Origin of the sequence: Photobacterium sp. GB-36 (genome assembly GCF_003026135.1) — a bacterium.
Classification (GTDB): domain Bacteria; phylum Pseudomonadota; class Gammaproteobacteria; order Enterobacterales; family Vibrionaceae; genus Photobacterium.
Genome location: NZ_PYNY01000002.1, coordinates 115,344 through 346,029 on the forward strand (window position 1 = coordinate 115,344; position 230,686 = coordinate 346,029).

At 39.7% G+C, this 230,686-nt stretch carries 184 protein-coding genes, 4 tRNA genes and 2 pseudogenes (1 of these 190 running past the window's edge); 103 read left to right on the forward strand and 87 right to left on the reverse strand.

Features of this window, described 5'->3' with window-relative positions:
• The first annotated feature begins 29 nt into the window (after positions 1-29).
• The 3 genes from lolA (at position 30) to serS (ending at position 3,527) form a co-directional block, all read left to right on the forward strand.
• Positions 30-647 (forward strand): outer membrane lipoprotein chaperone LolA, encoded by a 618-nt coding sequence (lolA, locus tag C9J46_RS02255; RefSeq protein ID WP_107206176.1) that lies wholly within the window; start codon positions 30-32, stop codon positions 645-647.
• Between the two features lie 88 nt (positions 648-735).
• On the forward strand, positions 736-2,091 hold the full coding sequence (locus C9J46_RS02260) for a replication-associated recombination protein A (protein WP_279615362.1): 1,356 nt from the start codon (positions 736-738) through the stop codon (positions 2,089-2,091).
• Positions 2,092-2,219: 128 nt separating this feature from the next.
• Positions 2,220-3,527 (forward strand): serine--tRNA ligase, encoded by a 1,308-nt coding sequence (serS, locus tag C9J46_RS02265; protein ID WP_107206177.1) that lies wholly within the window; start codon positions 2,220-2,222, stop codon positions 3,525-3,527.
• 45 nt (positions 3,528-3,572) lie between these two features.
• Here the strand turns inward: serS and C9J46_RS02270 are convergent, their stop codons facing one another.
• The 3 genes from C9J46_RS02270 to metG form a co-directional block, all read right to left on the reverse strand.
• A complete protein-coding gene (locus C9J46_RS02270) occupies positions 3,573-4,466 on the reverse strand; it encodes a hypothetical protein (RefSeq protein ID WP_233217615.1) in 894 nt (297 codons plus the stop codon).
• A gap of 150 nt (positions 4,467-4,616) precedes the next feature.
• A complete protein-coding gene (locus tag C9J46_RS02275; RefSeq protein WP_107290498.1) occupies positions 4,617-5,930 on the reverse strand; it encodes a dicarboxylate/amino acid:cation symporter in 1,314 nt (437 codons plus the stop codon).
• Positions 5,931-6,382: 452 nt separating this feature from the next.
• The gene (gene metG, locus C9J46_RS02280; RefSeq protein WP_107290499.1) at positions 6,383-8,428 is read right to left on the reverse strand and encodes a methionine--tRNA ligase; all 2,046 of its coding nucleotides are present in this window, start codon (positions 8,426-8,428) and stop codon (positions 6,383-6,385) included.
• Between the two features lie 243 nt (positions 8,429-8,671).
• Here metG and apbC point away from each other — a divergent pair, with 243 nt between their 5' ends.
• The 5 genes from apbC (at position 8,672) to yhjD (ending at position 14,820) form a co-directional block, all read left to right on the forward strand.
• The gene (apbC, locus tag C9J46_RS02285) at positions 8,672-9,763 is read left to right on the forward strand and encodes an iron-sulfur cluster carrier protein ApbC (RefSeq protein WP_107290500.1); all 1,092 of its coding nucleotides are present in this window, start codon (positions 8,672-8,674) and stop codon (positions 9,761-9,763) included.
• A gap of 143 nt (positions 9,764-9,906) precedes the next feature.
• Entirely contained in the window at positions 9,907-10,551 is a 645-nt protein-coding gene (udk, locus tag C9J46_RS02290; RefSeq protein ID WP_107206182.1) for a uridine kinase, read from the forward strand.
• A gap of 124 nt (positions 10,552-10,675) precedes the next feature.
• Positions 10,676-11,269, forward strand: a complete 594-nt coding sequence (dcd, locus tag C9J46_RS02295) for a dCTP deaminase (protein ID WP_107206183.1) — start codon at positions 10,676-10,678, stop codon at positions 11,267-11,269.
• Positions 11,270-11,499: 230 nt separating this feature from the next.
• Positions 11,500-13,692 (forward strand): AsmA family protein, encoded by a 2,193-nt coding sequence (locus C9J46_RS02300; RefSeq protein ID WP_107290501.1) that lies wholly within the window; start codon positions 11,500-11,502, stop codon positions 13,690-13,692.
• A gap of 168 nt (positions 13,693-13,860) precedes the next feature.
• A complete protein-coding gene (gene yhjD / locus C9J46_RS02305) occupies positions 13,861-14,820 on the forward strand; it encodes an inner membrane protein YhjD (RefSeq protein WP_107206185.1) in 960 nt (319 codons plus the stop codon).
• 42 nt (positions 14,821-14,862) lie between these two features.
• Here yhjD and C9J46_RS02310 read toward each other — a convergent pair whose 3' ends face one another.
• On the reverse strand, positions 14,863-15,189 hold the full coding sequence (locus tag C9J46_RS02310) for a hypothetical protein (protein ID WP_107290502.1): 327 nt from the start codon (positions 15,187-15,189) through the stop codon (positions 14,863-14,865).
• A 206-nt stretch (positions 15,190-15,395) separates the two neighbouring features.
• Here C9J46_RS02310 and C9J46_RS02315 point away from each other — a divergent pair, with 206 nt between their 5' ends.
• The 4 genes and pseudogenes from C9J46_RS02315 to C9J46_RS02330 all read left to right on the forward strand — a co-directional run bounded on the left by C9J46_RS02315 (position 15,396) and on the right by C9J46_RS02330 (position 19,978).
• Positions 15,396-16,448: a metal-dependent hydrolase gene (locus C9J46_RS02315; protein WP_107290503.1), complete on the forward strand. Its 1,053-nt coding sequence runs from the start codon at positions 15,396-15,398 to the stop codon at positions 16,446-16,448.
• Between the two features lie 59 nt (positions 16,449-16,507).
• Positions 16,508-17,064: pseudogene (locus C9J46_RS02320) on the forward strand (anaerobic C4-dicarboxylate transporter family protein); the annotation flags it as partial.
• A 385-nt stretch (positions 17,065-17,449) separates the two neighbouring features.
• Complete coding sequence (gene codB / locus C9J46_RS02325) at positions 17,450-18,691, forward strand: cytosine permease (protein WP_107206188.1); 1,242 nt, start codon at positions 17,450-17,452, stop codon at positions 18,689-18,691.
• A gap of 9 nt (positions 18,692-18,700) precedes the next feature.
• A complete protein-coding gene (locus tag C9J46_RS02330) occupies positions 18,701-19,978 on the forward strand; it encodes a cytosine deaminase (protein ID WP_107290504.1) in 1,278 nt (425 codons plus the stop codon).
• Between the two features lie 67 nt (positions 19,979-20,045).
• Here the strand turns inward: C9J46_RS02330 and C9J46_RS02335 are convergent, their stop codons facing one another.
• From C9J46_RS02335 to rne, 6 genes are all read right to left on the reverse strand, one after another.
• Entirely contained in the window at positions 20,046-20,480 is a 435-nt protein-coding gene (locus C9J46_RS02335; RefSeq protein WP_107206190.1) for a phosphate-starvation-inducible protein PsiE, read from the reverse strand.
• 154 nt (positions 20,481-20,634) lie between these two features.
• Positions 20,635-21,240, reverse strand: a complete 606-nt coding sequence (gene cobO, locus C9J46_RS02340) for a cob(I)yrinic acid a,c-diamide adenosyltransferase (protein ID WP_107290505.1) — start codon at positions 21,238-21,240, stop codon at positions 20,635-20,637.
• 9 nt (positions 21,241-21,249) lie between these two features.
• Positions 21,250-22,077, reverse strand: coding sequence for an adenosylcobinamide-GDP ribazoletransferase (locus C9J46_RS02345; protein ID WP_107290506.1), 828 nt, complete (start codon positions 22,075-22,077; stop codon positions 21,250-21,252).
• Positions 22,074-23,102, reverse strand: a complete 1,029-nt coding sequence (gene cobT / locus C9J46_RS02350) for a nicotinate-nucleotide--dimethylbenzimidazole phosphoribosyltransferase (protein ID WP_107290507.1) — start codon at positions 23,100-23,102, stop codon at positions 22,074-22,076. Before cobT ends, C9J46_RS02345 begins: the two co-directional genes overlap by 4 nt.
• Before the next feature lie 160 nt (positions 23,103-23,262).
• Positions 23,263-24,819, reverse strand: a complete 1,557-nt coding sequence (locus tag C9J46_RS02355) for a SulP family inorganic anion transporter (RefSeq protein ID WP_107206194.1) — start codon at positions 24,817-24,819, stop codon at positions 23,263-23,265.
• 241 nt (positions 24,820-25,060) lie between these two features.
• Positions 25,061-28,354, reverse strand: coding sequence for a ribonuclease E (rne, locus tag C9J46_RS02360; protein ID WP_107245919.1), 3,294 nt, complete (start codon positions 28,352-28,354; stop codon positions 25,061-25,063).
• A 436-nt stretch (positions 28,355-28,790) separates the two neighbouring features.
• Here rne and rluC point away from each other — a divergent pair, with 436 nt between their 5' ends.
• Positions 28,791-29,735 (forward strand): 23S rRNA pseudouridine(955/2504/2580) synthase RluC, encoded by a 945-nt coding sequence (gene rluC / locus C9J46_RS02365; protein ID WP_107206469.1) that lies wholly within the window; start codon positions 28,791-28,793, stop codon positions 29,733-29,735.
• Between the two features lie 77 nt (positions 29,736-29,812).
• Here the strand turns inward: rluC and C9J46_RS02370 are convergent, their stop codons facing one another.
• Complete coding sequence (locus C9J46_RS02370) at positions 29,813-30,394, reverse strand: nucleoside triphosphate pyrophosphatase (protein ID WP_107287140.1); 582 nt, start codon at positions 30,392-30,394, stop codon at positions 29,813-29,815.
• A 459-nt stretch (positions 30,395-30,853) separates the two neighbouring features.
• Between C9J46_RS02370 and yceD the strand changes: the two genes are divergently transcribed.
• From yceD to C9J46_RS02450, 16 genes are all read left to right on the forward strand, one after another.
• Complete coding sequence (gene yceD / locus C9J46_RS02375; RefSeq protein WP_005368721.1) at positions 30,854-31,372, forward strand: 23S rRNA accumulation protein YceD; 519 nt, start codon at positions 30,854-30,856, stop codon at positions 31,370-31,372.
• Between the two features lie 20 nt (positions 31,373-31,392).
• On the forward strand, positions 31,393-31,563 hold the full coding sequence (rpmF, locus tag C9J46_RS02380) for a 50S ribosomal protein L32 (protein WP_005368719.1): 171 nt from the start codon (positions 31,393-31,395) through the stop codon (positions 31,561-31,563).
• Positions 31,564-31,572: 9 nt separating this feature from the next.
• Positions 31,573-32,598 carry a phosphate acyltransferase PlsX gene (gene plsX, locus C9J46_RS02385; RefSeq protein ID WP_199187011.1) on the forward strand — a complete coding sequence of 342 codons (1,026 nt, stop codon included), beginning with the start codon at positions 31,573-31,575 and terminating at the stop codon, positions 32,596-32,598.
• A gap of 5 nt (positions 32,599-32,603) precedes the next feature.
• Entirely contained in the window at positions 32,604-33,560 is a 957-nt protein-coding gene (locus tag C9J46_RS02390; RefSeq protein WP_107206198.1) for a beta-ketoacyl-ACP synthase III, read from the forward strand.
• A gap of 120 nt (positions 33,561-33,680) precedes the next feature.
• Entirely contained in the window at positions 33,681-34,610 is a 930-nt protein-coding gene (fabD, locus tag C9J46_RS02395; RefSeq protein ID WP_107290508.1) for an ACP S-malonyltransferase, read from the forward strand.
• 26 nt (positions 34,611-34,636) lie between these two features.
• Positions 34,637-35,371 carry a 3-oxoacyl-ACP reductase FabG gene (fabG, locus tag C9J46_RS02400; protein ID WP_107206200.1) on the forward strand — a complete coding sequence of 245 codons (735 nt, stop codon included), beginning with the start codon at positions 34,637-34,639 and terminating at the stop codon, positions 35,369-35,371.
• A 157-nt stretch (positions 35,372-35,528) separates the two neighbouring features.
• Positions 35,529-35,762: an acyl carrier protein gene (gene acpP, locus C9J46_RS02405; protein ID WP_005368712.1), complete on the forward strand. Its 234-nt coding sequence runs from the start codon at positions 35,529-35,531 to the stop codon at positions 35,760-35,762.
• Positions 35,763-35,851: 89 nt separating this feature from the next.
• Positions 35,852-37,090: a beta-ketoacyl-ACP synthase II gene (fabF, locus tag C9J46_RS02410; protein ID WP_107206201.1), complete on the forward strand. Its 1,239-nt coding sequence runs from the start codon at positions 35,852-35,854 to the stop codon at positions 37,088-37,090.
• Positions 37,091-37,201: 111 nt separating this feature from the next.
• Entirely contained in the window at positions 37,202-38,011 is an 810-nt protein-coding gene (gene pabC, locus C9J46_RS02415) for an aminodeoxychorismate lyase (protein ID WP_107206202.1), read from the forward strand.
• Complete coding sequence (gene mltG / locus C9J46_RS02420) at positions 38,005-39,024, forward strand: endolytic transglycosylase MltG (protein ID WP_107259649.1); 1,020 nt, start codon at positions 38,005-38,007, stop codon at positions 39,022-39,024. The genes pabC and mltG overlap by 7 nt, the downstream gene beginning before the upstream one ends.
• Entirely contained in the window at positions 39,021-39,650 is a 630-nt protein-coding gene (gene tmk / locus C9J46_RS02425; RefSeq protein ID WP_107245926.1) for a dTMP kinase, read from the forward strand. Before mltG ends, tmk begins: the two co-directional genes overlap by 4 nt.
• 1 nt (position 39,651) lies before the next feature.
• Positions 39,652-40,614 carry a DNA polymerase III subunit delta' gene (holB, locus tag C9J46_RS02430; protein ID WP_107290509.1) on the forward strand — a complete coding sequence of 321 codons (963 nt, stop codon included), beginning with the start codon at positions 39,652-39,654 and terminating at the stop codon, positions 40,612-40,614.
• A gap of 56 nt (positions 40,615-40,670) precedes the next feature.
• Positions 40,671-41,447, forward strand: coding sequence for a TatD family hydrolase (locus tag C9J46_RS02435; protein ID WP_107206206.1), 777 nt, complete (start codon positions 40,671-40,673; stop codon positions 41,445-41,447).
• Positions 41,448-42,065: 618 nt separating this feature from the next.
• Positions 42,066-43,574, forward strand: a complete 1,509-nt coding sequence (locus tag C9J46_RS02440) for a PTS transporter subunit EIIC (protein WP_107290510.1) — start codon at positions 42,066-42,068, stop codon at positions 43,572-43,574.
• Positions 43,575-44,417: 843 nt separating this feature from the next.
• Positions 44,418-46,034 (forward strand): PTS transporter subunit EIIC, encoded by a 1,617-nt coding sequence (locus C9J46_RS02445; protein ID WP_107290511.1) that lies wholly within the window; start codon positions 44,418-44,420, stop codon positions 46,032-46,034.
• A gap of 7 nt (positions 46,035-46,041) precedes the next feature.
• Complete coding sequence (locus C9J46_RS02450) at positions 46,042-46,512, forward strand: RDD family protein (RefSeq protein WP_107245931.1); 471 nt, start codon at positions 46,042-46,044, stop codon at positions 46,510-46,512.
• Between the two features lie 41 nt (positions 46,513-46,553).
• On the opposite strand, the gene C9J46_RS02455 is transcribed toward C9J46_RS02450, so the two are convergent.
• From C9J46_RS02455 to C9J46_RS02465, 3 genes are all read right to left on the reverse strand, one after another.
• A complete protein-coding gene (locus tag C9J46_RS02455) occupies positions 46,554-47,453 on the reverse strand; it encodes a lysine exporter LysO family protein (RefSeq protein ID WP_107245933.1) in 900 nt (299 codons plus the stop codon).
• A gap of 222 nt (positions 47,454-47,675) precedes the next feature.
• A complete protein-coding gene (locus C9J46_RS02460) occupies positions 47,676-48,599 on the reverse strand; it encodes an HDOD domain-containing protein (protein WP_107206211.1) in 924 nt (307 codons plus the stop codon).
• Positions 48,600-48,723: 124 nt separating this feature from the next.
• Positions 48,724-49,311, reverse strand: coding sequence for an LON peptidase substrate-binding domain-containing protein (locus tag C9J46_RS02465; protein WP_107245934.1), 588 nt, complete (start codon positions 49,309-49,311; stop codon positions 48,724-48,726).
• Between the two features lie 305 nt (positions 49,312-49,616).
• Here C9J46_RS02465 and C9J46_RS02470 point away from each other — a divergent pair, with 305 nt between their 5' ends.
• Positions 49,617-50,216: a TfoX/Sxy family DNA transformation protein gene (locus C9J46_RS02470; protein ID WP_107206213.1), complete on the forward strand. Its 600-nt coding sequence runs from the start codon at positions 49,617-49,619 to the stop codon at positions 50,214-50,216.
• An 88-nt stretch (positions 50,217-50,304) separates the two neighbouring features.
• Positions 50,305-51,210: a DNA-binding transcriptional regulator DsdC gene (gene dsdC / locus C9J46_RS02475; protein WP_107206214.1), complete on the forward strand. Its 906-nt coding sequence runs from the start codon at positions 50,305-50,307 to the stop codon at positions 51,208-51,210.
• Positions 51,211-51,290: 80 nt separating this feature from the next.
• Here the strand turns inward: dsdC and C9J46_RS02480 are convergent, their stop codons facing one another.
• Entirely contained in the window at positions 51,291-52,283 is a 993-nt protein-coding gene (locus C9J46_RS02480; protein WP_107206215.1) for a 2-hydroxyacid dehydrogenase, read from the reverse strand.
• A gap of 213 nt (positions 52,284-52,496) precedes the next feature.
• On the opposite strand from C9J46_RS02480, the gene C9J46_RS02485 reads away from it, so the two are divergent.
• The 8 genes from C9J46_RS02485 (at position 52,497) to udp (ending at position 63,552) form a co-directional block, all read left to right on the forward strand.
• Positions 52,497-53,813 carry a DUF945 family protein gene (locus C9J46_RS02485; protein ID WP_107245938.1) on the forward strand — a complete coding sequence of 439 codons (1,317 nt, stop codon included), beginning with the start codon at positions 52,497-52,499 and terminating at the stop codon, positions 53,811-53,813.
• A 227-nt stretch (positions 53,814-54,040) separates the two neighbouring features.
• Positions 54,041-54,457, forward strand: a complete 417-nt coding sequence (locus C9J46_RS02490; RefSeq protein ID WP_107290512.1) for a CBS domain-containing protein — start codon at positions 54,041-54,043, stop codon at positions 54,455-54,457.
• A 110-nt stretch (positions 54,458-54,567) separates the two neighbouring features.
• Positions 54,568-56,085 (forward strand): MATE family efflux transporter, encoded by a 1,518-nt coding sequence (locus C9J46_RS02495; RefSeq protein WP_107290513.1) that lies wholly within the window; start codon positions 54,568-54,570, stop codon positions 56,083-56,085.
• 337 nt (positions 56,086-56,422) lie between these two features.
• Positions 56,423-57,838 (forward strand): DASS family sodium-coupled anion symporter, encoded by a 1,416-nt coding sequence (locus C9J46_RS02500; protein ID WP_107290514.1) that lies wholly within the window; start codon positions 56,423-56,425, stop codon positions 57,836-57,838.
• Between the two features lie 36 nt (positions 57,839-57,874).
• Positions 57,875-59,200 carry an ATP-binding protein gene (locus tag C9J46_RS02505; protein WP_107290515.1) on the forward strand — a complete coding sequence of 442 codons (1,326 nt, stop codon included), beginning with the start codon at positions 57,875-57,877 and terminating at the stop codon, positions 59,198-59,200.
• A 10-nt stretch (positions 59,201-59,210) separates the two neighbouring features.
• The gene (locus C9J46_RS02510) at positions 59,211-59,684 is read left to right on the forward strand and encodes a response regulator (protein ID WP_107206220.1); all 474 of its coding nucleotides are present in this window, start codon (positions 59,211-59,213) and stop codon (positions 59,682-59,684) included.
• Between the two features lie 125 nt (positions 59,685-59,809).
• Positions 59,810-62,389: a zinc/cadmium/mercury/lead-transporting ATPase gene (locus tag C9J46_RS02515; protein ID WP_107290516.1), complete on the forward strand. Its 2,580-nt coding sequence runs from the start codon at positions 59,810-59,812 to the stop codon at positions 62,387-62,389.
• A 395-nt stretch (positions 62,390-62,784) separates the two neighbouring features.
• On the forward strand, positions 62,785-63,552 hold the full coding sequence (udp, locus tag C9J46_RS02520) for a uridine phosphorylase (protein ID WP_005368660.1): 768 nt from the start codon (positions 62,785-62,787) through the stop codon (positions 63,550-63,552).
• A gap of 130 nt (positions 63,553-63,682) precedes the next feature.
• On the opposite strand, the gene C9J46_RS02525 is transcribed toward udp, so the two are convergent.
• On the reverse strand, positions 63,683-64,162 hold the full coding sequence (locus C9J46_RS02525; RefSeq protein WP_107259643.1) for an outer membrane beta-barrel protein: 480 nt from the start codon (positions 64,160-64,162) through the stop codon (positions 63,683-63,685).
• Positions 64,163-64,444: 282 nt separating this feature from the next.
• On the opposite strand from C9J46_RS02525, the gene C9J46_RS02530 reads away from it, so the two are divergent.
• From C9J46_RS02530 to C9J46_RS02545, 4 genes are all read left to right on the forward strand, one after another.
• A complete protein-coding gene (locus tag C9J46_RS02530; protein ID WP_107206223.1) occupies positions 64,445-65,308 on the forward strand; it encodes a hypothetical protein in 864 nt (287 codons plus the stop codon).
• Between the two features lie 102 nt (positions 65,309-65,410).
• Positions 65,411-65,665 carry a hypothetical protein gene (locus C9J46_RS02535; protein ID WP_107290517.1) on the forward strand — a complete coding sequence of 85 codons (255 nt, stop codon included), beginning with the start codon at positions 65,411-65,413 and terminating at the stop codon, positions 65,663-65,665.
• A 113-nt stretch (positions 65,666-65,778) separates the two neighbouring features.
• Positions 65,779-66,438, forward strand: coding sequence for a hypothetical protein (locus tag C9J46_RS02540; RefSeq protein ID WP_107206225.1), 660 nt, complete (start codon positions 65,779-65,781; stop codon positions 66,436-66,438).
• A 170-nt stretch (positions 66,439-66,608) separates the two neighbouring features.
• A complete protein-coding gene (locus C9J46_RS02545) occupies positions 66,609-67,517 on the forward strand; it encodes an aldo/keto reductase family oxidoreductase (RefSeq protein ID WP_107206226.1) in 909 nt (302 codons plus the stop codon).
• A gap of 65 nt (positions 67,518-67,582) precedes the next feature.
• On the opposite strand, the gene C9J46_RS02550 is transcribed toward C9J46_RS02545, so the two are convergent.
• Both C9J46_RS02550 and C9J46_RS02555 read right to left on the reverse strand, forming a co-directional pair.
• Positions 67,583-68,755 (reverse strand): Card1-like endonuclease domain-containing protein, encoded by a 1,173-nt coding sequence (locus C9J46_RS02550; protein WP_107206227.1) that lies wholly within the window; start codon positions 68,753-68,755, stop codon positions 67,583-67,585.
• A gap of 278 nt (positions 68,756-69,033) precedes the next feature.
• Positions 69,034-69,684: a LysE family translocator gene (locus C9J46_RS02555; RefSeq protein WP_107206228.1), complete on the reverse strand. Its 651-nt coding sequence runs from the start codon at positions 69,682-69,684 to the stop codon at positions 69,034-69,036.
• A 272-nt stretch (positions 69,685-69,956) separates the two neighbouring features.
• Between C9J46_RS02555 and C9J46_RS02560 the strand changes: the two genes are divergently transcribed.
• The gene (locus C9J46_RS02560) at positions 69,957-83,072 is read left to right on the forward strand and encodes a retention module-containing protein (protein WP_146144660.1); all 13,116 of its coding nucleotides are present in this window, start codon (positions 69,957-69,959) and stop codon (positions 83,070-83,072) included.
• 86 nt (positions 83,073-83,158) lie between these two features.
• On the opposite strand, the gene C9J46_RS02565 is transcribed toward C9J46_RS02560, so the two are convergent.
• Complete coding sequence (locus C9J46_RS02565; protein WP_107206230.1) at positions 83,159-83,353, reverse strand: hypothetical protein; 195 nt, start codon at positions 83,351-83,353, stop codon at positions 83,159-83,161.
• A gap of 260 nt (positions 83,354-83,613) precedes the next feature.
• Here C9J46_RS02565 and C9J46_RS02570 point away from each other — a divergent pair, with 260 nt between their 5' ends.
• Both C9J46_RS02570 and C9J46_RS02575 read left to right on the forward strand, forming a co-directional pair.
• Complete coding sequence (locus C9J46_RS02570; protein ID WP_107290519.1) at positions 83,614-85,887, forward strand: peptidase U32 family protein; 2,274 nt, start codon at positions 83,614-83,616, stop codon at positions 85,885-85,887.
• Positions 85,888-85,908: 21 nt separating this feature from the next.
• Positions 85,909-86,337 (forward strand): GNAT family N-acetyltransferase, encoded by a 429-nt coding sequence (locus tag C9J46_RS02575; protein ID WP_107206232.1) that lies wholly within the window; start codon positions 85,909-85,911, stop codon positions 86,335-86,337.
• Between the two features lie 67 nt (positions 86,338-86,404).
• Here C9J46_RS02575 and C9J46_RS02580 read toward each other — a convergent pair whose 3' ends face one another.
• Both C9J46_RS02580 and C9J46_RS02585 read right to left on the reverse strand, forming a co-directional pair.
• A complete protein-coding gene (locus C9J46_RS02580) occupies positions 86,405-87,142 on the reverse strand; it encodes a hypothetical protein (protein WP_107290520.1) in 738 nt (245 codons plus the stop codon).
• A gap of 11 nt (positions 87,143-87,153) precedes the next feature.
• A complete protein-coding gene (locus C9J46_RS02585; RefSeq protein ID WP_107290521.1) occupies positions 87,154-87,417 on the reverse strand; it encodes a hypothetical protein in 264 nt (87 codons plus the stop codon).
• 332 nt (positions 87,418-87,749) lie between these two features.
• Between C9J46_RS02585 and C9J46_RS02590 the strand changes: the two genes are divergently transcribed.
• Together C9J46_RS02590 and C9J46_RS02595 are read left to right on the forward strand one after the other, a co-directional pair.
• Complete coding sequence (locus C9J46_RS02590) at positions 87,750-88,844, forward strand: efflux RND transporter periplasmic adaptor subunit (protein WP_107290522.1); 1,095 nt, start codon at positions 87,750-87,752, stop codon at positions 88,842-88,844.
• The gene (locus C9J46_RS02595; protein ID WP_107290523.1) at positions 88,841-91,918 is read left to right on the forward strand and encodes an efflux RND transporter permease subunit; all 3,078 of its coding nucleotides are present in this window, start codon (positions 88,841-88,843) and stop codon (positions 91,916-91,918) included. The genes C9J46_RS02590 and C9J46_RS02595 overlap by 4 nt, the downstream gene beginning before the upstream one ends.
• Positions 91,919-92,028: 110 nt before the next feature.
• Here C9J46_RS02595 and C9J46_RS02600 read toward each other — a convergent pair whose 3' ends face one another.
• Positions 92,029-94,671: a molybdopterin-dependent oxidoreductase gene (locus tag C9J46_RS02600; protein ID WP_107290524.1), complete on the reverse strand. Its 2,643-nt coding sequence runs from the start codon at positions 94,669-94,671 to the stop codon at positions 92,029-92,031.
• 575 nt (positions 94,672-95,246) lie between these two features.
• Between C9J46_RS02600 and torC (C9J46_RS02605) the strand changes: the two genes are divergently transcribed.
• The gene (torC, locus tag C9J46_RS02605; RefSeq protein ID WP_107290525.1) at positions 95,247-96,425 is read left to right on the forward strand and encodes a pentaheme c-type cytochrome TorC; all 1,179 of its coding nucleotides are present in this window, start codon (positions 95,247-95,249) and stop codon (positions 96,423-96,425) included.
• Positions 96,426-96,736: 311 nt separating this feature from the next.
• Here the strand turns inward: torC (C9J46_RS02605) and yccS are convergent, their stop codons facing one another.
• Complete coding sequence (gene yccS, locus C9J46_RS02610; RefSeq protein ID WP_107245955.1) at positions 96,737-98,920, reverse strand: YccS family putative transporter; 2,184 nt, start codon at positions 98,918-98,920, stop codon at positions 96,737-96,739.
• A 470-nt stretch (positions 98,921-99,390) separates the two neighbouring features.
• Between yccS and helD the strand changes: the two genes are divergently transcribed.
• On the forward strand, positions 99,391-101,472 hold the full coding sequence (helD, locus tag C9J46_RS02615) for a DNA helicase IV (RefSeq protein ID WP_107287127.1): 2,082 nt from the start codon (positions 99,391-99,393) through the stop codon (positions 101,470-101,472).
• Between the two features lie 80 nt (positions 101,473-101,552).
• Here the strand turns inward: helD and glpD are convergent, their stop codons facing one another.
• The 7 genes from glpD to torT all read right to left on the reverse strand — a co-directional run bounded on the left by glpD (position 101,553) and on the right by torT (position 109,822).
• The gene (gene glpD, locus C9J46_RS02620; RefSeq protein WP_107290526.1) at positions 101,553-103,097 is read right to left on the reverse strand and encodes a glycerol-3-phosphate dehydrogenase; all 1,545 of its coding nucleotides are present in this window, start codon (positions 103,095-103,097) and stop codon (positions 101,553-101,555) included.
• Between the two features lie 175 nt (positions 103,098-103,272).
• Positions 103,273-104,055, reverse strand: a complete 783-nt coding sequence (locus C9J46_RS02625) for a DeoR/GlpR family transcriptional regulator (RefSeq protein ID WP_107206242.1) — start codon at positions 104,053-104,055, stop codon at positions 103,273-103,275.
• A gap of 173 nt (positions 104,056-104,228) precedes the next feature.
• Positions 104,229-105,746, reverse strand: coding sequence for a glycerol kinase GlpK (gene glpK / locus C9J46_RS02630; RefSeq protein WP_107206243.1), 1,518 nt, complete (start codon positions 105,744-105,746; stop codon positions 104,229-104,231).
• Positions 105,747-105,795: 49 nt separating this feature from the next.
• Positions 105,796-106,653 (reverse strand): MIP/aquaporin family protein, encoded by an 858-nt coding sequence (locus C9J46_RS02635; RefSeq protein ID WP_107245958.1) that lies wholly within the window; start codon positions 106,651-106,653, stop codon positions 105,796-105,798.
• Positions 106,654-106,965: 312 nt separating this feature from the next.
• Positions 106,966-107,946: a zinc-binding dehydrogenase gene (locus C9J46_RS02640; protein ID WP_107206245.1), complete on the reverse strand. Its 981-nt coding sequence runs from the start codon at positions 107,944-107,946 to the stop codon at positions 106,966-106,968.
• 182 nt (positions 107,947-108,128) lie between these two features.
• Positions 108,129-108,587: a methylglyoxal synthase gene (locus tag C9J46_RS02645; protein ID WP_107206246.1), complete on the reverse strand. Its 459-nt coding sequence runs from the start codon at positions 108,585-108,587 to the stop codon at positions 108,129-108,131.
• 164 nt (positions 108,588-108,751) lie between these two features.
• The gene (gene torT, locus C9J46_RS02650; protein WP_107206247.1) at positions 108,752-109,822 is read right to left on the reverse strand and encodes a TMAO reductase system periplasmic protein TorT; all 1,071 of its coding nucleotides are present in this window, start codon (positions 109,820-109,822) and stop codon (positions 108,752-108,754) included.
• A 221-nt stretch (positions 109,823-110,043) separates the two neighbouring features.
• On the opposite strand from torT, the gene torS reads away from it, so the two are divergent.
• Positions 110,044-112,959, forward strand: coding sequence for a TMAO reductase system sensor histidine kinase/response regulator TorS (torS, locus tag C9J46_RS02655; RefSeq protein WP_107287125.1), 2,916 nt, complete (start codon positions 110,044-110,046; stop codon positions 112,957-112,959).
• 466 nt (positions 112,960-113,425) lie between these two features.
• Here the strand turns inward: torS and fusA are convergent, their stop codons facing one another.
• Complete coding sequence (gene fusA / locus C9J46_RS02660) at positions 113,426-115,513, reverse strand: elongation factor G (protein ID WP_107206249.1); 2,088 nt, start codon at positions 115,511-115,513, stop codon at positions 113,426-113,428.
• A gap of 416 nt (positions 115,514-115,929) precedes the next feature.
• Here fusA and C9J46_RS02665 point away from each other — a divergent pair, with 416 nt between their 5' ends.
• Positions 115,930-116,379, forward strand: coding sequence for an RNA-binding S4 domain-containing protein (locus tag C9J46_RS02665; protein ID WP_107206250.1), 450 nt, complete (start codon positions 115,930-115,932; stop codon positions 116,377-116,379).
• Positions 116,380-116,446: 67 nt separating this feature from the next.
• The gene (locus C9J46_RS02670; RefSeq protein WP_107206251.1) at positions 116,447-117,367 is read left to right on the forward strand and encodes a M15 family metallopeptidase; all 921 of its coding nucleotides are present in this window, start codon (positions 116,447-116,449) and stop codon (positions 117,365-117,367) included.
• Here the strand turns inward: C9J46_RS02670 and C9J46_RS02675 are convergent.
• The 3 genes from C9J46_RS02675 to C9J46_RS02685 form a co-directional block, all read right to left on the reverse strand.
• Positions 117,357-117,575 (reverse strand): hypothetical protein, encoded by a 219-nt coding sequence (locus tag C9J46_RS02675; RefSeq protein ID WP_107259612.1) that lies wholly within the window; start codon positions 117,573-117,575, stop codon positions 117,357-117,359. The two genes, C9J46_RS02670 and C9J46_RS02675, sit on opposite strands and share 11 nt — an antisense overlap.
• A 235-nt stretch (positions 117,576-117,810) precedes the next feature.
• A complete protein-coding gene (locus tag C9J46_RS02680) occupies positions 117,811-119,079 on the reverse strand; it encodes a rhodanese-like domain-containing protein (protein ID WP_233217673.1) in 1,269 nt (422 codons plus the stop codon).
• A gap of 243 nt (positions 119,080-119,322) precedes the next feature.
• Positions 119,323-121,113: an amidohydrolase gene (locus tag C9J46_RS02685; RefSeq protein WP_107206254.1), complete on the reverse strand. Its 1,791-nt coding sequence runs from the start codon at positions 121,111-121,113 to the stop codon at positions 119,323-119,325.
• 213 nt (positions 121,114-121,326) lie between these two features.
• On the opposite strand from C9J46_RS02685, the gene C9J46_RS02690 reads away from it, so the two are divergent.
• Positions 121,327-122,544 (forward strand): META domain-containing protein, encoded by a 1,218-nt coding sequence (locus tag C9J46_RS02690; RefSeq protein ID WP_233217616.1) that lies wholly within the window; start codon positions 121,327-121,329, stop codon positions 122,542-122,544.
• Positions 122,545-122,606: 62 nt separating this feature from the next.
• Here C9J46_RS02690 and C9J46_RS02695 read toward each other — a convergent pair whose 3' ends face one another.
• Together C9J46_RS02695 and mobB are read right to left on the reverse strand one after the other, a co-directional pair.
• A complete protein-coding gene (locus C9J46_RS02695) occupies positions 122,607-123,119 on the reverse strand; it encodes an NUDIX domain-containing protein (RefSeq protein ID WP_107290528.1) in 513 nt (170 codons plus the stop codon).
• Positions 123,120-123,123: 4 nt separating this feature from the next.
• A complete protein-coding gene (gene mobB / locus C9J46_RS02700; protein WP_107245969.1) occupies positions 123,124-123,654 on the reverse strand; it encodes a molybdopterin-guanine dinucleotide biosynthesis protein B in 531 nt (176 codons plus the stop codon).
• 279 nt (positions 123,655-123,933) lie between these two features.
• Between mobB and C9J46_RS02705 the strand changes: the two genes are divergently transcribed.
• The 3 genes from C9J46_RS02705 (at position 123,934) to C9J46_RS02715 (ending at position 126,868) form a co-directional block, all read left to right on the forward strand.
• Positions 123,934-124,425: a hypothetical protein gene (locus tag C9J46_RS02705; RefSeq protein ID WP_107206258.1), complete on the forward strand. Its 492-nt coding sequence runs from the start codon at positions 123,934-123,936 to the stop codon at positions 124,423-124,425.
• Positions 124,426-124,528: 103 nt separating this feature from the next.
• The gene (locus tag C9J46_RS02710) at positions 124,529-125,668 is read left to right on the forward strand and encodes an endonuclease/exonuclease/phosphatase family protein (protein ID WP_107290529.1); all 1,140 of its coding nucleotides are present in this window, start codon (positions 124,529-124,531) and stop codon (positions 125,666-125,668) included.
• A 120-nt stretch (positions 125,669-125,788) separates the two neighbouring features.
• Positions 125,789-126,868 carry a DUF3541 domain-containing protein gene (locus C9J46_RS02715; protein WP_107290530.1) on the forward strand — a complete coding sequence of 360 codons (1,080 nt, stop codon included), beginning with the start codon at positions 125,789-125,791 and terminating at the stop codon, positions 126,866-126,868.
• Positions 126,869-127,004: 136 nt separating this feature from the next.
• Here the strand turns inward: C9J46_RS02715 and amrA are convergent, their stop codons facing one another.
• The gene (gene amrA, locus C9J46_RS02720) at positions 127,005-127,622 is read right to left on the reverse strand and encodes an AmmeMemoRadiSam system protein A (protein WP_107206261.1); all 618 of its coding nucleotides are present in this window, start codon (positions 127,620-127,622) and stop codon (positions 127,005-127,007) included.
• A gap of 445 nt (positions 127,623-128,067) precedes the next feature.
• Here amrA and C9J46_RS02725 point away from each other — a divergent pair, with 445 nt between their 5' ends.
• From C9J46_RS02725 to C9J46_RS02735, 3 genes are all read left to right on the forward strand, one after another.
• Positions 128,068-128,385: a glutaredoxin domain-containing protein gene (locus tag C9J46_RS02725; RefSeq protein ID WP_107206262.1), complete on the forward strand. Its 318-nt coding sequence runs from the start codon at positions 128,068-128,070 to the stop codon at positions 128,383-128,385.
• Positions 128,386-128,443: 58 nt separating this feature from the next.
• Positions 128,444-128,650, forward strand: a complete 207-nt coding sequence (locus tag C9J46_RS02730) for a hypothetical protein (protein WP_105059910.1) — start codon at positions 128,444-128,446, stop codon at positions 128,648-128,650.
• A gap of 550 nt (positions 128,651-129,200) precedes the next feature.
• Entirely contained in the window at positions 129,201-130,775 is a 1,575-nt protein-coding gene (locus C9J46_RS02735) for a BCCT family transporter (protein WP_107245973.1), read from the forward strand.
• Between the two features lie 63 nt (positions 130,776-130,838).
• On the opposite strand, the gene C9J46_RS02740 is transcribed toward C9J46_RS02735, so the two are convergent.
• Both C9J46_RS02740 and C9J46_RS02745 read right to left on the reverse strand, forming a co-directional pair.
• Complete coding sequence (locus C9J46_RS02740; RefSeq protein ID WP_107245975.1) at positions 130,839-131,588, reverse strand: 3'-5' exonuclease; 750 nt, start codon at positions 131,586-131,588, stop codon at positions 130,839-130,841.
• Positions 131,589-131,600: 12 nt separating this feature from the next.
• A complete protein-coding gene (locus C9J46_RS02745) occupies positions 131,601-133,478 on the reverse strand; it encodes a DUF294 nucleotidyltransferase-like domain-containing protein (RefSeq protein WP_107290531.1) in 1,878 nt (625 codons plus the stop codon).
• 734 nt (positions 133,479-134,212) lie between these two features.
• Here C9J46_RS02745 and C9J46_RS02755 point away from each other — a divergent pair.
• From C9J46_RS02755 to C9J46_RS02775, 5 genes are all read left to right on the forward strand, one after another.
• Positions 134,213-135,127 (forward strand): PfkB family carbohydrate kinase, encoded by a 915-nt coding sequence (locus C9J46_RS02755; protein WP_107245976.1) that lies wholly within the window; start codon positions 134,213-134,215, stop codon positions 135,125-135,127.
• A 173-nt stretch (positions 135,128-135,300) separates the two neighbouring features.
• Positions 135,301-135,374: transfer RNA gene (locus C9J46_RS02760), tRNA-Cys, on the forward strand.
• 20 nt (positions 135,375-135,394) lie between these two features.
• Positions 135,395-135,470, forward strand: a tRNA-Gly gene (locus tag C9J46_RS02765).
• A gap of 66 nt (positions 135,471-135,536) precedes the next feature.
• Positions 135,537-135,623 (forward strand) — tRNA-Leu (locus C9J46_RS02770).
• Between the two features lie 103 nt (positions 135,624-135,726).
• Positions 135,727-135,813: transfer RNA gene (locus C9J46_RS02775), tRNA-Leu, on the forward strand.
• Between the two features lie 90 nt (positions 135,814-135,903).
• On the opposite strand, the gene C9J46_RS02780 is transcribed toward C9J46_RS02775, so the two are convergent.
• Positions 135,904-136,086: a DUF3012 domain-containing protein gene (locus C9J46_RS02780; protein ID WP_005368573.1), complete on the reverse strand. Its 183-nt coding sequence runs from the start codon at positions 136,084-136,086 to the stop codon at positions 135,904-135,906.
• Between the two features lie 246 nt (positions 136,087-136,332).
• On the opposite strand from C9J46_RS02780, the gene C9J46_RS02785 reads away from it, so the two are divergent.
• The 5 genes from C9J46_RS02785 to C9J46_RS02805 are packed head-to-tail and all read left to right on the forward strand — an operon-like array spanning position 136,333 to position 139,609.
• Positions 136,333-137,088, forward strand: coding sequence for a 5-oxoprolinase subunit PxpA (locus C9J46_RS02785; RefSeq protein ID WP_107290533.1), 756 nt, complete (start codon positions 136,333-136,335; stop codon positions 137,086-137,088).
• A 9-nt stretch (positions 137,089-137,097) separates the two neighbouring features.
• A complete protein-coding gene (gene pxpB / locus C9J46_RS02790) occupies positions 137,098-137,796 on the forward strand; it encodes a 5-oxoprolinase subunit PxpB (RefSeq protein WP_107290534.1) in 699 nt (232 codons plus the stop codon).
• The gene (locus C9J46_RS02795) at positions 137,784-138,749 is read left to right on the forward strand and encodes a biotin-dependent carboxyltransferase family protein (RefSeq protein WP_107287119.1); all 966 of its coding nucleotides are present in this window, start codon (positions 137,784-137,786) and stop codon (positions 138,747-138,749) included. The genes pxpB and C9J46_RS02795 overlap by 13 nt, the downstream gene beginning before the upstream one ends.
• A gap of 4 nt (positions 138,750-138,753) precedes the next feature.
• A complete protein-coding gene (locus C9J46_RS02800; protein WP_107287118.1) occupies positions 138,754-139,320 on the forward strand; it encodes a gamma-glutamylcyclotransferase family protein in 567 nt (188 codons plus the stop codon).
• Positions 139,321-139,357: 37 nt separating this feature from the next.
• Entirely contained in the window at positions 139,358-139,609 is a 252-nt protein-coding gene (locus tag C9J46_RS02805) for a hypothetical protein (RefSeq protein ID WP_107206271.1), read from the forward strand.
• Positions 139,610-139,658: 49 nt separating this feature from the next.
• On the opposite strand, the gene C9J46_RS02810 is transcribed toward C9J46_RS02805, so the two are convergent.
• Positions 139,659-140,453, reverse strand: coding sequence for a DUF3108 domain-containing protein (locus C9J46_RS02810; RefSeq protein ID WP_107206272.1), 795 nt, complete (start codon positions 140,451-140,453; stop codon positions 139,659-139,661).
• Positions 140,454-140,853: 400 nt separating this feature from the next.
• On the opposite strand from C9J46_RS02810, the gene C9J46_RS02815 reads away from it, so the two are divergent.
• Entirely contained in the window at positions 140,854-141,075 is a 222-nt protein-coding gene (locus C9J46_RS02815; protein WP_107206273.1) for a hypothetical protein, read from the forward strand.
• A gap of 168 nt (positions 141,076-141,243) precedes the next feature.
• Positions 141,244-141,720, forward strand: coding sequence for a DUF2947 domain-containing protein (locus C9J46_RS02820; RefSeq protein WP_107206274.1), 477 nt, complete (start codon positions 141,244-141,246; stop codon positions 141,718-141,720).
• A gap of 53 nt (positions 141,721-141,773) precedes the next feature.
• Here C9J46_RS02820 and C9J46_RS02825 read toward each other — a convergent pair whose 3' ends face one another.
• The gene (locus tag C9J46_RS02825) at positions 141,774-142,613 is read right to left on the reverse strand and encodes a pirin family protein (protein ID WP_107245984.1); all 840 of its coding nucleotides are present in this window, start codon (positions 142,611-142,613) and stop codon (positions 141,774-141,776) included.
• A gap of 239 nt (positions 142,614-142,852) precedes the next feature.
• Between C9J46_RS02825 and C9J46_RS02830 the strand changes: the two genes are divergently transcribed.
• From C9J46_RS02830 to C9J46_RS02840, 3 genes are all read left to right on the forward strand, one after another.
• Positions 142,853-144,301 (forward strand): NAD-dependent succinate-semialdehyde dehydrogenase, encoded by a 1,449-nt coding sequence (locus C9J46_RS02830; RefSeq protein WP_107245986.1) that lies wholly within the window; start codon positions 142,853-142,855, stop codon positions 144,299-144,301.
• Positions 144,302-144,395: 94 nt separating this feature from the next.
• Entirely contained in the window at positions 144,396-145,910 is a 1,515-nt protein-coding gene (locus C9J46_RS02835) for a phosphatase PAP2 family protein (RefSeq protein WP_107290535.1), read from the forward strand.
• 214 nt (positions 145,911-146,124) lie between these two features.
• Entirely contained in the window at positions 146,125-149,187 is a 3,063-nt protein-coding gene (locus tag C9J46_RS02840) for an FAD-binding and (Fe-S)-binding domain-containing protein (protein WP_107206278.1), read from the forward strand.
• Between the two features lie 72 nt (positions 149,188-149,259).
• Here C9J46_RS02840 and aqpZ read toward each other — a convergent pair whose 3' ends face one another.
• The 3 genes from aqpZ to C9J46_RS02855 all read right to left on the reverse strand — a co-directional run bounded on the left by aqpZ (position 149,260) and on the right by C9J46_RS02855 (position 151,932).
• Positions 149,260-149,949 (reverse strand): aquaporin Z, encoded by a 690-nt coding sequence (gene aqpZ / locus C9J46_RS02845; protein WP_199188050.1) that lies wholly within the window; start codon positions 149,947-149,949, stop codon positions 149,260-149,262.
• A 518-nt stretch (positions 149,950-150,467) separates the two neighbouring features.
• Entirely contained in the window at positions 150,468-150,836 is a 369-nt protein-coding gene (locus C9J46_RS21735; protein ID WP_233217618.1) for a hypothetical protein, read from the reverse strand.
• Between the two features lie 211 nt (positions 150,837-151,047).
• On the reverse strand, positions 151,048-151,932 hold the full coding sequence (locus C9J46_RS02855) for a LysR family transcriptional regulator (protein WP_107206280.1): 885 nt from the start codon (positions 151,930-151,932) through the stop codon (positions 151,048-151,050).
• 158 nt (positions 151,933-152,090) lie between these two features.
• Between C9J46_RS02855 and C9J46_RS02860 the strand changes: the two genes are divergently transcribed.
• Positions 152,091-152,771: a cation transporter gene (locus tag C9J46_RS02860; RefSeq protein ID WP_107206281.1), complete on the forward strand. Its 681-nt coding sequence runs from the start codon at positions 152,091-152,093 to the stop codon at positions 152,769-152,771.
• A gap of 71 nt (positions 152,772-152,842) precedes the next feature.
• On the opposite strand, the gene C9J46_RS02865 is transcribed toward C9J46_RS02860, so the two are convergent.
• Positions 152,843-153,322, reverse strand: coding sequence for an NYN domain-containing protein (locus C9J46_RS02865; RefSeq protein ID WP_005368538.1), 480 nt, complete (start codon positions 153,320-153,322; stop codon positions 152,843-152,845).
• 221 nt (positions 153,323-153,543) lie between these two features.
• Between C9J46_RS02865 and C9J46_RS02870 the strand changes: the two genes are divergently transcribed.
• A complete protein-coding gene (locus C9J46_RS02870) occupies positions 153,544-154,287 on the forward strand; it encodes a YggN family protein (RefSeq protein ID WP_233217620.1) in 744 nt (247 codons plus the stop codon).
• A gap of 176 nt (positions 154,288-154,463) precedes the next feature.
• A complete protein-coding gene (locus C9J46_RS21615; protein WP_198038405.1) occupies positions 154,464-154,619 on the forward strand; it encodes a hypothetical protein in 156 nt (51 codons plus the stop codon).
• Between the two features lie 61 nt (positions 154,620-154,680).
• Here the strand turns inward: C9J46_RS21615 and C9J46_RS02875 are convergent, their stop codons facing one another.
• Both C9J46_RS02875 and C9J46_RS02880 read right to left on the reverse strand, forming a co-directional pair.
• Positions 154,681-155,646: a phospholipase A gene (locus tag C9J46_RS02875; protein ID WP_107290562.1), complete on the reverse strand. Its 966-nt coding sequence runs from the start codon at positions 155,644-155,646 to the stop codon at positions 154,681-154,683.
• Between the two features lie 211 nt (positions 155,647-155,857).
• Positions 155,858-158,224, reverse strand: coding sequence for a YgiQ family radical SAM protein (locus C9J46_RS02880; protein ID WP_107206282.1), 2,367 nt, complete (start codon positions 158,222-158,224; stop codon positions 155,858-155,860).
• A 236-nt stretch (positions 158,225-158,460) separates the two neighbouring features.
• On the opposite strand from C9J46_RS02880, the gene C9J46_RS02885 reads away from it, so the two are divergent.
• Together C9J46_RS02885 and C9J46_RS02890 are read left to right on the forward strand one after the other, a co-directional pair.
• A complete protein-coding gene (locus C9J46_RS02885; RefSeq protein WP_233217621.1) occupies positions 158,461-158,685 on the forward strand; it encodes a YhfG family protein in 225 nt (74 codons plus the stop codon).
• Between the two features lie 2 nt (positions 158,686-158,687).
• A complete protein-coding gene (locus C9J46_RS02890; protein WP_107245991.1) occupies positions 158,688-159,278 on the forward strand; it encodes a putative adenosine monophosphate-protein transferase Fic in 591 nt (196 codons plus the stop codon).
• Between the two features lie 86 nt (positions 159,279-159,364).
• Here C9J46_RS02890 and C9J46_RS02895 read toward each other — a convergent pair whose 3' ends face one another.
• On the reverse strand, positions 159,365-160,624 hold the full coding sequence (locus C9J46_RS02895; protein WP_107206284.1) for a mechanosensitive ion channel family protein: 1,260 nt from the start codon (positions 160,622-160,624) through the stop codon (positions 159,365-159,367).
• A gap of 118 nt (positions 160,625-160,742) precedes the next feature.
• Here C9J46_RS02895 and C9J46_RS02900 point away from each other — a divergent pair, with 118 nt between their 5' ends.
• On the forward strand, positions 160,743-161,510 hold the full coding sequence (locus C9J46_RS02900; protein ID WP_107287111.1) for a ribonuclease H family protein: 768 nt from the start codon (positions 160,743-160,745) through the stop codon (positions 161,508-161,510).
• 13 nt (positions 161,511-161,523) lie between these two features.
• Here the strand turns inward: C9J46_RS02900 and C9J46_RS02905 are convergent, their stop codons facing one another.
• The 3 genes from C9J46_RS02905 to C9J46_RS02915 form a co-directional block, all read right to left on the reverse strand.
• Complete coding sequence (locus tag C9J46_RS02905) at positions 161,524-161,862, reverse strand: hypothetical protein (protein WP_107206286.1); 339 nt, start codon at positions 161,860-161,862, stop codon at positions 161,524-161,526.
• 109 nt (positions 161,863-161,971) lie between these two features.
• On the reverse strand, positions 161,972-163,339 hold the full coding sequence (gene dcuC / locus C9J46_RS02910) for an anaerobic C4-dicarboxylate transporter DcuC (protein WP_107206287.1): 1,368 nt from the start codon (positions 163,337-163,339) through the stop codon (positions 161,972-161,974).
• Between the two features lie 320 nt (positions 163,340-163,659).
• The gene (locus tag C9J46_RS02915; RefSeq protein WP_107206288.1) at positions 163,660-164,538 is read right to left on the reverse strand and encodes a LysR family transcriptional regulator; all 879 of its coding nucleotides are present in this window, start codon (positions 164,536-164,538) and stop codon (positions 163,660-163,662) included.
• 158 nt (positions 164,539-164,696) lie between these two features.
• Between C9J46_RS02915 and C9J46_RS02920 the strand changes: the two genes are divergently transcribed.
• Positions 164,697-165,905 carry an MFS transporter gene (locus C9J46_RS02920; RefSeq protein ID WP_107290536.1) on the forward strand — a complete coding sequence of 403 codons (1,209 nt, stop codon included), beginning with the start codon at positions 164,697-164,699 and terminating at the stop codon, positions 165,903-165,905.
• 54 nt (positions 165,906-165,959) lie between these two features.
• Here C9J46_RS02920 and C9J46_RS02925 read toward each other — a convergent pair whose 3' ends face one another.
• Complete coding sequence (locus tag C9J46_RS02925) at positions 165,960-166,376, reverse strand: hypothetical protein (RefSeq protein ID WP_107206290.1); 417 nt, start codon at positions 166,374-166,376, stop codon at positions 165,960-165,962.
• A gap of 178 nt (positions 166,377-166,554) precedes the next feature.
• Here C9J46_RS02925 and C9J46_RS02930 point away from each other — a divergent pair, with 178 nt between their 5' ends.
• On the forward strand, positions 166,555-166,737 hold the full coding sequence (locus C9J46_RS02930) for a hypothetical protein (RefSeq protein WP_107206473.1): 183 nt from the start codon (positions 166,555-166,557) through the stop codon (positions 166,735-166,737).
• Between the two features lie 6 nt (positions 166,738-166,743).
• On the opposite strand, the gene C9J46_RS02935 is transcribed toward C9J46_RS02930, so the two are convergent.
• A complete protein-coding gene (locus C9J46_RS02935; RefSeq protein ID WP_107206291.1) occupies positions 166,744-167,100 on the reverse strand; it encodes a hypothetical protein in 357 nt (118 codons plus the stop codon).
• Positions 167,101-167,389: 289 nt separating this feature from the next.
• Here C9J46_RS02935 and C9J46_RS02940 point away from each other — a divergent pair, with 289 nt between their 5' ends.
• On the forward strand, positions 167,390-168,058 hold the full coding sequence (locus C9J46_RS02940) for a hypothetical protein (RefSeq protein ID WP_107290537.1): 669 nt from the start codon (positions 167,390-167,392) through the stop codon (positions 168,056-168,058).
• Between the two features lie 134 nt (positions 168,059-168,192).
• Complete coding sequence (locus C9J46_RS02945; protein ID WP_005368511.1) at positions 168,193-168,381, forward strand: DUF4250 domain-containing protein; 189 nt, start codon at positions 168,193-168,195, stop codon at positions 168,379-168,381.
• A gap of 52 nt (positions 168,382-168,433) precedes the next feature.
• Here the strand turns inward: C9J46_RS02945 and metR are convergent, their stop codons facing one another.
• From metR to C9J46_RS02990, 9 genes are all read right to left on the reverse strand, one after another.
• Positions 168,434-169,345, reverse strand: coding sequence for an HTH-type transcriptional regulator MetR (metR, locus tag C9J46_RS02950; RefSeq protein ID WP_107290538.1), 912 nt, complete (start codon positions 169,343-169,345; stop codon positions 168,434-168,436).
• Between the two features lie 380 nt (positions 169,346-169,725).
• On the reverse strand, positions 169,726-170,175 hold the full coding sequence (locus tag C9J46_RS02955; protein WP_107206294.1) for an META domain-containing protein: 450 nt from the start codon (positions 170,173-170,175) through the stop codon (positions 169,726-169,728).
• 335 nt (positions 170,176-170,510) lie between these two features.
• A complete protein-coding gene (locus C9J46_RS02960) occupies positions 170,511-172,163 on the reverse strand; it encodes a mechanosensitive ion channel family protein (protein WP_107290539.1) in 1,653 nt (550 codons plus the stop codon).
• A 244-nt stretch (positions 172,164-172,407) separates the two neighbouring features.
• Entirely contained in the window at positions 172,408-172,743 is a 336-nt protein-coding gene (locus C9J46_RS02965) for a DUF1971 domain-containing protein (protein ID WP_045084364.1), read from the reverse strand.
• A gap of 25 nt (positions 172,744-172,768) precedes the next feature.
• A complete protein-coding gene (locus C9J46_RS02970; protein WP_105059943.1) occupies positions 172,769-173,404 on the reverse strand; it encodes an alternative oxidase in 636 nt (211 codons plus the stop codon).
• Between the two features lie 177 nt (positions 173,405-173,581).
• Positions 173,582-174,331, reverse strand: a complete 750-nt coding sequence (gene pstB, locus C9J46_RS02975) for a phosphate ABC transporter ATP-binding protein PstB (RefSeq protein ID WP_107206297.1) — start codon at positions 174,329-174,331, stop codon at positions 173,582-173,584.
• 16 nt (positions 174,332-174,347) lie between these two features.
• Positions 174,348-175,235 (reverse strand): phosphate ABC transporter permease PstA, encoded by an 888-nt coding sequence (pstA, locus tag C9J46_RS02980; protein ID WP_107206298.1) that lies wholly within the window; start codon positions 175,233-175,235, stop codon positions 174,348-174,350.
• Between the two features lie 5 nt (positions 175,236-175,240).
• Positions 175,241-176,152, reverse strand: coding sequence for a phosphate ABC transporter permease subunit PstC (pstC, locus tag C9J46_RS02985; protein WP_107206299.1), 912 nt, complete (start codon positions 176,150-176,152; stop codon positions 175,241-175,243).
• 86 nt (positions 176,153-176,238) lie between these two features.
• A complete protein-coding gene (locus tag C9J46_RS02990) occupies positions 176,239-177,060 on the reverse strand; it encodes a phosphate ABC transporter substrate-binding protein (RefSeq protein WP_107290540.1) in 822 nt (273 codons plus the stop codon).
• Between the two features lie 450 nt (positions 177,061-177,510).
• On the opposite strand from C9J46_RS02990, the gene C9J46_RS02995 reads away from it, so the two are divergent.
• From C9J46_RS02995 to C9J46_RS03005, 3 genes are all read left to right on the forward strand, one after another.
• Positions 177,511-178,425 carry a LysR family transcriptional regulator gene (locus tag C9J46_RS02995; protein WP_107287108.1) on the forward strand — a complete coding sequence of 305 codons (915 nt, stop codon included), beginning with the start codon at positions 177,511-177,513 and terminating at the stop codon, positions 178,423-178,425.
• A 310-nt stretch (positions 178,426-178,735) separates the two neighbouring features.
• Positions 178,736-180,001, forward strand: coding sequence for a NupC/NupG family nucleoside CNT transporter (locus tag C9J46_RS03000; RefSeq protein WP_107206302.1), 1,266 nt, complete (start codon positions 178,736-178,738; stop codon positions 179,999-180,001).
• A gap of 101 nt (positions 180,002-180,102) precedes the next feature.
• Positions 180,103-180,378: a hypothetical protein gene (locus C9J46_RS03005; RefSeq protein ID WP_107290541.1), complete on the forward strand. Its 276-nt coding sequence runs from the start codon at positions 180,103-180,105 to the stop codon at positions 180,376-180,378.
• A gap of 82 nt (positions 180,379-180,460) precedes the next feature.
• Here the strand turns inward: C9J46_RS03005 and C9J46_RS03010 are convergent, their stop codons facing one another.
• Positions 180,461-183,001 (reverse strand): Ig-like domain-containing protein, encoded by a 2,541-nt coding sequence (locus C9J46_RS03010; protein WP_107287106.1) that lies wholly within the window; start codon positions 182,999-183,001, stop codon positions 180,461-180,463.
• A 270-nt stretch (positions 183,002-183,271) separates the two neighbouring features.
• Here C9J46_RS03010 and C9J46_RS03015 point away from each other — a divergent pair.
• The 3 genes and pseudogenes from C9J46_RS03015 (at position 183,272) to C9J46_RS03025 (ending at position 185,676) form a co-directional block, all read left to right on the forward strand.
• Positions 183,272-183,655 (forward strand): annotated as a pseudogene (locus tag C9J46_RS03015) (DUF805 domain-containing protein).
• Positions 183,656-183,841: 186 nt separating this feature from the next.
• Positions 183,842-184,084, forward strand: a complete 243-nt coding sequence (locus C9J46_RS03020; protein ID WP_107206306.1) for a hypothetical protein — start codon at positions 183,842-183,844, stop codon at positions 184,082-184,084.
• A 416-nt stretch (positions 184,085-184,500) separates the two neighbouring features.
• Positions 184,501-185,676, forward strand: coding sequence for an amino acid permease (locus tag C9J46_RS03025; RefSeq protein ID WP_107206307.1), 1,176 nt, complete (start codon positions 184,501-184,503; stop codon positions 185,674-185,676).
• Positions 185,677-185,962: 286 nt separating this feature from the next.
• Here the strand turns inward: C9J46_RS03025 and C9J46_RS03030 are convergent, their stop codons facing one another.
• Positions 185,963-186,529, reverse strand: coding sequence for a C40 family peptidase (locus tag C9J46_RS03030; protein WP_107287105.1), 567 nt, complete (start codon positions 186,527-186,529; stop codon positions 185,963-185,965).
• Between the two features lie 371 nt (positions 186,530-186,900).
• On the opposite strand from C9J46_RS03030, the gene C9J46_RS03035 reads away from it, so the two are divergent.
• Both C9J46_RS03035 and C9J46_RS03040 read left to right on the forward strand, forming a co-directional pair.
• Positions 186,901-188,076, forward strand: a complete 1,176-nt coding sequence (locus C9J46_RS03035; RefSeq protein ID WP_233217619.1) for an extracellular solute-binding protein — start codon at positions 186,901-186,903, stop codon at positions 188,074-188,076.
• On the forward strand, positions 188,073-190,139 hold the full coding sequence (locus C9J46_RS03040) for a GGDEF domain-containing protein (protein WP_107290542.1): 2,067 nt from the start codon (positions 188,073-188,075) through the stop codon (positions 190,137-190,139). Before C9J46_RS03035 ends, C9J46_RS03040 begins: the two co-directional genes overlap by 4 nt.
• Positions 190,140-190,261: 122 nt before the next feature.
• Here the strand turns inward: C9J46_RS03040 and C9J46_RS03045 are convergent, their stop codons facing one another.
• Both C9J46_RS03045 and C9J46_RS03050 read right to left on the reverse strand, forming a co-directional pair.
• The gene (locus C9J46_RS03045) at positions 190,262-190,729 is read right to left on the reverse strand and encodes an RNA methyltransferase (protein WP_005368466.1); all 468 of its coding nucleotides are present in this window, start codon (positions 190,727-190,729) and stop codon (positions 190,262-190,264) included.
• 111 nt (positions 190,730-190,840) lie between these two features.
• A complete protein-coding gene (locus C9J46_RS03050) occupies positions 190,841-191,176 on the reverse strand; it encodes a PBPRA1643 family SWIM/SEC-C metal-binding motif protein (protein WP_107259588.1) in 336 nt (111 codons plus the stop codon).
• A gap of 604 nt (positions 191,177-191,780) precedes the next feature.
• On the opposite strand from C9J46_RS03050, the gene zwf reads away from it, so the two are divergent.
• From zwf to C9J46_RS03070, 4 genes are all read left to right on the forward strand, one after another.
• Positions 191,781-193,280: a glucose-6-phosphate dehydrogenase gene (gene zwf / locus C9J46_RS03055; protein WP_107206311.1), complete on the forward strand. Its 1,500-nt coding sequence runs from the start codon at positions 191,781-191,783 to the stop codon at positions 193,278-193,280.
• A gap of 2 nt (positions 193,281-193,282) precedes the next feature.
• Positions 193,283-194,008 (forward strand): 6-phosphogluconolactonase, encoded by a 726-nt coding sequence (gene pgl / locus C9J46_RS03060; RefSeq protein ID WP_107290543.1) that lies wholly within the window; start codon positions 193,283-193,285, stop codon positions 194,006-194,008.
• Between the two features lies 1 nt (position 194,009).
• Positions 194,010-195,458, forward strand: a complete 1,449-nt coding sequence (gene gnd / locus C9J46_RS03065; protein WP_105059961.1) for a decarboxylating NADP(+)-dependent phosphogluconate dehydrogenase — start codon at positions 194,010-194,012, stop codon at positions 195,456-195,458.
• Between the two features lie 462 nt (positions 195,459-195,920).
• Positions 195,921-196,970, forward strand: a complete 1,050-nt coding sequence (locus tag C9J46_RS03070; RefSeq protein ID WP_107290544.1) for a hypothetical protein — start codon at positions 195,921-195,923, stop codon at positions 196,968-196,970.
• Between the two features lie 285 nt (positions 196,971-197,255).
• On the opposite strand, the gene torA is transcribed toward C9J46_RS03070, so the two are convergent.
• From torA to C9J46_RS03100, 6 genes are all read right to left on the reverse strand, one after another.
• The gene (gene torA, locus C9J46_RS03075; protein ID WP_107287102.1) at positions 197,256-199,724 is read right to left on the reverse strand and encodes a trimethylamine-N-oxide reductase TorA; all 2,469 of its coding nucleotides are present in this window, start codon (positions 199,722-199,724) and stop codon (positions 197,256-197,258) included.
• Positions 199,725-199,747: 23 nt separating this feature from the next.
• Positions 199,748-200,926, reverse strand: a complete 1,179-nt coding sequence (torC, locus tag C9J46_RS03080) for a pentaheme c-type cytochrome TorC (RefSeq protein WP_107287101.1) — start codon at positions 200,924-200,926, stop codon at positions 199,748-199,750.
• Positions 200,927-200,968: 42 nt separating this feature from the next.
• Entirely contained in the window at positions 200,969-201,145 is a 177-nt protein-coding gene (torE, locus tag C9J46_RS03085) for a trimethylamine N-oxide reductase system protein TorE (RefSeq protein WP_045153582.1), read from the reverse strand.
• A gap of 429 nt (positions 201,146-201,574) precedes the next feature.
• A complete protein-coding gene (locus C9J46_RS03090; RefSeq protein WP_107246018.1) occupies positions 201,575-202,678 on the reverse strand; it encodes a phosphoribosylaminoimidazolesuccinocarboxamide synthase in 1,104 nt (367 codons plus the stop codon).
• 198 nt (positions 202,679-202,876) lie between these two features.
• Entirely contained in the window at positions 202,877-203,641 is a 765-nt protein-coding gene (locus C9J46_RS03095; RefSeq protein ID WP_107206317.1) for a metal-dependent hydrolase, read from the reverse strand.
• A 236-nt stretch (positions 203,642-203,877) separates the two neighbouring features.
• Positions 203,878-204,585 (reverse strand): DUF445 domain-containing protein, encoded by a 708-nt coding sequence (locus tag C9J46_RS03100; protein WP_107206318.1) that lies wholly within the window; start codon positions 204,583-204,585, stop codon positions 203,878-203,880.
• 244 nt (positions 204,586-204,829) lie between these two features.
• On the opposite strand from C9J46_RS03100, the gene C9J46_RS03105 reads away from it, so the two are divergent.
• Positions 204,830-207,151, forward strand: coding sequence for an ATP-dependent helicase (locus C9J46_RS03105; RefSeq protein ID WP_107290545.1), 2,322 nt, complete (start codon positions 204,830-204,832; stop codon positions 207,149-207,151).
• A 619-nt stretch (positions 207,152-207,770) separates the two neighbouring features.
• Here the strand turns inward: C9J46_RS03105 and C9J46_RS03110 are convergent.
• The 5 genes from C9J46_RS03110 to C9J46_RS03130 form a co-directional block, all read right to left on the reverse strand.
• Entirely contained in the window at positions 207,771-209,015 is a 1,245-nt protein-coding gene (locus tag C9J46_RS03110) for a dicarboxylate/amino acid:cation symporter (RefSeq protein ID WP_107206320.1), read from the reverse strand.
• Between the two features lie 306 nt (positions 209,016-209,321).
• Entirely contained in the window at positions 209,322-210,452 is a 1,131-nt protein-coding gene (locus C9J46_RS03115) for an S-(hydroxymethyl)glutathione dehydrogenase/class III alcohol dehydrogenase (RefSeq protein ID WP_107206321.1), read from the reverse strand.
• Positions 210,453-211,070: 618 nt separating this feature from the next.
• Positions 211,071-211,640 (reverse strand): S-(hydroxymethyl)glutathione synthase, encoded by a 570-nt coding sequence (gene gfa / locus C9J46_RS03120; protein ID WP_105059970.1) that lies wholly within the window; start codon positions 211,638-211,640, stop codon positions 211,071-211,073.
• A gap of 176 nt (positions 211,641-211,816) precedes the next feature.
• Positions 211,817-212,422 carry an S-(hydroxymethyl)glutathione synthase gene (gfa, locus tag C9J46_RS03125; protein ID WP_107206322.1) on the reverse strand — a complete coding sequence of 202 codons (606 nt, stop codon included), beginning with the start codon at positions 212,420-212,422 and terminating at the stop codon, positions 211,817-211,819.
• Between the two features lie 144 nt (positions 212,423-212,566).
• Positions 212,567-213,793, reverse strand: a complete 1,227-nt coding sequence (locus C9J46_RS03130; RefSeq protein WP_107206323.1) for an NAD(P)/FAD-dependent oxidoreductase — start codon at positions 213,791-213,793, stop codon at positions 212,567-212,569.
• A 455-nt stretch (positions 213,794-214,248) separates the two neighbouring features.
• Here C9J46_RS03130 and C9J46_RS03135 point away from each other — a divergent pair, with 455 nt between their 5' ends.
• The gene (locus C9J46_RS03135) at positions 214,249-215,928 is read left to right on the forward strand and encodes an alkaline phosphatase (protein ID WP_107290546.1); all 1,680 of its coding nucleotides are present in this window, start codon (positions 214,249-214,251) and stop codon (positions 215,926-215,928) included.
• Positions 215,929-216,160: 232 nt separating this feature from the next.
• Here C9J46_RS03135 and budA read toward each other — a convergent pair whose 3' ends face one another.
• The 5 genes from budA to C9J46_RS03160 all read right to left on the reverse strand — a co-directional run bounded on the left by budA (position 216,161) and on the right by C9J46_RS03160 (position 223,322).
• Positions 216,161-216,880 (reverse strand): acetolactate decarboxylase, encoded by a 720-nt coding sequence (gene budA, locus C9J46_RS03140; protein WP_107206325.1) that lies wholly within the window; start codon positions 216,878-216,880, stop codon positions 216,161-216,163.
• Positions 216,881-216,892: 12 nt separating this feature from the next.
• Entirely contained in the window at positions 216,893-218,557 is a 1,665-nt protein-coding gene (alsS, locus tag C9J46_RS03145) for an acetolactate synthase AlsS (RefSeq protein ID WP_107206326.1), read from the reverse strand.
• Positions 218,558-218,799: 242 nt separating this feature from the next.
• Positions 218,800-219,990 carry a NupC/NupG family nucleoside CNT transporter gene (locus C9J46_RS03150; RefSeq protein ID WP_105059977.1) on the reverse strand — a complete coding sequence of 397 codons (1,191 nt, stop codon included), beginning with the start codon at positions 219,988-219,990 and terminating at the stop codon, positions 218,800-218,802.
• Positions 219,991-220,665: 675 nt separating this feature from the next.
• Positions 220,666-222,132 carry a lytic transglycosylase F gene (locus C9J46_RS03155; protein ID WP_107290547.1) on the reverse strand — a complete coding sequence of 489 codons (1,467 nt, stop codon included), beginning with the start codon at positions 222,130-222,132 and terminating at the stop codon, positions 220,666-220,668.
• On the reverse strand, positions 222,129-223,322 hold the full coding sequence (locus tag C9J46_RS03160; RefSeq protein ID WP_107290548.1) for a VWA domain-containing protein: 1,194 nt from the start codon (positions 223,320-223,322) through the stop codon (positions 222,129-222,131). The genes C9J46_RS03155 and C9J46_RS03160 overlap by 4 nt, the downstream gene beginning before the upstream one ends.
• A 187-nt stretch (positions 223,323-223,509) precedes the next feature.
• Here C9J46_RS03160 and C9J46_RS03165 point away from each other — a divergent pair, with 187 nt between their 5' ends.
• From C9J46_RS03165 to C9J46_RS03175, 3 genes are all read left to right on the forward strand, one after another.
• Positions 223,510-224,412: a hypothetical protein gene (locus tag C9J46_RS03165; RefSeq protein ID WP_233217668.1), complete on the forward strand. Its 903-nt coding sequence runs from the start codon at positions 223,510-223,512 to the stop codon at positions 224,410-224,412.
• 78 nt (positions 224,413-224,490) lie between these two features.
• The gene (locus tag C9J46_RS03170; RefSeq protein WP_105059980.1) at positions 224,491-224,976 is read left to right on the forward strand and encodes a DUF1456 family protein; all 486 of its coding nucleotides are present in this window, start codon (positions 224,491-224,493) and stop codon (positions 224,974-224,976) included.
• A gap of 149 nt (positions 224,977-225,125) precedes the next feature.
• Entirely contained in the window at positions 225,126-226,031 is a 906-nt protein-coding gene (locus C9J46_RS03175) for a cation diffusion facilitator family transporter (protein ID WP_107290549.1), read from the forward strand.
• A gap of 52 nt (positions 226,032-226,083) precedes the next feature.
• Here C9J46_RS03175 and C9J46_RS03180 read toward each other — a convergent pair whose 3' ends face one another.
• Positions 226,084-226,329 carry a hypothetical protein gene (locus tag C9J46_RS03180; RefSeq protein WP_107206331.1) on the reverse strand — a complete coding sequence of 82 codons (246 nt, stop codon included), beginning with the start codon at positions 226,327-226,329 and terminating at the stop codon, positions 226,084-226,086.
• A gap of 412 nt (positions 226,330-226,741) precedes the next feature.
• Between C9J46_RS03180 and lgt the strand changes: the two genes are divergently transcribed.
• The gene (gene lgt / locus C9J46_RS03185) at positions 226,742-227,542 is read left to right on the forward strand and encodes a prolipoprotein diacylglyceryl transferase (RefSeq protein WP_107206332.1); all 801 of its coding nucleotides are present in this window, start codon (positions 226,742-226,744) and stop codon (positions 227,540-227,542) included.
• A gap of 85 nt (positions 227,543-227,627) precedes the next feature.
• Here lgt and C9J46_RS03190 read toward each other — a convergent pair whose 3' ends face one another.
• The 3 genes in view from C9J46_RS03190 to C9J46_RS03200 are tightly spaced (at most 2 nt apart) and all read right to left on the reverse strand, a layout consistent with a single transcriptional unit that may run on beyond the window.
• Positions 227,628-228,470 carry an energy-coupling factor transporter transmembrane protein EcfT gene (locus C9J46_RS03190; RefSeq protein WP_107246027.1) on the reverse strand — a complete coding sequence of 281 codons (843 nt, stop codon included), beginning with the start codon at positions 228,468-228,470 and terminating at the stop codon, positions 227,628-227,630.
• Between the two features lie 2 nt (positions 228,471-228,472).
• Positions 228,473-230,167 carry an ABC transporter ATP-binding protein gene (locus tag C9J46_RS03195; RefSeq protein ID WP_107246028.1) on the reverse strand — a complete coding sequence of 565 codons (1,695 nt, stop codon included), beginning with the start codon at positions 230,165-230,167 and terminating at the stop codon, positions 228,473-228,475.
• Positions 230,168-230,169: 2 nt separating this feature from the next.
• Positions 230,170-230,686, reverse strand: the 3' portion of a protein-coding gene (locus tag C9J46_RS03200; RefSeq protein ID WP_005368393.1) for an ECF-type riboflavin transporter substrate-binding protein. Its footprint extends 35 nt past the window's final position; the window shows 517 of its 552 coding nt (coding positions 36-552); its start codon lies off the right edge, out of view — the gene reads right to left on this strand; the stop codon is at positions 230,170-230,172.

Consider the following 230,686-nt stretch of genomic DNA (forward strand, 5'->3'; position numbering starts at 1 on the left):
GCGGTTTACTTTAATAGAGGTAAGCGAATATGATGAAAAAGTTATGGCTAAGTATATTAGTTGCCGTTCCAATGCTTGCAACAACAAGTGCTTGGGCTACGCCACAACAAGCATTAAGTAGCCGACTTGATAAAGTTAATGCCTTTAGTGCTAACTTTACTCAGAAAGTGATAAGTCCTGACGGTGAAATATTGGTTGATGGGACTGGCGATTTATCCATTAAGCGCCCTAATTTATTCCGTTGGGATACTAAAACACCGGATGCAAGCTTGTTAGTCTCCGATGGTAAAACAGTATGGTATTACAGCCCATTCGTTGAACAGGTCACGGCAATGTGGCTAAAAGATGCAACAGAACAAACACCGTTTGTTTTGTTAACACGTAATAATGAAAAAGACTGGTCGCGTTATAATGTGAAGCAATTAGTAGATACTTTTACCTTAACGCCGAAAGATAAAACCTCTTCGATGAAAGAGTTTATCGTGACAGTATCTAAAGATGGTCAAGTGCGTAATTTCTCTGTAGTTGAGAGTGACGGGCAACGCAGTAACTACACATTATCTAAATTTACACGTACTACACCAGCAGCAGACTTATTTAAGTTTACGCCACCGAAAGGGGTAGAACTGGATGACCAACGTCAATGAAAAAACAATCGATATGATGCTATGAGTTAGCGTGTATGTATTGTTTATCTAAATTGTATAGGTGGCTGTTAGCCACCTTTTTCTGTTTATGGGAGTGGTTATTTTGAATAACTTCAGCCTTGATTTTTCTTCTGATTTCAGGCCGCTAGCCGCAAGAATGCGACCTCGAACAGTAGAAGAATATATCGGTCAGCAACATATTTTGGGGCAAGGAAAACCCTTACGTCGAGCCTTAGAAGGCGGGCAACTACATTCAATGATTTTGTGGGGGCCACCGGGTACAGGAAAAACGACATTAGCAGAAGTCGCTGCACATTATGCCAACGCTGAAGTAGAGCGTGTGTCTGCTGTAACATCTGGTATTAAAGATATTCGAGCTGCAATTGATAAGGCTCGTGACAATAAAATGGCGGGACGTCGCACTATTTTATTTGTTGATGAGGTGCATCGTTTTAATAAAAGTCAGCAAGATGCGTTTTTACCGCATATTGAAGACGGTACTGTAACATTTATTGGTGCAACGACGGAAAACCCATCGTTTGAGCTTAATAATGCATTACTCTCTCGCGCTCGAGTTTATAAGTTAAAGTCACTTGAGGATGATGAGATCTTGCAAGTGATTGAACAAGCATTAACGGATAAAGAGCGAGGGGTAACTGAAACGAATTTACACTTTGCGGATGATATTAAAGAAAAATTAGCTGAGTTTGTTCGTGGTGACGCGCGTATGTCTTTAAATTATCTTGAGCAGCTTATTGATATGGCTGAAGAAGATGATGAAGGCATTAAGCAAATAACGGTCGAATTATTGGCGGAAGTCACAGGCGAAAAGGTTGCGCGCTTTGATAACAAAGGTGATCTTTGGTACGACATGATCTCAGCGGTGCATAAATCAATTCGAGGTTCTAATCCTGATGGTGCTTTGTATTGGTTTGCACGTATGCTCCAAGCAGGCTGTGATCCGCTATATGTGGCTCGTCGCCTATTAGCTATTGCTTCAGAAGATATTGGTAATGCTGATCCTCGTGCGATGCAAGTCGCGGTTTCTGCGTGGGACTGTTACACCCGTGTTGGCGCTTATGAAGGTGAGCGAGCTATAGCACAAGCGATTGTGTACTTAGCTTGTGCGGCGAAAAGTAATGCGGTTTATGTGGCGTTTAATCTTGCCAAAGCTGATGCGCGCGAATTTCCCGATTTTGAAGTCCCTCATCATTTACGTAATGCGCCGACCAAGTTAATGAAAGAATTAGGTTATGGTGAAGGATATCGTTATGCCCATGATGAAGCAGGGGCTTATGCGGCAGGTGAAGTGTATCTACCGCGTGAAATCCGTGATCGGGTTTATTACCAACCATCAAACCGTGGTTTAGAAATGAAAATATCCGAAAAGTTGGATTATCTTGCTTCATTAGATGCAAAAAGCCCGTTAAAGCGCTACCAATAATAAGGCTTTTTGGGTATCGTTAAACGACTGGCAGTTCCATGTGAGAACTGCCTTCCTAATTACAGACTATTTTGATAAAAATCGTCTAAATAACGTGCATTTCAGAATATTAAGAGCACAGGATTAGCATGCTAGATTCTAAATTACTTCGAACAGAGCTGGATGAAACAGCTGAAAAACTCGCGCGTCGTGGTTTTAACCTTGATGTAGAAACTTTACGTAACCTTGAAGAGAAGCGTAAATCCCTTCAAGTGAAGACAGAAGAGCTTCAAGCTCAACGTAACTCGCGATCGAAGTCGATTGGTCAGGCAAAAGCGAAAGGTGATCACGAAGAAGCCGAGCGTATTATGGCTGAAGTGGGTAACCTAGGTTCTGAGCTTGATGACGCGAAAAAAGCGTTAGCTGAGTTACAAGCGGAGCTTGATGTTATTACACAATCTGTACCAAACATCCCAGATGATTCTGTACCTGTTGGTAAAGACGAGTCTGAAAACGTAGAAATTTCTCGTTGGGGTGAGCCAAAAGCTTATGACTTCGATGTGAAAGATCACGTAGATCTGGGTGAAATGGCGGGTGGTCTTGATTTTGCGAGTGCTGTAAAAATTACCGGCGCACGCTTTATCGTTATGAAAGGTCAATTTGCGCGCTTACACCGTGCAATTGCACAGTTTATGCTTGATCTTCATACCGAAGAGCACGGCTACACAGAAATGTATGTACCGTACCTAGTAAATGCAGATAGCTTATTTGGCACAGGTCAGCTTCCGAAGTTCGGTGAAGACTTGTTCCATACACAGCCTTTAACTGAAAAAGTAAATGATGAAGAACCTCGCGTTCTATCATTGATCCCAACAGCTGAAGTACCTGTAACAAACATGATGCGTGATACCATCACTGATGAAGCGGATCTTCCTGTTAAGATGACGGCACATACACCATGCTTCCGTTCTGAAGCAGGTTCTTACGGTCGTGATACTCGTGGCCTTATTCGTATGCACCAGTTCGATAAAGTTGAGCTTGTACAAATTACGAAACCTGAAGATTCAATGGCTGCACTAGAAGAGTTAACAGGTCACGCTGAGAAAGTACTACAGCTTCTAGAGCTTCCATACCGTAAAGTGGTTCTTTGTACTGGCGATATGGGCTTTGGCTCATGTAAAACCTATGATCTTGAAGTATGGGTTCCTGCTCAAGAAACGTACCGTGAAATTTCTTCTTGTTCTAACATGTGGGATTTCCAAGCTCGTCGTATGCAAGCACGTTTCCGTCGTAAAGGTGAGAAGAAGCCTGAGCTTCTACACACATTAAACGGTTCTGGTCTTGCTGTTGGTCGTACAATGGTTGCTATTTTAGAAAATAATCAGCAGGCTGACGGTCGTATCGAGATCCCTGAAGTACTTCGTAAGTACATGAACGGTATGACTCACATCGGTTAATCACTGATTTGTCGTTTGAAAACCCAGCCATCGTGCTGGGTTTTTTTATGTCTGCTTGTTGTGATCAAAATTAATGGCACATGTCGTTATGTTTGGAACTGTTATAGCAAGATCATCAGCAATATCATTGATAATAAGATCGAAGAACTGGAAAATAGTGTCTGAGATCTGAATTGAATAAAGATAAAGCTCTTCTTTAAGTTTATTTTTATCTTGGTTATGAAATTGTATTTCATGAAATTTTTGTAGGAGCTTTTCAATAGGCCAAACAGGTGGCGTCTGTTGGCTTATCATCGATATCTGCCCAAGCCTTCGTTGGATCATTTTTACATGCATTTCTAACTCGCGCGCATAGCTTTTGCTTTCTAAAGGACAGTGTTCAATCGTCCAGCGGAATCTATTTAAACTATCCAGTGAATTTAATGTAATAGGCCAAGTGGTTTGATAATGTTCGAAAGTGGTGTCTTTTTCGGCTGTAAGCAAGCTAGAACTAATAACATCATCAATCAGATACATAATGTGTCGAATAATTCTGCCATGTACGGCTTGGCTGCGCTGTAAAGAGTAGTGAGGACAATCTGTAAATAAACGCTGTATTTCTTGTCTCAATATCCGAAACATCGGTTTGTGATTGGTGTCAGCTTGATAAATTAATATTGAGAGTGTTTGTTTTAAAGCATGCCTTTTACGCTTAACAGATTCATGGATCTTATTATCCATATTGTTACTTATAATTTTTTGATGGCAATAGCGGCGGTGATAACGAATAAATTGTATCAGTTCTCTGAGCTGCATTATTTGATCAAATTGTAGTTGTAATTGGGTGTTATTTTTATTTGTTTTCCAAGTGATATATCCAATCGTTAATAGTGAAATAATAGCAGCTATGATCAACCACATAAATAGCCCTTTAATTACTCTTATTCTTTTAGTAAGCAAGCAATCGTCATGCCGTTAATATATTTTAATTAAAACAACAAGTTAAATATGGTGTAACGGTGTCTTGTGAGCTAACTTGGTTCAAGTGCACCAAAATAGTGAAATAAAAAAGGCGCCATAAAGGCGCCTTATACAATGAGAATGACCGAATTATGAGCTTTGCTTTAGAGGATGAAATTTAACTTCTTCATCTTTAACTGCAGCAGTAGGATCATTGAAGCGTTCAATATCAATCTCGTTTTCACTCTTAGCAACAATACATGTTACTACAGAGTCACCAGTAATATTGACAGCGGTACGGATCATATCAAGTAGGCGGTCAACACCCATGATGATTGCAATACCTTCAACCGGAAGACCGACTTGGTTTAGTACCATGGCCAGCATGATCAAGCCGACACCAGGAACACCCGCAGTACCAATAGAGGCTAGTGTTGCAGTTACAATAACGGCAATGTAGTCACCCATGCTTAGGTCAATGTTGAACGCTTGAGCAATAAATACTGTCGCGACACCTTGCATGATAGCCGTGCCATCCATATTAATGGTTGCACCTAGCGGTACTGTAAATGAAGCAATCTTATTATTTACGCCAAGACGTTTGGTTGCTGTTTCCATGGTAACTGGAATCGTTGCATTTGATGATGCCGTTGAGAAAGCAAACATCACCGCATCTTCCATTTTCTTTAGGAAAGTAATAGGGCTTAGACCGGTAAAGATCTTTAGCATCGCACTGTATGTTACTAAACCGTGGATAAGTAGCGCAGCAACAAGGACTAAGAAGTAGTTAATTAGGTTAAAGATTGCATCTAGACCTAATCCTGTAAATAGCTTAGCCATTAGGAAGAACACACCGAATGGTGCAATGTTCATTAGCAACGCTACAAGCTTCATGATCACTTCATTAAGATCTTTGAAAACTTCAGCAATACGTTCACCTGGTTTACCCGCAGCGCTAATTGCGATACCGAATAATACGGCAAAGACAATAATTTGCAGAGTATTACCATTTGCCATAGAGCTTATTGGGTTAGTTGGGAACATACCGACAATAACGCTACCTAGCGTTGGTGCTTCTTTTGCGGCAAATGTTGTTGCTGCGCTTAAATCTGCACCAGCGCCTGGTTGGAAAACATTAGCAAGGAAAAGCGCTAGGGTAATAGCAATGGCAGTTGTTGCAAGATAGAACAAGACTGTTTTACCACCAAGGCGGCCTAATGTTGCAATATCTTTTAATGAGCTAGTACCACAAACCAGTGATACAAAGACAAGAGGTACTACAAGCATCTTTAAGCTGGCAATGAAAATTTTGCCACCTACATCAAACAAACCGTTAACGATGTATTCGTGGATAAAAGAGATATCAGCTAAAAAGGTGCGAATTAAAAATCCTGTTAGAATACCCAGTACCATACCGAGGATCACTCGGGAGGTGAGGGACATTTTTTTCTTTGTCGTTGACATTGAATTTTCCTTATAATTATTCACTCTGTCCATCTATATATCAGAGCCACAAAGAGACTATCAGCACTTCAATGTTTCAACCAAAGCAAAAATACGATCAAATATTAACTATATGGCTTGAGTCACGTTTTTTATATTTATTTAAAGTTAAATAAGGGTAATATTAACTATATTTTAACATTTGAGTGGTTTTTATATCGGGTTGGTCACGCTTTTATCTTATATATAACTCTACCTAGTGGGCGTTGTTTACTCTCATTCTGTAAGAAAATAGTACTACTTCAGAGGATTAAGCTATTTCACTAATATTTATTTTATAAAATTAAAATGTTTTATCGTCTCTTGTTTGAATTTTTATTCTAAAAATATGAGTTTATACCCAGTGGTGATGGGGGCGGCGACAATAAAAAAGGGCACATACAGTGCCCTTCTATATATAGGTGAGGTGTAAATTACATTACACGCATACCTGGCTGTGCACCCTCATGTGGCTCTAGGATCCAAAGATCTTTACCACCAGGGCCTGCTGCTAGGATCATGCCTTCAGACATGCCGAACTTCATTTTGCGAGGCTTCAGGTTAGCTACCATAACAGTCATTTTGCCCACTAACTCTTCTGGTGTGTAAGCTGACTTAATACCAGAGAATACTTGGCGCATTTCACCGCCAATATCTAATTGGAATTTAAGCAGTTTGTTTGCCTTTGGTACTTCTTCACAAGATACAATCTTAGCGATACGCATATCAACTTTAGCAAAATCGTCAAATTCGATTTCAGCTTCAATTGGTTCATCAACTAAAGGGCTTGCTGGCTTTGCAGCGGCTTCAGCAGCGGCTTTATCTGCTGCAGCTTCTTCTTTCGATGATTCAACCATTGCTGCAACGTGTGCAGGATCGATACGATTAAATAGAGCTTTAAACTTCGTTACTTCGTGAGCTGTTAGCGGCTTGGCAATTGTTTCCCAAGTTAGTGTTTCGTTTAGGAATGCTTCACTACGCTCAGTCAGTTTTGGCATGACGGGCTTCAGATAAGCCATGAGCACGCGGAATAGGTTGATACCCACAGTACAAATTTCTTGTAACTCTTGGTCTTTACCTTCTTGTTTCGCAACAACCCAAGGTGCTTTTTCATCAACATATTGGTTTGCTTTATCAGCAAGTGCTGTGATTTCACGAATTGCACGACCGTATTCACGGCTTTCGTATAGTTCACCGATACGATCAGCGGCTTCAACGAATTCTGCATATAGCTCAGGTTCAACGAAATTATCAGATAACTTGCCATCGAAACGTTTAGCGATGAAGCCTGCATTACGAGATGCAAGGTTAACAATCTTGTTTACTACATCACTGTTAACACGCTGTGTGAAGTCTTCTAGATTTAAATCCAGATCATCAATACGGCTGTTTAGTTTGGCAGCGTAATAGTAGCGTAGACATTCTGGATCTAGGTGTTTTAGGTAAGTGCCGGCTTTGATGAACGTGCCTTTAGACTTAGACATTTTCGCACCGTTTACTGTTACGTAGCCGTGTACGAATACATTGTTTGGTTTACGGAACCCTGCACCATCTAGCATCGCAGGCCAGAATAGGCTGTGGAAGTAAACAATGTCTTTACCGATGAAGTGGTATAGCTCTGTTGAGCTATCTTTATTCCAGAACTCATCGAAGTTTAGATCGTCGCGCTTGTCACATAGGTTTTTAAATGAACCCATGTAGCCAATTGGTGCGTCCAGCCATACATAGAAGTATTTGCCGGTCTCACCTGGAATTTCAAAGCCGAAGTAAGGAGCGTCACGAGAAATATCCCACTGTTGCAGTCCTGACTCGAACCACTCTTGCATCTTGTTCGATGTTTCTTCTTGAAGAGCACCAGATTTAGTCCATTCTTTTAACATGCTTTCAAATTGAGGCAGGTCGAAGAAGAAGTGCTCAGAATCTTTCATGACTGGTGTAGCACCAGAAACGGCTGATTTTGGATTGATTAAATCTGTTGGGCTGTATGTTTCACCACAGTTATCGCAGTTGTCACCGTATTGGTCTTCGGCTTTACACTTAGGGCATGTACCTTTTACGAAACGATCCGGGAGGAACATTTCTTTCTCAGGGTCAAAAAGCTGAGAAATAGTACGGCTAGTAATAAAGCCATTGTCTTTTAGCTGGGTATATACAAAAGATGCTAACTCACGGTTTTCTGGTGAGTGTGTGCTGTGGTAGTTGCTAAAATCAATATCAAAGCCAGCAAAATCAGCTTGGTGCTCTTTGCTCACTTCGGCAATCATTTGCTCAGGTTCCATACCCATCTGCTGGGCCTTAAGCATGATTGGAGTTCCGTGTGCATCGTCGGCACAAATGAAATGAACTTCGTTGCCGCGTAGGCGCTGATAGCGAACCCAAATATCCGCTTGTACATGCTCAAGCATGTGACCTAAGTGGATAGAACCGTTAGCATACGGTAGGGCACAGGTAACCAGAATTTTTCTTGGATTGGCAGCCATAATTACTTATTTCGCTCATGATGGGTAAAAAACGTAGCTGTAAATACTACCTGATGGTTGTCGTTATTCCTAGCATCAGATACGGTTTTATCTGCTTAAAAGCTTGTGAAATCGGGCAGTTTTTATGCTTTGGTGGTAGCATTAAGTAAAACAAGTAAAATTAGCGCAGCAACAAGCTCTTAAATGACTAACTAAAGGTTAAATTGTTGCTCGTTTGATAATAATTATGTGGAGCGTTAACTTATGACTAACGATGTAACTCATCGTTTTCAGAATGTTGCTGATATATGCCAATGGCTAAATCATTTTGAGCATTCTCTTTTGAATTCAGAGTGGGCGGATATGCCCAATGTTGTCTCTATCTCTGCAGATGGTTTAATTACCATCACGATTCCTTTTGCTGCGGCTACATTGGTTAATGAGCTCGAACAGTGGATTTCCAGCGAGCAACATACTGGTGTTATTCCTTCAAATGCGACGTTTAATGTACGCGCAAAAGTGGCTACCTTGGCTGTTGAGAACAAGCAACCATTACGTGGTGTGAAAAATATTATCGTAGTAAGTTCGGCGAAAGGTGGTGTGGGTAAATCAACAACGTCAGTTAATTTAGCTTTAGGTCTTCAGCAACAAGGAGCTAAAGTTGGATTACTTGATGCAGATATCTATGGCCCATCTGTTCCTATGATGTTAGGCACCATGGATCAAAAGCCACAATCGCCAGATGGCAAAATGATGCTGCCAATTGAATCATGCGGGTTATATACCAATTCAGTGGGGTACTTGGTGCCAGCAGAAAGTGCAACGATTTGGCGTGGTCCTATGGCCTCAAAAGCGTTAGCACAAATTATTAATGAGACATGGTGGCCTGATCTTGATTATCTTGTGATTGATATGCCACCGGGTACCGGTGATATTCAACTGACGTTATCTCAGCAAATTCCTGTTACAGGGGCGTTAGTGGTTACTACACCACAAGATTTAGCCCTAGCTGATGCCATTAAAGGTATTAGTATGTTCAATAAAGTGGATGTGCCAGTACTGGGTATTGTTGAGAATATGAGTTACCACGTTTGTAGTAACTGTGGTCATCAAGAGCATATTTTCGGTACTGGTGGTGCAGCAAAAATGGCACAAGAATATTCAGTGCCATTATTAGCGCAGCTACCACTTGATATTAAGGTACGTCAAGATATTGATAACGGTAAACCAACTGTGGCAGTATCTCCTAACTCTGAGCAAGCGATGGCTTATATTGAATTAGCCGCGACTGTTGCGAGTCGTTTGTACTGGCAAGGTGAAACGGCGGTAGAGCAGATTACAATTCGTACTATGTAACAAAAATATGAGACGGTCTTTGTCCGTTCTCTGCTCAAACGTGCTAGATGTCTCATTTTTGTTGGCATCTGGCATAACAACGGCTTATAATCAGGCGGTTTAATTATTTATCTCGCCACGTGGTCTAACAGGTGCCTTCTGATATGTCTGAAAATTCACACCAATGCGTTATTATTGGTATTGCAGGTGCTTCTGCATCCGGTAAAAGTCTGATTGCCAGTACTGTATACAAAGAGCTAAAAGAAAAAGTAGGCGATCATCAGATCGGTGTTATTACGGAAGATTGTTATTATAACGATCAAAGCCACCTGACCATGGATGAGCGGGTCAAAACTAACTATGATCACCCGAATGCGCTTGATCATGATTTACTTTGTGATCACCTAGAGCAATTAATAAAGGGTGAAGCAGTAGAAGTACCTCAGTATAGCTATAGCGAACATACTCGCCTGAAAGAAACCACGCAAATGACACCAAAGAAGGTGATCATTTTAGAAGGTATCTTATTGCTTACAGATCCACGCCTTCGTGAGATCATGCACGCTAGCGTATTTATGGATACACCACTTGATATCTGTCTACTTCGTCGTCTACAGCGTGATGTTGCAGAGCGTGGTCGTACTATGGAATCAGTACTCGTTCAGTATCAAAAGACGGTACGCCCTATGTTCATGCAATTTATTGAACCGTCAAAACAATATGCTGATATCATCGTTCCTCGTGGTGGTAAAAACCGAATTGCTATCGACGTACTTAAAGCGCATATAGCGAAGTTGTTACGTTCTTAATTTTTTATAAGGCTGGCCTTTGCCAGCCTTATTTTTATCTTTCGGGAAACCCTGTTAAGATTTGCCTACACAGGTATTATTTTATTGATAATACGTGTGTTTTGTTATTCAGGAGAAAGCTCAAATGAGACTTTGTGACAAGGATATCAAGGCGTACCTTGATGAAGGAAAAATCAATATCGAGCCACGTCCAGCAGATGACTGTATTAGTGGTTTAACGGTTGATGTGACCCTTGGTAATAACTTCCGTATTTTTAATGATCATGGTGCACCCTTTATCGACCTTTCTGGAAAGAAAGAAGATGTAGCAACGCAACTTGATAAAGTTATGAGTGATGAAATTGTTGTTGAGGAAGGAGAAGCCTTTTTCCTTCATCCAGGACAACTCGCTTTAGCTGTAACGCATGAATCAGTGACATTACCTGCCAATATCGTAGGTTGGTTGGATGGACGATCATCATTAGCACGTTTAGGTCTAATGGTACACGTTACTGCACACCGTATCGATCCAGGTTGGTCTGGTCGTATCGTACTTGAATTTTATAATTCAGGACGCTTACCACTGGCATTGCGTCCACATATGCCAATTGGTGCGTTAAGTTTTGAAACCTTATCTGGTGAAGCTGAAAAACCGTATAATAAACGTGTTGACGCTAAATATAAATATCAGCAAGGTGCAGTAGCTAGTCGTATTAATGAAGATGATAAAGAGAGTTAATTTCAATCATCAATAATCTATATTTTAAGAGGCAATCCATAGTGATTGCCTTTTTGTTATGTGTGATATTTTATCGCCTGATGGTATTACTATGATGTTTAGGGCGAAACTATCATTATAAATCATTGTCATAACGCAGAGCTTAATAACATTAAGCTTATATTTTAATTGTTTATATTTCTTATGCAGATTCCTCATAGTGATAATGGGTGCAAGGGAAAGAGGGTAGTATGAAAAAATTACTGTATGTTTTAATCGGTATTATTATCGTCGTTGTACTTGGGGTCACAGCCCTTGTCACGTTAGTCAATCCCAATCAGTTTAAAACTGTGATTGCAGAGCAAGTAAAAAAGCAAACTGGGCGTGAATTGGATATTCGCGGCGATATTAACTGGCGTTTTTTCCCAACATTAGGCTTAAGTGTGGGGGAAACAACGTTAAATAACCCTCAAGGCTTTGCTCAGCCAAACCTGATTCAATTTAAGCAAGCTGAGTTGTCTGTTTCCGTATTACCGCTTTTATCTCATGAGCTTGATATTGGTAAAGTGCGTTTAGATGGTGCGCATGTTTTTGTGCAAACATTGAAAGATGGTCGTAGTAATTTAGATGGCTTAACTGAAAAGTCATCAACTAAAGAAGTGAATGACTCTACATCATCAAAAGCTAATAAAGATGCTGTTAGTAATGTTCAGGATGAGAAGTCAACGGCATCAAAGGTAACGACACAACCGTGGAAAATATCTCTTGCTGGGGTTGAACTTATCAATGCTAGTGTTGATATTATTAATGACAAAACCGGTTCGAATATCGCGTTAAATAAGGTGAATTTCACCTTAGATAAACTGACACCAAATACATGGACGAAAGCGACATTTGATATTTCGGGCAGTGCAAATGCGCTAAAATTTGCAGCTAAAGGCAGTACCGAGTTGAATCTGTCTTCTGCATATCAATTGGCTGAATTAAAAAATCTAGATGTATCTCTGACGGCCCAAGATGGAAAAACAGAGATAAAACATGCTCAAGTAACGCTGGATCATTTTCAGTATGGTCAATGGGCAACGGTTAATTTAAATATAGATGGTCAATTACCTGAGTTGGCTTTTGTTACCAAAGGGCAGACCCAGTTTAAATTGTCGTCGGATAGAAATATTCTAACGTTAGAGAATCTTTCAATAGATAATGCATTGTCAGGAAAAGCGTTACCTCGCCCTAAGATGCAGGTAAACATAAAAACCAATGCTAGTTATGATATAACGACAAAAACAGCGACGTTATCAAAACTCAATGCAAATGCAGATGAACTAGCGTTAATGGGAGATGTATCTTTTATCAACCGTGATGTTCCTGTGATCCGTTTTAATTTATCTAGCGATAATATTAATCTTGATAACTGGCTAAACAAGCAGCACGGCCAGGTTTCATCGGAAAAGCCTGCAGTATCAGATCAAGCTGCGAATAGCACATCAACCGAAGTTGCTGCGTCAACGTCACAACAAACCTCTTCACCATCGGTATCAAATACTTCCTCTGCAATACAAGAGCCGGATCTTTCAGTACTAAAAGGTATTGATGTTGACGGAACGATAATGGCGAAAAAGTTCACTATCTCACATGCACACTTGTCTGATGTGAAACTGTCGGTTGTGATTCAAAATGGGATTGCAAAGTTAAATTCGTTCACGGCAAATTTATATAAAGGCACTGTGAGTGGAACAGCACAATTGAACGTTAATACACCTTTGGCTAGCTATCAATTACATAATCAAATAAAAGGCGTTGAAATCCAGCCATTATTGGAAGATGTTGCTAATAATAAGCAGTTAGCAGGACGTGCAAATATTATCGCCAATCTTGCAGGTAAAGGCTTATCTTCACAACATTTGAAAAATAACAGTACAGGTACGATTAATGTGAATTTAACCGATGGCGCTGTTTATGGAGTGAATATATCAGAGATGATCCGTTCAGCAAAAGCCCGTCTAAAAGGTGAAAAGTTATCTGATAGTCAGAAGCAAAAGAAAACAGATTTTTCTTCTTTAACGGCATTGTTGCAATTAGGGCAAGGCCAAGCAAAGATCGACAATCTTCACCTTGTTTCACCATTACTTGATATCAATGGTCGTGGTACGACTAATTTAAATAATGAGTCATTAAACTTTTCTGTTGATACTGCTATTGTAGCAAGTGGTAAAGGGTTAGATGAATTGAAAGGGATTACTGTTCCTATTAAAATAAAAGGCACATGGCAGCAGCCTAAATACCAATTAGATTTAAAAAATCTCTTTAAGCAAAATAGCGAATTAGAGCAAAAAGCGAAGAAAGAGCTAAACCGAGGTCTTGAAAAGCTATTGGGTGATAAAGCCAAAGACGAGAAGATTAAAAATGTAGCGGATCAATTGCTTAAAGGTTTGTTTAATTAACAATATTTTTATATTGGTCACGTTATTATTGAAAAGGTTTGCTTATTAAGGCAAGCCTTTTCTATTTTATATGTATTTGATACTAAAAAGTAAATGGCGACTTTATAGTAAGACGGTGAGCAGTGATTACTGTCACTTGATAAATGAATGACGCCATGATGATGAATTATGATAGATAAACCGACGTCGACAGATGAAAAAACAACCTTGATGTCAAAAGTAATGGCGATTGTTACTTTTGTGGTCGATAAAATAAAAGCCTTGCCTCCTATTGATCACTTGATCCGTGCTGCGGATCGCTTTAATGATCGTTTGGGGAGTCAGTTTGGTGCAGCAATCACTTATTTCTCTTTTTTATCCCTTATCCCTATTTTAATGGTGTTGTTTGCAGCAGCGGGTTTTATATTGGCCTCTAATGCCTCATTACTAAATAGCATTATTGATAAAATAGTTGCAGGTGTTACTGATCCAAGCTTAGCAACGACATTAAAAAACACTGTTAATATTGCTATTAGTCAGCGTACAACTGTCGGTTTAAGTGGTTTAGCCATTGCTTTGTATTCTGGTATTAGTTGGATGGGGAATTTACGTGAAGCCATTCGAGCACAAACCCGTGATGTATGGGAACGCAAACCTGAAGATAAAGATCATTTTTTACTGCAATATGTGAAAGATTTTGTCGCACTGACTGGGTTAGTGGGCGCATTAATTTTTACTGTTGTACTAACGTCAGTGGCAGGCTCTGCACAAGCAACAATTGTTAATGCGCTAGGTTTAGAAAATATTACTTGGTTACGCCCTGCTCTTACCGCAACAGCTTTAACAATATCGATCTGTGCTAACTATCTTATGTTTTTATGGATCTTTTGGATGTTACCTAAGCGTCGTTTTAATCGTAGGGCACTGATGAAAGGAACATTACTTGCCGCGATAGGCTTTGAAGCAATTAAGTTTGCTATGACATTCATGTTACCTAAACTGGCAAGCTCACCATCAGGTGCCGCGTTTGGTTCAATTATAGGCTTAATGGCATTTTTCTATTTCTTTGCGCGTTTGACATTATTTTGTGCCGCTTGGATTGCGACAGCGAATGAACATCGTATTACGCCGATCACTGATGAAGAATAACGGCTTTATTCTGTGATGAATACAAGAAAGGATGACACTATGTCATCCTTTTTTATTACATTGTGCAATATTGAGTTGTTTTAGGAAATGACTGATTTGGCTAACTTGAAGACCAATTCTTGGTTCAATGAACTTACGGCGGATCATGGCATAGCTGACTGTTGCAGTAGCGATGGCAATATAGGCATTGATATTGAGTATAAGTAAAACAAGGCTAACAATACCAATATATGCGATGCTATAGCCGAACACTTGGTTTTCATTATGTTGTAGATGGATGCCACAGCTCTCACAGGTAAAAGAGAGGGTATCTTGGTTGAGTGTTGGTACTGAGGTTTTATGCTGACAGCAAGGACAAGTTTTTTTCATTTTATTACCTTTAATAGACTGACAACGCCAGATATGCGAACTACATCCCTGTCTATATCAGTAGTGTCATATTACTGAAGGTAGAAGTACCGTTTGACTGCGTAATGTAATAACTTTGTCATGGTATAGTTAACTGATTAATATATTAATAATGATTATGTATTTATATTTCATGCTAGATATGAAGCTAAATACAAGGAGTGTATGTGGATTCAATAACTCAAGCTGCACTAGGGGCATCTGTTGCAGCGGTTGTGGCAGGACGCCACTGTAAGCCTAAAACATTATTGATTGGTGCTGCGTTAGGGACGTTACCTGATTTAGATGTTTTTATTGATTATGGTGATCCTATTTCAGATACGGTGAAGCATCGTGGCTTTAGCCATTCACTTTTTGTGTTGTTACCGTTCTCTTTATTACTCACTACATTATGGCATCACTATCGACCTACGGTATTATCATTTGGTCGATTATGGCTCTTAGTTGCCGCATGTTTGATCACTCATCCATTACTTGATTCATTTACTACCTATGGCACGCAACTGTTTTGGCCTTTAGATAACAGCGTTGCGGTATCGAGTCTTTTTATTATCGATCCACTCTATACATTGCCTTTGCTTATCATGCTGATTGCAAGCTTGATGTGGCGAGAGAAAATGGCAAAACTCTGTAGTATTGGACTAATCGTTTCAACGATTTACTTAGCATGGTCAGTCGTTGCTTATAAGGTTATTGAGCACCGTATTGAACAAGAGTTAAAGCATACTCCGTTAGCCAATCAGCCCATTTTTATCAGTCCAACCCCGTTTAATACGGTACTTTGGCGGTTTATTATTCTTGATGATGATAAATATTATGAAGGCTTTTCATCTTTGCTCGATCCAAAATATGATGATGGTTACCCTATACAATGGGTGCAACGAGAGCGAGGCAGGTTACCGTTAAAACAGCCCTCAGAGCATGTTGCAATGCTAACTAAGTTTGCTAGTGATTTTGTTCAGTATCAAACGATTGATGATCAATTAGTGGTGACAGATCTGCGGTTAGGATTAATCGAATATTTGCCATTTCGTTTTATCGTTGCCAAGCAGTCACCGCAGCAAGGTTGGCAATTAATAGCACCGATAAAAATGGAGGAGCGAAAAGTGCAACCCAAACACCTTTCTGCATTATGGTTACGGCTATTAGGCAGCCAAGATGTGAATGCCGATCTATGCCAGATAAATGAATGCTCCAGTAACATTGTTATAAAAACGTAACTATAACGTTTCTTTCACTGTTTTCTTATGTGTTGATGTAGTAATGCTAATCGGCTTTTTTCGCTGTGCGAGTTACAGAGCGTATTCTACGTAGCAATCCAAAGCGTGTGACTATCGTAGGTCTATTAGTCTCTTACGTGATGACATTCATGCTAGGTATTGGTTACGCAGTGTACTCATTATGCCAATCATTGGTGATGTTGCCTTGAAAGATGGCATTCGTCCTGAGCGACCAATGGCTGAATCTTTTGTCGCATCGCAATTAGCGATCACGGCGAGTCCTATTTCTGCCGCTGTGGTGTATTACCTTGCTCAATTTTCGGGCATTAATGAATCAATCAGCCTGTTATCTATTTTGATGGTAACTGTACCTGCGACCTTGGTCGGTACGTTATTACTGTCACTGCATAGCTTGCGTCGAGGTAAAGAAATCGCTGATGATCCTGAGTATCAACGTCGTTTAAACGATCCTGTTTGGCGCGATCAAATTCTTCATACGACTTCAACATCATTAAATGAAGAGTTACCTAAAACTGCAATGCATGCGGTGATACTTTTAATTTTAGTGTTAATCATGATTGTCATTGTCGCGATGGTGTCGGAAATTCGTACTATTGGTGTTGTATCAGCTTGCTGTATTGGTTATGCCATTGCACAAGTGCTTATTTAATAAGAGGTTATGATATTTTAAAGGTATCCGATGGGTCCCTTTTTTTATTAAAGATTGCCTTAAAATATTACCGCTGAATTGTAGATTCCCATAAGGCATGATTAATTTGTAAATTGAATAATTAATGTTGAGCTGATAATTAAGTGTTTCAAATTGTACGATCTAATTCTTATGTTTTGTATTTAACTTTTTGTATTTAAATGTTTTTATTGTTTATTAGTTATTTTTCGATTGTTTGTTTGAATTTATTGTTCTTGATTGCTTTTTTATTATCAGCATAATGCGCGCCGTTTAACTTGGATTTACGAATTTATTCATATCGGAGATGAAAATGGCTGCTGATAATAATTACAGTTTAGGGCCTGTACCCCTTACTGCTCGAAAGGGTGTCGCTTCACTGACAATGGTCATGTTAGGTCTCACTTTTTTCTCCGCCAGTATGTGGACAGGTGGTTCACTTGGTACTGGACTTTCATTTGACGACTTCTTCCTTGCTGTTCTCATCGGCAATCTTATCCTCGGTATTTACACTTCTTTTCTTGGCTATATCGGTGCTTCCACCGGACTCTCTACTCATCTTCTTGCTCGTTTTTCTTTTGGTACTAAAGGCTCATGGCTACCGTCTGCATTGCTTGGCGGTACACAAGTTGGCTGGTTCGGTGTGGGGGTTGCAATGTTTGCGATCCCTGTTCATAAAGCCACTGGCATTGATACCAATGTATTAATTGTCGTATCCGGTATATTGATGACGGTTACTGTGTACTTTGGTATGTCGGCATTAATGATCCTATCAGCCATTGCCGTACCTGCAATTGCAGTGTTAGGTAGTTATTCTGTGGCTGGGGCTGTTGAAAGTATTGGTGGTGTTGATCAATTAAAGATGATGAAGCCTGTCGATCCTATCGATTTTCCGGTTGCACTGGCGATGGTTGTTGGCTCGTTTGTGAGTGCGGGAACGTTAACTGCAGATTTTGTTCGCTTTGGTAAGAAGCCTAAATCAGCAGTACTCGTGACCATGGTTGCTTTCTTCTTAGGTAATTCTCTGATGTTTATCTTTGGCGCAGCAGGTGCTGCAGTAACAGGGCATTCTGATATTTCTGAAGTGATGATTGCACAAGGGTTGTTGATCCCTGCCATTATCGTATTAGGTCTTAATATTTGGACGACTAATGATAATGCGCTTTATGCTTCAGGTTTAGGCTTTGCAAATATCACTGGATTGCCGAGTAAGTATTTGTCAGTCGTGAATGGTTTGATCGGCACACTTTGTGCGCTATGGCTTTATAACAATTTTGTGGGTTGGCTAACATTCCTATCCTTAGCGATTCCACCGATTGGCGGCGTGATCATTGCGGATTTCTTTATCAATCGTAAGCGCTACCAAGATTTTACTAAAGCAGAGTTTAAAACGGTTAATTGGGCTGGCATGTTAGCGATTACTGTCGGTGTTGCGGCAGGGCATTTCTTGCCAGGTATCGTACCTGTGAATGCGGTGTTAGGTGGTGCGATAAGCTACGTGCTATTAAACACAGTAATGAATAAAAAGACACATGCAGTAAAGCAAGTGGCGTAAGGGAAAATGATGACAAGTTTATTGATTAATAATGCGACGTTGCAAAATGAAGCAGGCTTAAAGCAAATTCTGATTGAGAATGGTGTTTTTACACAAATTGTAGATAACCATACCATCACAGATCACCAAGGTGAGACGCTAGATGCTGCTGGTGGCTTAGTGGTAACGCCATTTTGTGAGCCACATATTCATTTAGATACCACGCAAACAGCAGGCGAGCCGAGCTGGAATATTTCAGGCACCTTATTCGAGGGCATTGAGCGTTGGGCTGAGCGTAAGCAGTTACTTTCGATTGAAGATGTAAAAACACGTGCTAAGCAGACCTTGAAGTGGCAAATCGCTAACGGTGTTCAGCATGTACGTACTCATGTGGATGTTTCCGATCCGACGTTGATTGCATTAAAAGCGATGCTTGAAGTACGTGAAGAAATGAAGCCTTGGGTGGATATTCAGATTGTTGCTTTCCCACAAGAAGGGATTTTGTCCTACCCCAATGGTAAAGAGCTACTTGAACAAGCAGTACAACTTGGTGCTGATGTTATCGGTGCTATTCCACACTTTGAATTTACTCGTGAATACGGTGTGGAATCGCTGCATTACGTGTTTGAATTAGCACGTAAATACGATCGATTGATCGATGTGCATTGTGATGAAATTGATGATGAACAGTCACGTTTTGTTGAAACAGTAGCCGCACTGGCACATAAATATAATATGGGCGAGAAAGTCACAGCAAGCCATACCACTGCAATGGGGTCTTATAATGGTGCTTACGCATCACGCCTGTTCCGCTTATTACGTATGTCAGGGATTAACTTTGTTGCTAACCCATTAGTGAATATTCACCTACAAGGGCGTTTTGATGATTATCCTAAACGTCGTGGTGTAACACGTGTTAAAGAGATGCTAGGGGCTGATATCAACGTATGCTTTGGTCATGATGATGTGTTTGATCCTTGGTATCCGCTAGGTACAGCCAACATGCTACAAGTGCTTCACATGGGTCTGCATGTATGCCAAGTGATGGGTTATGAGCAAATCAATCAATCGTTAGATTTGATCAGCAAAAACTCAGCACGCACCTTAAACATTCAAGATAATTACGGTATTGAAGTGGGTAAGCCGGGCAGTTTATTGGTTTTACCTGCAGAGAATGGTTTTGATGCGGTGCGTCGCCAAGTGCCAGTTCAATACTCAGTGCGTTACGGTAAAGTGATCGCCCAAACTCAACCTGCAGAAACGCAAATTCATTTAGATGAAACAGAACGTGTTACCTTTAAACGCTAATTAGTTTAAAAGATAGCAATAGAGAAAAGGCACGATAGAGTGCCTTTTTGATATTCAAATTATAATATTAGCTATCTGCTTGTTTTTTGCTTGGATCCTCTGGCGTGTCATAAGGCCAGTAATGATGGCCGATACGAATAAGTACTGTTGCTGCAGCTAAAACAAATGCAGCTAGCGATAGCCAAATAATAACCGTGCCATCTAATTCTTTCATTCCCAGGGTGATATAGCGAGCAATCGCCATTATTGCAATATAGATAGGATAACGAACTGGAATTTTACCATTAACAACAAACTGTTGAACCATGGCCAATATTTCTAAATAGATGAACATTAAAAGAATGTCCGTTAGTAGAATATTTCTCTCTACGATGACATGTATAAATTCATTAAACATGGCAACGACGGTAGAAAGTGTTATCCCCACCAAAAGAATGGCTTCTAAGGTATGAAATATTTTAAGAAAAGGTTTGCTAAACGCTTTTGGTAAATGGGACGGCATAATTGCTCCAAAAATAGCATTACTGGCTGATAAGCATGTGGCTATTATATGAAGCTATAGACTCTGTGATAGTAATAAATGTAAAAAATTAATTGGTTGTTGGTTATTTAGCCATTAAAAGTAAGGTTTATTACTTTTAATGGCTTATTCGCATTTACCAATCAATCCCTTTTCGCGCTTTTATTCCGCTTTCAAAGGCATGCTTAACATTACGCACTTCTGAGACAGTATCGGCAATTTCGAGTAATTGTCGGTGTGCAGCTCGTCCTGTAATGATCACCGATTGTGTTGTAGGACGCTTTTCTATAGCCTCAATTACGTCATCTAACGCAATATAATCATAGGTAATCATATAAGTCAGCTCATCGAGTAATACAACATCATAGCTATCATCAGCTAGCATTGCTTTACATTGTTGCCATGTTTCTTTTGCAGCGGCGGTATCGGCTTCTTTATTTTGGGTTTCCCATGTAAATCCAGTCGCCATGACTGCAAAGTTGACACCGTGTTGCGCTAGTAAATTACGCTCACCACAATCCCATGTGCCTTTTATAAATTGTCCGACACCACAGCGCTGACCATGACCGACGGCTCGCGCAATCATGCCAAACCCTGAAGTAGATTTTCCTTTACCATTGCCAGTGATTACCAGAACCAGTCCTTTTTCGTGTTGGGCGGCATCAATACGAGCATCGACTTGCTCTTTTAATTTTTGCTGACGCGCCTTATGGCGATCATCCTTGTTGGTTGTATCTATCATCTGAAATCCTTAAAAATGATAATGGTTCGCAAAGGTTAATAATGTCAGGTATCCGGCTATCTCTGCAAGTTGTTGTGTCGCTCCTAAACAATCACCGGTATAACCACCGAGTTGGTGGTTGAACCAATAGCCACAACTTTGACGAACAAATAAGGTTGTTATAAGACAACTTAATGCAAGAGATAGCGGTAATATTGAAAGTACTAGTATTGCTGTTGTTAGTAAGATCCCAATATCGAGTAAAGATTGCTGATTGGCTAAAGGTTTAACCTTACTATCCTGATCTGCGCGAACATAAGGGTAAGAGAAGATAATACTTGCTGCAGCGACTCGGCTTATACAATGAATAACAATGAAGGCATAAACAGGGAAGTAGAGGTTTATATCAGCCAATGAGACCAGTGCAATCCATTTTAAACCCAATGCCATGACTAGTGCAGAAGCGCCATATGTACCTAGGCGAGAATCTTTCATTATGTTGAGCTTTGATTCAACCGTCCAACCACCACCAAAGCCGTCAAATACATCAGCCAGTCCATCTTCATGGAAAGCTCCCGTGATTAACAGACCTGAAATCATTGCAATACCAATCGCAATTGTAGGGGGAAAAAGCAGAATAAATAATAGGTATATTAAGCTACATATTGCTCCCACAATAAGACCAATAACACCAAAGTAGCGATTGGCATGATTTAATCGCTCAGTACTAAATGGAGTACTGGTTGGTATAGGAATACGAGTGAAAAAGGCTAATGCGACTAAAAAGAGTTGCCATTGATATCGATAGCCACTTTCCGTTAGTGATGCTTTGCTCTGTGTTTGATGATCGGTGCTCACACAGTAACTCCTGCATCATCAAAACTCGCCATATCATTGTAAAAGGCACACGCAGCTTTAATTAAAGGCAATGCTAATACAGCACCAGTCCCTTCACCTAAACGTAAGCCTAAGTTAAGTAATGGCGAGGCATTAAGATGTTGAAGCATACGATGATGTCCGGCTTCCTCTGAATGATGACAGAAAACAAGGTAATCGATAACATTAGGGTTAATTGCAACAGCCAGCAAGGCTGCAGCTGTTACAATGAAGCCATCAACCAATACAATCATTCGGTTTTCAGCCGCTTGTAGTATACCGCCTGTGATTTGTGCAACTTCAAACCCACCAACAGCGGATAACACTTTTAACGGATCGCCTGTCGCACTATAGTGATGTTTGCAGGCAAGACGAATAAGCGCTAATTTTTTTTGATATTGGCTGTCATCAATACCTGTACCATGCCCTGTGCATGCATCAGCAGGAAGATTAAGCAGCAATGCCATAATTGCGGCAGCACTACTGGTATTGCCTATCCCCATTTCCCCAAACGCAACAAGGTTGGTACCTGATTGATGCAGCGAATCAACAACGCTCGCTCCTGCGGATATTCCTTGTTTCACGGTATCAAGCGACATTGCATTCTGAGTGGTAAAATCTTGAGTGCCTTTGCCTAATGGCTGTCTGATTAAATCTGGATGGTCATTAACATCGCCTAAAATCCCGGCGTCAACAATTTTAAGCGCCATATTATTGCTATGACAAAAACAGTTCGCTGCCGCACCGCCGGCTAAAAAATTATGGACCATTTGGGTGGTGACTTCTGCGGGCGCAATACTTATTCCATGTTGTGAAATGCCATGATCTGCCGCGAAAATAAGTAGATGAGGATTATCGATGGCCAGTCTATCGCTTTGTTGTATTAATGCGAGTTGTTCAGCAAGTGGTTCTAATTGGCCTAACGCACCAATGGGCTTCGTTTTATTATCAATGCGTTTTTTAATGTGGACAGATTGAGTTTTATCTACAGGATAAATGGTAAACACAGTGCGAATCCTTTGCCGAATGTTTGAAATATTAATCACTTAATACAGTGATTGTTTCAGAAAACCTGACATAAGGGGAGCCGGAATGAGAAAAACAAACGTAAAATATGATCTACAGGTAGAAAAAAGCCCACCTTGTCAGTGGGCTTGTTAATATCTCTTAGCCGAGTACGTCAGAAGCAACTTTATAGGTTGGATCTTCAAGAACATTCACTTCAACCAACGTTCCTGCTTTTTTCAGCAGCTTACTGCACTCAGGGCTTAAGTGACGCAAATGAATAGTTTTATTACGATTAGCATAACGTTCTGCAATCGTATCTATCGCTTCGATAGCGGAATGATCGGCAACACGTGATTTAGCAAAATCAATGATCACTTCTTTTGGATCATTTTGAGCATCAAATAACTCAAGAAAATGTGATACTGAACCAAAGAAAAGTGGACCATTTACTTGGTAAACTTTTGCACCATTATCATCAATGTGGCTTGCTGCATAAATTTCTTTAGCGTGATTCCAAGCAAATACGAGTGCAGAGTAAATAACACCGACAAGTACAGCAACCGCGAGATCTGCAATTACCGTCACGCAAGTTACTAAGATAATGGTAAAGAAATCGTGCTTTGGCACTTTACGCATCATTTTGAAACTTGCCCATTCAAACGTCCCGATCACAACCATAAACATTACGCCAACAAGCGCAGCAAGTGGGATCATTTCAATAAATGATGAACCGAATAAGATGAACAGTAGAAGGCCAATGGCTGCTGTAATACCGGATAAACGACCACGACCACCTGAGTTAATATTGATCATGGATTGACCAATCATGGCACAACCGCCCATCGCACCGAATACTGAACAAGTAACGTTTGCAACACCTTGACCAACACACTCACGGTTACCATGACCACGTGTATTTGTCATTTCATCAATCACAGTTAGCGTTAGTAATGATTCGATTAAACCAACCGCAGCAAGGATTAATGAGTAAGGCAAAATAATTTTTAGGGTTTCTAGGTTAAAGCCAACATCCGGTAAAGCGAATGTTGGTAAAGAGCCTGCCAGTGTTGCATTTGCGTCACCACTCATGGTACGAACAAAATCGACGACAGTGCGAGAGTCTAAACCTAAGACATGAACTAATGCTGTAACAGTTAAAATGGCAACAAGTGAAGAGGGAACTGCTTTAGTTAGTTTTGGTAAAAAATGAATGATAAACATGGTTAACGCAACCAAGCCTAACATGATGTAAAGCTGTGTGCCGTGCATCCATTCTAAGCCACCATTAAGAGCCGGAACTTTGAACTGACCTAACTGAGCTAAGAAAATTACAATCGCAAGACCGTTAACAAAACCGATCATGACAGGGTGAGGAACCATTCGAATAAATTTACCAAGACGGAACACCCCCGCTAGGATCTGAAGTAAACCTGCAAGCATGACGGCAGCAAAAAGATATTGAATACCGTGCTGGGCAACAAGGCTAACCATCACAACGGCCATTGCACCTGTAGCACCAGAAATCATACCTGGGCGACCACCGAAAACGGCAGTAATTAAACCGACAATGAAGGCTGCGTATAAGCCAACCATCGGGTCAACGCCAGCAACGAATGCGAAAGCAACGGCTTCAGGAACCAGTGCAAGTGCAACGGTTAAACCTGAAAGTACGTCGTTCTTGACGGATTGATGAGTTTTTTGGGGAAAATCTAACATGTTAGTTGAGGATTCTTCTATTATTTGCTGTATTTAAAACGCATTTTGGTTAACAGAATGCTACAGAAAGTTGTAATTAGCTTCAACTTTTGTTGGCTAATAACGGCATTTACTCCGCTTACAAGTGAAAAATTAGAGCTATATGTAATTATTAAACATAAAGTGCGCTGGTTTTGACTCATAATTAGATAATAAAAAAAGCCATGCAAGAGCATGGCTTTTTCATTGCTAAACTTAACTTTTAGTCAAAAGAGGGTTTAGTCATTGGTGCTGTAGCACTGTTTGTTGCTGTTTGGCTACCCGCTGCACGTGTATTGGTACGCTCGCGTAATGGTGCCGCTTGAACAACAGAGCCTGAAACATGCTCTTCAGGTGCTGGCGCTTTTGTCATTGCAGAAGCAGCATGGAAACCACGAGGTGAGGTTGCCATTACCGCCGTTGCTACAGCAGGTAAATCAACAACTGGAGTTACAGGTGATTTCATTTCAACTGTCTCTTCTGTTTTGATCACCGGAGCTGCGACTTCTTCGACAATAATAGGTTGCTCGATCACTTGTTCTTCAGCAGGCTCAGACTTTATTTCTACTGTTGTTTCTTCTGCTGTAAAGCGTGGGAAGACTTTACCCATCGCCATTTCAGGAATAGCAACACCAGAAAGTGTCGTTGTTTCAACTGCAACTACTTCAGATTTAGCTTCTACTACTGGTGCATTAATGATGATGTCATTTGTTTCAACTTCATCAATCACATCTGCAGCATCGACTTTCTCTTCTGTGATGTTTTTCTCAACAGGTGCTTCAACGGCTGGTTTGATACGAGACCAAACTTTGCCCATTGCCATTTCAGGAATTGCAACCCCTGAAGTAGGACGCATTGTTTTTGGTTTCTCAACGATAGAAACAACATTGACCATCTCGCTAATACTATCAGCAGCATCAATAGCTGCCTGCTCAATAGCATTTGCTTCTTCATTGGTAACAAAGTCAGATTTCTCTACGCGTGTATCACGCATACGGCGACGGCGTTGACCACTTGCACGTAAGTGACGTGGTGAGCGGCGATTACGGCGTTGAGTGCCTTCTTGCTCTTCATTATCAGCTTGCTCGTCAGTCACACCCTGAGTTTGTTCAGGTTTGTCTTGTGCTTCTTTAGCAATGCTAGTTCCCAATGCCATTAATGGTGATGGTGTTTGCTCTACAGCAGTTTCAACAGCTTCAACTTTTTCGACAGCATCAACGGTTGCATTTTGTTGTTCAACTGATTTTTCAACATTATCTGTGATACGTACTTTTTTACGAAGTTGACGACGCTGGCGGCGTTGTTTCACTTTTACCGCTTTTTCTTCGCTATCACGTTGTGCATCAACAGGCTGTTCAGTTGTTGCTTTTGCTGTTTGCTCGTCTTGTTGTTGACGTTGCTGTTTTTGCGCTTGAATTTCTTCTTTACGAGACTGACGCTTCTGCTCTTTCACTTCATCGTTATTACGGTTTTGGCGAGGAGCTTTGGCAGCCTTATCGTTTTGCTGTTGACGGTTTTTGTCATTACGGTCATTGCGGCGACGATTTTGGCGTTGCTCGTTATTACGTTCTTGACGCTCGTCATTGTTCTCAACATCGTTGTTATCACGACTGTTGTCACGGTTATTACGACGGTTGTTATCACGACTGTTGTCACGGTTATTACGACGGTTGTCAGAACGATCGTTGCGACGATTATTGTTGCGACGATTATTTTGATTGTTGTTTTGTTCTGTTTTTGCTTCAACAGGTTTCTCTTGTTGCTGTTCAGGGCTACCAGAGAAGAATGACGCTAATACAGAGAAGAAGCGGCTCAACAGACCAGGTTTATTGGCTGATGCAGTGGCAGGCTTAGCCGTTACTTTTGGTGTCGGCTTAGTGGCAGGCGTTGCAACAGGTGCTGGTTGTTTTGGTGCAGTGAACCCTTGAAGTATTGGCTCTTCACGCTTTTTGATGACGCGCTCAGGTTGTGGTGCTTCAATGGCTTCTGCTTCTTTTAACGCTTCTAACGTTTTCGGAATATGGTAAGAAAGGGTGTCTTGCTCTTCACCTTCACGAATACGCAGAACTTCAAAGTGCGGCGTTTCCATATCAGAGTTAGGAACGATAACAACACGTACACCATGATACTTTTCAATGTGTTGAACTGATCGACGCTTCTCGTTTAAAAGGTACGAGGCAACAGGTACAGGTACAATAGCAAGTACTTGTGAGCTGTTATCTTTAAGCGCTTCTTCTTCAATCAGTCGTAAGATTGATAGTGATAGTGATTCATTGTCACGTACAACACCGGTACCAGAACAACGAGGACAAACATGGTGGCTTGCTTCTGCAAGAGAAGGGCTTAAACGTTGACGAGACATTTCAAGTAGACCAAAACGTGAGATTCGACCGATTTGAACTCGTGCGCGATCCATACGAACAGCTTCACGTAAACGGTTTTCAACTTCACGTTGGTGGCGAACAGGTGTCATATCAATAAAATCGATAACAACCAGACCACCTAAGTCACGTAGACGTAATTGACGCGCAATTTCATCGGCAGCTTCTAAGTTTGTCTGTAATGCTGTTTCTTCAATATCGCCGCCCTTCGTTGCGCGAGCAGAGTTGATATCGATAGACGTTAATGCTTCTGTTGGATCAATAACAACAGAGCCACCTGAAGGTAAACGAACTTCGCGCTGGAACGCAGAGTCAATTTGGCTTTCAATTTGGTAGTGGCTAAATAGTGGAACTTCCCCCTCGTAACGCTTCACGCGAGACAAGAAATCAGGACGAATTAATTTAATATGATCACGTGCGCGGTCAAAAATTTTCGGGCTATCGATAAGAATTTCACCGATGTCACGACGTAAATAATCGCGGATTGCACGAACAATCACATTACTTTCTTGGTGAATAAGAAACGGAGCTGATTGTGAATCGGCTGCTTCTTTTACTGCATTCCAGTGGTTTAGTAGAACGTTTAAATCCCACTCAAGCTCTTCACCTGATTTACCCACACCAGCTGTACGTACAATCAGACCCATACCTTGGGGTAAGTCTAATGTGCTTAATGCAGCTTTAAGTTGGGTACGCTCTTCACCTTCGATACGGCGAGAAATACCGCCAGCACGAGGGTTGTTAGGCATTAAAACAAGATAACTGCCAGCTAGAGAGATAAAAGTAGTAAGGGCTGCGCCTTTGTTTCCGCGTTCTTCTTTATCAACTTGAACGATAACTTCTTGGCCTTCTTTTAGGACTTCCTTGATATTAGGACGACCTTGGTAAGAATAATTGGCAGGGAAGTAATCTTTCGCAACTTCTTTAAGAGGAAGGAAACCATGACGCTCAGCACCATAATCAACGAACGCTGCTTCCAGACTTGGTTCGATGCGTGTGATGCGGCCTTTGTAGATATTTGCTTTTTTAGATTCGTGACCAGGGCTTTCGATATCAAGATCAAATAGCTTTTGGCCATCAACTAATGCGACGCGCAACTCTTCCTTCTGAGTTGCGTTAATCAACATTCTTTTCATTATATTGTACTCATTTATTGTCGTTGTATTAGTACGCTAGTTACATCTGTTTTTTGATGGCGCCGGACTCCAAGTCTGATGTACGGTTGCAACCTCACGGTTGGAATGCAGGAGTGCTTTCTGGCCACACTTATCAGCCAACTGTATGTGAGATGGTTAGATCTAAAAAATACAGCTGGTATCACCACATTGAAGTGGTTGTATCTGTCACATCAAAAAAAAATGTAATTTGACGCACTAAAAAAAACTCCGATAACCCTAACGTCTTACGCCATTTGCTGCGTTGATTATCTGAGTTGTATAAAAAATAGCCATAAAGATGATTATATGCTCATCTTGTCAATGAAGTAGACAAAAAAACCTACCTCAGCACACAATGATAGCAGGCTCACTTTTTTGCGGCAATCTGCTTTATTTGCATGATACAATCAAACCTATGACAGAAGATAAACCTAAAGTGCAATTCATCGACATTAGCGATGACTTTGCAGGCCAGCGGATTGATAATTTTCTCCGCGCTAGGCTTAAAAACGTACCAAAAAGTATGATTTACCGCATTTTGCGTAAAGGCGAGGTGCGAGTAAACAAAAAACGTATTAAACCTGAATATAAATTGCAGGATGGTGATCTAGTACGCGTACCGCCGGTTTTTGTTCCTGAAAAAGAAGAACAAGCGCCAGTCAGTACCAAGTTGAATAAAGTCGCTGAATTAGAGCATTGCATCATCTATGAAGATGATCATATGTTAATTCTGAATAAACCATCAGGGACAGCAGTTCATGGCGGCAGTGGCTTAAAATTTGGTGCTATTGAAGCATTACGAGCGTTACGCCCTGATGCGCGATTTTTGGAACTCGTTCACCGAATTGACCGTGATACCTCGGGCATTTTGTTAGTGGCAAAGAAGCGTTCAGCTCTTCGTCAATTGCAAGAGCAATTTAGAAATAAAACGGTGCAGAAATATTACTTCGCTTTAGTAATGGGGGAATGGAAAGCGAATTGCCGAAAAGTCACTGCACCTTTGTTAAAAAATGAAGTAAACAGCATTGTACGTGTTAACCCACAAGGTAAAGCATCCGATACGCGTTTTAAAGTATTAGAGCGATTCTCACAGGCAACATTGGTACAAGCTAGCCCTGTAACGGGTCGTACGCATCAGATCCGTGTGCATTGTCAGTATGAAGGCCATCCTATTGCTTGGGATGATCGATATGGTGATCCACGTTTTGATGCTTACACTAAAAAAACAGGTTTAGGGCGTTTGTTCCTTCATGCTGCAAATATCAAATTTACGCATCCAAGTACGGATGAAGCGATGGATATTAGCGCGCCAATGGAACCGGTTTTAGAACGTTGTTTGGAAAAGCTACGTCAAATGTAACCAAAGTGAAAGGCGAGGAAATCGTCTCGCCTTTTGTTTTGCACGACTTTTTTTTCACGAATGTTAGTGAGTAAGTCTTATAAGACCGAAACGCCCTCATTAGCTAACATCTCAGTTAATGCAATTAAAGGTAATCCTACGAGCGTGTTAGGGTCACGCCCTTCAAGTTTATCAAATAGTGCAATTCCTAAACCTTCACTTTTAAAACTCCCTGCACAATACAAAGGTTGCTCTTTTCTCACGTAATTTTCAATTTGTTGTGGCGTAAGTGTTTTAAAGTGAACATGAAAAGGTTCACAAATGACTTGTGTTGATTGTGTTTTTGCATTGTAAACGCATAGCCCTGTGTAAAAGGTAATGGTTTTTCCACTTGCGGCTTGTAATTGCTTACAAGCATTTTCTTCAGTATGGGGTTTGCCTAAGATTTTCCCATCAATCACACAAACTTGATCTGATCCTATAATAAGAGAATCTGGGTAAGTGCTGGCGCAAGCTTTGGCTTTTAATTGTGCAAGTCGGCAGACTAACTGTTGGGCAGATTCTGTGGCTAATGCCGTCTCATCAGTTTCAGGGCTTGCTGTTTCAAAAGGGATCGCTAACTTTTCGAGTAGCATTTTTCGGTAAGGGGAGGTTGATGCCAGTAATAATGGTTGTGTCATAACAATGTTCTACACATCTAGAATGAATTTTAATACAGCAATGATATAGCAAGTTTCACTATGATTGCTGCAACTTTTATTAGGATTATATTGAATTGAGATTGTTGTATTACGGTTGTTTCATTCCACAATTCGGTGTATGTTCCGCATAATTTGTTAGATCCCCAACGTGGCCAATGACGAGACGTATATTGATCAAAATATATGTGAGTTATTGACAGCGACTGCATATGATCATACGGCTATATTAGTTGCTTTATGCGTTATATTGGGTGTTATTTCATCGATTGTTCCGACACGATCAAGTGATTGAGTAGCAGACATTTAAACTTTTATTACTGAGATGTGGTGTCGAAGCGTTTTGTAATTTTCATCACAGCATGAGAATTGGTCAAAAGCTGTTAAATCACACACATTTCCTTTGACTCAAACAGACTATAAGGCTAATATTCGCGCCCTATGCAAAAGGTAAAATTGCCGCTAAAGGTAGATCCAGTACGTACAGCACAAAAAAGACTCGATTATGATGGCATCATCAAAGCCGATCTTTTGTCTCGCCTAGCTGAATCAACCCAGAGCGTAATAAGTGATGCAAACGTCAACTTGTCTTTTGACCTTGACCAACGTCGTATTCCTTTCATCCGCGGTATCGCAGATGTAGACGTGATGTTGACCTGCCAGCGATGTCAGGGAGAATTTCCACACCATATTCATGTGGAATTCTGTTATAGTCCGGTTCGCAACGAAGAAGCCGTAGATGAGTTACCGGAAGCCTATGAGCCGACAATCGTCGACGAAAATGGCGAGATCAACCTGATTCAACTTGTTGAAGACGAATTGATTCTGGAATTACCACAAGTCGCAATGCACGACGATGCTGATTGTAAAATTGGCTCGAAGAACATGTCTTTTGGTGAGATCCCCGTTGCTGATGAGCGTCCGAATCCGTTTGCAGTATTGAAAAATCTTAAGAGTTAAATTTAACAGGAGTAGGGTTAATGGCCGTACAAAAGAGCAAAAAATCACGTGCAGCACGTGGTATGCGTCGTTCACACGATGCCCTAACTACAGCAGCAGTTTCTGTAGATAAAGCATCTGGTGAGACTCACCTACGTCACCACGTGACAGCTGACGGTTTCTACCGTGGCCGCAAGGTTATCAACAAGTAAGGTTGAACCTTGATGGGTCTTACCGTTGCACTTGATGCAATGGGCGGGGATTTCGGTCCTCAAGTAACAGTGCCTGCCGCCGTGCAGGCACTGTTGCATTCGCCTGAGCTCAAACTTATTCTTTTTGGTGATCTAAGTGCAATCACTGCGCAGTTAACTCTCCTTAATAAGCTTAACCATCCTAGGCTAACGATCGTGCATTGCGATACCGTTATCGCTAACGAAACACGCCCATCACAAGCCCTTCGACATAGTAAAGGCTCATCTATGCGTATGGCATTAGATGCAGTTGCAGCAGGCCAAGCAGATGCATGTGTCAGTGCCGGTAATACTGGCGCCCTCATGGCATTATCACGCTTTGTGTTGAAACAACTTCCGGGGGTTGAGCGTCCTGCATTAATTTCAGCGATACCCAATCGTGGTGCAAATCCAACATGGCTCCTTGATCTTGGCGCGAATGTGTCTTGTGATGCTGATACTTTATTCCAGTTTGCAGTTATGGGCTCTGTTCTTGCTGAACAAACCTTAGGTACTACACCGCGTGTCGCATTATTAAATATTGGTGAAGAAGAGATCAAAGGTAATGATTTGGTTAAACGTTGTGCTGAAATGTTGATTCAATCTCCGGATATCAATTATGTTGGCTACGTTGAAGGTCACCAACTTTATTCAGATAAAGCCGATGTTATTGTGTGTGATGGTTTCGTTGGAAATGTGAGTTTAAAGACCAGTGAAGGGGTCGCAAACTTATTTATTGAACGGATTAAACATGCAATAGGTCGTAACCCTATTCGACGCATTATTGCTAAATGGCTGTTTAGTGAGCTCTTTGAAGGCTTGCAACAGTTGAACCCCGACCAGTATAACGGTGCAAGTCTGTTAGGATTGCGCGGTATTGTGGTGAAAAGCCATGGAAGTGCTGATACTGTCGCTTTTGCCAACGCGATAAGCGAAGCGGTTTACGAAGTTAAACGACAAATACCGAATAAAATCAGTGACCGTTTAGAAGAGGTCCTACTCGAGAGGCACTATTAGTCTTCATGAATAGCAAAATTCTAGGAACTGGCAGCTACCTGCCACAACAAGTACGCTCGAATGCGGACTTAGAAAAAATGGTAGAAACAAGCGATGAGTGGATTGTGACACGAACAGGTATTCGTGAGCGCCGTATTTCGTCTGAAGATGAAACTGTTGCCGTAATGGGCTACCAAGCCTCGTTAAAGGCAATTGAGATGGCGGGGATTGATAAAGAAGATATCGATTTGATCATTGTTGCCACCTCTAGCGCCAGTCACACATTTCCATCAGCAGCTTGCCAAGTGCAAGGTATGCTAGATATTAAAGGCTGTCCTGCATTTGATTTATCAGCGGCATGTACAGGCTTTGTTTATGCGTTAAGTGTTGCTGATCAGCATATCAAAACGGGTATGGCGAAAAATGTACTTGTTATCGGTTCTGATGCACTTTCTCATTGCTGTGATCCAGAGGATCGCTCAACCATTATTTTATTTGGTGATGCGGCGGGTGCGGTTGTGATTGGTGCTAGTGAAGAGCCTGGCATTATTTCAACGCATTTATATGCTGATGGCCATTTTGGTGGTTTATTAAGTCTCGCAGTACCAGAATATGGTAAAGATTTTGATGCTAACAAGTGGCTTTACATGGCAGGTAACGAAGTCTTTAAAGTAGCGGTAACCCAGTTATCGAACTTAGTGAAAAGTACGCTGGCTGAAAATAACATGGATAAGTCTGAGTTAGATTGGCTTGTACCTCACCAAGCAAATATGCGTATTATCTCAGCGACGGCGAAAAAATTATCAATGTCGATGGATCAAGTTGTGGTTACGCTTGATCGTCATGGTAATACGTCGGCTGCAACAGTCCCAACAGCATTAGATGAAGCGGTTCGTGATGGCCGTATTCAACGCGGTCAAACATTATTACTCGAAGCGTTTGGTGGCGGTTTTACTTGGGGCTCAGCATTAGTGAAGTTTTAATCAAGTGATTAAACATTACTGATTTGCTTTTATTTTTAGTGCATTAAAACTAATAAGCAATATATTAGTTTTAATGCATATTAATCGACTAATGATTAGTCAATAAAGAAGGATTCTCGAATGTCTAAGTTCGCGATTGTTTTCCCAGGTCAGGGCTCTCAAACCGTTGGTATGCTAGCTGAATTAGCAGAACAATTTGATGTGGTTAAAGAAACGTTCTCTGAGGCATCTGATGCGCTAGGTTACGATCTTTGGGCGTTAGTTCAAAACGGTCCAGCAGAAGATTTAAACCAAACACAACGCACTCAGCCTGCATTGTTAACAGCATCTGTTGCAATCTGGCGTGTATGGCAGCAGCAAGGTGGTGAACAACCAACGGTTCTTGCAGGTCACAGCCTAGGTGAATACTCAGCACTCGTATGTGCTGGTGTTATCGATTTTAAAGCAGCGGTTAAACTGGTTGAGCTACGCGGCCAACTTATGCAGGAAGCAGTACCGGCTGGTGTTGGTGCTATGTCTGCAATTATCGGCCTTGATAACGATGCAATTGCGAAAGCATGTGAGGAAGCGGCACAAGGTGAAGTTTGTTCTCCTGTCAACTTCAACTCACCAGGTCAAGTTGTTATTGCGGGTAATAAAGAAGCGGTAGAGCGTGCAAACGTAATATGTAAAGAAGCGGGCGCTAAACGTGCACTTCCTCTTCCTGTATCTGTGCCTTCTCACTGCGCATTGATGAAACCTGCGGCGGATAAACTTGCAGTAGCATTAGAAACTATCGCATTTAATGCACCGTCTGTACCTGTTATTAACAATGCTGACGTGGCAACAGAAACTGATCCTGCAGCAATCAAGTTTGCACTTGTTAAACAGCTATACAGCCCGGTACGTTGGACTGAATCAGTTGAGCGCATGGCTGCTGAAGGTATCGAAGAATTATTAGAAATGGGGCCTGGTAAAGTATTAACTGGTCTAACCAAGCGTATTGATCGCGCACTTAGCGGTGCTGCAGTTAATGATATTGCTTCATTAGAAGCGGCTGTGGCTAAGTAGTCATTAAGCTTTAAAGAGGATTTACAATGAGCCTGGAAGGTAAAGTTGCACTAGTTACAGGTGCAAGCCGTGGTATCGGCCGTGCAATTGCTGAAATTTTAGTAGAGCGTGGCGCAACAGTTATTGGTACTGCAACATCTGAAAGTGGTGCTGAAGCTATCAGTGCATATCTTGGTGATAAAGGTAAAGGTCTTGCTCTAAATGTGACGTCACCTGAGTCTATTGAATCAGTTTTAAAACAGATTAAAGCAGATTTTGGCGATGTTGACATTTTGGTGAACAATGCTGGTATCACTCGTGATAATCTATTGATGCGCATGAAAGATGATGAATGGCAAGATATCCTTGATACGAACCTAACATCTATCTTCCGCCTTTCTAAAGCGGTACTGCGTGCAATGATGAAAAAACGTAATGGTCGTATCATCAGTATTGGCTCTGTTGTGGGTACTATGGGTAATGCGGGTCAAACGAACTACGCAGCAGCAAAAGCTGGCCTATTAGGTTTCACAAAATCCATGGCACGCGAGGTAGCTTCTCGTGGTATTACAGTTAACGCAGTCGCTCCAGGTTTTATCGAAACAGATATGACTAAAGCGTTAAATGATGACCAACGAGCAGCAACACTTGCAAATGTACCTGCTGGTCGTTTAGGTGATCCGCGCGAAATTGCAGCAGCGGTTGCATTTTTAGCCTCAGATGATGCTGCTTACGTAACGGGCGAAACTTTGCACGTTAACGGCGGTATGTACATGATTTAATCAAAAGATTTGCAATACTTAATGACGCAAGTCAAACTGACCTAGTTTTATGATAAAATCGTGGTTTGACCAGCACTATGAGTGTTGCAACTTTTGTCGTAATGAATAAACTACAGCAAATCGCATTAGCGAATTCTTGTTAAGGAAATATATTAGTATGAGCAACATCGAAGAACGCGTAAAAAAAATCATCGTTGAGCAACTAGGCGTAGACGAAGCTGAAGTTAAAAACGAATCATCTTTCGTTGACGATCTAGGTGCAGACTCACTAGATACAGTTGAACTAGTAATGGCACTTGAAGAAGAATTCGATACAGAGATTCCAGACGAAGAAGCTGAAAAAATTACTACTGTTCAAGCTGCAATCGACTACGTAAACAGCGCACAGTAATATAAAAATGAATATATCCAGGCGGTCTTTATGACCGCCTGTTTTTTTTTAATTTCCTGTTTTATCCTCAATTCCCGGAGAAATTAATCGTGTCTAAGCGTCGTGTAGTTGTAACTGGCATGGGTATGCTTACCCCGGTTGGTAATTCTGTTGAATCTTCTTGGAAAGCTTTACAGTCAGGCACTAGTGGTATTAGTACTATCCAACATTTTGATGCAAGCGCATTTGCTACTCAATTTGCCGGCATGATCAAAGACTTCAATTGCGAAGATTACATGTCCAAGAAAGATGCACGCAAAATGGATTTATTCATTCAGTATGGCATTGCTGCTGGCGTACAAGCTTTCAAAGATTCAGGTATTGAAGTTACTGAAGAAAATGCAGCACGCATTGGCGTTGCTATCGGTTCTGGTATTGGTGGCTTAGGTCTAATTGAAGTTGGCCATCAAGCTTTAATGGAAAAAGGTCCGCGCAAAATTAGCCCGTTCTTTGTTCCTTCAACAATTGTAAATATGATCGCTGGACACATGTCTATCATGTACGGTCTACGTGGTCCAAATATCGCAATCTCTACCGCATGTACGACTGGCCTTCATAACATTGGTCATGCAGCGCGTATGATCGCTTACGGCGATGCAGATGCGATGGTTGCTGGTGGTGCAGAAAAAGCATCAACGCCATTAGGTATGGGCGGTTTCGCAGCAGCAAAAGCACTATCTACGCGTAACGACGATCCTCAAGCGGCTTCTCGTCCATGGGACCAAGATCGCGACGGTTTCGTACTAGGTGATGGTGCGGGTGTTATCGTGCTAGAAGAGTATGAACACGCAAAAGCACGTGGCGCTAAAATTTATGCTGAGCTTGTAGGCTTTGGTATGAGTGGTGACGCTTACCACATGACTTCACCAAGTGCAGATGGTTCAGGTGGCGCGCTAGCAATGGAAGCATGTATCCGTGATGCGGGTATTAATGCAGACCAAATTGGCTATATTAATGCGCATGGCACATCGACACCAGCAGGTGACGTTGCTGAAACATTAGGTATCAAGCGTGCTATGGGTAGCGCAGTTGATAACGTTATGGTTTCTTCAACAAAATCAATGACAGGTCATCTATTGGGTGCTGCAGGTTCTGTAGAATCAATTATCACTATTCTAAGCTTAGTAGATCAAGTGGTTCCACCAACAATTAACTTGGATAATCCAGGTGAAGGTTGTGATCTTGACTATGTTCCAGGTGAAGCCCGCCAAGCAAATCTAGAGTACGCATTGTGTAACTCATTTGGTTTTGGTGGTACTAACGGTTCTCTACTATTTAAGAAAATGTAGTTACATTTGCCTCTAAATAGCATCAGGAAAATCGCTTGATAACCTGATATGATTAGCAGCCCGATATCTTTGTAGGTATTGGGCTGTTTTTTATCATAAAAAGGATAATCGATGGCGTTTATTAACAGTCAGAAACAACGAGAGTTAGCAATAACGGATCGTGCTATACAATATGGAGATGGCTGTTTTTCGACAATAGGCGTTAAACAGGGAAAGCTGTTGTTATGGCGGTTTCATCTTGAACGATTACAACAAACGTTGCGCAGGTTAGCGATTAATGAACCTGATTGGGATCAAGTCTTTCTACAGGCTAAAAAACTCGCTCAATCTTTCACTGATCGTGGTGGGATAAAAATATTAATCAGCCGAGGTGGCGGCGGTAGGGGGTATAGCCCAACGGGCTGCGATGACACGACAGTTATTTTTAGTGCTTTCAATTGGCCTACCCATTATAAGCAATGGCAGAAAGATGGCATCATACTGGGGGTTTGTCAGCAGCAACTGGGTTACAGTCCAATGCTTGCGGGGATGAAGCACTTAAATCGATTAGAACAGGTACTCTTAAAACAAGAAGTCGAACATAAACAATGGTTGGATGCTGTGGTGCTCAATACCAATGATCATGTTATTGAAACAACAGCATCTAATATCTTCTGGCGTAAAGGGCGTGTTGTTTATACGCCAGAATTAATAGGATCTGGAGTTGAAGGTGTCATGCGTCGACATGTCATTACATTGCTTTCAACGTTGCCATATACGTTAGAATTAGGTGATTATTCTCTGGCAGATTTGCTTTGTGCTGATGAAGTATTTATAACCAATGCGTTAATGGAGTTAGTGCCAATAATGGCGATTGACTCTACCTATTATCAACAACAGTCACTACTCGACGTATTACAAAAGAGGCTATATACGTGTTAAAGAAGTTGATTCTTATTGTTTTCATTCTTGCTGCCCTAGCGGCAGGTGCTGCTGGTTGGGCGTATACTCAAGTGAAGAACGAGCTAAATCTGCCCGTTATTAATACTGAGCAGGTAATGATAACAGTTAAACCAGGGACATCGTTTAGAGGGTTAATCAATCAGCTTGTACAAGATAAAGTGATCAAGGCATCACAATGGACGCGCTGGGTCGGAAAGTTAGATCCCTCTTTAACGGATATTAAGGCAGGAACTTACGGTCTAGAGCCAAACAAAACATTGCAAGAAGTCTTGGCATTGATTGCTTCTGGCAAGGAGTTTCAATATTCAATCACCTTGGTTGAAGGTGAGCGTTTTAGTGAATGGTTAAAAAAAATCCAAGCTGCGCCTGAATTAAAGCATATTACTGATGGCATGACAGAGCCACAAATTGCGAAAGCGATCGGCATTGATAACGTTAAAATTGAAGGTTATTTACTGCCTGATACGTATCATTACACAGCGGGTACTACCGATATTGCAGTACTGAAACGTGCTTATCTAGCGATGAATAAAGAGTTAGCCACTGCGTGGGAGCGACGTGAGAAAGATCTGCCTTTAAAAGATCCTTATCAAGTATTGATCATGGCTTCTATTATTGAAAAAGAAACCGCTGTGCCAGCAGAACGAGGTTTGGTTGCGTCTGTCTTTATGAATCGTTTGCGCAAAGGGATGCCTTTACAAACCGACCCAACCGTTATTTATGGCATGGGTGATAAATATAAAGGCAATATTAGTAAAAAAGATCTTAGAACCCCAACGCCTTATAACACCTATACCATGAAAGGTTTACCACCAACACCGATAGCAATGCCAAGTAAAGCATCAGTATTAGCAGCCGTTAATCCTGATAAGAGCAATTACTATTATTTCGTGGCCGATGGTAAAGGCGGGCACAAATTCTCTACAACTTTGGTTGAGCACAACCGTGCGGTTCGTGCATACCTGAAAACATTAAGAAAACAGTCACAATGATCGGTAAATTTATTGTCATCGAAGGTCTTGAAGGGGCCGGTAAAAGTACTGCGATTAAGCAAGTTATCGCGACCTTGGCACAGCATGGTATTCATGATCCAGCATCAACGCGAGAGCCTGGTGGTACACCTTTAGCAGAGCAAATGCGGGCACTGGTTAAAGAAGGGCATCCTGATGAGCCATTAACCGATATGGCTGAATTATTACTGCTTTATGCGGCACGTATTCAATTGGTTGATAACGTGATTAAACCTGCATTGAACCAAGGCCAGTGGGTTGTTGGCGACCGTCATGATATGTCATCCCAAGCATACCAAGGTGGCGGACGTGGTTTTGATAAAGCATTAATGGAAAATCTACGTGATACGGTACTGGGCGATTTTCGTCCTGATCTGACTATCTATATGGATATCGAGCCTGAACTGGGGTTACAACGTGCCCGTGGTCGTGGTGCGCTAGATCGTATCGAACAAATGAATGTCGATTTCTTCCATCGTGCGCGTGCGCGTTTTCTTGAATTATCAGAGAATCAACCAAACGTCATTATTATCGATGCAAGTCAGCGTTTAGAAAAAGTGACTGAAGATCTACAGTCTGCGCTGAATGCATGGTTGGAGCAGCAATAACATGTTGTATCCGTGGCAAGAATCGTTATGGCAGAATTGGCAACAGTTGTTAGAGCAAAAGCGGCTTCATCATGCCATTTTGTTGTTGGCGGTAAAAGGCAGTGGCCGTGATGTCCTCGCGCGCCAGTTAGCTAAAACCGTTTTATGTCAAAACAATGAAACAGAACCATGTGATGTTTGCCATAGCTGTAAATTATTTGAAGCTAACAGCCATCCTGATTTTCATGTTATTAAGCCTGAACAAGAAGGAAAACAAATCGGTGTTGATGCGGTTCGACAATGTAACCGCTGGGCAACGGAAACCTCTCACTTAAATGGTCAGCGTGTTATTTTAATTGAACATGCCGATACAATGGGAGAAGCGGGCTCGAATGCGATTTTAAAAACGCTTGAAGAGCCACCGCAAGGTTGTCAGTTTATTCTAACGGCGCAAAGTTTAGATAGTTTATTACCGACTATTGTTAGTCGTTGTAATAAATGGCGTTTGCCAATACCTGCTGAGTCAAATGTAAAGCAGTGGGTTGAGCATAAATTAATGCAATCGATTAACGTTGAATCTATTCGCCTTAATAGTGGGGCGCCATTGTCAACGTTAGCGTTTGTTGAAAGTGGTATGAATATTCGTCATGCTAATTTGATCAAAGCATTTGCCGAGTTTTTACAGCCACCAAATATTGGTATCTATGATGTTACCGCGATGTGTACTGCAGACGGTATTGTTACATTAAAATGGCTAAGCTATTTTTTAGTCGACTGTATTAAGTATCAGCAAGGTGTAAGCAATAGTTTTGTGCACAACGAATCTTTAGTGGCAGTACAACAGGTTGCTACACAGGTTTCGGGGGCTTTGTTACTTGAGCAATCAAGAAAAATTAATACGCTATACCGTAAATTAGAGCAGCATACAGGATTGAATATTGAGCTGTTAGTTGTAGAGTGGCTAACTGGTTTTATTCAAGATTAAGCGTAGTATTGAGATTTGTATTTATAGTCATATTCAGAGATAAAAGAGGAACGCCCGTGTTAGTTGATTCACATTGTCATCTCGACAAACTTGATTACGATAAGTTACATACAGGGATTGATGATGTACTTAATAAAGCCAAAGAAAGAGGTGTAGAGTACTTTCTTTCTGTTGGTGTAACGTTGGCCGCTTTTCCTAAAATGATGGAAATGATCGCCCCTTACGAAAATATTTTTGCTTCTTGTGGTATTCACCCTTTAGATGTTGAGTCTGGTTATAACTACGAACAGTTTAAGGCTTTTGCGCAACATGAAAGAGTTGTGGCTATTGGTGAAACGGGGTTAGATTACCATTACCAGCCTGATACGGCAGAGCTTCAGCAAGAGATCTTTCGCCAACAGGTTCGTGTCGCGGTTGAATTGAATAAGCCACTTATTATCCATACTCGTATGGCACGTGAAGATACAATGCGTATTCTTCGTGAAGAAGGGGCTCAAAAATGTGGCGGTGTTTTACACTGTTTCACTGAATCGCTTGAAATGGCATTAGATGCGATTGAACTTGGTTTTTATATTTCGATTTCAGGGATTGTAACATTTAATACAGCAAGCGATCTGAAAAATGTGGTGAGCCAATTGCCACTGGATCGTTTGTTAGTTGAAACGGATTCACCGTTCCTTGCGCCAATGCCATACCGAGGTAAGCAAAATCAGCCTGCGTATACACGTGAAGTTGCTCAATATATTGCGTTGCTAAAAGGTGTTTCCGTTGAAGAGGTTGAACGAGCAACCACTGAAAATTTCTTTACGCTATTTCCTTTAGCGAAGAAATAACTTTGATAGATTGGTCGTGAAAAAAGAGAAGCGCTGGCTTCTCTTTTTTTTGGTTAGAAGTGTTGGCGAGAGTAAATATATATAAATCGTCACTTTTAATTATTACAAAAGTAACAAAGGTAACTGAGTATATATTCAGCATAGAATGAAACGTAATTAATAGTACTTATATGGATATATAGAAGTAGGATATTTTATTGATTGATAAATATCACAGATCTTTTAATGATGACTATTGGTTAAAGCATTGTATCCATCCCGTTTTAAATTTGTCATTGAAACTTAATAAAAAGTGAATTTTTATCTTTACTATCAGCAATTTAATGCTTTTTCTTTAATTAATGTGATCAATGTTCTATATTTTTGATGTTATTTAAGTATATTCTGGCGAAAATGGGTAAAAACGCGCAATATTGATTATGGGGGGTAATGCTTTCAAGGAATGCTTTAATCAGTTTATTATTAGAAGATGCTAAAGATAAATTAATTAAAGCAGACAGCATTTATTATTGAATCCTAATTATACCAATTAAATTAATGAGTTATTACAGGTGTCTCTGTCGGTGTCAATGACATTCTGCAGTTATACATTTGGATATATCAAAGGGTAAAAAAATTATGTCGAATGGCAATAAGTCTTCAGCAGAGAAGATCCTTGAAGGAGTTGGTGGTGCAGGCAATATAAAATTCTTGTCTTGCTGCGCAACTCGCTTACGTTTTGAATTAAATGATAATTCTATTGTTGATAAAGCAGCATTAGATGCCATTCCTGATGTGATGGGGTGTATTCCTCAAAGCGGTGATCGCTACCAAATTGTTATCGGTGGTGGTGTTGCGACTATGCATAGCGCATTACAGCAACTGATGGAAAGTCAAACGGGTAGTGGTACAGCAAGCACGAATGAAGTGAAAGCTGATAATGCATCAAATGATGATATTAAAGCTTCTATGCGCTCTAGTGGTGTAAGAGGGAAAGTTGCTTGGGTTGATGGTTTTTTTGAATACCTTTCAGATTCGTTCCGTCCAATTTTAGGTATTTTATTAGGTGCATCATTAATTATTGCATTATGTGCAGTATTAGATGCCCTTCATATTGTTGACTTTAGGGGTGATAAGTCTGCAGGTTGGGTTTTTGTTGACTCAATGTGGCATACAGTCTTTTACTTCTTGCCTATTATGGTTGCTTATAACGCCTCTAAAAAACTGAAGGTTGATCCTTGGTTAGGTGCTGCAATCATGGGCGCACTTATGACGCCTGATTTCCAAAAACTAACCTCACTTGCATCAACAACATCGATTAAAGATACGACCTTAGGGACTGTCTCTCATGTTGCCCATGTGTTTGGTTTACCAATGCAGCTTAATGATTACTCTGGTAATGTATTTGTTCCGTTAATCATGGTTGCTGTATTAGCTGTCGTTTATCGATTCCTGAAGAAGATTGTTCCAGAGAATCTGCACATGGTATTTGTGCCGTTCTTATCTTTGATTATCATGATTCCGCTTACAGCGTTCCTAATTGGTCCTCTAGGTGTTTGGATTGGTACTTATTTAGGTCTTGGTTTAGCTTGGCTAAATACAAATGCACCATTTGTGTTCGCAATTCTAATTCCATTGCTATATCCATTCCTTGTACCTCTTGGCCTTCACTGGCCTCTAAATGCATTGATGCTAATGAATATTCAAACATTGGGTTATGACTTCATTCAAGGTCCTATGGGTGTTTGGAACTTTGCATGTTTCGGTGCAACAGCGGGTGTATTGCTAATTTCACTGCGTGAGAAAGATAAAACCATGCGTCAAACAGCTTCTGGTGCGTTAGCTGCGGGTCTATTCGGTGGTATTTCTGAGCCTTCACTATACGGTATCCACTTACGCTTTAAGAAAGTTTACTCACGTATGCTTCCTGGTTGTCTAGCTGGTGGTTTAACAATTGCAATTCTAGGCTCTCAATACGGCGGCATTAAAACGCAGGCGTTTGCATTTACTTCGTTACTAACTATCCCAGTATTCCACCCAATGTGGGTATATGCAGTATCAATTGCTGTAGCATTCATTGTACCTATGCTACTTATTTTCTTCTTTGACTATCGTACTCCGGAAGAAAAAGCAGCGCATAAAGAATAAGCTTAATCTTATTTGTTGAATGCTCATAATCCCGTAATGAAAGTTACGGGATTTTTTTGTTTTTAACCGTTTGAATTAGGTATGATACGGTGTTATTTCATTTAATTTCTAAATTGTGAGAAAGATCTGCAGGTGAAATGGCTTAGCTATAGAGTGGACACTATATCAAAAGCAAGAACGCCTCAAACATCCACAATTCTGGTATTTTTCTCACTTACATTACTTTTAATAAAAAGAGTCGCTTAATCTCATTTTTATTTATAAATAACCATATGATGCTATTTTAATTAGCATAGATATACGATAGGTTTAATCCACATTAACTTACACTAACGAATAGAAGTTTTTATTAACCTAACAAATGTTACATTGGTTACATAAGTTACTTTTTAGAAAGTTAGCTATTGTTTTTAATTGGTTTTTATATTTTAAAATTATTTATTATCAATATCTTGCAAGTTTGTTTCTGCTTTTTAATATGTTTGTTTTGATGTGATCTCCATTATATATTCCAAATCTTGCATCATTATCTAATAGTAAATATGACAATCATCAAGTTATATTAATTATCGAAATTTATACTTATGCCGAAATAACAAAGAATGAATACTAACATTATGACTACGGGGGTATGTCGTTAGTGTTTATGTTATTTCAGGTAAATATAGTACTCAGGAGCTAAATGTTCACTATCACAATCAATTACCTCGGTAATTTGAGCTTGTCTCGTGTGAGTGTGCATTACTACGCTTATTGAATTAATAAAAATAATGGTTACAAAGACAAATAAAGTCTGAATTATTTTTGATACAAGTTTAGATCCCATATCGAGGAGATAAGGTAATGAAAGCCTTCTTTAGTAAACTATCGCAAGCTGTGATGCTGCCGATAGCGCTACTACCAGCTGCTGGTATTATGCTAGGTCTTGGTGGTAGTTTTACCAACCAGAGTATGATTGATGCATACAATATTGGTATTTTGCAAGACGGAACACTTTTAAATAGTTTTCTACAGGTTATGACCGCTGCAGGCGGTATCGTTTTTGCAAACCTACCTTTAATGTTCGCGCTTGCGATTGCTATCGGTTTTGCTCGTGCTGAAAAAGGCGCAGCGGCATTAGCAGCAACGATTTCTTACTTAGTAATGAATGTTGCGATTGCGAAAACGCTATCTGTTGCTGGCATGGTTGATACAACAAATAACACTGTAATCCTAATGGGCAACCATTATGCGGGGGTGTTAGCTGATGTGTTAGGTATCCACAACACACTAAGTATGGGTGTATTCGGTGGCCTTATCGCTGGTGGTATTACCGTTGTTCTTCATAACAAATACCATGATGTTAAGCTTCCTGAGTTCCTAGGCTTCTTTGGCGGTGCTCGCTTTGTTCCTATCGTTAGTGCGTTCTCTGCATTGTTCTACGGTATTGCGCTTGTATTCATTTGGCCTTACATCGGTGCTGCATTCGGCTCTATTGGTGCAACACTGGGTGAAATGACTGCATCTGGTCACGGTTATATTGCCTCTTTCATCTTCGGTATTATTGAACGTGCGCTTATCCCTGTTGGTCTACACCACGTATTCTACCTTCCACTATGGCAGACAGAGATTGGCGGTACTGTAGAAATTGCAGGTCATGTTTATAAAGGGACACAAAATATCTTCTTTGGCTCTTTAGCTAACGGTGATTATTCTCAGTTCTCTTCAACTAACTTCATGACAGGTAAATTCCCATTCATGATGTTTGGTCTACCTGCTGCTGCATACGCGATGTATACATTGGCAGATAAAGAGAATAAGAAAGAGGTTGGCGGTTTATTGTTCTCTGTTGCGCTAACAGCGTTCCTAACGGGTATTACCGAGCCGATTGAATTTACATTCCTTTTCCTATCTGCGCCGCTTTACTACTTTATTCACGTACCACTAGCTGGTCTATCGTTCATGATCATGGACTTGCTAAATGTGAAAGTGGGCATGACGTTCAGTGGTGGTTTCATTGACTTTGCACTGTTTGGTATGCTTCCTGGCCTAACCGGAACTGAAAACCACTGGTACTACATCCCACTACTAGGTTTAATTTATGGTCCTGTATACTTCTTGTTATTCCGCTGGTTTATTCTGAAGTTTGATATCAAGACACCGGGTCGTAAAGGGAGCGCTGTTGCGGTTGTACGTAAGAAAGATTACCAAGCAGCAAAAGCGAATGGTTCTGATGACAGCCAAATCGATGAAATGATCGAAGCGCTAGGCGGTAAAGATAACATCGTTGACGTTGATGCATGTATTACGCGTTTACGTATCACAGTTAAAGACGGTGAGCTTGTTAAAGATAATAAATACTGGACTGAGAACTTAGGTGCTAAAGGTTTAGTAAAAGTCGGTGGTACGGGTATCCAAGCTATCTACGGTGCACAAGCGGCTGGATTTAAAGCTCAAATCAATTCAAAACTTGGTAAGTAATTAGGCAATGAGCAGCTTTTCGTTGAAATACAGACGTGTCGGTACATTTATGATTGATATGGCTATCGTGCAGATGTTTGCAATGATCGTCAAAGATATCTTCCTTGCAGTGGTTGGTTATATTACCAATGGTGCAGGAGTATCGTTATCACTTAACGATACGATGGCGCTACCAGTATTGTTACTGTTAATTATCGGCATCATGGCTTTATTTATTGGTGTCTTTATGGGGTATCACTGGTTGTGTTATCGGTTACTCGGCACTTCACTATCACGTGCTTTGTTAAGTGTGAAAGTGATATCTAGCGATGATGAGCTGCTAACAAAGCAACGTTATTTAAAGCGTGAGTTTAATAAGATTTATCTATGTATTGCCACATTAGGATTATATCCCCTCTATGCTGGTGTGCAATATCTTACGTTTACTAATCCACCTTGGCATGACAAAAAAAATCATACAACAGTGGTAGAGCGATAAATAAAAACCGCAGTGAAAACTGCGGTTTTTTTTTATCACAGTTATAGTGATAAGAAGAATAAAATGAAAACGGGGACTAACAGGCTAAGAATAAAGCCACTGACAATAGCGATAGGTACACAGCGCACACCTCCTGTACTTTGAATGACGGGGAGGGTGAAATCCATAGCAGTTGCCCCAGCATAACCAATAGCTGTATTGGGATAACGATGGATAAGGAGTGGGATTAATATTAGCGCAAGTATTTCACGTAGTAGCTCGTTAAGAAAAGCGGCACCACCAAATACACTTCCTAAACCGTCGCCAATTAAAATACCCGCGAGAGAATACCAACCAAATCCCGATGCCATAGCCAAGCCATGGTTAAGTGGAATATCGAGAATAAATGCAGCGATGATCCCACCAAGAAAAGATGTGCTAATAATAACCGCAGCTATAATCATCCCTTTTTTATTGAGCACTATTTGTTTTAAGGTCATACCACTATTACGTAATTGGATGCCAATAAAAAACAGTAATAGTAATAAAATAGCTTCACTAGCTTGATCAACCCATGACAAATCGACATTGAGTAATAGACCTACGATCAACCCTGCTGCAACAACAAAAACCAATTTAACCGATTCCATCATCATTTTTGCCATCGGTAAATGATGGTGTCCATCAAACGTTTGTGTTGGCCATAAACGGTCTAAAAAAGGGAGTGCAGCAAGGTTACATACACTGATTGAGATGAAAAATGTCATGGTGTAGATAAGGATTTGGTTTAAGTTTTGGCTGAGATTATCTAGCGCAGCTAAGCTTAATCCCATTAATGTCAAAATGACCAAGACTAAGCGGCTAGTTTGAGCATTAATAAAATCGAGGTGCTTTTTATTATGAATAGGGATGAGGTAGCCAATAATAAGCGGCAAAAAGATAAGTAAAATCCCAGACAACATATTAGTCCTTAAATATATTCAGAGGGTGAGTAATTTATTTGCTAGAGGATTTGGTTCAATAACACAAAATAACCAGCAATAATGAATTCATTTATTTATATTTTTAACAGAAAGTGAATGTAACACAGCGATAAAGAAGGAGTATATAGGCAAGTGGGGGGCTTATAGATGGATGTTTCCCCTTCTTTTTAAGTAAGAAAAAAGAAGGGGGTGGGGATTAGGTCAGAATCCACTTTCACGAACGATGTTTTTCACTCGTTGATTAAATTCGTGAGTAGGTAAATTAGTCAATTCATACATAACTTCAGCTCCTACAAGGTCAAGCTCAACATCATTTTCGTCGATAGCATCATCGTTATTCTTAAATAATAATAAATGGTGTGCCATACGGGCGATATCAAGATAACTCAACGTATCGTTATTCTCTCCATAAGGCTGTCGTTTATTAGAGGCGATTTCAAGATAATCATTATCAAATCCCCATTCTTTTAATACGATCAAACTTGTTTTCATGCAGGTTTCTTTGAAAATATATTTGGCAATATCGATATCGAGGTAATTATCGTTTTCAATATAATTAAGATATTCGTAGATTAAACTAAAGATACCAATATCAGCGAGCAAGCCTGTTAATAACGCTTTTTCTGGTTCTATTTTTAAGGGGGTGTCACTGTGCTTTATCAAGCTTTGACAAATCAGAGCCATCGTACCTGCAAATTGGCGTGAGCGAATCGCACTTTGGCTGAGCAGTTGATTACACGCGAAGTTTTCAGTTTTTACTTTTCGTAATTCGGCAACTGCTTGAGCGGTGGCGATATCACGGACCCGTAACAATCCAAGGCGAGAGACCGCAGTAAGAAGATCGTTACAGACAACATTACGGCGGTTAAATAATACCGTATTAGATGTTCGAATAATGGTAGCGGTTAAAACGGGATCATCAAGTAGTAAATCAGCCACGTCATGAATGGTGCTTTCATCATCATTACATAACTGATGTAGCTTCATTAGCACATCAGGGATTGGAGGAAGCTCCAGCTTATTTTGCTGCGCAGATTGTTTTACTAAGTTACAAAACTCAGATTCCAACGCTTTTATTTGATGATCACGGCTATGTTTTAACCAAAAAAAAGATAAATGCGACATGTAAAACTAATCTTATAAAGTAATAATCAAATTCTATCGTTTCATAGCCTTATCGAGTAGTTTATCACGTAATTTATTTGAAGTGAGTAGGTTATAAATTAATAAAGAACTGATATTAATCCCACTAATGGTTTAAATTTTTATCTTGAAGTAACTTTATTAAAAAACGAATGGCCAGATTAGGCGTTTTTTGATGAATCAGCATTTGCTTATATTTTACTTCTATTGGTAGAACTTCTAACCAGCGTTGACAGACCCACGTCATATCATCAAACAATGGTGTTGGATATAAATTTTCCATTTCTGGTTGAGAAGAATAAAGTTGCTTTAATCGTTGAGCTAAACACTGGTTACTCGTTGTCGTTTTAGAGGGGGCCCAAGTGCTAACAGGCATACATTCAGCAACCAAAAGCTTATCATCCTCAATCTTAATTTGTTCTATTTTTAGAAGATCGATACCTTCTACCGTAATACCCAATAAATCGCCTTCGAGTCGGTTGAAGTCAATAATTTTAACGTGCGTACTTAATGCAGGAACATCTTTAATTTCACTGTGCTCACGTTCGTTATCTATCATTGCCATGACAAACCCTTTTTTAGAAATAAGGGCTTCTTTCACCATACGAATATGACGAGCTTGTGCAATTTTTAGTTGTGTCCTTCCATCGGGAAGAATGTGGTTTGCATATGGGAACAATGGGATTTTTTTCATATCTCCAGAGCATACTCTTTTTGCTGTAAATACCTTAAAGATAGTCGGTGCTGATAATAATGATGATAGATATGCAATTCATTATTGATTCTTGCGTGATAAATGCTGCAAATCTAGTTTGATTACATTATTTTGCGACAAAAAATATGCGAGTAATCTCATCTTTGGCTGCTGCTTATTTAATCTACAATGCTTAAGAGCATACAATTGCTCTGTCGAATAATTAACAATCTAATCTATTGTTTGGCTAGGTTATTTGACGTGTTTGGAATAATTGATTATCACCACATTATGGAGAATTAGTTGTGACATCACCAAAGGAAGATTATTTAAATTATTTAAACAAATTCGGAGAACAAGAAAAACGATCCATGTTTGGTGGAACTGGAGTATTTATAGACGGTGCGATGTTTGCGATAGTTACACCGGCGTCTATGTATATTCGAGGTGGCGAAAAACTGGATCCTGAGTTAATAAAGTTAGGTTGTGCGAAATTTAAACATATAAAGAAAAGCAAAACGGCAACAGTTAATTATTACGAAATAAGAGATCTTTTTGAAAAAGATCCGCAGGTTTGTAATCAATTGGTCGCTAAATCGATTGAGTTTTCATGTAAAGATAAGGCATTTAAACAGTCTGGTGCGAATAAACGTTTACGTGATTTACCCAATATGCGATTAACGCTTGAAAGAATGGTGAAACGAACGGGTGTATTAGATGTATCTACTTTTCTAGAGTTGGGTGCAGTCAATGTTTATCGCAAAGTATGCGAACACCATGGAGAAGAAGTCAATCGTAATTTGTTATGGATTTTTGCTGGTGCTGTCAAAGGATGTCACTGGCAGTTATTAACTGACGAGTATAAATCAGGCTTGCTTGAGCAATACCGTAGTACAACTAATTAATTGACGTTATTCGGGGAGTAGTATTTATAGCTGAGCCCCGATCATTTTCTTGTTATGCTTGCTACTAGATTTTTAATGTGGCGGTATTATGCAACTTTCTAACCTTTCTGGTTCTGTACTTTCAGGTTTACACTGTTTTCTTATCGCAGCTGAACAAATGAGCTTCACACGTGCTGCTGAAGTTCTATTTTTAACTCAAAGTGCAGTTAGCCATAAAATTAAAAACCTTGAAGAAGCATTAGGCGTCCAGCTGTTTATTCGCCAGCCCCGCAAGCTCATCCTCACAGATGAGGGATTTCGTTTAAAACAAGTGCTAGCTGCGAACTTTGGCGATATTGCACACGAAATACGTGATTTGAAAAATGTTGAGTTAAGCGGCGATATAAATATTTCTGTACCCCCAACGTTTGCTCAAACTTGGTTATTACCCCGCTTAAAATCCTTTATAGATCTTTATCCCATGCTACGTATTCATTTGCGAACCCGTAATGAACTTGTTGATTTTCAAACGGAAAGTTTTGATTGCGCGATTTATTTTGGTAAAGGGGAATATCAAGGTTTGCATTCGTGTAAATTAATGGATGAAGCGATGCAGCCCGTTTGTAGCCATGATTATGCTATTACAAATGATCTTTATGATAACCCTGAAGGTTTAATGCAATGTTTATTACTCCATGATGCTGCGCCGTGGGCTAGAGCTGGGCGGAATGATGAATGGCAGCTATGGGCTGAGCAATACGGTACGCAATTACCTGAATCGGAATGTACATTTGATCGTTCCGATTTGGCTTTACAAGCGGCTGAATGCGGGATCGGTGTTGCCATGGGGAGGCACTCATTTATTGCTGAAAGGTTAGTGGAAAAACGGCTAGTTACACCTTTTGATATGATGGCACCTTCACCTTTTAGTTATTATGTCGTGTGTCGACATAACATGCAAAATACCCCTAAAATAAAAGCTTTTAGTGATTGGTTATTCAGTGAGATTGGTTAAGATCAGCTGAATGTTATTTATTAAAATCAATTTCATAAATAAAAATGCCGCTAAATTTTTATATTTAGCGGCATTATTTATTAATCTAACACTTCATTTCCTGATACTTTACCTTGGTCAAAATCAGACAGATTTTGCAGCGTAGTTTCAGCAATATTACCCAAAGCTTCTTCCGTTAAAAAGGCTTGGTGTCCAGTGAAAAGTACGTTGTGGCAAGATGATAAACGACGAAATACATCATCTTGAATCACATCATTCGACTTATCTTGGAAGAATAAATCTTTTTCATTTTCATATACATCGACACCTAATGCACCGATACGTTGTGATTTTAACGCTTCAATAGCATCACTCGATTTAATTAAACCACCACGGCTGGTGTTAATGATCATTACGCCATCTTTCATTTTGTCAAAGGCGTGTTGATTTAACATATGATAGTTTTCCTTCGACATCGGACAGTGCAGAGTAATAACATCCGATAAACGATAGATTTCATCAAGGCTAGTATAAGTTACCCCTAACTCAATCGCAGCAGGATTTGGGTATGGGTCAAAGGCAAGAATATTCATGCCAAACCCTTTTAAAATACGAATCGTTGCTAAGCCAATTTTCCCCGTACCTACAACACCAACGGTTTTACCGTGGAAGTTATAACCTGTTAGGCCATCAAGCGAAAAATTGGCATCACGCGTGCGTTGATAAGCACGATGAATATGGCGATTAAGGCTCAACATTAAGCCCAAGGTATGTTCCGCAATAGACTCGGGTGAATAAGCGGGAACACGTACAATTTGTAGCCCTAACTTTTTGGCTTCCTCTAAATCAACAAGATCGTAGCCTGCACAGCGCATCGCAATGACTTTAACCCCTTGTTTCGCTAAACACTTTAAGACTGGCGCACTAAGATCATCATTAACAAATGCACAAACAGCATCAAACCCTTCACTCATTTTCGCTGTTTGTAGATTCAGCGGGAAATCGAAGTAAGTAATATCATGGCTAAAGGATTTATTTACTTTAGAAAAAGATTCTTGGTCGTACTTTTTTGAGCTAAATAGAGCTATTTTCATAAGACTAAATTACCTTATTTATTCATTATTATATTCTGTGCTGTTAATACCATATCAAAATACTCTGGTATTGATAGGAAAAGTATCAAAAATAGACATTGCAAGGATGATCTGTTTTTTTCGTTATCAGTGAGTTCTAGTTGACGTCAACCCTTTAAAAAGTTGATGATATAGTCATATGTTTGCACTTAAATTTATTAATTAGGATTCAATATGTTGTTGAAGAACGTTGCAGCAGGAGCGGGTGCGGTTGCCGTGATCCTTTGTTGGCCATTAGCCACAGGACAAATAGGTCAAAGTTTATATATGGGGGCGATTAAAAATTATCACAGCCCTTATATGACCATTACGAATCAAAGTTTTGAACGCGGTTATCTTTCTTCTGATGCAGTTTCTCGTATTGAATTAAAAGATAGCTTAAAAGCAACATTTGAAGAAGAAGGCTTACCCACCACGTGGTTAGTTAAGCATCATATTCAAAACGGATTTTTAGGCGTTAAGTCGAGCAGTGAATTAGAAATTGATAAACAAGTCGCGCCGTTGATCAGTAGTATTTGGGGCAAAAATGTTCAACCGGTAACCTTAGTGACAGACTCCTCTTTAACGGGAAATACCGATTTTACGATGACGATTAATCCGATTAATTATAATCAGTCTGGCGCATTTGTAAAAAGCCAAGCTTTTGTGTTGACGGGGAGTGCAAATGCGGATGGTGCAGGTGATTTCAACTATACGTTACCCTCTTTAGATGTGAAAACTGATAGTGGCGAAACTATGCAAGTGAATACCTTTGCAGGTCAAGGTAGTGGTCAAATGCAGGGTAGTTTCTGGATTGGTGATCAGACATTCAATTTAGGTAAAGCAAATTTCGCATCGGCAGATAATCAGCATCATGTTGAGTTAGAAGGCATGAGTGTGATGATGAAAAATGCGTTAAGTCAGCCGAAAGATGAAAAAACACCGACAGACGAAACACAGCAAGTAACGAATACGAATAATATTTCAATTAAGAAAATTGTGACCCTTGATGGTCAGCAATATACAGATTTCAATTTTGCACTGGCATTGAAAGATCTTAACTATAAAGCGATTAGTCGTTTAGCTGTCATGGAAGAGTCTACAACAGCAGAGCAGCAACAAGCGCAGATGCAAGATGCAATGCTTGCTCTAGATTTATTAGTCGCTAAAGGTGCTACTGTTGATTTATCTGATCTCAGCATGATGACCGAGCAAGGCAAAGTGAATGCCTCTCTTTTACTTGAGCTTAAACCGGGCTTAGCACGTGCGTCAGAAAACTTAGCAGCATTACCAAGCAAATTAGTGGGTAACATTAATATCTCAATGCCAAAAGCTTTTGTGTCTAATGAACCACAGCTTGCAGCGAAAGTGCCAGAGTTACTGCAACAGAAGATTATTACAGAAGATCAAAATAGCTATAAATTAACGGTAAAAGTGGAAGGCTCACAGCTTGTCTTTGGTTCAGGCTTGAAAATACCGTTAGCAATGCTGTCTATGCTGATGATGCATTAATCATAACCATTTGCTTAATGTAAAAGCGTCTCTAATTTTGAGGCGCTTTTTTGTATCAATGTATTAATTATGAGTCAAATTCCCTTAACTGTTGATAAAAATACAAATTCTAATTTAGTAAATTTGAAGAAATAGACTTAACTTTAATAAGGGGCAGGTTTTAAGCTATCAACAATAACCATAAAGCTTGTCAGGTTAATGTACTCAAAGGTAATTTTGGGGGATACATGGAATCATTAAAAGTAAAAGATTATATGAACGTCCGCCCAGTGACATTCAGTGAATCAATGTCATTATCTGTAGCGCTAGACAAGTTGTTGACAGCAAAGCAAATTGGTGGACCTGTTATCAATGAATATAAGCAGGTTATCGGTTTTTTATCTGAACAAGATATGATCCATACATTATTGAAAGTCGGTTATCACTGCCAAGACTCTCATACTGTCAAAGATTGTATGCGAGATGATGTATTAACGGTATCGAGTGGTGATTCAATTATTGAGTTAGCACAAATTATGACGGGGCAAAAACCTAAGATTTTTCCCGTGGTTGATAATGGGCAATTACTGGGTGTGATAACCCGTCGTGATGTACTTAGCGCTATCAGTACTCAAATAGGGGATAGCTTTAAACATCCACTTTAATGCTATATATTTAAGTATTATTCGATTATGTAGAGGCGCTAATTAGCGCCTTTATTTTTTTGGTTGTAAATATGGATATTCGAGCCGTTTTATAAGGTATAGAGGTTTTAGTGAAACAGCACTCATCAACAGAAATAACAGAAAACCAACAAGCTAAATTTGTTACAGGCTCACCAATGCGTCACATTGTTGTGATGTCTGGAACGGGTGCAATCGGCTTGATGGCGCTGTTTTTGGTTGATTTATTAGATATGTTTTTCATTAGCCTGTTGGGTGAAGTGGAACTGGCAGCGGCTATTGGTTTTGCTGGTACGTTAGTCTTCTTTTCTACCTCTATATCGATAGGGACATCCATTGCAGCTGGCGCACTTGTCTCGCGTGCTTTAGGTAAAAATGATCGAGAGCAAGCCAAAAACATGGCGACGAATGTGATGTTGTTTGCTGTCTTTATTAGTATTGTAATGGTTGCAGCGATGCTGTGGAATTTGCCGCTATTACTTGATGCAATTGGTGCAAAAGGACATGTCGCAGAAGCCGCTAGCCAGTATCTGGTTATTCTACTGCCAAGCGCACCGTTAATGGCGGTATCTATGGCGGCAGGCGCTGCAATGCGTGGTGTGGGTGATGCTCGTCGTTCAATGATGGCAACGCTGATTGGTGGTGGTGTCAATGCAGTACTTGATCCATTATTTATTTTTGGCTTTTCAATGGGGATGCAAGGGGCTGCGATATCTTCAGTTATTGCGCGCCTAGCTGTGACCCTTTTCTCGTTATATGTTGTAATTTATAAACATCAATTATTAGCTAAGCCTGATTTTTCTCAGTTTAAACTGGCGATGCCAACCATTGCTAAAATTGCGTTTCCTGCCATCTTAACTAATACTGCGACGCCTATCGGTAATGCGGTCGTTACCAGTAATATCGCGCAATTTGGCGAGAGCTTTGTGGCAGGTTATGCCGTTATTGGGCGTATTATGCCAGTTTGCTTTGCTTTAATCTTTTCGTTATCAGGTGCCGTTGGCCCTATCATTGGGCAAAACTTTGGTGCGGAACGCTGGGATCGTATTCAACAAATTCTACGTGATGCAATGCTCTTTACGGCGATATATTGCGTTTTCGTGTCTATCGTTTTATGGCTAGGGCAAAACCAGCTCATTGCTATCTTTAGTTTAACGGGAGATGCCGCAGAAATTGTTGGTGTGTTCTGTACCTTCATCGCGGTGACCTTTATTTTTAATGGCGCACTCTTTGTTGCCAATGCGGCATTTAATAACCTTAATCGCCCTACATGGTCAACGGCATTGAACATGGGGAAAGCAACAATAGGTACGATCCCGTTTGTACTTATTGGCGGACACCTTGCAGGTGCGAGCGGGGTGTTAATCGGTCAAGCGGTTGGCTCTGTTGTCTTTGGTTTACTGGGTTTTTACTTGGTATTAAAACAAGTGAAGAAAATGGGTTTAGCGCATGAACATCAAGACGTGGCCGATAATGAAATATTAACGCCATCTGTGCCAGTGACACCGTTCTGCTCATCTCGTACATATATGGGAACCGAAGGGGTACTGGAAGAAGCACTGAATAGTGAGCACCTCGACGATGATGTAAAAGCTGAAAAAAACAAATAATAAATATGCTCTGAATTACCATATTAATAGTATCTGTGATTCAGGGCATAGTTTATGTATCTTCTTGTTTGATTGGGGCTATAATACGTCGCATCTAGCCGTTGAATTTTCTGTAAGAAAACTTTAATTTCATCGCTTTATTGATCTAACGCTGTGAAATTAACCGATTAGCATTACAAAATAACCTTGCATCTAATCAGGGTGTTATATCGAGATGTTCAATCTTTATCTCGCAAAGTTACAAAGAATAGCATCTTGATTAAGACACTCAACTTCATCTTTTATATTCGGAATAAAAAAGGTGATGGCGTAGTTATTGTTAAGGGAATAATGCTATATGCGTCAAAGTCTTCGTTACATCATACCGATTTTACTGCCTTTAATTATTTTATTATTACCGGCTTCTGCGTTTCCCATTGAAGGGTTAACTGTGATTCAGCAACGGGTTATTGCTATCTTTCTATTAGCAGCACTGTGTTGGGTGCTCGAACCTATCCCCATTTATGCTACCTCTGTTGTGATCATTGTTTTAGAGCTGTTATTACTTTCAAATAAAGGACTATATCAGTTTCGTATTGATCATGGTCAGCCACACTTTGGTGAGTTACTGGATTACAACGCCATTATGGCTACCTTTGCTAGCCCAATCATCATGTTGTTTTTGGGGGGCTTCTTCCTTGCAATGGCGGCAACTAAATACCGTTTAGATGTAAACTTAGCGCGAGTATTACTTAAGCCGTTTGGACATCAACCTAAATATGTGATGTTTGGTTTAATGCTAATCACTGCCACTTTCTCAATGTTCATGTCAAATACCGCCACGACAGCGATGATGCTTTCTATATTAGCGCCAGTCATTGCACTTTTTGGATCGAAAGATCCGGGTAAAATTGCGTTTGCATTATGTGTACCTGTTGCTGCCAATATTGGTGGCATTGGTACCCCAATTGGTACACCGCCAAATGCGATTGCACTTAAATACCTATCAGAAGATAACATGATCACTTTTGGCGAGTGGATGTTTTTTGGCGTGCCATTTGTTGCGGTTTTATTGGTTTTTTCATGGTTTTTAATTAATGCAATTTATCCAGCAAAACAGGACAAAATTGAATTAACGATCCAAGGTAAGTTTCTTAAAACACCAAAAGCAATAACGGTTTACATCACTTTTGCATTAACGATAGTACTTTGGTTAATGGGATCAGTACATGGTATGAACTCGTATACTGTGGCACTTATTCCTGTCGCTATTTTCTCGTTAACCGGCATTATCAATAAAGAAGATTTGAAAAAGATTTCTTGGGATGTGCTGTGGTTAGTCTCTGGCGGTATTGCGCTGGGTTTAGCACTTGATAAAACGGGGCTGGCTCAACTGGTGGTCAATAGCATTCCGTTTGATAGCTTCTCGCCGTACTTGGTGCTGGTGGGCGCGGCTATGTTGTGTTTAGTGATGGCAAACTTTATGTCTCACACTGCGACAGCAAACTTACTGTTGCCAATTATGGCAGCACTGGGTATGTCTATGTCGTCGTTGGTACCACTTGGTGGTGAAGTAACATTAATTCTTGTGGTGACGTTCGCGGCCTCTTTGGGTATGTCGCTACCAATTAGTACGCCGCCCAACGCATTAGCTCATGCAACGGGGCATGTTGAAAGTAATCAAATGGCAAAAGTAGGGGTGATTATTGGTGTCGTCGGTGTCGCACTTAGCTTTGCTATGATTGGGTTATTGCATGTGATTGGCCATATTTAAGCATTAATGCTATTGCCTATAGACAAGGACACGTTCATGGTTCAACCAAAAGCCTTAAAGCGGATTATTGATACGTATTTTCGCGATTCTGCGCGTACGATGTCTGTTACATCAGGTACGCATGTGCTGCGCCAGAATGACTATAACGACAAACTTTACTGGGTAAAAAGTGGTGAATTGTCTGGGTATCTTAAAAATAAAGAGAATGGCTTAAGTGCAAAAGTGTTTGTCGTCAAAGAAGGCATGTTCTTTGGCGTGCATAGTTTTTTTGCGCAAACATTAATGGCATCAACGACGGTGGTCGCAGAAAAAGACAGTGAAATTGCTTGGATTGATTTGCTAACCCCAGTGGAAGATCCAGAAACATATGGCTCTATGACTGAGCAGTTTATGCCTGTCATGGTTCATGAACTTGCTCGTCGACAAATGCTTACTGGTATGGAAGCGCTTGAAAAAGAAAAAGCACTGCAAAAGCTTTATGCCACTGAACAGATGACAACTCTTGGACAACTTGCGGCGGGTATTGCCCATGAACTGAATAATGCGATAGGCGTTCTCAGTAGCAAAACAGAAAATCTTCAAACCAATATTATTGATTCTATTTCAACAAGCAAACCCGAGATGCTTGAATTTATGCTCCAAGGAATTAACGTTGGGCAGACCACAGGATCGCAACAGGTACGAGAACGAGCAAAGGCGTTAATCAAGCAACATAATTTGTCTCGTGAGCAAGCAAAAACATTAGCGAAAGCTATTCCGCAAGGTGATGTTCCTAAGCAATGGTTCACTCAGCTAGATGAAGCATTACGCTATTGGGATTATGGACGTGATTTACGCGATATGCGCTTAGCGGCTAAACATTCTGCCAGTATCGTCAAGTCGGTAAAGCAATTAGGGGGCAGCGATCATGTGCGGCAAAACGATGTTGATATCAATGAAACCTTACACAAATCGCTAGCTTTACTACAAAGCAATCTACGCCCTGTTGAAGTGGTATTGCGCCCCGCAGTCTTGCCACCGATTAATGCGAGTTCAACAGAGTTAGTGCAGGTATGGATTAATCTGATTAAAAATGCCTGTGATGCTATGGAGAATACAGCATCACCGAAAATTGAAATTGTGACTCGACATGTAAAGCAAAAAATCTTAGTCACTATTACTAATAATGGGCCGATGATTGATGAGCCGACACGACGAAAAATATTTCAACCTAATTTTACGACCAAAAAAGGGGGATTATCGTTTGGCTTAGGTTTGGGCTTATCAATTGTACAACGGATCATACAAAGTTATGACGGTACGGTCGTGGTTAAAAGTGATGAAGAACGCACCACGTTTAGGATCAAGTTACCGACACTCTAAGGGATGAGTTATGGAAAAAATAGTCGTTATCTGTGTTGATGATCAACCAGAAGTGTTAAATGCGGTATTAAAAGATCTGTCACCATTACAATCGGCTTTTATGATAGAAGAGTGTGATTCTGGTGATGAAGCCTTAGTTTTGATGGATGAGTTAGATGCAGAAGGGCATTATATTGGTGTCGTTATTTCAGATCATATCATGCCGGGTAAAAATGGCGTAGAGCTACTGACTGATGTGACCCACGATAGCCGTTTCATCAAAACTAAAAAAGTATTACTGACAGGGCAAGCAACTCATCAAGATACTATTGCCGCGATTAACCAAGCACGTATTGAAAGTTACTTTGACAAGCCGTGGGATGCAGACTCGTTGGTTAATTGCGTTAGAACATTGCTTACGGAATACATTTTCGATATGGGGTTCGATTACCAAGCCTGGGGTGAGGTGTTAGACAACACAACGGTACTACGTCGATTACGTTAGGTATGCGTAGTAGAAATTGATTGCCAAAGCCAAACGATAAAAGTTTGGCTTTTTTTATTGACCTTAGACATTACTCCAAGGTTTATATTAGTTACAGATAATCAAAGCACTCAAGGAGAATGATTATGTGTGCTCAATGTAATAATAAAAAAATGCATGTTCATGCTGCAAAACCAACGGCAGTAACCAAAGCCACAGTGACAGTTGAATCTTGTGAGTCAGCGACATGCTGTTCATCAACCCCTTCTGAGAGTGTGCAAAAACACACCGAAGGGTGTGGTGAATCTGATACCGACGGCCCTGCTTCCTGCTGCTCATCTAAAAGTGACACAGCACTTAACGCTGCAAAACTATCAGCAATAGATGCCATCCATCCAAATAAAAAACCATCAACCTTTACAGTATCTTCTATTGGTCCATCAGACACTGAAATCGCTTCTCAACACGCGCACGTAGAGTCAGAGCGCCAGCATTCAGGACATGACGACTCAAGTCATTCATCTTCAGTAAAAAGTTGTTGTTCAACGTCAACCTCATCAAAAGAACAAGATCAAGCGATTGAAGCGTCTTTAGCACAATCGGCTCATGGTCAAACATTTAGCTGGAAAGTGATTGGCATGGATTGTCCAAGCTGCGCGGCTAAATTGGAAAAATCAATTTCAAGTCTTGCTGAAGTTGAAACGGCAAAAGTGATGTTTGCGACGGAAAAGCTCATCGTCAACATGCAAGCCAATCAGCAAGCTGATAACAATAAATTAAAAAAACAGATTGAAGATAAAGCACAGGCAACGGGTTTTACCTTAGTTTCTAATGCTGCTGCGGCTGAAGCGTTACCAAAAAAATCATTTATTCAAGAACACTTAGAAGTCCTTGTGATTGCGGCAATGATGATTGCCTCTTTCTTAATTGATAAAGTGTCACATTCATGGGGTTTAGCGGCATTTACTTTAACCACAATTGTTGGCTTAGTACCGATTGTGAAAAAAGCCATTAGCTTAGGTAAATCAGGTTCACCATTCTCGATTGAAACCCTAATGAGTATTGCGGCTATTGGTGCATTGTACTTAGGGGAAACCGCAGAAGCGGCAATGGTGATTTTACTGTTTTTAATTGGTGAGCAATTAGAAGGGTATGCCGCATCACGTGCACGAAGTGGTGTAAAAGCGTTAATGGACTTGGTGCCTGAAGATGCCAATGTTGTGCTGCCAAACGGTGAGAAGAAAAAAGTTCCAGCAAGCGAATTAAAACCTGGTGATGTGATTGAAGTTGTACCCGGCGAGCGTTTACCTGCTGACGGCCAAGTTTTAGATGTGGTTGCGAGTTTTGATGAAAGCGCACTAACAGGGGAATCTGTGCCTGTTGAAAGAACACCGGGCCAGAAAGTCATGGCTGGTAGCATGGCATCAGACAAAGTTGTTCGATTAACGATTGTCTCTGCGCAAGGTGAAAATGCGATCGACCGTATTCTTCATCTCATTGAAGATGCAGAATCACGTAAAGCACCGCTCGAACGTTTTATTGATAAATTCAGCCGCTGGTACACTCCAGCAATGATGCTATTAGCAACACTTGTTATCATTATTCCGCCGCTTGTATTTGGTCAATCATGGGATGAGTGGATTTATAAAGGTCTAGCGCTATTACTTATTGCCTGTCCTTGTGCACTTGTTATTTCAACGCCAGCAGCGATCACTTCAGGTTTAGCGGCAGCAGCGCGTCGCGGTGCATTAATCAAAGGTGGTGCAGCATTAGAACAGCTTGGTCATGTTGAAACTGTCGCGTTTGATAAAACAGGTACGCTAACGGAAGGTAAACCTGTCGTGACGGATTTAATTAGCTGGGATAACAATCCCGATCAATTATTACGTCAAGCAGCCGCTGTTGAATCCGGTTCGTTACACCCACTAGCAACGGCTGTGGTTAACCTTGCTCGAGAAAAATCATTATCTGTTGTTGAAGCAGAAAATCGTGAAGCACTAGCTGGCCGCGGTATTCAAGGTGTTACCGAAGGCGATAACTTTATGTTATGTGCTGCCGATCGCCTACCAGAGCACATTGTGCTAACGGATAACCAGCAACAGCAAGCGTTAGATCTAGAAAGCGAAGGGAAAACGCTGGTGGTTGCCGTTCGTAATCAGCAAGCGGTGGGTTTAGTTGCATGGCGTGATAATTTACGCAGTGATGCTTTAGAAGCGATCACTAAGCTGAAAAGCATTGGCGTGAACTCAGTGATGCTGACGGGTGATAACCCACGAGCAGCAGCTGCGATTGCTAAAGAAATTAATATTGATTTTCGTGCAGGGCTATTACCTGAAGATAAAGTGACAGAAGTACGCAAGTTAAGTGAGCTACATTCTGTTGCCATGGTGGGTGATGGTATTAACGATGCACCAGCAATGAAAACAGCAACAATTGGTGTGGCGATGGGCGGTGGTACAGATGTAGCATTAGAAACTGCCGATGCAGCAATTACCCATAACCGAGTTTCAGAATTGCCAGTGATGATTGAATTGTCTCGTGCGACATTGAGTAATATTCGTCAAAACATCAGCTTAGCATTAGGTTTAAAAGCGGTGTTCCTTGTTACAACCTTATTTGGTTTTACAGGGCTTTGGGTTGCAGTACTTGCAGACAGTGGCGCAACAGCGTTAGTAACACTGAATGCATTACGTTTATTACGCTTTAAACCGCAAAGCGAAAAGTAAAAACTAATCGCTCTGAGCATTAGTGATTAGTCTAAACGGCATGATACGAACAATGATGTATTGTTTATCATGCCGTTTTTTTTCGCTATAAGGCAGGTAAACAGAGTAAAGAGTACATGCGCGAGAAAACGAATTTTTGTGATTCCGGCAATAAGATATCGTTTTCGCGTGATTAATATCAGACTTTTATGTAACATATTTTTCAATTGCTTTTTATTGATGTGACCATAATCACTAAAAGTAATTGAATCATTGGTTATTGTTACCACATGTTTTTGATAGAGCATGTTGCAGTATGTTTGACTCTTTCTATCAAAAAATTGATTAAAATAGTAATAACTCATAAGAATCACTCTGAACCTACAACAGAGCTGTTTAAATTAAAGGGTAACATTATGTCTGATAATAAAGTCTTCCACTTAGGTGTTAATAAAGCTGATCTTAATGGTGCAGAATTAGCGATTATTCCCGGTGATCCAGCACGTGTTGAGAAAATTGCAAACTTAATGGATAACCCTGAGTTTTTAGCAAGCTCTCGTGAGTACACTGTATTTCGCGCTAAATTAGACGGTAAATCAGTGGTTGTGTGTTCAACGGGTATCGGTGGTCCATCAACCTCTATTGCTGTTGAAGAATTAGCGCAGTTAGGTGTAACCACTTTCCTACGTGTAGGTACAACAGGCGCAATTCAGCCTAACATTAACCCAGGCGATATGATTGTAACGACAGGCTCAGTGCGTTTAGATGGTGCAAGTCTGCATTTCGCACCAATGGAGTTCCCAGCTGTTGCTGATTTTGGTGTTGCAACGGCAATGAAGCAAGCATGTGATGATGAGCATGCTGTAGTACACACGGGTGTAACAGCATCAAGTGATACGTTCTACCCAGGTCAAGAGCGTTACGACACATTCTCAGGTCGCGTAGTTCGTCGTTTCCAAGGCTCAATGAAAGAGTGGCAAGAAATGGGCGTGCTTAACTTTGAAATGGAATCAGCAACGCTATTAACCATGTGTGCAAGTTCTGGTTTACGTGCAGGTTGTGTGGCAGGTGTTATTATTAACCGTACACAAAAAGAGATCCCAGATCACGCAACGCTAAAAGAAACAGAAGCGAAATCAATTAAGATCGTGGTAGAAGCTGCACGTAAAATGTTAGCTGAATAAGATTTAAGTCTTAAAGTGTTATATTAGAAAGCCGCTCTTAGGAGCGGCTTTTTTATTTTCAATAATACTGTCATGAATAAAAAGGTTTAAATAAATAGGTTTGTGACATGACCAGTAAATTACTTTTAGATTAAACGGCAAAGTCTAGAGAGATATAAAAAGTATCAAGTTGCGACATATTACGCTCTTTCCAAACACTTCTTGTATCATGAACTCTGTACCCCAATTCAGTATTAAAGTTCTTATTGATTCGATAATTAATCCCTGTTTGCGCGCCTAAAATAAGATCATCTTTGCTCGATTCTGCAATTTGTATTCCTGAGCTGGCTCCAATAAAGAAACGCCAATTCTTACTATTAGTTAGCGGTATAAAGTAATCATAAGAAGCGACAAAATTGTATGCATCCTTTTGAAATTCCAGGTAGCTGTATAGTCTATGATAATCGTTAAAGTTAGCACCGATCCTTACACTTGGATTAAATTCCCAACGATTATTGATACTACTGACACCGTCATTGATACCGACACCAATAAAGGCTTGTGGCTCTGAGGCCTGGGCAGACAGACTGGCAAATAAGCCAAATAATACAGGTGCAAATTTTAATTTCATTTATCCTCCAAATTGTTTCGTGGACAATACATTATTCTCTAAAGGGATGTTGTAGGTTTCTGTAAGATAATGTTAATGCGATGAATTTCAGAACAGTATTTAGATTGTTTAACTACTTGTTATTTCAGGTAACCTTGTAATCGTTCGCTTTTATCGTGTTATCTGGATTGATTCGGTAGTATTAAATATTCGTTTGACCTCAATATAACTTGAGGTTTTATCCTTGCATTATATCAATCTCGTTGGTGACGAAATTACAGAAATTAAAGCAAGGAGAAAACAATGGAACAGTTTATTGATAAAGGGATGTTAGCGTTAGCCAATGTGGTGGAAGTTGACAGTACCGCATGGTTTCAAGGGCATACGGGGGCGGCATTATTGGCAGGTGATGCATTACTTAATGGCGGAGCACTCAACAATGTATCTAAAAAGAGTTTACAAGCAATGTTAGTGCAGTTTACCGATGATAATCAGCATTTAATGAATCCATTATCCAATAGCCCTGAAACAACCGATTATAGTGAAGTTGTAAATGCTATAGCACTTAACGCGCAGCAATTATGTCATTCAGGTCATGGGATCATATATGGTGCATTATTTTTAAATGCTGTCGCTAATAATAACGTTGTTGTTACTCAGCGTATGGTTTCGAATATCGCTAAGCTAATTGTTAATTGTATGGATGATAATTGGGGACGTTATTACGGTTTAGCTGATTATCGTCAATATCAGCCATCCAGTTTATTAAATAAAGGTGAGATAGATATTCAGCAACATTGTGTTATTGCTGTTGAGCGAAGTACACAAGATATTTACCATAATAATGATGAGCATTTTTTCGCTGGCGATAAACTTCATGGTATTACTCATGCCCATGCAATATCTTTACTCGATAAACTGGGCCATAAAAAATTAGCGCAACAAGCGGCACAACAATCGCTTATTCAGTTAGAGCTTAATGATCGCAAACCCGAGTCAGGACTAAAAAAGGTAATACCCCAACATTTTGACTTATCAGATCCAAATATTTGGGGACATGACTTTAATGAGCACAAAATTAAGCTGGTACACAGTTATGTGGAATTATCGGCACAGAGTCATCAACCATTAGCGAAATTAGATAATTTATGGGGGGCAGTGGTGTAGCTTCATTGCTTTTACTTACACATTCCCCAACCACAATGTATTGGCCTAACTCTTGTTCAGAGCTATGATGTAATGCTTACGGATTAAAGAAAGGGATTGATTATGTTGTGGTTTTTAATGATTACGTTACCACTGATTTTGGTAGTAGCGCATGTGGTGTTACTGGCTACTAATCTTTATTCTTCAGTAAAACCTGCCTTGATTATTCCTGCCATTATTGTGGTGTACTGTGGGTATTCCATCATCAGTGTGTCCGATCGTGATGCATTACCTGCCATTGTGTTAGCGGCATATTATTTAGTGTTAACCATGTTTACACTGCGACGTACTTACCGTTGGTATCATCAATTGAGTTGAAAATACGACGTAGTAAAGTTGTTACTGTTATGATAATTATCACTTAAATATTTTTTTCTCTATGTTAACTTGCTTGCTCTATTTTGCTTGTAAATCTAAGGATGGAAGTTGACATGATTAAAATGAAGCACTTTTTGTTATTATTGGTAACGTTCTTTATTACTGGCTGTGTAAGTCCTATTCCCTTACATGAACAAGCGCCAGATACTAACTATAACGTTACGAAGAAAGTATTAATTTCTGTCAATGACCAACGTGAGCGAGTAAAAGAAGGCAAGCCAGAAGATTTTGTTGGTGTAGCTCATGCGACTTTTGGGATTCCCGTGGATTGGCATGTATCTCAAGTTTTAGCGACTGAAGAAGGCGATAAAGAGAAAACATTAGCAGATTTTCTTGAGCATCGAATTTTACATGGCTTACAAAAACAGGGTTGGAATGTTGAAGCTGTTAAGGTTCCTTCGGGTGCAAGTGATAGTGATATCATGGTGTTATTAGCTGATAATCAAGCAGATAAACTAATGCAATTAAACATTAATGAATGGTTTTTCAGTATTAATTTAAACTGGGTGTCTGCTTTTAATTTTGATACTGATACGTTAGTTAAAATTTATGAAGTAAATGATGGGCAGATCTTAGAAAAACAAATTGCAGGGCGTGATGTAATTGAAGAAAAAAGTGATGAGTCACCACAGAATAATGTACTTCGAGCCTACCGAGAGCAATTAGTTGAAATCTTCAGTGATCCTGAAGTGAAAAGTAAATTAACGGATTAATTTGCGAGTTAGATAGTTATGAAAAAGCACTGTTATCAGTGCTTTTTCTCTATTAACAGCATGTCGAACTATTCTCATTCTTTGAAACCTGTCACTTTAGTCATTGTATCCCTGTGTTACGTTCGGTGAGCGCAAATTGTGCTGACGATAAATACAAGATGGATGTAAAGATGACTGAGAAGAACCAACAACCACTTAATGACGCTTTGTTCTCTAACTTTATTCAAGGTTACTGGCGAATGGCTGAGTGGGGAATGACGGCGCAGCAGCGATTATCATTTATCAAGCAACATGTAGCACTTGGTGTAACGTCTGTTGATCATGCGCCTGTTTATGGCGCCTCAGCGTGTGAATCTTTATTTGGTGAAGCATTACAATTACAGCCAAGTATTCGTGATGAATTAACGATTATTTCTAAATGCGGCATCGTTGGCGGTAAAGAGGTCAACGGTACGTCGCAAGTGGCGTATTACGATAGCCGAGCAAGCCATATTCTTGCTTCAGTCGAGGGGTCTTTACAGCGTTTAGGTATCGAGCAACTGGATATATTGCTGATTCACCGTCCTGATCTATTAATGGATGCTGATGAGATCAATAGCGCTTTTGAGCAACTGCATCAGACGGGAAAAGTAAAACATTTTGGGGTGTCGAATTTCTCAAAAGATGAATTTTCATTGTTGCAATCTCGGGTAGAGTTTCCACTGATCACTAATCAAATTGAAATTAATCCATTACATACTGATGCGATTGAAGACGGTACATTAGCGCAGCTACAGCAGCATAGAGTACGACCAATGGCGTGGTCTTGCTTAGCTGGGGGTGATATTTATAACAGGACTTCAGAACAGGCTCATCGAGTACGTGAAACATTAAATGTATTAAAGCAAGAGCTCAATGCTGATTCTATTGATCAGGTGATTTATGCTTGGTTAATGCGTCTGCCTACACGTCCTGCTTTGCTATTGGGCACGGGTAAAATTGAGCGAGTGAAAACGGCAGTTGCTGCCGAGCAGTTACAATTAACTCATGAACAATGGTATCGCTTGTTAGAAGCGTCTAAAGGGCATGGTGTGGCGTAACCGTGTTATAAACAGAGAATAAAAAAGACCTCAATTGAGGTCTTTTTAAATAGTAACGTTATGCTTTAGGCTGGGTTATGAGAGTGATCTTCACCACCCGCACCTTTTAGCCACTCGTACAGATGGATGCGTAAGTCACCTAACTGATCAGGGCCAATAATCGCGAGGCCTAAATCTTGTGCTCGAACTAAATCGTGATGACGCAGGGGACGGAAACTGACAAGCATCGCACGTGCTTGTAAGCCACCTAATAAGTCACGTAGTGATTCTAGTTTGTAGAGTGTATCGTCACCATCATCACGCATACCTTTCGTCTTACATTCAATGATATGCAGCTTATTATTAACGATAGTTGCAACATCCAATTCATTACGTACCTCACGCTCACCAATTTTACGGTAAACCTGCACACCTAATGAGTGATCTTGAATTGTAGGCAGTTCATTTTGAATAGCGCGAACGGTGCTATGAACAAGGTTTTCTAACCATTCCCCATTTGCAAAACGGCGAGCTTCTTCGTGTTTAAAGGTTAAAACACCGTCATGGTACGTTGCTAAACCTGTTTCTTCTAAGTCTGATAGCAATGTGCCGAGCTCTTTGTAGCCTTGCTGTTTATCACTCAGCTCAACATGAAGAACTTGTTCTTTACGGCACGTGGTCGCGAGGTAATTCAAGGTTGCGAGGCCTGGACCTAATTCAAGTGCAGAACTTGCCCAGCGTTGACCTAACTCCCAAAGCTGATCGTTAAGTGATTCAGGCATAGGATTATCAGAAAGCTCGCAACGGGCACCGAAAATAGTTAAATAGTCGGTAATTTGGATCCGGTCTTGAACCTGTTGTTGCTCACGGTCAGCTGGGAACAACCAGCACATTTCATCACTGTAAGGTTCGATAACATAAATTGGCCAGTGATAAGAGCGGAAAACTTCGTAAGCAGAAAGAAGACGGTGACGTAAACCACAACTTGCGTTAAACCAAACTTCGCAGCCTGTTGCTTTAATATCTTCTGCGAGTTGATGAATCTCGCTTCTAATCAGCGTGATATTAATGCTGTCAGGGATCACAAAAAAATCAACATCTATGTTACGTGGCGTCAAAATAGACGCTAGGCGGTCATACTGTTCTCGCTGAAGCTCAGTACCAATAAATATCATTTTTGTAGCCGGAACGGCTTCATCTAGTAAAGGGGTGATCAAACGGACAGGGTCCTGATCGATAATACCAACATGAATAATCATAATAATCCTTAATGCGCCAAATTTGTTATGGGGCATATTATGTCTGCGCATTAATTAATAAGAAGTGAATCAAAGAGTGTACGCAACACTTATTATTAAGATATATGAGGATATTTAGGGTGAAATTCAAGGTGAAAATGGTGAGGGATTTTATATTTCACTATTAGATAGACATAAATGAGAGGTGTATTTTCATTATTGATAGTTAACAGACAAATACTTTTAAAATGATGATAGCGTCACCAAAATAGGTAACGCTACTAAACAGGGGGGGGGAATTAGTGTGTTACAGGTGTTGGAAGTTGGGATGCTAATAGCCAAATGGCTAAAACAAAGAAGATCAAACCCATAAATTTATGCTGATTTGCACGGAATTTTTCACTTTTCAACAGTGATTTACCAAACGTGCCAACAGTGGTGACCAAGAATAAATTAAACAGTAAACCTAATACATTTAGTAACAAACCAAGCACTAACATTTGTTGGCCAGATGTTGCAGCAACGTGAGTCGAAACAAATTGAGGCAAGAATAGAACAAAGAAAATAAGTGCTTTTGGGTTAAGTAAATTAGTGAACACGGCACGACGGTATAGCGTTGCTGCCATTTTATTACTTTTAGTGAGCTCTTCCGGCGCATCGGCAGGTTGTGTTCGCATGCAGTCCCATCCCATCTTTAATAGATAAGCGCCACCAAGTAAGCGAAGAATTTGCAATGCTATAGGGTTAACGGCAATTAAGGCTGAGACACCTAAAGCTGCCAAAATAGTTAATAAAATACCCGATGTAGCATTACCTAAACTTGCAAAAATACCCACCTTGCGACCGTAACTGAGGCTTGAACTGGCAATCAGTAACATATCTGGCCCTGGAATTAATAATAAAGCGATAACAGCAGTGAGGTAGAGAGGTAATACATTTAAATCAATCATGGTTCTTTAACTAAATAGAGCAAGAGAGGATGTGTATTTTACCTACTGAGTAATATTAAATCATTCATTTTGTATCTTTATTGGTTTATATCTCTGTAATGTTATTACTTTGTGATTGTTATGTTCTGTACTTTGTAGTTTGTTTTAATGCTTTGTTTCTTGGGGCAAGGTGAAAAATACACAACATTCTTATATTTAAGACGCCCAGACGTGCCGAAATTTATACCGTTGATTAATACTTAAGGCATCCTTTTTACTGAGGGGAAGGAGCTGTGTTTAAGATTTATGTGGATCAAGCCATTGTCGTTGAACAAGTAAAAGGGCAGGTGTTTGTTCTTATGCCGGTAGGGGAATATTTTCCTGTTAAGGTAGGTGATGATCTTGCGATAGGAACAACGTTACTTTTTACTGATCGTAGTGAAGTGTTAGTGCATGTCGATGGTACGAATATATGGCTTAATCAACATTGTAAGGCATGCCTTTCTAATAATAAATTGGTTCATTTGCCCTTACCTGAATTGGATTTAGAGCCCAGTATTGCAGCTTTACAAGCAGCAATATTATCAGGTGAAGATCCGACTAAAATTCAAAAAGCAACAGCGGCTGGTATTACAACGGCTGGTATTAAGGATATTAGTTCATCAATTACTGATGGCTTAGTTATTCTTTATGACAATGACCAATTACTTGCAACCGCGGGTTTTAACACTGCATATAATCCAGAAATTAGACGACAAGACGATATCTCGCTTCCTATTTTATCGCCAGACGGTGGTGAATTTTATAATGATGTTTACTTTGTTGAAGGCGATCTGGTTCCTATTACTTATCCCGTTTCTGCTAGTGGTAGCGTTTCAGTTGAAGCTGCCACACTGCCACTTGATAGCAACACGGTAGCCTTCGATAGTTTACAAATTGATAGTTTACTCGCCACGATGAATCGTGAATTATCATCTAACGATCGCCCCATTATTTTTAGTTACGATATTGAAACGAATCAAATCATTGGTCGAAGTGATAAAGGCATTAGCCGTAGCGATGAAAGCATTGTTTTAACCATTGGATTAAGTGCTGAATTATTCAATGGTCGAGATGCTAATGTGATAATGACAGTGACACAGTTTCTTCCTTTAGATCATTTTGCAGGGGAATCTAACCGTGCACCGATTGTGATTAACGGAGAACAAATCCGCCTATCGCTTCCTGTTCAAATTGCAGATACCAACGGTAATCTAACCCAAACCCCAATTAATTTTTTAGCCGTGATAGAAGATGGAAAAATTCCTGGTTTAGGCATTGATAACGGCACTGAATTTACAGAACAAGATAGTGATATTACTACGCCACAAAGTGTTACTGGTGATATTCCTGTTTTTATCGGAAGTGATGAAATTGGTGTAATGACATTCGCCGAGCAGCAACCGTCATTGATTGGACTATTAAGTAATGACGTAGCAACAAGCTTTGCAGTACTAGGGAATAAAATCACAGTAATCAGAGTTGATGATCAGTCACCGGTTTTAGCAATAGAAGTCAGTACTAATGGTCAATATCGTGTGACTCAATATCAAGCACTCAATCAAGATAACGCGCTAGATCAAACACAATTATCCTTATTATTAACGACGACGGATCGAGATGGTGATATCAGTAATGAGGGTGAATTAGTCATTAAGATTAATGATGGTGTTGATCCTGTTTTAGGCATTGATAGCGGTACTACGATCATTGAACAAGACAAAGATATTGCTACGCCCCAAACCGTTTTAGGCAGCATTCCTATCAACGTGGGAAGTGATCAAATCAAGGCGATGTTTTTTGAACCTCAACAGCCTACCCTTGATGGGTTATTGAGTAATAGTAAACCGACTGTCTATCGCATTGAAGGTAATAAAATCATCTTGCAGTTGGCAGATGCACCACAGACTGAAGTATTAACGATTGAGATTAATACGTCTGGCGAGTATAGCGTTACCCAGTATCAGGCACTAAACCAACCTGTTAAAACGAATATAGATAAACTGACTTTAGGCGTTATTGCGATTGATACCGATGGCGATAAAAGTAATGTCGGTGAATTAAATATTACCATTGTTGATGGCCCAGATCCCATTTTAGGTAAGGATATTGCTACTAGTTTTATTGAAACCATGTCACCACAAACCTTTACCGGACAAATTACGGTCGATGTGGGTAGTGATGATATTGCTAGTGCAACTTTCAACCTCGAACAAACCACACTAAACGGTCTAACCAGCAATGGACAAGCAACGAATTATAGTACTGTTGGTAACAAGTTGGAGTTGTTTGTTCCTGCGCAAGGATCATCACCAAAACAACCCGTATTAACTGTGGTATTTGAAATTGATGGTCGTTACACAATAGAACAAAGCCAACCACTAGATCAGAATTTTACGACTAATGTAAATAATCTCGCTCTTGCTGTTATGGTCACGGATGCTGATGGTGATAACAGTAACGTAGGACAACTCATTATTAATATCACTGATGGTGAAAACCCAACAGGCGCGGGCATTACAGCACAAGTAAGTTTAACTGAAGGGGATCTGTCTCCTAAAAATATCGCTGATGCCTACCCTGTTGATGCTTCAAGCTCGTTTACTATCCCTGCGGTGAATGATGATTTGGTTGCGTCAAGTTTGAATATATCATCACGTGTACAAACAGAATTAATCAGTGAGTTAGAGCAGCTCACGGCGACTGGATTAGCCCTACGTTTTACTCTTACAACCAGTAGCGTTGGCCTTGTTACGCTTATAGGGAAAGACAGTATTAATGCGGATGTGTTAATTGTTACTTTTTCACCAACTCAAGACAGCCATAACGTTACTGTCACTATGGATGTCGAGCAGTTAAAGCCGTTAGATCATGATCCAACGGTGTATTCAGGGGGAGAGTATGTCTCTCTTACAAGTAACGGGATAAATATTCGCTTACCACTAGAAATGCATGATAGCGATTTTGATCCTTTAGTCGAACCTGTGAATGCGTTAGTGATATTAGAAGACGGTAAAGCCCCCGTTATCGAAAGCCAAATCAAAACATGGACGGAAGCTTTCTCAGGTACCGTGGCAGAGCCACAATCTATTTCGGGGCAATTAGAGTTTGATGTAAATAGTGATGTGATCAAACAGGTTGTCATTGGTGATATTACAACAGCTTTTGCTGGCTTAACCAGTGATAGTATCGCGCTTGATGCGAAATTTGATGATGGCAAATCCAATCAAATAATGGTGTTTTTAACTGGCACGACAACCCCAGTTTTATCGCTGTCTATAGCCACTGACGGGTACTATAACATCACGCAATATTTACCGATTGATCAACCTGTCACACCTAATACCAATACGATTAGTCTGCCATTTCATGTGGTGGATTTTGATAACGACAGCAGCAATGATGCAACGTTAACTTTAGTGATTACCGATGGTCAAAATCCGACTGGTACGAATATTACTCTTGAAACGGTTGAAGGAGATCTCGCTTTACCTATCCGTGAACCGTCAACTTCGTTATACCCGGTTGAAAGTGAAAAAACCTTATCAATCATTGCGGCAAATGACAGTTTAGTTGCGACGTCATTGGTGATATTACCCGATGTATTAACGGCATTAATCACGGAGTTATCGAGTTTAACGTCATCTGACCAAGCACTAGAAATCAGCCACATCGCAGATCCTATCACTGCGGCGCAAACCATCACCGCAATAGATTCAGTTACTAAGCAAGATGTTTTTATCATCACCCTGACGCCAGCACAAATGGGGCGTGATGTTGATGTGAAAATAGCATGGCAGCAATTACTGCCGCTTGATCATCAAATTGATAGTGGTGGAACATACGTCTTACTCAATAATGATAAGCTTGCTATCGACATCCCATTGATGATGAATGACGGGGATGACGATCCGTTTTCTCAACCCGCCATCGTCACTATCAGCGTTGAAGATGGTGCCGATCCGCTATTTGAAATCGATACTGGAACAACGATAACCGATCCTAAAAAAGGCGCGGTAGCAACAGTGGCAGAAGGTGAAATAGGCTTAGAACTCGGTAGTGATGAGATTAAAACACTCACTTTTGATAGTACGCAAACAGGATTAATCGGTTGGTTAAGTAATAGCGCACCTACCTACGTGGAAGTGCTCGGTAATGAGCTAAATATACGTTTATCTAGCGATGATTCAGTGGTACTGAATGTTGTTATTGAGCTTGATGGTAAATATACCGTCACTCAGCATTTACCTTTAAATCAACCCATCGTATCAAACGAAGATCGCTTAACGTTAGCCGTTACCGCGCAAGATTATGATGGTGATAAAGCGCAAGGTGAGTTGCTTATTATCGTTAAAGACGGTGTTGATCCTGTGTTAGGCACAGATACCGGCACTGATTATACCGAGATCATGACAACCCAAATAGAGCAGGGGCACATTCCTGTTGATGTCGGCAGTGATGATATTGCTAATGCTTATTTTGCTATTGAACAACCTAGCTTGGCTGGCTTAACCAGTAATGCCGAAGCAACAGACTATCGCTTTAACGGAAATGTTTTACAGCTTTATGTTCCGGCTATTGGCAGTACACCTGAGCAAAATGTATTAACCATAACCTTGGATATAAATGGAAGTTATACCGTCGAGCAAAATAGACCTTTAGATCAGAACTTTACAACCAACGTTAATAATCTCGCTCTTGACGTTTTTGTCGTCGATAAAGATGGTGACGACAGTAATATTGGCCAGCTGATTGTCGATATTAATGATGGTGAGAACCCTACTGGTCAAGGTGTCATTGCAGAACTCGATATTATCGAGGGAGATTTAAACCCACCTGTGGGTGGGCAAGGTTATCCTGTTTCATCATCAAGTAATTTTGTTGTTACTGCTGTTAATGATGCTTTGGTTGCTAGTAGTTTAAATTTAACTGATGCCGTGTTTTTTAAATTAGGGGCAGAGCTGCTCAAGCTTACGACAGGTGGAAAAGGCGTTAGATTTGATATCACTAATGCACTGAGTGGTTTAATGACTTTAGAAGTAAAAGAAGCATCAAATAGCGCTGAGGTATTTGAGTTAGTGCTCACACCGATTCAACAAGATGATGATGTCAAAGTAGAAATGACCTTAACTCAATTTCAACCTTTAGATCATGATCCTTCTCATTTTGTCAGTGGAGAATATATTTCATTAGATGACGGAAAAATTGACATTACCATTCCGATCATTATGCATGATACTGACTTTGATCAATTAGTGGATCCTGTTGAGGTAAAGCTGGTTTTTGAAGATGGTGTTATCCCTATTATTAATGAGCAATCCATAACATGGACTGAAGGGTTTGATGGTGCTATTACAGCGCCTCAAGAGGTAACGGGAAGTTTAGTCTATGGCAGTCATAGTGATGAAATAAAACAGGTTCAGTTTATCGAACCAAGTCAGGCGTTTACAGGGATAACCAGTAATGGCACAGCATTAGAAGTGGTATTTGATCCGTCCATACCGAATCAATTTGATGTTCAGTTAGCAGGAACATCAACCCAAGTGTTAAGTATCGCTATAGATCCTGATGGGCAATATACGATTCAGCAATATTTGCCGATTGATCAGCCGCTATTGCCGAATCAAAATGTGGTGAATCTTGATGTTCAATTGATGGATTTTGATGGTGATAAAAGTAATGTTGCGAATCTGCAATTAATCATCAAAGATGGGCTCGATCCTAATGGAATTAATGCTGAATTTAACGTGGTTGAAGGTGACTTAGTCCCACCGACTATTGGGCCATCAACATCGGGAAACCCTGTTACTACAAGCAATACCACAATCATTCCTGCAACTAACGATATATTACTGGCCGATAGTGTATTACTGAGTAGTGACAATATCACGGCAATCAAAACGGCGTTAGAGCAAGTCACATCACAAGGTGATAATACACTTGCTACTATTATCCAAGATCCCACCAGCAAGATCATTTCAATTACGCTTAGTAAAGATAATCTTGCCAAAGACACCGTTTTTGAGCTGACTATTACACCGAGTCAAAATGGCCGAAATGTTGAATTACAATCGCAATTAGTTGAATCATTACCCATTGATCACCTTAACGGAGTACTGACAGCAGGGATAGTTACGATGACCCAAGCTAATTTAGCGATGGGAATTCCGCTCCAGATGCATGATGCTGATGATGATCCATTATTAAATCCTGCAATATTTACCGTGAATATTGCAGACGGTGATTTACCCAGTTTTGGTATTGATGCTGGAACTGAATTTACTGAAATTGATAGCGATAGCGGAAAAATAGCAACCAACATTGGTAGTGATGAGATCATCCACATTGATTTAACAGCGCTTCAGCCAAATTTAACCCACTTAACCAGTAATGGTTACGCAACGGAATATAGCGTAGTCGGCAATACGGTTACTGTGGTAAGGCAAGATGATCCTACGCTTGAAGTATTAACTATTGAATTACTACAAAGTGGTGATTACAACGTCGTGCAATCACAGCCGTTGGATCAGTCTGACACCACCAATAAATTAGCGATTACCTTAGCTGTCACTGCAACCGATCAAGATTTAGATATAAGTCCAACCGATGGTGAAATTAATATCACTATTATTGATGGACTCGATCCTACGGGGAATTTTACCGGCATAACTGATTTAGATGTGATTGAAGGTGATATTAGTGCACCGACAGGTTCGCTTACTGGCTATCCAGTTTCTGATTCGACAACCTTTACATTAACCGCAGGTGTTGATCGTCTAGATCCCGATAAAGTTGGTTTTAGTGCTAATTATCTTACTGATTTACTCGCAGAGTTACGTGCAGAAATCACAGCATTGGGGGGGCAGACACTCGATTATAATTTTGATCCTAGTACCCATGTTTTAACGGCTTCGTATAACAGCCAGACTTATTTCACACTAACCTTATCAGCCGTTAATGTCTTGAATTCTAAAGATGCTGATGTGACGGTAACGTATGAGCAATTCTTACCACTTGATCACAATAGTGGAGGAAATAGTAGTGGCTATATCAATGTTTCAGGTGCTCTCATTAGTATTGATCTCGAAGTCCAAATCCAAGATACCGATGGTGATTATTTAGAAACCCCAGTGGCCGTTATGCTTAATATCAGTGATGGGTTTGATCCGGTAATTATTAATACACAAGATATCACTGTTGAAGAAAGTGATATTCGTGCCGATGGCCCTCATCATCAAGGCTCAACACCTGATGAAGATGGGGACCGCGCGACGGGAACATTAACGATTGATGAAGGCAGTGATTTAGTTCATCAGTACCGTTTAGATACCACGCAATTTACCACTTTAAATTCAACCTTAACAAGCCAAGGACAGGCGGTTACCTTATTTGAGCATTCTGTCGGAACGTACTCAGCATTTGCTGATTCTCGTACGATTTTTACTGTGGCATTTACGGCGGCGGGTGAATATACCGTAAACCTCTTTGGTGCAATTGATCACCCCGATCCCGGTAAAGACAGTAAAGATGTTTTTTTACCTGTGATTGCGATTGATGATGATGGTGATGAAAGTACATTTTCAACCATTAAGCTAACCATTGTTGATGATATTGCCGATGGTCGAAATATCATTATTCAAGCTGATGAAGGACAAGCAAATGTCGTTGGAGAGTCGTTACTGACACAAGCATTAGAAGGTGCAGATGGTGCGACTGTAGTGAGTGTTGTTGATCTTGCAGTAGAGCAACCATTAGTGGGTAACGGTTTTACGGTTATTCCAATTCATCAAGGAGGAGATACCATTTCTCCTGGCCAGCTATTAGGCGAGTTATCGATTAAGCCTAATGGTGAGGTTTCTTTCTCGGCAGCCACTGAAATAACACAGACAGATGAGGTACTGGAATATACGTTTAACTATCGGGTCACAGATGGTGATGATGATACAGAATTACGGACGATTACATTACAAATTGATGATCAAGAAGCCAAGATCATTATCGAGCCCGATCCGATTGTCACTTATGAAGATGTAGGACGAGTCGAAGATCCTGATGAAACGATCATTGCTCCACCAAGTGGGGCGCCTGTATCACTTAAAATTGATATTGGTGATGATGATCGCGGTGAGTTTTTACAACAAGTATTGATCACGATTCCGACAGAGGTACACGGTTCATTTTATTTAAACGGTACCGCACTTGCGACCAGTGGAGATGGGTTATCTTATGTTGTGCCTGTCGGCGATTTCACCACGACAGATAATGTAGTACACGAGTTAGTGGGACTCACTTTTATTCCCGATGCTGATTTCTCTACGGCAAATGGCAATTTAGTGTTTGAAGTTAAAGCGCAAGTTGGTGTGACTAGTGGTGCTCCATTGCCTGAAGCGATCACGTCGTTTGAAATTATTGTGGAAGGGATTGCTGATATCCCAACGTGGGATGATACTCAAACGCAAGTACATTACACCATTGATGAAGATTCAACAGGTGTTGATTTGCAGCTTAAAGCCGATCTTAATGATATCGATGGCTCTGAAACATTATCTTATATTATTACGTTAGAGCCAGATGCTGGTGGCAAGATCAATGGTGAGTTGAAAGGAAATAATCTTGTTGATCTTGGTGGTGATCAATATCAAGTATCAGCGGCAGATGTGGGGAGTTTATCTGTCACACCGACAGCGAATTACAGTGGTGACATAAAACTCACGGCCGTGGCGCAAAGTAAAGAAGACGTGGTTTTTGTGACGGGCAAGCAAACCGCTGATTCTGTTGAGCGTGAAATCATTATTAATGTTGAACCTGTTGCTGATGAAACCACATTAAAAGTTACCCGAATTAGTTCTGATGAAGATGTGTTAATTAATCTAAGCGATCACGTGACGTTAACAGAAACTGTAGATAAGGACGGCTCAGAAATAGAATGTGTTCGTTTTTCTAATTTACCCGTGGGGGCACAAATACTACTCAATGGCGCTGTTGTAGTTGAAAGCCCGTCAGGCTCCGGTGTGTATGAGGTTAACTATGCAGATATTGCTAATGTTCAGCTAAAACCAACACCTGAAAGCAATGTTGATTTTGAAATTACAGTGCAAGGTGTTGTGAAAGATAGCGCGAGTTTTACCAATAGCAGTAATGTCGTGGTTAACGCTAATGATGAATATGTCACGGCAACGCAACAGCTTGAAGTAAGCTTAAAAGGCGTGGCTGACGTACCGATATTTGATATCGATATTGATAGTAATGGTAATGGTGTGTTAGATGTCGGTGAGTGGGCTTATATCAACAACGATCCGACACAAGGTATTGAAACCTTAATAGATGAAGACAGTTCAGTCATTTCTGGAATCAGTATTATTAGTGGTGAAACGCCTTTAAAGCAATTAGATGATAACTCTGAAACGTTAAGTGTAGTGTTATCGGGTATTCCCGCAGGGGTCACATTAAAAGACGCTGAAGGTAATGATCAAAGTTTAGTGTTTACTGGTTATGATACTGAAGGTAAGCCTGTTTATGAGATTGAACTTTCGTCATTAAAAAATATTGAAATAATACCACCATTAAACAGCACTCAAGATATTGAACTAGAAGCTAAAATATTAGTCACTGAAAATGATGGTGATGTACATAGTTTTGATCGAAAAATTCTGATCAATATTCAGCCAGTTATTGATGCAGATAATTACACCTTAGTCAGTGATAACAATATATTAGAAGATCAAAATAATACGGTGCAATGGCGACCAACTGCAGCACAAGGATTTACTGATAGTAGCGAAACGATTACTCAGATACGTTTTGGTGGTATTCCTTCCGATTACACCTTATTGATTGATGGCACTCCTTTAACATTGGTCGCTGGAGAGATCACATTAACGGATAGTCAACGTGATGAGTTACTTGCTGGTAAACCATTACAACTTCGCGCGCCTCAAAATTCTGATCGTGATTTAACCTTTCAATCTTATTTAACGGTAGCGCAGACGGATAGTGATGGTGAAAATACTGCGATTAAAGAAATCACAGGACAGCTCGTTGTTGATATTCAAGCCGTGGTTGAACCTGATGGTATTCTTGCTGTTCGAGATTCAAGTGACGCGGTCTTAACCATGTTAACCAGTACCACAGGTGGCGTGATTGATCTATCAACAGATGCAGCATCGCTTGGACGTGTCTCCTTTACAGGAGAGAATACCCCAGTTGCTATTGATCATAGTGATGAAGTGATACGGCGTATTGTGGTGAAGTTTCCTCAATCAGTAGCAGAGCCTGGTGATTTTGTTGTGATAGGTGGTATCAGTGATGGAGCTGGGGCATGGACAATACCTGAATCGCAACTCGATAACTTGAAAATCACCGCACCAACGGGCTTTAACTCCACTATCGATATTACCATTAGCGCTGAAGTACAAGATTTAGGTGATAACGGTGAAGGTGATGTCAGTGCACTTGTGCCATTTACCACACCCATCACATTAGATTTTACCCCGAATACCAGCATGATCACTGAGCTTGCAGGGGATATTGTTTTCAATCCTGACGTGGTAACTGGCACTGAAGATAATGTCATTAATCTTGGTGACCAAATTGAAGATGATATCGTTATTGGCTCTGTTAATGGCGAACAAAATCATGACTCAGTGACGATTGTAATTAAAGCGGCGGATCTGCCTAGCGGGGTCACCATCTTAGGGACTAATTTTGACTTCATCGATGGTGAATACGTCATGATAGTACCTGTCGATGGGGCAGGAAAAGTTGATGTAAGTGGTATCTCATTAAACCCTGCAACCGACTTCGCGGGTGATTTTCAATTTGATCTTCACATTGTCAACACCGATACCACCAGTGGTAATACTAAAAATCTTATTAAGCCCGTTACAGTTCGTATAGAGCCTGTAGTTGATGTCCCACCTCATGGCGATCCGACGTTATCACTGGAAGTACTGCGCACAGAGAAACTCGGTGATGACGATCAACCGATTACCAATACAGGTAAGCCTGAAGTCATTAAAAATAATCATGCCTATGAAGATGGCTCGGTTATTTTAGGAATATCAGCGTCGTTAAAAGATATCAGTACCTCATTGACATCAGGGCTTGAAACCCTAAAACAAGTCGAGTTAACCGTCGATGCTAGCCAAGGTTCCTTCATTCAAGCAGATGGAACGGCAGTACAAACGATCACCGTTAATAAAACGGAATTGGATAATATTCCATTTCAACCGGTAAAAGATTTTAGCGGTAATGTATCAATATCAGCGGTTGCTACCGTTGAAGATGATGTGACCTATACCTTAACGACACCAGCAACCGCGCAAGCGACAGGTACGTTTACTGCAACAGTCGATTTTGATGTGATCCCAGTCGATGACCCGGTCAAATTTACAGGTGTTGATACCACCATTAAAGGTAATGAAGATCAGGCGGGTGGTATCAGCCTTGGTAGCATCAGTTTTGATGTCGGAGATACTGATGGCTCAGAGCAAATTATTTCAGCCAAGATCACCAACGTACCTGATGGCTTTGTCTTAACAGGGCCTGTAGGTAATTTAGGGAATGGCGAGTGGAGTGTTACGTTACCTATCGGTATGCAAACAGGCGGTCTTACTGGGGTTAATATTGTACCTGCTGAAAATTACAGTGGTACATTAGTATTGGGAGTGTTGGTCTTTACCAAAGAGGATTTATTGGATGATATTGCACAAAATACCGCAACCATAAATGTTGATATTCTACCTGTAGGCGACAAAATTGATTCTGATGTAACAACCTCTTATACAGGACAAGAAGATCAGCCTATTACACTGACACTTGATTTAGCAGTACGAGATAATACGGATAGTATTGTACCGTCACATTCGAATGCAACAGAAAATGCCCCAGAAAAATTGCATGTAGTCGTCACTGATGTGCCTGATTCCAGTCTTTTTGATGCACCAGTCGGCGGCAGTGCAGAAAAGCAACCTGATGGCTCATGGATTATTATTTCAGGTGGTACAACGTTAGATACTTTGGTGTTTCACCCCGGTGATGCGAACGGTAATTTCACCATGAACTTTGACATGCGCTCATCTGATAATGGTGTGCTTGCGACCAATAGTCTTGCTGTGATTCAAACCCTGTCATTTGATGTAGCTGCCGTTAATGATGCGCCAGTAAATACGTTGCCTGCTGGTATTAGTGCCGAAGAGGATATAGGCGTTATTATTTCGGGGATCAGTGTAAAAGATGTCGATGCAACGGAAGATAATGGCAATATGACAGTTAACTTATCGGTTAATCATGGTGCATTGAATGTATTGAGTACCACAGGGGTCACGGTTGATAACAACAATACATCGGATGTTATGTTAACGGGTAAATTAGATGACCTTAATGCAGCATTAGCGGCTGGAATCCATTATCAAAGCGATCCTAACTTTTACGGCGATGATACTTTAAGTATGTTAACCAACGATAACGGTAATTCAGGCTCGGGAGGGGCTAAAACAGACAGTACCCAAACCAGTATTACTGTTGCGCCCAAACCGGATGTACCGATTATTGAGCTTGATAGGCCGCAAACTTCCTCTATTCATACCGTACTTGGAACCATGCTGCCATTAATTGGCATTATGGCGTCGGTGGTTAACCCCGCACCTAATGAACTTTCAATTGTGGTGAGTGGCTTAAATGATGGCGATCTTGTTGATAGTAATGGCACAATCGTTGGCGATCTAATGGCAGCTGGCACCTATCGTGTGCCAGTTAGCCAATTAGATGATTTGTATCTCACTGGGTTATCAACGGGCAGCACCAGTTTAATTGTTGAAGCAGAATCGACCATCGACAGTAATAGTGTTTTATCAGCAACCTCTATTACACTTAATATCAATGTTGGTGAAGATACAACAACTGAGATTGATGCCAGCATTTCACCTAGTGGTAGCGGTGAATTGATTGTTGATGATGATCAAGACCGAACGCTTATCGGCAGTGATGATGATGATATATTTTATGCTGGTGGCGGTAATGATATTTTAACTGGTAATGCAGGGGATGATTTGTTCATCTGGGAGCTGGATAATATTGATGGCAGTATCGATGTCATCACCGACTTTGCATTAGGTGAAGATAAAATAGACTTAACGGATGTACTGGATGATAGTGCTGGTGATGGGTTAAAACTCGACGATTTATTAGCAGGTATTAGTGCTGATGCTTCAAGTGGCAAACTAGAATTGATGATCACCGCATCTAACAGCAATACGCAAACCATCACCTTAGATAATATTCAAGCTGCCGATCTTGGTTTAGCGAGCTCAGCATCAAGTACTCAATTGGTGACGGAATTGTTTAACCAATCAGGGTTTACCACAAGCTAAAAGATAATCCCGTTTTCTTATTTTAAAAAAGAAAAAGACCACTATAACGAGTGATCCTTTTTGAAATTCAATAACAAATAGACGTTTTATGCTTTATTGCTGTGAAAATGAAAACGCTTATGAAAATATTCTTTTAGGTGTTCTTCCATTTCATGTACTTTTGCATCAATCGCATCACACAAGACTTTATCGTTATTCATGGCATTAATACGATCAGTTACCATTGCTTCAATCGCTTCTTTTTGCGCATCTGTTAGTTCTACTGGGTTTGCATTTGTCATTATTTTTTATCCTAGTTATAGCTCGATAGAGCGATAGCAGAAGGGCTAAGTTGCCAAATTTTATTCATAATAGCGATATTGGCCTGGGGTTGGAATAACTGTAATCAGAAATTGCTTATCTGTACATTTCGATTAGTTATGATTTCAATATCCTCTCAATCCATTGTGTGATTTAACTCTCACTATTGGACTTTATTGAAAGCTTGCGCGTAAAATAGCCGTCCTCACATTTAATGCGGTTATACAAGGTACAATTGTTGATGAGCAATGTTGCGAAAACTAAGAATTTTGAGTTATTGGCACCCGGTGGCGATATCGAATCTATTAAAGCTGCCATTGCTGCTGGCGCTGATGCAATTTATTGTGGTTTAGATAGCTTCAACGCTCGAAATCGAGCCACTAACCTTACCTTTGATGTATTAAGTGGCATTATTCGTTTAGCACATCAGAACAATTGTAAGATTTTTCTTACCTTAAATATCGTCGTATTAGATAGTGAAATTCCTGCGGTTATTCGCTTATTGAATAAGTTGGTGAACACCAAAGTTGATGGTGTGATTTTGCAAGATTTAGGCTTGTTCCACATCATTAAAGAATATTTTCCAACTTTAGATGTCCATGCTTCAACTCAAATCAATACCCATAACGACGGTCAAATTCTGTTTTTAAAACAGCTTCAAGCAAGCCGTGTTAACTTATCTCGTGAATTGAACATTCGTGAAATTAAGCATCTGGCTCAATTTGGACATCAACATGATGTCCTTATGGAGGTGTTTGTTCATGGTTCTTACTGTATCGGTTTCTCTGGTTTGTGTTACATCAGCTCAGTGAAAAATGGTAACTCGGGTAACCGTGGGCGTTGTAGTCAACCATGCCGTGATCAATACCAAACCACTGCCGCTGGTAAAGATTTCCCATTAAATATGAAAGATAACTCAGCTTTTTCGAATATGGTTGAGCTGGCTGATGCTGGGGTATATTCACTGAAAGTGGAAGGGCGAATTAAAAAATCACACTACGTGTATACCGTGGTCGATCAATGGCGTCAGCAAATCGATCGTTACTGTGAGCAAAAGCCGTTACTAACTGATACAACGTCACTGTTTACGGTCTTTAACCGCGATTTTTCTGACTCGTATCTCCAAGGTGATATCAATAAGAGCATGTTTATTGATAACCCTCGTGATAACTCTGTGAGTCATTTTACTCAGGTCTATCAAGCAACCACAATTGATGCAGTAAATGGCGTAAAACAGAAATTGTACGATGACAAAACAGCGATTATTAATACCGTTGAAGATGTCACGAAAGCCATGGATGTTAGCTCGCTACCCATGACCATGATTTTTAGCGGTAAAGAAGGTCAATGTTTAACGGTAATAGTGACAACGCCTGATCAAACGATAGAGTTACAATCAGAGTCAGCACTTATTGGTGCACAAAAACACGTATTAACTCATGAGTTATTAGAAAAACGTTTTCAAAGTTTGGCTAATGAAGGTGAGTATCAGATCACCCATGTTGATATTTCAGGATTAGCCGAAAATACGTCAGTTCCTTTTACGGAATTAGCACAATTAAAAGAACAAATTGGTTATCAGTTAAATGGTGAAAAAGCGCTAGTAGCGCCGATTGATACGCCAAAACCACGTAATAGTATCAATCACCGTAAACCAACAGGGATCACGCCAGAGCTGGCGATATTGATTTCTGATCCAAGTGATGTGGTATTAAATCAAGATAATAATGCCGTTCTGTATTACACCATTCCTGAAGGTTTAGCGATGGAATTGGAAAAAACGGTAGCATTATTTGAAGCACATCCTCATCTTGTGCCATGGTTCCCAGCAATTTTAATTGGTGAAAATTACCAAGCTGCAATTGAATTTATTGAGCGTGTGAAACCTAATTGTATTGTGGCAAATAACAGTGGTATTGCGCATGTGGCTTATCAGCAAGAGATTGATTGGATTGCAGGGCCTTACTTGAACTTAACTAACTCATTTAGCCTACAGTGCATTGCTGATGAATTTAATGCGAAGGGGGCATTCGTTTCTAACGAGATCAATCGTAAGCAAATTAACCCAATGGTATGCCCTGAAAACTTTGAATTACATTACAGTATTTATCATCCATTAATGATGTTAATGAGCCGCCAGTGTTTATTCCATCAAACCGTAGGTTGTAAGAAAAAGCATTTTGATAATAAGTGCCTACGTAAGTGTGATAAGTCAGCGTCTATCTTGAGTTTAAAAGACGCCTCGTTTGTATTGGATAAACAAAGAGGCGCGCATAACGCGCTATATAGCCAGCAAAACTATATGAATTTACAGGCGGTTACAGATTTCCCTGATAAGTTTACTCGCTTTATGATCGATCTCCGTGATATTAAAACGGAAACGGAAGTAAATGCTGATAAAGCAATGTTAGTCTCTTTGTTTAATGCGTATATTCATGGTGATATCAATGTGAGAGCAACATTAGAGCAAACCATTATTGGCACTATTTCTCAGCAATATAAAAAAGGTCTGTGATTCAGATAAATAGGATATTTCATGGTAGATGTAAAAATTGTTGCTTTTGATGATGCGAATAAAGAGAGTATTCGCTTAGTACGTGAGCAGGTGTTTATTAAAGAGCAACAAATTGATCCTGAAATTGAGTTTGATGGCTTAGATACACAAGCGGTACATGTACTTGTGGTCGATGGTGAACAGCCATTAGGCACGGGGCGCATTCTTGCCGATGGTCATATCGGTCGTATTGCTATCATGAAGGCTGCACGTGGGCAAGGCTTGGGTGTCAAAGTCGTCCAAGCTTTAGTGAACTATGCTAAACAGCAAGGTTATCCCCGAGTAGACTTAGGCGCGCAAACCCATGCTGTCGATTTTTACCGTAAACTGGGTTTCACTCCATACGGTGATGAATTTATGGAAGCCAATATTCCTCATCAGGCAATGGAGCAGAGGTTAAACAATAACTAACGCTACAATGTTTTGTTTAAGAAAATAAAAACGACCTTAATTTAAGGTCGTTTTTGTATTAATATATTTATTCCGCTGATTGTACTTTGAAGTCATCAAATTGAACTAGACCGTAGTCTTTACAGTATGTTCTGATTTGGTCTCCTTGCGTCATCCACGACCCACCTTGGCGAACAACAATACAATCTTCAATTACTGTATTCTCCATTTTTACCGACACTTTATCAATAACAGATAAAGTATCGTATTCTGTTGCTTGTGTTACTTGCCCTATTGCTTCTTGATCTGTACTTTCTAAAATAGTGCTTGTGTATATATCAGCACGACTCATATCGATTCCCATTTTTGCTAATGGATATCCTGACGATGTCGAAAATACATTTTTAGAAACTACTTTAAATTCACTTGTAGTTCCGTTTTCATATGAATAGCTAATTGTGGTTTTTTTATTTGCTAACGGTGTAGTTGTTCGATCTGTCCACTCTGTAAGCCACATTATTTTGCTATTAACAAGTAACTCTTCTTTTGATTGTCGTCCTGTTTCATCGTAATAAAACTTGTAAGTACGTGTATATCCATTTTCTAAATTTGGAGCTACTAGAGTTACAACACGATTTGGTGTGGCGTTAGTATAATCATCAATGTTAATAAGATCGCTCTGATCTTGGATTAGGTTACCTTTATCATCGATAACCGTTTTACCATTAATTTTAATCTCGCCATGAACATCGAGCGAAGCTGCCGAAGCGGCAGTTGATAATCCTGTCAGCAGGGCAATTGCAGAAAGAGAAAAAAGTTTAGTCATTATTAATATCCTTATTTGATGATTAAGTTGCCTTTAATCGTTAAATCCTTATTTAAAACATATGTCTCACCATCGGCAATATCTAGTGTGATAGTTTGATCTGTTTTGATCTCATTGTTTTCAGCTATGTATTCGTCAAAGCTATTAACAGAAGTGAGTGTTTTATCTTTCTCAACTGAAGGTTCGGTTGTTGTCGAGTCAGAACTTGAACCGTTACAACCTACGAGCAACAAAGTCGATAAGATGAGAGCGTATTTATCACGCTTACTGAACATGGCGTACCCTTATTAACTTAATGGTCTAGATAAGATAAATATTAAAGAGTACAAGTAAATATGCGCTATTTACACATTGTTAACTATGTCGTAACTTTTAATTTTCATTATTTATAAATTCGACACGTACAAAAAAACATACTGTAAATAATTGTTATTTTTCATTTATTGATGGAGTGCTGAATGTAAATAACTGTAAAGCAACATAGCTCTGACTTACCCTCACAAATATCCTTGTTAATATATAATTCTTTATAGGTATGTTTAGAGGTGCTGGCAATTAAGATAAGCGCCTTGCTTATATTGTTTAATTTCCAGATAAGTAGATGATAATGAAACATAAATACATTCCAGTCATAGTCTTCGCTGCTGTAAGTATTATGCTTATGGGTTGTAACCAAGAGATCCTGTCCGACTCTTCTCCTCATAAACAGCATTCATCGAAGGTCGTTCAAGTAGAGACCCAGCCCGTAACAGCTCGCACGTTGACGGAGCAGGTCATGGGCTATGGGGTAGTGAAAAGCCATAATTCGGTTGCGCTAAAAAGTTTAGAGACGAGTCAAATAACCGCTATCTACTTCAAGGCTGGGGAAGCAGTTAAGAAAGGCCAGCTATTAGTGCAGTTTGATCCTTCGTCGGCTAAAGCAAAAGTTGCACGAGATCAGGCACAACTTAACGCCACTAAACAAACATGGCTACGACAAAAAGAGTTAGTGAACAAAGGTGTCGTTGCGCGAAGTACTTATGATGACAGCGAAAGTGATTATAAACAGGCCTTAGCGCAACTAGAGCAAGATGAATCTCAACTTACAGAGTTGGCAATCAAAGCGCCATTTGATGGTGTGATCAGTCAAACTGATTTTCATGTTGGCGACGTGGTAACTGTGGGTAATACCCTTGCAACCTTGTACACCCCAGATCAATTGTCGATTGAATATCAACTGCCAGCAGCACAAAAACAAGATTACCGTCTTGATCAAACCGTGACGGTTTATTCAGAGCTTACACCTTCTAAATATGCTCACGGCACGGTAAGTTACGTGTCGCCTAATATTGCAATGGGCCTTGTGACTTTAAAAGCGCAGTTACCAGACGCGAAACAGTTTTCACCAGGGCAAAACGTGAAAGTTGTTCAGCAAACACGACAATTACTTCAGCAAGTTACGATTCCCACCTCATCACTTATCACCAATATTCAAGGCGCACAGGTATTTATTGTTGTGAACAATAAAGCCAGATTACGCGATGTTAAAGTCGGTCAGTACTACGACGGTTATGTACAGATTCTGTCTGGGTTAGAGGTAGGAGATCAATTAGTGATTAATGGACAAAACTACCTACGAACTGACCAAAAAGTGGAAGTGACGTCCGCGCAACAGACAACGACACAATCATCATTACAGTCAGTAACAGCAGGTAAAAAATGAAATTAACGGAGCTGTGTTTACGCCGTCCGGTGTTATGTACTGTATTGTGGTTGATCCCTGTATTCATTGGTCTGATTTTTTGTCAAAAGTTGCCTTGGCGCTATACCCCACAAATTAGCCAATCCAAAATTCAAGTGACCGTCCATGATAGTGCGTTAGCGGCACAAAATATGATGACTGAAGTGTTGATCCCGATTCAAAATGCTATTGCTGGTACAGAGGGAATCAGCCATTTATCAGCGACTGCACGTCAAGGGCGAGGCAATATCATTATCGATGTCGCATCGAGTGTTGATGACAATGAAATCGATACCTTAGTCAGTGAAATTCATAATGATATTGGTAATATTGAAAACAAGTTACCTGATGATATTTCGCCGAAAGTGACCAAATCAGACGATCAGGGAATGCCTGCGATGTTGATTGGTTTAACACCGGGCCCTCATCAAGCGGAATATGAATTTCATCAGTATGGTATTGATACGCTATTACCTCAATTAGAACAGTTACCAGCTGCTGGCGCGGTAAGTGTTGCGCCAAGTTCAAGTCAATCTGTGTTGATCACCTTAAATCCAGATAAAGTGTATTACTACGGTTTGACGCTGAATAATGTGATTAACAAAATCACTGACGTAAACAGCATCACAGCGATCAGTGGTAAAACATCCGGTACAGAAAGCCAGTATCAATTGGTCTCAACAGGGGAGATTTCAAGTCTTGATGATATAAAAAAGACCATTATTGCGACTTATCAGCAGCAACCTATTCGATTAGATCAAGTGGCAGATATCACGATTGGTACACCAAGCAGCCAACGTGAAGTGAAACCGCTGGTGGATTTCTCGAAGAAAAATGCCATGCTGTTTGTGTTAAATCCTCAGTACACCGCAACTGCAAACCCACTGGTACTCTCTGAACAAGTTCACGGCTTGTTAGATTCAATGACCTTACCAAGCGGCATGCAAGCGAAAGTCTTGCTGGATAAATCGACCTTTATTATTACCGCACTAGAAGATGTGTATATTGCGATCGGTCTAGCGGTAATACTGGTTGCGGGTGTTATCTGGTTATTCCTTGGTAATTTGCGTATTGCCTTGATTCCAATTGTGACTATTCCTGTCTGTTTATCCTGTTCGTTCATCATTCTTAAATTGGCAGGTTTTAGCATTAACTCTTTGACACTCCTTGCGATGCTATTGGCGGTAGGGCTGGTGGTGGACGACGCTATCGTAGTGGTCGAAAATGTCCACCGTCAATTACGTTTCCATGATTCCGTATTTAAGGCAACAGCCATTGCTTGTCGCCAAATCGGTTTCGCTATTATTGCAACAACCTTAACCCTAGCTGCGGTTTATATACCGGTAGGTTTAGTCGATGGGATTACTGGACAATTGTTCCAGCAGTTCGCTTTTACTTTAGCGGGAACGGTGATTATTTCTGGTATTGTAGCGCTGACATTATCACCCATGATGTGCAGCAAAATGATGAATCATAAACCTGCAGGGCGTTTTGAAAATGGAGTGAATAAACAATTAGATCGCTTATCTAATGCTTATCATCGAATGTTATCAGTCACCATTGATTGGCGAAAAACGACCTTATTAGTGATGGTCGTTGTTTTGGCTAGTAGCTATTGGCTATTTACCCAAACGCCATCAGAAATGCTACCAGATGAGGATTCAGGGCAAATATTTTTATTTCAGCCCTTGGTGGGAAGTAGCGACGACACCAGTCAGCAAAAAATGATCGATAACATGAATACGCAGCTTAAGCATATTCCTGATATTGCGCATGTTGCGATTCTTGCTAGTACTGATTTTATTCGTGGTTTTGTGACCTTAAAACCGTGGCAAGAACGTGATTTATCAGCACAGAAAATCAGTGAAATGATCAATGCGCGATTAAAAGCGGGTGGCAACCGTGTTTATACCGGCGTTATTCCTGCAATTGAAACAGGTGGTGGTCGTCGTGGTAACAGTGGCGGTATCGATATCAATGTCAGTAGTAGTGTTGATGAGCAAGTGCTGGCAAAAGAGCTGACCGAAGTGACTTATAAAATCCAACAGTCACCGTTATTTTCTAATGCGCGTAGTAATCTTAAATTCGATCAGAACCAATTTAAGATTAATATTAATCGCGTATTAGCTTCACAATATGATGTGCCGCTCCGCAATATTCAGCAAATCCTCAAGTTGGCAATGAGTGGTAAGAGTTTCAGTAATGATATGAGCTATCAAGGAACCAATTATCCGCTGCATGTACAGTTGGAATCCTTGTTTACTCTGACGCCTGATTCATTAAAACAGCTGATGATTGCTAACAAGAAAGGGCAATTAGTGCCGATGTCTGCGTTGATTAGTATAGAGAATGAAGTAGGGCCGCGCTCACTTGAGCAATATGACAGGGCGACCTCTGCCTCACTGGCTATTCGATTGGCTGATGGTGTCAGCATGGGTGAGGGCATTGCTGCCTTAAACCGTATGCTGCCAGATATTTTACCCACGAATGCTAATTACACTTATGTGGACGAAGCCAAACAGTACCTTGATGCAAACCAACAAATGCTGTTTGTATTTATCGCTGCATTAATCTTTATCTATATGGTATTGAGTGCGCAATTTGAGAGTGTCGTCGATGCGTTAGTGGTCATGCTATCACTCCCCATTACATTATCAGTGGCGCTATGGGCGTTGTATTTTAGTGATTTCACCTTAAATGTGTATTCACAAATAGGCTTAGTGACACTGATAGGTTTGATTTGTAAGCACGGTATCTTAATCACTGAGTTTGCTAATGAATTACAAGCCGAAGGGTTAGCACCGCGAGAAGCGATCCTCAAAGCGACCAAAACCCGTTTGCGTCCAATATTAATGACTTCACTGACAATGATATTAGGCTCGTTACCATTATTGTGGGAATCAGGGCCGGGAGCTAATGCGATGGGCTCACTGGGGATCATTATTATCGCTGGTATGGCACTAGGTATTGTTGATCCATTATTTGTCGTACCAAGTGTGTATTTGATGGTGCAAAAATTAAAGCGCAAAAAGAACATTAGCGCTCACGAATCTTAACGCATCAGTGGTGCGTTAGAGATAAAGAAAAACGCAGCCAAGTTGGCTGCGTTTTGTTTTTATTATCTTGTCACCGAAAATATTTCAGCGTTTAAAGTGAATGGGTTCAATCACTCTTTTTTTGCATTCTCTTTTAAGAAATCAAGTACAAGCTTACGGTCTTTATCGTTTAGACCTGCGCGTGGGAACATACTTGTTGTAATACCTTTCCACTGCTTGTAAGTGAAGTCACTTGGGTGTGGTGCTGCGTGACATAGAGTACAGCTACCGTAGAACAGTTTCTCACCCGGTGATTGCTGTGGACCTTGCTCTGCTGCAACGGCTTTTAAGCGCTTACCTAACTGTAGTGACCAAATATCCACTTGGAATTTAGACTTAACAATTTGCGGTGGCTCATACGCTTTGTTTGGTGTTAGTACATCAGTACATTTCTTGAAGTAAGCCAAACAGGTATTAGCACTGGTTGCCTGTGCTAAACCACTACTTGTTTTACTGCTGGTTAGCATGTTGATAGAGCCGGAGTTACAACGGCCTTTCTCATCAAGCTGTAGCCATGCACCTTCGTGAATGTAAATAACACCTGGCATTGCTTCATCAGTAATGCGTGCACCCGCAAGTAGCGCACCACGGTCGTTGTACACTTCAATCACATCGCCATCTTTCACGCCACGTGCTGCCGCATCATCTTTGTTGATAAGCACAATCTGACGACCATCAACAGACTCGTAGCTATTCACATCAGCGTTAGCCATTTGTGAGTGTAGACGCATCCATGGGTGTGGGCTTAGTACGTGAACCTGATCTTTCTTCGCATTACCTAGCCATTCAAATGGGGGCATCCATTGTGGCATGGGTGGACACTCAAAGGCTTTAAACTTCGCAAGTGTTTCACTGTAAAGTTCGATCTTACCACTTGGCGTATGAAGTGGGTTTTTCTCAGGATCGGCGTAGAAATCACCATGACGAACAAAGCTGTTAGCATCAGCAGGTGTTGATAGGTGAGTAATGCCGTTTTGCCAGAATGTTTTGAAGTCATCTGTCGCATCAGAAGCTTCGTAAGAGGCTCTAATGTGTTGGTACATGGTTTTACCGTCAGTAAACTCTTTATGTACGTTAAACATGAAGGCAAGACGAGAGAAGATTTCGTAATCGTCTAGGCTTTCACCTACAGGCTCAACCACTTTACGCATTGCATAAATTTTGTTGTTGCTGTAAGTACCACCAGAAGTGATGTCGTCACGCTCAAGTGTTGTTGTTGTTGGGAGCACGATATCTGAGTATTTCGCCGTTGCACACCACCAAGGGTCTTGACAGATAATGGTGTCAATATTCTCGTTAAGCGCTTGGATTAACTCATTAGTATCTTGCTGGTGCGAAAGAAGGTTGTTACCTGCGTTATAGATCAATTTCGCTTTTGGTAACGTTAGGTTCGCGCCATCACGGGTGTAGGCTTTACCTGGGTTTTTCAACATATCTGAAATCATAACAACCGGACATGTTTTAGTGATTGGGTTACGACCTTGAGATAGACCGATAGGCATACGCTTACCAGACGTTGGCATACCACCGTTACCATAGTGCCAGCTAAAGCCTGTCCCTTCACCCGGCTTACCAATCTTACCTGCAATCGCAGCAAAGTTGATGATAGACCAGTGGATCATTTCACCGTGATCAGCACGTTGTAGTGCCCAACCCGCTGCGATTTGAGTACGTTTAGTTACACAAAGCTCTGCAATTTCAACGATTTTAGCGGCAGGAAGACCAGTGATCTTTTCTGCCCACTCTGGTGTTTTCTCAACACCGTCTTCTTTACCCATTAGGTAATCAAGGTATTTATCAAAACCTACAGTGTACTTATCTAAATAAGCTTGATCGTTCTTACCTGTTTTACATAGGTGGTAAGACATCGCAGTAAATAGCGCCGTATCCGTATTAGGACGGATATTGATCATTTCACTGTCAAGAGCTTTGTCCGTTTGGGTTTTCTGAGGGTTAATAGAGATAAACTTAATGCCTTTCTCTTTAAACGCTTCCCAGTGCTTTTGCATTGAGTGGTCTGCAACACGGAATTCAACACGGTTTGTTTTCCAAGGATCACAACCAATGAATAGAACAGCTTCTGTATTATCTTCTATGATTTTCCACGCGGTTTGTGGTGAGTACACTTCCATATCACCAATAACGTGAGGAAGAATAACTTCAGATGCACCAGCTGAGTAGTCACCCGCACAGATACTTTGACCGCCAATAAGGTTAAAGAAACGACCTTGTAGGGTTTGTGGACGGTTAAGGCCACTGTGAGACCAACCACCGTAAGAAGAACTGAATACCGCTTCATTACCGTGATTTTCGATTGTACGCGCAATACAGAAAGCCGCTAGGGCAATTGCCGTGTCCCAATCAACACGAACAAACGGTTCTTTACCACGTAAATGCGGATTGTGATTGCCTAATGGATCTTCAAGCAGAGACTTACGCACCATAGGGTATTTAATACGTGTGTCAGAATAAGTACGGCTTAACACACCTTTAGTCAACATTTCTGTTGGGAATGGGTCAACGTCGTTCAGTGGTTGAACGCCAATTAACTTACCTTCTTTAACAACCGCTTTAAAAGGACCATAGTGAGATGCAGATGGAATAACTTGCGTGTCAGCCGCAAATACCTTGCCTGCAGGAAAAAGTGTGAGTCCGTTGGCAGCAATTGCGGTTGCTACCGAACCTTTTAAAAAGTTTCGACGTGATAGGGTCATGATTATATTCCGAAGACAGTCCGAGTTATAAAAAATTAAGGCAAAATATGCGCCCAATATTTATTCGGTATTGATGCCTATTTTTTTAATAATTCTTGATAGGCTACACGGAAATGAGAAATATATTATAGGGCCAAATGGAAAGTAAGTTTTCAAAAAAGATCACCTAAGTTTAATATGTTTAATGGTCGATATAAATCCTAGAATATTTAGCGCATTAAGCAAAGGTTAATTGAAAATCATTATCAATAGCGACCTTGTTAAGATGGTATAATAATAATTGTGACAAGCATTAACCTGACAATTAGTTGATTATTAATAGATAAATGTGATTTTGTTTCAATAATTCTTGATTGTGTTACAAATAGTAAAAGACTATTGACAGATAAAAAACATTTAGATCTCTAAATAATTTAGGTTAATAATCAATCACAAAATCAACGTAATGAATTATATTAATAAAAATTTATTTTTTATTAATAACTCGCATTGCCGTATTCATATTCGACTGCTATTTTTGTACGTAACATTTTCTTTTAACGTCATTTTGACGTTTAATTCATTTTGGAACATCAATGAAGAAGCTCTGGCACTTTCTTATAAAGCCAAGCAGTCGCTATTCCGTTTTAGCAATTGCTGTTGTTTGTGTATTAATTACACTTGCAGGCGTATTTACTTTCCACAAATCGATTGAATTCACTTCTACTAACGAGTTTTGTACTGCTTGTCACTCGATGAAGGAAAACTACAACGAATATAAAACAAGCATTCACTTCAAGAACGCTTATGGTGTTCGTGCACAGTGTCGTGATTGTCATATTCCTGAAAATAACCCAATTGCTTTCATGAAGGCGAAATTGGGCGGTATTGGTGATATCTATAGTGAGTTCATTAGTAAAGATATCGATACACCGAAGAAATTCGAAGAAAATCGTCTACGCATGGCACAGAATGTTTGGAAGATGATGAAAGAGACCAATTCAGCGACGTGTAAGAGCTGTCACTCTTACTCTGCGATGGATCATGCTAAGCAATCACCAGCAGCAGCGGCTGCAATGACAGGCGCTGCAGCGAAAGATATGAACTGTATCGAGTGTCACAAAGGTATTGCTCACCAGCTGCCACATATCAACAACGATTTCCAAGCAACGTTTAAGCAATTAAGCATTAATGCAGCGAAAGCGCCTGAAGCGACAGCACTTTACTCTCTAACATCTAAGCAGTTGTTTGTGAAAGATGCAGCTTCTGATGATGCACAAGGTCAATTGTACCCAGCATCAGAAGTAAAAGTTGTTGGCCAAAGCGGTGACATGCTAAAAGTTGAACTAACCGGTTGGGAAATCAAAGGTTCAACAACTGGTATGTTAGTTCAAGATATGGCGAAACAAATCCAAACTGCGTCTATTGATCCTGAACTACAAAAAACACAGAAAGTGTTGAACACACAAACAGCGACTGATGGTCAAGTATGGCAGCAAGTACAAGTTGAAGCGTGGATGACACAACGTGATATGCTTGCAAGCATCAAGCCTATTTGGGGTTACGGTAAAGAAATCCTAGATGCAAGCTGTAACCAGTGTCACGCAACGCCAGAGCCAAAACACCTAACTGCAAACGCATGGGTTGATGGCCTAAAAGCAATGCAACAGTACTACACACTTGATAAGAACGAAGAGCGTGTATTACTTAAATATCTACAAGCTCACGCTAAAGATGCACCAGCAGAATCAGCGGCTGAGCAAGCAACTGAGTAAGATCACTTGCTAAAAAATAGATAGCTTGCGGTAACGCAACACCGAAAGGGAACCTGAGAAATCAGGTTCCCTTTTTTAATATATTGATTATTTTCTCTGTTGACCTTGTCTCTTGAGACAATACTTTTATTTTTAGTGTTAAGCCTTTTGTTTCCTCAACAACACTAAATTGAATTTAGTGCCTATAGGGCTTCTTATTAAGCATGTGTACAAACGTTAACGCTGGCTTGAGAGTTGAATAAATAGTAAACATTAAAAAAGGACTGAATGTTTCCACTCAGTCCTTTTTGTGTTTTTCACAATATTAAATACTACGCAGGCACTTCTTGTTTTTTCTCTTTAGGTGCTAGCTGCTCCGCCAGTTTGTGCATTTCAGGGAGCATACGGTGGATCAAGTGAAGTTGCTGTAACACCATACGTACAGAGGTGCAGTCTTCATCACGCCATTGTCCTAAACGCTGATCCAAATCGAGATCTAATGCGGGTGCCTTTTGACATGTGTTACCTGTCAGTTGTGCCGCTAAACATTCTAAGTGAGCATGAATAATACGGTGCGCTTCAGACACTAACTGATGGGTTTTATCGTCATCGAGCTGTGTTCGGTGTGCACCTAATGCCGAGATATAACTGAGCATGGCATGGTTTAAGGTTAAGAATCGGAAACTTTCATTAGCATCAATTTGGTAACGCTCAGGCTCTGCTAACATATTACTGATCGCCGTATTTAAATGGGCATCAGTATTGTGAGCGTCACGACGGGCAATACGGTAGCTTAAACTGTCTTTTTTACCGATTCGGTACTGACCAATAATTTGTGCTAAGTAATCTTTATTGGCATTGATAGCGCCTGACATCGATTTGTGTAATCGCTTAGATTCCCAATCTGGCAAAATAAAGGTAACGGCTAAAACGGCTAATAAACAGCCAATTAAGGTATCGCCTAAACGCGGCAGAATAACAGCATACCCTTCACCTAATTGGTTAAAACAGAATAAGACGAGTAAGGTAATAAATGCCGTTGCCCAGCCGTATTTCACCATTCTAAAGGCAAAGAAAAGCACGCCTGCAGCAACCATCAATACCAGTTGACCTTCTTGTCCTGGGAATAAATAAAGCAGCGGAATACCTGCGAAGATACCTGCCAAAGTGCCAATAACACGTTGGCGTAGTTTTTGGCGAGTCGCACTGTAGTTTGGCTGACAGACAAAAAGGGTGGTCAGTAATATCCAATAACCCCGTTGCAGATCGAGTGCTTGAATACAGCCGTAGCCCACTGTTAAGGCTATGGCCATACGTATCGCATGACGAAAAAGTATGGAGTCGGTATTGAACTGGGCGCTGATACGTTTACCTAATTCTTTAAAGCCATGCGCTTCGTTATCTGATAACTGAATTTCGTCACTGTCTTCGTTATAGCTTGCATCAGGGTTATTGATGTTCATTAACTGACGTTCAACCGTGGCGAGGTTGTTGAATAGGAAATCGAGTTGGATTAACAACATGTTCCATTCTGGTTTATTTTGGCTATGAAGGTACTGTAATGAATCTTGCAGTTCATTTAAGGCTTTCATGCTTTTTTCATCGTGGGTGTACGATTTCCCCATTGCTAATGCAGTTGAAATATCACGGCAAGCAACGGCTTGAGAACGTAATAAACGTTGGAAACGAAATAGCACATCACTACGGTTAAAGTTGGCTGCTAAATCTTGGTAACGATAATGCGAAGAACTGGCACGTTCATGAATATCTTGTGCCATAAAATAAATCGTTAAGAATCTATCGCCTGTCGTGTTGGGTTGTCCGCGTCTTGCTCGATGTAACAGGGTGGCTTTTGCTGAATTTAGCGCGTTAACGACTCGTGCGTTTTGGCTTGCAGCTTTTAATCGAAGAGGTTGCGGCACTAAGTCGGCAACAGGTTCAAAGAGTTGGCTTTTATGATCTAAATAATCGGCAAACTCGCTAAACACATTAGCAAGGCTGCGTTGTACGGGTTGGTTAGGCCAAAGGATGTGCCATGCTAAGGATAAACAGCCATACCAAAATGCACCGCCTAGTAACAACATCGGCTGGGACCATAAATCGACACTATGATCAGCACCTAGCATGGTGTAAACCGCCAGCAATAATGAAGCAAATGCAATACTTGCGTAGCGTGATCCCATTGCACCTAACATGATGAAACAAAATGTTGACGTGAACAGTCCTAATGCAAAAAAGAGAGGATAAGGGAATAGGACTTCAATCGAAACAGATGCAATTAAAAAACAAAGTAAAGTGAGCGAAAGCGCTTTAATTCTACCGAGAAAATTGTCATCAGTTTCAGCTAGCGCAGCAGCAATAACCCCTAGTACTAACGGTGTCACCTCGCTATTTGAATTGTAATACCAGCAAGGGAGTACGACGCCAACTAACGCAATGAGAACACGAATTGAGTAGTTTATTCTATCGTTCACCCAGTAACGGCGAAAATTTAGATGTAACTTGTTAGTTTGCATATAGATATTAACAATCTTCTGATAAATAATTACAGCGAACGGCTAGAATAACCTTGCCGTAAATTTGATCCAATGGAAGTTCTATAAAGACTTAAATTATTGGGTTATGTAGCTTAGAAATCGGCTTAACGATAACAGAATTTGGTGATAGATACTGCATCGATATCTCATGAAAGAACGTTCGTTTGATAAAAACGAGCAAGTTTTGTTCATTGGTTGAACTTTACTATTGAAGCTGAATCCAAAAATACATTTGTTTGTTCTGCTAGTGGAATTAATAAGTAAATAAATCTTAGAACGCTATGGCATAACAGGAGTTATTGGTACTCTATAGCGATATAAACCCAAGAAACTTGGGTAGACATCCGATCATAGGGTGATTGGACCTTTTCTATTTTAGCTGCACGTTTTTTTACGCGGCTATGTTCAATATTACGCCCATATAAGAATATGGAAAAGTTGGTGAGATAATGCAATTAAGTGCCAGTTGGTTAGCACAATGGTTAGTGCAGGGTGATTATTACAGTATCGCTTTAGATGACAATGCATTGGTTTTAGATAGCCAAGTTGGCTCAGAAGTGATCTCGTTTGACGATTGGGATGGCTCAATTGAAATACATCGTGGTGTGTTATGGGGAGCGTTAGAGCTAACCTCTTCTGATCAGCAATATTGCTGGACTATTCATGGTTTGCCTTGGAGCGAATGTAAGCCGTTTGCCGCTTTTCTTATCCGCACGTATCAAGATTGGGCAAGAAATCGCGTTGATAAATTAGACGCTGTTTTACCTGAAATCTTACAGCGTATTGGCAAATTTTCATCACAGCCGGGCTATTTACGTGGCTCTGAGCATGAATCGTTACATACTTTCCTTCATCAATCGCTTGCTGATACAGATTTAACACCAGAGTTAGCGGCATCATTCCGTCCTCGTAGCTTTGAAAAAATTTCGCCTTGGCTAGAAGAACATCAAGATTGGGTTGAAGAACACAATAAGACTTGGATTAAGCAGCAATCTGAAAAATGGGGATCATGGTTTGATAGTTTTGAGCGTTCACCATTAAATGACTCTCAACGAGAAGCGGCGTTAATCAACCAAGATCATAACTTAGTACTTGCCGGTGCAGGTACGGGTAAAACCAGTGTTTTGGTGGCTCGTGCAGGCTACTTAATTGCGAGTCAGCAAGCCGTACCTGAAGATATTTTGATGCTGGCATTTGGCCGAAAAGCGGCAGAAGAAATGTCGGAGCGTATGGGGGAGAAAGTCAGCGATCGCGTGAAAGTTGCTACCTTCCATAGCTTAGGTTCGCAAATCATCGCAGAAGTAGAAAAAGAAAAGCCTAATGTAGCAGGTGTCGCTATTGATGCACGTGTTCGTTCAGCATGGATTGCCCGTATGTTGATTGAACAATGGAATAAATCAGCGTCAGCGAGCAAATGGCAACGTCACCTTACGCAATGGCGAGTTCCGGGTTTTAGCAAAGAAAACACGATGGAACAGCAGGCTGAAAATGAGCAATTGCAAGCTTGGGTTTGGCGCCATATTGAATTATTAGGTCAATCGACATTGTCGAAAGAAGCGCTAATAGAAGAAATTCAAAATAACAATAACCCAGCGATGCGCCCGCGCATGAAGAGCGAATTAGAGTTATTGTGGCCTTGCTATCAAGCTTATCAGCAGTACTTAAAATCAAAGAAACAAATCGACTTTAACAGTATGATTGATGTGGCAACTCAATATGTTAAAGAAGGTAAGTTTGTGTCACCTTGGCGCTTTATTATGGTGGATGAGTACCAAGATATTTCGCCACAACGTTTAGCGCTAATTGAAGCATTATGCGGCCAGAAAGTAGAAGGTAAGTCGACACCAACCTTGTTTGCCGTTGGGGATGATTGGCAGGCTATTTACCGCTTTGCGGGGGCTGATGTTAACCTAACGACTGACTTTGAAGGGCGTTTTGGTTCATCTCATATCACTGAGCTATCAACAACGTATCGCTTTAATAGCATGATTGGTGAAGTGGCAAACTTATTTATTCAACAAAACCCAAGCCAAATTAAAAAGCAGTTGACCAGCTTTACGAAACAAAATAAGAAAGCGGTTACTTTGCTTGATAGTGATTTAATGCTGCAAGATTTAACCCGTTTAGCCAAACTTTATGATAATAAAGAAACGAGCGTGATGATCTTGGGTCGTAACAATAAGCAGAAACCAGCAAAGTTTGAAGACTGGAAAGCACAGTGGCCACAACTTAACTTGAAATACATGACATGCCACGCGAGTAAAGGGCGTGAAGCTGATTATGTCTTTATAGTTGATGTTAACAAAGGTATTTTCCCGTCTCCAGATCGTGAAACAGGTTTAGCTGCTGTGATGCAACCACGTACTGAAAACTATACTGATGCTGAAGAACGCCGTTTGTTCTATGTGGCGTTAACACGTGCGCGTAAACATGTATGGGTATGTGCTGGTTCACATAATACATCTTCTTTTATCAATGAGTTAATCGAAGATAAGTACCCTGTAAATAATAAGATTAAACGCATTAAGTAATGATGTGATTGTTAAAAAACCGACCTATTAAAGGTCGGTTTTTTTATTTCTGTAAAAGTAAGTTGTGGCTTTTATCATTATTAGCCGACTTTATGGAAACTAACGATGTTGTTTGATGGAGCATTGGCATCGATGTACTCTTTGACCTGTAATTGCTGCTCATCGGTTAGGTATAACCCCAATTTAGTTCGGCGCCATAAGAAGTCTTCGACCGTTTTTACATGTTCATGTGCGATAACATAATCAATTTCTTTTTGGTACACACCATCAGCAAATTGAATGCCCATATCGTCAATACAAGCTACATCTGCCAACATCTTATAGCAGTAACTTCCAAATTGTTTTACATAACGTAGTGCTTGTTTATCACTTAGCCATGGGTAACGGCTTTGTAAGCTTTCTGCGAGTTGTTTTCGTGAACAGCTAAAATTTCCACCAGGTAGGGCTTGATTGGCTGTCCATGATTTGCCCATTTGCGGGAAGAAAGGTTCTAGGTGTTTCATCGCCGATTCTGACAGCTTTCGGTAGGTCGTCAATTTGCCACCAAAAATTGAAAGCAAAGGTGCTTGGTCGAGTTCTTGCTCAAGTTCTAGTGTGTAATCACGTGTGATTGCTTGTGGTGAATTTGATTCATCATCACACAGTGGACGAACGCCGCTAAACGTCCACACCACATCTTCTCGGTTGAGTTGATCAACAAAGTGTTGATTTACAATATCAATTAGGTAGTCGATCTCAGTCTCATCAATCGCGACATGACGAGGATCGCCTTTGTATTCCAGATCTGTGGTGCCAATGATTGAAAAGTCATCAAGGTAGGGAATAACAAAAACAATTCGGTTATCTTTGTTCTGAAGAATATAGGCTTGCTCTTCATTATGAATTTTTGGCACGACAATGTGAGAGCCTTTGATCAAACGAATGTTACGAGGCGATGGCGTTTCTAAACAGTTATCAAAAAATTGTTTAACCCAAGGTCCTGCCGCATTAACAAGCGCTTTGGTTCGTCGCTCAAAGCGCTCACCTGTACGTTGATCAACCATGGTAACGCGCCAAATATCCCCTTCTCGTACCGCACTTTCAACTTTGCAGTAGTTAGCAACCTCGCCGCCATTTTCTTCAATAGCCATAATGTTTAATAGCACTAAACGCGCGTCATCAACCCAGCAATCAGAGTACTCAAACCCCACTTTCATTTCTGGTTTAAGTAAACCAGATTGTGCCAGATTAATTTTTTTACTCGCAGGTAAGGTGGTTCGTTTGCCTAAATTATCATAAAGAAATAGACCACTGCGGATCATCCAAGCTGGGCGTAAAAAAGGACGGTGAGGAAGGCGGAATCGCATCGGCTCGGCAACATGAGGCGCTTTTTTTAAGAGCACCTCACGTTCAGCGAGTGCTTCGGAAACAAGGCGAAATTCATAATGTTCAAGGTAGCGTAGACCACCATGGATGAGCTTTGAACTTGCAGATGATGTGGCAGAGGCAAAATCATTTGCTTCGTATAAAGCAACATTTAAGCCTCGACCAGCCGCATCTGCTGCAATACCAGCACCATTAATACCGCCACCGATGACGATGATATCGAGAAGAGGGGTTGCGCTATTGTTTTTAGTGATATCCATAAAACGACCTTAAAAAATGAGCAAACGAACATAAGAGAGCATAATGTAAGCATAACTTAAGTTTCGTTTGTGATCATTTATTGTTTTCGTTTGTTGTTCGTTTTTGCTCGTTTATGTGATTTGTATAAAAAAATGCGCTTTTATATTGAATGAGTTTTGCGATTGTTAGCATGTTTTACTCATTATGGTCATGCTCTGAAACCACCTCAATTTGTAATTGATGTTCATTAATAATTGAAAGAATATTTTCAGGTGGTTGCTGATCGGTAAAGAGTGCATCCACTTGCGAAATACAGCCCAGTTTGACCATCGCATTACGTCCAAATTTAGAGTGATCCACAGCAAGAAATACTCGGCGGCTATTTTCAATAATGGCTTGCTTTACGCGCACTTCATGATAATCAAAATCAAGTAACGAGCCGTCATTATCGATACCACTTATGCCTAAGATGCCGAAATCTAAGCGAAATTGTTGGATGAAATCGAGCGTGGCTTCTCCAATGATACCGCCATCATGATCACGAACTTCACCGCCGGCGAGAATCACTTTAATTTCTGGGTTTGATAACAAAATCGTGGCAGCATTTAAGTTGTTGGTTACAACACGTAGTTGTTTGTGTTGGACACACAACGCACGTGCGACAGCTTCAGGTGTAGTGCCGATATCAATAAACAGCGATGCACCATCAGGGATATGTTTAACAAGACTTGCAGCGATTAAGTCTTTCTCGCTGAAATTAAGTGATTTACGGGTAATGTAAGAGGTATTTTCAGAGCTAAGTGGCGTCGTAGCTCCACCGTGATAGCGACGAATTTTATTAGCGTCGGCGAGTTCGTTCAGATCGCGGCGAATCGTTTGAGGGCTGACGTTAAAACGTTCGACTAACTCTTCTGTACTGACATAGCCTTGTTTTTTCACCAACTCTATAATTTCTTGGTGTCTTGGTATTTGTTTCACTAAAAATTTCCCTGTCTTACTTGGCATTGCCAGATATACATTTAAATATAATGTTATCTATTGTGCTTTAATTTTCCTTTCCATAGAAGTGATTCAATTCTCTTATCTGTATTCAAATAAAAAAGAGCGTTACAAAGAACGCTCTTTTTCTCTTTTATTCGTTTTATGAATAATTAATCTTCGCAATCATGCATTTCTGCCCATGTTTGCGCGCATTTAACTGCGCGTTTCCAACCTTTATAGCGTCGCTCACGCTTATCATCACAAGCGTGGGGACTGAAAGTGCGGTTAATTACGGCTTTATCTTTAAGCTCATCAATATTACTCCAGAATCCGACAGCTAAGCCTGCAAGATAAGCGGCACCTAATGCAGTGACTTCGGTGACTTCTGGGCGCTGAACTTCGGTATCTAATACATCAGACTGGAATTGCATTAGGAAGTTATTGGCTACGGCGCCACCGTCAACTTTCAATGTGGCAAGCTGAATACCTGAATCCGCTTTCATGGCGTCAATAACATCACGGGTTTGATAAGCAATACTTTCAAGCGTCGCACGAATAATATGGTTTGAGTTCACACCTCGGGTTAAGCCAACAATTGTGCCGCGTGCGTAAGCATCCCAATATGGCGCACCTAACCCCGTAAAGGCCGGTACGACATAAACACCGTTTGAAGTATCAACCTTAGTGGCAAAGTACTCGGAGTCTTTGGCATCAGCTAATAGTTTCATTTCATCACGTAGCCATTGAATGGATGCGCCCCCCATAAATACAGCACCTTCAAGTGCGTAGGATGCTTCACCTGATGGGCCACAGGCTAATGTAGTGAGTAGACCATGAGTTGATGATACTTTTTCTTGTCCTGTATTCATTAACAAGAAACAGCCCGTTCCGTAGGTGTTTTTAGCTTGCCCTGGCTCAACACACATCTGACCGTAGAGAGCGGCTTGTTGATCTCCGGCAATACCCGCAATTGGAATACGTGTGCCGCCTTTACCACCAATATTGGTTTTACCGTAGACTTCCGATGAGCGTTTTACTTCTGGCATCATAGAGGCAGGAATACCTAACTCATCGAGCAGCTTTTGATCCCACTCAAGGGTATTGATATTAAATAACATGGTACGAGAGGCGTTGGTGTAATCTGTTACGTGAACGCGGCCTTGAGTCATTTTCCATACTAGCCAAGTATCAACAGTACCAAACAGTAATTTACCAGCCTCAGCATCTTCTCGCGCGCCATCAACATTATCTAAAATCCATTTTACTTTGGTACCAGAGAAATAAGGGTCAAGGACAAGACCTGTATTCTCGCGTACATATTCTTCTAATCCACGTTGCTTTAATTCTTCACAGATCTCTGCGGTACGACGACACTGCCATACAATGGCGTTATAAACTGGCTTACCTGTTTCTTTATTCCAAACAATAGTAGTTTCACGTTGGTTTGTAATACCGATCGCTGCAATTTGATCGCTACGAATACCTGACTGGCCTAATACTTCGACTAAGGTTGAACTTTGGGTGGCATAGATCTCTAGTGGATCATGTTCAACCCAACCCGCTTGAGGATAAATTTGGGTAAATTCTCTTTGTGCGACACTTACGATATTGGCATCGTGGTCAAGAATAACTGCACGAGAGCTTGTTGTGCCTTGGTCTAACGCTACGATGTATTTTGGATCGTTCATGTTTTTGTCCTTTGTTTCAAACTATTATAATTATACTAGGTAGTAGAGGTTAAGCTTGCGTGCGAGCTTCTTCTTCTGTGTTTTTGTCACATTGATTTGGAATTGTACAACCTTGTCCTTGTTGAGGCAGATGCGCTGCAACAACTTTAGGGTATAACCAGCCACCAAAACAGGCGCCAGCAATGGGAGCTAAAATCGGCACAATAAAGTAAGGAATATCAAGGCCACCTGTCAGTGCTTTATCCCAACCGGCGAAATAGGCGAACAACTTAGGGCCAAAATCACGCGCTGGATTCATAGCAAAACCTGTTAATGGACCTAAAGAGCTACCAATTACGGCAATTAAAATTCCGATAAGTAATGGATTTAAAGCACCACGGGATGCGCCATTATTTTCATCACCAAGGGCTAAGATGGCGAACATCAATACTGCTGTGATCACAAACTCGACAGCAAATGCGCCGAAAAATGACAGACTGGCATGTGGGTAAGTCGAGAAGATCCCTGCGGTTGCCAATGCTTCATTACTGCTTCGTACAAATTGATGGGTAATTTCATATTGGGTAAAGAGGTTGCTATATAGGGCATAGATAAGCGCAGCAGAGCAGAAAGCACCAAGAAGTTGACTAATAATGTAAGGTGCGACTTTCTTTTTATCAAAACCGTGAAATGCAGCAAGAGCAATAGTAACGGCTGGGTTAATGTGAGCGCCAGACACGCCTGCAGTACAATATATGGCTATAGTGACACCTAATCCCCAGATAATACTGACTTCCCATTGACCAAAATCAGCGCCTGTTAAGACTAAAGCGGCGACACAGCCGACACCAAAAAAGATTAACAAGCCTGTACCGATAAATTCAGCGATACATTCGCCGAGTAGTGAGGGGGCTTTCGTTATTGTCATTTTAATTATCCTTATTATTCACATCGAATGTTATTGTCTGGGAGCACGGCATATCTTCTACAATATTCGACATTTCGAAAACAAAGAAACATTAAAAGTGAGCGTTCGAGCATTAAATGAAAATAAAATGTATTTGTTTTGTTAAATGGCTCATATTTTTTAAACGAATAAATCCATATAAAAATATAAAACGAAAGGTGTTATGCGTATTTATATCTTTTATGAAGGTATGAAGTGGCGAGTATTGATGAGTTGTCGTCATAAAAAAGGACTCATATGAGTCCTTCGTTTTTGTTCTATTTGAAAGCTTAGTTAGGGATTAACATACACAATCACTTTACCGCTATGTTTTTTATTTTGAATATTAGTGAGTGCGTCAGGAAGTTTGGGAAAAGGGACGATTTTTTCTACCATACTTTTAAGCTCACCGTCAGCAACAAGTTCACTGAGTTTATTACCAATATCTGCAAGATGAGCAATATGTTCTGGTGCTCCGTGGGCATAGGTGCCATGTAAAGCCACTTCATGGATACTTAATGCTTTAGTCGTCGCTAATAGCGGCACTTGAGTAAACTGATCGGCGACCATCACAATATGTCCGTTATAACGGATTAGCGCGCTCATAAGGCTACCGGAACGTGCAGAGACACAGTCGATGACACCATGCAGCATTTGATCTTCAGTTAGATTGATTATCTCGAGGGCAATATTTTGCTCTGGCGAGAGTACTGCATCAAGTCCATAGCTTAATAAGCGTTGGTGGTGTTGACGTTCAGCAATCGCATAAACTGTCGCCCCTGCTTTTTTTGCAAGTTGCGCTGCAAATCCACCGACTCCGCCACCGGCTCCTGTAATAGCAATACGTTGGCCTTTCTGGACTTGTAATTTGTCGTGAACGGCTATCCATGCACTATATCCAGCACAGGGTAAAGCGGCGGCGTCAGTGAAAGATAAGGTAATAGGAATACGACTTGCGGCAGAGGCTTTGATGCAGGCATATTCGGCAAATCCACCTGCAGTTCGAGGATCGGCAAAGAAGATGACCCTGTCACCGATTGAAAATTGTTTTACATTCTCGCCTATACTTTCAACCGTTCCCGCAACATCTAATCCGATTATCTGAGGATAATTCCATGTTGCGTAACCCCATTCTGTTAATTTGTAATCCATGGGGTTTAACCCTACAGCCGCGACTTTTATGCAAATTTCGTCTGCGCTAGGAGTAGGCTTATCGGTTTCTTCGAGAGATAGTGCGCTTATTCCATTTGGCTGTTTTAACATCCACGCTTGCATTGGCAACTTCCTCTACTACATATAATCTATTTAACAATATAACGCATTACATGTATTTTCGTCATTTAGTTGAAGCAATTGTGCCAAAACGGAAGGGATTTCAATTAATTGTTACTTTCTCGCAAAGGTGAGGCTAATTGAGCCTTTTACGATGAAGGCAAAAGGCTAAAAGTAACCAAGGATTAATTGATACGCTCTGCTAGGTAAGCATCGTAATCAGGAACTTCAATACTGACTTCTTGATCGAGAAGCGGTGAGGTGATCATGAAGTTTGCGCTAGCACGGTTAGTCGCAACAGGGATATTCCATACTGCTGAAATACGGAGTAACGCTTTTACATCTGGGTCATGAGGAACGGAATTGAGTGGGTCCCAAAAGAAAATCATCATATCGATTTTTCCTTCAGAAATCAGTGCGCCTAATTGTTGGTCTCCTCCCATTGGACCACTGATTAAGCAAGTGATCGGTAAACCTATTTCTTTTGATAAGAGGTGTCCTGTTGTACCTGTAGCGTATAGCTCGTGAGATGCCAGTTTATCTTTATGTTCTTTAACCCAACGAAGTAGATCAACTTTACAGTTATCGTGTGCAACGAGGGCGATATGTTTAGAGGATGCCATTGTGCGGGTTGTTCTGTGCATCATATTTCCTTGCTAAGATGTTCTGATCGTAATGATGAAATAAATAGATATCAGAACCTTATAAATGAGTAAAACACAATAATCTAATTCTTAGCGGTGATACAAATATTATATTTGAGAACAAAATATCCTGCGTCAAAGAACCTAGGACGCAGGACAAAGCATTATTGTTTTACATGGTGGTCTTTAACATAAAAAGAAGGGCGGAACTCAGCGGGTGATAACGACTCTGCAATCACTTTTTTAGGTAAATATTCTGGTGTGAGATTGACAATTGAAGGTGCAATATCGAGTACGACTGGCTTATGTTCAAGATAACGAACAGCTTGGTCGATAGATAGCATGGCTTGTTCCGCCATTTTATCGGTAGGGGCAAATAATATGCGATGACGTCTTAAGCCTCGATAAACACCATGACTGAGGTAAGTTGATACAATTTTTATGTTGTGAATATCGTGAGTACGTAACTCACTTATTGCTACTTCTGCCGCCACAGCGCCACCAACAATGTAGTTAATATCTTCTTTCGATGCGAGGATTTGCTGAATCAAATTTCGTTGTAATTCTTTACTGTTATCGGCCCATAAGGTTGTCACAATTTCTACATCGCTGTTTTTAATCGCGTCTTTAAAACCACGAGATACAGGTTTGGTACCACCTTGGAGTTGAGGGCCTGGTAGCCAAGCGACTTTTACCACACCTGAACCTTTCGGGTGACGTTTAGCCAGGTATTCACCTGCAACTTTACCCATGTCATACCAATTTACGCCTACTTTGGCTTTCACATGTTGGCGAATATCAGGATCGGTAAAATCAATATTGTTCGTCATTAAAAATACAGGCGTATTACCAATAAGTTTAGAGAGTATTCCGTTATAGGCTTCGTCATCTACAGTGCCTAGAATAATCGCATCTGCACCCCATTGATGGCATTTTTGTAGCTGCAATGTTTGCTTATCTAAATTGGGATAACCGCCAGCTTCCATCACTTTTAATGTAATGCCTAATTTTTTTGCTTGTTTAACCATTCCATAATTGATCGATAACCAATATGAATCTTTTAAATGCGGGTAAACTGCACAGATCTTCCATGGCTTAGTAACGGAAGTTAAAAAATTATATTGGACTTCAGTTGCTTTTTTATCTGCCTGAAAAGGAGGTTGATAGGAGATCACTTCTTGTGCAGAAGCTGTTTGGATGGAAAGTAAAAACAAAACAAAACAAAAAATGCGCATTTATACCAACATTATTTTAGGTTTAAAGTCATATCGCTGGCAAAATAGTAGCGCTTTATTTTCTCTTGTGAAATAGCGAGCATACTGAGCAACGACAGATATACGATATTATATACCTAAGTAACCTTGAGATGTTCAATTGAGTGACAACACGCGGCATTAAATGCTTGAAGTCACTTTGGTATATATGGGTTGCAAACATTTTGATGTAGAGATTATTTATGACGTTTACCCTAAAAGGTATCGGAACGAAATTGTTAATAGCCTTTTCAGCAATGGCTAGCTTGATGATTATTGCAGTAATGATTGGTGTCGCAGGTTTTTCATTAGTGGCTAAAACTGAGCGTACGGTAATTAATTCTGCCGTGCCTGCATTAGCAGAAGCGCGTCAGTTATCAGATTTAAGTTCTCGTATTATTTTTAATGCACAAGTATTGGCAAAATCTAAAGCAGAATCTGAACGTATGCGACAAGGGCGTGCGTTAACCATTCATATTGAAGCGTTGAATCGAAGTTTGCATTCACTTGAACAATTTTCTTTTGATCAACCGTTAATGGTCAAATTAGAACAAGATGTAAAGCGTATTGTTGATAATTTAGCATTATTAGGTTTATTGGTAGGGCGTCAGATCGATCTTCAAAGTCAGTTAGATAAGTTAACGACAGAGATGACGAAAGCCACTCATCAAATTGATAATTTATCCCAATCTCAGGTTTCAAATGCCAATACTATTGCGGTAGCTAATGTGTCTCGCATTTATGATTTAGTCGCAGATGGAAATAAACCTGCTGTCTATAAAGCATTAGATAGCCTCGTTGAAGTGGATATGGACTTATCTGAACGTTTATTTGAACTGCGATTTTTATCGTTACAAGTGATCAATATGCTGGATGATTCTAGTCGTATTGTTGATATTAAATCTCTCGTGGCGCTTAAAAAACGCTATAACGACGCGGTAGGTATCATGAGTCAGCGAGTTAAATCCGTAGAAGATCCTAGCCGTTCAGAACAATTAGTTGAGCTAACTACTCAGCTTAATCGTGGCCGTTTGTTGTTTGGGGTTATTGAGCAACTAATTTATGCAAAGCAAGATGTCGAGCGCCTTGATCAACAAAATTTGGTGTTATTCCAGCAGTTAAATAATACCGTTGATGACATTATTGATGTTGCTAATGTGAATACTCAGCAAGCGGTTAAACGTGTTGATCATACTTTAACACTTGCCCGAAATACGTTAATAGTGATCTCTGCGGTTGGTTTATTGGCGTTAGTGCTCATTATGTGGCGATTTGTTTATGCAAGGGTGATTTGCCGTATTAACGAATATAGCCGTGCATTATCAGCGTTAACCCGAGGGGATTTAGGGGTCAGAATTAACGTTAAAGGGGATGATGAATTAGCGCAAATGGGTCGCGCTATTTTAGTGGCCCGTGACACCGCTAATGAGCGATATCGTTTAGCGCAAGCAGAGTCAAAAGCTCGGCAGGAATTACAAGAACACAAAGCTAGCCTTGAACGATTAGTCGCAAAACGTACTGGCGAGCTTGAGAAAATAAACAGCCGCTTGAATGAAGAAGTTTATAATCATTATAAAGCGCGCGATGAAGCCGAAAAAGCAAACCGCGCGAAGTCTTCATTTCTTGCAACTATGAGCCATGAGATCCGAACACCAATGAATGGTGTCTTAGGTACTGCATCGTTATTAGCAGATACACAATTAACATCACAACAGAAACGCTATCTCGATGTGATAAACCGCAGTGGTGAAACCTTACTTGATATTTTAAATGACATTCTTGATTACTCGAAAATTGAAGCTGGGCATTTAGATATAAGGCCAAGTAACTTTTCCGTTGTTCGGATGGTTACTGATGTGTCTAATATGTTAGAAGGGCGAGCGTTTGCAAAACGTATTGGTCTTGAGTGCCATATTTCACCACAAGTTGAAGGAATATGGTTTGGTGACGAGAGTCGCATACGTCAAGTGCTAGTAAATCTCGTAGGTAATGCGATTAAGTTTACAGATACGGGCAAAGTTTCAATTTTTGTCGAGCCTCATCCCGACATGCCAGATGAATTGCTGTTTTCTGTAAAAGATACGGGTATTGGTATTGATGAAGAAGAGCAAAACCTTTTATTTAGTGCTTTCCAGCAAGCAGAAGCAGGACGAAAATCCATTGAAGGTACAGGTCTAGGCTTAGCAATTAGCAAACACATTGTAGCGGCAATGGATGGTGAAATTGGTTTAGAATCAGTAGTTGGTGAAGGGAGTTGTTTTTGGTTTGCATTGCCTCTTGAGCATGGCGAAGGGAATTTAGAAACCGATGATAAAAGAGTGATTATGCGTTCTGCTCATATTTTGCTGGTAGAAGATAACCCAGTAAACAGTATGGTTGCTGAAGGTTTCTTAACTCGTTTAGGCCATACTGTTGTCACGGCTGCTGATGGTGCTGAAGCTGAAGAAATATACAAAAAACAACGTTTTGATATCGCGTTATTAGATATTAACTTACCTGATACTGACGGTGTTCAGTTACTCAGTCGTTTACGCCGCTTAGAAGATAATAGCCATGAAGCATGGGAAGAGCCGACGCCGATGGTTGCGTTTTCTGCTCATGTTTTTCGTGAAGAAGTGGAGTTATATTTAAATGCTGGTTTTGCAGGATTCTTACCTAAACCGTTAGTTGAAAAGCAGTTGATTGATACAATGAGCAGTATCTTAAAAGGTGAGAAACGCGTGATTATCGAAAAAGGTATTGGAGAAGAGAGCGTGGAAGTGAAGCCAACAGAGAATACGATTCCACTATTAAAAGAGTCCGTATTAGGTAGTGATCTTCAAGTATTGGGCGAAGCGCAAGTGAAGCAGCTTATTCACTTATTTGGAGAATCATCGAGCTTAACGTTATCAAAACTACATCAGGCTATTGATGATAAGAATTTATCTGAAGTGGCTAAACAAGCGCATACCTTAAAAGGTGCAGCTGGAACCATGGGGCTAATGCAACTTCATCATATTTGCTCTGAATTTGAAAAAAATGCGAAAGAAGGTTCAATTAAAAGTTTAGATCTGAGCTCGCTACAAAAAGTCTTTGATCAATCTGTCGCGATATTAGAAACCACCTTTATCAGTGCATAATCAAAGCTATTTAGATGAGAAAAGGGCATATACAGTGCCCTTTTTTAATGTCTATGAAACGTTCAGTACTATTTAGTTCCTATTTGAAACGATATCTAGATCAGAAGAGATAGCAGCGCTAGCTGATCAGCATCTTCAACAAGGTCAGACAGAATGTTATACCTGTAGCGGAAACAGCGGTTATTGCGACACCGACAATAGTGAGAGATCGCGATAGGTGGTGTTGAGAGAATAATCGTAACTATTCTAATTAGAGTAAAGTTATAGCCTTGCTGTTTTTCATACACGATTACTTGTGATTGTTATCAATAGCGTTACAAGGTGTGCAAGATGCTCAACCTTTAAAGACGAGGAAAGATGAAATGATAGGAGGTGTATAGTGATGTGGAATGATTTTTACGTGATAAAAAATAACCCCGAGAGCAAAGCCCTCGGGGTTAAAAAGATTACTTAGAGTAATTAAAAATTACTTCTTAGCGTTCTTTTCTTTCTGCTCAGCGATTACTTTTTCAGCAACGTTTGCAGGACATGGTGCGTAGTGTGCGAACTCCATAGAGAACTGACCACGACCAGAAGTCATTGTACGTAGAGAACCGATGTAACCAAACATTTCTGAAAGAGGTACATCAGCCTTGATACGAACGCCAGTTGTACCAGCCATTTGGTCTTTGATCATACCACGACGACGGTTAAGGTCACCGATAACATCACCAACGTGATCTTCAGGAGTGAACACGTCAACGTGCATGATTGGCTCAAGAAGCTGTGCACCAGCTTTAGGCATAGATTGACGGAATGCGCCTTTCGCTGCGATTTCAAATGCTACAGCAGATGAGTCAACTGCGTGGAATGCACCATCAACAAGCTCAACTTCAACATCAAGAACAGGGAAACCAGCAAGAACACCAGTATCCATCATGCCTTTGAAGCCTTTTTCGATTGCAGGCCAGAATTCTTTAGGAACGTTACCACCGATTACAGATGATGAGAACGTAAAGCCTGAACCTACTTCACCTGGCTTCATGATGTAGTCGATCTTACCGAACTGACCAGAACCACCAGACTGTTTCTTATGCGTGTAGCTATCTTCAACAGGTTTAGTGATAGTTTCACGGTAAGCAACCTGAGGTTGACCAACGATAAGGTCTACACCGTATGTACGCTTAAGGATATCAACCTTAATGTCTAGGTGAAGCTCACCCATACCTTTAAGGATTGTTTCACCTGAATCTTCATCAGTCTCAACTTGGAATGATGGATCTTCTGCAACCATCTTACCGATCGCGATACCCATTTTCTCAGAACCGCCTTTATCTTTTGGAGATACAGCGATTGAGATAACTGGTGTTGGGAAGATCATTGGCTCAAGAGTACACTCGTGCTTAACATCACATAGAGTGTGACCAGTTTGAACGTTCTTCATACCAACGATAGCGATGATGTCACCAGCTTGCGCGTAAGTAAGTTCGTTACGATCGTTAGCTTGCATCTCAACCATACGGCCGATACGCTCAGTCTTACCAGTTGCACTGTTAAGAACTGTGTCACCTTTGTTCAGTTTACCTGAGTAAATACGAACGAAAGTTAGGGCACCAAAACGGTCATCCATGATTTTGAATGCTAGCGCTTTGAATGGTTCGTCAACAGAAACTGTTGCAACTTCACCAGTTGGCTCACCAGTTTCTGGATCTGTTAGTGGCTGTGGATCTACTTCTGTTGGAGAAGGTAGGTAATCAACAACAGCATCTAGTACAAGCTGCATACCTTTGTTTTTGAATGCAGAACCACAGAATGTTGGGAAGAAATCACAAGTACGAGTACCTTTACGGATACAACGCTTGATGTCTTCGATAGAAGGCTCTTCACCTTCCATGTAAGCTTCCATTAGGTCGTCATCTTGCTCAACAGCAGTTTCAACAAGCTCTTCACGGTAAGCTTCAACATCATCAACCATGTCAGCTGGGACGTCTGTGATTTCGTAGTTTTCTGGAAGACCAGTGTCATCCCAAACGTACGCTTGACGGTTTAGAACGTCAACAACACCAACGAAATCATCTTCACGACCGATTGGAAGTGTCATGATTAGCGGCGTTGCGCCAAGTACACTTTTAACTTGGTCTGTAACGCGGAAGAAATCTGCGCCCATACGGTCTAGTTTGTTAACGAAGATGATACGTGCAACTTCAGATTCGTTAGCGTAACGCCAGTTTGTTTCAGACTGAGGCTCAACACCACCAGAACCACAGAATACACCGATACCACCATCAAGTACTTTAAGAGAACGGTAAACTTCAACTGTGAAGTCAACGTGTCCAGGAGTATCGATAACGTTGAAACGGTGATCTTTCCAGAAACAACTTACAGCTGCTGACTGGATAGTAATACCGCGCTCAGCTTCCTGTTCCATGAAGTCAGTAGTAGATTCACCATCGTGAACCTCACCAGTTTTATGGATTTGACCAGTTAGCTTAAGGATACGCTCGGTAGTAGTAGTTTTACCCGCATCAACGTGGGCGAAAATACCAATGTTTCTGTATTTAGATAAATCTGTCATTGTTTTTCTCTATCAACAATTACGGTCACATGTGAGGTCGCGGATTATAGCACTACTTATATCAACCAGAACATAGCTATGCGTAATAAAATCGTTATTCGCTTGCTTTTTACTCTAGCTGTTAGGCTTGTTGCCCATTTACACAGCAAATCAAGCTACAAAAAACAAGGTTAGTTCAGGTTTTTAGGAATTGTAAGTTGCTAAAGTTATATTTTTGTCATGTTTTTTGGGATGAGATTCTTATTCTTTATTTTCTTTTCTTTCAGAATTTGTGAACATTTAGATCTTTACTATCAATGATTTTTATCACTTTTTTACGAAGTACTGTTCTATTCGCTCATTTTTTTCCTTCATATTGTAATGTGGGGTAGAATTAGAAATATATTCCTTTTTGTTCTCTTATTTGAGTTATCGACATGTCTGAAGAAATTGAAGTTGAAGCAATTGGTGTTGAAGTTTCAGCTCAACCTATCGAATTATATAAAGTGTTAAAGATAGCCAACTTAGTCAGTGGTGGCGGTGAAGCAAAATATGCCATCTCTGAAGGTTATGTTGCAGTAAACGGTGAGCTTGAATTACGTAAACGTTGCAAGATATATGACGGTGATGTGATTGAGTTTAATGGTGAGTTTTACGTTGTGTTGTGCGACCAGCCAGTACAAGAAAAAATGATGCGTGTTGCAGAGGAAAAACCAAAAGCATCTCCTAAAGCGGCGTCAAAAAAAGCAAATAAAGCTGCTGATAAGAAAAAGAGTACTAGCAAACCGAATATTGCAGGAAATCGTTCTGTTACCAAAAAAGCGGCTAACAAAGCTGCTGATGTAAAACCAGATACAGCGACTGGTCGTAAGCCAATTAGTTTTTAAACTAAAACATTCTTATAAACAAGGCGCGCAATGACGCGTCTTTTTCTTGCCTGATTAATGAGAAGGGATGATGAATAAACAATTTATTACACTAGGTCTAGTGATTAGTTTTAGCTGTTTTAGTGGAAGTGTGTTGGCTGCAACTGTTTCATCGCTAACAACAGCTGAATGTCAGGCAATGTCAAAAGTTGGCGTGATGTCGAGCTCGGCACCAGTACAGTGCCAACGTTTGAAAAAAGTGACATTTAAATATCGTGATTTTTCTAATCGTGTTCACACTAATGGTCAAATTATTGTAATGGATGCAACAGCGCCTTATGTGGGTAAAATTTTCGATGAATTATATCAACAAGGATTTCCAATTCATAAAGCGGTTCCGATTGAAAAATATCGCGGTGATGACACGGTATCGATGACAGATAATAATACTTCTGCTTTTAACTATCGCCCAGTAGAAGGGACGAGTAGTTTATCGCTTCACGCCTATGGTGCAGCGATTGATTTAAATCCGGTGCAAAATCCATTTGTGACTTTTGCACGTGCAGGTCAGGCAAAATATAGCCCCGTAGAAGGGACAAAATATGCTAATCGTGAAATTTATCGTTATGGTAAACCAGATAGAAAAGGGATGGCTGAAACAGTCGTCGATATTTTTGCACGTAATGGCTTTTTATATTGGGGTGGTTTTTGGAATTCGCCAATTGATTATCAGCATTTCCAATTATCTAAAGATATGGCAGTAATGATGTCGCAGATGACAGCACAGCAAGCAACACTGTTCTTTAAACGTTATGTTGAGTGGTATAACAGTTGTAGTCGTATGTACCCCAAAGCCTATAGCCAGTATAAGTTTAATGATTACACTAATTACCTGAAACATAAGCTGGGTGTGTCTTCGATAAGTAAAGCGTATCAGGCTAACCCAAGTAAGGTTATGGCGCAGATCGAGCAAGTCCCTTTGCGTTCAGAGATTTGTGTTAAACGTTAATATTAATCGTACAGCCTTTAGTTGGCGCTTTAGGCTGTATTTCTCCACGATTATCGTAACCACTGAAAGTCATAATGGTAGAGATTCTTTTCTCTGAGTTTTCTTGGTTAACCCGAGGTTGGGTCGGCGGTATTTCGGCTTGCGCATAACGCATTTTTTTTGCGTTATTATTTACTAAATATACGGGAGCGATAGTAAACGTTGACATATGGCCTCCACAACTTAGTTTTATTTAAGATGTGCAAGGTTAATAGGTGGTTAGATGTCATTCAACGTAGTGGCTGTTAGGATATGGTCATTTGTTGGTCAGAGGAATGTTAGCTCCTTGTTCTTTAAGTAAATAAGCACAGTCTTGTGAAACGATTAAAGCTTGAATAAAAGTAAACGGCAGCCAAGGGCTACCGTTTTATGGCAGGGCTTTTTATGTCAGAGCTTTAACTATGTTATTTAGGTAAGCCTTCTGCAATAGGGTTGTTTTTATCTGCGCTCCATTGATACCACCCACCATCAAAGACACTGATATCTTTCCATCCCATAACATAAGCATAGAAAAATGCCTCAGATGCTCGCCAACCAGTACCACAGAAAAAGGCGACTTGTTGGTTTGGTTTAATATTCCATTTCGCCCATTGTTTCGCGATGAGGTAACCACTTTTCATTGTGCCATCTGGGTTATTAAAATCTTGCATATGGTAAGAGTCACTACCAGCGTGTCCCCATTTAGCCCCTTTGATACGACCTTTAGGCTTGATGTAATCATAGCCACTGGTTTTTCCAATATATTCTTGCCAAGTACGAATACTTACGAGTGAATGGGTACTTTGGGGTTCTTTTAGTATTGTTTTTGCTTGCTGGAGATCCGTCAGGTATTGAGGGTTTGCTGGAATCGTTTTACCAAAACTCACATCGTCGTGGTTTTCATTAATGAAAGCTTGGGTCGGGTAATGTGCGTTTTCCCACGCATTCCAGCCGCCATTGAGTAGTCTTACATCCTCAACGCCAGCATACATTAGAAAGTTAGCAAAGCGTGCTGCTGACATATTATTACGAGCATAGACAATGACAGTGGTGTTATAACGAATGCCTAAATCAGTAATGACTTTTTTAAGATCATTATTACTGACTTTATTCCACCAAGGCTTGCTTTCAATATCATTGGTATTGACATACAGCGAGTTGGGGATATGTGAAAGTAAATATGTGGACGGTGGACCCCATTCAACTTCAACAATTTTATAGCCGTGCTGTGGTGCGTACAATGGCTGCTGGTGATTGATTAGCTGATCTAACCATTGTGCAGATACTAAGTGTTTAAAGTTTTTAAGTGCTTTCAGTTTGCCTACATAGTCCGTAACGGGCTGATTAATTGTAGATATAGCGCTAAAACCTTGTTGTTTGAGTGCTTCACTCATTGCCGTCGTTGAGGTTTTATCGCCATACAGGACGGTTGGTACTTTCGGAGATAGCTGACGATTTTTAAGTAAGCTTGATAGCTGAATCGGTGTTAAAAGAGTGAGCCATTGACTATCAATATTGACAGCGTTAGGGATATGACCACCTCGAGTTGCATTTCGCTTTGGCCAACCGTTGAAGTAATTGCTGTCTCGACAATCAATAATTTGTATTGCTTGTTTCGTCTGCTGAGCTTGAGCTAGTTGCTCAAAGGTTTGAATAGGAGGTGTGACAGTGTTTGCTGCCGCTAAACATGGCATGCTAATCACAAAAAGGCACGTAATAAAAATTTGATTTAAAGAGCGCATATAGAACCTGTTTGATCTGCCATCAGGGCAAACGAGGCGACATTCTAGCGAAAATAATTTGTAAGACAATTGATGGCGATTAATTAAATCATCATCTGATTATAAAAATAGATGATGATGGGATAAAAAGTAAGTGGAATATAGAACAAAGCGAAGACACCAGTTCTAGTTTCAATTAAAGCTGGTGTGCATGAATTACTGAGTTATTTGGTACACTGTTTTGCCATCGTTAATCGTAGCTTGGATTTTAATATCTTCGATTTTTAATGGATCTATTTTCAGCGGATTATCTGATAATATAACGAAATCAGCTTCTTTCCCTACTTCAATTGAGCCTTTTTTATCTTCTTCAAAGTGTTGGTATGCAGGCCAAATTGTCATCGCTTTCAATCCAATTAATGGGCTTACACGTTCTGTAGGACCAATAATATCGCCTGTACGAGAACGACGATTAACTGTTGCAGATAATACGCGCATTGAATCAGGCAGAGCGACTGGCGCGTCATGATGTGACGAGAATTTAATTCCTTTATCGTAGACCGTTTTTGTCGGTGAAATAAATTCAGCGCGCTCAGGACCTAAAACAGAATCTCGGTGCCAGTCTCCCCAGTAATAAGTATGCATTGGGAATAACGATGGGAAAATTCCTAGCTCTTTTAAGCTATTGATTTGATCTGGACGAATGGTTTGTCCATGGATTAGGACTGGGCGACGATCTTTCTTGCCGTATTTATCTTCAGCTTGTTTTACTGCGGCGATAAAAACATCAATGGCAGCATCGCCATTGGCGTGAGCAAGTATTTGCCAGTTATTTTCAAAGGCTTGATCGACGTATTTGAAGGTATCGTTATTTGAAATAGCAGAATAACCTACGTAAGAGCCATCTTTGCCTTTAGGAGGCTCAAAGTAAGGCTGAGTTAACCATGCTGTTTTACCTTGTGGTGATCCATCAATCGTGAGTTTTGCACCACCGATACGGAAGTTATTCTTGTAGTCATTACTTAGGTAAGGGCCAGAAATGGTTTGGCTTGCGATCACGATATCAGGATAGGCAACGACATCAATTGGGGAATTACCTTCTTCCGAGACTTTTTGCATGATCGGCATAATGTTAGGAAATGCACGTCCTTCTTGGCCTGTGGTATAGCCAAATTGACTATAGAGTTCCATTCCCGCTTTGAAGATTTTTTCATTATCTTCATTACTCATATTAGCAAGTACTTTACCTAATACATAATAGAACGCATTTTCTTCTAACGTCCCATTAGGTTGTTGAGAGCCTTTTTTACGTACAAAAACACCACCTTCAGGATCTTCAGTTTTATCCGTGACACCAGCAACTTCCAGCGCTTTATTATTTACTGCTGCAAGGTGGCCTGATTGGTGGATCAGAATAACGGGTAATTCTGTTGAGATTTTATCTAAATCTTCAGCTGTAGGGTGACGTTTTTCGGTTAGTTGTGAATCATCATAGCCAAAGCCAATAATCCAGCCTACTTTATCACTACGCTCAGGAAAGTCTTTATGCCATTGATTGGTTAATTCAATCAGGCTATTAATGTCACGACCTTCACCATCTGGTGGGGGTAGTAAGTTAGCGGATAATGCTTGTAAGCCTACATTGAAGACATGACCGTGTGCATCAACAAACCCTGGAATTAGTGTATTACCCTTTAAATCAACAATATTTGTTTCTGCATTCTTGTGCTTTTCAATATCAGAAAGACTACCTGTCGCCAGTATTTTTCCATTTTTAACTGCAACGGCTTCAACTTCAGGCTGTTTATCATTGATTGTAATAATATCGCCGCCGGAGTAAATCGTATCGGCATGATGCACTAATTTTGCTGGTAAAGTGGTTACAGCAGCAGAGGTAGGTTTAGTAACTTGCTGTGGTTCAATACTTTCAGTTTTAGTTTTTTGGTCGCATCCAGAAAGTGCCAAAATAGCTGGGATTGCCAAGCTGAGATAAGAGCGTTTAAACATATAATTTCCTTATAATTATCCGCAAAATAAAGTTTTTTTTACTTTAGGATGCAAGCATAGACGATGAGGTTACTGATTTCACAATTAATGTAACAATTCGTGATGTTATTATTTATTTAGTAACTTATTGAGAGTAAGGAACTAATTAATAAAATGTCGGTCGAATTAATCCAGTAACTGTTTATCTGATAACAGTAAGTGGAAAATAGAGGAATGAAAATGAGATGTTTGGTGCTCTTATTTGTAGGAGCTATCGCAACATTTAGTACAACGCTCATGGCAGCCGATAATGCCGGCTCAGATTGCCATTTAGTGACCTCTAATGTTGATATATTAATTTGTAAAGATCCTAAATTATCACTGTTACATAAGCTGATGGTAGACATGTATCAGCAAGTTTTAACCCAGTCGATGGTAAGCGAAGCTTCTGTGATAAAGGAAACACAGAAAAACTGGTTAGAAACAAGAAAAGGTTGTTTACATCAATCTGATGCTCAACGCTGTTTAGTGTCAACTTATCATTCTCGCTTAGATAATCTTACCGCTATTAATGCCACCGTTCTGGCACCACTTGCCACATATAGTTTTCACGATTTAAAAGATGCTCGCTATAACGGTATCGAAGATATTGGTACACCGATTAAATTACAGCATGGTTTATGGGCAGGAGAACCGTATCAACCTGGTGGTTCAGTCATGCCACAAGTCATACTGCTTGATGATATTAAAGCTGTGGGTTCACTGACGGAAAGTAATAACAAAATGGCAGTGGTTTTATTAAATTACTCACCGGGTGGAACAGGGCAATATTTGTATATAGCTGTTGTTGACAAAGAAAGTGGCCATTTAAAAAATATTGCGACTCAGTTTGTCGGCGATCGTTTTCGAGTTATAGATCTAAAAATATTGAATAAGAAAATTATTTTAGATGTTATTCAGCCGGGTAAAAACGATTCAGCTTGTTGTCCTGGTGATGTGGTTCAACATGTCTGGCATTTAGATAGTCATAATCAATTAATAGAAGAGCCGAACACACGAAAAATTGTTCGTTTAACCCCAGATATTTTATCTAATACTGAATGGAGACTAGAAAGCTGGCGTTATGGCGATCCGGTGAGTGCCGAAAACGATATTCGATTACGTTATATTAATGGACATTTTACTGGTTCAGTTGCCTGTAATAATTATACGGTTTCCGTTACATCAGAGCCGCGTCCGGGCTTTATTAATGTATTAAAGCAGCATACATTGGTGACTGAAAAACAGTGCAATAATCCTTTAGCTGCAGAACAACAACAACGATATTTAGAGCAATTAGGTGGGGTGAGTCAATTCACTTATTTCGCGGGTAAATTAGCGCTTTCATATCAAGTCAACGGCCAGTTGGGGGTAATGATCTTCTCCAAAGAGCCATCCTCATATAATCAATAATCTTTTGTAACCCATTGATAAGAAGTATCAATAGACGTTGATACTTCTTATTTTATAACTTATTACTTATTCAACCATAACTCAACAGCGCGTTGCGTTGAGGGAAAAGCAAAATTTTCTAGTTTGATATCTTGTTTTTTTACCCACAGAATATCAGCAACATCATCCTGTACCGTTAGTGTTGGTTTATCTAATAATTGATGACTAAAAAAAGTATCACAGGTTTTATATTCAATATTTTTGTAGCAATACGTATTACTGAATGAGCCTTGGTATGTGAAATCAGTCAGCGTTAAGTTGAGTTCTTCCTGTATTTCTCGTATTGCTGCTTGCTCTAAGGATTCATTAGGGTCAACAAATCCGCCAGGTAAATCCCATAATCCTAATCCTGGATTTCTACCTCTTATTGCTACCAGTAACTCATCTTCATATGACAGCGCAACCATAACAGCAGCCGCTGGGTTGTGAAAATAGGTAAAATTACAGGCGCTACAAGTAAATTGCTTATCGGTTAAACGGGTTAAGCTTGATTTGCCACACTGCGGACAAAAACGGGCTGTATTTATACTGGTCATCTTTCTAGTGACCATCTTTTTCTAACCAAGTAAGAATAAATTGCGCAATAGACTCAGGATCATTGATATTTAGCTGCGGTAGCGGACATAGTTGAGTATCTGCGTCAGTAGCAAATGCGATAATGTAAGGATCGTTAGGATACAATAAGGGTTTATTGTAAGACGGACGATGAATTTCTATTTTAGGAAAAGCTTGCTCTCTGAACCCCTCAATTAATACAAGATCGAGCTTGCTGTGATCGAGTTGCTCTAAACAGTCGTTAAGTTCAGGATCTTTACGTTCATCTTCTGGGTATTCAAAATAAAGCATGTGGCGTGATTTTGTTGCCAGTAATGTTTGCCCGCAACCCGCATGACGTAATCGATAAGAGTCCTTACCTGGTACATCAGGTTCAATGTCATGATGACTATGTTTTATTAAACCTAATCGAATACCACGTTGCTTGAGTAACGGGATTACTTTTTCTAATAACGTTGTTTTTCCTGAGCCACTAAAGCCCGCAAAGCCAATCAGAGGAGTGGGAGAAGTAATCATAGCTATTTTTAGGTCAAAATACAGTGTCAGTAATTATATCGTTAAATGATGGGGAAATGCAGCAATGCGCTGTATTTACTAACGATTAATTAAAGTAAGTCTTTTATTACTTATGTGTAGCGTGTCTTAAAAGTAATCCTTATCTATGAAAGTTTTGTTGTGTTATGAGTGACGGTCTAAAGTTAAAAGGTGTGGGCATTCTTTAAATAGTTATTGGGTTGTTGTCACAGCAGGGACATTAATGATTAACAGCATAGTTATAAAAACAGGGAGTGTGAAATGTGGGCAATACTTGATTTTGAGGCATCAGGTTTATCTGAACATTCATATCCGATTGAGGTTGGGTATTCTTTACCAGATGGAACAAACAGTAGCATGTTAATTAATCCGCTATCTGCATCCGATAACTGGTCTCATTGGGATAAAGATGTTCAACACAATATCCATAAGATATCTCGGTCAATGATTGAAGAGACTGGGATGCAAGTGGTGGATGTTTGCCAACATTTAAATACGACTTTAGGTCAATATGATTTGGTTTTATGTGACAGTGAATGGGATCTATTCTGGCTGGGGCGTTTATACCATGCAGCACATATGCGTCCATCTTTTGTGCTTACAGAGGTAAGCCATTGGTTAAAAAATCAAAATGGACTGGGTCAGGTACACTTTAAATTGGCTTTAGATAACTTAGGGGCGATGAGGCATCAAGCTGGATATGATGCAAAACAAATCCGCTTAGCGATAGATACATTGGTTAAGTCATCTTAATTAAAATTTTATCTTTAGAAAAATTAAGTTACGAGGTTTGTATTTGTAAACATGGGTTGGATGTTTACAATGCCGTTTTCAATGATTGATAACGAGATAACGTGTGGCAGAGTTTTTACCAACCGTTTTAGAAACAAAACAATCCTTACGTGTGGCTATGTTTAATGTCGCGATGTCTGAGCCAGAACAAGGGCGTATTTTTCAGCAAACATCGGGTTTAACTAATAAAAGATTTCAGCGACTCGCCGCTATTATCCAGCATGTTAATGCTGATGTTTTGTTACTGTGTGAATTTGATCACCCTGGTAATGGGGGCGATGATGGTAGCCTTGATAATTTTTGTCAGCATTATTTATCTCATTCTCAATATCAACAATCTGCGATTGATTACCCTTATCGCTATTGCCCTTCATCCAATACCGGCCTAATAACCGAAATAGATCTAAACGGTGATGGTCTCTGCACGTTACCAGAAGATGCCCAAGGTTACGGTGAATTTCATGGTCATTTTGGTTTTGTTATTTTATCTAAATGTCCACTGCAGCAAGAGAATATTCGAACGTGGCAGCACTTTCTTTGGAAGGATATGCCGAATAACTTAATGCCTGTCGATTATTATTCAAAAGAAGCTCAGCATATATTACGTTTATCTTCTAAAAATCATGTTGTTGTGCCTATTGTTGTTGAAGATAAAGAAATTAATTTACTGTGTTGTCATCCAACCCCTCCTGTGTTTGACGGTAATGAACGTCGAAATGCAAAACGTAATCATGATGAAATCCAGCTTTTAATCGACATCATTAATGATGAATCCTATTTAGTTGACGATAATGATCAAGTTGGTGGATTAAAACCTGATGATGCCTTTATTGTAATGGGGGATTTAAATGCTGATTTAGATGATGGCGACGGATTTAAGGACGCGATTAAACACCTACTGAAACTCGATAAAATAAATACAAGGGTTGGTAGTGGTAAGCAGACGCCTAAAAGTGAAGGTGCAAGGCATTATTATCCTTGGCAAAAGCGTACTGGCCGTAAAAATGAGTGGACGCATTTAGCTGGGTTGCGGTTAGATTATGTGTTGCCGTCAAGAAATTTAGATGTGATAAAAACGGGGGTTTTTTGGCCGGATAAACATGATTTATTACGTGAACTTATTTTAGATTGTAAAGGTAGAGAAAAGCCTTCTGCAGGATCAGATCATCGAATGGTGTGGGTTGATATTAATATTGCGGACTAAATGACGATGTGATCATGTTGGCATATTTATATTATAACAATTATTCAGAGATAAAAGTTAACAGAGATAGTAATACCTAATGTTACTCTTCACCCTGGTTATTTTTCGGGGGGAGTCATTATGCGTTTGGTACTTAGCCGCTATTGGTTTTTCTGTCTTTTATTTTGTTGGTCTGTTGCGGCAAATAGTTTACAGCTTAATCCGACATATCAACAAAGCGCTAATCAGATCCGCCAAACCTTTGAGCCTCAGTTATATACATTGCCAGCCTATACAGCGGGGCATTATGGCTTACGTATGTATCGGCAGTCGTTAGATCCTAAATACGCCGCCGCGATATGGCAGGACATGGCGCGAGTAGCGAGTAACTTAAATCGCTATTCAACAGAAGTTGTGACACCTGAGCAAGTACAACGATACAGTTTAGCGCGATTAGCCAATTATAAAACATCACCTAAAGAGCGTAGCCAACGTCGATATAAAGCGACTCAAACGATGCCTGAATATTTATATTTAGGCGTTGGGTTGCTCGGCTCAATGGCGCGTGCCGATGAGTATGGGTTAAAGCATCAAAATGATGCGCAATTAAGGCAGGTTCTTCGCCGTTATGATTTCAAAAAATATGTTACTGATCCTGAAATGATCCAAGCGTGGGCAGCACAACTTGCAAATCAAGTCTATTGGTTAAGACAACTGGGTGAACAAGATGTGGTGAATGATTTCATTATTGCTTTTCGTGAAACTTATCCTGATAGTCAAGACAATCAATTATCTTCTCTGCAATACAGCAATAAAATTTATGGGTTAACGCATATTATTTTTGCGGCATCGAAATACTATCAATTACCGATCCATGAAAAAGATCATCAATGGATTTTTGATTACTACCGCAAAAATATCGATAAGATTATTGCTGAAACGAAAGAGGATGTTATTGCAGAGGTCGGGATTAACTTTTTATTGGCAGGGTTAGAGGCAGATCCCGTAGTAGAGAAAACCCGCAAGGTGATTCAGCAAGCAATAAATCCTCAGCATGGAATGATCCCATCAGTAACGGGTGATATAGATTTAGTCTCTGGTGAACACCGCAATGTACTTGCGATAATGTTACTCGATTGGAAAGAAACGCATTTAGCGCCGACGCTAAGCGACCATCCTCAAATGTTCAAGCATATACCGTATGGATTGATTGCAAAATAGCATAGGAAGGGTAAAGGTATATTTACGCATAATAGAATTGATTGAGAATCAAACAATATCAATTAAATATTTTGACAAAGTACCGGAAAGGTTTGAATAAGCAAGCAACAGCAGTTACTGCTGCTTGCGTAGGCTGTTAGAAATATTTACTACGAATTTTGGCGTATTTTTCTTTCAGTGCGCTAGTTGTGAAGGTTTTAACAACCATATTGGGTGACCAATAGCTTGGTGACCACCCCGCTTTTTGTTTCAATTGCTGAATAAAATGATCTGGTGTGATCCCTTTTCTCCACGCACTTGGTAGCATTGTTGTTTGCGTGTAGCGATCAATTAATACAATACCTTGGCGATTGCTAGGTATTTGTAAGTGTTCGACTAAGGCCTGATGAGAGTGAATTGGCAACGTTTCAAGTGGCGATAATACTTCGATTTCGATTGTTAATTCATCAAGTTGTTCTTCAGAAAGAGGCATAAAGCGACGGTCTTCGTATGCACTAGCCACGGCTTTATTATGAACTTCTATGACTAATGGACGCGAAGCAATAGTTGTCCCCATAGAGCCTTGCAATGCATTATTCACCTCTAAGGTAACAAAACATGCTGCATGTTGTTGCATCTTTCGCGTGTAATGATTAAGCCGAGGTGCATTTATCGGACGATCAGAAAAATGGTCATGAATAGCATTGCGTGCAATATCCAGTAATTGAGTTAACTCACCTTTATTATATGTTTGTGGTGTAGCTATTATATCCACAACTCTCTCCTTAACTCTGTAATGACAGAGCAGTTAAATTCCGTGATAAAAGCGATTTATTATTGTTCATTGGGCTGCTTTTGATTATCCGTTAGTGTTTGAATGCAAAAGGACTGACGAAACAGTTAACGGTAGTGAGGTAATTAATATCATCTATTTTCGATGAATGTTCAACATGTGAAAGGTTAAAATTTGTTAACTTTTCTATCGTTATTTTATTCAGTATTTGTATTTTAATTTCTTATAAAACAAATTGTTATATTTTATCTGTTGAAAAGGGGCTTTTACTAATTGACTATCAATGAGTAATTGCGAATAGAAAGTGAACAGTGCAACTAAAATTAAATATTGTTTAGATCGTAAACAGGTGTGAAGTAGATGTTTTACTATTAAGTAAGTTTCAATTATCTTGACCAACTTATCTTATAGAAGAAGTAGCATTGTGATGACTGAAGTAAAAAATCTAACAATCGAACAGCTTGAGCAATACGACAATTTAGTAATTACGCAGCCGAATTGTCCGTTTTGTGTGAAAGCAAAAGCATTACTTGATGAGCGTGGTATCGAGTATACAACACTTGTTTTAGGGCTAAATTTATCAAAATTAGTGATGGTTGATTTCATCGAACAAAAGGCAGGGCTAACGGTTCGTACTGTACCTCAAATTATTTTAGATGATAAATATATTGGCGGTCATGACGATTTAGTCGCTTTTCTTGAGCGCCAAGTTGAAGCAACTGAGTTTGATGATTTTGAATTATAAAAATGGGCTGAAAAGCCCTTTTTTATATCTATTAATAGTACATGTATGAGCTGATCTTATGAAACTCGATTTTTCTCAATTAAACAAACAGGCCAAACAATCGTTTGGTGACCAACAAGCTATTATTAAAAAAGTGATGCAAGGTAAAGTAGTTAACTGTAAAGAATGTGATCAATCATTATTCTTAGTTCCACCTGAAAAAAGCGAACAACCAGGGATTGCATGTAAAAAAGGCTGTACTCATATTCATTTAGATTTCGCCTAGTTAAGGGGATATTTTAATTGTAGGGTGTATAAAAAAGCACCATTGAATTGTTTTTTTTAGGTAAGTATTCCCACATTACTGATAACGAGTGTTACGGAGTTGCACACTATTTCTAGCAAATCGGCATTCTCAATTTCTATTTTTATATTGCTAGTTAATGCAGCGATTAATAATAAAAAGCTATTTACGGAAGTGAGATAACTTTGATAGCTGATAATTTTATAAATTTCAGCTTAAGTTATAACATCATGAATTAAATTATAAAAATAACTACGATGATAAAATTATATTTATCAGCCAACGATAAAAAAACAGTCTAAAGTTGATAGGGTAGTAGTTAGAGTACAATGAAAAGCATTATTAATTTTACACACTGATATCATTATTTTTTATGGGATATGGTGTTTTTTATAACAAATGAATTGTTTTTAGACGATTAAGCCATCTATTGACAGTTATTATGATGAAATGGTTATATATTGCCGCTCAGATTTTATTTACAGGACTAAGTATTGATGGTTTGAGTTGTAATCATAACGGGACTTTATAAATGAGTAAGCACGATAAATATAGTATTCATAATACCGACTATACAATTGGACAAGATAATGTCCAAAAATGGGGCTTTGATGTCCATAATGCGGTATTTGGCGTTAGTGCAGGATTAATTGTTCTCTTTTTAGCAGCAATTCTTATCAGCGATCCTGCAACAGCAAAAGCAGCGTTAGATAGTGTTAAAAATGCTATCGTAAATAAATTCGATACCATGTTTCTTTTAGCGGGAAACTTTTTTGTTATTTTTTGTTTAGGGCTCATCATTTCTCCTTACGGGCGTATTCGCCTTGGCGGTAAAGAAGCTGAATCTGAACATACAACCTTATCTTGGTTATCCATGCTGTTTGCTGCAGGTATGGGGATTGGTTTAATGTTTTGGAGTGTTGCCGAGCCTGCCGCGTATTATACCGGATGGGGTGGTTCAACACCGCTAAGTGTGACACCTGAAACGCCAGAGGCCTTTAAAGTCGCGATGGGTGCAACTATGTACCATTGGGGTTTACATCCATGGGCTATTTACGGTGTTGTTGCGCTTTCAATGGCATTTTTTGCTTATAATAAAGGTTTACCACTTTCTATTCGTTCGGTGTTTTATCCTATTCTTGGCGATCGTACTTGGGGTTGGGCTGGGCATATTGTTGATATTCTTGCTGTGCTTGCGACGCTATTCGGTTTAGCGACATCTTTAGGACTAGGGGCTCAGCAGGCGGCAAGTGGTATCAACCACGTATTTGGTACTCATGGTGGTTTGGGATTACAGATTGGCATTATTATTGTCGTTACTTTAATTGCCATCTACTCAGTAGCACAAGGTATTGATTCTGGCGTTAAATTGCTAAGCAATATCAATATGCTGGTAGCATTAGTTCTTCTTGTTTTTGTCGGCGCCGTTGGTTTTACTGTTTCTATGCATACAATCCCAACAACGATTGTGGGGTATGTAGAGAACTTCATTCCACTCAGTAACCCATTTGGACGTACAGACCAAGCATGGTTACACGGTTGGACAATTGTATACTGGGCATGGTGGATTTCATGGTCACCATTTGTAGGTTCATTTATTGCACGTATCTCAAAAGGTCGTACTGTTCGTGAGTTCTTAATTGCTGTCTTGATTGTGCCGACTGTGGTTACAACTGTTTGGATGTCAGTATTCGGCGGTCAAGCCATTCACCAAGTGATGGATGGCATTGGATCGTTAGGAAAAAATGGTATTACTGAAGTGCCACTGGCGATGTTCCAGATGTTTGATGCACTACCTTTTGGTACTATCTTATCTGTTATTGCCGTTTGTCTTGTTTTAGTATTCTTTATCACTTCATCAGATTCAGGCTCATTGGTTATCGATAGTATTACTGCAGGTGGTAAAATTGATAACCCTGTGGCACAACGCGTATTTTGGGCTGTTATTGAAGGTTTAATTGCGATTGCATTGTTGTGGGTAGGTGGTACTCAAGCAATTCAAGCGCTTCAAGCTGGCACTATTTCAACGGCACTTCCGTTTACTATTATATTATTGCTAATGTGTGTAAGCCTATTGCTTGGCTTTAGAACAGAAAAGTACAAGTAAAATTATAAGGGCAATTTAGCCTAAAATGGTAATAAAAACCGCAGTATTAATACTGCGGTTTTTTTATTCCCAAATTTGCTCAATTGGCGTATCAGGTGTGAAGTGATATGCGATTTGTGCTTGTAATAATTCAGCTGTTGCTAATGCATCTGTTAACGCGTGATGAGGTTGATAAGCGGGTAATCCATATCGAATTCTACATTTCCCTAATCGAACGGAGCCTGGCTTTTTCCCTTTGAATCTCGCCAAAATACCACTGTACTGCTGGGTTTGGATATATAATTCAAGCGCTAAAGTATCAACAACAGGAAATTGGATGCCTTCGTTTAATCGCACTCGTAATGCCTTATCCATAAACTGTCGCTCGATGGCTTTGTAATGCACCACTACGACTTTACCAGCTAAAGAGTCTAATACAGCTTCTAAAATTCGACGTATATCAGGCGCCGTTTGTACATCTGAGTGTGTAATACCATGAATGATGACGGAGTCTTCATCTAGTTTTGCTTTTGGCTTTACTACCCAATGCTGTGACTGTTTGCAAAAAATACGATTGATGTTGAAGGGAACAAGCCCGACACTAATAATGTCATCTTTGTTAGCATTAAGCCCTGTTGTTTCAAAATCTAAAGCAACAAATTCAATGTCCTTTAATGGGGTATCACCACTAAAAATACCATGTTGATAATATTGTTTAATTCTTTGGTCTTTAGCATCATTGGCAAGTTCCGCAAACTTTGTTTGCCAATCCACTATCGGAGTATTACGAATGAAGTGGGTTGATGTTGTTTTTTTGAATATTTCTCTAAACATGCTTCGTTACCCTTATCGTGTTGCTTGATAGCGATATTTCACGAAGTTTTGGGCTTTACTTAAAATTTGGAAAGCATCTTTAAGATTACGGCGTTCAAAATCGGACATATTTTCAGGCTCAATACTATTATCAGGTTCTTGTCCTTCTTCAACATCCAACGCTTGATGGCGAATACGGACTAATGAAATATATTCCATGGCATCGCGAAGATCTTGAGCACGTCCCGGTGGTAAAATTCCACTTTCAATAATATCGTCCAAACGTTCGAGCGAATTTTGTGAACGTGAACCTACCGCAAGGGCATGGACACGAATCAAATCTGCTAATGGCGCTGTACCACGACGTTTTAGATTAATCGAGTTATTATGACGTCCATCTTTTTCCATTACGAAATCTTTAAAGAAGCCTAATGGTGGCGTGCGATTGATTGCGTTGCGTGCAAGGCAAGCTAAAAAGCGAGGGCTGTTACGGGCACGACGAACAATAAAACCATTAAGTTGTTTAGCCCAACGTAATCTGCCCCAAACACCGCCTAAGTCAAAAAAGATAGAGCTATTTAATAACGCTTGAGGTTTTGGATTATCAATCCAATCAGCAAAACATTGTTCCCATTCATGTCGGGTTTTTCGCCATTCTGGATTTGTCGCCATAATGCCGCCAGTACAATAGGCATAACCACATGCAGCAAGGCCATCACAAACAAAAGTCGCAAGTGCTTCAAAGTACGCATTATGTTTATCATGATCGAAGGAATTATCTAAAATAATGGCGTTATCTTGGTCTGTGACGATGAGTTGTTCATCTCGTGCCATAGAGCCTAAGGCCAAGAAACAGTATTGAATAGGTGGTGGACCGAGCTTTTCTTCTGCTAATTCTAATAAACGCTGTTTAAAGCTGCGTCCAATTTCTGCCATTGCGCTGCCAATCATATGCGAGTTAGCGTCTTCATTAACCATGCGCACAAAGCAGTCTTTAACTTGTGCTGATAATTGAATGAGCTCTTCTACAGATTGCTGCTGATAAATACTACTAACGAGAAGTAAGCTATTTTGCGATTCATAGCGAACAATATCAGAAACGCTAATCACACCTATTGGTTGTTTGTTTCTAAGCACAGGCAAATGGTGAATGTTATAACGCAGCATAGTCAGCATCGCTTCAAATACATAGGCATTATGATCGAGTGTAATGGGTTCTGCTGTCATGACTGAAGAAACAGGCTTTGAGGTTGAAATACCTTCGGCTAATACTCGGGTACATAAATCACGATCAGTAATAATTCCCGTGACATAATCGTTTTCATCATCGTCATCGGTAGCATTACTGTCACTGAGTAATAATGCAGAAACGCCTTCTTCAGCCATTGTTTGTGCTGCCGTTTGAATGGTTTCGTTTTGATCAATGATGACGGCATCGCGAGTGATCAAAGTTCTTAGTTTTGATGTCGTCAGATCATTTTCATCATGTTGGCTTGATACGGCATGACGTAAACGAGCCCCATCCTCAACTTCAACGAAATCCGCAAAGCTATCGTATTTATCGCAAAGTTCAATAAATAGAGTATTGGGAATACAGTAGAGTAGAGTATCTTCTAGCGCTTTTGCTGGCATTCGGACTCGGTTGTTCATCAACAAGCCCATTTGGCCGAAAATATCACCTTCATCAAGACGATTGTAGAGCTCGCCCTTACGGCGGTATATTTCAACAGCACCACTTCGAATTAAAAACAGATCATGAATGCTATCGCCAGTATTCAATATCATGGTGTTCGCACGGTAATAAGCGACTTCGACTTCAAGAGCAAGTTGATGAAGTTGCTCTTCTGGCAAAGTATCAAAAGGCGGATACTGTGAGATAAAATTGAGAATTTCTATTTGTTCCGCTTCCATTACATCTTCCGTTATTTAAGGCAAGTATTTAGTTGGCGTTGGGTATTCAATGATCTATTGCTTATTAAAGCTAAGAAAGCGATTAAGTAATAGATAGATGAAAGTTTAACGTATAAATGAGGTTAAAGCATACGGAAGAGGAATTAAACGCTTGTCACGGCTACAAGCGTAAAAGATAGGTCAAATTATTCTGAAAATTGAATTACATCAAGAGATAAGCAATACAGCCGCTACCGATAAGGCGCGCCCCAGAGAAAAAACACGCTTCAATTTTGCTTTCAGTTACCTCATCAATCTCATCATATTTTACTGTTAGAAACGAAACGGCAAAACCTACCGACACTGCAAAAAGAAGAACAGCAAGATCAAATAAAAAGGCTTGAATCCATGTACATTACATACCTTAGTTAAATAACGTAATAATATATAATGATGAGATCTTGCCGACAAAAATAGCATAGATAATCATCCGTATTTAAGTCGTTTCTTTTAAATAATGAGACAAAAGTATCTTCGCAGTAGCTATCTATTTTCATCGAAGAGAGCTGATAAAACGTCATTAATAACGTTAATCATGGAGAACGCATTTATGCCATATAATGAACTGAAAATACTTTAAATCTAGATGATTGTATTATCAATATTCGTCGTATTTGTATTAGGCTTTAATAAACAACATAACGATGAATATGAATGGAAGCATAATCTTAGATATCTGACGATGGGGTATCCGTGTGAGAATTGTTTTCTTTGGTGAAGCGCTTGTTGAAATAAATAACACGACTAAGTATGCAACGTATGGTGGAGATGTACCCAATACAGCCTTGTATTTGTCTCGGCTTGGACAATCTCGAGCTATTTCTGTCAGTTATGCGACTGCCGTAGGGACTGATAAGTTATCACTATCATTATTATCGTGTTGGCAGCAAGAAGGCATTGATACGAGTTTAGTCCGGTATCTTTCGACTAAATTCCCTGATCTTTGTTATATCGAGACAGATAGAGAAGGGCACTGTTACCGCCATTTTTGGAATAAAGATAATGCTGCTCGTTATTACTTTTCAAGGGAGTCATCACCACTTGAAATAGCATTAAGTAACTATAACTATCATGCTATTTATATCAGTGCAGTAAGCTTTGCATTATTAACCGATGAAGCAAAAGCAGCGTTATTGGTGCTGTTAGAAAAATATAAAATAGATGGCGGCAAAGTCTATTTTGATAATCGATATCGGCCTCATATGTGGACACCACAGCAAGCAAGATACTGGATATGTCAGTTATTACCATATATAGACATTGCTTTCATTGAGATAAAAGACGAACAACGAATCTGGGGCACTAGCTTTGGTATTATTGAACGCTATAGTCACTCGAACTGCTGTGAATTAGTAATTAAACAATATAGCGACCACCCGATAAGCGATCTTAAAGCCCTTCATACTCAAATGAAGATATCTGTGATCCAACCAATAGGGCAGACGACGGATTATATTGCAGATAATGCGTTTATTGCAGGATATCTGGCCGGAAGGATTAGCGGTAAAAGCATTCGCCATTCACTTAATCTTGGAAAAGAGCTGACTTTAAAAGTACAGACTCATTCTAAAGCAGTGATCCCTGCTGCAGCAATGCGAGATATGATGTAACGCAATGATGTTTTTACATCTTATGATGACCAAATCACAGGCTGAATCATATAATTTGGTTGTAAAATAATCGCTTAGCATTATTTTTTAAAAAATAGTATTGACTCAAAAGCTACATTACGTAGAATGCACCCCATACCGAAGAGCAACTCACTTATCGGTGTGAACAAAATGGCGCGTTGGCAGAGTGGCTATGCAGCGGATTGCAAATCCGTGGACCTCGGTTCGACTCCGGGACGCGCCTCCATTCTCTTTTGAGAATATTATGCGACACTAGCTCAGCTGGTAGAGCGCAACCTTGCCAAGGTTGAGGTCACGAGTTCGAACCTCGTGTGTCGCTCCAAATTAAAAGATATGGCGAATAAGCGGTATCTATAGATGGTGTCTTACCCATCGCAAGTAATTGCGTGCCCTGGTGGTGGAATTGGTAGACACAAGGGATTTAAAATCCCTCGGCGTTCGCGCTGTGCCGGTTCAAGTCCGGCCCGGGGCACCATCTTTATTTTACCTATTAGGTAAAAAAGAAAAAATAGAATTAAAAGATATAGCGAATAAGCGATATCTACAGATGGTGTCTTACCCATCGCAAGTAATTGCGTGCCCTGGTGGTGGAATTGGTAGACACAAGGGATTTAAAATCCCTCGGCGTTCGCGCTGTGCCGGTTCAAGTCCGGCCCGGGGCACCATCTATAAAGAAAGCTCATCACTAGATGAGCTTTTTTTTCGTCTGTAATGTGAGTACATCAAATAAAAAAGAGCCGAAAGGCTCTTTTTTGTTATTTATCGCTATCAGTGCCGAAACGAATGATGCAACTTTTAGCAAATTCGGTTGCTTCGTTCGCTGTCCAATCACCTTTTGGTTTTTCTTTTAATTGGTTACACCAATCTTCACTGCCCACTTCCGGTGTACATGCAGAAAGTAATGTTACAGCACCTAATAAAATAAATAACTTCTTCATAAACATCCTTTATTACTGATTAATTATCAGCTTCAGCGTTAAATTTCTGCGATTACTCACAATGCCGTAAGAATGGCTGAAAGGTCACGTATTAGCAAATTTTAAAAAGTGTTTTATGTGATAATTATGTAATATTTCAATAACAAAGGAAAAGGCTGGTTTGCTAAATACCAATACTCTGATGCTTCGGAGGGCTAAGATAATTATTGATAGTCCGTGATTTGGCATGATTGTAAGGAGGGCATGATGAAATTAAATTGTGATATGGGCGAAAGTTTTGGTGCTTGGAATATGGGAGATGATGCAGCAGTGATGCCATGGATCAATATGGCGAATATTGCGTGCGGTTTTCATGCATCCGATCCGACAGTGATGGCAAGAACGATTGCTTTAGCTAAAAATCATGATGTGATCATAGGTGCTCACCCTGGCTATAATGATAAAGAAGGGTTTGGACGACGGCCTATTCCCCATACGTTGGATGAAATCAGTCATAGTGTGGCTTACCAAGTCGGGGCGCTAGATGCGTTATGTCGGCTGAATGCTGTATCTATTACGTATGTGAAGCCTCATGGCGCGTTATATAACCAAATGATGCAAGATCCTGAAATTTTCGAAGTCATTGTTTCAACGATCGCAAAACTTAATACTTCCCGTGTTCTTCCTCTTTCTCTTATGGTCCTGTCACGAGCAAATAATGAGGCATATATTCAAATAGCCAGACAAAAAGGTGTTTCTTTACTTTTTGAAGCGTTTGCAGATAGAGCTTACACAGCCGATGGATTATTAGCTCCACGACATGAAGCTGGTGCAGTTCATCACCATCCTGATTTGATAAAAGCGCAAGTATTAAAACTCGCTCAAGGTAAAGTGAAAACCCAGAGTGGGAAATTATTAACATTACAGGTTGATACCATTTGTGTGCATGGTGATAACCCTGAATCAATTGCAACAATTAAAGAGATCGCCCTGTTATTGCAGTCAGCAAATGATAATAAATAGGACGTTATTATGCTTATTAGTCGGTTAACTGAATCAGCCATGATGGTGGAATTTGGGCAGAAAATTACCGCTGAAACAACAGCCATGATTGCTGATTACGTGACGTTTATTAAAACACAATATAGTCGTGAATTAATCGATGTTACTCCCTCGTATACTAAAGTGATGTTACATTTTCGGCTGGACTGTAATTGTTATTCTTTATTGGTTGCGGCAAGTGAGCAATGGTTTGCTGATCATCGACTAAGTTATAAAGGCTCTCGCCATTTAACATCAAAACTGCATCAATTACCTGTTTATTATCATTCAGATGTTGCGCCAGATTTAGCTACTGTCGCCGCTCATAGCCAGTTAACAGAGCAACAAGTCATTACTCGACATAGTGATAAAATCTATCAGGTAGGTGCAATAGGTTTTACTGCTGGGTTTGCTTTTTTATCTTCGGTGGATGCTGAAATCGCAATGCCTAGACTGTCGTCACCTCGGCTTCAAATACCAGCAGGAAGCGTCGGTATTGCCGATAACCAAACCGCAATATATCCCGATCAAAGTCCAGGAGGTTGGCATATTATTGGTAATTGTCCGCAATCCTTATTTTTAGCTGATCAGTACCCGTTATCTATTTTTTCAATTGGCGATCAGGTGCAATTTTTTGCGATCACCAAACAAGAATTTTTAGATCTAGGAGGGCAGTTATGGAAGCGTTAGAGATCATTGAATCAGGGATGCTAATGCAGTTGCAAGATCTCGGTCGATATGGTGTGGCAGAGCATGGATTAAGCCAAGGTGGCGCAATGGATCTTCATGCTTTCTGCTGGGGGAATTTATTGTTAAATAATGATCCTAATGCAGCTCAAATAGAGATCACATTAGGGCAAGTCAGTTTTAACGTTCTTACCGATTGTACTATCGCTCTCACTGGTGCTGATATGCAAGCCAAGATTGATGGGAAAAAGGTTATGCCCTGGCAAACAGTACGCTTATTGCGTGGGCAAGTATTGCAGTTAGGCTATGCACGTCAGGGGTTAAGAGCATATTTAGCCATTGACGGTGGATTTTGTGTTAAAGAAAGTCTAGGTAGTGTATCGACAGTCGCTAGGAATCATCTGGGCGGTTTTGATGGTACGGGGCAGTCACTAAAAGAGGGGCAACGACTTTCTAAATATGGTGGAAATAACGTTTATCATTTTCAAGCAGTACCCGCACGCTATATACCCCATTATGCCGAAAAGTTAACGGTATCTATTATTGAATCATATCAAGCAGAATGGTTTTCTTCACAGCAAAAGCAGCAGTTTTATCAGTCAGAATATCAAGTGAGTCAACATAGTGATCGCATGGGCTATCGGCTTGTAGGGGAAAAGATCCTCCCCAATAAGACGACATTGATCTCTCAACCTATAGCAAAGGGAGCGGTTCAATTTCCTGCATCAGGAGAGCCCATTATTTTACTCAATGATCGACAAACGTTGGGGGGATATCCTATTTTAGGTTGCATTACTCAGCGCGATCTTAATTTGGTTAGTCAATTAAAACCGGGAGATTCAATCCGATTTTCACCATTAAGCCCAGAGCTATTTGAACTTGAGTTACAGAAATGGTTTACTTTCTGTCGATTCTTTAATGTTTTCAATTGTGGTAACGAAAAGAAAGAAAGGTGATTGGATGTATATTTTCGGCTATGGAAGCCTGATCAATAAATACTCGCGAAACCGTACAGGTAATACTGGTAAATCTTATCCTGCATTAGTGCATGGTTTACAGCGTTCATGGGGTAATGTTGATGGCAGTTATCCTATCGCACCTTTAGTCGTAAAGCCGGGACAAGGTGTCTGTAATGGCGTGTTAATTGAAGTTGATGAAAAAGGTTTGAGAGACTTTGACCAAAGAGAACATGGTTATCAACGTATTCAAATTACTGCACAACAAATTGAATTGTTAGAAAATACGAAGCTCACATTATCAGAACCAGTTTGGGTGTATATCAATAATAGTGCTTTACCACCTTGTCAGCAGTTTCCTATTACACAAACCTATGTTGATACGGTTTTAGCGGGATGTTTATCTATTTCACATCAATTTGCAGAGATGTTTATCGCAACGACGACAGGCTGGCAATACCCTTATCAAAATGATCGTCATTCGCCTAAATACGGCAACTTAGCTGGCGTTTATGATGCTGATAGAAAGCAGATTGATATACTCATTGAAAATACGATTTCAGGTAATTAACGATCTGCTTATCGTTATCATTTAAGCGAGATCTACGGTGGCAAAACCGAATAAAAAAGGGCCGACAAAAACAGTTGATATCTTTTGTGCTAAATGTAAAACGCTCTTATTTAAATATCGAAAAGGTGGAAAAGGGGCGTTAGTAAAATGTTTTAAAGAAAGAATTGTAAAAGATTTTACGATTGAATCTGCAACATGCCCTGAATGTGGTGTGGTATTCGCACGAGATGCATTAGTAAGAGGTACACCTGCATTTAAAATCATTGGTGGCAAAGTGACGATGAAATAAATAAGAAGCCGAGTTATAAGTCAACTCGGCTTCTTGCTACCAATGAGGATTACTTTTTGAATAACTGCTTTGGTGGGCAATCAATCTTTTTACTCATAAGTACCGCTTCTAAATCGACAATTTTACGGTGATAAGTTGCCTTTACGAGTTGATAATCAAGTGATGGCGCAAACCATAATGAAAGTTGGCGATCGCTTTTTCTCGTTTGATTAACCCTAATGGTATTTAGAGTACCAAAATTAGTATCGATTGTTTCATTACCCACGACTGCAAAGTAGTAGTGGCTAGTTTCGTCACTATTTTGCATGATGAAATCAAAGTTCTTTTTACCTTCAATTAAATCAAGACGCATTTGGCTACCAATTGTGTCTCCATCAAGAATAGGCGCGAAAGCATTGGTATATTTCTGCGTTTTTCCATCATCAGTCACTGTAGAGTTATGGCCATCGTTACTAAACGTTACACTGACATTTCCTGCCATTAGTCCAGTGATCGTTCGTTGAAATTTATCCGTGATAAAGCGTTGAGCAGCATCTGACCAATGTAATTGAGTATGAGAGTGCATTTTTGATTTAGTGATTAAAACATCAACCTCACTGTTGGTATAAATATCAGCGTTATCACCTTTCCAAACAATGTGACGTTGATAATGACCAATTTTCTGACCTTTAAAAAAGATATTGTAATTTAATGTCTTTTTACATTGATGAAATTGGTTCGGAAAAGAATAGGTGGCATGACTTACTTTTTGTAGTGCTGTTGAAGGATTACTTGTCGGTGCTGCAATGGCTGTTACACTCAATAAAGATAAAACCGACGTAGTAAATAAAGACAATAAACGCACAGGTACTCCTAAACATTTAGATATAACGAACATTAGCGTTTTATAGTTTAACAGGTTTGGTAACAAGATGATCAAGTAGCATGTGTTTTATGCACCAAGCCACTTCGATTATATAGATCATTCTGCAAATGTCTTTTTCAGCGTAATAATTAATAATAGGACTGAAATGAAATAAAAAATTAATCTATTATTAACTCCTTTTAAATCATGTGGTTATGATTTTGATTGTAAACGGTCGTAAAGATCATCTTTTAATTAAAAAATAACGTGTTGTTATTTAAGAAATTTTATTTCGAGGTCTATACCTGTCTGTTGTGACACTAGTAATACAGTTATTTGACGTTTAGTGTTAGCGCGCCTATTTTTTATACGTTTATGTCTAAAGAAAGAGGAGTGTGTGATGAAAAAAATGAACTCGTCATATCGATTACAAATTATCAAAGAAGTTGCAACTCGGCATCAAATGAAATCGACAGGTGATCCTATGGCGATGCACATATCACAGCTACTAGAAAGTCATAATAATGAACACCCCATAAAGCCAATAACAACATTTGATGATAGTCATTATGATGACAATGCGGGCGGTTGGGTAAGCAATTTATGGGGTAACGAAAAATAAAACAGGATAATTATAATCACGGGAAGTGATGGATGAAGTACGATGATGTTCGTAGCTTTTTTGATACATTGAGATCATCGATGAAGAATGCTTTTTTCTTAGCCTGTAACTGGAACAAATTTTGTGTCTGATGTACATTGCGGTGTCATTATATATTTAGGCTAATTGATGAATTACACCGAACTCGATAATTACACGCGTAAGTGGATTTTTACCCATGCTTCGATGCCTGTTCCTACGACAGATCTTGAGCAAATAAAACCGTTAACCCAAGCGCGTTCTTCGCAATTGTGGCAGGAACATATTAGTAAACAGAGTCCGGATTCTGATCACTTTGAGCACGGTGATTGGGCGGCAGATACAAAAAACTGGTCAGAGCCTGAAGATTGGCAAGATGCTTGGGATAACGATGATGATGCATCATTGCCAGCTGCTATTTTGACAGCTTTGCAATGGGAAGATAATACAACGATTTATTTTTGCTACGAAAAGTACAATATTGTAGAAACTAAATGGGGTGTATTTAAACGTAACTGGAAAAACTTTTTGTTTTTTGATGATGGTCCAATTCTATTGGGTCGCAAACAAAAACAAGCGCTGTGGTTTCAATCCAATGGTACTTATCAGTTAGCATTACGCCCATAATTTTCTAACGCCCTGTAATATTTATTTCTTTTTAAATTACAGGGCGTTGTTATTTATGTTTTTTCTTCAATGGGCTGTAATTGTTTTATGATCTGTTGAATATTTTTTAATGCGATGTGTAAATTGTTGCTTGAAGAATGAACCGAGCCTTCTTTTGTTATTAAAGGTTGGTTTAATGGCTCGCCTAACGCAATAAAAAAACGTGCACTGTGGTTTGTGGTTGTGACGGTAATGGGTAATTGCGAGTGAGCAAAAATTCCCATTTGATTCGGATGTAGTTGATTATTTGCGATATAGGCGTGCCCTGAGCGTAAATAAATAAAACCTGCAACATGGGTCTCTGGTGGTGTAAACGTCCAACTACCGTATGACGTGACAATAATATCAAGATAGATAATATTGCAGTTATGTTTTATTGGGCTTTCAACACCATTGTAGTGACCAATGAGTACTTTTGTTGTCGCGTGTGTGCCTTCAACGAGAGGTAGTTTTTTACTGGCAATATGAGTACTTGATGGCGCAGTCATTTCTCCTTCTTTCTCTGAAGGCGAAGCGGTCCACATTTGAAACGCTTCTGCGATCCCATTGTGTGGTTTCATCAGTGATTTATGTGCCATACCATAACCACAGGTGGTGAGGTGAATATCACCCGTTTGAATGTGATTTTTACCGTTAATACTGTCATCGTTTTGGATTGATCCGATAACGGGATAGCTGACAGCATCGATACCTGAGTGGCCATGAAAACCTAGTTCATTATGTGCTCGGTTAGTAGATAAATAATGATCCCAAAGGATAAAGGGGTTGGTATCAGGAAGATGCGGGGTATCGATATAGGTGACGATGGCACCGTGTTTTATGCCGTGCCGAATTACTGCAATTTTTCTAGTCATTGCTATTGTTACCTGTTTTCGTAAGGCTAGAAAACAAGCCTATGTATCATGCCATTACAAATTAATATTCAACTCTTCTTTAGCCTAGTTGCTTACTCGCCGATCTGCCGCATTATTAGCAACAAAAATTTGGTTACTGGTAAAATGAAAGTTGAATATTAAACGTTTAACATTTATTTGTATTACAATAATCAACATTAAATAGATACTCAATATTGACGAAATAATAGGAAACACGAATGACTTTTTCTTTTGGTGGCTTGTTTAAACAGCAAGCATTTATTAATGGCCAATGGAGTGACGCCTTTTCTGGTAAAACGGTAAATATTACTAATCCGGCGACAAATGAAGTTATTGGTCATGTTCCACTTATGGGTGTAGAAGAAACCAATATTGCGATTGATGCGGCAGATAAAGCGTATCGATTGTGGTCAAAAACAACAGCGAAACACCGTTCGATGATCTTACGTCAGTGGTATGAGTTAATTGTTTCACACCGTGATGAATTAGCTCATATTCTTACTGCCGAACAAGGTAAGCCACTGGCTGAAGCGAAAGGTGAAATTGCCTATGCGGCGAGTTTTGTTGAATGGTATGCCGAAGAAGCTAAGCGTCTAAACGGTGAGATCATTCCAAGCCATAAAGAAGACGCACGTATTTTAGTTTCTCGCCAGCCTGTTGGTGTGGTTGCTGCCATAACACCCTGGAACTTTCCTGCAGCAATGATCACACGTAAATGTGGTCCAGCTTTTGCTGCGGGTTGCTCCGTGGTATTAAAACCAGCCCCTGATACCCCTTATACTGCATTCGCCTTTGCAGAGCTCGCGCATCGGGCGGGCATTCCTGCTGGGTTGTTTAATGTTATTACGGGAGATGCCGTTAAAATTGGCGCAGAGCTTATGAGCAATAAGCGAGTTCGCAAAGTTTCATTCACAGGCTCAACGGCAATAGGTAAGCTTTTGATGGCACAATCAGCCGCTACTGTTAAGAAAGTGTCTTTAGAGTTAGGGGGGAACGCGCCATTTATTGTGTTTGATGATGCTGACTTATCTCGCGCGATTGATGGGGTAATGGTTTCTAAGTTTCGTAATGCAGGGCAGACATGTGTGTGCACTAACCGTATTTATGTTCATAGTGATGTGTATCTGCAATTTGTAGAAAAGCTAGCTGAAAAAGTGTCAGCACTAACGGTTGGCAATGGTGTTGATAATGGCGTAACTATTGGCCCGTTGATAAACCGAGCTGCGGTTGAGAAAGTCGAAAAACACATTAACGACGCCATAATGAAAGGGGCAAACTTAGTTATAGGTACACGAGAGCCTTCAACAAGCTGCTTTGTTCAGCCTACGGTGCTAAGTAATGTAACCGATAATATGTTAGTGGCGAGTGAAGAAACCTTTGGTCCGTTAGCTGCTGTGTTTAAGTTTACGGATGAGCAAGATGTTATTGCACGCGCTAATAATACCGATTCTGGGCTTGCAGCTTACGTTTATACTCAATCATTATCACGCGCTTTTCGTGTTAGTGAAGCGCTGGAATATGGCATGGTCGGAGTTAATGAAGGGGTAATTTCTACTGAACTCGCGCCATTTGGTGGGGTAAAAGAATCAGGTATTGGCCGAGAAGGTGCGCATCAAGGTTTAGAAGAATATACTGAGATGAAATACACCTTAATGGGTGGCTTATAGCATTTTGTTATTCTTTTAGCGTTATGTCTAGCGAGCTGAGTTACACTGCGTTTCTCAGCTTTCTTCTTTCTATTCTTCTTGGATACTATTTTCCATGGTACGTATTAGTACGACGCCTTCATTGTCTGCAATAAAGCCTTACAGGATTATTTTCACTTTATTTCTTATTCTCTTTTTTTCGTTCCCAGCTCAGGCTGTTCCATTGGTTGGCTCAGCATGTTTGATCCGTCACGGTAATAAAGTTGTCGTTATAAAAGAAGAAATATCAGGGAAATTGGCTTTACCTGGTGGTCGAATTGATCCTATGAATAGCCCTGAGCAGGCTGCTGTACGTGAAGTCTATGAAGAAACTGGCATTCATGTTGACGCGGTGAAGTTGCTAAAATTACGGGGTAACACAACGTTATTTGCGTGTGTAGCGAAGCAGCCCATTCCAACAACAGTGATCTCGCCTTATACCCAACCGTTAACAACGACAGAAAATGATGATTTGTTAATTAGTACTTGGCAAGCGAAGCATTTTACCAAAGAGGTGAAGTGTGCATATTTACTGTCAGCTGAAAACATTACGCCAAAGGATTATCGCTATCCTAATGATGTTCCACTGATCCAACACTTATTATCACAAGTACCCAATAGTGAAATTACGACCAATGCTGCAGATTACCAAGCGGTGAGTAGGTTACATCAATGGGAGCTGACACAGATTCAGTCATTTCAACAAGAAATCAAATCGCTGCCTGATAGTTACCAATCACTTTTTCAACGAGTGCTATCTGTGTTTAACTTACCCGGTGAAAAGCTGTTTATTGGCTTGTTATTGCTCGTTGTTACCGTCGGTTTTGGTGTCACAGCAATGTTGTATTTATCAAGCGTACTTGTGACTGTCACTTTTATTGCTTCGGTAATGAAATTAGCGCTAGCATCACCTCGTCCATTTTATATTTGGCCAGAGTTACAACAAACAGCAGCCAGTGGCTTTGGTTTGCCGAGCGGCCATACATTAATGGCAACGGTACTATGGGGATTGCTTTGGTACAATTTTCCGTTGTTGATTCATCGCTATCGACCCCACTTGACTTCAAACCTAACGACGTTTCGCTTTAAGACACTGCCGCTGTTGATTATTGCGATTAGTTTACAAGCTATCGCAAGGGTTTGGCTCGGTGTGCATTTTATCTCAGATACCGTACTTGGCTTGAGTGTTGGGATAATGCTTTTAGCTTTGTTTATTTGGTGGCAACGTTCAGGCTCAGCCTATCTGCATGTGCGTAATTGGCGGTTTTGGGCGCTACTTAGCGTGATAATTGCTGTGGGTGTGAGCTATTTTCAAGTCCCTCAGCAAGTGTATTTATTAGCCTGTACGCTTGCAATGAGTGCCGCTGTCTTTATTGATAGAGGTCGATCACGACAGACAATTACTTATACTCAAAAATTGAAATTAGCAGTGATGCTACTTGGTTCTGTATTGGCGATTGGATTTTTGAGCTCATTATGGGTAGAGATCGTAATAAGTACAGTCGCTATATTATTGATAAAAACATTAGCTATTGTCGTCATGGTTATGGCGTGCGTATTGATGACTGCGCATAGCTATCGTTTGAAATAAGCACCTTCAAGGCGGAAGCGGAAGTGACAAGCAAGGATTGTTTGTTTTGTTCTATCGCGTTGTAAGGTAAAGTAAAGTGATAATAATATCTACAATTGATGTGCCGATGATCGAATTTATAACGATCAGGCTATAAATATTAAATGAGAGAAGGCCAGTAGTCGTAGGACACGACTCCGCTATAAGTGATAGCGTACACTGGAGAAGGAGCACAATGTTACCAGCATTAACCCATCAGCACAGTATCGAGCAACTGGTGCTTTCATTCCTTGACGATTTATCCGCGGCCGGTTTTCGAGGCGAGATAGAGAAAACCTATGCGAGTCGACTCGCTGTTGCAACAGATAATAGCGTTTATCAAGTTATTCCTCAGGCGGTTATCTTACCTAAAGATATCGATGATCTGGTGTTAATTGGTCAAATTGGTCAACAGAAAAACTATCAAAAAATCACCTTTTCTCCTCGTGGGGGCGGTACGGGAACCAATGGCCAATCATTAACGCCTGGTGTGGTTGTCGATATTTCACGCCATATGAATAAGGTACTGGAAGTTAATCCTGAACAAGGTTGGGTTCGAGTACAAACAGGTGTCGTAAAAGATCAACTTAACGATGCGTTACGTCCTCACGGTTATTTTTTCTCTCCTGATTTATCGACCAGTAACCGCGCTACCGTGGGCGGTATGATTAACACTGATGCCTCGGGTCAAGGGTCGTTAAAATACGGAAAAACGTCTGATCATGTATTGTCGTTAACGGCAGTCCTTGTTGATGGTTCAGTATTAAAAACCGAAGCGTTAGATGAAACGCAAATAGAGTCGATATCAGGTGATGATCTCGCTGCAAAAGTGGTTAAAACCTCTGCACAAATATGTCGTGAAAAACGCCAACAAATTATCGATAAGTTTCCCCCTCTTAACCGCTTTTTAACGGGTTATGATTTAAAAAATGTTTATGACGATGAACTAACACAATTTGATATTGGTCGTTTGTTGTGTGGGGCGGAAGGTTCGCTTGCGTTTATTGCAGAAGCGAAACTGAATATTACGCCGATCCCGAAATCACGAACGCTTGTAAATATTAAATACGATAGTTTTGATTCAGCGCTACGCAATGCGCCAATGATGGTTGAAGCTAAAGCGTTATCGGTAGAAACCATCGATTCCAAAGTATTGAATCTCGCAAAACAAGACATTGTTTGGAACACTGTTAGTGATTTATTAACCGATGTCCCTGGCAAAGAAATGCTTGGGATTAATATGGTTGAGTATGCAAGCAACGATATTGCCGAGAACCAACAACAAGTAAAAGCACTATGCGAACGACTTGATGCCATGATAACGGCAAATGAAGCAGGCATTATTGGCTATCAAGTTTGTGAAGAGTTGGCGAGCATCCAAAAAATTTACACCATGCGTAAAAAAGCCGTGGGTTTATTGGGGGCGGCAAAAGGGAGTCAAAAACCTATCGCATTTGCTGAAGATACCTGTGTACCTCCTGAAAACTTAGCTGATTTTATTGCTGAATTCCGTCAGTTGCTTGATGATAAACAATTAAATTATGGCATGTTTGGTCACGTTGATGCGGGGGTTTTACACGTTCGTCCGGCACTTGATATGTGCGATCCAGAGCAAGAGCGCTTGATGAAAGAAGTCTCTGATCAAGTTGTTGAGCTGGTGGCAAAATATGGCGGATTGATGTGGGGCGAGCACGGTAAAGGCTTCCGCTCTGAATATGGTCCGGCTTTCTTTGGTGATGAGCTATTCACAGAATTACGTCGAATAAAATCAGCGTTTGATCCCCACAATCGTTTAAACCCAGGAAAAATTTGTACGCCATTAGAGAGCGATGATCAATTAGTGAAGGTTGATGATCGAAAGCGAGGTTTTTTTGATCGTCAGATCCCTATAACAACGCGAGATAGCTTTAAACAAGCGATGGAATGTAATGGTAATGGCTTGTGTTTTAACTATGACACCAGCTCACCTATGTGCCCATCGATGAAGATCACCGCAGATCGTCGCCATTCACCGAAAGGGCGAGCAGGACTGGTTCGTGAATGGCTACGTCAATTAGCAGAGCAGGGCGTTAATGCAGACGAGTTAGAACATAAGTTATTGACCACGACACCAACGATTAAACAGATCATCGATCGTCTCAAAAATACCTATGGCGAACGTCGTAAGCAATATGATTACTCTCATGAAGTGATGGAAGCGATGAATGGCTGTTTGGCATGTAAAGCTTGTGCAAGCCAATGTCCAATCAAAGTGGATGTTCCAAGCTTCCGCTCTCGCTTTATGAATATCTATTACAGTCGCTATCAACGACCAGCGAAAGATTATTTAGTCGCGTATGTTGAAAACTATTTACCGTTAATGGCTAAAGCGCCAGGGGTGATGAATGCCTTAACACGTCCGGAGTGGTCGAAAAAACTCACTGAAAAAGCGATTGGGTATGTTGATATGCCGTTATTGTCCTTGCCGACATTAACCGAGAAACTTGATGGACACCATGCGCTGCGTTTTGATCTGCAATGGTTACAAGCGCTGTCAGAGCAAGAGCGTCAGAATTATGTGCTGATTGTTCAAGATCCGTTTACCAGCTTCTATGATGCTGAAGTGGTAAAAGATTTCATTATTTTGGCTGAAAAACTGGGTAAAAAGCCAATTTTGGTGCCATTTAAACCAAATGGTAAAGCGCAGCATGTAAAAGGTTTCTTGCGTCAGTTTGCGAAAACCGCTCGTAACACGGCTGATTTCTTGAATCAATTAGCCGTGCTCAATATTCCAATGGTGGGTGTCGATCCAGCGCTTGTACTTTGTTACCGCGATGAATACGCTGAAGTATTAAAAGAAACCCGTGGTAACTTTGAAGTGTTAACCGCACATGAGTGGTTATTACCCTTATTGCCAGAGTTAAAGCAATATAAAGCAACAGAAGAACAACCTTGGTATTTATTTGCTCATTGTACTGAAAAAACCAAGATGCCTAATGCTGAAAAGCAATGGGAGACGATATTTAGTCACTTTGGTATAGCGCTTCAATCTGTTGCGGTGGGTTGTTGTGGTATGGCTGGTACATTTGGTCATGAAAAAGATAAGTTAGAGACCTCTAAAGGGGTGTATAACCTAAGCTGGAAACCCAATATCGATAAATTAGATCCTTCACGTTGTCTGGCTACGGGATACTCTTGTCGAAGCCAAGTGAAGCGCTTTGAGCACATTAAATTTCAGCACCCTGTACAAGTGTTATTAAAAACGGTGCAAGAAGCTTAATTATTGATAAAGCGAAGACACTAAAAAAGCGAGCTGATGCTCGCTTTTTTAGTGTCTGATGTAATAATGATATTAGTCGTTATTTGGTGCTAACCAACGGTATACCCAACCAGCTAGAACCGCACCGATAAGAGGCGCAACCCAAAACATCCAAAGTTGAGATGTTGCCCAGTCGCCAACGAACAAAGCAGGACCTGTACTACGTGCAGGATTAACCGATGTGTTTGTTACAGGAATACTGACTAGGTGAATAAGTGTTAGCGCAAGACCAATAACTAAACCTGACATTTGTGGTGATGCTAGCTTGTGGGTCGCACCTAAAATCACAAACAGGAACATAAATGTCATCACTACTTCAGTAACGAAAGAAGATAATAATGAGTAGTGACCAGGTGAATGCTCGCCATAACCGTTTGATGCGAAACCGCCAGCGAGATTGAAACCAGCGTGGCCACTTGCGATAACGTAAAGGACAGCAGCACCAGCGATAGCACCAAGTACTTGAGAAATAATATAAGGGATAACTTCACCTGCAGGGAAGCGATTACCCGCCCATAGGCCAACAGTTACTGCTGGGTTTAAATGGCAGCCAGAAATATGACCTATCGCGTATGCCATAGTTACAACAGTCAAACCGAATGCTAATGCTACACCGAGAAAACCGATGCCTAAGTCAGGATAAGCAGCAGCCAAAACCGCACTACCACAACCACCAAGCACTAACCAGAATGTACCGATAAACTCGGCAACCAACTTTCTCATCATATTTCTGTTCCAGATATTATAAAAACGACGCACATAATGGATTAAAAACACCGTTCTATCTAGCGGTGTCCATTTAATTTAAAGATAAATTATCATTATTTATCTGAATTCACAGAAGTGAATGACTAACTATAAGTGTAATTAAGTGTAGTGATTGATTTGTGATTAAACATTACAAATCAATGAGTTAGTTGCTAGTTGTAGCATTGATTACTATGCGGTATTTTTTTAAGTGGCTGTGTTTTATTCTGATTAAATAAGTTACGACTATCAGCAATTAATTCACAATGGGTCTCTGTCCAGTGTCGTCATTTAATTACACCATCATGAGTTTCAGTTAAAAGGGGGGAATTTTCGCCTCAGTCACCGCAATGGGCATACATAATACCGTCACAATATTGAAGATCTGGCTGGTGGATATGGCCGCATATAATTCTATCAACCGGATTGTTTATTGCGTGACTAATCGCAGCTTGACGAAAACGAGCAATAGCTTGGTGCGCTTTATCGATCCTTTACTTTAAATATGTAGCTAAGGACCAATAAGGTTTATTTAATTGACAGCGACTATGGTGTAGCCAGCGATTGAGAAAAAGCATGAAGTCATAGCCTTTATCTCCTAAATAATTATGAAAGCGATGAATGGTGATCAAATCATCAAATTCATCACCGTGTAACGCCAGTCTTTTGTTTCCAGTCGCTGTGGTATGAGTGTATTGGCGTTCGAGTTGTATATGACCAAAATCGTAGTGAAGAAAGTCACGGATTTTTTCATCGTGATTGGCTGGAATGTAGATGATCTTACAATCGTGGTGTGCTTTATCGAGTAATAGGTTTAGTAATGCATGGTCAATAAGAGCGATTTCTTTGAGGCCATAAATCAATAATATCACCCACTAAAATAATGGTTTCAGCTTGGTTATGTTTAAAAAGTTGAGGAGGTAATCAATTTTACAATCACGGTTACCTAAATAGAGATCAGATAGCCATAAGGTGCGATAGCTATTGATATTCATGATTCCTCAACACTCTGTTTAGGATGAATTTTAACGCTATCGCGGTTTTATGACTTTTAAGTGGCTATTTAATTAATTTCTAATCACTTTCATCAAACAAGTAAGCTTCTATTTGCTCTGAAAGCCATTTAATGACAGGTGTTCGGCGCGATTCGGTTTCTACAACCTCACCATAAGCTTGCCAGTTCATTGCTCGGTTATACTTGATGACTTTAAGTGTGCCGTCGCGCAAGTAATGATTAATTAGAATCGCAGGTAAATAAGACCAACCGGTTTGATCTAGCACCGCATCACGAAGGTGTTCGTAAAATGATAATGCAATGTATTTACCAGCCTTCGGCGTAACAATTTTCAGGTTTTCTTCGTCGATGTATGCTACGGCAATTTCAGTGAAACGCTCAAGATCGGCTGCTGTCACTTTACGTAATTGACTAAGCGGATGATCTTTATGGGCAACGGACATCATGCGAATTTGACCTAAATCGATCTGATTGACGCGTGACAGCTGATGGGTATCTGGTAATAATCCATAGGCGACATCAACAAGATTTTGGGTCACCATTTCTTCTAGTTCTTGTGGCGGAGCACTATAAATAGAGACACTGGTTTGGGGAAATTGTTTACGAATATCACGCAGTAGTTTACGCCACACAGCTTCTGGTAATGAATCATCACGTGCGATACGAATGCTGGATTCAACACCGGCTAAATGCTGATCACAGCGGGTTTCAATATCACGGGCAATGAGTAGCATTCTTTCGAAATCATTAGCAATTGCATCACCGATACTGGTGGGAATTATTTGGTTTCCTGTTCGATTTAAAAGCGCAATACCGAGTTCATCTTCCAGCGCACTTAAAGCGGCACTGACTGTAGTGCGGCTTTTTCCTAATTTTCGTGCGGCTTCTGCAATAGACCCTGTCTTAATTGCATACAAATACATCTCAATCTGATTGGTTCTCATGCAGAATTTTGCCCGTTAAATATACAAACCTATATGCTCATATTAGCGACGAATAACTTGTCGCTCAGAGATTATATTATTAATCTAAGTCACAGTATTATGTACCTAGGATAATTCAACAACAAAAAACGACGAATAATTTGTCGATTGAGGTATATATGTCTAGCAAGATACAACAAGAGCGTGGATTGCTATTGTTGTCAACAATATCATCATTTTCATTTGCAGTAATAGGGATTGTTTTAGGGTCTATTGTTGGCTCGTTAGTAATTGTGTTTGATGGTGCCTATTCACTCGTCAGCTTAGCGTTAACCATGTTATCACTGGGTGCTGCGCATTATATTCATAAGCCTGAAGTGGATAAGACAACCCCTCAATTTGCGATGATTGAGCCTGCTGTTATTGCGATTAAAGGTTCTGTTATTGCCATTATGTGTTTATGGTCTTTTTATTCAGCCGTTGAAGCAATTTTAGCGGGTGGTCGTGATATTAATGCGGGCGTTGCACTTGCATTTGGTATGGTAAGTGTTACTGGCTGTTATGCGACTTACCGTTATATTAAGTTGAAGAGCGAGAATATTGAATCAGCGTTAGCCGATGCTGAAGCAAAACAGTGGATTATGGACACGGTGATCAGTGTTGCTGTACTTGCTGGTTTCTTTATCGCTAAATTATTAATGATGACGCAGTATGCTGGATATGCAGTCTATGCCGATCCAACAATGGTTGTATTAGCGTCGATTTATTTCATTATTGTTCCTGTAAAAATGGTATGGCTTTCAGTACACGAACTACTAGAAATTCATGGTCAGCCAATGGCACATGTAATGAGTAAATAAAGAGAGTAAACGAGATAAGGCCAGCTTTATTGTTTGATAGAGCTGGCCTTATTTATTATGCTATACAACGACTAACGTCCCAGTAAAAGGGTATCTTCAATTTCGCGGTAATGTGTAGCGGTATTGATAAGTGATGTTGCTGTTAAGCCCGGTACGCCATACACTTCAACCTTGGTATTATATTTGGTCTGTACTTTATCAACTAACAAATCAAAGTCACCATCGCCTGAAAGTAAAATAATACGATCAGCATCTTGTGCATGTTCGATAACATCTAGTGTAATACCCACATCCCAATCTCCCTTAGCAGAGCCATCACTGCGTTGGATAAATGGTTTTAGTTTTACTTCAAAGCCAATCGCTCGCAGAATATTTTGAAATTGTCTTTGCTTTTCATCTCCTTTATGGATGGCATAAGCGTAAGCTGCGATGATTTCTCTATCTTGTGAAACTTCCGCCCAAAAAGCATTGTAGTCGAAGTTAGCACGATACTTTTCTTTGACGGTGTAGTAGATGTTTTGTACATCAACAAATATTGCCACTTTTTCCACGAGAATTCCAAATTGGTTGAATTTAAAAGCTATGTTGAAGAAATGACGAGGATAATTCAACTGTTATTGAACAATGTGTTGTTATTGTTGGTTTTTTATTCAAAGAAACATAACGAGTCGTTACAAGCAACAAATCGCGATGGAATATGGAGTAAAATTGGAAAACTATGGTCTTAATAAAAAGGCAATCACTCGCCGAGATAATTTTAAGAGATAAAGTGATGAACAAGATATTGATCGGCACACTGTTATTAAGTTCAAGCTCAGTATTGGCACAGAGTTGCCCTGTAGATGTGCCACATCCAATTCACATTGATAAGGGGAATATTTCTGTTTATGAGCAAGGTAAGCCTAAGTTACTGATTGATAAAAATAATGAAGTTTATATTAATGGTGAAAAAATTGATTTAACGGCAATGCAGCAAAAAGCAGTCGAGGCCTATAGCCACAATGTTCAGACTTACCTACCGCAGATGGCACAACTAGCACAAGAAGGTGTTGGGATGGCAACGGATGTATTGGGTGAAGTAGCCAATAGTTTTGATTCACAAGATGCTTTTAAAAACGTTGAAACGTTAATTGCTCAGTTTGGTCAGCAGGCTAATGAGAAATTTTATAATCAGCAGGGTGAGTTTGTTATGCCTGCTGATGTGTTTTCTAATATGGATACTAATTGGAAAACCGAGTTTGAATCGGCAATGAAACAAGTCAGTGTTCAATCAATAGCGAGTTTATTTGCGGCGCTTTCTGATGAAATGAAAAACGGTGATGTAGATTTTACGCAGCTTCAATCAAAATTTTCCGAATTAAAAGCACGCTTAGGCGAACAAATGGCCCAACGTAGTCAGCAAATGAAAGTAAAAGCAGATAGTTTATGTGGTTCTATTGAAGGTCTGGCTGAGCAAGAAAAACAACTTCAACAGGTGATACCGCAATTGAAAGGCATTCCAATGTTTGAGATTTAATTCTTTTTATTATTTACTTAAATAGCGCAGTTCTGCGCTATTTTTGTTTGTATGTTTTTTGTCCTAAAGATGAACTATGTGTTAAGCTAAAAAGAGAAAATAAGTAATAATATCGTGTATTTAAAGGAAGATTTTTACATCATTAAATAACGCACTTTGACCAATAGGGGATAAATATGTTGAAGATTGCTGTGATAATTGGTCTGTTACTGTTTGCTTATTGGGTTATGCGCTATATGTCGCCTACGAACCAAAGAAAGGTTGTTGTTGGTCTTTTTTCCATATTAGGTAGCGCTGCAATTATCTTTATGGGGTTCGAGCTGTTCCGCTAGAGCAGCATGACGCTTATTTATTTAAATATGAAAACACTAAGCGTCATGATAGATCCAATCATTACAAAATATCAGTTAGAGCAATACCCACACCAATACGTTGCTGCTTGTGGTTATAATCAATCAGATTTTCACCGTAGCCTGTTGAGTATTTAGTATAGCCGCGCAGTTTACCCCAGAGCGGGAAAGTTAAACCAACTTCACCATAGCCTTTATGAGAGGCAAAGTTTTCACGTCCAACAAAGCTGAATTCATAGTCATCCCATTTGTAAACCACACCGACTTGGTAATGCCCCATGTAATGTTCGATATCAGGGTTGTCATCACCAGATGGAGAGGTGGGTTCTTTTTTCTTATCTTCAGGAATACGCCACCATGGTCTAAATGAGAAGGCAAAATTTCCCTTTTCAAAGATGAAGTCGGTATATACACGGTTCCAACTACGAGATAACCCTTGAGTTCGACCATTTGATTGATGTTCGATACCTATTGTTGCCCATGTATTACCACCAAGAGGTTTCCATGGTGTAGGCGCTAAGTAAAACATTTCAGGGCGATAGTTGGTTTCTCTAAATGGGCGTGAAATGTCACTAGCATATACCTGCCAGTAAGAATTTAATGTGAAAGCAAGAAATACGCCATCGCCATCAATGAGTAAATCATCGTAGTTTAATGGTGTTTTAAAACTTATCTGGAATTCAGCTTCAGCATTCTTTAAGTGATTATCCCATTCTGTACCGTTATAAGCATCACGATTAATACTGTCAGTGAGGGTAACAGGAAGGAAGTAGTTCATACGGTGAGGTGTAATAACAAACGGATCAAACGTAGTCTCACGTTCACGTTGTAAACGCTGTGAGATCATAGGCTCGTTACTGATTTTTTTAGCCTCAGCTATTAATTTTTCACAACGACTACGGATTTGGCTAAGTTTTAAATAACCGCTTTGATTTTTTACAGCATCCAATAAGCATGCCTCATAGTCGTCATTAGGTGCCGCTGTCACAACACAAGGGGCTGTAAACATCGCTAATAAACAGAAATTATATACTGGTTTCACAAGTAATTGACGTCCCTAATTATAAGTGCAGGCAAGTTACATAACAGTTAAGCAAGCTGATTTTAACAGTTTGTTTTGTATCAATTACTATCTATTATACATACCAAATGTCAATATTTGGTTAAATAAAACGCCACATAGAAGTGGCGTTTTTTGTAACGGGCTATGTTAATGAATATTAAGCGCCAGCTCGACTGCGTGTCGGTTTATTTGGTCGACCTGCCTTTCCGTTGCGATTTTTATTACCTGCAGGTTTGCCATTACGGGCACCTGCATTGTTGCCGTTATTTGGGCGCTTATTGCCGTTTGTCTCACTTCGGTTACCTGTCCCTTCAGGTTTACCATTAGCCGTAGGTCTTCCATTGGCTGAAGGTTTACCTTTTACTGTTGGCTTTCCGTTACGGGTTGTTGGGCTGCGCTTTCCATCTTTACGGATATCTGGTTGATTTGGATGCTTAGTCGCAAATCGCTTAGAACCATGGCGACCTGAGCCACGACGCTCTGCTGGGGTTAGCTCAGCTTCAGTTCCTGGTGGTGGAACTAAACAGCTTGAACGATTACCGATTAAGTGCTTTTTGCCCATCGAAATGAGTGCATCACGGATCAATGCCCAGTTAGCTGGATCATGATAACGTAATAGTGCTTTGTGTAAGCGACGTTGACGTTCACCTTTAGCAACAGATAAATCTTCGCGGCCTTTATATTTTACTTTTTTCAGTGGGTTTGTTTCAGAGTGATACATCGCCGTTGCATTACACATTGGTGACGGATAGAAGTTCTGAACCTGATCACACTGGTAATCATTTTGCTTTAACCATAATGCAAGGTTAAGCATGTCTTCATCTGTGGAGCCCGGGTGTGCTGAAATAAAGTAAGGGATCAGGTATTGCTTCTTGCCTGCTTCCTGGCTGTATTGTTCAAACATTTCTTTAAAGCGATCAAAGGTACCCATGCCTGGCTTCATCATCAGATCAAGGGTGCCTTTTTCGGTATGCTCTGGGGCAATTTTTAAGTAGCCACCAACATGGTGAGTCACAAGTTCTCGAACATACTCTGGTGATTCAACCGCTAAGTCATAACGCACGCCTGACGCAATCATAATCTTCTTAATGCCTTTTAGATTACGTGCTTCACGATACAGATCGATAGTATGTTTATGGTCAGTATTCAGCTTTTCACAGATCTTAGGGAAGATACATGATGGACGACGACAGTTGGCTTCTGCACGTTCATCAGAGCAGCCTAAACGATACATGTTTGCTGTTGGGCCACCAAGATCCGAAATAGTACCCGTAAAGCCCGGCACTTTTTCTTGAATATCTTTAATTTCATTCAAAATCGATTCTTTTGAACGGTTTTGGATGATTCGACCTTCATGCTCAGTGATTGAACAGAAAGAACACCCGCCAAAACAACCACGCATGATATTCACTGAGGTTTTGATCATGTCATAAGCTGGGATCTTTGCTTTGCCGTAGCTTGGGTGCGGAACACGTGCAAACGGTAAGCCGAAAACAAAATCCATCTCTTCCGTTGAGAGTGGGATCGGTGCACGGTTTACCCAAAGCTCTCGATCAGCATGTTTTTGAATTAGAGCACGGCCAGAGTAGGGGTTGGTTTCTAAATGCATCACACGGCTAGCGTGGGCATAGAGAATACGGTCATTAGCTAATTTTTCATATGACGGTAAACGAACAACTGTTGTTTTTGCATCGTGACGTGACGGCTGTACACGTACTACTTTGGCTTCGTTTTTTTGTTCTTGTTTATTAGTGTCACAGTTTTCTTCGGTTGCGTATGGGTTTGGCATTACCATTGCGCGGCCGGGCTTTTCAATACGTGAAGAGTCAATTTCTTTATACTCTTCAGGAACTTCTTTCACCATTACCGCAGTACCAGCGATACGCGTTAATGATTTAATATCTTCGCCATTGCCTAAACGGTGCGCAACTTCAACCAGTGCACGTTCAGCGTTACCAAACAATAAAATGTCGGCTTTTGCATCCATTAATACTGAACGACGGACTTTGTCAGACCAGTAATCATAGTGTGCAAGACGGCGAAGGCTCGCTTCAATACCACCTAATACAATAGGAACGTCTTTAAATGCTTCACGGCAGCGCTGAGAATATACGAGTACTGCGCGATCGGGACGTTTGCCCCCTTCATTGTTCGGGGTGTAAGCATCATCATGACGAAGCTTACGATCGGCGGTATAGCGGTTGATCATCGAATCCATGTTACCGGCGGTAATACCAAAAAAGAGATTTGGTTTACCCAGTTTCATGAACTCATCTTTATTGTCCCATTTAGGTTGGGAAATAATACCAACGCGGAAACCTTGGGCTTCTAATAGGCGACCAATGACCGCCATACCAAAGCTAGGATGGTCAACATAGGCATCACCAGTAACAATAATAATGTCACAGCTATCCCAACCTAACGCATCCATTTCTTTACGAGATGTCGGTAAAAATGGTGCTGTGCCATAGCATTCAGCCCAATACTTAGGATAGCTATCAATAGGTGTTACTTTCGTGTGCATGTTTTGACCTCTATATTTTGAGGCGGGAATTATAACGGTTAGCGGTATCACTGACTAGCCCCTATAAAACCAGAGAATTTTTATGGATAAATCATTCCTGAAACATCATTTTTATAATAGCTAACTATGCTAAAAATATTTCATATAGAGCGTTAAATTAGATGTATTAAATGAACTGTGAATCATAAAACATAAAAATGTTTACAATGGACGAAAAAAGAGAAGTGAGAAAATGGATGAAGACTAATGAGCAGGAGAATAAATCGCTGCCGATATTAACAAGCTTTGAAGATAAGCATGCCTATTGTGAGCAAGTTAAAATGGCTAACTTTACGCAAAGTATGCGGTTAGAAGGCTATGACATTCGTGTGCCTTCACCGATAAAAAATACGCGAGAGCGTAATGCATTGCGCCTGCAACTGATTAGGTATTATCAACAAGAGAACACTGAAAAGGTGTGAATGTGGACGATAAGTACGGTACAGATCAAGATCCTTATACTTACGAAAATTCTTATGTATTGATTAATAAGCTCAATATTAGAGATGAAGCTTTATTTGATGAGGCAGAAACTCAATTTAATATATTGGCGGCGATGGGAATTGAATTTGACTCACCACCTTATGATTTCGCGTATTTTTGTCAGCTACACAAATGGCTTTTTGATGATTTGTTTGAGTGGGCGGGTCAGTGTCGTACGATTGATATATCAAAAGACGATACACGTTTTTGTCACGTGAGTCGTTTACCGCAAGAAACCACTCGTTTATTCAACCAACTTGAAGCTGAACGTTATCTGGTCGGGTTACCCTTTGAAGAGTTGATTGAGCGATTGGCACAATATTATTGCGATATCAATGTATTACATCCTTTTCGAGAGGGAAATGGGCGGACACAGCGAATACTGTTTGAACACATAGTAATTAATTGTGGCTATAACATTAATTTTAGTGGCGTAACCGCAGAGCAGTGGCTTAATGCGAATATTCAAGGGGTCGTGTGCAATTATAAGCCGATGCAGGATTTATTTAGGCGCTGTGTGGTAACGCCTTAATGTATTTGTAACTGTCGGAGTAAAACAGCAAGCTATAAACGCTGAGAGTATAGCGTTATATCGCTTGCCATTTCTAAGTTCGATAATTAAAAGTTTTGTTTTTCAGCGATAGACTGTTGTTCAATTGCCGTAAGTGGTTGCAAACTTCTAACATCTGATGCTGCTGGGCTTTGGTAAACCGCTAGACCGAACTTAGGGATCATTGCAAAGATATGGTCAAAAATATCTGATTGCACATCTTCATAAAAAGCCCATCGCGTATCATTCACAAAAACATAAATTTGGATTGGTAATCCATTGGGGGTCGGCTCTAATTCACGTACAAGAAAAGTCATATCTTGACGTATTTGAGGATGTTGTTTGAGATATACATCAAGATAACCACGAAATATCGCAACATTGGTTAAGCCAGTATTTGGTGGTAGGTTTTGCTTTTTCTTTGTCAGAATTGCAGGTACAAAATTTATTGTTGCTAACTGTGCTTCATCATTGCTGTCGATAAACTTGATGGTATCAATATCGATTAACACAGAGCGCTTAATGCGACGACCACCTGATTCTTGCATTTGGCGCCAGTTAATAAAAGAATCTTGAACCAGCGCATAAGCGGGAACATTGGTTACGGTGTTATCCCAGTTTTTCACTTTTACCGTGGTTAATGAGACTTCTTCAATACTGCCATTAGCACCATATTTATCCATTTGGATCCAGTCACCTACTTTTACCATTTGGTTTGCTGATAACTGGATACCAGCAACAAAGCCTAAGATAGTATCGCGGAAGACTAATAACACTAAACCTGTCGCAACACCTAAACCACTTAAGAAATAAACGGGAGAGCGATTGGCGAGTACTGAAATAGCAATGATAAAACCAATTAAAAAGATGATTAACTTAAATAATTGAACAAAACTTTTTATTGGTAGATCACGGCTCATTAATTTGATATCGGCAATATCATTACTGGCATCTAAAAAAGCATAACTACTTCGAATAAGAGCCAAAATAAGCCATAAACTTAGAAGACGGTCTATTAATCCACTAAGAATAATATGTTTATCAAGTACTAGTGGGATGAGTAAGTTAAGCACAACGGCAGGAATGATCAGTGACAGTTTTTCAAACACCGCATGTTTGACGATTACTGAACCCCATGAGGCCTTTGATCGCCTGAGCATGGTATTGACAATTTTCAGTAATCCCCAGCGAACGATCACATAAGTAAAAAAAGCGACTCCAACACATAACACTAAGAAAAATACTGTTGATATATTGTCATGCGGTTCAATATTGACACCAATTTCGGATAAAATGTGCGCGATATCAACTCTAACTTCTTTGCTCACAGACTCACTCCATTTGATTACATTTAATAATAAACTATTAGCGCATCATACCTGAAAAAAATAGCTAATGACTGTTAGTATATAACTGAATATTCAATGATGTGTGTTGGAGATTGACGTGGCGAAAAAGTTTTATGTTGTATGGCAAGGACGAGAGCCGGGAATATATACCGATTGGGCGAGTTGTAAGCAGCAAGTGGACAAGTTCACTGGTGCTAAATACAAGTCATTTCCTAGCCAAGAAGAAGCGCAAGTTGCTTTTGGTGGTAAAGTTCCCACATATAGAGCATCCGCTGCCACAAAAAATACCGCAAAAGCCGTTAAAACGAGTAAAGGCTCTTTGACCGCAGAGCAAGTACATGCAGTAAAAGCAGAGATTAAAATCTTTACTGATGGCGGTTGTGATCCTAATCCCGGTAAAGCAGGTTCAGGTTTAGCTCTGTATCGAGAAAACCAATTAAATGAATTGTGGTTTGGTTTATATAACCCGCAAGGTACCAATAATACCGCTGAGCTAAATGCGTTATATCAAGCCTTACTCCAAGCTGAAAAGTATATTGCAGGTGGCATAAGTGTCGCGATATTTTGTGATTCACGTTATTCGATTCAGTGTATTACTCAATGGGCGGTATCGTGGAAAAAGAATGGTTGGAAAAAAGCAGGGGGGGAGATCAAAAATCTAGATTTGATCCAACCAATGTTTGAGCGCTATCAGACAATTAAAGATATGATCCAAATTTACCATGTGAATGGACACGTCGGCATCGAAGGCAATGAATTAGCTGATAGGATGTCTATTCTCGCAGTAGATGAGCGCGAGGTTGCGTTTTCGCTATATCAGCAACCCTTAGATATTAAAGTGATTTTAGCCCTAAGAGTGGGCTAAAATCGGTGATAAATTATTCTTGATAATTGAGTAAAGCGAGCATACGTTCAATGTTCGCTTTTTTATTTCCGTGATTTCCCATCATTTCTTGATTGCCTAACGCAAAGAGCCAATCTTCAATCGCATCGCCATCAATATCGTCACGAAAATTGATCAAATTCGCCCATTGTTCAAGATCGTCATCATCAATCTCTTGCGTTAAGTATTTATTCAGTACTTGAATGAGCAAAGATTTAGTAACAATAAATGGTGTGTCTTGAGCCGATGACTCTGCATTAAGGTAGACAGAAAAGGCATTGTCACGTTCAGGGCCAAAACTCATAATTTGATAAATAGCTTGTTGTTTATCCACTGTAGTTAACTTTAATCGATGGTTGAGTGGTTATTCTGCCGTTTTAGAAGCAATAAAAAAAGCCTGTAGAGCGCTCTACAGGCTTGAGTATTTATCATATTAATTTCGATTAAGCGTACATAGGTACAAGCACGACAGTACCTAAAATGACGGTAATTAAGCCACACACCACAGGTACAACAGTACGTTTAACCACATCGAATGGGCTGATTTTCGCCATACCAGAGGTTGCAACAATAACACCTGATACCGGTGAGATAGTACGACCTAAGTTTGATGCTTGAAGCATAGGGATGATAAGGAATGCAGGGTTTAAACCTAACTTACCCGCAAGTTGAGGTGCAAGTTCAACAAAGGCATAGAAAGGCGCATTACCTGAGCCTGTTGCAATAGCAGCGGCAACCGTTAGTGCTGTTAGTAATAGCATTAGCGCGACGCCACCGGCACCCGCTTTATCAGCCAATGCGAGTAGGTTATCAATGGCACCAACAGACATTAAGCCTTGCGCAAACACACCAGCTGCGACCAATAGCATCACTACGCCTTTGAATGCATCACCCATACCTGCGTAGCAAGATTCTAGATTTTCAAGTGTAACTTTGCCGTTTAAGCGATTAGTCAGAAAATCGACAATCGCACCAATGGTAATAGATAACACAACAATGGTGTAAATATCGATTTTTAGGCCAGGGATAGTTTCACCATTAAATAGGAATACCCCAATGATTGGCATGAAAGGTAAAATTGAGTAATACCCAGGCGCTGTCACTTCCATTTCAGAAATATCAACACGCTCCATTGGTGTGTTGTTTTTCTTATCAAGATATTTGTTCCAGAAGAAAGCAGCGACCGCCATTACAATAATGGCACTGATAGAAACTGGTAATACGGTTTCAACGGCAAACACGTGTAATGGTAAACCTGCTTTTTCCGCAGCAACCACCACATCACCTGACGTTGGCGATAGGATGATCGCAGCAGGGGAGGCACAGACTGCCGCTGCCGCTGGGCGAGAAATACCCATAGCAGTCATCATTGGGAATAGTGTCGCCATTAATAGCACACCAAGACCAGTTGCAGAGCTCACGGCAAGAGACATTAAACAAGCAACAATATAAGCAGCAACTAATAGTACGTAAGGCGATTTAATTAATGACAAAGGTTTTGAAAATTGTTTTACCACGACATTATTAGCACCAATGTGGGTCATGTATGATGCGAAACCGCATAACAACATGATTTGTAGACCTAAGCCGCCACCACGGTACTGCAGCATGTATTTTACATACTCAAGAGAATCGGTGAATAAATTACCTGTTGATGCAACTTTTGCAGGTAAAACAGAATGACCTAATAAGCCTGCAATAATTAATAACGAAACTCCCGCGGTGAGTAATACTCCTGCAGCTTTATATCCTTTAACAATGTAATAGCCAACGGCGATGGTGATCACCAAGCCTATTAATAGCTCCGTCATGAAGACTCCTTATTTCATTTTAAATCTAATTGTAAAAAGTTATTACTATGTGGTGGTATTTGCTGCTAGTAATGTAACTAAAAATAAAATTATTAACGAGATTTAATCAGATAAGTTATGATCTAAAACAGTATTTACTGTCGATTGTTAATTTTATGATAAATAATATAGTGATTAATTGAATGTTGTTACTATCTAACTGTTAAATAACAATATTCATATTGTTTTCTATTAAGAGATAATAAGATTTAATATCAACTCGATTAATAAGATAAAGCGACTTAACTATTGCAGTGTTGAATGATATTTATAGAATGCAATTATTGTTGGCAGCAGTGCTGCTTTACATAATCAATAAATGCTTGATCAGCTAATGATAAATATCCTGTTTTACGCCATGCCATCACGATATCAAGTAAGATCGGTTGTTCAAAAGGAATTGGGACAAGCTTTGGTTCATACTCTGTCACCATCTCTAGTAATGTAGTGATGGCGAAATCTTGTCTCACGATTTTAAAAATCATCGCCAGTAAGTTAGTTTCAAATGAAATGTTAGGTGTGAAATGGTATTTCTCACAGATGCTATCGATTGTTTCTCGATGAAAATAGCCATGTTTAAACATGACTAGCTCTTGGTTGAAAAAATCAGAAAAAGAAAGGGATTTATATTTTGAGAATTCATGATTCTCTGAAACAACAGCAACCATTTGTGATTTCAATAGCGGCTCTGGATGCAATGAATCAGGCAGTTCATGATTAATGATCACACCAAAATCTAACTCACCATCAATGATCATCTTTCTGATTGATTGAGTGCCAGCCTCTACAATACTCAGTTTTAAATGTGGATATTGACTCTTAAAGCCCATAATGATTTCTGGAAAGAAATATGAGCCTAACATGCTTGGAATACCGACACGCACTTCTCCTTTTTCTAATCCTCGTAATTCAGCCATTGCGGTTTGTGCATCATTAATTTTCTGAATAATCGCTTTGGCGTGAAGAAGTAATACTTTTCCTTCATCGGTTAATTCTACTTTGCGTTCATTACGTGAAAATAAGCACAAGCCCAGTTGTTGCTCTAGTTTTTTGATTGTCATGCTGAGCGCGGGTTGAGCAATGTGTAACTTTTCAGCTGCTCGCGTAAAATTATTTGTTTCTGCTAGTGCGACAAAATAGGTAAGTTGTCGAGAATCCATAGCTATAAACCAAAGTTATTATGATTATATATATTATATATTTTCATTATTGCATGGCAATTGATACCGTAACTACTCTTTGATAGATAATTCTTCCCACGTTAATGCTTATCTCAATGATATGGGTAATGTATTGAGCATTATTTTCTGGTGAATATATGATTGAACTCCATTCGTCTCATTATAAAAAAGCTTGTTTTGCATTGGCATTAGGTTCTTTTATTGTGTTTTGTAACCTTTATTTATTTCAGCCTATGCTGCCACTTATGGCACAAGAATTTGGTGTGAGTGCGACAGCTATTAATTGGATACTAGCGGCAACGACATTAATGTTAGCCGTGTGCTTGATCCCTTGGGCGATTGCTTCTGAAATTGTCGGACGGCGTGTGATTATGTTAGTGAGTTTGTCATTATTACCCGTCGTTGGATGCATAATGGCTTTTAGCAATAGTTTAATCACTCTTACCATTTTAAGAGCTGTAATGGGGATTTCTGTTGCTGGCTTTATTGCTGTTGCTGTTGCTTATATGGCTGAAGAATTTACACCTAAAGCACTTATGGTTGCGGTGGGAAGCTATATTAGTGCGAATTCACTAGGGGGGATCGTTGGGCGATTATATGGCGGTATTGTCAGTGAGCACTATAGCTGGCATCTCGCCGTATTAGGATTGGCTGGTTTTAGTTTGGTTGGTGCAATCATTGTAATCAAGTTATTACCTAAACAGCAACACTTTAAGCCTAATCGCCAAGGCTTTCGCGTTCATGGCAAGCATTTGGTACAGCATATAAAGCAACCTATATTATGGATCGCTATGTTGATTGGCGGTATTAACTTTGCGCTATTTGTTAACCTTTATTCGGTATCTGGTTTTAGATTGGTCGCGGCACCGTTTAATTTACCATTGAGCTGGGCTGCTTTAATCTTCCTTTGCTATTTAAGTGGCACATTTACATCAAGATTCAGCGGTAAATGGGCTAACAGATTTAGTCCTGTGAGTGGCATATTATTAGGTGGAGTGATTAGTTTTCTAGGAATGTGGTTAGGTCTAATTGAATCACGTCCAATGATCATCATTAGCTTGTTACTGATTAGTTCTGGCGCTTTCTTTACTCATTCACTTGCTTATGCATGGGTCAGTAAACACGCACAAGTTGCTAAAGCTACAGCAACAGCGATGTATTTAGTGCATTACTATGTGGGCGGTAGTGTAGGGGGCTTCTTATTAATTTACTGTTGGCAGCATGGCCGATGGGAAAGTGTCGTTGCTGGTGGAACGGTACTTTATAGTGCAATGTTTATTTTATGTGGATTATTAGCCCGAGAAGCCGGAAAAAGTAAAGCGCAAATAATAGAACAACTTGGATAATGATCTAGTGGATATTGATAGTACGTTATAGACAGGATCTATAACGTACTTTAACTATTTTATTTCAATCAATAATGTGAAATCACTGTGCTCACCACGACGAGCAAAAGCACGATATTGACCAACTCGAATGGTGTATTTACCGCTGTATGGCAGAATATAAGCGCCTTGTTTATTGAGTGCTTCAGAGTATTCACTGAGATCAACGCCTGATTCTAAGTGCTTATTAGATAGGTTAATCCACAACTTCGTACTTTTTGTCAGAAGTTTTGCCGTTAGTGCCTGCCCTTTTTTTGCATAAAAAACATAATCGTTAAAATCGTAACCTTTTATTTTTGCAGGATATTCAGCGCTAGTTGCACCTTTTTGAAAATGTACGTCCTGTGTTTTATTTGCAGCCAAAGCAAGAGATGAAAATAAGCTGATACATAAAATACAAATAGTGAGTGATAAGCGGGAAAAGAATTTCATAGCCTTGTCCAGTAAAGTAAAGAGAGATAGACCTTATTTTATTAGTATATCAGGCTATTAGAATGATGATAAATCCATTCATAGTCAGTGATACTGATATTTAAAGTTTTATATATATTTTAGACGTGATTTAAGGTATCTTATATAAAACTTGGTGTATATGGATGGTGCATTAAAAATGGAAAATAAAATAAAAGATCTAACCGTAAAGCAGCGCTTGCTACTGGCTAAGCAAGGACGATTTATTCACATTTTATCGACAGATCCTGATCGCCGAGTTAGAGCCGCAGCAACAGAATATAATCTTGATATATTGATTGATGATGATGCTGCTTTTGATGCGCTTATGGAGTTAGATTAAAAACGATCATTTTATTTTCTCAATGACTGAATCTAATAATGTTGAACCATGATATATTTTAAAACTGAGAAAATTAACAAAAGGATATTGTTTATTTAAAATCGCTTTATCTGAGTGCATATTTTTTATCATTTCTTTCGCTAAACCATGCAACTGTTCTGAATTAAAAGAAGCTGGGTTATATTGGTAACTATAGGTTAAGGTTTGATCAGAACAATTAATGACATAAAAGGCATTAATTTCTGAGTTATTGGTTTCTAAGGTATTTCTTCCTGATGGTATGTCAGCACAAGAATAAATAGCGGAAAATACGGGTGAACTGCTAAGTAGCAATAACAGTGGGAGAAGTTGTGATTTTCTCATATAAACCTCCTGCAGTTTGAATAATTATGATGATTAGAAGTTAAAGACTAAATAGCTAAACTTCTTTTTAATTTTATCGCTTTCACTATGAAAGATGGCTTAATTATTAAAAATTCTTATAGTTAAGAAGTTTTTAATAAAATATGCAAAATGCGTCTCAAATAGAATAAATGACATTATTGGTTTATTTTAAAATGTAGCCTCAATTTAGAAAATCTAGCCATATATTCACATCACAGAATAACTCGGTATAATCGCTGTACTTTTTATCTACTCAATGACGTTTATTATGGCAGGCTACTTAACCTTTCTTGTGCCCGCGCTACTTGGTGCGCAACTTATCCTTACCATTGTTTTGATGAAGGGCGAAATTTGCCCAGGTCAACGTGGTCGTGTTCATAAAATGTTACCAGTATTGCTTGTTGGTTGGTTACTCGCCGCTATAGCACAGCCTTTAGCCGTGTTACCTTTACTGTCATTAGCGTTCTTTACGATGAAAGTGAAAACAGGGAAAACACGTGATGCTGGGCCTATTAAAGTTTTATATGGTAGTGATGTATTAGCCTTTATTTGTTGGCTTGTGTTATTACCCACCTTAAATATGCCTGAAATTGCGATTAGCCTAGTTGCTATCGCATTATATGGTAGTGTATTAGCCCATGTTTTACTGACTTTTGCGCGTACGCGTTTACAGGCATTTCACCGCATATTACCGTTTGTCGGTTTTATTAGTGCAATATTAACGATTTTATTTATGATCTGGCAGATCATGACTCTCGGTCAGGCAACAACAAGCCACCATATGATAGAAATTATTACGGCGTTAGCATTAATGGTGATTGGCTTGGTGATTTGGTCAGGCCACATCTTATTAAATAAAAAAGTGAATAATTGGCAGTTAGTGATTGCGCTTGTAGTGTTGATGTTTTCTGCGGGCTTACAGTTAGTTTTGTTTTAAAACTATCGATATTAAAAACAATGAAATAGAGCCGCTTTTATAGCGGCTTTTTTGTATTGGTTATCTACGTCTATGCTTAATGAGTAACATGAACACTTTTTAATTAAGCCATTATGTAGGGAGCTGGAAGGTGTATGGAAATTAATAATCTACTGAGTATGGATGGCAATATTGTCATTGGGATAGTGAATGAACGCTTACGTTTAGAGTGCAGTAGCATGTCTGAATTATTAAGTCGTTATGAACTAGATGAAGGCGAATTGACAGATAAGTTGGCACAGCTAGGCTATCAGTATGATCCAATAACCAATCAATTCCGATAATACATTAATCCATAAATTAGCCTCATTAAGTGAGGCTTTTATTTTGTATGAATTATGCCGACTTAATACCTTCTAAATGGAGTTGGCATTGTTGCCTTGCCGTTGCGAAAAAAGCTTGTAGATAGTGACGTTGCTGTTCTGATGCTCTAATCGCAGCAAATAAACGTCGCCATAAACCTTGCTCTAACGGCTTACTTACGACTAACCCCTGTTGCGCAAAATCATGAATAGCCCAATTAGGTAGTACGGCAACGCCTAATCCAGCCGACACCATTTGCACAAGCATCAAAGTATTATCCGCCTGTTTCCAAGCTTTCGGCTCTATGCCAGCAGGTTGTAGGAAATGTTTGACGACATCTAAACGATTTTTTTGTACGGGATAACTCAGCATGGTGTGATCGGCAATATCTTGCGGTGTGATAAAAGGCTTTTCTGCTAAAGGGGAATTAACACTAACGATTAATCGCATTTCAAAATCAAATAAAGGTTCATAATGGATCTCGCTACGTGGCTGAATATCAGACGTGATCACTAAATCGAGCTCACCGCAAGCAAGAGCAGGTAATGGTTCGAAGCCAAAGCCTGAAGAGAAGTCTAGTGTTACAGCTGGCCACTGTCCCTGATATTCCTTCAATGCAGGCATTAGCCATTGAAAACAGGAATGGCATTCAATCGCCATATGTAAGCGACCATTAGCATCTTGTTTTATGTTAGCAAGTTCATGTTCTGCATGAGTGATTTGCGGAATAATTGTATCTGCAAGGTTTAATAAAATATCACCTTCTGCAGTAAATTTTACAGGTCGAGTTTTTCGTAAAAATAGCTGACCACCAAGACGTTGTTCCAGATCTTTTAATTGATGAGAAAGAGCTGATTGGGTCAAACACAATGTATTAGCTGTCGCGGTTAATGAGCCAGTATCTCGTAATACTGATAATGTTCTAAGATGTTTTAATTCAATCATGCTTGTCTACGTCCTTGTGAAAGCGTGTTCTTTTATCAACTTATCGTTTTTTACTATAACCCAAACATCTAGATGGCTACACGTCCATATTAGCGTGGATGAGTTTATATCGCCATACTATCAACATGAGAAATATTCATAATCAAAGTGAATATTTGGATGTCAACTTGTAGACAACAGAAAGCAAATCAAAAATTTTGCAACTCTGATTGTGGTTTGAAAACACATAACTAGCTTGAAACGGAAGCAGCACTTGAAAATATGGTTAGTACAGAAATTACTACGTCAATAGTTTATTAAAACAGTAGGATAAATAAGTAAAAGAGAGAAATAAAAAAGGCAGCTTCAAGGCTGCCTGTCTGTTTTTCTAAAGTAAATGCTTATTTAGTATCAGCAACTTTTTTCGTGAACGTTAATGTGTGTTTTGCATTTGTTAGTGTCAGCGTGTCGCCAGAAATAGCAACTTTGTTCCAGTCTGATAATGATTTTGAAAATGTTTGCTCAACTTTCATTGCATCGTCAGGACAAAGCATCATTGTCATCCCCATTTTTTCAATGCGTAGTTGTCCATCTTTAAGCTCTGCTTGACCAAAGTAACGGTTGCACCCTGCGTTACCGTTAGCGGCAAGATCCGAAGATAGTTCTAGACTAGGGGCTTGGAAAGGTGCTTGTAATGCAAGAGCTTTGTGATCGATTTGAACTAATTCCCAATTGCCATTGCTGATTTCGTTTGCAGTGACTTTATGTGGCGCTGAGTTCATAGCACTGTTACCTGCACAAGCGGTTAGCATCAAAGGAAGTACCAAAACTGATAAAAGACGCTTTTTCATAATAATCATTCCTGAATAAATTCTATTTTTAAGTCGGCGTTATTGTACACTGTTTCATTATATAAATAACTATAGCTTACATTACTCTACCAGAGTATTACTTTACATTTATTTACGTAACCAAATGTAATTCGTTATGCTAAGTATAAGATTATTTGAAGATTTAATTATTCCAAATCTCTCATATTGTAACGTGTTATTGCTGATGAATCATGTTTTAAGAGAGAAGGCATGGATATAACGTGATGGTTATAAAATGACGAATATAGCTAGCGCTAAAAAGGGCAGGTATTACAGAGATGAGGTAATACCTTGCCCATACTTATTTGGTCTATTTAAGCTTTTTTAGATTCAATTGCTTTTTCAACCATATGAAGATGCACATCTTGCTGTGGGAATGGGATTGAGATATTTTCACGGTCAAAGCGCATTTTTACTTCGCGTGTGATATCCCAGTAAACATCCCAGTAATCGTCTGTTTTCACCCAAGGGCGCACGATAAAATCAACAGATGAAGAGTTTAGAGTGTGTAATTTAATTGTTGGCTCTGGGCTACGTAGTACTGCCGGATGCTCAGAAACAATGTCATTTAACACACGTTCTGTTTTTTCAATGTCATCGCTGTAACCAATACCAAAGATCATGTCTACACGACGGACTTTTTCGTGCGTTACGTTCTTTATGATATCACCCCAAATTTTACTATTTGGGATCATTAGCATCTCGTTACTGAATGTTTTGATTGTGGTGTTTACAAGACTCATATGACTTACTTTACCCGTAATACCACCAGCTTCAACCAGATCACCGACATCAAATGGACGGTAAATCAGTAGCATCATACCTGCAGCGAAGTTTGATAGCGTATCTTGTAATGCGAAACCAACAATAATACCGGCAACACCGAAACCCGTTAGAATAGGGGCTAGGTTTAGGCCAATTTGAGATAAAGCAATAAGTAAACCAATAGCAAAAACGGCTTTCCCTGACATAGAGATAAAGAACTCTTGCATCAAGATAGACATGTTTAAGTTCTTTGTAGAAACTGCACGCTTTACCATTTTTCTTACAATGTTTTTCAATGTTTTGAATGCAAAGATGATCAAAACAAAAATAAACACTTTAAATAGCATTTGTGGCAGGTTGCTTAGTAACCAATCTTTTAGATCTGTTGTCCAACCCGATGCGATAGACCAAATAACTTTGCTATTTAGCAAATCATCAGTAACGTTACCGGTTTGTTCGAATAGTTGTTTTTTGTACTCAGCAGTATCAATACCTACCGTATCTGCAATCTCAATCAGATTTTCTAAGTTAGTCGTATCATTATCAACTTGACGTTGAGCTAGGATCTGGGAAAGTTGAAGTGTACTTTTTTCACTTTCACTGGCTGATTTTAATTGCTTATTAGCAACATCTAATGCTTGGCTATCAAAAGTTAGAGATGTTGAAGTAAATGCTAGGCGGTGCTCAATTTTGTCGGTTAATTCTTTTACAGCTTGTGGGGCTGGTTTCCCTAGCTTTTCTAGCCACTGATAATTTTGCCATTCTTCTTTTAGAATTGAAGTTGAAAACTGACGTGTTTCAGCTATTGTTTTTAAAGCAACAAGTTTGTCAGCATCTTTAGCTTTATCGAGAACTTCCTGATCTCGGGTTAATTTTTCATCAAGAAATTTATTGGCTTCTCTAACAAATACAACTTGTTTATCTACTTGTGTTAACAGCAACTTTTTATCGACATCGTTGCTTTTAATCATACTCGCGAGAATATCACGAAGTTCGTTATTTTTATTTAGTATTTGTAAGCGGACTACATCGAGAGAAGATCCCGTTAATGTAGTTGTCTCCTTAGATAAGGTTACTATTTCACTATTGAGTTGAAGCAGTTGCTCTACTTTAGGATTAACGGTTTGCTTGGACGTATCGGTCTTACTCTCGGCAAAGCTAAGAGAAGACACAAGTAATAATATTAATACCAGAAAGCGCATAATGCGGTTAACTCCTACTGGTGTAAACATAATCAAAGAAAAGCCATATATACAATTCAATTAATGCATATTTTTGCTGGCTAGAGAAAATAGGCGCAGATTATATATTAGTTTTAAAGCGGAAAGTTAGAAATTTGCAAGTAATCAACAAGAAGAATGGATGGTACAAATAATCGTTTAAGTTGATATGAAAAATAGAAAACCACGACAATTTAGTGACTTGTCGTGGTTTATTGTAACTTTATTATGAACGTTCATTTAAGTTTTGGCGCGCTATCTCACTGTCTTTGTCTGCATAGAAATGGACTTGAAATTGAGTATCAGGTGTCATTAATTCAACTTTATGCCAGTATTGAGGCGGGCTGATGAGTGAGTCATTTGCCTGAATAACAACCTCTTGTTCGATTTCTCCTCGTCTTTCTGTAAAGCCATAAAATTTCAGAGTCCCAGATATAACACTAATTTTTCCGTATACACCTTCACGGGTGTTGTGCTCATGAACTAACATTTTCGGCACAGTGTCACGATTAAATACTGAGGTTGATTTGTAGTTAATAAAGCTATTAGGAATAGATGCCATAAGTTCTCTCCAATATTATTTTTGATTAGGCTTGGTGAGCTGGTAAATCCTTGTTTTGATAACAATCAGCAAAGTTATGATTACGATCGCGATGTTTAGCTTCATCTTCTCTGATTCTTAATACAACATCTCGCAGTTTTGCATCATCATGTAACTCATAGTAGTTAATTGCAATTTGTGGCGCTGCGACATTTTCAAGTTCACCACTATCAATTTTTTCTAAAAATTCGGTATAGCTTTTACAAGCTTCCTCTTCAAAGTAACCCACGACACGGTGCGCAATCTTTGATGAAGTGAGGTAAATAATACTGTATACACAGATGAAAACGGCTTGCCCTAATAAGACGAGTCCACGTTCAACCCAGCTTGGTTTAGCGATATCTAAAAAGATCATTAAGTGCATACGTTCATTATCTGCTTCACTTAATAACTCTTTGATCCACCCCTCATCATCTTTCATTCGGCGAAGGGCTTTTAAATGGTTAAACATACCGGCAACCATACCTGGTACGGCAGCAATGGTTTCTAAAATCACAGCACGTTTAGCGTATTTTTTGCCATAGAAAATATTAAGAGAATACTTGAGAAGCTGTGTGATTTTATACGCTAGGCGCTCAGAAAATTTAGTGGTTTCTCTGTGTGTTAAAGCAAAATCTGACATTGGACTACTCGCTCTTTCTTAAACATGTATTAATAATAAATGTTTAAATTATTAAAACAAGTATTTCAAACGCAACATATATAAAAAAGCCTCTTCACAAGGAAGAGGCAAAAAGTACCATCGCTATTATTATTCTAAAAAATGCGAAGAGGAAGAACGTTAATTAACTTCTATTAATTAACCAAAATCACCATTTACATAACCACGAGTGCGTTCATCTTGAGGGTTATTAAATAGGTTTTGCGTTTCATCATGTTCTACTAATTCACCCATAAGGAAAAATGCAGTACGGTCAGAGATACGACGTGCTTGCTGCATTGAGTGAGTAACGATAACAATGGTGAAATCTTTCTTCAGTGACTCCATTAAATCTTCAATTTTTTTGGTCGCAATAGGATCAAGTGCGGATGTTGGTTCATCCATCAAAATAACTTCAGGTTTCATTGCGATTGTACGTGCAATACATAAACGTTGCTGCTGACCACCTGATAGGCCAAATGCGTGTGATTTCAAACGATCTTTTACTTCGTCCCATAATGCGGCACCACGAAGAGATTGTTCGACAATCTCATCAAGGGTCTTTTTATCTTTAACCCCTTGTGCACGTAGACCATAAGCAACGTTTTCGTAAATGCTCATTGGGAATGGATTTGGTTTTTGGAATACCATGCCGACTTTAATACGTAGCTGAGCGACATCAATATTGCCATAAACATCTTCACTATCCATGGTCAATGATCCTTTGATGTTTACGCCTTCAATAAGATCATTCATGCGGTTAAGGCAACGAAGTAGGGTAGATTTACCACAACCTGATGGACCAATAAGAGCGGTTACCTGACGATTAGGAATCGGTAAGTTAATTTGTTTTAGCGCTTGGTTCTGACCGTAGTAAAGATCTAGGTTTTCAATATTAAATTTATTCATTTTATCTTCCTCAAAATTAGTAAGTCGCAGTGTTGAAACGGCTCGCAATTAGTTTGGTAATTAAGTTAATGATAAGAACAATCACAATAAGAACAGTGGCAGTACCGTATGCCTGATTCCATTCATGAACGGTGTAAAGTTCTTGGGTTAACTTATAAAGGTGCACGGTAAGCGTTCGACCAGAGTCAAAAACACTTTCAGGTATACGTGCAACCATACCTGCGGTCATAAATACCGGTGCGGATTCGCCAATAACACGACCGACACTGAGGATGATAGCTGTTACAATTCCTGGCATTGCACTAGGAAGAATAAGTCGCCAGATGGTGTAAATTTTAGATGCGCCTAAACCATAAGAACCTTCACGGTAGGTTTGAGGAACAGCCATTAGTGCTTCTTCTGTGGTTCGAATAATAACAGGCAGAATCAAAATACTGAGTGTTAATGCACCCGATAAAATTGAATAGCCAAAACCCATAACAACCACGAAGAATGTCATACCAAATAAACCATAAATAATTGATGGAATACCAGCGAGTGATTCTGTACAGAATCGAATGACTTTAACTAAACGACTGCCTACTTTTGCGTATTCAGTTAAGTAGATAGCCGTCATAATACCTAACGGTGCTGCAACTGAGATAGAAGCAATAACCATATAGATAGTTGAGACGATCATTGGCCAAATTCCTGACTCTTGGCCAATAGTGGTATAGCCAGAAGTAATAAAGGACCAATTAACATGGGCTAGACCATTACTTAAAATGTACCAAATCACCCAAAGTAAAAAACCAACCGTGATACCTGCTGATAACCAAATTAAAAATAAAGCGATCTGATCTTTACGTTTTTGTGCTTGCGGGTTGGCTTTGGCCAATACCGATGTATTTGCTGTTAATGACATAACTTTTACCTCGCACGCTCACGGTTTAAAAACAAAAGCGCGCCGTTTAGCATCATGATGAAAACCAGAAGGACAATACCTGTAGCGTACAATGCACTGGCGTGAATACCGGTTGCGTAAGACATTTCGATAGCAATATTTGCCGTTAGTGTACGTGCCGACTCTAATAGACCATCAGGCATAGCAGGGGAGTTACCCATCACCATAATAATTGCCATCGTTTCACCTAGAGCACGAGCAACACCTAAGATGACGCCAGTCATGATGCCTGAGCGAGCTGCCGGAACCAGTAGTTTGAAAATGGTGAACATCGATGATGCTCCCAATGCTAAAGACCCTTCTTTATACGCACGAGGTACAGCGCGAATAGAGGTTTCAGATACCGTAATAACTGTTGGTAAGATCATGACGGCAAGCACGATGATACCCGCCAGAATAGTGTTACCGGCAGGGACATTAAACACTTCTTGGATAAGCGGCACGATAATAACTAAGCCAAAGAAACCATAAACGACAGAAGGAATACCAGCTAATAGTTCGATCATTGGACGAATTAAATCGGCTAGACGTTTTGGGGCTACTTCTGCAATAAAAATAGCAGTTAAAACACCAATGGGTACACCTAACACAACAGCACCAGCCGTTGAAACCAGTGATGCAACGATCATTGGTGCAATGCCGTATAGCGCTGGTGGTAACCAATCAGTACCAAGGACGATACCAGCTACACCAGCTTGCGCAAAGGCAGCATAACCTTCGCGGAAAATAAAGTAGCCAATGGTAATAAGAGATAAAATGCCGATAGCGGCACTTAGCATAAATAGATTTTTAAAGACTATTTCTCGCCAATCAATTCGTTTTTTTGATTTTAGCGAAGAAGTGCTCTTTGCTGTTTTTTCAATATTCGCGATGGTCATTACTTACTCCAGAACCAGTACAAAAGTGACCGGTTACTGACAAACAAAAAACGCTCAGCCCTAATGAGCTGAGCGTAAAATACTAATTAATGTGTAGAAATGAAGCCTTTGTTTTCAACAATTTTCTGTGCGTCTGCTGATTTCATCCAAGATAGGAATTTTAGCGCTTCAGCAGATGGACGGCCTTCTTTGAACACAACAAGGAATGGACGTTGAACTGTGTAGTCACCAGACTTGATTGCAGAAACAGAAGGTTTGTGACCGTCGATCGCTAGCGGTTTAACAGTATTATCTACTGAACCTAAAGAGATATAACCAATAGCAAATGGGTTGTTTGCAACGGTTGTTTTCAGCTGACCATTACCACTAGCAACTTGTGCTTTCTGTGAAATAGCTGAAACTTTAACGCCATTGATTTTTTTCTTTAGTTTCATGATGTCTTCAAAAGCACCACGAGTACCTGATGCTGTATCACGTGTAGCAACAACGATTGGCTTATCTTCGCCGCCAACTTGTTTCCAGTTAGTTACTTCACCTTTATAGATTTTTGCAACTTGCTCTTTTGTTAGGTCAGAAACCGGGTTGTTGTTATTAACAACAACAGCGATACCGTCACGAGCAATAACCACTTCTTGTACTTCAGGCGATTCTTCTGATGCTTTAAGTGCACGAGAAGACATACCAAAATCGGCTGAGCCATCGTGTGCAGTACGAATGCCAGCTGATGAACCTGGGCCTTGAACCTCTACTGTTACATCGTTTCCTTTCGCGTAAGTCTCACCAAAAACTTCCATAAGCGGTGTTACTGAGCTTGAACCTACAACAGAGATAGTTTCACCTGCAATTGCTGCAGTGCTAGCTACCATTGTTCCTGCTAAAGCGATTGCACCGATAATCTTTGTTTTCATTTTCCTAGTCCTTCGTGGTTGCTTATTACTGTAGATATAAATGAACGTGACAAAGATTAGGAAAGTTGTGTGACACTTATGTTTCAGAACTTTGAACACTCTATGAATGTTGTCACAAATACTTAATAGGGATTAATTGAGGCGTTAATTGAATGTTATTAAAGCGGTAAGCGTGCTTTATCGCTATTTGGTATCTTGTTTTTATGGGGTAATTTATATAGTTACAGCTGCTTGTGAGCGATTTTTCACCTATTTATATGCTCAAAGATTGAATGTTACGATGCGTAGAACTTAATCGTTGTTAGATGAAAGCTTATTTACGATATGAATATGAGCCTCTATATCAGACAGTTGTTTGACACTTTATCTATAGTAAAATGAACGGTTGTAATGGATAGTTAAATTGTAATGACTTCCTAACCAGACTTTTTATGTTAATAAAGGCTATCAATGTTAAAAAAAGCGCAGCAAATGGTGGTGTTTAATGCTCTAACCAAGCAGAAGAGTTTTACAAAGGCTGCTCAATTACTGGAAATTTCGCGTACTCAAGTGAGTAAACTGGTTCAACAATTAGAAGAACGTCTAGGTGTACAACTCGTACAGCGAACAACACGGTCTTTTGCGTTAACAGAATCAGGGCGAATTTTTGCGAAACATTGCGAAGTTGTTGTCGATGAAATTAATGAAGCTGAGAGTGAGCTGTTGATTTTTGGTGATAGCCAGCAAGGATCATTACGGGTGGGTATTGCCCAGTCATTTGCTTCAAATCATGTGGCGCCTTTCATCAATGAATTTCATGAACAAAACCCATTAGTTAATCTTGAACTCAGCTTATTTGATCATCGTGTTGATTTGATCTCAGAGCAATTAGACTTATGGATAGGTTTTATGGATTCTCCTCCTCAAGGTTTTGTTGCTCGTCACTTAACAAATTGTGACTTTGTTCTAGTCGCTAGCCCTGATTATTTAGCAAAGCATGGTGTGCCTTATCATCCAGATGATTTACAACATCACAACTGTATTACGTATTTTAGTCGTGAGCGTAAAGACAATATTTGGAATTTCAGCTTAGGTAATGAAGAACAACAGGTGAAGGTAACGGGCAATTATCGAGTGGATTCTGCTGATGCAATACGTGATGCAACCATTTCTGGTAATGGAGTAGGGTACTTAGCGACGTATTTATTAAAAGATGAAATCCGCCAAGGTAAATTAATTCGGTTAATGCCGGATTGGCAGTTAACACAACATATGCCACTGTATGCAGTTTATCCTCGCCATAAGTATTTACCCTCGAAGGTGAATCTTTTTATTGAGTTTATTCGTGAACATATCGCGTTAGGGAATATCTCATGTCAGGTATAGTGATCCATTAAACTTTTCATGTTGGTAAGTCTTTATTTTCATCAATCATATGATGTAAAAAACAGCAGCGTGACGCAAACGGTTAGCTAAACGCTGTTTTAAATGTTTCTAATTGTAAATTATGGGAACAATACTATCCCATATAAGAACCAATCAAACGCTTTTCGTTTGCTTAGTTTGAAAAGTAGCCGTTTCCTGTGTTTTTTGTTTCTCGATTGTTAATTGTAATAACAATTTGATCCTTGTCACGTTTTTATTTCTCAATAGAATCCCCCCGCAATCGTTTACTACTACACATTGGAGATTGACCATGCATTATTTGGTCGGCATCTTAGGCATTATTGTTATTTTTGCCGTTGGTTTTTCATTTTCAGAAAATCGTCGTGCAATTAATTGGCGTAGCGTGTTGGGTGCATTTTGTATTCAAGTTATTTTTGCGGGCTTCATTTTATACATTCCTATTGGTCGTGTAGTTTTAAACAGCATATCTGGTGCCGTATCCGGTATTCTTGAATATGGCCATGAAGGTACGGAATTTCTGTTCGGTCAATTAGCACAATTTAAATTAGGTTTCATTTTCGCTGTTAACGTTTTGCCTTCAATTGTGTTTTTCTCTGCGCTAATTTCTGTACTGTATTACTTAGGCGTTATGAAATGGGTGATCAGTACGATTGGTGGCATATTACAAAAGCTACTGGGTACAACACGTACAGAGTCAATGTCTGCAACGGCTAATATTTTTGTCGGTTCAGTGGAAGCGCCTTTAGTTGTTCGACCATTTTTGGCTCGAATGACACGTTCAGAATTATTCGCAGTAATGGTTGGCGGTTTAGCATCTGTTGCTGGTGGTACCATGGTGGGATATGCGGGATTAGGTGTTCAGCTTAAGTACCTTATCGCAGCAAGCTTTATGTCTGCTCCTGCAGGTTTGATGATGGCAAAGTTGCTTGTTCCTCAGACTGAAGGTGTTCACACCATGGAAGAAGAAGACGATGGTGAAGAAGACGAACCAGTTAATATGGTTGATGCCGCTTCTCGTGGTGCGTTAAGTGGTTTACAAATAGCTATGGCAGTCGGCGCAAGTTTACTGGCGGTTATCAGTTTAATCGCGCTTGTGAATGGCGGCTTAGGTCATATTGGTAACTGGTTAGCCTCTTTGGGTCAGTGGTTAGGCTTTAACTGGGATGGTTTACATCATTTAAGCCTTGATATGATCTTTGGCTATCTATTTGCGCCTGTTGCATGGTTAATTGGTGTGCCATGGTCAGAAGCAACAACCGCTGCAAGTTTGATCGGTACTAAAATTGCCGTTAATGAATTTATTGCATTCGCTGATTTAATGAAGCCAGAAACTGTCGCTAAATTAAGTGAGCACTCCCAAGCGATTGTGACCTTTGCATTGTGTGGTTTTGCTAACTTAACCTCTATTGCAATGTTAATGGGCGGTTTAGGTGGTATTGTCCCACAACGTCGTCCTGAGATTGCACGTTTAGGTATGAAAGCTATTTTTGCTGCAACACTTGCTAATTTAATGAGTGCGACATTGGCAGGTTTATTTATTCCTCTTTCACTGTAGTATAGAAAGCAGAATAAAATACAAAAACAGAGAGCCGAGGCTCTCTGTTTTTGTATATGTGTTTCAAGTCGCGATTAAATAACAAAAAGGAAACGAATATCATGAAATCTGATGTGGATAAGCTTGTAGCAAAACATGCTGAACTCATTCATAGCGATAGATTGAAAGTTCGCTCACATACTCAGCGAGAAGACGGTGAGTGGATCCTGCATACGTTGATGATTGAAGGTTACGACGTCCCATTTAAATTTAAACGAAAAAAAAAATATCAAAGTTTAAATGGCTGTAAGGTGAATATGACCTATTACCCTGAAGTGATGATGGTGGCAGGGTTTGAAGTTGAAACGATGAAAGTGGTTCGAATTAAGCGCTATTAATGATTTTCCTTATTTCAAAGAAAAACGCCAAGATGCATAAATAGCAACCTTGGCGTTTTTTTATCACGTATATGGATACGGGTTAACGTTGACTATTCATTTGTTGAAGCTTATCTCCGATAGGACCTGAGAAATTAAAGCCATCATGAACATCCCAGTTAATTGACCACGTCATTACACCGCCAAAGTTAGGATACAGTTTAGTCGGTACGACCGAGCCACAGCTACTGCCTTTGGTGACACAATCTAGTGCATCAATAATATTTTGTGTTGGTGCTTGTCCAGAGTTCGCAGAACTTGGTCCTGACGGCAAGCCAATCGCAACTTGATCATCGCGAAGTGGTGCAAATTGACTGCCATCTGCCAGTTCAAACCCTTCTACTAACATTTTGACTGATGCCACCATCATATCAACCGATCCTTCAGGGGCGACTCCTGACGTATATGGATTTGCTAAACCACCGTTGTTATATAGTTGTACATGCAGCAGATTTAGCATGTCACGTAACTCATTTATCATCGGGATGTAAGCGCCCCAAATTCCTGAGTAAGCAATCATGCCGCCTTGAACATAAGGGTGTTCTGGTGCCATGGTTAAATACATATCACCACCAATGTTGGCTTCGATTTGTTTTAACGCAACGGGTAAACGGGCTTGGATCTCTGTGCCATGGAGTAAGTTTGACCCACTTTCTAAGTCAATATCGAGTCCGTCAAATCCCCACTCATTAATAATATCAGTCAAGCTTGAAACAAAGTTTGCTTGGTCGGCATCGTTATTTAAAGTGATAGTACCCTCAGCACCACCCAGTGAAAGAACGATGATTTTACCTTGTGCGCGTAATTCACGAACATCATCTTTAAATTGTTGTGGATCAAGCGGCTCACAACTACTGCGAATGTCACCGTTGTATAAATTAAAGTGAACAGTACCGTCGCTGTTGCGATCATTATCAGCAAATGCGATATCGATAATATCCCAAGCGGGTGAAATATCACGAAGACGTATTGGACAGCCAGAGCCATTAACGAAGTTATGCCAATAGCCAATTAAGTTATGTTGAGTCTCAATCGGTTCTTGAACTTTTACACTGGCTGCGGTTGATAGTGCGGTTTCACCGTTACCATTCGTAGCGAGGGCTGTGACAGTGTAATTACCTGCAGATTGCGCCGTCCAAGAACTGCTATAAGGTGCAGTTTTATCGGTTGCAACAACATTGCCGTTAATAATGAAATCAACTTGTCGAACATCACCGGTTAGTGCTGTCGCTGTTGCTGAAAGGGTGAGTGCTTTTCCTAGTGTGACAACAGAGCCACTACTTGGAGATGTTAAGCTAGTAACAAGAGCCTGATCGCTTACAGTAACCGTAGCGCTAGCTTCATTCGTGTTCGCTTCATTATCAGTGGCAACGGCTTTAATCGTGGTATTACCTAAATCTGATGCTAACCACTGTGTGCTATAAGGGGCTGTAAGAACGGTGTCAATAAGTTGTTCGTTAGCATAGAAACTGACTTGTTCGATAGTACCATCGGCATCAGTAGCATCAGCATCAATCGTCAGAGTCGTTCCTGCTAATACCGTTTGTTGATCACTAAGAGAGGTGATCTTAACGTCAGGAGCAATGGCGCAAATTCCTAAATCTGTCCATGCATCTGTCCAATACTGTCCCTCACCAGGCTTATAAGCCCAATCAGATGATGATGAACACCAACCTGCGATGTCACAACGGTATTTATGATTATTACTTTCTACTAAATCACCTGCTAGATAATCAGTACCAGATTTAAAGGTTGGAATATCACTACAACCACCACCAACAATAGCGTCATCAACAGTGAGAGTTATCGCACTTGATGTGGTTGTACTATTTTCATTGTCTGTTGCTTTGGCTGTAATTTGATGATTACCAGCCGTTGATGTCCATTGTGCAGTGAATGGGGCTGAAGAACTTGTTGCGATTAGTTGGTTATCAACAAAGAACTCTACCTGAGTGACGGAGCCATCTTTATCTTCGGCATTTGCTGTGATCGTTACCGTATCGCCTTCAGAAATAGGAGTATCAGATGTTGGTGAACTAATTGAAATACTTGGCGCAAGGTTTTCACTCGCTGAAACGACACTAATATTCACAACATCTGTTTTAGTGGCATTTTCATTATCCGTTGCTGTGGCTGTAATGGTGTAGTTACCAAGCACCGTTGTCCAATTAATTTGGTATGGGGCTGTATCGACAACTGCAATAGATTGTTGGTTTATGAAAAACTCAACATGTTGAATAGAACCGTCTTTATCACTTGCGTTGGCAGCTAACGTAATATCTGTTTGCGCGGTTAATTGTGCATTATTAAGCGGTGAGATCAGTGTTACGGATGGATCTTGATTTCCACTGCTCATGCAGCTATCAACGAATGTCCATTCTTGCCAAGGCCCTGAGTGGCTCGCTGGCTGATTGCCTTGAGACCACCAATTTGCATTATATATGTTATTGTCTTGTTGGACTTGGCTACCGCCATTATAGGCTATATCTGCTTGCCATTCGGCGATATTAGAACAATCTGCCGCATAAGCATGCGATGTGCTAAAGGCGACGGCTAACGCACAGGTAAGAAGTGTCTTTTGCATTGTCTATCCCTATTGCAGTTACAATTCCTCGAAAGTGAGTAGAATAATAATGCGAGAGAAAGTGAATAAATGTTAAAAACAAGACACATATTTTTTAGGCTTTATTAAGTCACTCACAGTGTAAATAGAATACAAAGTGAATGTCATTTTTATTTTTGAGCGGTCTCACAACAAAGAGATAGTTAAAATCGCTTGGCTATAGTTATGAAAAGGAATACATTTTGTGTAAGAGGTTTATTAGCCTAGAAATATCGGACTAAAGGAAGAAAAATGGATTGGTATCTTGCTGTTTAAAAAAAATATGCACAGTTTAATGGTCGTTCACGTCGTAAAGAGTTTTGGTTTTTTACGCTTTTTAGCGCTTTGATCAGTATGGCACTAGGGTTTGCTGATAGTCTTTTAGGTTTACCAACCATTGGGGATGACTATGGCGTATTAGCGGCATTATATTCACTGTTTATTGTTATCCCTAATATTGCCGTGATTGTCCGTCGTTTACATGATCAAGATCGTACAGGTTGGTGGGCACTGATCATGTTTGTTCCGATTGTTGGTATCTTAGTGCTGATCTATTTTATGGTACAAGACAGCAAGCCAGGTGATAACCGATTTGGTCCCAACCCAAAACAAAATGAAGGTTCATTCACGGTGTAAATACCAATTAATCATTATGTTGAACGTAAAGCTCAGACAAAAGTTCTGGGCTTTTTTATGTGTGAAATTTAAGCAGCCAATGAAAAAAAGTATAAATTGATAAACGTCCCCTTGCATATCTTAGTGTGTTTGGTAAAAAGAAATGAGCGAATATGGAAAGCGCGGTTATTTTTGTAGGAGGCAACGATGCTTATTGCTGATAAATTATTAAGTAAAGCAATTCAAGAGCAAGTAAAGCGTGAAGGTGCGTTGAACGCTTTAGAAACCGTATATTCAAAAGCGCGTTATGCACACTTTAAGCGTGTGAAATGGGGTACTCAGTTCTTTGATGGTATTCAGTTTGGCGACGGTAGCTTAATTGCTGTAAAACCAGGTTCATTTAACCGCTTAACTCTCGTTAGCCTTGCTTCAGAAAAGCACGTGGGGTGATAACCCATTATTCTGAGTAGTGCTCTCGTTAAAGCATTCTATAAGCCTATTGGTGGCAAGCCCTGAAGGCTTATATAAGCAGATTGCTGGTCAGAGGATATAATCTATTATTTCATTCTTTAGAAATGTGTTTTAGTATTGCAACAGATGAGTGATGTTCGTTTTGACCGAAATGAAACATCATGACCACTCATCATTATTAATATCGTTTTTGGAGTACGATTAATGTTGTGTAACTTTTCTATTCATCAAGTTCAACGACAATGCTCGTTGGCTGTCTTTTCGAACCTATCTTTATATTCATCTCGATTTAGTCACGGCTATTAATTAGCCGACAATCTAAAGATTAAAATCATTTGATAATACGCAGCCATAAGCTGAGGCTTTGTGTTGCATATATAAAGTAAGGGTATTGTGTGAATTTAAAATTAATAGGTAGCTCGCTGATTATTGCGGGTACAGCACTCGGTGCAGGAATGCTCGCTATTCCAATGGTATTGGCTCAGTTTGGCTTATTGTCAGGCACAATTTTAATGTTGATTATTTGGAGTGGTACAACGTATTCAGCATTATTATTACTTGAAGCCAGTATTAAAGTTCGCGGTGGTTTAGGTATGAACACTATCGCGAAACAATCATTAGGAAAGGGTGGACAGTTAATCACTAATGGCTTGTTATACGCACTATTAATATGTTTATTAATGGCTTACATCATTGGTGCCGGCGACTTAGTGCATAAAATGGTACTGAATTTAGATTTAGATATCTCGTTAGTTCAAAGTCAAATTTTGTTTGCTGTTATTGCTGGTGGTATTGTCGCGGCTGGTACTGGTGTGATTGACAAGCTTAATCGTGTGTTATTTCTCTTAATGTTAGCAGTGCTTATTATTACGCTCTTTGCCTTAGTGCCAAATATGTCACTGGCACACTTTTTCACTGCAACAAATGACAGTAGTATTGATCTAATCAAAACCAGTGCTGTGTTATTTACCAGTTTTGGATTTTTTCCTGTTATTCCATCATTAGTGTCTTATAACGACAAAGCGACACATGCGCAATTACGCAATATGGTTTTACTAGGCTCGTTTATTCCACTTGTGTGCTACTTATTGTGGCTTTACGCTGTTGTGGGAAGTTTATCGTACGAGCAATTAACACAGTTCAATAATGTTTCCGAGCTAATTAATGTGCTGGCCACTCGATTTGAAGGAATCCATGTCATTCTTTCATTATTTACGGGACTAGCGTTGCTGACTTCATTCTTTGGTGTGGCTCTTTCATTATTTGACCAAAATATTGATTTATTTAAACAAAATCGTGCGGTGACGTATGTTTTAACCTTTATTCTTCCATTATTAGGCGCCATATTTGCTGCAGATAAATTTTTAGCAGTATTAAGTTATGCGGGCTTAATTATGGTGTTTATTGCAGTGTTTATCCCTATGATGATGGCTCTTAACTTAAGAAAAGCAGAGGGTAAGACACAAACAGCAATAAGTAATGATGCGTATTACGAAGTTGGAGGTGGGCAAATTGCAATGATGGTTTGTTTTGGCTTTGGTTTATTCTTGATTGGAGCGCAAGTTATTTAAACTAAGCGTAATAGTAAAAGTGTGGGGCTGATAGATTGACCGATCTATCAGCCCCTTATTCTAGGTATGTATTAAGTGACCGACTTAGACATACCAAACAGAGAGTGACTATTGGAGTGCGATAGGAGTATCGCTAGCACACACTGTTATTTTTTCAAATAATACAAAGTTTCTGGTAGTAGGGCTAGATGATGAGAATTTTAGGAAATCTTACAGTGTAAAGAAATGATTACAGATAAAGGGAGCATGGTGCTCCTTTTATCGCTAAATTGCTCGATTATCTGTGCTACATTTTGATTACTGTTAAGTAACGCTTTGGATAACCACTTTTGTAATAGTCGGTTTCAGTTACACCAAAATGCTTTTTAGATGAAGAGCTATGAACAAATTTCAATGTGTTTTTACCCACTTCAGTAATAATACCAGCATGACCTGGTTTACGAATCTTCGGATTTGTTCCTGTGAAAACAATAAGATCACCTACTTTGGCATTTTTTAGTGATACTTTTTTATCATAAAGATTAGGGTAAGCCGCTGTTGTACGAGGTATTGAAATATCGTACTTGTTATAAACATATTTAATGAAACCTGAGCAATCAAAACCTTTAGGCGTTGTCCCACCCCACACATACTTTGTACCAAGATACTTACGTGCGAAGTTGATCATGTCTTGTTCTTTTTTTAACTCAGTGTTTGAGATAGGGGTAACGGATGGCTTAATAACTGTTTTAGCTACCATAGGTTGTTTTGAGAGCGCTTCGGGCTGTGGTGATGCATTTACCGTTGATTCACAAGCAGTAAGAAAAAAAAGAGAACAGGTGATAAGTGCCACTGAGGATTTAGGTAATGTCATAACTTTATGTGCGCTTGCTGTTTAAAAAAGGAAAAGATAGCTCATCATAACGGTTAGATGAAAGTTGTGTTAATTTTTTACTTGAATCCCTTCACATTAAGGTGATTAAGTTATCGATGATCAACAAAAATAAAAATTAATTATGTAACCTATTGTATTTTATTTAAATATTAGTGCTTTTAGGGAGTAAAACGAAATACATAATCCGTTTTGTTACTATAAGTTATTGATATGTCACATAAGGTTTTACTGGTAGGTGTTTGATTCTTTTTGGGAATACTCTATCATACCGATTATATCGATAGGTGTGTATTATATTTATAATATTGTTCGCGCTTTATCGATATCCTAAAAAGGTATTTGGTGTGGTTATGTTAAGAAGTGTAGTATTTTTTCTGATGATGTTTCTTTCTTTATCTGCGAAAGCTGAAGAGAGATTAACGCTTTGGTATTCGCATCAAGATAATAGTTTTATTGAATTATTGGTAAGTGAATTTCAAAAAGAAAATAATATAAATATCTCTCTTGTTCAATTTGATCCTGAGAAGATAAAAGCTGAAATTTTACTGGGCGCACAATATGGTGGTTTACCTGATCTTGTCATTTTTCCCTCTGATTTTGTTGGCCTACATAGTTTAATGAAACTATCAAGTATTCCTAAAAGTTGGTTATCACCAGAGCTTTCTCGAACGGCGATGATGACAGCGTACGTTGATGATAAATATTGGGGAGTTCCTGTTATTCAAGGGAATAACCTATTGTTATATTATAATAAAAAGCTAGTTTCTCAGCCAGTGAGTAGTTGGCATGACATTATCGATACCAAGCAAAAGTGGCTTGATAAAAATATTTTGCCTATTGGGTGGAATTACCTCGATATGTATTACTTTATACCATTTTTATCTGCGTTTAATGGTTGGCCCATTATTGATGGTGAAATATCACTTAATACACCAGAAATGGTTAAGGCTTTAAAATATTATCGTTATTTATCAGAGCAAAAAATTGTAAATCCTGAATGTAATTATACTTGTTCACAAAGTGATTTTATTCAAGGTAAAGAGGCGTATGCGATTAATGGTGATTGGGCATATCAAGATTTAAAGAAGGCAATGGGCAATGCTCTAGGCGTAGCCTTATTACCTACTGTTGATGGTAATGTAATGCACCCAATGAGTAGCACATTTCTTCTGTCATTACCTAATTACAATAACCACACGGTACATAAAAAAGCCTTAATTAAAAAGTTTGCTAAGTTTATTCAACGCTTAAGTATTCAACAATTGGTCTATAAAGAGACACGTTTATTACCTACGTCAGAGAAATTATTGAATCGCTATCAGCAGCAGGCTACAGGTGATGAGCAAATATTGTTTAAGCAATTTGAATTATCTAAACCAATGCCATCAACAATAAAAATGTCCATAGCATGGCAAGCGATGGCTATTGGCTTTAAGCGTTATGAAGATGGACTATCAGCAGAAAAAACGGCTGAATTTATGCAGCGTATCGCTATTCAGCAATGGAAGCGGTTGAGTAAAAAATGAAACTAAAATTAAAGTCATCACTGGCGCTATTAATGGTTTTCGTTGCGGTTTTACCAGCATCTATTATTGGCGGTTTATTAATAAAGCAGCAAACAGAAGTTGAAACTAATTACCGAATTGATCTCATAGAGCGTTTATCCACAACGTTAGCACAAGAGTTTAATTATCGCTTTTATCTATTATCTACTGCGCTAGATGTGTTATCACGAGATAGGTTGTTAGTGCAGGGCATTGATGACTTCTTTCTGACTAGCCATGTCGATGCCACATTAGCAAATTTAGTTGATAACACGCCATTAGCACAAGCGGCTTATTTGGTTGATGCTAACTGGGATGAGGTAGAAAATTATAATGGTATTAATGGAGTAAAATCCTTCTCCAGTTTGAAAACCTTGTTGAGTAAGAGTGTGGGTACGAGTAAAAGTACAGGCAATCAATGGGTGTTTAATTATGGTGATGAACATTTGATGCCTGATAAATTTAACCCTAGTCATAAAGGCGTTGCCATAGGTGTACCTATATATCAGTCAACGCTGACGGAAGGGCTAAAGCGTAAACCGTTAGGTTATTTAATTGTTATAGTGCCTGTGGAAAATATTGTTAAGGTTCTTCGCCCTTATTTAAAAGATGGAGAGCACGTTATTTTTCATCATAATGGCATGGATAATATTGCGGTTTATAAAGGTAAACTTGATCCCTTAATGCCGACGGTATCAAAAACGGCTGAAGTGACGATAGATAATAAATATATTGCAGAGCCAATGTCTTATGAAGCTCAAGTCTTCATGAATAAATATTTGGGAGAGAATCCCTTTACTAATTCATTAAAGATATTAACTATTGTCGCTATTATTGTAATTATGTTTACGTTATTAACGGCGACAATATCGTATCGTTGGTTCGCAAAACCTTTAACCTATCTTATGGACAGTGTAAGGGGGTGTTTAGGTGGCAATTATAATATATTAGATAAAGATTTAAGATTTTCTGAATTAATCATGGTGAATAATCTTATTCAGAAAATGTCGACCACAATAAAAGCCCAGCTTAGTGACTTAGAAGATAAAAATGTAAAGTTGATGACTTTTAATGATCAACTAGAGCAGAAAGTACATGAAAAGACGTTAGAGTTAACTCACTCATTACAGCGCGAAGAAAAACGTCGAACCATGCTTCAGTCACTCTTGTTATTTAGTAATAAATTACAACATGGTGATATTCACTCTACGGTTATGACGCAGTTAGTGAGTCTGTATCCTTATTCAGGATGGGGGATGCAGTTATTTATAAACAAGAATACAAATTGGTTTAGTGAAGGCTTGTCTAACATTAATTTAGAGAGTATTGATGCAGATGCGCATTGCAGTGATTACTTTCGTATTAATAGTGGCGATAAAGTGCTTCAATGTTTCAAAATTGTCGATACACATGGTGTGTTATTGGGGATTATTGTGATGGAGCACCCTAATATTGCACGAGATGACTATGAAATTATTTCATTATTTATTCGTCAATTATCTGCAGAACTTGAAGGTCGATTACTGAATGAAGAGTTGGAAAGAAGCGCAATCACAGACCCATTAACGGGGCTAAGTAATCGTAAAGCGTTTGATGTTGATCTTGATGAGTGGATAAAAATTGCACATCGATATCCAGAACAATACTTTGGTTTGTTTATGATCGATGTGAATGGTTTAAAGCAAGCCAATGATGAATATGGGCATCATATGGGTGATCAGCTGTTAATCGAAACGGGTAGGCTTATTCAAAGTGTTTGTCGTAATACCGACAAGGTATATCGTCTCGGTGGAGATGAATATGCGATTATTATCAAAGGTGGTGATAATGTAGGCTGTGATAAGTTAACGTTGCGTTTACAACAGTTAGTTATAGATAAGCATTATGCACGCCTAGCTTCAGGAGAGAAAGTGGCTATTCACTTTGCTATGGGCTGTGCTAGCACTGAAAATATTGATGCACGTGCACTTTATCAAGTAGCAGATAAAGCAATGTATTTAGATAAAAAAGCATATTACGAACAAATTGGTAAAATGCCAAGGTAGCTTTAGATCACTCTAATAAAAAGAGTAATGCACAAAACAAGGAAGCTAACATCAGAAAATGCATAAAATTAAGCCACGATAGCTGATGATTCAGTTATCGTGGCTTTTTATGATTAATCGCGTTATTTGTGATTTGAAAAGTTATCGCCTTTAGCTAAACGATCATAAAGAATCACATTAACGGCAGCGGCAAGATTCATTGAACCATTCGTTGGTACATAAATCGTTTCACGACAAAAATCAGTAATTTCTTTTTTTAAGGTGCCGTCTTCAGGGCCAAAGATATAGAAAGCACGTTTTGGGTGCTTATAGTCGGGTAATGCTTTTGCACCTTCGATTAAATCAACAGCAACGGGTACACAGCCGATAGGAATGATTTTCTTTAAGTCTTCAACACCTATTAGCGGTATATCAAGTGATGCTTTTTTTGTATCAGTACAAAACTGTGCGGCATGATCATAACGCGTTCCCGTATAAAACACCGAGTTAACACCATAACAGCCAGCTGCGCGCATAACAGATCCAACATTCTCCGGTGTTTTGGGATTAAATAGGCCAATACAAGAATAGCCTTGGCTTTTTTTGCTCATACTTCTATCTACTTTAAATTACAGATAAATAAATGTTTAACCGGTGTCAGTTAGACATGTATTTGAAGCTAAAAACAAAGCAGGTACGAATACCTGCTTTTTTGTTTGTTACTACTTACCACAGCACTTTTTGTATTTTTTACCACTACCGCATGAACATGGGTCATTACGGTTGGGTGTCTTTTCAAACACAGTGGTTTTGGGTTTATTTAAAACACTGTCTAGCTCTGCAATATCTTCTGCAATGTCAGCATTGATCGTGATATTTGCAAACAGTTGGTTGTCATTAACTTGCTGCTGTACTTCTTGTTGACGTTCTTCGCTGTTCACAATCAATGTGAGTGGGTTGGTTTCCGTGCCCAGTTTGGTTTCGCGTTTCGTGTTGTAACCAAAGCTTTCATATTTTGGTTTCTTTTCGATACGACCTTTGAAGAAGAATTTAGACATGGGATAACCTATTTACCATGAATTAACCCAAACCATAATCGTGGGTTAATTGTTACGAATAAAAAACCACCGCGTGGGTGGTTGAAATTGCGGGCATAATAACCGCCATTAGTGAGCTTATCAATAGTAACCCATATGCGGTATAAGGTATTTTGAACGGCTAAGTGAGAGATGAAGTATGATTGAGAATGTGAATTGGTGAACGTTTAAACGTTTGCGTCAGTCTGGGTATCTTTTAGATTGACGATCGTTTCTAATAATGAGTACTTTAAAGAAAAGCGCAAGAAGAAACGGCGCTCAAAGGCTTAGCCTATTGGCATAATAGAAAATTTCGACTGGTACTGATAACAAATGTTGTTAACATAAGCCGTAATAATTTTCTGTATTAGTGATTTATCGCTGTCTAGTCAGCGATTTATGCATCGAGTTGGTGTTAATAGTCATTATACTTTTTAACAAAAATAATAAGGTATAACGAAATTTTTTTATTTTTTTCATATTTATTCGTAACGAATGAAAAAAATACGGCATAATAAGGCCCCGTTATACCAAGCAATTGATTGCTGTCGCAGGTCTGAAGATCTGAAATTAATGGGAAAATGATATGGTTCAACCAGAAAATAACTCAATTGTAATTTTTGGTGCGTCAGGTGATTTGACACACCGAAAGTTAATACCTGCGTTTTATCACCTTTATGCTAATGGTTTATTGCCTGAAGATTTTGCAATTTTAGGGGTAAGTCGTACATCATATAGCGATCAAGAATTTCGTGATAAGTTAAAGCAATCTTTGACAGAAAATGAAAAAACCGATGACGAAACATTGGTTAATTTTTGTCAGCATCTTTACTACCAAGCATTAAATACGTCTGATAAAGATGAATATGCAGTCTTGAAAGAACGCTTAGATACTTTCAAAGTAACGCACAATACCCAAGGTAACGCTGTTTTCTACCTCGCGACACCACCAAGCCTTTACGGCGTGATCCCAGAATGTCTAGCCGCTCATGGCCTAAATGATGAGACAGAAGGTTGGAAAAACCTGATTGTTGAAAAACCATTTGGTTATGATCTAGCGTCAGCGATCTCATTAGACAAGCAAATTCATGCTTGTTTTCAAGAGCACCAAATCTACCGTATCGATCACTACTTAGGCAAAGAAACGGTACAGAACCTGCTTGTATTCCGCTTTGCAAATGGCATGTTTGAGCCGCTTTGGAATCGTAACTTTATTGATTATGTTGAAATCACTGCGTCTGAATCATTAGGCGTTGAAGATCGTGGTGGCTACTACGACGGTGCCGGTGCTGTTCGAGATATGTTCCAAAACCATTTGCTGCAAGTATTGGCAATGGTTGGTATGGAATCGCCTGCTGCAATTAATGCTGATTCTATCCGTGATGAAGTGGTTAAAGTGATGCAAAGCTTTAAACCATTATCAGATGATGATCTTAAAAATAACTTAGTGTTGGGTCAGTACACGGAATCAGATGCTCGTGGTAAGCATTTGTTAGGTTATCGCCAAGAACCAGGTGTAGCGGAAGACTCACGTACTGAAACTTACGTTGGTATGAAAATGTTTATTCAAAACTGGCGTTGGAATGGTGTGCCATTCTACGTTCGTACAGGTAAACGACTACCAACACGTGTGACGGAAGTGGTTATTCACTTTAAGAAAACACCGCACCCAGTGTTTGGTGAAAATGCACCTGAGAACAAGCTAATTATCCGTATTCAGCCTGATGAAGGGATTCTAATGAGCTTTGGTCTTAAAAAACCAGGGGCAGGTTTTGAATCTCAAGAAGTATCAATGGACTTCCATTACGACAAGCTTGAAGAAACCCATATGCTGACAGCGTACGAACGTTTACTTCTTGATTGTATGAAGCAAGATGCGACCTTGTTTGCACGTACAGATGCTGTTCGCGCTTGTTGGAAATTTGTTCAACCAATTCTTGAATACAAAGAAAACCCAGAACACTTATTTGGTTATGCCGCAGGTACGTGGGGACCAAAACAAGCTGATGACTTACTTGCATCAAGTAATCGTGAGTGGCGTTTTCCTTGTAAGAATTTAGCAAACACTGACTATTGTGAGCTATAAGCATGATTAATTATCGCGTATTTGAAACACCGCAGGATGTTGTCGTTTCATTAGCTGACACTATGATGGCAATGAGCAAGCAGGTGAAGCCTGTCCATATATCGCTTTCTGGTGGGAGTACACCAAAACTGTTGTTTAAAACATTAGCGCAAGCACCTTATGCGAAAGATGTTAATTGGAGCAACTTACACTTTTGGTGGGGCGATGAGCGTTGTGTTGAGCCAACCGACCCGGAAAGTAACTTCGGTGAAGCAAACGAGTTATTGTTCCAACAAATCGATATTCCAGCTGACAATATTCACCGTATTAAAGGTGAAGATGATCCTGCTGTAGAAGTGGTTCGATTTGCAGAGGAAATGGATGCAGAAATTCCACTTAAAAATGGCTTACCTGCATTTGATTGGATTTTATTGGGTATGGGAACCGATGGACATACAGCATCATTATTCCCGAACCAAACAGACTTTGACGATCCTGAGCTTTCTGTGATTGCAACACATCCAGATAGCGGTCAAAAACGCATTTCAAAAACAGCGCGCTTACTTGAAAATGCGGATCGTATTACCTACCTGGTGTTAGGTGAAAGCAAAGCTGAAGTATTGCAAGAAATTAATAATACGCCTGCAGAAGCTCTTGCTTATCCTGCAGCGAAAATTAAAGCCGTAAATGGCAAAACAGAATGGTTTTTAGATTCAGCAGCGGCAAAACTGCTGGCGCAAGGAGAATAATATGAAAGGCGATATCGGTGTAATTGGCTTGGCAGTAATGGGCCAAAACCTGATCCTAAACATGAATGACCACGGCTTTAACGTTGTTGCTTACAACCGTACTGTAGCAAAAGTGGAAGAATTCCTTGAAGGCCCAGCAAAAGGCACAAACATCGTTGGCGCAACGTCTCTTGAAGATCTTGTTGCTAAGTTAGAAGCACCACGTAAAGTGATGCTAATGGTTCGTGCTGGTGATGTTGTTGATGCTTTCATTGATCAACTAATTCCACTATTAGATGAAGGCGACATCATTATCGACGGTGGTAATACTAACTACCCAGATACTAACCGTCGCGTAGCGCATTGTCGTGAGAAAGGCATCTACTTTATCGGTACTGGTGTATCTGGTGGTGAAGAGGGCGCTCGTTTCGGTCCTTCAATCATGCCTGGCGGCGCAGCTGAAGCTTGGGAAGCGGTTAAGCCAATTTTCCAAGGTATCTCTGCCAAAACTGATGCTGGTGAGCCTTGTTGTGACTGGGTTGGTAACGACGGTGCTGGTCACTTTGTTAAGATGGTTCATAACGGCATTGAATACGGTGACATGCAGCTTATCACTGAAGCATACCAGTTCATGAAAGATGGTCTAGGTATGAGTGCTGATGAGATGCAAGCAGTATTCGCTGACTGGAACAAAACTGAGCTAGACAGCTACCTAGTTGAAATCACAGCTGATATTCTTGGCTACAAAGATGAAGATGGTGAAGCACTAGTTGAGAAGATCCTAGACACTGCTGGCCAAAAAGGTACGGGTAAGTGGACTGGTATCAACGCACTAGACCTAGGTATTCCACTAACGCTTATCTCTGAGTCTGTATTCTCTCGTTGCCTGTCTGCACTGAAAGACCAACGCGTTGAAGCTGCAACGTTATTCGGCAAGACAATCACGCCAGTTGAAGGTGATAAGCAAGAGTGGGTTGATGCACTACGTCAAGCACTACTAGCATCTAAGATCATCTCTTACGCGCAAGGTTTCATGCTAATGCGTGAAGCATCGAACGAAAACGGTTGGGATCTAAACTACGGTAACGTAGCACTAATGTGGCGTGGTGGTTGTATCATCCGCTCTGCGTTCCTAGGTAACATCCGTGATGCGTATGAAGCGAACCCAGATATCGCATTCCTAGGTTCTGACGAGTACTTCAAAAACATCCTACAAGGCAGCCTAGCAGCATGGCGTAAAGTAGCAGCGAAATCTCTAGAGTCTGGCATCCCAATGCCATGTACGATTTCTGCGCTATCTTTCCTAGACGGTTACACAACAGCTCGTCTACCTGCTAACTTGCTTCAAGCTCAACGTGACTACTTCGGCGCTCACACTTATGAGCGTACTGATCGTCCACGTGGTGAGTTCTTCCACACAAACTGGACTGGTACAGGCGGCAACACTGCCTCTACTACTTACGACGTTTAATACCTAAATAACGTAAGCAAAAAAACCACCGTTCGCGGTGGTTTTTTTATATCTGATTTTTAAGTGTATGTTTTTTTTGTTCTTTTTTTTTGTTCTTTTTTTTTGTTCTTTTTTTATTTGAACTAATGATATTGATAGCTTAGTCTGAAATCGGATTTCATTGAAAGGGGATATGGATCACTTTTACCATCTCGAAACAACAAGTAAAGAGATTGGGGGTGTTGAAGAATATGTTTCAGAAAGTATAGACAGGAATAAACAGTAAGCTATCTGTTCACTGCTGCTGATGACTGTCTATGTTCTACTTAACTTGAAAGTTTAGCTTTAAACTTTTATGGCTATGAGACTAGGACGCTATGAAAATATTAAAAAACAGGACTTACTCTTTTTGTTTTACTCTCGTCTAGTTCTGTATTTTCTGCTGATGACTCATCATTTTGGAATCAAGAACTCACGAATTTGATGAGAAGTTCAAAAGAAAATACGTTTGCAAACTGGAGTAACGATCCTTCCATTCAAGTTGGTGCTATTGGTTATTTAAACTATCTCACCGGTGAATTTACTTTAGTTAGTACAGATATGGTTGATGACCCTGTTTATTTTCTGACTAAACGTAAAGATGAAAAATGGGAGTTCTCATCAAAAAACACATCTAAAAATAGTGGTGAAGTAAAAGTTGACGGTGGGTACTTAGATCCAAACTCAGGGGTTAAAGTAGACGTTGGAATGGAACACTCTTGGGTTTTTTCAAAAGCGAAAAGTTTAGCTGCGACGTATATTATTGCGGTAGAAGCATATACTAATAACCCTTATGGTTTAGTTGCTGATAAATGGGATATTATAAAAAGTGCAGCCGAAAAAACACCGTATATTGACCATGAAACCGGAGATATATCTCAAGGGTTTGGCTATATCAGTGGGGTAAAATGGGCGAGTCGTGGTGTTGCTATTGCAAGCAACGACGACGAAGGTCAGTACAGTATCGTAACCTCGGTGAATGTGGCCTCACCAAAGAAAGATCAAATAGGTCTTACTCCAAAATTAATTTCTGAAAAAGGCAGTAATTCTGTTACTGCAACTAAATTCCCAGCAACAAGAGATGAAATCGTTGATCTGGTTCCTGTTGCTTTTACGTTTACTTCAATTGACGGTAAACGTCCAATCAATAATTGGACTCAACCAATTAATCAGTTAGAACTCATCATCAATAGTAAGCCCGGTAGTACGTATATAACCAAGTGGCAATTAGCATATAAGACAGTAACGAATAAAAATATTCAGCACAAATCTGGTGCCTTCCCTGCACCACAAAGTGCTTCAGTTTATTTGCCTAAAGATGCCGTAGATGTTCAGTTATCTATTAAGTTACCCGGTGTTTTTTCAAGTAATAGATGTGAAGTCGTTTGGAAAGATCCTATTAATCAGTGGAATAAAGGTAAAAAAGAAGTTCAGACGTACGGTATATGGCCTGCAAATGCATGGTGTACAGAGCTGAAATCTTCTATTGGATAAGATGCTGCTATGACCCGCCCTAAGCTGACGGGTCTTTTTGTAGTGTTGCCTTTTTTCTTCTTTACTATTACTCATTACAAAATAACAACGTCACTTATTTACCGCTTTATCCGATAGAGCCTCTCAAAATGCCCGTTATACTACCTGAATTGAATAAACCATGACTGCGTTGTTTTTCTCTTTCAAGAATAAGTATCCCCAATAGTAAAGTTTTACCAAATTTAAGAGTAAAAAAAGCCCTAACAGATAGGTTAGGGCTTAATATTATTCAGACACTAATTTTAATTAGCTGACTTCAATTGGACCACCGAACGAGGTGACAGGTGGCAGTTCACCTTTAAACTTCTCGAAGTTCACAATACAGGTTTGTGCGCTTGTTGCCTGCGCAAGTTCAGAAGATGGAATATCCATAGTTAGTGTATTTGGATCGCCATAAGTGTCGATCGCACCAATTTTTTCGTTAAGAGGGCCATACCATGCCCCTTCTTCGATACGAACAATACCGCGAGGGTAGCTGTCAGTCAGCACTGCACCCGCTAATAGCTGTCCACGGTCGTTAAATACACGTACCACATCACCATCTTTGACGCCTTTTTCAGCCGCATCTTGAGGGTTAATGTAAATAGGTTCACGACCTTGTACAGTGTAAGTTGCACGGAACTCTTCCGATTCACACATTTGTGAGTGCAAACGCTTATCTGGGTGACAAGACTGCAGCCAGAACGGGTGTTTATCAGAGCCCGGACCACCGTGAGAACGTTCTGTTTTTTCAAACCACATTGGGTGTTCTTGACAGTGTTCGTATTTGTAACGGCCAATCTTACGACTTGTGATTTCAATAAAGCCTGATGGTGTACCTAGCGCGTTAATTTCAGGATCTTGACGGAAGTCAGCATGACGTACCCAAGGCTTACCTGTACCAAAGTCTAAGAAACCTTGTTGCCAGAATACATCAAACTCAGGCATATCAAACTTACCCTTGTTCGCTTTACGACAATCATTATAAAGCATACTAACCCATTGCATTTCATCCATACCACGGGTGTATTCGTTGTTTTTACCAAAGCGACGTGTCAGCTCTGTAAAGATCTCAAAGTCAGTTTTAGATTGGTAAAGCGGATCAACCAGTTTATGCATAGCCAGTAAACCACGACCACTGTATGAACCCATAACATCAATATCATTTCGTTCAAACTGGGTACATGCTGGCAGCACAATATCTGAGAAACGACAGGTGGCCGTCCAAGCAAAATCAATCGTTACAACGGTTTGTAGCTTTTGGAACGCTTTCTTCATACGGTTACGATCTTGGTGGTGATGCCAAGGGTTGTTACCACTGATCACCATCATTTTGTAATCAGGAAGAATAACTTTTGAACCATTGTATTTAATTTCTTTGCCCGGCTCTAAAATACAGTCAACGAAACGTGCAACAGGGATAGTGCGGCTGTAACCGTTAAAATCATTGTTATCCCATTTCGGCTTTTGACCTTCATCGACGTTACGAGGGAAGCCACCTGGTGCAGCAAAGCCCGTTGAAGGTACACCGATACCAGAGTAGTGGTGACCATATGAAATACCACCGCCAGGAAGACCGATTTGACCAACCATCGCGGCAATAACCGCACCCATCCAGTATGGCTGCTCACCGTGCTCTTGACGTTGAATACACCAACCAAACAGAATTTGAGTACGCTCTTTAACCAGCATACGAGCAAAATCTTTAATTTGATCGGCTGGTACGCCACAGATCTCAGCAGCCCACTCAGGGGTTTTCTCAACGCGATCTTTGGTTTCACCTTTTACGTAACCAATGAACTCATCGAAACCAAGGCAGTACATCTTGATGAACTCTTTATCGTAAAGGTTCTCGTTGTACAGGGTATGCGCCACACCTAACATAAATGCCACATCGGTTTGTGGATTAATGTATAGGTGTTTGTTGTTTAGGTAACGTTGGGTCTTATTCTTAACCGGATCAACAGAGATCACATTGATCTCACCGTTATCAACTTTCTCTTTTAACTGCGCTAGATATGGGAAAGATTCGTGGGTTTCACAGTTCCAGCCCACCTGCAGGTTTTTCACCGGATCGTTTGCCCATAGCACCACATTTTTACTGTGATCAAGGATTTCAGACCAAGAAGTACCTTGTGCGTAAACTTCTGTTGAGCCGAGCACGTATGGCATGATGGTTTGACCAGCACCTGTTGAGTAGTCGCCTACTTTAGTGATGTAGTTACCATGCATACCCACAGCACGTTGCATGTGGCTGGTACAGCTGTGGAACTGACCCGTTTGACGCCAACCCGTTTGGCCTGCATGCAATGCCCATGGACCGTAATCTTTTTGAATACGTTCCAGTTCACGGTAGAACAAATCTAATGCTTCATCCCATGTAACACGGATAAAACGGTTATTACCGCGAGTTTCACCACTAAATTTGTGTTTCTTCAGCCAATCTAAACGCACCATAGGGTAGCGTACACGTGATGGATTGTAGATTACGCCCTTAATGCCTTTTAGCATTTCGGTTGGGTTTTTATCTATTTCAATCGCTTCGATTTCTTGTACTTTACCGGCATAGATATGGGCGCGGAAAGCGCCCCAGTGTGAGCCGGAGTAACGCCATGTACCTTGACCAATTTGATCGTCTGCAAACACTTTTGATGATGCGAGTAGGCTAGGACCGATAACAGAAGCAGCACTTGTTGTTGCAAGGCCTTTAAGAAAACTTCTTCTTGATACAGACATATTTATTTTAACTCCATCAATACTTAGTGTTGTGCGTCAGAAAAATCAGAAGAGTGCTTCTGAAGGTATTTACGCACCACGGCTTCACTATCACGGTCAAAGTTAACGAACGCTAACATACCGTTGAACATTCCAGGCCAAGTATTGGCATCGAAGTGGCTTTCAGCAGGTTGAGTGTGACAAACTGAACAGTTAGTGGTGTAAGCTGATTTCGCTTTTTCCCAAACTGGCGTGATGTCATTAACAAGCGAGTCTTTTGGCATCCAGACTTTTGCTGTTACACGTTGCCAAGGAAGACCTGTTAGGTCATCAACTTTCTCTTCATATTTATCAACAACCTTGTCGTTTTGTGCAGATTCTTTTAGGAGCGATGCAACAGGAATGTTCATACCGAAGTCTTCTTGAATCACTCGGCCATAGCCCTTGTCTTTACGCCAGCCTGCAATTTCAACTTCAACTGCTTTGTCAGTTTCATCGATCACTTTTACGCCAGAAGCAGGGTTTAATAGGCCAGCTTCTACCTTCATATCTTTATCTTCATAAACAGGAAGGAAACGTACGCTATACACTTCTTCGCCTTTGTTGTACTTAGTATCGTGAGATAGCTGTACTAACTCAGATATCATGCCACCACTGGTATCCATATCTTTCGGTAAGTGGTGAGCAATACCTTTGTGACAATCTACACAGCTTTGATCACGCTCTGCTGCATTCTTCATTTGAACGCGAGCAACAGGAGACATCTTAGTGAAGTCCATTCCTTTATAGTCATGGCAATCTCGACATTCTTGAGAGCCATTCGCTTTAAAGCGTTCCCACTCATGTTGAGCCAGTACAATGCGGCGGTCTTCAAATTTTTCAGGGGTATCAATGAAGCCAGCTACGTGGGCGAAGACTTCTTTACTTGCTTGAATTTTACGCGCGATTTTATCTGTCCAGTCGTGTGGAACGTGACAGTCAGGACAAGTTGCACGAACACCAGAACGGTTTTTGTCATGAATAGTGTTGGCGTATTCAGGTGCAACGTTGTCAGCGTGGCAACTAACACAGAACTCTTCGGTATTGGTTGCTTCTAGTGCAGTATTAAAACCACCCCAGAAAATAACGCCAGCAATAAAGCCACCAAGGGTTAGTACACCTAGGCTAATATGAACGCTTGGACGTGATAGGGTCTGCCAAGCTTTAAGCAAAAATGATTTCATTATAGATTCTCTTATATGATGCTAACGGTGATTAATTAGGGATTAACCGCCATGTCCTGGTGGACCAAATACGAAGAGTTGAAGCATCCAAACGGTAAAGCCGTAGCCCCCGACAAAAATGACGCTGAGAATTGGAAATAAAAAGACGACGATAAAAATGAACATCTTCCATTCTCGGCTACGAGTTTGCTTGGTTTCTTGATCAGTCGCACTGCTCATACAACCTCCTAATTTGTAAAAATGAGTAGTTATAAATATTTTTATTAAATCTATTTATATTGCGATCATAAATTAACCACCACATGCAGTTCAATTAATACTTTAGAGTTAACCCTATGTTTTACAGTGTTTTTTGATTTTGACCCTATACTGTAATAATAAAAGACATAATAAGTAGAAAAGTTAAAATTTATGACGGTATGTTTTAATTTAAAGGAGGGGGGATTATTCGTGATTGTATTATTGGTTGTTTGATTGTAATAAAATAAAAGTAAAGTTGTATTAATCGTTATTTGAATGTGTAGGTGTAATTGTGTTATAGCAATTAATTGCTGCTTAAAATATGAATAGCATGAATAACATTACTGATGAAAAAATAGGCATTATATGAATGCCTATTTTTTTATTGATAATTACAGCGCTTAAGCTTTAATCAATAAGCTGATAGTGATTACGTAAAATATTAATAATTTCAGCTTTAGGGTTTTTGCTTAATGTGATCTTTTTTCCGGTGATTTTTTCGGCAATACCCGTATAAACACGCGATATTTGCATGAGTACTTCTTGTGGTAACTCGTTGTCACGAGCAAGAGCAAAGCGTTCTTCCATGCGATCTTTATTTAATAAAATATCGGGCTCTGGAAAAGTGTTAAGTAGTACTTGGCGAAAATCTTCTTTTGAGTTTTCGACGATTTGACCGTCGCGGTAAGCTGCGCCATCCCAGATACGAGAAGAATCGGGTGTTCCCACCTCATCCATATAAATGAGTTTTTCGTTACCACTAGCATCTGTTACATAGCCAAACTCAAATTTGGTATCAACAAAGATTTGATCAATATTTGCGAGTGCATTACTGATAACATTAAATCCTTCTGCCAATAACTTTTCATACTGGGTAATGTCATCAGTATTGCGGAAGTTGAATGCAGCGAAATTATTGACGAGATCATCACGAGTGACATTGACATCATCTGCTTCAGGAACATTCGGAATGCCTTTTAGAATCCCTTTGGTTGATGGTGTCATGAGTAGTTCAGGGAGCTTTTGATCTTTTTCTAGCCCTTCAGGTAATTCTATACCGCAGAAATGACGTTCACCTTTGCTGTATGCACGCCACATTGAACCGGTAATGTATTGGCGACAAATAGCTTCAACCATCACAGGTTTTGCTTTTTGTACAATCCAAACAAAAGGGTGGGGGATATCAAGGATATGGCTATCCGCTAATCCATTATCTTTAAATAATTGAAACCAGTGATTAGATATCGCATTTAACGCAGCACCTTTCCCTGGGACTCCTTTAAGCCCTCCTTCACCGTGCCAGATACAATCAAAAGCAGAAATACGGTCGCTGATCACCATAATAGCGAGCGGTGCGTCGGGTTGAACGTTATAGCCTTTTTCTTTAATCAAACGTTGACTGTCAGCTTCTGTAAGCCAGTAAACAGAGCGTACCTTACCGCTATGAACGGGTTTATCAGTACGGATAGGGAGATCATCATTAACAGCTAAAACTTGATCGGCAAGGCTCATCGTGAAAGTCCTATTCAAAGATTACGCAGAAATGCAGAAGGATAATGACATGAATAAAATCACATCGTTATCAATCATCGTAATCGCATAATACAAGGTTAAGTAAGTCACTGCCAGTAAAATAGCAAACGTTTGCCTTTGGTTTGATTAAAACAAAAAAGGCGATAGACATTGGAATGTTTATCGCCTTGGCTATGTTTAAAATAGCTGGTGGATACTGCTTAATTTTTGTGGTGTTTGATGGATGAAGTGGGTTACCCATACTTGAATATCAGTCCAGTTTAGCCATACGGGACTAAACCGAAAGTGGTGCCAATTGGTTAAAATATGCAATGTCTTATGATAAGACGGTGCGGTCGCAAAAAGTAAAACAATTGCCACTATTTGCGCCAAGCTAATGAGAGGGTTCCTAACGGAAAAGGGTTTTAATGCTGTTCCAAATGACTTTTTTAGACGTTGGTTGGAAAGATCAACACTATAAATTTCATCTAACAACAAGTGAACAAAACCACCAAAAAGAACAAAGCTACCTGCTAGCCAGCTGGTTTCGGCGGTATGTCCAATGATAGAGCTTACATGAACGCAACATAGGGCAATGAGCAGAACAAACGCAATTGAATGGCAGCAACCACGGTGGACAGTACGGCGTTCAAAAACCGCTTTTCCCATATAGCGGATAGTAATAAACAGTGCTGCGCTATAGAGTAGTAACTCAAGCATCGTCACTTGAGTATAAATATGACTAATTAAAATGAAGCAGCAAAAACCAGCCAAGATATTAAACAAGGCTTTCATCGATGTTGAATGATCTGAATCTATGTCAGGTAATAGGCCACCAATAGTGCCAAGAAATGTCATCCAAATTGCCGCCGAAGGCGAAATATGATCAGCCGATAAGAAGGCGGTGGCCGTTAAACCACTAGCAACGGCTGCAACACTAAAGTGAGTAGAAAAGTTTGCCAAGAAGAAAGTTCCAACTGGGTTTATATACAGTTGTGTTTATCATTATATGGTCATAAATTTCAACCAATATCACAATTCTAGCATGTACTTTATGTTTGTTCGGATAAATAAACAACGAAACGGAGTATTTATCTGTTAAGTGTGTTAGAGCGTTGATGGGGAGAAAAAGAGATAAAAAAGCCTTAGTAAAGTTGGAGTAACTTAACTAAGGCGCTAATTCACAGGGAGAGAAAAAGTTATGCAGCGATAAATGCTGAGATAATGCCGATCACACCACCAAAGACACCGCCCCAAACGACTAACCAGCCTAAGTGTTCACTGATCATCTTTTGCACCATTTCTTTGACCATTTTTGGGGTTAATTCATTCAGGCGCTGATCGATAATTTCTTCAATCGTCTCTTCGATATCATTGAGTGATTCAGGCTTAGCTAGTTGATCTTTAAGTGCTGCTTTAAAGTCATCTTGTTGGCTAATTTCGTTAACAGAATCCTGCATTTTTTCAATGAAAGGTTCGCGTAGTGGTTGGAGTGCTTCTACGCCACCCATCATGGTTAGCATGCCACCAAATTGTGAATTCATGATCACATCAAGTAACGAATCGTAAGCTGGCGCAAAATCAATTTTTTGGATCACAGGCTGCAAGTTTAAATTGGTTGAGCTTGTCATTTCTTTATTAAGAAAGCGGCTAATGTTTTCTTGAGTAAAGAATTGCTCCATCATGAGATTTTTAATGGCTGTTTTAAATTCTTCAAAACGAGCAGGAATAACCCCTGAGCCGTAGAGTCCGGGCACCTTTTCAAATAGCATATGAATAGCAAGCCAGTTTGTTAATGCGCCAGAAAATGCGAATAAGCCACAATAAAGGATGACTTGCTGGTTAGTAAGGTAACCAATAGCTAGCAAGATAAGTGAAATAAGGTTGGTGAGTAAGCTTTTATTCATACGGGTTTATTCTCGGTGTGGAGCACACAGCTAATTTTAAAAGAGGTGAGCCAAGTCTTTATGGCTTATTGTGGACAGATTTTAACAACAGACTATGCGCAATGCCACAATTAGCAGATTGATAGGTAATCGTTAGGTATATGTTATGCTCAACTGCTGTATATATCACCAGCAATGAATGTAAACCTAATTAAGGAATTGTTATACTCGCGCATTCACTTATCTATCATCACGTGGTGTTGTCATGACAAGCTTTACAGCTGAACAAACGGCTTTTATTAATCACCTATCTGGTAATGCATTATGTGTTGCAGGAGCGGGGACGGGTAAAACCACTACTTTGGTAGGGCTAGTTGAGAAAAAATTAGCGACAATTGCACCACAAAACATGTTGGTGTTGATGTTTAACCGTGATATTCGCACCGATTTTAAAGCTAAATTAGAGCGAAATAGTCATGGGGTGAATGTTCCCGTGCATACATTTCACAGTTTTTGTTATCAATTATTACGTCAATCAGGCTATTTAGCTGAGACGGGTTATCAAATTGATTTCAATAATGGTGAAAGTGATAAAATCATTGCGAAACGAATTTTGCGTCAAATGGCAGCGCAAGAGAAGTCGTATCAAAAGCAACAAACATTCAAAGATCCGCGCACCATTGAATTATTGATGAGTTTTATTGGTTTGGTAAAAGCGCATATGTTACCGCCAAAGGAAGTGTTTGAGCTGTCTGATATTAGTGATGAATACCATTTTATCATTGAAGCGTATTGGAATTTTGAAACTATTCGTAAAGAGCGTAAACAGTTATTCTTCGATGATTGGTTGGTAGAAACGGTTAATTTACTGACTGATAATGAGGCGTTACGTGCTTATTATCATCAACAAATCCAATTTATGGTTGTTGATGAATTTCAGGATATAAATACCGCGCAATATCGATTGTTAAAACTGTTACTCGGGGAGCAAGCGCAATTAGTGGCTGTCGGTGATGTCGATCAGTGTATTTATAAATGGCGTGGCAGCGCTCCCCAATTTATGCTGAACTTTGAACAAGATTTTACGCCTGCAACCACCTATAGCCTGTCACATACATTTCGTTTTGGCCACAGCTTAGCGTTAGCTGCGAGTCACTTGATTGCCAATAACAAGCAACGTTTCCACGATTTTCAAACGATCTCTCATCAGTCAGTTGCTGATACCCCCGTTGAAGTGATAGGAACTGCGCGCCAAGTCGGCGAGATCGCACAATCTATTGCTGAATATATCGAACAAGGTGGAACACCTTCTGATGTTGCGATTTTAGTTCGTCGTTGGTCACAAACTATGTTGTTTGAATTAGCGTTTTTAACTAAAAATATTCCTTTTTATATGCCTGTTGGCTCGGTGTTATCAAATAGTCGAGAAGTGAAATTATTGCTTGATGTGATGCGATTTGCCACTGGGCGCTACAATCAGTTTCAACCTCATGAGAAAGCGACACTCGTCTTTAATATGATGTCTTTTCCACACTGTTATGTGCCAAATGCCAGTTTGCGACCGTTATGTGATGAGCTTGCTAATACGCCAATTGAGCAGTGGTTAGAGGTTGTGAAGAAAACGGAAAAGTTACAGCCAGCATTAAATCTTGATAATTTTACATCACGAGTAGAATTATTAATGATGCTTCGCCGTAAAGGGGGCTTTAAAGCATTAGATGTTTATCGTCAGTATCGTCGTGATAGCGAGTTAGATAATTGGATTTGGAAAACAGAAGCGACTGCATCAGAAATAGAAGAAGCGGTTGAACGACTTGATAGTGTTGAAACGGTATTGGCTTCGATGGATCAAGATTGTGAAAAAGCACTTCAGTATTTTGACTATTATACGCAACGTTCTGATTCGTTACGCCAATCAGAATCCACCACAAGCAATGTGCAATTAACCACGATATTCAGAGCGAAAGGTTGTGAGTATAGCCAAGTACATTTACCGTATTGGGATAAAGATGCTTTTCCTTACGTTAATCGATCTTCTGTCGGTATTTCAGCAGATACTGAAGAAGAACGACGCTTGGCGTATGTCGCGATAACGCGTGCGAAACATAAAGCTAAAATTTACTATTCAGTTGAGAACAGTAAAAAAGATACTTATGTTCGCAAAGATAAAAACGCGAGTCAGTTTATTCTTGAATCGAAGGCGACACTTGCACAAGAAATTGGTCCTCAGCTTTATCTGGAAGGGACGTTACCCTTTAATAAATCGCCGATTGTTCAAGGGTATTACCAACGCTTAGGACGGTTTGAGCAGATGCAAGCAGCGCCAGAGCCTGTAGAAATAGAGCAGCCAGCAGTTGGTAAGGATGGACAATTAAACTACAGTTTTTTGTGGGCAGTTGAACAACCGTTACCAAATAATGCAGAAAAGCTTGTTCGTTCAATGGTGAAAACTAAAACAGCAAAATATTTAGAAACAGAGTTAAATAGAATTTTACGAGAATTAAAAAAAGCAGATTTGACGAAAGAAAAAGTATTGGTGAATCGGCTTATCGTAATCGCTAAAGCAAAAGCGAGAAGGTATAGCTAAATAGATATGTCATTCATAATTTCACGTTATCAACATGCTATTTATGGCTTTGGCTTGTTTTAGGACCGATTTTTTGTTGAAACTCGTAATTAATTTACTATTTTAATTATTTCAATCGTATTGTTTTTATTTGATGATATTTACATGATAAACGTTTCATTATTATATCTATCATTAATCAACAAAATAACGTTGTTCTCTATTATATCGAGCTTCGCGTTGGCCTAAATTTTGTTGAATAACAAATTCAAGACGAGAGCGTAATTGTTGCGACTTATTAATTTTTCGTCTATGAAAAACAGAGTGAAGTAATTGTTTTAACATTCTAAACCTACTTGTTTTTTTAGCTACACAATAAAAAGATTTGTTAGTTATTCAAAAACATCGTATTCCAGCTTCCCTATACAACTCAATATATCAAACCGTTTCTGAACCTACGTTGTATTAAATAACATAGGTGCTGACTTCTTCATTCAACAGAGAATGTTAAGAATGATAAATATAAAGGGAGATTAACATCAATAGTGATTATGTTAAGTAACGAGAGTTACCCTGTCAAAATCGAAAAATGCATCATAATATTGTGCAATTATGATGCATTTCCATGCTTAAGCTAAGGTTACTTATTTTGCCATTTATCAACAACAAGTGCTGCAATCAAATCACCTTCAACGTTAACGGCTGTTCTAAAGGTATCTAACGGACGTTCAATAACCAATAAAATTGCGATTGCCTCTAAAGGGATACCGACAGCCAGCATGACTAACTGCATACCTGACATAGAACCTGACGGCATACCTGGTGCGCCAATAGAAGAGACCATTGCCATGATGAAAATCATGATTAGACCACCAGTACCTAAGTCGATACCGTAAAGCTGTGCTAGGAAGATAGCTGCTACGCCTTCAAAAAGGGCTGTACCATCCATATTCATAATAGAGCCAAGCGGCAATACCATACTGCTGGTTGATTGTGAAATGTTAAGCTCTTCTTCCGCTGTTTGCATTGAAAGTGGTAGCGTTGCTGAACTTGATGATGTTGCAAATGCCATGGCCATTGGTGCAGATAGCGCTCTAAATAAGTCTTTGAACTTAATACCTGTCACGACTTTTGCAATGATAGGTAAAACAAAACCACCGTGAATAAAGGTTAGAGTAAATACCAGTAACGCAAAGCGGGCGAGTTCACCAAAAATGGCATTACCGCTTTGAAGAGTAAATTGGAAAACAATCGCAAATACAGCCAGTGGTGCTAGTTTGATGATCCACGATACCACACGGTTAACGGCAGTATTGAGTCCATCGATAACCTCAAATACAGGGTGCTTTTCCGGTAAGCTTGCCAGCAATGCAATGCCAAGTAATAGCGCAAATACAACAATCGCTAATAAGTTAGTTGTTGCCATTGCTTGAAAAGGGTTTACCAATGCCATGTTAAATAGCTTTTCAACAATAGCGCCACCGGAGGCGGAGGTTTGATCGATTAATTGAACATGGCTGCTGACATGAACTTTTGAAGTATCGACTAATTGTGGCCATTTAGGCAGTGACAGTGAAACACCTAAGGCTAATGCAATCGCAAGCGTTGAAGTAAAGGCATAAAACGAAACTGTTTTTAAACCAAGCTCTTTTAATCGAATTATTGAGCCGATACTGGTGATACCACGTAGCAATGAAAATAGCACTACGGCACCAACAAGCATTTTTAGTAAACCAATATAAGTGGTTTTTAATAACATAAGGAGCTTGAAGGTTGTGCTTGTTTCAAACCCTGACGATAGTGGTAGCAGTGTTGCTAACGCCCATGCTAACAAGCCAGCAATAAGTAATTGAAATGGTAATGATTTTAATAAACGGCGATGCATGAGAGTCTCTTGTAACGTTCGTTGAGAATAAAATTAAAAAATAAAAATGAGCGTTGATATAATTTTTTATAAGAAAAAGCGCTCTGACACAGAGTACCAGAGCGTGGCAAATGCCAATTCTCAATTAACGATAAGTCGGTTGTCTTTACGACTGACAGAAAAATTTGGTTTATTATTACTTTCGCTAAAAGAGGAAGTGCTGATCCGTAGCAGGTTTTGAACAAAGGTGTGAGATAAAATCTCGCCTGTCTTCGTAACAGACAGTAGTCGTTACGAAGACAGGATGTAGCTTAAATAAGAGGAAAATTACTTATCAAAGTGAATGATAGTACGAATGCTCTTACCTTCGTGCAGCAGATCGAATGCTTCGTTGATCTTGTCTAGGCCCATGTTGAATGAGATGAAGTCATCTAACTGGAACTCACCTGCCATGTAACGATCTACGATACCTGGAAGTTCTGAACGGCCTTTAACACCACCGAATGCAGAACCACGCCATACGCGACCTGTTACTAGTTGGAATGGACGAGTTGAGATCTCTTGACCTGCACCTGCAACACCGATGATTACAGACTCACCCCAGCCTTTGTGACAACACTCAAGCGCAGAGCGCATCACGTTTACGTTACCGATACATTCGAAAGAGTAATCAACACCACCGTCAGTCATCTCAACGATCACTTCTTGGATAGGTTTATCGAACTTAGTAGGGTTAACACACTCAGTTGCACCTAGTTTACGAGCAAGGTCGAACTTGTCTTCGTTGATGTCGATAGCAATGATGCGGCTTGCTTTAGCCATTGTTGCACCAATGATAGCTGCTAGACCGATACCACCAAGGCCGAATACAGCAACAGTGCTACCTTCTTCAACTTTCGCTGTATTAAGTACCGCACCCATACCTGTAGTAACACCACAACCTAGTAGACATACTTCTTCTAGCGGTGCTTCTTTGTTGATTTTCGCTAGTGAAATCTCAGGAAGAACAGTGTATTCAGAGAATGTTGAACAACCCATGTAGTGGAAGATAGGTTGACCATCTTTATAGAAACGTGTTGTACCGTCTGGCATTAGACCTTTACCTTGTGTCTCACGTACTGCTTGACATAGGTTTGTTTTGCCAGATAGACAGTATTTACACTTGCCACATTCTGCAGTGTAAAGTGGAATAACGTGGTCGCCTACTTGAAGATCGGTAACGCCTTCACCAACCATTTCAACAATACCGCCACCTTCGTGACCAAGAATTGCAGGGAAGATACCTTCTGGATCATCACCTGATAGTGTGAAAGCATCAGTGTGACATACGCCTGTTGCTACGATGCGAACGAGAACTTCACCTGCACGAGGTAACATTACATCTACTTCTTCAATTGAAAGTGGTTGTTTTGGACCCCATGCAATCGCAGCTTTTGATTTGATAAATTTATCAGTCATCGTTAAATCACTCTGTTAAGCCAACTTGATTGGCGATAATTATTATTAAAATACGACAATTAAACGATATTACTCATGTCGTCTTGATGGAACTATTATATTTATTTCTTAGTCAATGATAATCCCTTGATATGGAAAATGATTATTACCAAATGGTAATAGTCAAAATTATCATTTCCGTTAAAAGCATAAAATTAACTTTAAATATTAGTAAAGAACTATACGCTATTGTAGCTTATGTTTTAAAGGAATTTTCAGGTATTCCATTTTTAATGTTATAAACACTCAAGAGGAAAAGTGTATCTTGCTGATTTTATAGTTTATTTTGACTTTTAAGAGTGGGTTTATTGAGTGTGCTTGAACAGCGTGATTAGGTTGAATAAGTAAAAGGTATAAGTGTTATTTGTCGTTATGGGAGAGCGGTTTATTTTAAAAACGTTATGAAGTTGCTGTTTGGGATGGGATTTAAAAAAACAATAGGTGTGATTGTTATCGTGTGAAAGACGGTAATAATGCAGTATTGTGTCATTCATGTATTTTATTTAACGTAAATAAAAAAGCACATGCAACCCGAATGGTTTACATGTGCTTTAAACGTTATTGGATTTATTTTATCGCTTATGCACTTTTATGGTTTTGTGCGTAAACGTGAGTTGCGATAGCATCCATTAGTGCTGGAGATAGGCAATCGTATGGCTTAAGGCCTAGTTCGTTTAGACGCGCACGGATTGCATCCATATCTTTTGGATCAGTACCCGTTTCGATGATAGAAGAAACAAATGCTGCAAATTCAGGAGCAGACCAACCTTCGTCAGTTGATAGTTCAGTGTGAACAAAGTCTAAACCGTGGAATGGGTGGTTAGTATCTTCGATACGGCCGTACATGTGAACACCACATTCTTTACAAGCGTGACGTTTGATTGCTGCATTTTGGTCAACGACAACGAGTTTGTCTGCATTTGCAATCACTTCAACGTTGTCACGAGAAATAACAGCGATTTGAGAGAAAACTGCGCCTTCAGGCTTCCAGCATTTAGAACAACCACAAGCGTGGTTATGTGCTGTTTGACCAGAAAGTTTAACTCGAACTGTATTTGTGTCACATTTACAGCTTAATACGCCACCAACAAAGTTTTCTTTAGTTGCAATAAAGCCATTATCAATTGATGGGTGTAATTTAATAGACATAAAGATGCTCTTATATTATTTATAATTAAATGTAGAGTTAGAGTGTTATTTTTAGTTTTCTATTCGTTAATTAAATATTAATTAGCGAATAGAAGTATTCTAAAGTTTAATTAGATTTAAACAATCTGTTTTACAGTAAATGATTATTACTGATTAGAAACAATAAAATTAAATTATTACTTGTTTTGCTGTGCAATATGAGTAGCAATGGCATCCATTAAGTCTGGAGATAGGCAATCGTAAGATTCCATACCTAGTTCTTCAATGCGAGCACGGATAGCAGCCATGTCTTTTAAATCTGTGCCTGTTTCAATGATTGAAGAAACAAAAGCAGCAAATGTTGGTGCAGACCAGCCTTGTGTTGGCGATAGTTCAGTATGGACAAAATCTAAGCCGTAGAATGGGTGGTTAGTATCTTTAATACGGCCATACATATGAACACCACAGTCTTTACACGCAAAACGCTTAATCACAGCTGCGTCATCAACAACTTTTAGTTTATCTGCATTTGCTGTTACTGTTACTTTGTCGCGAGGAATAACAGCAACTTGTGAAAATAGCGCGTCTTTAGGTTTCCAACATTTAGAACAACCACAAATATGGTTATGCGCTGTTTGTGACTCTAAATTAACAACAACTTTATTATGTCGGCAATGACACTGTAATTTACCGCCATTTAACGTGTTATTAGTTGGATTAATACCACGATTAACAGCAGGGTGGATATTAATAATAGTCGGTTTGTTTTTACGATTAAAAATTTTAGCGAATAGATTTAGCATTATTAGACTTATTTAATTTTGGTGTACGGATTCACTATTTACGAAAATAGTAAGATGTTGGATATTTATAATTTAATTCAGAGAGATTAATAACGGTCAATATAGTCGTTATATTGACCGTCATAGTAGAAGGCAATTTACAGATTAAATACCGTTTGGCTTAAATACCGCTTTTAGACGTTTAGCAATCATTAAACGTGAAACGGTGAACATACCTGTCACTGTACGTTGGTGCAGGCGGAAGATCGTATCGTATAAACGACGGATCAAGCGACCTTGTAGTACCATTTTACCTTCCATCTTTGAGCCTGGTGCAAATGAACCGACTGCAAAATGGTGACCAACAGCAACAACCATACCGCCATCTTTAAATTCGAAGTCAGTCAATGGTTTACCACGTAGCATACCGCCTAAGCTTTTCGCTAGGTGTACTGCTGCACGGTTAGCCGCTTGTGCTTTAGGTGGAACAAAGCTGCCATCAGCCTGAGGGATTGATGCACAATCACCTAAAGAGAAGATGCTGTCATCAACGGTTGTTGTTAAATTAGCATTCACCTGAATTTGGTTCATACGGTTATAACTTAAACCGCCAATACCGTTTAGCCAATCCGGTGCTTTAACACCCGCAGCCCAGAACTGTACGTCAGCATCTAACTCACGGTTATCAACTGTTAGCATACCTTTTTCAGTGACTTCACGAATACGTGTATCAAGAAGAACATTTACGTTATTACGCTCAAGCTCTTTTTGTACTTTTTCTGACATTTTTTCAGGGCTATTTGGTAATACACGACCTGCAGCTTCAATCAAGTTGATATGCAGTGGGGCACCATTATAGCGTTGAAGTTTGTGGCTAACACGAGCAAGCTCTGCTGCAAGCTCAACACCAGTCGCGCCAGCGCCAACAATATTTACTGAGCGATCTTCACTTGCACGAAGGATCTGGCTAACTTGATGCCATGCTTGACGCGCTTGGCTTGCTGAATCTAGGAATAAGCAATGATCTTTTGCACCAGTGGTATTAAAGTCATTACTTACCGCACCAATCGCAATAACAAGGTAATCGTATTTTAAAGCCGCTTCTGTACCATCAGGACGACGAACAGAAAGCATTTTATTATCACGATCAATATCTGTCATCGCGGCTTGGTAATGTTGATAGCCATGACGTGCACCATGGGTGAAATAACAAACTGTATCTAAGTCGCTATCAAAAGTACCTGCTGCAATTTCATGCAAGCGAGGTTTCCAGAAGTGATGCGTTTCTGGTTCTACAAGAATAATTTCATCTTCTTTACGTACGGTTTTTGCTAATAGAGTTGATAACTCTAAGCCTGCGGCACCGCCACCTACAATAACGATTCGTGACATACGAATTCCTCAAAGGCACCCCGGGCTTCATTCCACAGGGGATGGTTTGACCATCATTAAATTAATGAGCTAATCCGTTGCTACTCTATTTTTTGTGAGTATGCCTATATGGAATGGCATGCTCTATCATTTATAAGATCAATTTCTTTGATATAAGACAATGAAATTCACCAAAATTCAAGTTTTGTGAGCTAAAGCAGGATTTTTTTTCAAAACCGTAATTTTCTTCGATGGAAGGTATTATATTTATTTCAGATAAGATAACAATGATTATAAACGTCAAATTACTTTTACTGACAGGTAATAATGAGATGCCTTAATGGTATCTTTTGTTGCTGTTTTACACATTTTGAGTGTTTTGTTAATAAAAATTACATCCCACTCAAATAAAAACGTCATAAAGACATGCGATATTCCTTCTGGTTTGACCAGTTATTATATTTAAAGGAATAGGTATGTCGTTATCACGTCGAGGATTTGTAAAAGCGCTATCATCAGCAGCGATGGTTACTTCGCTTACAGGATGTAATAGTAATGATCAACAGCTACAAAAATCGAAAATTAAGGTTGGCTTTAATCACGGCGTTGCGAGTGGTGATCCTTTACAACATGCCGTTATTATTTGGACGCGTATTACGACAGAAGCACGCTCAATTGACGTTCAATGGCAAGTTGCGACTGATGAGAAATTTATGCAGATTGTTGCGTCAGGCGAGGTGACGACCGATAGCGTAAAAGATTTTACAGTAAAGGTAGATGTTAACGGTCTACAACCTAATCAACATTATTATTATCGTTTTGAAGCCAATGATACGTTAAGTCCTATAGGGCAGACTCAAACTTTAGCAGAAGGTGAATTAGATAAAGCGTCTATTGCTGTCGTGTCATGTTCTAATTTTCCTGCTGGTTACTTTAATGTGTATCGAGAAATAGTTAAGCAGCACCAAATGTCACCTATCAATGCAGTACTACATTTAGGCGATTATATTTATGAATATGGGGCTGGGCAGTATGCCACTGAAGATGCACAACGTTTAAATCGCATTCCAAGTAAAGAGTCTGAATGCCTTACTTTAGATGATTATCGCAAACGTTATGCGCAATACCGTAGCGACAGTGATCTTCAAGCGTTACATGCGGCATTACCAATGATCGCTATTTGGGATGATCATGAAATAGCCAATGATACATGGCGAGAAGGTGCTGAGAATCATCAACAGCAAGAAGGTGACTTTGCTCAACGTCGAGCTGCAGCTGCTCTAGCTTGGCTAGAATGGTTACCCGTTAGAGAAAATCCTGTTTCTTCTATGATCACCTATCGAGACTTTAGCTTTGGTGATTTGTTTGACTTATATATGTTAGATACCCGCGTTGTCGCGCGTGATGAACCGCTTGACTACTTTTCACTGGCTGATACATCGATTGAATCTATCTCTGGGTTAATTCAACAGGCACGCGCTCCTGAACGCAAGTTACTCGGCAATGATCAAAAGCAATGGCTCAGTGAGCGTATGACAACGAATACGGCAAAATGGTCATTGTTAGGCCAACAAGTGTTAATGGGTAAGATTGAAATGCCAAGTAGTGTCATGATGGGGCTGTTTCAATTATTTCAGGCAAGTGATGCAAACAAGTCAGCTGCGATGATCGCGGTACAGAATGCAATTAATACCTATTTAGCTGATCCAAGTTCAGACCCATATTTACTTCCATATAATTTAGATGCTTGGGACGGGTTTTATATGGAGCGTGAATGGTTATACGGCATGACGACAACGTTAAATAAACAACTTATCACGCTAGCAGGCGATAGCCACAATGCTTGGTGTAGTGAATTAAGTGATCATAAAGGAAATGGGGTGGGGATTGAGTTTGCAACAAGCTCGGTGACCTCTCCCGGATTAGAAAAATATTTAGGGTTAGATTTACAAACTATTGGGCAGATGGAATTTATCCTACCTCAATTAGTTTCAGATCTTCAATGGGTTAATTTAAAACAACGTGGTTTTATTCGTTTAGATCTTGATCATCAGCAAGTGTTTTCAACGTGGCACTTTGTTTCGACGGTAAAAGAGAAAGAGTACCAAGTAGAAACTCAGAAGCTGGTGACCCAAAATGGATTAATGGTCAGCTAAACCTATTTATAATTAACAATGAATAACCTGATGAATTGCCGTTTGGTGAATGAGTTAGGATTTTTATTTGCTATTAATAAGAAAGAAATTACCGTTTCATTACCGAGTGATCCTACACAAACTGGTATTCGATCTGAGTGATCTTAGGTGGTACGAAAAGTAGCAGATAAAAGAAAAGGAGCGTTAATAAACGCTCCTTTTGTCATTAAGAAATGCCTAATCTTTTCAATATTTATTTCTCAGTTACATGGATCGCAGTTTGCAGATCTTCAGGGTGAAGATCTGCGCGATCAAATTCTTGTGAGGCGGGCATACGAAGGTGGAAATCTTTAAATATTTCAACTTCAACATTACCTTCTGTGAGAATAAAGTCACTCACATGACCACCTTGAGTACGATCATCACTAATAAAGTGAAAGTGGAACCCCGGCACATTAATACCAATCATATAGTCTGGTATTTTAAAACCAATCATCACACCTGAAACATGCGTCATTTCAGCAATAGGTTGATGTTTAACAACTTCAACCATAGGTGGATATGGACGGTGCTGAGCCGGCACTGTACGTGTTTTAACATACGAGAACTTACCTGTTAAACGGATGGCATTAATCGCGTTGTGAGCGAGTAGATCTTGCTCTAAGCACGTTTCAAATTCTTTTTTACTTAGTTCAATTAAACTCAGTTTTGCTTTTGGCTCAAAGTTAACAACCGAAGCAAATGGTGTGGTGATATCGTGATCAACAAGATGAACATCGCCTGTGCTTGTAAGTTGGTAAACGTCATCACCCATTACAATCATTTCACCGTCAAGATCGTTAAAGGTACCAATGCCAAAGTTACCATGATCTAATAACTGACCAATTGTGAAATCACCTTGATATAAGCCTGCAATTAATGCACTCATCATTGAGGTTTGGTAGAACGTTTTGTTATGTGTTTCGGCACTCATGTGATGCTCCTATTAATCTTGTTGGCATGGATGAAGTTGATCAAGTAGGCGACTGTTATCGCTATAATCAACATTGACGTTAACCAATACTGGGCCACTTAAGCTCATAGCTTTTCGCATAACAGGCTCAATATCATCGGCAGTATTGATCGCTAAACCATGTGCGCCGAAACTTTCTGCATACTTAACAATATCAGGACCTATAAAGCTGACAGCACTCTCTCGACCATACTTTTTAAGCTGTTGAATCTTAACCATGTCATAACTGTGATCAGTCCAAACAAAGTGAACGATATTACATTTATGACGCACGGCCGTGGCTAATTCCATTGATGAGAATAGGAAGCCACCATCACCAGACATGGAAATGACTTTTTCATTAGGGTGAAGAAGGGAAGCTGCAATTGCCCAAGGTAAAGCGACGCCCAATGTTTGTTGACCATTACTGAACAATAAACGACGAGGTTCAAAGCTGTGGAAGTAACGTGCCATCCAAATATAGATAGAGCCTACATCACAACATACAGTGGTGTCGTCACTGACAAAGCGACGTAAATCATGAACAAAACGAAGTGGGTGAACGCCGTTTGATGAGGTTTTATTTATCCCCATTTGCATAATATGTTGTAAATCGTGGCGTAATAATTGGATTTGTTGGTTACTTTCTAAGGATTCTCTCTTATCTAATTCAGAAGCAATAGACGTAACAGACACCGCTAAGTCACCCACAACTTCACAAACAGGGTTATAGCTAATTTCTAAATCTGCTTGTTGATAACCAATATGAATAATTGGGGTATTTGCATCTTTATTCCAAAGAATCGGATCGTATTCAATGGGGCTATAACCAATGGTGATGATTAAGTCTGCGCTGTTTAACGCAATATCACCGGGTTGGTTTTTAAATAAGCCCACTCGACCTAAAAAGCAGTTGTATAAATCATGAGAAATAACCCCAGCTGCGGCAAACGTATTCACAACGGCAATTGGTGTTTGTTTGAGTAGTTGGCGAATGGCATCAGTAACAAAAGGCTGGCTTGCATCCATACCCAGTAATAACACCGGATTTTTTGCAGCATTAATGCGATCAGCAGCCTGACGAATAGCTTGCGGGTGTGCACCACCGAACAAAATTGGATTAGGCTGTTGTACTGGTTGGTAAGGAATACGATTAGTTAGAATATCTTGCGGTAGACTAACAAAGCTAGCACCTTGGGTAGGTTGCTCTGCAATACGAAAAGCTTTATGTACAACATCAGATACCGAGCCGCTATCCATCACTTCTGCTGAAAATTTGGTGATAGGAGTAAACAGTGAACGGGTATCCATGGATTGGTGAGTATTGTGAGAATACATCGAAAGCGGTACAGCACCTGCAAGTGCAACCACAGGATCACCTTCACTGTTCGCTGTTGCAACGCCTGTGACAAGGTTTGATGCGCCCGGGCCAGAGGTCGCTAAACAAATGCCTGCTTTACCCGTTAAACGCCCTGTTGCTGCTGCCATAAACGCTGCATTTTGTTCATGATGACAAATAATGATTTCAGGTCCGTTATCACAAACAGCATCGAAAACAGCATCCACCTTTGCACCTGGAATACCAAAAATGTGTGGAATGTTATGTGCATTTAAAGTTTCAACAACCAGTTCAGCACCAGAGACGGTTTTATCCGACATATAAGCCTCAAAATTATATTTATTAAGTTAATAGGCTCAGGACATTGTTCGTGAATTCGAATTTTATGTGATGAGTGGCACAATTCTATACATTCATCATACAAATCAAATAACTGAAAATGAAAGTTAAATTCTCAATTTACAGATAAATAAGGGGAGGGGGAATTTACGATGTAATAAAAATGCCAGCCTTCATATTAGAAAAGACCGGCATTTTAAGGGAGGAATGGCAATGACAACGATTAAATCATGATGCCTGCAATTAACGCTGATAGAAAACTAACGAGCGTTGAACCGTAAAGCAAACGTAAACCAAAACGTGCCACCATATTACCTTTTTCTTCGTTCACCCCTTTTACAGCACCAGCAATAATACCGATAGAGCTAAAGTTAGCGAATGACACAAGGAAGATAGAAACAATACCTACGGTGTGCGGTGTTAATTCACTTACTTGTTTTTGTAATGACAGCATTGCTACAAATTCGTTAGCAACAAGCTTGGTTGCCATGATACTACCTGCTTGTAGGGCTTCATGAGCAGGGATACCCATGATCCATGCAAATGGATAGAAAGCGTAGCCAATAACATCTTGGAAGCTAATACCGAATGCAGCATCAAAGCCGGCATTAATCATTGAAATTAGCGCGATAAAACCAATCAGCATTGCCGCTACAATAACCGCGACTTTAAAACCAGTAAGAATATATTCTCCTAACATTTCAAAGAACGTCAGTTTCTCACCACTTTCAGCCGCCATCATCTCATCAATATTCATCTCTGCTTCGTGGTCATATGGGTTAATGATAGAGAGAATAATGAAGGTACTAAACATGTTTAGAAACAAGGCAGCCACGACGTATTTAGGATCGATTAGCTTCATGTAAGAACCGACAATAGACATCGATACGGTTGACATGGCTGTTGCCGCTAACGTGTACATGCGACGCTCAGACATTCTACCGAGAATATCTTTATAGGTGATGAAGTTTTCAGATTGACCGACCATTAAGGCACTAATAGCGTTAAAGGATTCAAGTTTACCCATGCCATTAACTTTTGATAATAAATATCCAAGGCCTTTTATGACATATGGCAAAACTTTGATGTGCTGAAGAATACCAATCAGTGCTGAAATGAATACGATTGGCATTAGAACACTTAAGAAGAAGTTAAAGCCATCATTGTTAGATAGGTTACCAAAGACGAAATTTGTCCCTTCTGCGGCAAAATTGAGTAATCCATTAAATCCATCAGCAAACTCTTTAACGATCCCTGTACCCATTGAGGAGTTAAGCAAAAAGTAGGCTAATCCCATTTCAATAAGCAGTAGCTGAATAATATATCTGTACTTGATGTTTTTACGGTTATTACTTGCAACAAGTGCTAGGGCTGCGATAACGATTAACCCTAAAACGAAATGTAGATAGACCATGTTTGGTTGCTCTCAGTGTGATTCTTATCAAGATATATACTTATGTTTAAATATTTCTTTCTCTCTAAAAGTGACTTAAGTCTCACTTTTGGGTCGCGTAATTTTCTGTCACTATTACGTGCTTAGATGAATTACGATTGCGGCAAACGATTGCAGTTCGAAAGAGCCCTGTCATTACTGGGTTGTCGTTATACGCTCATATAACTGTATCATCAACATGCCAAATGAGCATAACTGTGAACTGAATCTCACCTGTAATATGATTGAAAAATACTTTTTAGTGGTTTTGGAATATCGCAGTAGTCCAATCGGTAAAAACACGATGATTAAATAGGCAATTGTAGTCTCTGTGTATATCAAATGTTATTTTTTATTATGTTTAATAAATATGGAAAATAATATTTTAGATAAATAAATTTCAGAATTTTTTAAATATGATTCAATGCTGCACTTAATATTCATTTGTCTTACAAAATGAAATATTATATTCGTGATAATTTAGTGGAATAGAAACGATGAAAAAATCCTCTAAAAATCGTAAGCTATGGTACTTCCATCGACACGATCAGCGTAATGAAACAAGATTGAATAAAAGCTTAAAGGCTAAATAATGCATGTATGGCTAACTTACGTTGATCGTCTAAACGAAAGGCGACTCAACGTAAGTAAGTATACTTATTCAAGAATGGTAGGGACATTAAACCGGTAAGGTGGAACAAAAGGTCGGACACCTTTCTGGCGGTATTTTTTTAAACGCATTAATTGTTTATAGACAATGTAATAACGATTTATATTTGTAACGTAGACAACAGGTTGTTTGCCTATATATCTCCTGGTAATAATTTCAACATTATTAAACCATATATCAGGGTTATAGCCTTTTTCCTTTGCATAACGTCGCATTTTTCTAATATTGCCAGGTCCTGCATTATAAGAGGCGAGTGTCATATACATTCTATTATCATAGGTTAGACTGCTATCATCTAAGTAATTATTTTGGATATAGCGCATATACTTTATACCCGCATGAACATTATTACTTGCTATATAAATGTTAGGAATATTTATATATCGATCTCTTGCTGTACTTGGTAGTACTTGCATGATGCCAACGGCACCTTTATTGGAGACTTTATGCTGATTAAGCCCTGATTCTTGGAAACCCTGAGCCATCATCATTAAATAATCAAAATCATATTCCGTAGAATATTTAAAAAACAGATCAGAAAGTTTTTCCATTTTATCCATATTACTATGGTTCAATAGGTTTGTTATCCAGCCTTGATTATTTAAATACTTGTTATAAATAACATTTCCTAATAATGACCCTGATTTTATTTGTTCAATATACCTATTAACTAATTTCATTAATTTAGGGCTATCTTTTCTCATTGCCCAGGCTATTTCACCGTTTTTCCTTAAAACGAAAGCAGAATTCATGCGTAATTTTGGTAATATCTTGTTCCATATTTTCATCTTATGATCATCTAAAACGGTCATATTCATCAACCCGAGATTAACCATTTCCAACAACTCATAATCTTGCAGTGTTTCTTCTAAAAAATGGATCTTCATTGGCGCTAGGCGTTGGAGTAATAGACGATTATTGACTTCAAGTAGGCTTTGATAGTAGCTCGAACTTTTTCTTACCCAGATATCTTGATCGCTGAGTTGCTCTATTTTTGTAATTTCAGGTGAATCAATATTATTAATAATAACTTCTGAAATATTGGTAAGTACAGGCTCACTAAAGGCGACTTGCTTTTTGCGCTGTTCAGTAATGGTTAAATTAGCGACGGCAAGATCACCATATCCAGTAATTAAGAATTTGATGAGTTGATCTCGATGTACAGGGATCACTTGAATATTGAGTTTTGGATAAGTTTTATGAATATCTAACTCAAAGTGGTGAAGTAATTCAGCGATAATGCCTTTTGGAAGACCATCTTCAATATAGTAAAAACCTAAGTCAGCCGAAACTAATACTCTTAGCACCCTTTTTTTTTCAAGGACGCTAAGATCGCCAGTGTAAGTTGGGCCTGTGAGCGGGGACAGTGCTAAGCCTAAAGCTGTACTAGAAGTAAGGAATAAAGCCAGATATACCCATAAAGGTAATAACAGCCTTTTTAGTTGGTTGTTCATAGAAAACTAAAGCCTTTTGATTTAGCTTGATCCTGTATGGTTAAAATAATCGCATTTCCCAAATCATCCTTAGCCTTTGTGTTCTCATTTTTCGATTGTTTTATGAAGTGTTTTCGTTTTTGCTCTAACGTTGATATCTGTTGTTGCAGCTGTACTCTTTGTGCGATTTGTTGTTTAAGCTTTTCGGTGATTTGTTGGTCATTTAATCCATGATAGTGCTGTTGATCTTTTTTCGCGAACGCTAAACCTTGTTCTAAATTTTGTTGGGCAAGCGAAATCAAATCCCAATCTTGTGTTTTATACTGCTTTCCTGCTTTGGCAATACTGCGCTCTGTGCTACTAGATTTAGAAAGGCTTGATGCATTCATATCTTGAGCGATTTGCTGGCTTTTCTTACTTGCCCCTTTTGTACCATAACCGATGTAAGTGTCATTAATTTTACGGCCCAGTTGGATGATATCATCGTCGTAAGGGGTCTCAATATGGGGGGCTTTCTTCTTATGGTCGATATTCAAATATTTGCCATGGCTCAGCAGTGCAGGTGTTGCCCACTGTAATTTACGTCCTTTTAAATGGGGGCCGCAATATAAGGTGTTGATGATGATATCTTTACTGACTGCTAGAGGAATAGCATGGCTAATCGGAATATCACCTTGTTGAAACTCTTCATTACCTGCAATGATGATTAAACGAAGATCGTCTTGATGGGGGCTCCACTGTAAACGGTTTGTTGCCTCTTGAATTACTTGTGGCGCATATTCTTTACTCCCTCCAATCTTTATTGCAAATAGTGCTTCTGAAAATTGGTCAAGATCTGAGGTGAGTGGTGAGAGTAAACGTAAATAACCACCATATTTTGATTGATGTTCAACACCATATTCAAACAATGCAACTTGTAAAGTAACAGGGCGATCATGTTTATTGGCTGTTGCGATGGCATTAATGATTGACCAGATCTGCTCTCTTGCCTGATTAATTAATCCCCCCATAGAGCCACTAGCATCGAGTAAGATCGCGACTTGAATTGTGGGGCCTGTACGAGTAAAAGGTATGGACGTGTTATTATTATTTGTTTGTTCTGGTTGTAAAATCTCAGGCAATACGAGTGCTGGTGGCTTTTTATCACTGCTACTGTAGGTAGGAATAGAGACCACCAGAAGAAAACTGAGCATTAATAGTCGTATCAGCATAATATCTCGCATATCAATATATTAAGTGCTAAATGTCAGCGTACACTAAAAACTAATTCTCTAAGTATGGTTGGTAAGTGCTATTTGTGCCGAGTTTGAGGCAATATTTGTGGTTTCCAATAACAAGCTAATGGTAATAAAAACATGCTAAGTCATCACGCATTTTAAATTTAATAGGTTAGTGTCAGTGGCGGATATATTTAAAAAAAACATCTATCTGATGGTAGTGTTACTCGGTTTATCAGGTTGTAGTTCAGCGTCTACGTATTCAGTACGTAAGCCTTTAGACGTTGATGTGCTGGCAAATTTGCCTGAAGTTTTAAATGAATCATCAGGTTTGGCGATTATTAATGGGCATGTATGGTCACATAATGACAGCGGCAGCCGAAATCAGATTTATCAACTGTCTTCTAATTTTCAAACAGTCACAAAAACGGTGACGGTTAAACGCAGTAAAAATTATGATTGGGAAGATTTAGCGCAGAGTAAACGCTATTTATACATTGGTGATACAGGAAATAACTCAACACGCCGTGATGGAGGTGTGATTTATAAAGTACCACTCGCCTCGCTTGAAAAAGGCTCGTCAGTCACGCCTGTTTCAACTATTCGATACCGTTTTAAAGATTTTAAACCGGGTAAAACGTATCAACATAATTTCGATAGTGAAGCGATAACAGTTGTGGGTGATCAATTATGGCTATTTAGCAAAAACTGGCAAAATGAGCATACCAAGCTATACCGACTCAGTACGACTCAATCTAGCCAGACGGTCTCACCGGTTGGGGATTATTTAACAGAAGGACTCATTACCAGTGCTGATTATAACGCCAAGACCTCAACACTTGCGTTATTAGGCTATCGTAAAGACATCTTTTTAGGTTATTCCTTTATTTGGTTAGTCAAAGTGAAAAACAATCAATTGGATTGGTCAACGGCTAAATATAAGCGTTTAAGAATTTATTCACAGTGGGAAGCTGTACATTGGTATAAGGATAATAAACTCTTAATTACCAGTGAGAAGAACCCATTAACTAAAGCAATGATAGCAACGGTAGATGTGTCATCTTTGATCAATGCAAGTGAATAACCCTGCAACATCTGCTAGTATCTGCCAAAACTTAGCTGTGATCCCCATGAAGGGGCAGCCTACTAAACTGGAAAAACTGTGACTAATAACGATATTTTACGCCGTGTACGCTACATCTTTGATTTAAATGATAGCCAACTAATTGAAATCTTTGCACAAGCAGATGCAACTGTAACTCGTGAGCAAGTATGTAACTGGTTAAAGCCAGAAGACAATGACGATTACAAAAGCTGTTCAGATGAAGAATTTGCAACGTTTCTTAACGGCTTTATCAATCAAAAGCGTGGCAAGAAAGAAGGTCCACAACCAGTACCAGAGCAAAAGCTAACGAATAATATTATTTTCCGTAAGCTGCAAATTGCCTTAAATCTAAAAGCAGATGATGTATTAGATTTGTTTAAGCTGGTGGATTTCCGTTTAAGTAAGCATGAATTAAGTGCGTTTTTCCGTAAGCTTGATCATAAACACTACCGTGAGTGTAAAGATCAGGTACTACGTAACTTTTTACAAGCATTACAGATCAACCTTCGTGGTGATGAATCTGCGACGGTTGAAGCCGAATAATCGTGTTGTTTTTATAGATATCACACAATAAATCGAAAGTGATAAAAAGCAGCGTTGGCTGCTTTTTTTACATCTGTAATATCAGGTTGCATGTGATTTTTATTAGAAAGAGTAAAATTAATAGAAATTAAATTTATGGAAAACGGCCAATGGCGCATTCACATGAACACCATGTTTCAAATTACAACTCCGCCTTTGCAATAGGGATTGTACTAAACCTTCTTTATGTCATTGTAGAAGCGACTTATGGTTTTATTACTGATTCTTTAGCATTACTAGCCGATGCAGGGCATAACCTTAGCGATGTTGTTACTTTGGTCTTGGCATGGGGAGCTTTTGCATTAGCAAAAAAAGCGGCAACTGAGCAGCGAACCTATGGGTTCCGTAAAGTGACAATATTAGCTTCATTAACAAGTGCGTTATTATTATTGTTTGCGCTTGGAGCAATTGCATGGGAAGCGGTTCTACGATTTTCTGACCCCCGTCCAGTGGCTGGTACCACGGTGATGGTGGTGGCTTTTATTGGTGTGATCATCAATGCTGCGACAGCGATGTTATTTGCCAAAGGACAAAAGCATGATTTAAATATGAAAGGGGCTTTCCTTCATATGGCGGGTGATGCCGCAGTCTCTCTTGGTGTGATTATTACCGCTTTGATTATAAATATTACTGGGTGGGATTGGTTAGATCCTGCGATGAGCTTAGCGATTGTCGTGATAATTTTAATCGGTACGTGGAGCTTATTAAAAGACTCAATCAATTATTCATTAGATGCGGTGCCGAACAACGTTGATATATCAGCATTAAAAACCTATTTAGCAGAGTTGCCGCATGTTAATACTTTCCATGATTTACATGTTTGGCCGCTGAGTACTACTGAAAATGCCATGACAGTTCACCTTGTTGTTGATGAGTATGTTGAGGGGCAAGGTTTACCTGATGAAATTAAACATTATGTTCATGATCACTTTGAAATTGAACATGTGACAGTACAAATTGAGGCATCATCTTACGCATGTGATAGTAAGCATCAACATTGCGGTATACAGCAGTAGTTTATTAGATTAAAGATTTAAACGTTTTTTAGTTAAAGCATTTTAGGCAGCTCTACTTCAATAAGCACTTTTTATTATTAGCTTGTGACCAATAAATTCTAGCACTACGATCTCTGACAATTTTATAGCAATGTCTATCGATTTCTTTGTAAATAAATTGAATGTTCGGGCTTGAAATAAGTAGGCCATCAGTGCCGTATTTATTATGGAAATCAATTGAGTAATCGAGGTGATGTAATGAAGGTGCAGCATGTAAGGCGGATGAGAAAAATAAGCTGATAACGAAAATCTTCATCATAACCAGTCCTTGTTTTTATGGTAATAAAAAGAGCCGCTTAATAAGTTATAGCAGATATATTCATGTGTTGTTTATATTTAGAAAAAGAGTGGCCGCAATAATTATTAATTTAATTAACGAGTTAACGGCATAACCATTTTTTATTGGTGCGGCTATTTCTCACGATGATGATGACGATGAAATATTAATGACACGGACAGACAATGCATTTTATAAGAGTAAGAAAAAGGCCGAATTTGTTTATCTATCTCGCTTTAAACAGACATAAAGATAGTTATGAACTGACGGATAGGATTAAATTTACTTAAATTAAGCTAACGTTTATTCACCATAGTGATTTTTCTTGATAACCTGTGCTTATTGTAAGTCGTCCATCTTGTTTGGACACTATATTACTGAGAAGGTAATCTCGTTGGAACATTTTGTTTGGGATGTAAACCCCGTTATGGTGTCAATCTTCGGCTTGAAGATTCATTGGTATGGTGTGTTATTTGCGTTAGCAATTACTGCTGGTTTCCAAGTTATGAAGTCAGTGTATGAACGTGAAGATAAGCCGGTAGAAAGTTTAGATTCATTATTAATGTACGCCGTCGTTGGTATTATTGTTGGCGCGCGTTTATTTCATGTAGTGTTCTACGATCCAGACTATTACTGGGCGAACCCTGGCCAGATTATTGCGGTATGGAACGGTGGGTTAGCAAGTCACGGTGGTGGTTTAGGTGTTATTCTAGCCGTCTACTTCTATACTAAGCGCTACAAAATTAACTTCATGTGGTTACTTGATCGTTTAGCTATCGCGACAGCATTGTTCGGCTTCTTTGTTCGTACGGGTAATTTCTTTAATTCAGAAATTCTTGGTACACCGAGTAATCTTCCATGGGCTGTTATTTTTGAACGGGTTGATATGATCCCGCGTCACCCTGTTATGTTGTATGAAGGGTTTTCTTACTTAGCCATTTTTGTTTTATTGTTTGCGCTTTATCGTAAAACAGATATTGGTAAGTATAAGGGGCTACTGTTAGGTTGGTTCTTAGTATTAGTGATGACAGTACGTTTCTTATTAGAATTTATTAAAGTCCATCAGGCTGACTATTCTACAGATATTGTGCTTAATACAGGTCAACTGTTAAGTATTCCATTTATTATTGCTGGTATTATCTTGGTGATTCGAGGTCAAAAAGCGCGTCGATTAGCGCGAGAATCACAAAGTTAAAACGATTTGCACTGAAGATATCAAAAAGCCGATCTCATGATCGGCTTTTTTGTTGCTGTTAACTGATACTGAAAAGCTAAAGTAATCAGTGGAACGGATACCAAAATAAGCTGGTGGATTCAACGCGGTGGAAAATACCAAAACCAAGTATTGCTACAATAATGACTAAAGCAATGACATCATTTTTAGTCATTGGTTTTAAGCTATACCAAGTACGCTTTTTATTGCGACCAAAACCTCGTAAAGTCATTGCATTGGAAATGACATCTGCACGATCTAAGCTTGAAAAAATTAATGGGCCAAGAATCTTTGCTACATTACGGATACGTGTCATCACTGGTGCATTTTTTGAAATATCCACCCCACGTGCTTGTTGAGCATGCATAATATTAGTGAAGTCTTTCATCACTTCTGGCAGGTAACGTAAGGTTAAGCTAACAGCGTAAGCAACACGATAAGGTACCCCCAGTTTATTTAAACTTGCTGAAAACTCTGTTGGATGAGTGGTGAACACAAACACCAATGCGATCGGGAACATGCTGAAATATTTTAGTGTCACTGTTAACAAGTAAAACAATGTTTCAAGCGTAATATCGTAATGACCAAAGAGATGGATCAGAACGGTTTTACTGTGCATATAATCGGTGCCTTGCTGCGGTGCAATCAAGAACATAAATAATGCGTTCATCAGTAAAACGACAGCTGTACCCATGAGTAACGGTTTATAAACCTTAAAAGGTATCTGGGTTTCTTTAAGTAAGAACAGACCTAAAATAATCAATCCACAAATAACACGTAGATCGAACGTCAATAATACCATGGTAACCCAAGCCATAAAGAGAATGAGTTTAGTAATACCGTTTAGCGAGTGTAGCCATGAATGGGTATTAATATAACTAATACCAAATTTGAATTTATTGGTTTTCATGATTATTTCGTTTTTGCTTCGTGCTCAATAAAACAACGGATGAAGTTGTCGATACGTGTAATGCCCATAGCCTCAGCTAAAGTGTAAAGGCTTGTCACTGTTAAGTTAGCTTTATCAAGTAGGGTTGGCTGGCTAAATATACGGTAGACACTGTCATCTGCTAGCAATTGGCTGTCAGCAATAACAATGGCGCGCTGTGTGTATTCCAGTACTAAATGCATATCATGCGAGATAATAATGATGGTAATACCAAGCTTTTCATTAAGCTCTTTAATGAATGCCATCATTGCGGTGTAGTGGTGGTAGTCTTGTCCTGCTGTTGGCTCGTCAAGGATCAACAGTTCAGGCTCTAACACAAGCATAGTCGCAATAGTTACACGTTTCTTTTGGCCAAAACTCAGTGCATCAATCGGCCATTCACGGTAACGACCTAAGCCACAGAGCTCAAGCATGTGATTAACTTTGTTTTTTACTGTATTTTCGTCAACACCACGGTTACGAAGCCCAGATGCGACTTCATCGAAAATCATGTGGTGTGAAATCATATGATTGGGGTTTTGTAATACCACGCCAATTTTATGGCTGCGTTCAAAGATAGAACAACTGGCGAGATCATTACCGTTTAACGAAATAGTACCGCTATCTTGCTCCAATACTCCCATGATTAAACGGGTGATGGTTGACTTGCCCGAACCATTTTTTCCCATAATCGAAACAAATTCACCTTTATGGACATTAAAGCTAACATCATTAAGGGTGTTTTTTACGCCATCATAGGAGTAAGACAAGTTTTTCACGCTCAATAATACTTCGCTAAGCTCAGGCTTTTGTACTGGCGCCACCTGATGAAACCATTGCTCTAGTTGTGGCTTAAATTTATCTAGCGAAAGGGTAGAGAAATAAGCGGGGTGATCGTCTTTTGAAAGTGTACAACCCGCCGCTTTAATAGCAGAAATATATAAAGGTTCACGTATACCGTGCTGCTCAAGCACCGTACTTGCTAATAATTCGTCAGGCGTCATATCTGCAACAATTTCACCACGATTCATCATAATGATGCGATCAACGGGACGATGGAGCACATCCTCTAAACGGTGTTCAATGATAATCACTGTTTTGCCTGTATCTTTATGCAGCTTATCAATGATCTCTATTGCGGCTTTACCTGTTTTGGGATCAAGGCTTGCTAAAGGTTCATCAAATAACAGGATATCAACATCATCAACCATCACACCGGCTAAAGATACACGCTGTTTTTGACCTCCACTTAAATCAAATGGAGAGTGGTCAATAATCGCGTTCAAATCAATCATGTCAGCCGTTGCTTGCACAATATCGTGCATCTCTTTTTGTGGGATCATTTGATTTTCGAGCGCAAAAGCAATGTCTTCGCCGACACTTAACCCTACAAACTGACCATCAGTATCTTGCAATACTGTACCAACCATACTTGTACAGTAGTCGAGGCCCATTTTTTGAGTATCTTGCTGATTAATAGTGAGTGTACCTGAACAATCACCTTTGATTGCATATGGAATGAGACCATTAAGACATTGTCCCAATGTTGATTTACCACTACCACTAGGGCCAACAATCACGACTTTCTCACCAGCGTTAATGGTGAGATTGATATTTTTTAATGTTGGCTTTTCAAGTGCCCAATATTTAAATGAAAAATCAGTAAATTGAATAGCCATGCTTAATATGCCTCTTTGAGGTTGTAGCTTTGCTGTTTACGTTTAGCAACAGATGTCAAAATAAAGTGTCCCACAACGGCAATTAACGTTGTGTTACCTGCCGCAATAATGACAAGTTGCGCTAAGACTTTGGCAAAAGGTTCGGCATAGAGAATTGAGTCTAAAAAGGCAGAGCAGCCATAACCAATCACATTGCCTAAGAATGCGAGTACTACAAATAGAGTGAAATCAAGTTTAGAAAAAAGGCCTTTTTCCAAGCGTTCGCGGGTGAGTTTAGGATATAAGCCAATGATCATACCAACGATTCCAGAGCCTAAAACCCAAGTGAACCAAACTCCCCATCCGGCAAACAGATCTGTTACCCAGTGGCCGATAAAACCAACAAGAAAGCCAACTAATGGGCCAAATAGAACAGCGAATAGTGCCAGTACAGCCATAGCTGGCTTTAAAGTTGTGTTTGCAAAAACAGGAATACCAAACATAGGTAACCCCCCAATGCCGTAAAGTGCAGCACCGATA

Bases quoted from the DNA above. Each gene is read 5' to 3' on its own strand.
- lolA (WP_107206176.1), top strand. From the start codon at position 30: ATGATGAAAAAGTTATGGCTAAGTATATTAGTTGCCGTTCCAATGCTT.
- C9J46_RS02260 (WP_279615362.1), top strand. From the start codon at position 736: ATGGGAGTGGTTATTTTGAATAACTTCAGCCTTGATTTTTCTTCTGAT.
- serS (WP_107206177.1), top strand. From the start codon at position 2,220: ATGCTAGATTCTAAATTACTTCGAACAGAGCTGGATGAAACAGCTGAA.
- C9J46_RS02275 (WP_107290498.1), bottom strand. From the start codon at position 5,930: ATGTCAACGACAAAGAAAAAAATGTCCCTCACCTCCCGAGTGATCCTC.
- metG (WP_107290499.1), bottom strand. From the start codon at position 8,428: ATGGCTGCCAATCCAAGAAAAATTCTGGTTACCTGTGCCCTACCGTAT.
- apbC (WP_107290500.1), top strand. From the start codon at position 8,672: ATGACTAACGATGTAACTCATCGTTTTCAGAATGTTGCTGATATATGC.
- udk (WP_107206182.1), top strand. From the start codon at position 9,907: ATGTCTGAAAATTCACACCAATGCGTTATTATTGGTATTGCAGGTGCT.
- dcd (WP_107206183.1), top strand. From the start codon at position 10,676: ATGAGACTTTGTGACAAGGATATCAAGGCGTACCTTGATGAAGGAAAA.
- C9J46_RS02300 (WP_107290501.1), top strand. From the start codon at position 11,500: ATGAAAAAATTACTGTATGTTTTAATCGGTATTATTATCGTCGTTGTA.
- yhjD (WP_107206185.1), top strand. From the start codon at position 13,861: ATGATAGATAAACCGACGTCGACAGATGAAAAAACAACCTTGATGTCA.
- C9J46_RS02310 (WP_107290502.1), bottom strand. From the start codon at position 15,189: ATGAAAAAAACTTGTCCTTGCTGTCAGCATAAAACCTCAGTACCAACA.
- codB (WP_107206188.1), top strand. From the start codon at position 17,450: ATGGCTGCTGATAATAATTACAGTTTAGGGCCTGTACCCCTTACTGCT.
- C9J46_RS02330 (WP_107290504.1), top strand. From the start codon at position 18,701: ATGACAAGTTTATTGATTAATAATGCGACGTTGCAAAATGAAGCAGGC.
- C9J46_RS02335 (WP_107206190.1), bottom strand. From the start codon at position 20,480: ATGCCGTCCCATTTACCAAAAGCGTTTAGCAAACCTTTTCTTAAAATA.
- cobO (WP_107290505.1), bottom strand. From the start codon at position 21,240: ATGATAGATACAACCAACAAGGATGATCGCCATAAGGCGCGTCAGCAA.
- C9J46_RS02355 (WP_107206194.1), bottom strand. From the start codon at position 24,819: ATGTTAGATTTTCCCCAAAAAACTCATCAATCCGTCAAGAACGACGTA.
- rne (WP_107245919.1), bottom strand. From the start codon at position 28,354: ATGAAAAGAATGTTGATTAACGCAACTCAGAAGGAAGAGTTGCGCGTC.
- rluC (WP_107206469.1), top strand. From the start codon at position 28,791: ATGACAGAAGATAAACCTAAAGTGCAATTCATCGACATTAGCGATGAC.
- C9J46_RS02370 (WP_107287140.1), bottom strand. From the start codon at position 30,394: ATGACACAACCATTATTACTGGCATCAACCTCCCCTTACCGAAAAATG.
- yceD (WP_005368721.1), top strand. From the start codon at position 30,854: ATGCAAAAGGTAAAATTGCCGCTAAAGGTAGATCCAGTACGTACAGCA.
- rpmF (WP_005368719.1), top strand. From the start codon at position 31,393: ATGGCCGTACAAAAGAGCAAAAAATCACGTGCAGCACGTGGTATGCGT.
- C9J46_RS02390 (WP_107206198.1), top strand. From the start codon at position 32,604: ATGAATAGCAAAATTCTAGGAACTGGCAGCTACCTGCCACAACAAGTA.
- fabD (WP_107290508.1), top strand. From the start codon at position 33,681: ATGTCTAAGTTCGCGATTGTTTTCCCAGGTCAGGGCTCTCAAACCGTT.
- fabG (WP_107206200.1), top strand. From the start codon at position 34,637: ATGAGCCTGGAAGGTAAAGTTGCACTAGTTACAGGTGCAAGCCGTGGT.
- acpP (WP_005368712.1), top strand. From the start codon at position 35,529: ATGAGCAACATCGAAGAACGCGTAAAAAAAATCATCGTTGAGCAACTA.
- pabC (WP_107206202.1), top strand. From the start codon at position 37,202: ATGGCGTTTATTAACAGTCAGAAACAACGAGAGTTAGCAATAACGGAT.
- tmk (WP_107245926.1), top strand. From the start codon at position 39,021: ATGATCGGTAAATTTATTGTCATCGAAGGTCTTGAAGGGGCCGGTAAA.
- holB (WP_107290509.1), top strand. From the start codon at position 39,652: ATGTTGTATCCGTGGCAAGAATCGTTATGGCAGAATTGGCAACAGTTG.
- C9J46_RS02440 (WP_107290510.1), top strand. From the start codon at position 42,066: ATGTCGAATGGCAATAAGTCTTCAGCAGAGAAGATCCTTGAAGGAGTT.
- C9J46_RS02445 (WP_107290511.1), top strand. From the start codon at position 44,418: ATGAAAGCCTTCTTTAGTAAACTATCGCAAGCTGTGATGCTGCCGATA.
- C9J46_RS02450 (WP_107245931.1), top strand. From the start codon at position 46,042: ATGAGCAGCTTTTCGTTGAAATACAGACGTGTCGGTACATTTATGATT.
- C9J46_RS02455 (WP_107245933.1), bottom strand. From the start codon at position 47,453: ATGTTGTCTGGGATTTTACTTATCTTTTTGCCGCTTATTATTGGCTAC.
- C9J46_RS02460 (WP_107206211.1), bottom strand. From the start codon at position 48,599: ATGTCGCATTTATCTTTTTTTTGGTTAAAACATAGCCGTGATCATCAA.
- C9J46_RS02465 (WP_107245934.1), bottom strand. From the start codon at position 49,311: ATGAAAAAAATCCCATTGTTCCCATATGCAAACCACATTCTTCCCGAT.
- dsdC (WP_107206214.1), top strand. From the start codon at position 50,305: ATGCAACTTTCTAACCTTTCTGGTTCTGTACTTTCAGGTTTACACTGT.
- C9J46_RS02480 (WP_107206215.1), bottom strand. From the start codon at position 52,283: ATGAAAATAGCTCTATTTAGCTCAAAAAAGTACGACCAAGAATCTTTT.
- C9J46_RS02485 (WP_107245938.1), top strand. From the start codon at position 52,497: ATGTTGTTGAAGAACGTTGCAGCAGGAGCGGGTGCGGTTGCCGTGATC.
- C9J46_RS02490 (WP_107290512.1), top strand. From the start codon at position 54,041: ATGGAATCATTAAAAGTAAAAGATTATATGAACGTCCGCCCAGTGACA.
- C9J46_RS02500 (WP_107290514.1), top strand. From the start codon at position 56,423: ATGCGTCAAAGTCTTCGTTACATCATACCGATTTTACTGCCTTTAATT.
- C9J46_RS02505 (WP_107290515.1), top strand. From the start codon at position 57,875: ATGGTTCAACCAAAAGCCTTAAAGCGGATTATTGATACGTATTTTCGC.
- C9J46_RS02510 (WP_107206220.1), top strand. From the start codon at position 59,211: ATGGAAAAAATAGTCGTTATCTGTGTTGATGATCAACCAGAAGTGTTA.
- C9J46_RS02515 (WP_107290516.1), top strand. From the start codon at position 59,810: ATGTGTGCTCAATGTAATAATAAAAAAATGCATGTTCATGCTGCAAAA.
- udp (WP_005368660.1), top strand. From the start codon at position 62,785: ATGTCTGATAATAAAGTCTTCCACTTAGGTGTTAATAAAGCTGATCTT.
- C9J46_RS02525 (WP_107259643.1), bottom strand. From the start codon at position 64,162: ATGAAATTAAAATTTGCACCTGTATTATTTGGCTTATTTGCCAGTCTG.
- C9J46_RS02530 (WP_107206223.1), top strand. From the start codon at position 64,445: ATGGAACAGTTTATTGATAAAGGGATGTTAGCGTTAGCCAATGTGGTG.
- C9J46_RS02535 (WP_107290517.1), top strand. From the start codon at position 65,411: ATGTTGTGGTTTTTAATGATTACGTTACCACTGATTTTGGTAGTAGCG.
- C9J46_RS02540 (WP_107206225.1), top strand. From the start codon at position 65,779: ATGATTAAAATGAAGCACTTTTTGTTATTATTGGTAACGTTCTTTATT.
- C9J46_RS02545 (WP_107206226.1), top strand. From the start codon at position 66,609: ATGACTGAGAAGAACCAACAACCACTTAATGACGCTTTGTTCTCTAAC.
- C9J46_RS02550 (WP_107206227.1), bottom strand. From the start codon at position 68,755: ATGATTATTCATGTTGGTATTATCGATCAGGACCCTGTCCGTTTGATC.
- C9J46_RS02555 (WP_107206228.1), bottom strand. From the start codon at position 69,684: ATGATTGATTTAAATGTATTACCTCTCTACCTCACTGCTGTTATCGCT.
- C9J46_RS02565 (WP_107206230.1), bottom strand. From the start codon at position 83,353: ATGACAAATGCAAACCCAGTAGAACTAACAGATGCGCAAAAAGAAGCG.
- C9J46_RS02570 (WP_107290519.1), top strand. From the start codon at position 83,614: ATGAGCAATGTTGCGAAAACTAAGAATTTTGAGTTATTGGCACCCGGT.
- C9J46_RS02575 (WP_107206232.1), top strand. From the start codon at position 85,909: ATGGTAGATGTAAAAATTGTTGCTTTTGATGATGCGAATAAAGAGAGT.
- C9J46_RS02580 (WP_107290520.1), bottom strand. From the start codon at position 87,142: ATGACTAAACTTTTTTCTCTTTCTGCAATTGCCCTGCTGACAGGATTA.
- C9J46_RS02585 (WP_107290521.1), bottom strand. From the start codon at position 87,417: ATGTTCAGTAAGCGTGATAAATACGCTCTCATCTTATCGACTTTGTTG.
- C9J46_RS02590 (WP_107290522.1), top strand. From the start codon at position 87,750: ATGAAACATAAATACATTCCAGTCATAGTCTTCGCTGCTGTAAGTATT.
- C9J46_RS02595 (WP_107290523.1), top strand. From the start codon at position 88,841: ATGAAATTAACGGAGCTGTGTTTACGCCGTCCGGTGTTATGTACTGTA.
- C9J46_RS02600 (WP_107290524.1), bottom strand. From the start codon at position 94,671: ATGACCCTATCACGTCGAAACTTTTTAAAAGGTTCGGTAGCAACCGCA.
- torC (WP_107290525.1), top strand. From the start codon at position 95,247: ATGAAGAAGCTCTGGCACTTTCTTATAAAGCCAAGCAGTCGCTATTCC.
- yccS (WP_107245955.1), bottom strand. From the start codon at position 98,920: ATGCAAACTAACAAGTTACATCTAAATTTTCGCCGTTACTGGGTGAAC.
- helD (WP_107287127.1), top strand. From the start codon at position 99,391: ATGCAATTAAGTGCCAGTTGGTTAGCACAATGGTTAGTGCAGGGTGAT.
- glpD (WP_107290526.1), bottom strand. From the start codon at position 103,097: ATGGATATCACTAAAAACAATAGCGCAACCCCTCTTCTCGATATCATC.
- glpK (WP_107206243.1), bottom strand. From the start codon at position 105,746: ATGAACGATCCAAAATACATCGTAGCGTTAGACCAAGGCACAACAAGC.
- C9J46_RS02635 (WP_107245958.1), bottom strand. From the start codon at position 106,653: ATGACAATAACGAAAGCCCCCTCACTACTCGGCGAATGTATCGCTGAA.
- C9J46_RS02640 (WP_107206245.1), bottom strand. From the start codon at position 107,946: ATGCAAGCGTGGATGTTAAAACAGCCAAATGGAATAAGCGCACTATCT.
- C9J46_RS02645 (WP_107206246.1), bottom strand. From the start codon at position 108,587: ATGCACAGAACAACCCGCACAATGGCATCCTCTAAACATATCGCCCTC.
- torT (WP_107206247.1), bottom strand. From the start codon at position 109,822: ATGCGCATTTTTTGTTTTGTTTTGTTTTTACTTTCCATCCAAACAGCT.
- torS (WP_107287125.1), top strand. From the start codon at position 110,044: ATGACGTTTACCCTAAAAGGTATCGGAACGAAATTGTTAATAGCCTTT.
- fusA (WP_107206249.1), bottom strand. From the start codon at position 115,513: ATGACAGATTTATCTAAATACAGAAACATTGGTATTTTCGCCCACGTT.
- C9J46_RS02665 (WP_107206250.1), top strand. From the start codon at position 115,930: ATGTCTGAAGAAATTGAAGTTGAAGCAATTGGTGTTGAAGTTTCAGCT.
- C9J46_RS02670 (WP_107206251.1), top strand. From the start codon at position 116,447: ATGATGAATAAACAATTTATTACACTAGGTCTAGTGATTAGTTTTAGC.
- C9J46_RS02675 (WP_107259612.1), bottom strand. From the start codon at position 117,575: ATGTCAACGTTTACTATCGCTCCCGTATATTTAGTAAATAATAACGCA.
- C9J46_RS02680 (WP_233217673.1), bottom strand. From the start codon at position 119,079: ATGCCATGTTTAGCGGCAGCAAACACTGTCACACCTCCTATTCAAACC.
- C9J46_RS02685 (WP_107206254.1), bottom strand. From the start codon at position 121,113: ATGTTTAAACGCTCTTATCTCAGCTTGGCAATCCCAGCTATTTTGGCA.
- C9J46_RS02690 (WP_233217616.1), top strand. From the start codon at position 121,327: ATGAAAATGAGATGTTTGGTGCTCTTATTTGTAGGAGCTATCGCAACA.
- C9J46_RS02695 (WP_107290528.1), bottom strand. From the start codon at position 123,119: ATGACCAGTATAAATACAGCCCGTTTTTGTCCGCAGTGTGGCAAATCA.
- mobB (WP_107245969.1), bottom strand. From the start codon at position 123,654: ATGATTACTTCTCCCACTCCTCTGATTGGCTTTGCGGGCTTTAGTGGC.
- C9J46_RS02705 (WP_107206258.1), top strand. From the start codon at position 123,934: ATGTGGGCAATACTTGATTTTGAGGCATCAGGTTTATCTGAACATTCA.
- C9J46_RS02715 (WP_107290530.1), top strand. From the start codon at position 125,789: ATGCGTTTGGTACTTAGCCGCTATTGGTTTTTCTGTCTTTTATTTTGT.
- C9J46_RS02725 (WP_107206262.1), top strand. From the start codon at position 128,068: ATGACTGAAGTAAAAAATCTAACAATCGAACAGCTTGAGCAATACGAC.
- C9J46_RS02730 (WP_105059910.1), top strand. From the start codon at position 128,444: ATGAAACTCGATTTTTCTCAATTAAACAAACAGGCCAAACAATCGTTT.
- C9J46_RS02735 (WP_107245973.1), top strand. From the start codon at position 129,201: ATGAGTAAGCACGATAAATATAGTATTCATAATACCGACTATACAATT.
- C9J46_RS02740 (WP_107245975.1), bottom strand. From the start codon at position 131,588: ATGTTTAGAGAAATATTCAAAAAAACAACATCAACCCACTTCATTCGT.
- C9J46_RS02745 (WP_107290531.1), bottom strand. From the start codon at position 133,478: ATGGAAGCGGAACAAATAGAAATTCTCAATTTTATCTCACAGTATCCG.
- C9J46_RS02780 (WP_005368573.1), bottom strand. From the start codon at position 136,086: ATGAAGAAGTTATTTATTTTATTAGGTGCTGTAACATTACTTTCTGCA.
- C9J46_RS02785 (WP_107290533.1), top strand. From the start codon at position 136,333: ATGAAATTAAATTGTGATATGGGCGAAAGTTTTGGTGCTTGGAATATG.
- pxpB (WP_107290534.1), top strand. From the start codon at position 137,098: ATGCTTATTAGTCGGTTAACTGAATCAGCCATGATGGTGGAATTTGGG.
- C9J46_RS02795 (WP_107287119.1), top strand. From the start codon at position 137,784: ATGGAAGCGTTAGAGATCATTGAATCAGGGATGCTAATGCAGTTGCAA.
- C9J46_RS02800 (WP_107287118.1), top strand. From the start codon at position 138,754: ATGTATATTTTCGGCTATGGAAGCCTGATCAATAAATACTCGCGAAAC.
- C9J46_RS02815 (WP_107206273.1), top strand. From the start codon at position 140,854: ATGAAAAAAATGAACTCGTCATATCGATTACAAATTATCAAAGAAGTT.
- C9J46_RS02820 (WP_107206274.1), top strand. From the start codon at position 141,244: ATGAATTACACCGAACTCGATAATTACACGCGTAAGTGGATTTTTACC.
- C9J46_RS02825 (WP_107245984.1), bottom strand. From the start codon at position 142,613: ATGACTAGAAAAATTGCAGTAATTCGGCACGGCATAAAACACGGTGCC.
- C9J46_RS02830 (WP_107245986.1), top strand. From the start codon at position 142,853: ATGACTTTTTCTTTTGGTGGCTTGTTTAAACAGCAAGCATTTATTAAT.
- C9J46_RS02835 (WP_107290535.1), top strand. From the start codon at position 144,396: ATGGTACGTATTAGTACGACGCCTTCATTGTCTGCAATAAAGCCTTAC.
- C9J46_RS02840 (WP_107206278.1), top strand. From the start codon at position 146,125: ATGTTACCAGCATTAACCCATCAGCACAGTATCGAGCAACTGGTGCTT.
- aqpZ (WP_199188050.1), bottom strand. From the start codon at position 149,949: ATGAGAAAGTTGGTTGCCGAGTTTATCGGTACATTCTGGTTAGTGCTT.
- C9J46_RS02855 (WP_107206280.1), bottom strand. From the start codon at position 151,932: ATGAGAACCAATCAGATTGAGATGTATTTGTATGCAATTAAGACAGGG.
- C9J46_RS02860 (WP_107206281.1), top strand. From the start codon at position 152,091: ATGTCTAGCAAGATACAACAAGAGCGTGGATTGCTATTGTTGTCAACA.
- C9J46_RS02870 (WP_233217620.1), top strand. From the start codon at position 153,544: ATGAACAAGATATTGATCGGCACACTGTTATTAAGTTCAAGCTCAGTA.
- C9J46_RS21615 (WP_198038405.1), top strand. From the start codon at position 154,464: ATGTTGAAGATTGCTGTGATAATTGGTCTGTTACTGTTTGCTTATTGG.
- C9J46_RS02875 (WP_107290562.1), bottom strand. From the start codon at position 155,646: ATGTTTACAGCCCCTTGTGTTGTGACAGCGGCACCTAATGACGACTAT.
- C9J46_RS02880 (WP_107206282.1), bottom strand. From the start codon at position 158,224: ATGCACACGAAAGTAACACCTATTGATAGCTATCCTAAGTATTGGGCT.
- C9J46_RS02885 (WP_233217621.1), top strand. From the start codon at position 158,461: ATGAAGACTAATGAGCAGGAGAATAAATCGCTGCCGATATTAACAAGC.
- dcuC (WP_107206287.1), bottom strand. From the start codon at position 163,339: ATGACGGAGCTATTAATAGGCTTGGTGATCACCATCGCCGTTGGCTAT.
- C9J46_RS02915 (WP_107206288.1), bottom strand. From the start codon at position 164,538: ATGGATTCTCGACAACTTACCTATTTTGTCGCACTAGCAGAAACAAAT.
- C9J46_RS02920 (WP_107290536.1), top strand. From the start codon at position 164,697: ATGATTGAACTCCATTCGTCTCATTATAAAAAAGCTTGTTTTGCATTG.
- C9J46_RS02925 (WP_107206290.1), bottom strand. From the start codon at position 166,376: ATGAAATTCTTTTCCCGCTTATCACTCACTATTTGTATTTTATGTATC.
- C9J46_RS02930 (WP_107206473.1), top strand. From the start codon at position 166,555: ATGGAAAATAAAATAAAAGATCTAACCGTAAAGCAGCGCTTGCTACTG.
- C9J46_RS02935 (WP_107206291.1), bottom strand. From the start codon at position 167,100: ATGAGAAAATCACAACTTCTCCCACTGTTATTGCTACTTAGCAGTTCA.
- C9J46_RS02940 (WP_107290537.1), top strand. From the start codon at position 167,390: ATGGCAGGCTACTTAACCTTTCTTGTGCCCGCGCTACTTGGTGCGCAA.
- C9J46_RS02945 (WP_005368511.1), top strand. From the start codon at position 168,193: ATGGAAATTAATAATCTACTGAGTATGGATGGCAATATTGTCATTGGG.
- metR (WP_107290538.1), bottom strand. From the start codon at position 169,345: ATGATTGAATTAAAACATCTTAGAACATTATCAGTATTACGAGATACT.
- C9J46_RS02955 (WP_107206294.1), bottom strand. From the start codon at position 170,175: ATGAAAAAGCGTCTTTTATCAGTTTTGGTACTTCCTTTGATGCTAACC.
- C9J46_RS02960 (WP_107290539.1), bottom strand. From the start codon at position 172,163: ATGCGCTTTCTGGTATTAATATTATTACTTGTGTCTTCTCTTAGCTTT.
- C9J46_RS02965 (WP_045084364.1), bottom strand. From the start codon at position 172,743: ATGGCATCTATTCCTAATAGCTTTATTAACTACAAATCAACCTCAGTA.
- C9J46_RS02970 (WP_105059943.1), bottom strand. From the start codon at position 173,404: ATGTCAGATTTTGCTTTAACACACAGAGAAACCACTAAATTTTCTGAG.
- pstB (WP_107206297.1), bottom strand. From the start codon at position 174,331: ATGAATAAATTTAATATTGAAAACCTAGATCTTTACTACGGTCAGAAC.
- pstA (WP_107206298.1), bottom strand. From the start codon at position 175,235: ATGTCATTAACAGCAAATACATCGGTATTGGCCAAAGCCAACCCGCAA.
- pstC (WP_107206299.1), bottom strand. From the start codon at position 176,152: ATGACCATCGCGAATATTGAAAAAACAGCAAAGAGCACTTCTTCGCTA.
- C9J46_RS02990 (WP_107290540.1), bottom strand. From the start codon at position 177,060: ATGAAAACAAAGATTATCGGTGCAATCGCTTTAGCAGGAACAATGGTA.
- C9J46_RS02995 (WP_107287108.1), top strand. From the start codon at position 177,511: ATGTTAAAAAAAGCGCAGCAAATGGTGGTGTTTAATGCTCTAACCAAG.
- C9J46_RS03000 (WP_107206302.1), top strand. From the start codon at position 178,736: ATGCATTATTTGGTCGGCATCTTAGGCATTATTGTTATTTTTGCCGTT.
- C9J46_RS03005 (WP_107290541.1), top strand. From the start codon at position 180,103: ATGAAATCTGATGTGGATAAGCTTGTAGCAAAACATGCTGAACTCATT.
- C9J46_RS03010 (WP_107287106.1), bottom strand. From the start codon at position 183,001: ATGCAAAAGACACTTCTTACCTGTGCGTTAGCCGTCGCCTTTAGCACA.
- C9J46_RS03020 (WP_107206306.1), top strand. From the start codon at position 183,842: ATGCTTATTGCTGATAAATTATTAAGTAAAGCAATTCAAGAGCAAGTA.
- C9J46_RS03030 (WP_107287105.1), bottom strand. From the start codon at position 186,529: ATGACATTACCTAAATCCTCAGTGGCACTTATCACCTGTTCTCTTTTT.
- C9J46_RS03035 (WP_233217619.1), top strand. From the start codon at position 186,901: ATGTTAAGAAGTGTAGTATTTTTTCTGATGATGTTTCTTTCTTTATCT.
- C9J46_RS03040 (WP_107290542.1), top strand. From the start codon at position 188,073: ATGAAACTAAAATTAAAGTCATCACTGGCGCTATTAATGGTTTTCGTT.
- C9J46_RS03045 (WP_005368466.1), bottom strand. From the start codon at position 190,729: ATGAGCAAAAAAAGCCAAGGCTATTCTTGTATTGGCCTATTTAATCCC.
- C9J46_RS03050 (WP_107259588.1), bottom strand. From the start codon at position 191,176: ATGTCTAAATTCTTCTTCAAAGGTCGTATCGAAAAGAAACCAAAATAT.
- zwf (WP_107206311.1), top strand. From the start codon at position 191,781: ATGGTTCAACCAGAAAATAACTCAATTGTAATTTTTGGTGCGTCAGGT.
- pgl (WP_107290543.1), top strand. From the start codon at position 193,283: ATGATTAATTATCGCGTATTTGAAACACCGCAGGATGTTGTCGTTTCA.
- gnd (WP_105059961.1), top strand. From the start codon at position 194,010: ATGAAAGGCGATATCGGTGTAATTGGCTTGGCAGTAATGGGCCAAAAC.
- C9J46_RS03070 (WP_107290544.1), top strand. From the start codon at position 195,921: ATGAGAAGTTCAAAAGAAAATACGTTTGCAAACTGGAGTAACGATCCT.
- torA (WP_107287102.1), bottom strand. From the start codon at position 199,724: ATGTCTGTATCAAGAAGAAGTTTTCTTAAAGGCCTTGCAACAACAAGT.
- torC (WP_107287101.1), bottom strand. From the start codon at position 200,926: ATGAAATCATTTTTGCTTAAAGCTTGGCAGACCCTATCACGTCCAAGC.
- torE (WP_045153582.1), bottom strand. From the start codon at position 201,145: ATGAGCAGTGCGACTGATCAAGAAACCAAGCAAACTCGTAGCCGAGAA.
- C9J46_RS03090 (WP_107246018.1), bottom strand. From the start codon at position 202,678: ATGAGCCTTGCCGATCAAGTTTTAGCTGTTAATGATGATCTCCCTATC.
- C9J46_RS03100 (WP_107206318.1), bottom strand. From the start codon at position 204,585: ATGAATAAAAGCTTACTCACCAACCTTATTTCACTTATCTTGCTAGCT.
- C9J46_RS03105 (WP_107290545.1), top strand. From the start codon at position 204,830: ATGACAAGCTTTACAGCTGAACAAACGGCTTTTATTAATCACCTATCT.
- C9J46_RS03110 (WP_107206320.1), bottom strand. From the start codon at position 209,015: ATGCATCGCCGTTTATTAAAATCATTACCATTTCAATTACTTATTGCT.
- C9J46_RS03115 (WP_107206321.1), bottom strand. From the start codon at position 210,452: ATGACTGATAAATTTATCAAATCAAAAGCTGCGATTGCATGGGGTCCA.
- gfa (WP_105059970.1), bottom strand. From the start codon at position 211,640: ATGTCTATTAAATTACACCCATCAATTGATAATGGCTTTATTGCAACT.
- gfa (WP_107206322.1), bottom strand. From the start codon at position 212,422: ATGCTAAATCTATTCGCTAAAATTTTTAATCGTAAAAACAAACCGACT.
- C9J46_RS03130 (WP_107206323.1), bottom strand. From the start codon at position 213,793: ATGTCACGAATCGTTATTGTAGGTGGCGGTGCCGCAGGCTTAGAGTTA.
- C9J46_RS03135 (WP_107290546.1), top strand. From the start codon at position 214,249: ATGTCGTTATCACGTCGAGGATTTGTAAAAGCGCTATCATCAGCAGCG.
- budA (WP_107206325.1), bottom strand. From the start codon at position 216,880: ATGAGTGCCGAAACACATAACAAAACGTTCTACCAAACCTCAATGATG.
- alsS (WP_107206326.1), bottom strand. From the start codon at position 218,557: ATGTCGGATAAAACCGTCTCTGGTGCTGAACTGGTTGTTGAAACTTTA.
- C9J46_RS03150 (WP_105059977.1), bottom strand. From the start codon at position 219,990: ATGGTCTATCTACATTTCGTTTTAGGGTTAATCGTTATCGCAGCCCTA.
- C9J46_RS03155 (WP_107290547.1), bottom strand. From the start codon at position 222,132: ATGAACAACCAACTAAAAAGGCTGTTATTACCTTTATGGGTATATCTG.
- C9J46_RS03160 (WP_107290548.1), bottom strand. From the start codon at position 223,322: ATGCTGATACGACTATTAATGCTCAGTTTTCTTCTGGTGGTCTCTATT.
- C9J46_RS03175 (WP_107290549.1), top strand. From the start codon at position 225,126: ATGGCGCATTCACATGAACACCATGTTTCAAATTACAACTCCGCCTTT.
- C9J46_RS03180 (WP_107206331.1), bottom strand. From the start codon at position 226,329: ATGATGAAGATTTTCGTTATCAGCTTATTTTTCTCATCCGCCTTACAT.
- C9J46_RS03190 (WP_107246027.1), bottom strand. From the start codon at position 228,470: ATGAAAACCAATAAATTCAAATTTGGTATTAGTTATATTAATACCCAT.
- C9J46_RS03195 (WP_107246028.1), bottom strand. From the start codon at position 230,167: ATGGCTATTCAATTTACTGATTTTTCATTTAAATATTGGGCACTTGAA.